Genomic DNA, 230,686 nt, shown 5'->3' on the forward strand with positions numbered 1-230,686 from the left:
CAACGATCCGAGGTAGCGCCAGTGTCGCGGCCGTACCCTCAGTGCCGGTCAACGACCCGGATATCCAGAGCCTGCAAAACGCGTTGGCTGGCGTTTGCGCTCACGATCAGATGCAAGTCCTGATCCCATGGCTGTCAGCCCACCGACATTCCCATCCTGCCGGTCTGTTCGCCACCCGACGCTTCATCGAACTCAAATCCAGCCTTCGATAGGGAGCCTGTGATGAATCAGGAAGAGCAACTGGGCGCTGCCGATCTGGCATTGCTGCAGCTGGGACGCCGCTTGCAGGCCGACGGTTATCGTTTCATCACCCCGACGCCGCTGACCCATCAGCGGGTCAATGATCGCGCCTTCGGCCAAAGCGCCCGAACCCTGCGCGAAGTGTTCGGCTGGTCGCGGACGTTCGAGCCCGGCTTGTTGTCGGGGGACGAACAGCGGCAGTTGCAACAGGCGGGTGTACTTGAAGAAAGCAACGGGCGGCTGAAAAGTCGCGTGCGCTGGTCGAGCCTGGATGACCTGCTGTTCGTGCACTCGGGATTCCCCACCGAAGCCGCTGATGCGGTGTTCTTCGGCCCCGACACCTATCGATTTGCCCAGTTGATACATGCCCATCTGCAACAGAACTTCGCCCCGATCAGACGCGCCGTGGACATCGGCTGTGGTGCGGGCGTCGGCGCGATTGTGATCGCCCGCGCGCGTCGCGAAGCCGAGGTGCTGGCCGTCGACATCAACCCGGCGGCGCTGCGTCTGACGGCGGTCAACGCCGCGCTCGCCGAAGTGGCCAACGTCAGTATCGAAGCCAGCGATGTGCTGCAGGATGTCGACGGCAACTTCGACCTGATCGTCGCCAATCCGCCTTACATGGCCGACCCCGCCGAGCGTGCCTACCGCCACGGCGGCGGAGCGCTTGGCGAACAGTTGTCGCTGCGCATCGTCGAGCAGGCCCTGTATCGGCTGGCCCCCGGCGGCTCGCTGGTGCTGTACACCGGCGTGGCGATGATCGATGGCTGCGACCCGTTTCTGGACGCACTGACCCCGCGTCTCGAGTCGCCGCTGTTCGCCTGGACCTACCGCGAACTCGACCCCGATGTATTCGGTGAAGAGTTGTTGACCCAAGGCTATCAGCGCGTGGAGCGGATTGCCGTGGTCGCCTTGATCGTCACGCGCATCGGCCCCGGCATCGGGGGCATCATTACCTCGCCTGCAGGTGCGCCATGAACAGGAATCTGGACGATTACAACCGCATGCGCGACTTCTCGGCGACCTCGGAACCGGCCGCCAAGCGCTCGAGCAAAAAAAAAGCGCAGGAGCATGCGCTGCAATTCTGCATCCAGAAGCATGACGCCTCGCGCCTGCATTACGACTTCCGCCTGGAACTCGACGGCGCCCTGAAAAGCTGGGCGGTGCCCAAGGGGCCGTCACTGGACCCCAAGGTCAAGCGCCTGGCAGTCCACGTTGAAGACCATCCGCTGGACTACGCCACGTTCGAGGGCAGCATCCCCGAAGGCCATTACGGCGCCGGTGACGTGATCGTCTGGGACCGTGGCGTATGGATACCCCAGGAGGATCCGGCCAAGGCCTACGCCAAGGGCAAACTCAAGTTCGAGCTGCAGGGCGAGAAGCTCGGCGGTCTGTGGAACCTGGTGCGCACGCACATGCCGGGCAAGCAGGAGCAATGGTTTCTGATCAAGCACCAGGACGGCGCGGCCAAACCCGAAAGTGAGTACGACGTGGTCGCCGCCGAACCCGACAGCGTGCTCAGTGACCGGACCATCCTCCCCAAACAGTCGAAGACCGCCGACAAACCCAAACCCGTGAAGAAACCGGCCGCAGCGGCGCGCAAGGAAAAAGCGACGCCGTTGACCGGCGCCCGCAAAGCCAGGCTGCCGGAACAGCTCAAGCCGGAACTGGCCACCCTGGTCGAGAAGGCCCCGGGCGGTGACTGGAGTTATGAGATCAAGTTCGACGGCTATCGGATCATGGCGCGCATCGACCACGGCAAGGTCCAGCTGTTTACGCGCAATGGTCACGACTGGACCCACAAGCTGCCGAAACAGGCCGAGGCGCTGGCTGCACTGGGCCTCGAATCAGCCTGGCTCGACGGCGAAATGGTGGTGGCCAACGACCAGGGCGTGCCGGACTTCCAGGCCTTGCAGAATGCTTTCGATTCGGGCCGCAGCGGCGCCATTCTTTACTATCTGTTCGACATGCCTTACCTCAACGGCGTGGACCTGCGCGAAGTGCCTGTCGAGGAGCGCCGGGCTGCGCTGGCAACGGTACTCAAACCCAATGAACACCCGCTGCTGCGGTTCTCCGACGCGTTCGGCGAAGAGCCGGAAGCCTTGCTCAACAGCGCCTGTCAAATGCGCATGGAAGGGCTGATCGGCAAGCGGCTGGGGTCGCCCTACGTGTCCCGGCGCAGCAGCGACTGGATCAAGCTCAAGTGCAAGCATCGCCAGGAATTCGTGGTGGTCGGCTTCACCGATCCAAAAGGTTCGCGCAATGCATTCGGTGCCTTGCTGTTGGGGCTGCATGACCGTGACAGTGGCGAACTGCGTTACGCAGGCAAGGTCGGCACCGGGTTCAACGAGACCACGCTCAACCATATCCACGACCAACTCAAACCCTTGCAGGTGAAAAAACCGTCCGTGGTCAATCCACCGACCGGCTTCGACGCCAAGGGCGTGCATTGGCTTAAACCGACGCTGCTGGCGGAGGTGGCCTTTGCCGAAATGACCAAGGAAGGTTCGGTGCGCCATGCGGTGTTCCATGGCCTGCGCGACGACAAACCTGCCGAAGACATTACCGAGGAGCGTCCGAAAGCCGTGAAGACTTCAACCTCGAAAACTGCTGCTACGAAAACTGCTCCTAAAAAAACTGCTGCTGCAAAAACCGCTGTTACGAAAACTGTTGCTGGAAAAACTACTGCTGCAAAAACTGCCCCTGAAAAACCTGCTTCTGAAAAACCTGCTTCTGAAAAAAAAGGCACCGCTGAAAAGCCGGCCACCAAAAAGAAAACCCCAGAACCTGCACCTTCACAAATCGGCCTGGGCAAGGGCAAGGTGCGCATCACCCACCCGGACCGGGTGATCGACGCCAGCAGCGGCACCACCAAAGTGCAACTGGCCGAGTACTACGCCAGCGTCGCCGAATGGATATTGCCCGAGCTCAAGGACCGGCCCGTGGCATTGGTGCGCGCCCCGGACGGTATCGCCGGCGAGCTGTTTTTCCAGAAGAACGCCGAGCGCCTGGCCATCCCGGGGATCACCACCCTGGACAAGGCACTCACCGGCCAACCGGTGATGATCATCAACAACGCCGAGGCCCTGATCGGTGCCGTGCAGATGAGCACGGTGGAACTGCACACCTGGAACGCCACGTCGGACAACCTCGACAAACCCGACCGCTTCGTCCTCGACCTCGACCCGGACCCGGCGCTGCCCTGGAAAAGCATGGTCGAGGCGACTCAACTGACCCTTTCGGTGCTCGATGAGCTGGGGCTCAAGGCATTCCTCAAGACCAGCGGCGGCAAGGGCATTCACCTGGTGGTACCGCTGACCCGCAAGCTCGGCTGGGATGAGGTCAAGGACTTCAGTCATGCCATCGTCAGCCACATGGCCAACTTGCTGCCGGATCGTTTTTCCGCAGTCTCCGGCCCGAAGAATCGGATCGGGCGGATCTTCATCGATTACCTGCGCAACGGACTCGGCGCCACCACCATCTGCGCCTATGCCGTGCGGACCCGCGAAGGATTGCCGGTGTCGGTGCCGGTCTTTCGCGAGGAGGTGGGTGAACTCAAGGGTGGTAATCAGTGGAATGTGCGTAACGTGCATGAGCGGCTGGCCGAAGTGGGAGACGAGCCTTGGGCGGATCTGAAGAAAACCCGGCAGACCATCACCGCCGACATGCGGCGGCGGGTGGGGATGAAAAAATAGCGACTCGTACTTCAGGTCGTTTTGTGGGTGCCTACAAGACCTGAGCCAGACATAGCCCACTGTGGGAGCGGGCTTGCCCGCGATAGCGATCGGTCTGTCACTGCGATGTTGCCGGTGCCACCGCCATCGCGGGCAAGCCCGCTCCCACAGGTGCTGGTGGTGTTTTCGAGATTTGCGCCCGGCACCGCTCCCACAGGCTGGGGGTGTTTCGAGATTTGCGCCTGGCACCATTCCCACAGGTGTTCGAGGAGGTTTGCGAGGGGGCGGCGAGCAGAGCCCGCCGCCCTGATGACTATTGCTTGCCGACAACGGCTGCCAGCAAGGGCGCCGCCTGCTCATCGGTCAACGCGGCATGGACTTCCATGTTCATCAGGTCATTCCATTGCAGCACCCACTTCTGAATCTGTACGACATCGTCGGTTTCCGCGATGCCAAACCCGCTGGAGCCACCGACGGCGTGCCATCGCCCCAGCATCTTCACGCCTTCGGGTGGAGCGCCCTTGGTCTCGAGAAAGCGCTGGATCACGCTGTTGCGGTTTTGCGGGCTGATCGTCCAACTGACCATGAATAACATTCGCCACCTCCCGTTACAGATTGGCACCTGTTGATCTTCGCGCACCTGGCTGGCGCCGGGACCACGGTCACGCCTGTATTGCCAGCTTCATCCTGGCTGGCCTGAAACGGTTTCTCCCATGAGAAGGCATAGCAGCGGACCCGCCTGCGCGTATGACCGCTGATCCTGTTTCGATGCATCTGGAATGAATGGCATGGGAGGAGGGCTCAAACGATCAGGCGTCACGCAACAGGTCGTTGGCATTGAGCAGCTCGTAGGCAACCTCGGGGCGTTTTTCCAGCCCGCGGCGAATGGCCGCCGGAATCGACTGCCGGGTCTTGCGACACAGGCCCGGCAGTTCGCCGATGGAAATGGCGATGCCGCGCATGGTCCGTACTTCGTTGAACCCGGGGGCGATCTCCACCCGGATCCCGAGTTGCTCGTACATCCGCTGCTGCAACCGCTCGAGGTCGCTCAGGCTCTGCAGGTTTTCCAGGCGCTCGACCAGGCGCTTTTCCTCCGCGCGGGTCAGGAACAGGATGCGCACGTCCGCGCCCGGGGTGTCCAGCAGCGGGTCACGCCCGCAGTCGCAGGCGCCGGGCGGGCAGGGTTGGCGGATTGGAGGCGTGGTCGTCATGGGGTTCAATCATAGAGCGCTCGGGTCGGGTTTGCCCATAGAGCCCTGAATTTGTTGGATGGCATGACTGGACGCAGGTATTTTTTCTATTGCGCGATGGGAGGGGCCAGCCCTCCCATTGCCGATCAGTCGCGATAAACCGGGAAGTCACTGCACATCGCGGCAGCCAGGCTGGCGACCTGGGCCTCGACATCGGCGTCACCCAGGTGATCGAGGATGTCGCAGATCCAGCCCGCCAGCTCGATGCTCTGGTCTTCCTTGAACCCACGACTGGTGATGGCGGGGGTGCCAATGCGCAGGCCGGAAGTCACGAACGGCGACTGCGGGTCGTTCGGCACCGCGTTCTTGTTCACGGTGATGCCGGCGCGACCGAGGGCGGCGTCGGCGTCTTTGCCGGTCAGGCCCTGGCGGATCAGGCTGACCAGGAACAGGTGGTTATCGGTGCCGCCGGACACCACATCGTAGCCACGGTCGATAAACACCTTGGCCATGGCCTGGGCGTTGCGGATCACCTGCGCCTGATAGGTCTTGAAGGCGGGCTCCAGCGCTTCCTTGAAGCACACGGCCTTGGCGGCGATCACGTGCATCAGCGGTCCGCCCTGGCCACCGGGGAACACCGCGGCGTTGAGTTTTTTCTCCAGCTCCGGGTTGGACCTGGCCAGGATCAAGCCACCACGAGGGCCGCGCAGGGTCTTGTGGGTCGTGGTGGTGACCACGTCGGCGTACGGCAGCGGGTTCGGATACAGACCGGTCGCGACCAGCCCGGCGACGTGGGCCATGTCGACGAAGAGATAGGCACCGACCTTGTCGGCGATCTGACGGAAGCGCGGGAAGTCCAGGGTCTTCGAATAGGCGGAGAACCCGGCGATGAGCATTTTCGGCTGGTGCTCGACCGCCAGGCGCTCGACTTCGTCGTAATCGATCAGCCCGGTGTTGGTGTCGATACCGTACTGCACCGCGTTATAGAGCTTGCCGGAAAAACTGACCTTGGCGCCGTGGGTCAAGTGGCCGCCATGGGCCAGGCTCATGCCCAGCACGGTGTCGCCGGCCTGCAGCAGCGCCAGATACACCGCGGCATTGGCCTGGCTGCCGGAGTGCGGCTGCACGTTGGCATAGTCGGCGCCAAACAGCTGCCTGGCCCGATCAATGGCCAACTGCTCGACCACGTCGACGTGCTCGCAGCCACCGTAATAACGCTTGCCGGGATAGCCTTCGGCGTACTTGTTGGTCAGGCCGCTGCCTTGCGCCTCCATCACCCGTTGGCTGGTGTAGTTTTCCGAGGCGATCAATTCGATGTGGTGCTCTTGCCGTGCGTCCTCGGCGTTGATCGCCGCCAGCAGTTCATCGTCGTAGCCTTTGATCTGGTCGTGCTTGCTGAACATGGTGGAGTCCTGTTCTCAGGGTGATATAGACCCCCGTGTAGGAGCTGCCGCAGGCTGCGATCTTTTGATCTTCTTCCGGGTTTACCCCGGAATATCAAGAGCAAGATCAAAAGATCGCAGCCTGCGGCAGCTCCTACCAGGGGGCGGCGGTGTTCTTGCCATCCAGCGCCGGATCGGTGTTGGTCGGCAGTGAGCGTGGTTTGAGGTTGACCAGCAAGTGCGGTGCCAACAACAGCAATTCTTTATGAATCAATGAGATGAGATATTTTTGTGAGAAATGATGGAGCTTTCTGTATTGAAATCAATACAGGTAGGGTGGGAGTTAGAGGCGCGGAGGGTGCCGGATTGGAGGGATGTAGGGTTGCGGCAGAAGTGGATCGTATTCGATACGCTGTATCGGTTTGCACACACCACGACTCAAGGTGCTGCGGATGGTCAGCTGCAACGCATCCGAAGCAGCTTTTTGCCAAGCATCAAGCTTGCGGCTGAAGGTCGCTCAGCAGCGCCTTGATTGCCGTCCTGTGGACCAACTCACACCACGGGCCATCGTCGATAATCGCGCCGTCCTGCATCACGATGACTCGATCAAAGCGATACAGGTGGCGGACGTCGTGGGTGACACAAATCAGTCCGCGCTCGGAGAAAGTGTCGAACAGCAAGTCCCACACCGGAATCGCCAGCTTCGGTTCTATCGAGGCACTGGGTTCGTCGAACAGATTGAATTGGCCTGGCCTGTTGATCAGGCGCAGCAGTGACAGCCGTTTGGCTTCGCCACCGGAAATATTGGAGGCGTTTGCGTTCAGATCACGCTGGGAAACAATGGCTTCAAGGTTCAGTTGTTGTATCGCCTGGGCAATATGTGGCGAGGGAAGGGTGCCAAACAGAACCGAGCGGTCAAAGGTGCCTTCCAGAAACTGCGGTGATTGAGGGCAATACCTCAGGTATTTCAGGTGTAAATGGGCGTTCAAACTGGAAACCGGCACGCCGTTCAGGCTCAATTGGCTCCTCACCGAAGCATTCAATCCGGCCAGTGTTTCCAGCAAGGTGGTTTTTCCCGCACCACTGGGACCGGTGATGGCGACCGATTGGCCTTGTTGAAAAGTGATGGCATTCGCGATAGATAGCCGGACCGCTCTGTTATCGGTCACAACGCAGGGGGCGAGTACCATAGTCGAGGCGTGCCGGGACGTGATTTCGGCTTGACGGTTGTCCTGGTCAAAGTTTGGCAATGATAACAATTGCTGCAGTCGACGCTGGTCAGCGAGAAATTGGTCAAGTACTCGATAACCTTCGGTAAGCGCGGTGATGTTGAGTAAAAAACTTCCCGCAATGGAAAATATGGCTACCAGTTGCCCGACGCTGATGTTTGGCTCGCCCGACAATTGATCGAAAACACCCCAGCCCAGCAATCCTGCCGTGGAGAGGCTGACAAATAAAATCTTTGCCGCGCTCAGGAAACCGCCGGAGCTTGTCACGGTTACCGCAGCGTTGGCGTATTGCTCGAAGGCGCGGCTCAACGGTTGTGTTGCCGTGTGTTCGGCTCTTTCCAGTTTTATCGATTTCCCCGCGGTCAGGGTATTGAACACAATCGCGCTTAACTCATCTTCTTGCTCGTTGACCGCATCAATATACTTTCTGCGCCACCTGATGATTTTATGGGTGACAAACAGGTAGAGGATGCCAAGACCGGTCAATGCGAGGAAAATCCCGGTACCACCCATATAAAGAAAAACGCCGCCCACGATCAAAAACTCCAGACACATGGGGATTCCGACGGTGACGAAGAATGTCAATAATTGTTCATGGGCCGTGATGCCGCGCTCCACGGATTTGATAAAGTGCCCGATGCGCCACGAATCGAAATGACCAAATTCTTTGCGCATCAACTCTGCCATCCAGTCTATGGATGCGTTCATCACTATCTGCTGCACTAATCGGGATAAAAGAAAAATTTGCAGTGGATTAATGATCGCTTGAATGCATCCAGCCAGGGCAAACGCAGCCGTCATCGTAAGTAGGGTGTTGAGGGTTGTATAACTATCACTGTTCAGCGCGTCGACGATTTTGCCTAGTAGCAGGGGCGGAGCTAGCGCTATAAGCTTGAGTACTATGATGGTGGTTATTGTTGAAGTCAGCAGTACTGCGTGTTTTTTACAGGTCGTTCTGATGAGTGTCTGCATGGGGCACCTGTCGGCTGTGTTTTCTCGCAGGTGAATTAATAGCAATGAGTTTTCAGGTGTTCAATTGTTAGTGTGGGTAGAGCTTCCCATTATTGTGTAGGAAGTTTCTTTTTTGCAGGTAGGGCAAATCCATTAGGTAATGGATGTTGTTGCATGTCGATTTACACGCCCGCAGGAGTCACCAGCAAACACATTAAAGCTTCCCCGGAATCCCATACTTACGCAGCCGAATAGCAATCGCACTGTGCGAAGTTTGCAACCGCGCAGCCAATAAACGGCTCGACGGATAGCTGCGGTAAAGCTGTTCCAGCAGGTTTTTTTCAAAATCACCGACGGCCGCTTCCAGGCTGCCGACTTCGCCGGCGTTCTGCCGCTCCATGGCCGTGCGGGCGATGTCCAGGTCGTCGATGTCCACCAGCGGGTTCTCGCAAATGGCCGCGGCGCGGAAGATCACGTTCTGCAGTTGCCGTACGTTGCCCGGCCAGCGATTGCCGAGCAGCGCCGGATAAGTGCCCGGCGCCAGGCGGCAGACCGGGCGCTGGATCTGTGCGCAGGCCTGTTGCATGAAGTGATTGGCCATCAGCAGGATGTCGTGGCCACGGTCGCGTAACGGTGGCACTTGCAGGTTGAGCACATTCAGGCGGTAGAACAGGTCTTCGCGAAAGCTGCCTTCGCTGACCATTTTTTCCAGGTCGCGGTGCGTTGCGCTGAGGATCCGCACGTTGACCTTGACCTCGCGATCGCCACCCACCCGACGGAAGCAGCCATCGCTCAGGAAGCGCAGCAACTTGGCTTGCAGGTAGGGCGACATTTCGCCGACTTCGTCGAGGAACACCGTGCCCTGGTCGGCCAGTTCCAGCAGGCCGAGTTTGCCTCCCCGTTGCGCGCCGGTGAAGGCGCCGGCGGCGTAGCCGAACAGCTCGCTTTCGGCGAGGCTCTCCGGCAGGGCCGCGCAGTTCAGGGCCAGGAAGGGGGCATCACGTCGGGTGCTGATGGCGTGGCAAGCACGGGCCACCAGCTCTTTGCCGGTGCCGGTTTCGCCCTGGATCAGCAGCGGAGCGTCGAGGGCGGCCACCCGCTGGGCGCGGGCCTTGAGGGTACGAATCGCCGGGGATTCGCCCAGCAGCGCATCGAACCCTTCGGCATGGTCATGGTGCAGCGCCGAGAGGCGTTCGCCGATGCGGTTCGGTTGATACAGGGTCAGCAGGGCGCCGGCATCAGTGATCGGCATCGCGTCGAGCAGCAAGGTCTGACCAGCGAGGCTGACCTCGTGCATGGGCAGGCGGTAGCCGTGTTCGATCAGCGTGCGTTGCAAGTCGGGATCATCGAACAGCGCCGTCAGCGGCTCACCGGCCGGTTCACGGCCGCACAAGGCGATCAGCGCCGGATTGGCCAGCAGCACATGGCCGCGCTCATCCACCGCCAGCACCGGGTCGATGCTGGCCGCAAGCAAGGCATCCAGTTGCAGGCGGCGACGCTGTCCCGGGAGGATGTCGACCAGGGTCACCGCTTGCACACCCCGCACGCCGAGCAAGGCCTCGCGCAGTTCCTCCAGCACATCGGCACCGAGTGTCGGGGCATCGATGTACACGTTTGGCGGCACCATCTCGACGGCATCCAGATTGAAACTGCGCCCGCCGAGCAGGGCCAGTACTTCCTGGGTAATGCCGACGCGGTCGATGAAGGTGACGTGGATGCGCATGATTGGCCTGCAAGGTGGCGAACGGGATGACGGCGCCGATCAGTATGCCGGGCACTGTTCAATGGTGGCGAGCAGTGTCTGTCAGTGACTGGCTGCCTTGCGCGAACAGGCGTCCAGGTCCTCGAGGAAAGCCTGCAGGATCGGCGGCGGGGCAGTGCTGCGTCGAGTAATCACATCGAACGGCGACATCAGTTGCAGGCTGGTGGGCGCCAGCTGATGCATCTCGCCGTTCTTGACCCACTGCGAGGCGAAGTGCACCGGCAAAAAGCCCAGGTAGGCCCCGGAAATCAGCAGGATGGCCAGCGCTTCGATGTTGTCCACGGTGGCCGCGGCCTTGCTCACGCCCAAGTGCTCCAGGTCGTATTGCTGCATGTAGCCCCTGACCACAATCCGGCTTGCGGCAATCTCTTCGAGCAGTTCGTCACCCTCGGCCTTGCTGCCATACAGTGGATGCCGCCGCCCGCAATACAGCCCCAGGGCTTCCTGATACAGCGGTGAATGCAACAGCCCGGGAACGTGGATCGGGAAGTGCCCGATGGCCAGGTGCAGGCGACCGTCTAGTACACGTTCTTCCAGTTCCGCCGGGGTGCCGACGTACACGTTGAGGTGCACGTCATGCCCTCGGGACACGAAGCGCTGGGTGGTGCGCGGCAGCGGTGAGTCCGGGTCGGTAATGGTGGTGTCGATGATGCCCAGGTTGAGCTTGCCACTGATGTGCTGCTTGAGCACGTCGGCGTCCATGCAGAAATTCTCTACCGCCGAGAGCAGGCGCTGGGTGGCTTCATGGATCGCCACGCCTTGCTCGGTCAGGCGAAAGCCGCTGCGCCCGCGCTGGCAGAGTTTGACCCCGAGCCGGGTTTCCAGATGAGTCATCTGTTCGCTGATGGTCGACTGGCCGGCATTCAGTGCCGCCTGCGCGGCAGAAAACCCGCCGCACCTGACAATCGTGGCAAACACCCTGAGCAGTTTCAGGTCGACATCGTGCAGCTGGATCACCTTGGACCTCCCGCGTGTGGATGCATCGGTAATGCCGATATGAGTATCTGATGTTTAGCATTTTTTCCACGAAAACCTGCGCCCATAGTCACTTCAACGGCGGTCGCCTTCCACGACCGCACAGCCAATAACAAGAATTGGAGATGCCAGACATGTCGAACAACGGTTATGAATCCGGTCGCCTGAACCTGCCATTCGTGGGGCACTGCACCTTTGGCAAATCCCCGGTGTGCACCGATTGGGATGCCCTCGATGCCGACGTGGCAGTCCTTGGCGTCCCCAACGACATGGGCACCCAGTGGCGCTCCGGTGCCCGTTTCGGGCCACGGGGAATTCGCGAGGCATCGACGCTGTTCTCCTTCGGCCATGCCGGTGCCTACGACCACGAAGATGACGTCATGTACCTGACCGCCGCCGATGTGCGCATGGTCGATGTCGGTGACGCCGATATCGTGCACACCGACATGGTCACCAGCAACGCCAACACCGAATACGCGGTACGCAAGATCCTCGATGCCGGCGTCATGCCAGTGGTGCTCGGTGGCGATCATTCGGTGCACGCGCCGGTGATCAAGGCCTTCGAGGGCCGCGGTCCGATTCACATCATCCATTTCGATGCCCACCTGGACTTCGTCGACGAACGCCACGGCGTGCGCTACGGCCATGGCAACCCGCTGCGCCGTGCTTCGGAAATGAACCACATCGTCGGCATGACGCAGATGGGCATCCGCAACGTGTCTTCCTCCAATCGCGATGACTACGAAGCGGCCCATGCGGCGGGCTCGAAGATTCTCTCGGTACGCGATGTGCGGCGCCTGGGCGTCGACGGTGTGCTGGCGTTGATCCCGCAGAACATCAACTACTACATCACCATCGACATCGACGGTTTCGACCCTTCCATCGCACCCGGCACAGGCACCCCCAGCCATGGCGGTTTCCTCTATTACGAAGTGCTGGAAATCATCCAGGCCCTGGCCAAACGCAGCCAGGGCAACATCGTCGGCATGGACCTGGTCGAGGTGGCGCCCGTCTATGACCCGACTGGCATGACCTCGATCCTGGCGGCGCAACTGCTGCTAAACAGCATCGGTTTCATCTTCCACGAGCGGGCTCAGGCGCGGCACGTCATGAGCGCAACCACCACGGCCTCGGCGTGACCTGACCGCCGCACAGAGAGACTGAAAATGGACACGATCGTCAAAAATTACCTGCAGAAATTCGGCGTCTCCGAAGCCACCCAGACCTTCCTCGGCAAGGCGCAGAAGATGTTCATCGGCGGCGCCTTTGTCGACGCCAGCGACGGGCAGACGTCCGAGGTCATCGAACCTTCGACCGCAGGCCTGATCACCCGGATTCCCATGGGCACCACTGAGGACCTGGATCGCGCCGTACAAGCCGCCCGCGCGCAATTCGACGGTGGCGCCTGGCGTCAGGCCAAACCGGCAGAGCGCGAACGCATGATGCAACGCCTGGCCGACCTGATTGAAAGCAACGCCGCCGAACTGGCTGAAATCGAATCGATCGACATGGGCAAATCAGCGGCCTTCGCCCGGGATGTCGATATCCAGGGCACGGTCGATACCCTGCGCTATTTCGCCGGCTGGGCGACCAAGCTGCACGGCCGCACTGTCGAGCCATCGCTGCCGGGCAACTACCTGGCGTATACGCGCAAGGAAGCGGTGGGGGTGGTGGGCGCCATCGTGCCGTGGAATTTCCCGCTGCAGACCATGGCCTGGAAGCTGGGCGCCGCATTGGCAACCGGTTGCACCGTGGTGGTCAAACCCGCCGAACTGACATCGCTGTCGGCCCTGCGTTTTGCCGAACTGGTCCAGGAAGCCGGGATCCCGGACGGCGTGATCAACATCGTCACCGGTCGCGGCAGCGTGGTCGGTGCGGCCATGGCCACCCACCCGGGCATCGACAAGCTGACCTTCACAGGTTCGACCCCGGTCGGTCGCACCGTCGGCCGTGCGGCGCTGGACGAAATGAAGCGACTAACCCTGGAACTCGGAGGAAAATCACCGGTAATCGTCCTGGCCGACGCCGACGTGAAAGCCGCCGCCCAGGCCATCGCCAATGGCGTGTTCTTCAACTCGGGCCAGGTGTGCGATGCCGGTACCCGGGCCTATGTTCATCGCAGCGTCTACGACGAGTTCCTGCGCGAACTGATCGCCTACACCCGGACCTTGAAGATGGCGCCGGGTCTGGATCCGGATTGCTTCATCAGCCCGCTGGTCTCGGCGTTGCAGCAGCAGCGAGTGACCGACTACATCGACACCGGCAAGCAGGAAGGTGCGCAACTGGTCTACGGCGGCCAGCCTGTGGAAGGTCCCGGTTTCTTCGTCGAGCCGACCATTTTTGCCCATTGCCGCAACGACATGCGCATCGTCCAGGAAGAGATCTTTGGCCCGGTGCTGGTGACTGCACCGTTCGACGATGAGGAAGAGGCGCTGGCCCTGGCCAACGACTCGCCTTACGGCCTGGCGGCCGCACTGTATTCCAATGACCTTGGAAAGGTGCACAGCCTGATCCCGCGGTTGAAAGCGGGGTCGGTCTACGTCAACGCCCACGGCACCCTCGATCCGTCGATGCCGTTCGGTGGCTACAAGCAGTCCGGATTCGGCAAGGACCTGGGCGCGGAGCAGCTCGATTATCTGCTCGAGACCAAGGCGGTCTGGATCACGCTGCCCTGAGTCATGGCTGTTGAAGGAACGCAATTCCTGTAGGAGCAAGCTTGCTCGCGATAGCGTAGGGACAGGCGCAGATGCAGTGACGGATAAGACCTCATCGCGAGCAAGCTTGCTCCTACAGGGGGGCGTCGTTCACCCGAAAGAATGCAGTTATCCCGTCATGATCTTCAAACAATAAGAGCCCATCATGAACATTGACGCCAAAGCCACCCCCAGCCTGTCCATCCTCGACGACAAACCCATCGTCGAAGGGCATTCGATCGATTTTATCCCGGAGAGCGAGCGTACCGACAAACTGTCGAGCCAGGGCCCGTTCTGGTTTCTCGGCAATTTCACCTTCTTCACCATGACCATCGGCTTCGTTGGCCCGAGCGTCGGCCTGACCGCGTTGTGGACCACCCTCGCCGGGACGCTGGGCATCATGTTCGGCACGTTGTTCATGGCCTTTCACGGATCGCAAGGCCCGCACCTGGGGCTGCCGCAGATGATCCAGTCCCGTGCGCAGTTCGGCTATCGCGGGGTGATTCTGGTGCTGCTGGCGACGCTGTTCGTGTTCGCCGGTTTCAACATCGTCAATCTGGTGTTGATGATGCAGGGCCTGCACACGCTGTTCGGCTTCAACCCCATTGTGGTGGCGGTGGCCGTGACGGTGCCGGCTGCCGTCCTGGCGATCCTCGGCCACGACTGGATGCATCGCAGTTTCAAATGGGCGTTGTTCCTGTCGCTGCCGCTGTACGGCCTGGTGACCCTGGCGGTGTTGATGGGCTGGGTGCCCGACGCCGCGGTGCCGGTACTGGCCGCCGGTGAAGTGGCCCCGGCACCCTTGGGTTTTAACTGGACCGGTTTCATCGCCCAGTTCGCCGCGGCGGCGAGTTACAACATCGCCTATGCGCCCTATGTGTCCGACTATTCACGCTACCTGCCGAAGAACACGTCCAGCGGTAAATTGATCGCGGTGGTGTTTCTCGGCGCCTCGTTGTCCGGTGCCTGGATGATTGCCGTGGGTGGCTGGCTGGCCGATCACCTGCACTCCACCGACGTGCTGGTCGCCCTTGGCCAGGTGGGTAACACCGTGTCGCCGTTCATGGGTACGGTTGTGGTGGTGGTCACGATCCTGGCGTTCCTGCCGGTGATCGCGATGAACATCTACAGCGCCAAGCTGACCACCCTGACCTGCGTCGATTCCATCAAGCACATCGAGCCAACCCGCAAGGCACGGATCCTGGCCATCGGTTTCGTGATCCTGCTGCAACTGGGCGTGGCCCTGAGCATTCAGAGTTCAGGCAAAGGCCTGTCGGTGCTGGGCATCTACCTGGTGGTGATGCTGTACTTCCTGGTGCCCTGGACCTCGGTCAACCTCACCGACTATTTCTTCGTGCGCAAGGGCCGCTACGCCATCCCGCACTTCTTCATGCCCCACGGCAACCTCTATGGCAGCTGGGGCCTGCGCGGCATCGCCGCGTACGCGATCGGTTTCATCTCGATGATCCCGTTCTTCTACATCTACGACGGCGTCGAGCAGCGCGAGGTCTATGTCGGCCCGTTGGCGAAGGCGCTCGGCAGCATCGACATCGCCTGGCTGGTCGGGCTGATTGTCTCGGGACTGGTGTACTACTGGTTCAGCCGCTCGATCGACCTCAAGCGCGAAGAAGCCGTCATCCGGCACATCGAAAAAACATCCCCGCAATACACCACCGGCGACCGGCTGACCAAGCCTTCGTTGCCGGTATTCAATGAATCGACGGCCGGGAGATAACCATGGCGACGCAAAGATACGACTACATCATCATCGGTGCAGGCTCGGCCGGTTGTGTGTTGGCCAACCGCCTGAGCGAAGACCCCGCTACTTCCGTGCTGGTACTGGAGTTCGGTGGCAGCGACCGCAGCGTGGTGATCCAGATGCCGAGTGCGTTTTCGATCCCGATGAACACCAAAAAGTACAACTGGCGCTACGAAACCGAGCCGGAACCTTACCTCAACGGCCGGCGTATTCACTGCCCGCGCGGCAAGGTGCTCGGCGGCTCGTCGTCGATCAATGGCCTGGTGTACATCCGCGGCCATGCGTGTGACTTCGACGAATGGGAATCCCTCGGCGCACAGGGGTGGGGCTACCGCAATTGCCTGCCATATTTCAAGCGGGCCGAGCATTACGAGGAGGGCGGTGATGGCTATCGCGGCAGCACCGGTCCGTTGCACACCACCAACGGCAACCACATGAAAAACCCGCTGTATGGCGCCTGGGTCGAAGCCGGTGCCGAAGCGGGCTACATAAAGACCGACGACTGCAACGGCTTCATGCAGGAAGGGTTCGGCGCCATGCACATGACGGTGAAAAATGGCGTGCGCTGCTCCACCGCCAACGCCTATCTGCGCCCGGCCATGGGCCGTCCGAACCTGACCGTGATCACCCACGCGATGACCCGCCAGATCATGCTCGAAGGCAAACGCGCGGTGGGGGTCATCTATGACCACGAGGGCCAGAGCCACCAGGTCTATTGCAACCGGGAAGTGCTGGTATCGTCCGGCCCCATCGGCTCACCGCACCTGCTGCAACGTTCCGGCATCGGTCCCTCCGAGGTCCTGCGCAAAGCCGGGATCGGCGTGCGCCATGACCTGCCGGGGGTAGGGGAGAATCTGCAGGACCACGCCGAGGTTTACATCCAGTTCGGCTGCAAGGAGCCGGTGACGCTCAACAGCAAAATGGACCCCCTGAGCAAGCTGTTGATCGGCCTGCGCTGGCTGTTGTTCAAGGACGGGCTCGGCGCCACCAACCATTTCGAGGCCGGTGGTTTCATCCGCTCCGACAAGGGCCTGCGCTGGCCGGACATTCAGTTTCACTTTCTGCCGGCGGCCATGCGTTACGACGGCAACAAGCCGATCAAGGGCCACGGCTTCATGGTGCTCACCGGGCCGAACAAACCCAAGAGCCGCGGCCATGTGCGGGTGCGTTCGGCGGATCCTTACGAGCACCCGCAAATTCAGTTCAACTACCTGCAACGGGAAGAAGATCGCGAAGGTTTCCGCCGCTGCATTCGCCTGACCCGGGAGATTATCGGCCAGCCGGCGATGGACCGCTTCCGCGACGGTGAGATCGCACCCGGGCCGCTGGTCAATACCGATGAAGAGATCGACGCCTTCGTCCGCGAGAACCTGGAGAGCACCTACCACCCTTGCGGCTCGTGCCGGATGGGCGAGGACGACATGGCGGTGGTGGATTCCGAGCTGCGGGTGCGGGGGATCGCGGGTCTGCGGGTGATTGACTCGTCAGTGTTCCCGACCGAGCCGAACGGCAACCTCAATGCACCGACCATCATGCTCGCCGAGCGTGCCTCGGATCTGGTTCGCGGGCGCAGCATGCTGCCGGCATCCGATGCACCGGTGGGCTTGGTGGAGGATTGGGAAAACAGTCAGCGATCGACATTGCCGGGACGCAATGTGAGGGTTTGATTCAGGCCTTCGGGACGCGATAGCCATGGTTGAAGGAGATCCCCTGTAGGAGCTGGCTTGCCAGCGAAGGCGGTGGGTCAGCTAAATTGATGTTGCCTGACACTCCGCTTTCGCTGGCAAGCCAGCTCCTACAGGGGGTTGTGTAAGCTGAAGATTGTGCTTACTTCACTTCAACACCAACAACCGATAAACCCCGCCCTCACTTTCGATCCCATGGGTGTCATGGGTGAAACCGGGGAAGGATTTGTCGAAGCTCTCCAGCGCCCTGAGATAGGCCAGCAATGGCCCGTCCGCCGGCCCTGCGTTCTCACCTGGCATCAACAATGGAATGCCCGGTGGATAGGGCACGATCCCGGTCGCGACGATCCGCCCGGCGGCTTCTTCCAGGGTCACCTGTTCGACTTCGTTCTTGACCAGTTTTTCGTAGGCCTCCACCGGACTGAATTCGGCCTGGGGCAGCATGCCGAATGCCTGGGCCATGGTCGCCGTGGTCTTGTGTCGCTTCATGGCGGCAAAGATGTCCGCGGCGAGGTCCTTGAGGCCCATGCCGGCGTAGCGTTGCTGATTGGCGGTCAGCAGGTCCGGCAGGCATAGCTCGAGTTCGAGGTTGTCGTCATAGTCGCGCTTGAAGTCGAGCAGCGCGTTGACCAGGGTGCCCCATTTGCCTTTGGTGATGCCGATGGAGAACAGGAAGAGAATGGTGAAGTCGGTGGTCTTCTCGACGACGATGCCCTGGCGTCCGAGGTAGGCGGTGAGGACACAGGCGGGGATGCCGAAGTCCAGCAGGTTGCCATCGTCGCCCATGCCGGGGCTCAGCACCGAGACCTTGATCGGGTCGAGCATGCAATAGCCGTCCTCGATGTTGCCGAAACCGTGCCACACCTCGTTCGGGTGCAGTACCCAGCAGTTCGGCTCGGTCTTGAGCAGCACCGGATCGACTTCATGGAAAGGTACCGCTGCGCCGCCCACCTGCACTGACGGCGGCTGCCAGCAGGTGAAAAACCACTCGTCCTTGCCCTGCATCTCGTTGTTCATGCGTGAGATGACCTGGCGGAAAGCGATGGCTTCTTCGATGGATTCGGTGGTCAGGATCTGCCCGCTGGGCGCTTCCATCATCGCCGAGCTGACGTCGCAGGAGGCCATGATCGCGTAGTTGGGCGAGGTCGAGGCGTGCATCATGAACGACTCGTTGAAGCGCCCGTGCGGAATCGGGTTGCGGCCGTTGCGCACGTGAATCATCGAAGCCTGGGACAGCGCGGCCAGCAGCTTGTGCGTCGATTGCGTGGCGAACACGGTCGGGCGCGACTCATCGTGATCGTCCGGGCTGCCGTGCATGGCGAAGCGGTCGCGATACAGCGGGTTGAACCGCGCATAACCGTACCAGGCTTCATCGAAATGCAGCCGGTCGACACTCTGGCCCAGCAACTCCTCGACCCGGGTGACGTTGTAGGTCAGGCCGTCGTAGGTCGAATTGGTAATGATGGCGTGGATCGGCGTCGGATCGATACCGTCCTTGACCAGCGGGTTGTCGGCGATGGCGGCTTGCACCCCTTCGGCGCTCAGGGTCTGCGGCAGGATCGGGCCGATGATGCCGTAGCGATTGCGGGTCGGCACCAGGTAGGTCGGAATGGCCCCGGACAAGGTCATCGCGTGCTCGGCGGACTTGTGGCAATTGCGGTCGCACAGCGCGATCTGGTTGCGCGTGACGCTGGCCATCAGAATGACCCGATTGGAGGTCGACGAGCCATTGGTCACGTAATACGTGCGGTGGGCGCCAAAGACCTTGGCGGCGTAACGCTCGCCCTGGCCGATGGGGCCGCTGTGATCGAGCAGCGAACCGAGTTCGCCGACCGAAATCGACAGGTCGGAACGCAGCAGGTTTTCGCCGAAGAACTCGTAGAACGCGCGGCCCGCCGTGCTCTTGAGAAACGCCGTGCCACCGGCATGCCCTGGGGTGTGCCACGAGTATTCATAAGTCCGGGAAAACTTCAGCAGCGCGCCGAACATCGGTGGCAACACCGCCTGCCGATAGCGTTCGATGGCGGCCAGGATGCGCCCGCTGAGGAAGCGGCTGGTGTCCTCGGGCAGCCAGATGAAGTCGTCGGCGTGCTGCATGACCACCAGCGGAATGTTCGACGCGGTGCTGCGGTCGCTGATCAAAAACACCGGTACCCGGGTGTTGCGTTCGCGCAGGCTGGTCAGCAGTTTGATGCATTCCTCATGGCCTTCGCTGTCATCCATTTCCCAGCTGAGCAGCACGCATTGAATCGCCGGATCCGAATGCAGGATCGAGGTGGCGTCGCTCAGGCTTTCCGAGACCAGCACGCTGATCGTGCGTTCTTCCACATCGCTGATCAACTGATTCAGGGCGCGACCGAATACGGTTCTTTTGTCCGGCGGACTGCTCACCAGCAGCGTGAGCATTCCGAGCGAATGTCTATATTCCGTCATGATTGAGTCTCCAGAGTGGCCGTTTTCAGATTGTTCACCGGCACCGGCTCGCCACTGATGTGCTGAGCACTGACAGTCTGCGTCGGTACGCTGTTATTGAGTGCTTCGAGGCGAATCAGGCGGTTGTTGACGAAGCCGAACAGCGTGTAGCCGAAGAGGGTCGCCACGCCGCCAAGCATCAGCGCCTGCTCGCCCGAGCTGTAGAGCGCCAGGTAGCTGTAAGCGGCGGCCACCCAGGCAATGATGTTGGTGGCCAGCGCCTTGCCTGCGGGTACGTTGGACACCTTCTGCATGGTCATCAACGCGGCCATGGACAGGATGTATGGCACCAGGTTGGTGACCACTGCGAGGTTGACCAGGGTGTCGAACTGCTTGCTCAGGTCCGGGCTGATGGTGAGAAAGCCCAGCGCCGTTTGGCCCGCCAGCAGAATCAACATGCCGACAATCGGCGTGCCAGCCTTGTTGGCCTTGGCGAAGATCGGCAGGAAGTAACCGGTGTCCGCCGAGCTTTTGAACACCTGGGCGATGGTGAACTGCCAGCCCAGCAACGAACCGACGCAGGCCAGCACCATCGCCGCCATCACGATGTCGCCCACCAATGGGGTGAACATCTTGGCAAACACCAGGCCGAACGGCGCGGTGGAGGAGGCCAGTTCCGGGTTGTCGACGATACCGGCGATGACGTTGGTGGAAACGATGTAGATCACGGCCGCGCCGAGGGTGCCACCGAGGACGGCGATCGGCACGTTCTTCTCCGGATTTTCCACCGCGTCGGTGTTGGCGCACGCCGACTCCAGGCCCAGGAATGCCCACAACGTGATCGCCACCGAGGCGCCCGCAGCTTCCAGCCAGCCCATGTTGTGCGGGTTCCAGCCGGCGGCGTAGACACTGCTGTCGAACCAGAACCAGCCAATGGTGGATACCAGCACCACCGGTGCAATCACCCCCCACACCGTGATCGCCCCGATCCGGCCGGTAATCCGCGCGCCGCCGAAGTTGGCAAAGGTGGTGATCCATAACAACGCGATGGTCGCCAGGCCCACTTGCAGCGAACCCAGCTGCACGTCGAACAGCACCTGGATATAGCCGACCGCGGTAATACTGATTGCCACGTTGGCAATCAATAACGAGAGGCCATAGGTGTAGTTGGTCAGGTAGTTACCGGCCTTGCCGAACGTGTATTCGGCATAACCGCCCATGCCCCCGGTCTTGCGACTGAGCATGCCGCAGCGTGCAAAGGCATAGGCCAGCGCCAGGGAACCGGTGGCCGTGATCAGCCAGGACAGAATGGAAATACCGCCGACTTCGGCGAGTTTGGTCGGCAACAACACAATGCCTGAGCCCAACATGTTGACGGCCGTCAACATCGTCAGTTGCCCCACCGTCATTTTCTTTGCGCCTGACATTCCGTTGCCTCTATGGATTGCGTTTGGAAGCGTTAGCTATAGCCAAGGTTTGAGATCTCGCAAGAAACGTCCGTAAGACACTGAGAAAACAAGCTATAGCGCACTCAAGGCATTTTGCTGGCCCCGAAGCCTCGATCTTTTGACCAAAATCAATTTATTTTCAGTTAGTTAGGATCGAATGCAAATGCGGAATGTGTTGATCGTGCTCATGTCGTGCGGCCTGGCCAGCGGTGTGGCTTCCGTCCAGGCCAGGGAGCTGGTGGAGAATGACCGCTATATGTGCAGCTGGGGCGCGGGAACGGCGGCCAAAGCCCAGGAACTCAAACTGTCGGGCGTCTCGCTGTATGCCGCGCGCCAGAAGTTGCAGGCCTACAAATTCAGCAAGCCATGGATGCGCATGATGGCCATGGGCATTACCGAGCAGACCTACGACAGTCAGTCGCGGCTCAAGCCGGCGGCAATCAGGCAGGGTTTTTACGATGACTGCGTCCGCTACAGGGTGGCGCGTAAATAGCAGATGGCGAAGGCGCCCGTGAGGTCAGGCATCGATGGCGGGAAATGGCACACCCACTCATTGTGGCGAGGGAGCTTGCTCCCGCTGGGCTGCGAAGCGGCCCGAAAAATGTGCATGCAATTGTTGATTTTGTGAGCGCTACGCGCTCAAGCGGGAGCAAGCTCCCTCGCCACAGGGGTCTCACTGACTGCTTTAAGGAACAGCATCACCGCTGTCACCAACACTTCAGCAGGCAGCAGAGCGAAGTGTTCAACGTCTCCTATACTGGAACGCCTGAGAGTTTCCCTACCCACACCACGAGGAAAACGAACATGGCAATCCGCATAGGCGACGAAGCACCGGACTTTACCGTCGAAAGCACCGAAGGCACGCTCAATTTCCACGAATGGATTGGCGACAAGTGGGCCATCCTGTTCTCGCATCCGAAGGACTTCACCCCGGTCTGCACCACGGAACTGGGCTACATGGCCGGCCTCAAGCCCGAGTTCGACAAGCGCAACACCAAAATCGTCGGACTCAGCGTCGACCCCGTCAGTAACCATCAGAGCTGGGCAAAGGACATCGAAGAAACCCAGGGCCATGCGGTCAACTACCCGATGATCGGCGACGAGAACCTGGTGGTGGCCAAGCTCTACGACATGATTCATCCCAACGCCAGTGGCGGCGCACGGACCGCCGTGGACAACGCCACGGTGCGTTCGGTGTTCATCATCGGCCCGGACAAGAAGGTCAAGGCGATGCTGATCTACCCGATGAGTGCCGGGCGCAACTTCGATGAAGTGCTGCGACTGCTCGATTCCCTGCAGCTGAACGCCAAACACACCGTCGCCACTCCCGTGAACTGGCGTCCGGGGGAGGACGTGATCATTCCTACGTCGGTGTCCGACGAGGATGCGCGCAAGAAGTATCCGGAAGGCTTCAAGACCGTGAAACCTTATTTGCGCACGGTGGCGCAACCGCAGTAACCGGCCCTGATGCCGGGCACCCGCTCATGCCGCGGGTGCCGGCTTGGCCAATTCAATCCCGGCGGCACCCAGGCGCTTGAGGATCTCGAACAGCAGGTCGCTTTTGGTGGTGCTGACAATTCTCGGGCTGCCGACATAACCGGTGATGGTCAGCGTGATGCCTTCGGGGGTCAGTTTGCTGAACCGGACCACCGGCGCCGGTTTGTCAAGAATGGTCTCGTGTTCGCAATACGTGTCGTACAGCAGGTTTTTCACCTGTTCGGGGTCGATGTCCAGGGGGAAGGTGAGTTCGAGTGTCGCCACCCCCTGGGCACTGCCGCCCAGGGTCACGTTGCGCAGGTTTTGCGAGATCAGCTGCGAATTCGGGACGATGACGATCGAGCGGTCGCTGAGCTGGATTTCGGTGGCCCTCACGTTGATTCGACGGATGTCACCTTCGACCCCGCTGATACTGATCAGGTCGCCTACCTTCACCGGCCGCTCGGTCAGCAGGATCAGGCCGGAGACGAAGTTCTTGACGATCTCCTGCAAACCAAAGCCGATCCCCACCGACAAGGCGCTGACGATCCAGGCCAGATTGGTCCACTGCACGCCCAATGATGACAGCGCGAGCAGGATGACCAGGGCGTAGCCGATATTGGCGAACAGCGTGCTGAGCGAGGCCCGCATGCCCGGGTCCATGTCGGTTTTGGGCAGGAACTCGTTATCCAGCCAGCGGCGGAGTGAGCGAATCAGGTAAATGCCGATCAACAGCGCCAGCACGGCGTTGAGCAGATGGCCCGGGATTATATTCAGTTTGCGCAGGCCGCCGCCTCCGAGTATTGCGAAGATGTTGGTGAGCAGTTGTCCGAGGGTCGTTCCGATGCCTCCGACCAGCAGTGTGACAAGCGCTAACAACAACAGCCCGGCCCGACCGGCCCCCGACAAGATGATTGAAACCTGTTCCAGGCGCCGATCTTCGATGCCCAGCATCTGTTTCAGCGCCTTGCCGCTTGGGCTCTTGGGTGAAAACAGGTATTCGCAGGCGTCCTTGAACAGCTGCATCAGGAGGTAGAAGCCGCAGAGGATCAGAAATCCCCAGACCAGTTCGAAGGTAATGAACCTGGCCAGAGAAATGTAACCACTCAACAGCGATATCAGGGCAATCAACACCGCCAGGCCGGTGAGGGCATAGAGCAGGCCGGCGAAGGTTGTGCCCGCTTCGGGGGCTTCGCCGCTAGCTGCGACTGATCTTCGGACTTTGCCCGTGTGCCACAATAAAACCGCGACTATCGAGGTGACCGTCAGCGCGATGACGCCTCGACCACCGATCACGATCTCACTGCTCATGCCGGCTGCGTTGGCGACCTGGACAATCGTCATCTGCACCAACAGGACAGCAGCCAACAGTCGAGAAAAGGATTTGAGCGACAGCGCCACGGGATCGGCAATCGCGGGCAGCCGCCAGGAGGGGTGTCGCGTGGACAACAAGGCGCGGCTCAGCGCGGTAACGAGCACGCAGGCATAAACGATCTTTTCGAATTCCTGGGAAAAGGTCATCAGCATCGGCGTCAGTGGACTTTCGCGCGTGCAGGCAAAAAACAGCAATTGCAGGGAAATGCCGACGGTCAATACCGTGGCCAGCACCGAGGCCAGTGCGAGTGAGCTTCGACGCAGGCGTCCTTCGGGCATGCGGTGGATGCACAACCACGCCAGCCCTCGTTCGGCGAGCCTGCGGCCCAGGGTCCATAGGACCAGGGCCAGCAACAGCAATGCCACGGTGAAGAGGCGCTGACCGGGTTGCCAGGCGGTCTCGATCACGTCTCGCGCCTGATCGATGAACGAGCCCAAGCGCTGCCGATCGTCCGGCGACGGGTTCAATAGCGGTGACCAGAAACCCGGATTAAGGATGCTGCGGGTGCTCAGGGTCAGTTCGCTTTCCAGCAGGTTGCGCCGAATGCCGGCTATCTGGGTGATGAGGTCAGTGGCACTCTCCTTGAGTGCCGCCAGGGTTTTCAAGGTGGCGTCGACTTTGTTTTTTTGCTCGGTGAGCGCCGCCCTTTGCGCAGCGATATCGGATTGCTCCGTTGCTACATCGTCGAGCGGAACTGGCCCCAACACGCCGAGTTGCGCGCGCAGTTGAGTCTGCAGGGGAAGCAATGAGGCCGACAGGCGATCGACATCGAGGATGAACGCCTGAACCAGATCCTGCGGGCCTTCCAGCTGGTTGTAGTTGTCTACCAGCGAAATTTGCTGTTTGAGAATGTCCAGTCGAAGTTGCAACGCCTGGAGGTCGCTCTGGGAAACGGCAAGGATTGCAGCACCCGGTCTGGGCACTGAAGCGTCTGGCGGGTCCGCTGCCGACAGCATTCCGGGACTCGACCCGAAAAGCGTGAAAGCGACGAAGATCATGGCTTTCAATGCAGGACGCATAGGCGTATTCGACTCTGTTGATAGTCACTCAGCCTATGAGGTTAGGTCATCACACCGATTTTCGAAGGGTTTTGTCGATCGCGCTCAGCCTGCCCCCGCTGAACGGGGGGCAAGCGCAGGCGGGGCGGGCGGTCTGGTCAGACGCGTTCGAACAACACGGCGATGCCCTGGCCGCCGCCAATGCACATGGTCGCCAGGGCATACCGGCCCTGAACACGGTGCAGTTCGTGAATGGCCTTGGTGGCGATAATCGCGCCAGTGGCGCCCACCGGATGCCCCAGGGAGATCCCCGAGCCGTTGGGGTTGACCTTCTCTGGATCGAAGCCCAATTCTTGCGCCACGGCACACGCCTGGGCGGCGAAGGCCTCGTTCGATTCGATGACATCCAGGTCGGCAACGGTCAAGCCTGCGCGTTTGAGCACCAGACGCGTAGCGGGAATCGGGCCCAGTCCCATCAGTTCCGGTTCGACACCGGCATGGGCATACCCGACCAGTCGCGCCATCGGCTTGAGGCCTTGCGCACGGACCATTTCACCGGTGGCCATGATCAGCGCGCCCGCGCCGTCATTGAGGCCAGAGGCGTTGCCGGCAGTAACGCTACCGTCTTTTTTGAAGGCCGGTTTCATCTTGCCCAATTGCTCGGCGTTGACCTCGGCGCGCACGTGTTCGTCAGTGGCAAAGGTCACCGTACCTTTGCGGCTCGCCACTTCGATCGGCACGATCTGCGGGGCAAACCGCCCTTCGGCAATCGCCCGGGCCGCACGCTGCTGACTCAGCAGTGCCAGTTCATCCTGGGCCTGACGGGTGATGCCATAACGCTCAGCGATGTTTTCCGCGGTGATGCCCATGTGGAAACCGGCAAAGGGGTCTTGCAGCACGCCGAGCATGTAATCGATGGCCTGCATGTCGCCCATGCGTGCGCCCCAGCGGGCCTGCGGCAGCAGATAAGCGCCGCGGCTCATGGACTCGACGCCACCGGCCAGCGCGGCCCCGGCATCCCCCAGCATCAGACTTTGCGCAGCACTGACAATCGCCTGTAAACCGGAGCCGCAGAGACGGTTGACGTTGAAGGCCGGCGTTTCCTTGGGCAGGCCGGCATTCATTGCCACGGCTCGGGAAATGTAGGCATCACGGGCTTCGGTCGGGATCACATGCCCCATGACGGCGTGACCGATGTGCTCCGGCGCCAGGCCCGAACGCTCAATGGCGGCGCGGCAAACGTCGGTGGCCAGCTGGATGGGGGACACATCCTTGAGGGAGCCGCCAAAGCTGCCGATAGCCGAGCGCACGGCGCTGATAACAAAAATATCGGATGGGTTCATGGTGGTTCTCCTGGATCAGCACCGGATTTTATTTAGTTTGGATGCTTTTATAGGAGGGCGAGTCTAGATTCGGCTAAGTGTTGCGCCTATGCCGAAACTGCTCAAAGGCGCTGGTGTTTTTTGCCATTTTACTTGAGGTGCTCGCGGTCCCTGTAGGAGCTGGCTTGCCAGCGAAAGCGGTCTGTCAGCCAACACCTCTGCTGAATGTGCCGCCATCTTCGCCAGCAAGCCGGCTCCTACACGGGATCTGCGTCGTTCACCGAATTAGCGTTACCATCTGGCGTCTTTGTCAATGATCACTAATGCACCACACACCCTGGGCCTGGTAATCCAGCACATGCTCGCGCCCCTGGTGTTTGTAATCTCCATGGCTTCAACCCTCTACGATGGAATCGAGTGGAGGCCATTCACACTGCTTAAGGAGGTGCATCATGTCCCAGCCAATCAGGTCCGGCCTGGCCAGCTTGACGAACTCGGTTCTTCAATCGCTGGGCGCCGGTGATAACGCGGCAAGCATCGTCTTGCCACGCTGCAAGCAGGTGGTGTTGTGTCTGGTTGACGGGCTGGGCGCTCAACTTCTGGACCGTTATGCCCACAGGGCGCCGTACCTGAACTCACTGATCAACAGAGGGCAGGGGCAAGTGCTGCGTTCGGGCTTTCCGTCGACGACGGCTGCCAGCCTGGCTTCGCTGGCAACCGCAGAAGACAGCGGTAGTCATGGCATAGTCGGTGCGGCTTTCAATGTCGAGGGGTGGCAGTTCAACCCTCTGTCCTGGCAGCTCTTCGACCCGCGCACCGGTCGACTTGACGCAGCCGCCGCCTGTGCCGAACAGATCGTGGTCAGCCAGTCGGCCTGGGTGAAGGCGGCCGCCGGTGGCTTGTTGATCAATGCGTTTCTGCCTGCCGCCATTGCCGGTTCGGCCTATACCCGGACCGTGTTCAACGGGGCCAACGTCATTGCGTTCACTGATCCCGACGATCTGATTGCAAACGTTCGGTCGGCGTCAGCGTGCAATGATCGACAGCTCTCGTACGTTTATTTCGGTGAGCTCGACCTGTGCGGACATTTGCATGGACCAGGATCCGAGAAGTGGCAGGACACGCTCGAAGACATCGATCAACGAATCCGCAGTCTGCGAGTTCAAATTGAGCAGGATGCGGTGCTGATAGTGACCGCTGACCATGGTATGACCACGATCGAAGATGCCAGGACCTTTGATTTTGACTTGATGCCGGACTTGCAACGGGGAGTAGCCAGTCTCTGTGGTGATATTCGGGCACGGCATGTCTATCTCCAAGACCCCACCGATGCCGATGTAGTGAGGCGCTGGCGCGAAATTCTCGCAGGTCACTTCGAAGTGCTCACGCGAGAACAGGCGTTGGTCCTTGGCCTGTTCGGGAAGAACGTGACGGATGCCGCGTGCAGGCGCATTGGCGATCTTCTGCTGGTCGCCGGGGACAATGCCGGCTTGGTTCGCTCTGTGCGGGAACCCTTCCAGACCTCGTGGACAGGTCATCATGGAGCACTGTCGGATGAAGAGCAGCTTGTACCTTTGATTGTCGCAACCGGGGGATGAAGCGCCGAAAAAGCGTTTCCATGGACCGGGATCAATGTCTGATGACCTGAATGCCATACGTCGGAATCGAGGAACGGCTATTCATGAAAAAACTTCCAACGACAGTCACAGCCCGGGAGTTCGACCATGAATGACGATAGCAAGCAGGAAGCCCTGGATGCCTGGTATCAGCTGCTGAAAGAGCCCGAAATCCGCATGGATCCTGAAGAGCAGTATGACGAGTTGCTCAAGGCCGCCGATGAGATGGAACGCAAAGGGCTTATCAACAGCGTTGAATGGCGCGGACTGGTTCGCCAGGCCGGCAGCGCTTTTGCCAATGCGATAGAAGGGTTGGGGCGTGGCACCTAGGGATCAGGCTTTGTGCGACGATTGTTGGTGTCCGGGCTTGCGCCTTCGCCGGCTTGCCGGCGAGGTCATTCGGCCTGCTGGGCGAACCATTGCATGATCAGCGAGCACGCCGGGTGCGAGGCTGCTGAAGGTTGCAGGTTCAGCGCGTAGATTCCGCGGGTTTTCAAGGGAGGGCCGAACGGTATGTCCAGCACGCCCCGTTCGATGGATTCGGCCGCCAGGGTCAAGTCGGTCATGGCCACCCCCAATCCTCGCGCTGCGGCATCGAGCGCCAGCTCGTCGAGGTTGAAGGGGATGTGTCGGTAATCCTCCAGCGACTTGCCGTCATTGGCTGCCAGCCACTGGCCCCAGTCATGCTTGTCCGCCGAACGATGCAGCAGCGCAAAACCCACGAGATCTTCCACCGACTGCAGCGGCCGGGTCGGGCTGGCCAGGCCCGGGGCGCACACCGGCACCAGGGCTTCCTCGAACAGGGTCAGGCAATCCGGATCAGCGGACGGCTCCGGCAGATAGAGGATGTAGGCATCGCTATCGATCGCCGGCTCCACCACTTCAGTCGCCACGGTTTCGATCGACAGCGAAACGTCCGGATGACTTCGATAGAACTCGCTCAACTTCGGCAGTAACCATCGCACCGCCAGCGACACATGCATGCGGATGCGGAAAGGACGTTTCTGCGGTGCAAGCCGGTCCTCAAGTGTTTTCAATTGCGCCAGGACAGTGCGCGCGGTGGCCAGCACCTGTTCGCCCTCCGGCGTCAGTCGGACATGGCGGCTATTCCTCACAAACATCGGTAAGCCGAAATGACTCTCCAGTTGCTGAATTTTGCGGCTCACTGCGCTTTGGGTCAGGCACAGCGTCTGCGCAGCCTGGGTGAAGCTGCCGGTGTCGGCGACTTCGACCAAGGCCTGCAAGGCCTGGAGCGAAGCAACGTGGCGAATTTTATCCATGCGTTTTCTGAATGGCTCAATGATTTTATAACGTTGGTTGTATTGCCGAAGGCCTTATAGATTCTAGCTCTAGCTACCGCCAACTCAAACCACTGATGCGATTGTTGCATGAGGTTGTGCTTTGAACAGAGACGGCTCGCGAAATGACAGTCGAATGAGGTGATGCATGGAAAATAGATGTGGCTGGATCGCGCAAGTTGGAGATTCTCCGGCACGCGCTCGCCTGAGCGGCACGCAAAAGGCTGACTGGCTGATTATTGGTGCCGGCATCACCGGCCTGTGTGCCGCTCATTCGCTGGCAGGCATGCACCCTCAGGCACGCATCGTGGTCGTCGACCGGCAACGGGCGGCGCAGGGGGCTTCGGCGCGCAATTCAGGCTTTGTGGTCGGCCATGAACACCCGACCGATGACGAGTTGATTGGCGGTCGGGGTTTTGCTGATTTTGCCGTGGATACCGAGATTTCCCGGGTCGCCAACGAAGAAGTACGCCAGCGCATTGTTCGGCATGGCATCGAGTGCGATTTCCGTGATTCGGGTTATTACTTCGCCGTCAGCGATCCACGCAAACTGACCCAGGTCGAGGCCAAGCTGCAAACGCTACGTGCCGTCGGCGCCCGCGCGGAGTTTCTGCAAGGTGAAGCACTGAGCAAGAAGCTCGGAACCCGGCATTATCAGGCCGCGATCTGGTGTGGCAATGGCAACGCACTGCTGCAACCGGCGAAGTATGTGAAGGGACTGCTCGATACATTGCCCGACACCGTCACCCTCTACGAAAACACCGACATCAGCGGGCTGGAGCGTCTGGGTAACGGAAGCCTTCGCGCCAACGCTGTCAACGCGAGCATCGAAGCCAAGCAGGTGCTCGTCTGCCTGAATGCGTTCATCCCGCGCGCCGGGATCGCGGACAGCGGCACCTTCGCGATGGAACTCAGTGCCAGCCTCACGCGGCCGCTCAGTGACCAAGAGTTCAGCGCAATGGGCGCTGTCGAACCCTGGGGCGTGCTCTCTACCCGGCCATTGGGGGCCACGGTGCGCCTGACGCCGGACCGTCGGGTAATGATCCGCAACACGGCGGAATACCGTTCCCGGGACTTGTCCAATAGTGAACTCGAACAGCGTCGAAAACACCATGTGCTCGGCTTGCAGCGACGTTTTCCATGGCTGAACGAGCAGGACATCCAATACACCTGGACCGGACACCTGAGCGCCTCACGCTCCGGCCAGCCTTACTTTGCCAAGGTCGAAGAGGGCGTTTTCGCCGTGGCTGGCTGCAACGGGTCGGGCGTCGCGCGCGGCACCCTGTGGGGACGCCTGCTCGCCGAACTGGCATCGGGTGCCAGCTCGCCGATCCTGACATCGGTCATGCACAGGGCTCAGCCGGGCTGGTTGCCGCCGCGGCCCTTGCTCGATATCGGTGCCATGCTGCGCATGCGCGTGGAGGCGGTCAGGGCCCGAACAGAAATCTAGAAAACCCGGCAACCGGCAAACAATAAAAACTCATCAACAACCAGGTGATTGAACATGCGCATCAACGATATTCCGCTGATGGTCGTGCTGACGACGTTGTCGGCAGCCTGCTACGCCGACGAAGTCGTCAACATCTCGAACTGGAACGGCTACATCGCCGACGACACCCTGACCAGCTTTACCAAAGAGACGGGGATCAAAGCCACCTACGACATTCACGACAGCAACGAAGTGCTGGAGTCGAAGTTGATGACCGGCAACACCGGCTACGACGTGGTGAGCCCTTCGAACCATTTTCTGTCCCGGTTGATCAAGGCCGGGGCCATTCAAAAGCTCGATAAAAACCAGTTGCCCAACTGGAAAAACCTTGACCCGGCACTGATGAAAAAACTCGAGGTCAATGATCCGGGCAACCAGTATGGCTATCCCTACATGTGGGGTACCGCGGGTATCGGCTACAACGTCGAGAAGATCAAGGCGATCTTCGGCAACACCGATGTCACCCGCTCCTGGAACCTGTTTTTTGATGAAAACAACATCAAGAAGTTGAGCCAGTGCGGCGTGGCGATTATCGATAACCCCACGCAGGTCCTGCCGATCACCCTCAATTACCTGGGCCTGCCGCCCCATAGTCACGAACCTGCGGACTATAAGAAAGCCGAGCAGGCACTGCTGAAAATCAGACCCTATGTGCAGTATTTCCACGCCTCCAAGTACATCAGCGACCTGGCGAACGGCAACGTCTGCGCGGTGATCGGTTTCAATGGGGACGTGGTGCAGGCGGCGGCCAGCGCCAAGGAAGCCAATAACGGTATCGACATCGCCTATTCGATCCCTGACGAAGGATCGACCCTGTGGTTCGACATGGTGGTGATGCCCAAGAGCGCACCGCACGAAAAGAATGGCTACACCTACATGAATTACCTGCTGACGCCGCAGGTCATAGCCAACATCAGCAACAGCGTCCATTACGCCAACCCCAACCTGGCGGCGGATCAATATGTGGTTCCAGCCGTGAAACAGGACCTGGCGATCTACCCGCCGAGCAGTGTGCTGGACAAGTTGTTTACCGTGGAGGAACTGCCTGCGGCCATCGCCCGGTTGAGTACCCGGTTGTGGACCAAGCTGAAAACCAATACCTGACCGAGCGACCCGGTAAAAAAAGCCCGCCAGAAAAACCAGTGCACGGCGTCGCAGGCAAGTTGGCTCAGGTGTACGCCAACAGTCGTCCGCAGAGAATCACGGTGACCCATAGCGCAATCGAAAACAGCGCCTGGATCCTGGCGATGCCAGGCGCTGCAACGGCGGTGTTCCATCGGTTGACAGAGCGGTATACACCGACGTGGAACAGGGCGGCATTGGCGCCCGCCGTAGCGATCAGGCACAACTTCAGGATAAACACGCCGTTGGAGGCAAAATCATGGGGATGAGCTGAAAACATCATCAGGCCGGCAGGCACGATCAACAGCAGGGCCGCAATCGACCAGGTCAGGAGGTGGCGCGCCAGGGCCGTCACCGCAATATCTTTTGACAGCCCGAGCACCCGTAGATCGAACATCAGGACAGAGCCGACCAGCACCGTGAAACCGATGATGTGAACCACCTCGACCATCGGATACAACCACAGGTCGCCGCGCATGGCCGCCCCGACCGGCGAGTCGTTCAACCAGTCCAGCCAGCTGTCCGGCCCCGTTCCACCGCTGCTGTCGGCGGTCTGCATCATCGCAGCTCGGTGGTCTTGTCGCCGACTGTGATGCGTTCGGCGCGCAATTCGTCAGGCTTGTTGCGATTCTGATAGCCGACCACAGTGGCCTCGTTTCCCACACTCAGCATGTCTCGGGTAAGGCCGCGATTCTCCATGCGCGAGGGCGGTGCGAGGACGACGTTCCAGGTCTTGTCCGCTGTCTTGAGGCGCACGAAACCGTGGGGATGGGAGTAGCCGGATTCTTCTATCGTGCCATTGAGCTCCAGGGGGTTGCTGGAGTCGTATTCACTCCAGCCGTGATGGGCGAACGCAGCCGTTGCTGCCAGTAAGAGTGATAATCCAATGCTGCCGAGCATGCCTTTCATGACAAGTCTCCTGTTGCAGGTCATTGATCAACCGGACTCCCGACGCACTTGGGCCGGGTTCGGCGCAGATGGTTTTCAGAATAGCTCGACATTGTTCCCAGCGGTACGCCGGTGATCCATGTAGGAGCTGGCTTGCCAGCGAAGGCGGCCTCAGCCCTGCAGACGCCTTCGCCGGCAAGCCGGCTCCTACAACAGCCAGCCCGCGCACCCGCAGCCGACAACCACCAGCCAGGGCGGGAGTTTCCAGAACATCAGGGCCACCAGGGCAACCAGCGCCAGACCGAAGTCCCGGGCCTGGAAAATGGCGCTGGTCCAGACTGGCTGATACAGCGCGGCCAGCAGCAGGCCGACCACCGCCGCGTTCACCCCGGCCAGTGCGGCCTGTGTGCGCACATTGCGACGCAACCTTTCCCAGAAAGGCAACGCGCCCAGGACCAATAGAAAGGACGGCGCGAAGATCGCCAGCAGGCAAGTCATGCCGCCGATCCAGCCCGAAGGGGCGAGACTCATCGATGCACCCAGGAACGCGGCGAAGGTGAACAAGGGGCCGGGGACGGCTTGTGCGGCGCCATATCCGGCGAGGAAGGCATCATTGCCGACCCAGCCGCTGGGTACCACCTCGGCTTGCAGCAGCGGCAGGACGACGTGGCCACCCCCGAATACCAGTGATCCGGCCCGGTAAAAGGCATCCACCATCGCCATGGTTTGATTGGGCAGCACCTGGGCCAGGAGGGGTAGGCCCACCAGCAATGCCAGGAACAGCGCCAGCCAGATCGCCCCGGTCCGGCGTCTGATCGTGATCGGGAGTGGATCGTGACCGGCACTCTGTCCCGGCTTGAACAGCAGGAGGCCAGCCACGGCCGCGGCGGCAATCACGCTGACCTGGCCCCAGGCGGACGGTACGAGCAGGGCGACGCACGCCGCAATCGCCATGAGGGTGACTCGCGGCACGTCCGTGCACAGGTTTCGCGCCATGCCCCATACCGCTTGCGCGACCACTGCCACGGCCACCACCTTGAGGCCATGCAGTGCGCCGGGGGAAATGGCCGTGCCATATCGGGAAATGCCCAGTGCAAACAGGATCAGGGCAATCGCCGAAGGCAGCGTAAAGCCGACCCAGGCCGCCAGCGCGCCGCCGTATCCGGCCCGGGACATACCCAGCGCGATGCCGACCTGACTGCTCGCCGGCCCCGGCAGGAACTGGCACAGGGCTACCAGATCCGCGTAACTGCCTTCGCTCAGCCAGCGCCGTCGTGTGACGAACTCCTCGCGAAAGTAGCCCAGGTGCGCAATCGGGCCGCCGAAAGAGGTCAGCCCGAGGCGCAGGAAGATCAGAAACACCGACCACGCACTGCTGCGGTCATAAGCACGAGCGTTGATCATGTATTCGCCTTCCTGGTGAACGGGTCCGGTTCAATCATCGAACGACGATAGCGAGGTCAGATGACTGTAAAAGGCGCTCCCTTTCGAAGCGACTCACAGTTGTATGTCGTCGTCCCGAGCATGGCCTACGCTTATTCGCAGGCCAAGGTGCGTTGAACAGGGATTGCGCCCTGATCGACGTTCAGCCGGCAACTATAAAAACAATGCAATCGGGAGACAACTCATGTCCGCTTTGTTCCATCGATTCAATCGCTACCTTGCCGCAGGGATTACCGCTGCCGCGCTCGCGACACCGGCCTTTGCGCTGGACACCGTCAAGTTCATGGCCCCGGGCTCCGTGGGTGGCGGTTATGACCAGACCGCACGGGTGCTGGGCAAAGCCTTGGTCGAGGCCAAAGCGGCGAAATCCACCACCTTCGAAAACAAGGGCGGCGCCGGGGGGACCCTGGGGCTGGCGCAATTCGCCAACAGCACCAAAGGCGACCCGAATGCACTGCTGGTCGTCGGTGCGATCATGGTCACTGCCATTGAACAGAACAAGCCGCAAATCAGCTTGAAGGACGTGACTCCGATCGCCCGGCTGTTCACCGAGTACAACGTGCTCGCCGTACGCAAGGAATCCGAATTCAAGACCCTGGAGGACTTGCTCAAAGCCTTTAAAGACAAGCCGACCAGTATCGCCTGGGGCGGTGGTTCCAAGGGATCGATCGATCACATCGGGATTGCCGAACTGGCGGGAAAAATGGGGGTGCCGGTCAACAAGGTCAATTACGTCGCCTTCGCCGGTGGCGGTGAAGTCGTTGCCCAGGCCTTGGGTGGCCAGATCAAGGTGATCACCGGTGGTTATGCCGAACTTGGCCAGTACATCAGGAACGGCCAGTTCCGTGTGCTGGCCATCGGCGCGCCCGAGCGTGTGGCCGGCATCGATGCGCCGACGCTCAAGGAGAGTGGTTACGACATGACGATCGGCAACTGGCGGGGCGTTTACGGCGCCGCAGGCCTCACGCCGGAGCAACGTAAAGAAGTGACCGACGCGGTCGTGGCCGCTACTAAAAGCAACGTCTGGAAAGAAAATATCGACACCAACAAGTGGTCACCCAACGTCCTGACCGGCGATGAGTTTGGCAAATTCGTCGACGACGAGCACGTGCGGCTGCGTGCGATGCTGGTCGAGGTCGGGCTGGTTGCGAAATGACTCAGCCTCGCACGATTGTGCCCACGCAACTGGCGATTGGCATCGGCGTGATTGCCATCAGCGCAGTGCTGGCGTTCGGCGCGTATCGGTTTCCGCCGGAGATGGGGTTCGTCATCCTCGGCGCGCACGTCTATCCCTACGCCGTGGCGGTATTCCTCGGCGCCGTGGGCCTGTTTCTGAGCTATCAGGCAATCACGGGTGGCTTTCGCGAACTGGCCGACGACACCGACGGGACGGCTGGCGTCGTACCCGGCGGAAAAGCCGGTGCGGCCTGGGTGACGGCGGGCCTTCTGGGGGTGGCCTTGCTCATCAACTTCATCGGGTTCGTGTTGGCGGCCGCGTTGTTGTTTGCCTGCTCGGCACGAGGGTTCGGCAGCCGCCGTCCGGTGCGTGATCTCGCCATCGGCATGGCCCTGACCCTGCCGATTTACTGGCTGTTCAACGCCGGGCTGGGGGTTTCCCTTCCGCCCCTGGTCAACGCCTGGATCTGAACCGGGCCGAAGGAGATCGATACGGTGGACATTCTCGCAAGCCTGGCGATGGGGTTTTCCTCGGCACTGACGCCGATCAATCTGATGTGGGGGTTTATCGGCTGTCTGTTGGGCACGGCGATTGGTGTCTTGCCGGGGATCGGACCGGCGCTGACGGTGGCCCTGCTGTTGCCGATCACCGCCAAGGTCGATCCCACCGGGGCCCTGATCATGTTCGCTGGTATCTATTACGGCGCTCAGTTCGGCGGTTCGACCACGTCCATCCTGCTCAATACTCCGGGTGAATCGTCGTCCATGGTCACGGCCCTGGAAGGCAATCTCATGGCCCGCAACGGTCGGGCGGGACCGGCTTTGGCAACGGCGGCGATCGGCTCATTCGTGGCTGGCACCATCGCGACCATACTGCTGACCCTGTTTGCTCCCCTTGTGGCCAAACTCGCGCTCAAGTTCGGTCCTGCGGAGTATTTCGCGATTCTGGTGCTGTCCTTCACCACCGTGTCTGCGGTACTCGGGGCTTCGATGCTGCGAGGCTTCGCCTCATTGGGGATCGGCCTGACCGTGGGCTTGATCGGCCTGGACTCGACTTCGGGTATAGCCCGATACACCTTGGGGGTCCCCGAGCTGGTGGATGGCATCGAGGTGGTGCTTGTGGCGGTCGGGTTGTTTGCGGTGGGGGAGGCCTTGTACAGCCTGCTCTATCAAAAAGAGGAAGCAGCCGGCCGGCACCGCTTGACCTCGTTGTGGATGACCCGCTCCGACTGGAAGCGCTCGGTGCCCGCCTGGCTGCGGGGAACGCTGATCGGTTTTCCCTTCGGCTCGATCCCGGCCGGTGGCGCTGAAATTCCGACCTTCCTGTCCTATTCGACCGAACGCAAACTCAGCAAATACCCCAAAGAATTCGCCGCCAGCAAGGGCGAGGGCGCCATCGAAGGCGTCGCCGGCCCCGAAGCCGCCAACAACGCGAGCGCGACCGGTTCTCTGGTGCCGCTGCTGACACTCGGCATTCCCACCTCGGCTACCGCGGCGATTCTGTTGGCCGCGTTCCAGAACTACAACCTGCAACCGGGACCGATGCTCTTCGAGACCTCGGGGGACTTGGTCTGGACCCTGGTGGCCTCGCTGTACATCGGCAACGTCATACTCCTGGTGTTGAACCTGCCACTGGTCGGCCTCTGGGTGAAGCTGCTGCAGATCCCCCGGCCGTACCTGAACGCGGGCATTCTGGTGTTCGCCACCATCGGCGTGTACGGCATGCGCCACTCTTCCTTCGATCTGTTGCTGATGCTGGCGATCGGTTGGGGCGGGGTCCTGATGCGGCGCTTCGACTTCCCCGTCGCCCCCGTGATCGTCGGCATGCTGCTGGGGCCGATGGCTGAAAAGCAACTGCGTAACGCCTTGTCCATCAGCGAGGGGGACTGGACGGTGTTTCTGACCCAACCGATATCGGCGGCGTTCCTGGCGCTGACGTTACTGGTGCTGCTGGTGCCTCATCTGCTGCATGCGCGGGGTATCAAGTTGCATGAGGATGATTGAGACACTGGGGGCTCAGTCAGGCCTTGACCCAGCGTTGACGGCTCCAGCTGCTCAAGGTGTCGACGGCGAACACCAGGATCAGCATGGCCAGAATCACCGTGCTGGCTTGAGCTTCCTGGAACAGGCTGAGGCTGACATAGAGCATTTGCCCCAAGCCCCCTGCGCCGACGAAGCCGAGCACGCTGGCCATGCGGATATTGTTTTCCCAGCGGTACAGGATGTAGGCCAGCAGCTGTGGCAACAGGTTGGGCAGGGTGCCGTAACAGAACGCCCAAACGGCATTGCCACCCTGCAGGCGGATGGCGTCGGCGGGTTCGGGCGGGGTATTTTCCAGCGCTTCGGCGAACAGTCGGCCGAGCACGCCAGTGGTGTGCAGGGCTAATGCCAGGGTGCCGGCATTGGGCCCGAGGCCGGCGGCAAGCACCATCAGCGCGGCCCACACCAGTTCCGGCACCGCGCGCAAGGCGTTGAGCACCAGGCGCGACGCGCTCTGCAAGGGCCAGCCGAAGCGCCCGGCGGCGGGCAATGCCAACAGCAGACCGACTACCGCCGCGAGCAGGGTGCCCAGGGCGGACATGGCAATGGTTTCCAGGGCGCCGTGGCCGATGGCTTGCAGATGGCCCGCGCTCAGGTCCGGGCTGAGAAAACGCTGGGCATAAGCGCCCATCCGGTTCAGGTTGCCGCTGCCGCCGAGCTCGCCGAGGTCGATGCCCAGGTAGATGAATGAAGCAACGACCGCTGCACCGATGCACAGCAGCAGGACCAGGTTCAACAGGCGATTCATGCCAGCCTCCAGCGCAGCAGGCGGCTGAGTTGATCGGCGAGCAACACCAGCACGAGGAACGTCAGCAACAGACTGGCCACCTCACCGCCAGCGAACATGCGCAACGACAGGTCCATTTGCTGGCCCAGGCCGCCGGCCCCGACGAAGCCCATCACCACCGAAGCGCGGATGGCGCATTCCCAGCGGTACACCGTGTACGACAGCAGCTCCGCGGCGACATTGGGCAGGATCCCGTAGCAAAAGGCCGCAAGCCGACCGCTGCCGGACTGCAGCAGCGCGTGGGCCGGGCGCTGGTCGACCGACTCGAAAATCTCCGCGTAGACCTTGCCCAACATGCCGCTGTAGGTAATGGCAATGGCCAGCACCCCGGCGGTCGGACCGAGGCCGACGGCGCGCACGAACAGCAGGGCCCAGACGATTTCCGGCACGCTGCGCAGGAAGATCAGCAAGCCGCGAACCGGCCAGCGCAGCAGTCGGCCCCAAAAGCCCGGGTGACCGGCACGGGAGGCAGCAGACAGCGACAGGGCGCGACTGGCCAGCAGGCTGGCGGGGATTGCCAACAGCAACGCCAAAGCCATGCCGGCCGTGGCGATGGCCAGGGTCTGCAGGGTGGCTTGCAACAACAGCTCGATGAACGCCTCGTCATCGGCGGGTGGCCAGAAGGCTGACACGAACTTGCCGATCTCGCTCTGGCTGTCACTGGCTACCAGTACGCTCAGGTCCAACTCGCTGAAGAGGATGCCCGGCCACAGCAGGACCAGGGCCAGCAGCGTGAACAGCAAGCGGGGGCGGGTGGCGGGATCTCGGGTATCGCGCGTCAGCATCGGGGAATCTGCACAACCAAGGGTGCCGGAACAACCGGCGACGACTGCAGCTGCTCATTGGCGTAGAGCTTGTCGAGCAGCTCGCGGTCGACGGCGCCGGCGGGCAGGTCGAACAGGATCTGTCCATCACGCAAGCCGATGATCCGCGAAAAGTGCGCCAGGGCCAATTCCACCGCATGCAGGCTGGCGACCAGGGTGACGTTGTGTTCCCGGGCATGGCGGCACAGCACCGACAGCGTGTGCTCGGCCAACACCGGGTCCATGGCCGATACCGGTTCATCGGCCAGCAACACCTCGGGCGCTTGATACAGCACCCGGGCAATGCCCACGCGCTGCAGCTGGCCACCGGACAGTTGCTGGCATTGCGCAAACAACTTGTCGCCAAGGTCCAGCCTGGCCAATGCCGCGCGTGCGCCCGGAATATCCAGCGGATGCAGCAGGTTCAGCAGGCTCTTGCCCAGGCCCCACTGGCCCAGCTTGCCGGCCAGGACCGCGGTGACCACGCGCTGGCGCGGTGGCAGCGGTGGTGCTTGATGGATCAGACCGATGCGCGCGCGCAAACGCTGGCGCTGACGGGCAGACAGCTGCCAGGCGCGCTCGCCGAGTACCTGCAACTCGCCGCTGCCAGGGCGCAGGGCGGTGGCCAGCAGGTTGAGCAGGCTCGACTTGCCCGCCCCGGACGGGCCGATGATGGCGACCTGTTCCCGTGCTGCGATGTGCAGGTCCACGCCCTGCAGCGCCTGGACGCCGTTGGCGTGGGTAAGGCTGACCTGGGTCAGATGCAACGTCATTTGAGCAGATCGGCGGCGCGTGCGGCTTCTTCGATGCCCTTGTAGTTGTCAGGGCTGGTTTCGATGAATCGGCTGGCGGCCTGCAGATCGAGGATTTCCTTGTCTTTGGGCTTCGCCGGATCGAGCGCCAGGAAGGCAGCCTTGATCTTCGCCGCCAGCGCCGGGTCGAGGGTCCCGCGCACCGTCCAGTTGTAGTCGAAGTAGGCCGGGGTGGTGGCAAACACTTTGACCTTGGTGGTGTCGACCTTGCCGGCGGCGACCAGTTTTTCCCAGACGCTGGCGTTCAGGACCCCGGCGTCCACCTTGCCGGCCTGGACCCAGGCGACGGTGGCATCATGGGCACCGGAGTAGCCCACGCGACTGAAATAGGTTTCCGGCTTGATGCCGTCCTTGAGCATGAAATAGCGCGGCATGAGGCTGCCTGAAGTGGAAGACACCGAGCCGAAGGCAAAGGTCTTGCCTTTGAGATCGGCCAGCGACTTGACGGCCGGGTCGGCTGTGATGAATTTGCTGGTGAACTGAGCATCCTGTTCGCGCTGTACCAGCGGTATGGCATTGCCGGTTTTCAGGCGGGCCTGCACGAACGTGAAGCCGCCCAGCCAAGCCATGTCGATCCGGTCGGTAGCGAGCGCCTCGACCACGGCCGGATAGTCGCTCACGGGCACAAACTCGACCTTCATGCCCAATTGCTGTTCCAGATAAGCGCCCAGCGGCTTGAACTTGCGCAACAGTTCGGTGGGCGCTTCATCGGGAATGGCGCTGACTTTCAGGGTGTCGGCGGCTTGCGCCAGCAGGGTGCAAAACGACAGGGTCAAGCCAACGGCCAATGCCAGGGGGCGTTTTAACATGAAAATTCTCCGGTACATTAACGCAAGAATGTCGATGCGCCGGGCACCAACTGATGGCTGCAGGGCGCATTGTGAGGGTAGACGAAACGGTGCGGTATTGACCGCTTTTGGCCCAATGGCAATCTGTCGCCAAGGGTGCAATCGAACGAGGACGGACCGGGCCTGCCCAGTCCGTCCGGCGGGGTCAGCTTTGGCAGAACCGGATCCGGTTACCGAAAGGGTCGTAGACTTCCAGCACTTGGCCCCAGCCCTGCTGCACAATTTCCGGGCGTCCGTAGCCGTAGCGCTTGGCCAGTAATTCATCCCGCAGCCGTTCGATATTGTGCATGGGCACAAACACCGTGGCCCCGGGGCTCGCATCGCCATGATGTTCGGACAGATGCAGTTGCAGCCCGTCTCGGCTGATCCCCAGGTACAGTGGCAGATCGGCTTCGAAGCGGTGCTCGAATTCGACGCTGAAACCCAGGAAATCCAGATAGAACTCCCGCGCCTTGGTTTCGTCGAACATTCGCAATATCGGGATGGGTTTTTCGAAAGTAATCGTTGGCTGCGGGTTTTCCTGGGGCAGCAGCGCTGACGCGGTGTTCCAGTCCTTGTAACCCAGTTGTTGCGCAACCAGTTCAAGCGCGGTGGAGTGAGGCACTGCTTGATCGCGCGTCTGAAGCGAGGCACGTAGCCGCTTGGCCATCTGCTTGGCTTGCTCGATTGAAAACATCGTTGCTCCTGTAGTCGAGGCTTTTTGGAGCTCGCGTTGCCAAATCCCGACCGTCAAGAGATACGACATGATTTGGAAAAACAGATGCTTTCACCTTTCCCTGCGGGAGCGAGCGGCGGGCAGCAGCGGCCCGGGCTGATGATACATAGGCGCTGCCAAGTGCGGAAGGTTTTCCTGGCTGATCGTCTCGTTCATGGGTGTTAAGTCCGTTGTGGCCGGATAGCGAAGGGTTTAGTCAGGCCGTCGCTCAGCCCTTTTAGACCTCGGGCTGTTCAGTCATCTCCTAAGCATCATTAACCTCAAGCCCAGGTCGATGTTCTGGAACACTAAATTAGCAGCTGGCCAGAGTTGTCCAGCCACGGTCATGACATTAAACGACAAGCGTTCGTGGCTTACTGGAATAAAAGTTTAATGTCCTGTCGTTTGCCCAATCTACTTGGGTTCGTTTTTGAGTTCTCGCCTGAATTTAACGTAACCAACAACTGCGGATAATGCCCCGGAGATGGTGGAGATCGTTGGGATTCCGAGTGATTTCGAATTTGTTTCCGAGATTACGCCTAATGTGTTTAGCAGCCATATAATGGAGAATGTCGCAGGTATAAATACTGCCGTTAGTGATAGCGAGAGTACCGCAAGAATTTGCAAAGCGAGAAGATCCCGGGCAGGTGATTTCAAAAGATATAATTCCGTTACTACAATCGAGCCGCCCAATACGAGAAAAATATTTAAAAGCGCCTGCGCAGAGCGATTCACTATAAAATCGGCGTGAGCGTAATTGAATACTGAGACCGGCAGTAAAATAGCGAGCAGAGATATGTAAATGATACAGCGTGAGGAGTAGCTAGAGCGCGGAGACCAAAGTAATGCTGTTACAGAAATCCCAGCAGCAATTATCAGTCCGCTAATGAAGAATAAATAAAAATTTGATCTTTCATCGGGTATCGACCAATTAGGTACGGTGTTGGGCGAAGTGATCATATCTCCTAAACTTGCAATGAAAAAATGCCCTACAAACGCAATTGGGAATCCCACCAATACGAAAATAAGACCGGCGATTGCAGCGAGTAACTTTCGGTTTCGTGGGGTCATATGCAAAAAACGCCTCGTGGGGTAGGGGATTTACTGTCATGTCACTTATACCGTGATAGCGGGTCCTCTCAATCAAGGTGAAAAATCGTTATTTTTCGAGGATTAAAGACATGTCTCGCGACAACAGGTTCTGTAATCGATCGTAGTTGCTCTGATGCTCATCGACTCGCTTACCGGTAAGCTGGCTCTCCCAAGCAGTTGACCAACCGTCGATACCCTTCCTTTTTTCGACAACAGTCGTTGCGATTTGGGCATCCCCTCCGACTCCGCCTGCATACTCAATGAACGCTGAATCCATATATTTCAAATAAGCTGAAAAGGCATCATTCGACCAAATTGCGCGGTGAGAATGCATTTCGCGGTCGACATGGCGCTTGTAGGCAATGATAGTTTCAGGGTTGTCTTCCTTCCAGGAACCAACGTCTTCAACGAAACAGTAAATCCTGTTCAGATCGTCACTAATCTCGTCGTACAGCTCAAGGCGTCGATTTGCTAATCGCTGACTTTGTTGCCAAGAACGAGCCTGGTCAGCAAGAAGTTTTTGCGTGGTGCTTGCCTGATCCGCCAGTTGCGATTGGAAAAAAAATCCAAGTAGTGCGACAACAACTGGTGTCACAAAAAGCTTGGCTATCTCAAGGCTATTCCACGGCGATTTAGATTCATCGGTCATCATATCCTCCAACGGTGCGAAGGAGTTCTAAGGGAAAAGTTTTCTGCGTTCGATTTGGAATATAGGTAAGGGCAATAAACTTTTCTTCAGAAAGCTACTCGCCGGATTCTCTTACGAGCGTAGGCGGTAATTTCCGTTTCGTCGATGATCCGTGTCGCGATTGACCAGCCAGGATGTGAAGCTCCCCTAAGGTTTACAGGACGCCGTCAGGTAGCAGGTTGCTTTTAGAAAGTCGGCCGTACAACCCTGAAATTAGAATCAGATTCCGGATTGGTGAACCGCCCAGTGTTTCATTTCTTCGTCAATGAAATGATTCACCAAGTCGCTGTACATCTTCTCGATTGCATCCGGGCTCAGGCCTTCCGCTTCAGCCCATATGCGACGTGTCGCCAGCATCGCCATGAATCGCTCCGGGGCACGCACCGAGGTCGCCGAAGTCTTGAACTTCGAGGCAGCCAGTACGTAGTGGAAGCGTTTGCCCAACAGTTTGATAACAGCCTGATCGAGGACATCGATTTCCCGCCGGATGTCTTCCATGCCTGCGCACTCGGCAGGTTGCAATTGGTTGATGACTTCCATGTAGGTGAACTCCTTTTGTTGGAATATCGTGGTCCTGCGGATGCGTTCTCGGCGTTGCTGAAAGCTGCAAGCAATATTCGTTGGAATCGCTGGTAATGTCGACAGGATGCTGCGAGCCGGGAACAAAGTGGCTGTCATGTCCTTTTGGCGGCATCTACTGGCTTATTGGCGTTAGTCGGTCATCGGCAGGCAGGTTAAAGTCGTTACAACGTTCCTGGCGCCCCGGATGATGCTAATGACCCGCCCTCGCTTCTTGCCCGACAACTTCACCCTGACCCTGATCGGCGTGGTGATTCTCGCCAGTGTGCTGCCCGCCAGCGGTCAGATCGGGGTCGCCTTCGGCTGGCTGACCAACTTTGCCATCGGCCTGCTGTTTTTCCTGCATGGCGCCAAGCTGTCGCGCGAATCGATCATTGCCGGTGCGGGGCATTGGCGCTTGCATCTGCTGGTGTTCGGCCTGACCTTTGTCCTGTTCCCGCTGCTCGGTCTGGCGCTCAAACCCCTGTTGTCGCCGCTGATCGGCAACGATCTGTACATGGGCATGCTCTACCTCTGTGCACTGCCCGCCACGGTACAGTCGGCGATTGCATTTACCTCGCTGGCCCGTGGCAACATTCCGGCGGCGATTTGCAGTGCGGCGGCGTCCAGCCTGTTCGGGATTTTTCTCACGCCATTGCTGGTGACCTTGCTGTTGGATGTGCACGGCGAGGGCGGTTCGACCCTCGATGCGATTCTGAAAATCAGCGTGCAGCTGTTGCTGCCGTTCATTGCCGGACAGATTGCCCGGCGCTGGATCGGCACCTGGGTGGCGCGCAACAAGCACTGGCTGAAGTTCGTTGATCAGGGCTCGATCCTGCTGGTGGTCTACGGTGCTTTCAGTGCGGCAGTGGTCGAAGGCATCTGGCATCAGATTCCGCTCTGGGCCCTGGCCGGGCTGGTGGTGGTGTGCTGCATTCTGTTGGCGCTGGTGCTGCTGATCGCCACCGTGTCGGGCAAAGCCCTGGGCTTCAATCGGGAAGACCGCATCACCATCCTGTTCTGTGGTTCGAAGAAAAGCCTGGCGACCGGTGTGCCGATGGCCCAGGTGCTGTTCGCCGGCAGCACCCTGGGTGTGTTGATCCTGCCGCTGATGCTGTTCCACCAGATTCAGCTGATGGTGTGTGCGGTGTTGGCGCAACGCTATGCCAATCGCTCGGAAACGGTCGCCGAACTGATGGGCCAGGTCGATCCCTGATCGCCAGGACTTGAGCCACCCACACCATCACCCGCGTTTGGGCAGCTTCCAGTTCGGCCGGATGAAATGGCAGGTGTAGCCGTTGGGATAGTGTTCAAGATAGTCCTGGTGCTCCGGCTCCGCTTCCCAGAACGGGCCGGCGGGCACGATCTCGGTGACCACCTTGTCGGGCCAGAGACCGGAGGCATCGGCGTCGGCCACCGTGTCTTCGGCCATGCGCTTCTGCTCTTCGTCGAGATAGAACAGGGCGGAGCGGTAGCTTGTACCGATATCGTTGCCCTGGCGGTTCCGGGTCGTCGGGTCGTGGATCTGGAAGAAAAACTCGAGGATCTGGCGATAGGTGATCTGGTCCGGATCGAACTCGATCTCGATCGCTTCGGCGTGGGTACCATGGTTGCGATAGGTGGCGTTGTCCACATCGCCGCCGGTGTAGCCCACCCGCGTGGACAATACGCCGGGTTGGCGCCTGATCAGATCCTGCATGCCCCAGAAACAACCGCCGGCCAGAACGGCCTTTTCAGTTCGCGTGCTCATTTTACTGTCCTTGCGCTCAGTGAATTTGCCCGGTGAACGTACCGGCGAAAATGCTCTCGCCGGGCTGCCGAGTATCGGCCCCGGCCCGTGCGAACGTCAATTTCATCCGAGGGCGGCTGGCCATAGTATTTTTGCTTCCAGCCGCCGTTTTTGATGAAGGAAATCGGTCTAAAAATCGAGTTCAACGCTTGGAGCTTCTTTGCTACTCTGAAGTTGTAGGTGAAGACGCAGACTGATGCGCAAAGCGGATAGCGAGGAAACGTGGGGCGCGTTCCGAAGGGTACACGGTTAGAAAGATCTCCGCGCTGAGATCCAGCCCTTATGCCGTGTGAAGCAGAAGAGCGCAAAACTCTTCTGTCAGAGTCCTGATAAACCTTGTAAGCCAGAGACCAGCGCTGGCCACCTACTCAACTTTCACTAACTAAGCCCGCCTTGCGCGGGCTTTTTCGTGGGTGCGCCAGGCATGGCGCGTTGTGCGCAAGCGCAACCAGCTTGGCTGTGGTGGCCACGCTGGTGACTTGGAGGTGAAAGTCCTCTACACACCCGGCAAGGGGAAGTGTTAGCCGAAGGCAAGGGTGTCGCGGGTGACTGCGAATCTGAAGGAAGCCCGAGGCAAAATGCTGGCCTGACGAACAGGAAGCGGATAGAGGCGGCGCAGCGGGGTGAGACGGCCCAAACCGTTAAAGCCCAATACTTGCACGGAACGCTGTGACGTAGATCCGACAGGCATAAGCAGGAAGGTCGCGCGAATTACCCTGGGAGATCTGTACGTTTGCCACTGTGCTACCGAGCGCCGCGAGGCGACGGGATGAGCGTGCAGAAGTCAGCCGAAGCCGTAGTAAGTGGCGGTCAACCGCGCCACCAAGGGCCGAACAGGTTATGCCGCCAGTAGGCGTCAGAGTCTCGTTGAATACCGAAATGCAGAAATTTCTCCAAGAGAAGACTGTTACTCCGAGTCCCGGACAGAATCCGAGGATGACGGCTGACAGCGTAAAGGTATCGACGGCATCTGTGACGTGGACGAACGCGGAGCCGGACACGCTGATGGCGCGGGTGCTTGCACCCGCCAACCTCAGGCGTGCGTATCAGCGCGTGGTCAGCAACAAAGGCGCACCGGGTGCCGATGGCATGACGGTCGACCAGTTGGCGGGCTACGTGAAACAGTATTGGCCGACCCTCAAGGCGAGGTTGCTGGCTGGCGAGTACCACCCACAAGGTGTACGCGCCGTCAAAATCCCCAAGCCCAAAGGTGGCACCCGACAACTGGGCATTCCCAACGTCGCGGACCGCTTGATCCAACAGGCACTGCTGCAACAGCTCACGCCGATCTTCGACCCGCTGTTTTCGGACTACAGCTACGGCTTTCGTCCGGGCAGAAGCGCTCATCAAGCCATCGAAACAGCCCGTGCCCATGTGGCGGCGGGTCACCGCTGGTGCGTGGAGCTCGATCTGGAGAAGTTCTTTGATCGGGTCAACCACGATGTCCTGATGGCCTACGTGGCGCGTCAAATCGAAGACAAACGTGTGCTCAAACTGATCCGTCGCTACCTCGAGGCCGGGATGATGTCGGGCGGGGTTACCAGCCGACGGCAGGAAGGGACGCCGCAAGGCGGCCCGCTCTCGCCGTTGCTGTCGAACATCCTGCTCAACGAACTCGACCGCGAGCTGGAACGACGGGGTCACCGTTTTGTACGTTATGCCGACGATGCGAACATCTATGTACGCAGCCCGCGTGCTGGCGAACGAGTGATGAGGAGTGTTGAGCGCTTCCTGAATCAGCGCCTGAAACTGACGCTGAACCGGGACAAGAGCCGAGTAGCCGGGTCTTGGAAATGTGATTACTTGGGTTACGGGATGAGCTGGCACCAGCAACCGAGGCTGAGAGTGGCGACGATGAGTCTAGGTCGTTTGCGCGACCGACTCAGAGGCCTGCTCCGTAAAGCGCGGGGCCACAAGATGGCGAATATCATCGAGCGGATAAACCCCGTGCTGCGCGGTTGGGCTGGCTACTTCAAGCTCAGCCAAGGCAAGCGTGCCTTGGAAACACTTGATGGCTGGGTACGCCATAAGCTTCGCTGTGTCATCTGGCGTCAATGGAAGCGGCACTCTACGAGGGCGCGCAACTTGATACGGTTGGGACTCGGTGAGGCACGGGCGTGGAAATCGACAGTCAATGGCCGAGGCCCATGGTGGAACTCGGGAGCGCCTCATATGAATCAGGCGCTACCGAAGAAGCTGTGGGATCGACTTGGGCTGGTCTCGATACTGGATACGATTAACCGGTTTAGCCGTGTAACCTGAACCGCCGTATACGGAACCGTACGTACGGTGGTGTGAGAGGACGGCGGATGTGAATCCGCCTCCTACTCGATTCGTGGATGCACCGGATGGGCGTATTTCAACGGACTTCATGTATCGTCAGCTCTCAAGGATATTAATGCCCATAAGGAGACGGCTTGATGTTGACCACCGAACACCTGATTGAAATCGCAATGACCAATCCGGCCAACGCCGAGATAGCCCGACGCTTGCCGTCACTGGGCCTAAACCAATGCATGCTGACCGCAGGCTGTCTGTTTCAGGCGGTCTGGAATCAGCAAGCCGGGCATCCCGCGGCCTGGGGTGTCAAGGATTACGACGTTTTTTACTTTGATGAAGACGTGTCCTGGGAGGCGGAGAACGAAGTCATCAACCTCGCACGCCAGCTCTTTCACGACCTCGAAGTGGACATCGAAATCAAGAATCAGGCACGGGTTCACCTTTGGTACCGCCAGCGGTTCGGCAAGGCGTATCCCAGGCTTCAGTCCACAAAGGACGGTATTGACCGGTATCTGATTGCGGGAACTTGCATCGGGTTGGATGTGCTGACGGGTGAGGTGTATGCGCCTTACGGTTTGAGCGATGTCGAAGAAGGGCTGTTGCGGGTCAATCCGGTCAATCCTGAACCGGATTTGTTCGAACACAAGGCCAAGAGTTATCAGGCGCGCTGGCCCTGGTTGAAGATCGTTGGCGAAGACGGTTCTTTTTAAAAAAACGAACTTGCAGGGCAAGCTTTTCTCGAAGTTAAGGAGCCCGGAGATGTTCCGGACCTGGGGAGAAGAAAGCCTGAAATGAACAAATCGATCAGTGCCAGCGATCTCGGTATTCATCTGAAAGATGCAGACGAAAGCGCCTTGTTCAAATGGTTTGTCGCCAGCTTCCTGATGGGCAAGCGCATCCAGGTTGAAATCGCGGCGCAGGCCTACCGCGTTATCGTTGAAAAACACGGTCGCGACACCGCGCGCAAGCTTGGCGGCTGTACCCACAGGCAACTGGTTTCAATGTTGGGAGAAGCCCATTACGTGCGCTACGACGAGACCACCGCGACGCGTCTGTTGGACCTGTGTAAAAAACTCGGCGAAGAATACGCCGGCAAGATCGGCCACATTCAGGCCGCCAGCGAGGATCGCCAGGCCTTTGAAAAACGCTTGCGCGAGTTCGACGGGGTAGGGCCCAAGACCGTGGAGATTTTCATGCGCGATGCCGCGGCGGTGCTCTATTGAACCAGGCCAATCACGTCCCGTCGGTATACATCGGCTGTGCCGGCTGGAACTTGCCCCGAGAACACTGGCCGACGTTTCCTGAGCACGGCACCCACCTGCAGCGGTATGCCTCGCAACTCACGGCCGTTGAAATCAACAGCTCCTTCTATCGCCCGCATCGGTCGCAGACCTATTGGCGCTGGGCGCAATCGGTACCGGCGCCGTTTCGGTTTTCGGTCAAAGTGCCCAAACTCATCACCCATGTTCAGCGCTTGCAAGGCTGCGAGCTGTTGCTGGACGAATTTCTATCCCAATGCACGGCGCTGGGTGATGCCCTGGGCTGCCTGCTGGTGCAGTTGCCGCCGTCGCTGGCTTACGACAAAAGCGTTGCCGCGGCGTTTTTCCAGGCACTGCGGCAACGTTACGCCGGGGCGGTGGTGCTTGAGCCGCGGCATGAGAGCTGGCTGGACGCAGACGCTTTATTGATCGAGCAGCGAATAGGGCGGGTCGCTGCCGACCCATCGCCCATTACCGGCGGCGATACCCCGGGCGGGTGGTTGGGGATTCAATACTGGCGCTGGCACGGCTCGCCGCGCATTTATCACAGTGACTACGACTTGAGCCGATTGGAGGCATTGGCGCGGCAGGTGCAGAACCCGGTGCAGGCGGGCACAACCCGCTGGTGCATCTTCGATAACACCGCCAGCGGGTTTGCATTGAGCAACGCGCTAACGCTGCAGGCACTTCTGGGCTGTGAGGCTAAGCCGTAGCAAGCCGGGCGTTAGAGAGGCTTGTCGCTGGCAAGCCAGGCTCCCACAGGTTTTTTGTCAGCCCTGAACATCATGCCGTCGACCTCTGCAGTGGTCGGGGGCGTTCGCCAGCCTGTTGCTGGTTTTCCGGTGTGGGAAACGCGCAAAAACAGTCGAGGACGACCGCATGTCGTAAAAGGTACGTGCGTATTGAAATAGCCTTCAACTAGCGCCCGGCACAGTCGATAACCCGTTCAGAGAGGCCCTCCGCGCAGGGCTTTACCCAACTGTCAGGGAACCCACAACGTGTCGATAAAAATTCGCTTGCTGTTGTTGATTGGCACCGGCCTGCTCACCGCCTTGATCATGAGTCTGGTCAGTTACCTGGGAAACACGCAGATGGCGCAGGCGGTGAATGACAATGAGGTCAGCATGACCGCGCTGCGCAATCACCTCGAAGCCGACATGATGCACGACGCATTACGCGCCGACGTGCTCGCCGCGATGCTGGTCGGGCTGGGCAAAAGCACCAGCAGCACGGCCGAGGTGCGCAGTTCCATAGAGGAACATGCGGCGCACTTTCGTGAAGTGCTCGGTGAAAACCTCAAGCTGCCGGTCAATGCCACGCTCAAGGCCGGCCTGGAGAAGGTCAAGCCGAGCCTGGATACCTACATCAACGCCGCCGAACGCATCGTCGGGCTGGCGCTGGCCAACCCGGAGGCCGCGCAAAAGGAACTGGGTAGCTTCAATGCAACCTTCAGCCAGCTGGAAGACCAGTTGGCCGCTCTGAGCGAGTTGATCGAAACCGACACCCGACAGACCAGCGCCGGTACCGGGCAAGCCATCAGCAACGCCAGGTTCGCCATTGGCGGCATGCTCATCGCCAGCCTGTTATTGCTGCTTCTCCAGGGCCGCTGGGTGATTCTGAGCATCATGGGGCCGTTGCAGACCGCCAGCCGCATTGCCGACAACATCGCCCATGGCAACTTGAGCGAACCTATTGTCGAGCCCACCCGCAAGGACGAAGCCAGTGCGCTGATTCGAAGCCTGGCGACCATGCAGCGCGACCTGCGCGGCATGATCGAGGCGGTTCGCAGCAACGCCCATGGCGTGAGCGGCATGAGCCAGCAATTGAGCAACGGCTGTCACGAGGTCGCCGGCAGCAGCCAGCAGCAAAGCGCCGCGGCCAGCACCATGGCGGCGGCAGCCAGCGAGATGACCGCCAGCATCGAGGAAATCACCCGGCATGCCGAGCGGGCGCTGAACATGGCCAACCAGGCGGAGACCCTGGCCAAGGATGGCGGGCGGGTGATCCATCAGGTGGTCAACGACATGGACGGCATCGCGCGTTCGGCGCAGCAATCGGCCCAGGTGATCCGCACGCTGGACAAGGAGTCCGAGGGGATTTTCAGCATCATCCAGGTGATCAAGGGCATTGCCGATCAAACCAACTTGCTGGCGCTGAACGCCGCCATCGAGGCCGCTCGCGCCGGGGAACAGGGCCGTGGCTTTGCCGTGGTGGCCGACGAAGTACGCAGCCTCGCCGGACGCACCAGCGCCTCCACCCAGGAAATTGCCGCCATGGTCGCGCGCATCCAGCTCAGCACCCGTGAGGCGGTGACCAGCATGGAAGCGGGTGTGGCCCAGGTCGACAAAGGCATGGCGGTGACCGCCGACGTCGAACGCGCCATTCGCGAGATCCTCGACGCCACGCTGAACACCACGCAACTGGTCAACGACATCACCCGCACCATCGGCGAACAGAGCCTGGCGAGCAATGAAATCGCGCATCAGGTGGAAATGATCGCCGGCATGTCCGAGGGCAACAGCCAAGTCATCGGCCGCACCGCTTCGACCACCGATGAACTGTCCACCCTGGCGGGCAAGCTGTCGCAGTCGGTGGATCGATTCAGGCTATGAGGTAGCGCGCTGGAAATCGCCGGCGCCGGCATTGATCGCGTGGGGTCAGATCACACCGCACGCGACACGGTCGCCGCCACCGCCCAAGGGTTTTGGCATGTCCGAATGGTTATCGGCGCCGGCGTGGATCATCAGTGCGTGACCTTTGATTTGCGAGAGCGTCTTCAGGCGCGGCGCCAGTACCGGATAATTGGCGATGCCGTCGGCTGTCACGTAGACCGCCGGCAGATCGCCCAGGTGCCCGTCGGCATACGGGCCCAGGTGCTTGCCGGTTTTCAGCGGATCCAGATGTCCCCCGGCTGCCAGCGCAGCGCCTTTGACCCCATCCTTCATCCCCGCTTCGCAGCTGCCGTTTTCGTGCACGTGAAAACCATGCGTGCCCGCCGGCAGGGACTTGAGATTCGGCGTGAACAACAGGCCATAGGGCGTCTCGTTGACCGTTATCGTGCCGATGGCCTGAGGCACACCCTCGGCGCTCACCAGATTCATGGGCACTTCCTGGGAAGCTGCGTGTGCCGTGCCGGTTGCCAGGGTAGCGATCAATCCAAACCACATGGAGCGTTTCATAGGCGATTCCTGAAGGGTTGTGTGAGGGTTTTTGCGAGGCGAACTCATAACCTGAGGGCATTAACTGCCGATGAAGTGCATCGTGACGATGCATGGAGTTCGCCAGCGTAAAAGTGAGAGTCGGGGGGGCGTTCAGAAGTTTTAGGGGATTACGGGCGCATTTGTTACGAGAAGCTTTAAAGAGGGGCCAGGGTAGGGGGCAGGGCTGCGCCGTTCAGTGATTTTTTTGCGTTGGTCATGAGGGCCTCTTCGCGAGCAAGCTCGCTCCCACATGGGGTCTTGGGTGGACACAGAATTTGTAAGCGCCCGAGACCAAATGTGGGAGCGAGCTTGCTCGCGAAGGCGTCAGTTCAGACAACGTTGCCCTCCTAGAGATACTTATCCGTCACAGCGCCCTCCGAAGCGCTGGACACGGTCTTCGCATACTTGGCCAGCACCCCGCGCTTGTACTTCGATTCCGGCCGCACCCAGCGGGTCTTGCGCTCGGCCAGCTCGGCGTCGGACACGTCGACGCTGATCTGCCGGGTTTCAGCGTCGATCGTGATCCTGTCGCCGTCTTCGATCAGCGCAATCGGCCCGCCCTCGAAGGCTTCCGGCGTGATGTGCCCCACCACGAAACCGTGGGAACCACCGGAGAAGCGCCCGTCGGTAATCAGCGCCACATCCTTGCCCAAGCCCTTGCCCATCACCGCCGACGTCGGCGACAGCATTTCACGCATGCCGGGCCCGCCCCTGGGCCCTTCGTAGCGGATCACGATCACGTCGCCGGCCTTGACTTCGCCGTTGAGAATGCCGGCCAGTGCGCCTTCCTCACCGTGATACACCCGAGCCGTGCCTTCAAAGCGCAAACCCTCCTTGCCGGTGATCTTGGCCACCGCGCCAGTGGGCGAGAGGTTGCCGCGCAGCACCACCAGGTGCGAGTCCTTCTTCACCGGCTGGTCGAAGGGCAGGATCACGTCCTGGCCTTCAGGATAATCGGGCACGTTTTCCAGGTTTTCGGCCAGGGTCTTGCCGGTCACCGTCAGCACATCACCATGCAGCATGCCGGCGGCCAACATGCGCTTCATCAACGGCTGGATGCCACCGATGGCCACCAGTTCGCTCATCATGTATTTACCGCTGGGGCGCAGGTCGGCCACCACCGGCGACACCTTGCCCAGCTCGACGAAATCATCCAGAGTCAGCTCGACATCCACCGCATGGGCCATGGCCAACAGGTGCAGCACTGCATTGGTCGAGCCGGCGAGGGCGATCACCACCCGAATCGCGTTTTCAAAGGCCTTGCGGGTCATGATGTCCCGCGGCTTGAGGTCCAGCTTGAGCAGCTCCATCACCTGCTGGCCGGCGCGGAAACTGTCCGAGGCCTTGTCGCTGCCCACCGCGTCCTGGGAGCTGGAACCGGGCAGGCTCATGCCCAGCGCCTCGATCGCCGAGGCCATGGTGTTGGCCGTGTACATGCCGCCGCAGGAACCGGGCCCGGGGATTGCCACTTCCTCGATCTGCTTGACCTGGATCTCGTTGATATCACCCCGGGCATTCTGGCCCACCGCTTCGAACACGGAAATGATGTCGGTGTGGCCGGCACCGGGGCGGATGGTGCCGCCATAGACGAAGATGGAAGGGCGATTCAGCCGCGCCATGCCGATCAGGCAGCCCGGCATGTTCTTGTCACAGCCACCCACGGTCACCAGCCCGTCAAAGCCCTCGCAACCGGCGACGACTTCAATGGAATCGGCAATCACCTCCCGCGACACCAGCGAATACTTCATGCCTTCGGTGCCGTTGGCGATGCCATCGGAAATGGTGATGGTGTTGAAGATCACGCCCTTGGCACCGGCGGCATTCGCACCTTTTTCCGCTTCGATCGCCAGCTTGTCGATGTGCATGTTGCACGGCGTGACCATCGCCCAGGTCGAAGCGATGCCGATCTGCGGCTTCTTGAAGTCCTCGTCGGTGAAACCCACGGCGCGCAGCATGGAGCGGCCGGGCGCGCGTTCTATGCCGTCCACCACTTGAGAGGAATATTTGCGCAAATCGACTTTATCGCTCATGACTGTTCCTCACCGGCTCGCAGAAAAATCAGGATCAGTATAGTGGCGCCCGGCGCCCGTGCCCGGGCATCAAGTGGGGAACAGACGCGCGGGTTCGCCATGTCGTGATATTCTTTGTAATAACTTGCTTTGACTTATTCAGTTTGCGTGTCCACGAGACCCGCCAACAGAATCACTGTCGCTCAAGTAGCTGAAGCCAATAAAGATAAAAACCAGTTCAGTAGGGACATATAAACTGAGGTCGATGGAACACGTCGGCCTTGTGTGCCCACCCTCCAATCGTCATGCGCAAGAACCCACGACATCTGCCTGTATGCCGTGAAACAAGGGCCTTGCGAGTGAAGATGGAAGGGCGGATGGCGTTTTATCATAGGTGCTACAGATGTTTAAAAAAATGAACACAGCCCTGCTGGGGCTGGCTTTGTCGATGGGGATCACTTCCGTTCAGGCGGAAGAGGCAAAGAAAGTCGATGTACTGCTCATCGGCGGCGGGATCATGAGCGCGACCCTGGGTGTGTGGCTCAATGAGCTGGAACCCGGCACCTCGATGGAAATGATCGAGCGCCTTGACGGCGTCGCCCTGGAAAGCTCCAACGGCTGGAACAACGCCGGTACCGGTCACTCCGCCCTGGCCGAGCTGAACTACACCCCGGAAGACGACAAAGGCAACGTGCAGATCCCGAAAGCCGTTGAAATCAACGAAGCCTTTCAGATCTCCCGTCAGTTCTGGGCCTGGCAGGTTCAGCAAGGCGTGCTGAAAAACCCGCGTTCGTTCATCAACTCCACGCCGCACATGAGCTTTGTGTGGGGCGATGACAACATCAAGTTCCTGAAAAAGCGCTACGAAGCCCTGCAAGCGAGCCCGCTGTTCGCCGGCATGCAGTACTCCGAAGACCCGGCGGTGATCAAGAAATGGGTGCCGCTGATGATGGAAGGGCGTGACCCGAACCAGAAAATCGCCGCCACCTGGTCCCCGATCGGCACCGACGTCAACTTCGGCGAAATCACCCGCCAGTTCGTCGCGCACCTGCAGACCACCCCGAAATTCGACTTGAAACTGTCCAGCGAAGTGCAGGACATCACCCGGAACGAAGACGGCAGCTGGCGCGTCAGCTACAAAAACCTCAAAGACGGCAAAAAATCCGAAACCGACGCCAAGTTCGTGTTCATCGGCGCCGGCGGCGGTGCCCTGCACCTGCTGCAGAAGTCCGGCATTCCTGAAGCCAAGGAATACGCTGGCTTCCCGGTCGGCGGCTCGTTCCTCGTCACCGAAAACCCGACCCTCGCCGAGCAACACCTGGCCAAGGCCTACGGCAAAGCCTCCGTTGGCGCACCGCCGATGTCGGTGCCGCACCTGGACACCCGTGTCCTGGACGGCAAGCGCGTCATCCTGTTTGGCCCATTCGCCACCTTCAGCACCAAGTTCCTCAAGGAAGGCTCGTACCTGGACCTGCTGAGCACCACCACCACCCACAACGTGTGGCCAATGACCAAGGTCGGCATCAAGGAGTACCCGTTGGTCGAGTACCTGGCCGGCCAGCTGATGCTGTCGGACGAAGACCGCCTCGACGCCCTGAAAGAATACTTCCCGAACGCCAAGGCCGAAGACTGGCGCCTGTGGCAAGCCGGCCAGCGCGTGCAGATCATCAAGCGTGACGAAGCCGCCGGTGGTGTGCTGAAGCTGGGCACCGAGATCGTGGCTTCGCAGGACGGCAGCATTGCCGGTCTGCTGGGTGCATCGCCAGGCGCATCGACTGCCGCGCCGATCATGCTGACCGTGCTGCAGAAGGTGTTCAAGGACAAGGTGGCTTCCCCGGCCTGGCAGGAGAAGCTGCACCAGATCGTGCCGAGTTATGGCACTCAGTTGAATGGTAGTCCTGAGAAGGTGGCTGAGGAGTGGGCTTACACCGCCAAGGTGTTGGAACTGACTCCGCCGCCGGTGATCGGTCAGGCTGCTGTTCCTGCTGCACCTGCCGCCGCTGAAAAGCCGAAGGCTGTGAAAGAGAATGCTGCCAGTGATATGGCTTTGTAAGTAGAAAAGCTGTTTGAAAGCCCGCTGAACCGGTGACGGTCAGCGGGCTTTTTTGTGGGCATTGGTTTTTTGGATATTTGAAACGCCTGAATAGTAGCAGTCGGCCCCATACATAAATTTTCCCATCCGGATGCGATGTAATACCAATCAATACTGAACTAAAGTGTCAGGCTGTGCAAGTAAGAAACGTCTTACAGAAACCGTAAGGTTTAGGGTCTGAAATTTCCTTTGTTCACAAATGGTGCTTGAAGTTTTTCCAGGTTTTATTGTTTGAAGAAAACGGCTTGATATAAGGTGGCTTATTAGAAGTTGCCGCGCTGTTTGATGCCAGGTTCATGTACTGGGAGCACTCGGCCTGGTTTCCGTTGCCGAGTTCTTTTGTCGAGGGCTTGCCGCGCATTGGTGAGTACTACCTGGATGGCATTAATATCGCGTAAGATGCAAATAGAGAGTTGGCAGTGGACGAATACTTTGCGCTTTTTGTTGAAGAATTTGCGACTCAAATTGAACGTCGAGAAGTTCCAGAGTCAACTATTGCTCGATATCGGCATAGACTCCCAGACCAACTACTTGAATACTGGATTGAGTATGGTTGGTGCGGATATGCGGATGGTATTTTCTGGACCGTCAATCCTCAGGATTATGAGCCGTTGCTGAGCTACTGGTTAGCCGACACTGAATTTTACGACCGAGACTGTTATCACGTAATCGCCCGCAGCGCTTTTGGTGTGCTTTACATATGGGGAGAAAAAAGCGGGTATTGCCTGACTATCTCATGCCCGATGGCACGCTATTCCTTACGCGACTCCAGATTCACCGGTTCGCAACTCGATTTTGGCGTGAAGGTTTTCTTCTCAGCCATGAATGCTGGATCCAACGATTTTGGAGAGTTGTTCGTACCAGCAACCAGAAAACTCGGGCGACTCAAGCCTGATGAGATGTATGGACTCGTCCCTGCTTTGGCCCTTGGTGGATCGGTAGAACTGGATAATCTGCAGAAAGTTAACACGGTCGAGCATCTTGAATTTTTATCTCAGTTGTCCCCGCTTCGGGATTGGGGTTTTCCTGATATTTAATTGTGATAATGACTTGATCGCCTTCTCACTTAGCCATCTCAAGGACGTTTATGGCCGGCTCTAGTACTGGCATTGACCTAAAAGGACTTAGAAAGAGGCGAATTTATTAAGGCGCTCAACTACGTCTAAAATAAATCTGACGCGTGTTTTATTGCGTTTTTATTTTTCAAACGTTTTCCTAAGCTGTCCGCGGCTCCACAAAAATTAATGCAATATTCAAAAGATGTAAGTAGGAGTTGGCTTTGGACGAGGATTATGCTTTTTTTATCAAACAGTTCGGCGCTCCAACCACACGCCAGGAAGTTCCGGAATCGAGCGTGGCTCGATATGAAAACAAACTTTCCGGTCAATTGATCGAGTATTGGAAAGAGTTTGGGTGGTGCGGATACGGGGACGGGTTATTTTGGACCGTCAACCCTCAGGAATACGAAACCGTACTGGCGCAGTGGTTAGTTGATACAGAGCTTTATCACCAAGATAACTACTATGTTATTGCACGTAGTGCGTTTGGTGATCTTTATGTGTGGGGAGAAAAAAGCGGGTATTGCGTGACGATCACCGCTTATATGGCACGTTACTCCACCCGTGTCTCCATTTTTACAGGCGAGCAGCTTGATTTTGGGGTACGTGTGTTTTTTTCGTCCATGGACCCCGATTATAACGACTTGGAGTTTTTGTTTAAACCGGCTGTGCAGAAGCTAGGCAAACTTGAAGCTGACGAAATGTATGGGCTAGTGCCTGCTTTGGCTCTCGGTGGATCGATAGATTTAGAGCATATTGAAAAGGTCAAAACGATAGAGCACCTGGAGTTTTTGTCTCAACTCTCACCACTTACCGACTGGGCGTTTCCGAAAATTTGAAACATCATAGCTGCCGTAAGGTGGTGGCCCGAATGTCTCGGAGATTTCCTACAATCCGATAGGCTTGCCTCTCGGAAGTCCCCTCGCTAATCTCCCTCCGTCGCTGCCAAGGCAGCGATCGGGTGTGGTAGCCCGTATTTCTTATAGGAGCCCCACCCATTGGAGTTCCAGATGCTCAACGACAACGCCAAGCCGTCCCATACAACCGAGTCGCCAAAAATCGATCCAGAGTCTCCATCTCGCAAGCCAGCCATGGCCGAGCGTCGTCCCAATGCCATCTTCACCATTGTCCCCACCGTAAATAGCGAGACCCTCCTAGTTCACGCCTGTGAAACCCTTGCCTCGGCTAGTGTCATGGCCAGTGAGTTGGCGTATATCCTCGAAGGACCGAAATGTAATCTGGCGTTGGCGATTCAGCAGATGATTTCTTTGGCGGAGTTGTCGGTGAATCGGGTGTTGGATCAGGTTGATCCGCAGGAATAGGTGAGGGGGCATTTAACGTGTTGGGCCCTCTGCGCGATATCGGTGTTTGGGCTCTGGGATAGGGGTGTGTAGATCCAAAGCTAGAGCAATGGCAAGATCAAAAGATCGCAGCCTTCGGCAGCTCCTACAGGGGGAATTGAGTACGGTCGAGGTGGATGGGTTGGCTGTCAGGGCGCTTTCGCTGGCAAGCCAGCTCCTACAGTTGGATTGCGTGCGGATCAGAGAGCCAGGTCGGCTGGTAGGCCGCCTCGCTTTTGCTTTTGCTTTTGCTTTTGCTTTGGCGGTGCACGCCCCATCGAGAGGCCGAGTGGAGGTTCTGCGCAGTGGGCAACCCGGCATGGATGCCGGGTTAGCCGCGCACGGCCATGGATGGCCGATCGCGGCGGGCCCACGGAGCAGGACCGGAGCGAGGGCATGCCGAGCCTTAGCGAGGCACCGAACGACAGGGGCAAGAGCCCTTGGTTACTTGGGGCTTTTCCAAGTGACTCGCTGTAAGAGCGAAACCGGCAGTAGCCGTTGCCGAAGAAATGGATATGTACACGGTCAAATAGCCGGGCCAGCCATGAGGACGCCATCGCGGGCAAGCCACGCTCCCACAGGTTCTATGCGCGACAGTGATGTTGATGGTGTGCGTGGGAATCTGATCCGTATTTTCCTGCGCCATCTGCTGCTGTAATGCACAGCGTCCGCGGCTCACAATGACAGCACGGTCCGCAGTTCCATCAGCTACTGCACCGCAAACTCATAACGTAGGAGGCCCCATGGGCAAAATGGCATTTTTCCTCGGTGGATTTCTGGTGTTGACCATTCTGATCGGCGCCCTTGCCACGATCTCTCCCGTTTAGTCCCCCCCGCAGTGCCCGCTGCCGATCACACCTCTTCCCGCCAGCGCCGCGCCTGTATGAGCAACGCCGGCGCAAAGTGCAGCATGACCATCCGCACCAGATGATGAGTCAGGATGAACACCACGTTCAGCCCGCCACTGAAGGCGACGATGGTGATGGTCTCGATGGCGCCAGGCATGTACGCCAGCCACAACGTCATCGGATCGCTGCCCAGCACCCGCCCGGCCACGCCGGCAAAGGCCGCTGCGATCAGCAGCATGAGGGTGACGGACACCAGTGCGGCGCGGCCGTGGCGCAGGAGTTCCGACAGGGGAATGTCCTTGAACTTCGAGCCGATCAGCACACCCAGCAGGACGACGGCGCTGTCGACACTCCATTGCGGCATGTGGAAGGCCTGCAGATAACCCATCTTGATGTAGACGCCGGTGACGACAATCGCGGTGAGCATGAAGGGGGCGGGGACGCCGACGCGCAGCAGCCATCGGCCGAGCACTATGCACAAGGCGATCAGCGACAGCAGGGTCAGTGCCGTACCCGTTACCAGCGGACTGCTCTGGGCAAGCACCGCGCTGGTCTGCGCGGGAATGCAAAAACTGACCAGCACGGTGATCGATAGCAGTCGGACCAGGTGTACGACGATCACTTTGCCGGACGCACGTTCGGACTCCAGCAAGTCAAACACCGCGGCGAGGGCGCCGGGGTAGACGGCCAACAGGCTGTCCTTGCGATTCCATCCCGAGACCCTGAGCAGCCAGAATCCGGCCACGGCGCTCTGGACTGCCAGGGCCAGCAGCATGAACCCCAGGCTGGGCAGCATCGCCGCCGCCGTTTGGCTGTCCCATGACTTGAACATCAGGCCGGTTGCGATCCCCAGGACGATTTGCACGTAGCCAAGGCTGAGGGGCAGCGTGGGCGAAAAGCGCAGGTTGCTGGCGAACAATGCGGTGGCGAGTATCGAGCCCAGCAACAGGCCATGGGGGATGCCGGCGTACTGCAGCGCGATACCGACGCTGATGGCGATCAGCAAGCAGAATAGGGTTTTCATGGGGCTGACGAATCTTCCTTAATTCTTGTAATAACCCAACGCTTGCATCGAGTCTTCTTTTCAGGGCCAACACGTTGTCCCATTTAACGGCTTGAAGCGTCAAGTGCGCCGGGTTCAATGCGCAGAAAGACCTCGCCAGCCAAAAAGCACAACGCCTCCACAGAGGGAGGCGTTGCGGGTTTTCAGCAGTACGGTTGAGTTATTTGAGATCGAAGCGATCCAGGTTCATCACCTTGGTCCAGGCCGCAACGAAGTCTTTGACGAACTTCTCCTTCGAATCGCTGCTGGCATAGAATTCGGCCAATGCTCGCAGCTGCGAATTCGAGCCGAAGACCAGATCGACGCGGGTCCCGGTCCACTTCACTTCACCGGTTTTACGATCCCTTCCTTCAAACGCTTCGTTGTCCTGCGAGGTTGGTTTCCATTCCACGCCCATGTCCAGCAGGTTCTTGAAGAAGTCGTTGGTCAAGGCTTCCGGCTGCTGGGTGAACACGCCGTGTCTGGTTTGTCCGGCGTTGATGTTCAACACGCGCAGGCCGCCGAAGAGCGCGGTCATTTCTGGCGCGCTGAGTGTCAGCTGTTGTGCCTTGTCGATCAGCAATGCCTCGGCGGGTGCGCGGTAGCGGCTCTTGAGGTAGTTGCGGAAACCATCGGCAATGGGCTCGAGGAAACCGAAGGATTCCACATCCGTCTGCTCTTGCGAGGCGTCCATCCGTCCTGGTGTGAACGGCACCGTGACGTTGTGGCCGGCATTTTTCGCCGCCTGTTCGATACCGGCGCTGCCGCCCAGGACAATCAGGTCCGCCAGCGAGATCTTCTTGCCGCCGCTGTTGAACTCGCTCTGGATGCTCTCGAGTTTCGCCAGCACGTTCGCCAGTTGCTCAGGCTGGTTGGCCTGCCAGAATTTCTGCGGGGCCAGACGCAGGCGGCCGCCATTGGCGCCGCCGCGTTTGTCGGAGCCGCGGAAGGTGGAAGCCGCTGCCCAGGCGGTTGATACCAGCTGCGAGACCGTCAGGCCCGACGCCAGGAGTTTGCTCTTGAGTGCGGCAACGTCGCTGTCGTCGACCAAGGGATGGTCGACCGCTGGAATCGGGTCTTGCCACAGCAGTTCTTCGTTGGGCAGTTCCGGGCCGAGGTAGCGCGACAGTGGACCCATGTCACGGTGGATCAGTTTGAACCAGGCGCGGGCGAACGCATCGGACAATTGCTCCGGATTCTCCAGGAAGCGCCGCGAGATCGGTTCATAGATGGGGTCGAATCGCAGCGACAGGTCGGTGGTCAGCATGGTCGGATTACGCCGTTTGGACGGGTCGTGGGCATCGGGAATGATGCCGGCGCCGGCGCCGTCTTTCGCGACCCACTGGTTCGCCCCGGCCGGGCTTTTGCTCAGTTCCCACTCGAAACCGAACAGGTTCTCCAGGTAGTTGTTGCTCCACCGGGTGGGCGTGGTGGTCCAGGTCACTTCCAGGCCGCTGGTGATGGTGTCCGGGCCTTTGCCGGTGCCGAAGCTGTTCTTCCAGCCAAAGCCCTGGGCTTCCAGGCCGGCAGCTTCCGGTTCGGCGCCGACATTGTCGGCAGGCCCGGCACCGTGGGTTTTGCCGAAGGCGTGGCCGCCAGCGATCAGCGCCACGGTTTCTTCATCATTCATGGCCATGCGGGCGAAGGTTTCGCGGATGTCCTTCGCCGCGGCGAGCGGATCCGGGTTGCCCTCTGGGCCTTCCGGGTTGACGTAGATCAGACCCATCTGCACCGCAGCGAGCGGGTTTTCCAGGTTGCGCCCCTGCTCGGTACGGCTCTCCTCGTTTTCCCCCGGCTCGGCAACCAGCGGGCCTTCGCCGGGCTCTTGCATGGGCTCGTTTTCCTTGCCGTAGCGGGTATCGCCGCCCAGCCATTTGTTTTCCGAACCCCAGTAGACGTCTTCGTCCGGTTCCCAGACGTCCTTGCGACCGCCGGAAAAACCGAAGGTCTTGAAGCCCATGGACTCCAGCGCGACGTTGCCGGTCAAGACGATCAGGTCAGCCCAGGAAATCTTGTTGCCATATTTTTGCTTGATCGGCCACAGCAGCCGGCGCGCCTTGTCGAGGCTGACGTTGTCCGGCCAGCTGTTGAGCGGTGCGAAGCGCTGTTGACCGGAACCCGCACCGCCGCGGCCGTCACCGGTGCGATAGGTACCGGCGGCGTGCCAGGACATGCGAATGAAGAGGGGCCCGTAGTGACCGAAATCCGCCGGCCACCATTCTTGTGAATCGGTCATCAGTGCGTGCAGGTCTTGCTTGAGCGCCGCAAAGTCCAGGCTTTTGAAGGCTTCGGCGTAGTTGAAGCCCTCGTCCAGGGGGTCAGTGAGGGACGAGTGCTGGTGCAGGATCTTCAGATTCAGTTGGTTCGGCCACCAGTCGCGGTTCGTCGTGCCACCGCCAGCGGCGTGGTTGAACGGGCATTTCGATTCGTTTGCCATGTGTGAGCTACCTTTAGGTCGTGTTCATCCGGCTATCCGTCCCGGTATGGGCGCGCAATAGCGACGAGCAAAATCAATGACTTAGGCGGCAGGGCCAGCAGTTCGATCAACTGATTGTCTTGACCACTCGGGAATTCTGAACAGCGGCAATCGAGTTGCCTGCGCGGTGGCCCACGGGTGCCCTAGTCAAGCTTCGGACTCATTCGGTGTTTCCTGATCAGCGCTAAACCGGCCAGCTTATAATGCCAGCGCTGGATTAAGGTTAGACCCGAGTGCCGGAGTCAGCTAATAGGTGGAGTATTCGGGGGTGATAGGCAGAATCTTTCAGCTTGGCCTGCCGCCCTTACTGCCAATTAACGTATTCGCGAATTCCTGCTGATCGTTCTCTCGCTTGCGCGTGGGAAGTGCGCTTGAGATGCACCGGTTTACGCTTTTCCTACCCTGTTCTCAGTGTTACTCAGAAACGCCCTACGCACCCATCAGAAACGTCCTATTTCCATCGTGGCCGCCATCGTAAAAGCTCTCGAGCGCTTGTACGAGGGTGGACATAACGCCTCCCTGTTCGTCCCACACAGACCAGGAAGGCCTGACCATGCCCAACCCCATACGCACCTTCTTCGACCACAGCCGCCACAAACTGCACGTCCTCAACGCCGGCTTGACCCTCGACGTCCTGGCCTTCCACGGCGAAGAACAACTGAGCCAGCCATTCCACTACGTCGTCGAATTCACCTGCACCGAACAGGACATCGCCGCCGACCAACTGCTCAACCGCGAGGCCCAGTTCAGCCTGCACCCCGTGCCGCGCAAGCTCACCTTCCTGACCAAGGACCTCAAGGTCAAACCGCTGCGCACCTTCAACGGCGTGATCACCGCCTTCAAACGCCTGTCCGGCTCCGTCGACGAAGCCCGCTACGAAATCACCCTGCAACCGCGCCTGGCATTGCTTGCCCGCGGCCAGCAGTTCCGCCTCTACCAACACCAGTCCGTACCGGAAATCGTCGAACAGATCCTGCGCAACCGCCACGACTTCCGCGGCGAGGACTTTTTCTTCAAGCTCACGCGCACCTACCCCAAACGCCTGCAAGTCATGCAATACGGCGAAAGCGACCTGGCCTTCATCGCCCGCCTGCTGGCCGAAGTTGGCATCTGGTACCGCTTCACCAGCGACGATCGCCTGAACATCGATGTCGTCGAATTCCATGACGACCAGCTGCATTACCAGTCCGGCATCGAGCTGCCGTACCACTCACCCGCCGGCCTGAGCAGCAGCGAGCAGGACGGCGTCTGGGCCTTGCAAACCCACCACCAGGTGGTGGAACGCCAGGTCAACATCCGCACCTACCAGCACCGTGACGCCCGCGCCCACCTGGACGGCGAGATCGACCACACCCGCGGCGCGACCACCACCTACGGCGAGGCCTACCACTACGCCGAACCCTACACCGCCCTCGGCGACCGCTATCAGTTCTACGAAGACCTGCCGCCGGAAACCGGCTACTTCTACGCCCGCCTGCAGCACGAACGCTACCTCAACGATCAGACCCGCCTCAGCGGCACCAGCAGCAGCGCGACCCTGGCCCCCGGCCAGAAGCTGATGATCTCCGGCGGCGCGCCCCAGGCCTTCGCCCTCGGCACCGTGATCACCCACCTGAGCACCCGCGCCGCCCGCGATGCCAGCTTCGAAGCCCGGTTCCAGGCCATCCCCTATTCGGAAAGCGTGTGCTTCCGCCCGCCACTGCAGCCCAAGCCGCAGATCGCCGGCACCGTCCCGGCCCGGGTCAGCAACCCGCAAAAACACGACCCCTACGCCGAAATCGACGTCGAAGGGCGCTACCGCGTGCAGTTCCTGTTCGACCGCGATACCTGGAAACCCGGCCAGGAAAGCATGTGGCTGCGCCTGGCCCGGCCCTACGCCGGCGACACCCACGGCCTGCATTTGCCGCTAATCGCCGGCACCGAAGTGGCGGTGGCCTTCGAACAGGGCGACCCGGATCGGCCGTACATCGCCCATGCCTTGCACGACAGCCAGCACCCGGACCACGTGACCCTGCGTGCGCGCAATTACAAACGCAACGTGCTGCGTACGCCGGCCAACAACAAGCTGCGGATGGAGGACACAAGGGGGGAGGAGCACGTCAAGCTCAGTACCGAGCACAGTGGCAAAAGCCAGCTGAACCTGGGGCATTTGGTCGATGCCGAGCAGAAAAAACGTGGTGAAGGGTTTGAATTGCGCACCGATGGCTGGGGTGCAATTCGGGCGGGGAAGGGGCTGTTTATCAGTGTCGATGAGCAGGCCAAGGCGCAGGGGCCGGTCCTCGAAATGAGCGCGGCAATCGGCCGCCTGCAACAGGCGGGCGAGCAGCTGCAGCAACTCTCTGTCGATGCCCAGGCCGCCAATGCAGATCCCGCCGACGTGACTACGCAACTGAACCTGCTCCGGCAAGACCTGGAGCAACTCAAGTCGTCAGTACTGTTGCTCAGCGCGCCCCAGGGCATCGCCCTCACCAGCGGCAAGCATCTCCAGTTGGCCGCGCAAAACAACCTGATGCTCAACGCCGGTGGCGAAGCCGACCTCAGTGTGGTCAAGCGCCTGTTCATCGGCGTGGGGCAGGGGCTCAGCCTGTTTGTGCGCAAGCTGGGCATCAAGCTGATTGCCAACCATGGGCCGGTGAGCGTGCAAGCGCAAAACGACACGCTCGAACTGATGGCGCGCCACGGCCTGGCGATCACCAGCACCGAAGACGAAATCCACATCACCGCCAAGAAGAAAATCACCCTCAACGCCGGCGGCAGCTATATCACCCTCGACCCCTCCAGCATCGAATCGGGCACGGCAGGTGATTTCAACATCAAGTCGGCGCATTTCGACTACAGCGGTGCAGCCCAGCAATCGCTGGAAATACCGCCGCTGGCTCAATTGACCGAGCACAAAGCCGAGTCCGTGGAGCTCTCGGATTTCTCAGCCTGATCCCTACAAGACACAAGGAGTGAAGCACACCATGCGCGATTTTCTCGTTTGGCTTTTTGGCACCGAGTCGTCGTTCGGCCAGCGCTCACGATCTGTTGCGCCCGTTGCTCCCATCCGACCCGCTTCCGCCTTATCGACGGTTGTGGCGGACGCTTCGCTGGAGCCAGGCGTCAATGCATCGCCCCCACCGATGAACTGGTGCCATCCCTTCAAGGAGAAACGCAACCCGCTGTTGCAACTGACCCACATGGCCGAAGCGAAAGCAGGCTATTTCCCCCTGGGCCGCAGCGGTCTCTTTCACGGCGGGGTACATTTCGACAGCGGCACCGCCACCGCCCTGGATCAATCCAGCGTGCACTGCCTGGCCGACGGCGAAGTGGTGGCGTACCGCATCGACACGCAGGCGCCGACCACGGCTTATTCCATCAATAAACAAACCGTAGAAAAGCCGTTCTCACGCAATTTCGTGCTGGTCCGCCACCATCTTCAGCCACCGAAGATCAAAGGCAGCCCGGACACGCCGCCCAGCCTGACCTTCTACAGCCTGTACATGCACCTGCAGGACTGGTCGGTGTACCACGAGGACGCCATCCTCACTCGTCCGGCGTTCTGGCCCGAGAGTCCGATCCGCCGTGTCAAACAAACGGTGAAAGACGTCCGCCCCGGAAATCTTGAGCTGCGTGGCCTGAACGTGCGCACCCAGGACCGGAACGGCAAGGTGATTGACCTCTTGCCGCGGGGCGCCGAGGTAACTGTCAGTGGCGAGGGGCACATGCGCAAGCTGGAGAACCGCCTCGGCCCCGCCAATCTGATCAGCGCCGATGGATCGCTGCGCGGCTATGTGTCCATGTCCGAGGTGATGCTCATCGCCGGGGACGACTATTACGTCAGGGCGCTCGGGGGCTCGCTCAATGTCTACGCCGAACCGAGCTTTCCCAGCGAGGTACTCATGGAACTGCCGAATGGCACGCGCTTCACGCTCAGTGGTGACGACTATTACCGAAAACTGGAACGCATCGACCAGTACGTGGATTTCGCCTCGTTGCAAGGCGAGCAGAAACCGCTGGCGCTGGACCGGGTGGTGGTACTCGACACGCCCGTACCCATCAAAGCAGGGGAACTGATCGGCCATCTCGGCCTGTATCAAGACAGCGGTGCGGAGCAGCCGGAAGAGAAGTTGCATCTGGAGGTGTTCAGTGGCGATGGCGTCGAGGTGTTCATCAAGGCCAGCCGCGCCTGGGCTCAGCGCCTGCCGGAAAAAGACAAAACCTGGCTGAAGCTCGCCAAGGGCACCGCGGTGGTGCCTCATCAAAATAATGTCACTGCCGCGCAACTGAAAGTATTGAGTGCCGCCAGCCCACTCAGCGCTGCCGACCTGTTAATCCCCCAAAGCGTGCTGGATGCTTTGCCGGCCGACAGAAAAATCCAGGTGACCGCAAGCGAAAGCCGCAAAGCCAGCAACTGGTATCGCCTGGACGGGCTGCTCCACGACGCGGACAACCACCTGCTCAATGGCTGGGTGCGCGAAGAAGTCGGTGTCACCCCCTGGGTCAGCCCCTGGTCGTGGGAAGGTTACGACATCATCGACGAATACGACGTCCCTCAGGAGTTCATGGCCTCATTCCTGCGCGCGGTTAAACGCCTGAGCGAAGCGCAACTCGAGCGTTTCGGTCCCATGGCGGATGAAGGCGACAAGGGGCCGTTGAAGACCCGGCTGTACGACATCATCGACACCAACCGCGATGGCAGGATGACGGCTGAAGAGGTGCGAACGGCAATCAGCCTGCCCGCTCACGCGCAGTCGATTTCGCAGTTGATCGTACATTGTGAAAGCGAGTGGTACCACAAGGCAGGCAAATGGGACCGGCTGGATGAGGTACTTGGGCATAGCGGTTCGACGCCACATTTGAATTGGTTGGCGGAGAAGCAGCGGATCAGGCAGATGTGTTGGTGGGGGGAGGTGGCGGCGGGAGTCGGGCTTCCGGCGCATGGGGAGGTCTATCACTTTCATCCGGTGGGATTGGTAAGCAGTTTCTTCGCCGTTGATGATCAGAACGATTTGCGCTGGCTAACAGTACCTTATGGTCAACTAACCTTTGATGCTGAAGGCAATGATATAGAGGATGAGTCGCACCCATCGTACAGATACTTCAGTAGAGTTGCCCACTGGCCGGGTGGCGTATCTGGAATAACAATTGGCCGTGGTTACGATCTAGGTCAGCGGCCTAATCCAAGAAAAGACCTGTATGCAGTAGGCATTGAAGAGCCGCTAGTAACTTGGTTGATCGGGGCGAAAGGTCTTCATGGAACAGCAGCTAAGAATTATATCGACAACGCTCCGATGGCTATCCGAAAGCATAGGATTTCTAGAAGGCAGCAGTACGAACTGTTCTTGCCTGTTTATGATTACATGAAAAAAGATGTGGTTCGTATATCGAATACAGCAGCAGCCAAAGATGCTTATGGTGTACTCGTCTGGGGAGCGGTGAATGGCAAGATTCAAGACATTGTAATTGACTTGATTTATAGAGGTGATTACACCACGCATGCGAGAACTTTCATTCAAAAGCCCTTTGTCGAAAGTGATATTGGGCTAGTAAGAAATATAATGTCCAATAAAGATCGTTGGTTGAACGTCCCAGACGATAGGTTTAAGCGAAGAGCGGAGTATATAAAGCAATGAAAACTTTTTTTTTGTTTGTACTGGCTATTTTCGCCGTTGGCTTGGGTGAGGCCTCGGAATTTAACTACAAGGGAGTAATTATGGCAGGGACAGGCGACGTAGGAGATCTTTTGGTTCGGTATCTTATTTCATCGGATGAGTCATGTATTGTTATCCAGAATTTGCTTCCCGGCGGTAGAGGGACGGTATCAGCAGAGAAAAAAATCTGCTCATTAGCTGGAAAAGACTTTGATGACGGATACACAGCTGTGGATGTAAAAGAGGGCGCCTTCAAAGATGGAAAACTTCTATTTAAAATTGGAGTGACCCCCTTACAGCCCATCGGTGAGACAGTTATGTCCTGCGAATCAATATTTTATAATGGCCTGGCAGATCACCTTTCCTGCCAGGAAAAGGAAGAAATCAACGAAGTGACCTGCAAATGCAACACGGAAAATTAGTATTTATAGTTTTTCAATATCGTAGTCACCGCAAGCAGGCACTGATTACTTCATACGCTGAAAAATTTGAAGATATTCTTAAACAAACTTCTGTGCTGTCTTCGGGGTTGTGACATGTCAAAAAAAACGTTCTTTATCATGGTGTTGTTTTTGATTTCGCCCTTTTCAAAATCAGCTGCAGTAGAAATAGTAAATGGGGCGAAAGCTGGAAGTGTGGTGTTGCGTGATGGAAGTAGCGAAGTAGTGTATGAAAATATTACGGGTAATGAATACAATGTTGCTCGTCGTTTGGTTGATATAAACGGCATTCCTGCGTTGCTCGTTCTTTCCAGAGGTAGTTTTTATTTTACCCTGCTGTCAAAGGGGAGGGAGATATTAATTGATTGTGCTTACGCTGATAGTCGAAATAATTATAATGGCGCCAGGATGTCGGCTGGGACGTGTGGGCTTAACATTCCGCTGAGTGAGGACTATGTTGAAGTTGCACAGAACAATTCAAACAGGTGGTCGTCTTCGGTTTTTTCTTTCGATACAAGCCCCGTGTTCAAGCAGAAACTGGCGACTAACTTCTTGTTGGGAACGATTGGGGATGTTGAAGTTTATGATAGATATGCTTCGGAGGAGGCGCTTGAGAATGCATTGCCTCAGAAATATATCAAAGGTCCCTCGGGTTGCTTTGATTTTAAAGAGGCTGATGTTTTTTTAGTGTTTTTGAATGGCGACAGTCCTCAGCTTAAATATCTCGATATTCTCCGATCTGAAGAGCCCATTAGATTTGCCAGAAAGACGGAAGATGATTTAAAAAAACTAGCCACTGATAAATGTTTGTAGTGAAAGTTTTCGATTCGACTGCATATCATTTGTTGGTGTGCAGTGGGCTCTAGAAAGACGATCAGCAGTGGCTTCGGTTCTGGAATATTAAAAAGAGCCAGTATGGTTAGGCGCCGGGCTCCTAGTTGAGAGGTAAAGTATGCAAGGCATAATCAGTGCTGGCAGCGGACGTGCATTAATTTCCCCACTGTCTGAAACGAGAGCGCGTTAGTCATGCCCATCAGACTGGATAAAGTTCCACCTCTAGCGCCACGTCCTGAACGGCCTCGTATCTGGTTGTGGCTCGGCTTGCTGCTGTCGAGTTTGTTGTTGGGACTCGGAGGGACCTTGCTGTTCGGCGACGAAACGTTGCACCAGAAACCTGATGAATTCTGGGGCCTGGCCTTAGGCGTACCGATCCTGAGTTGGTGCGTGCTGGGTTTTGGGCGAATGCTGTTTCATATGGGCGAACACGATGCTGCCGATGGTTGGGATGAAGCGCGGGAAGAAGTCCTGATCCGCAAAATTCGACAGGGTCGACGCTCGCAGCAAGTGTTGAGTGTGAGCTGGTATACCGCGCTTCGAGCGCCAGGGGAGCCGCCGGCCGCACAACTGGATGCCTTGCTGAGCGCAACCATAGCCCTGAAATCTCAGCCGTCGAGGTTGGACCTGACTACTGTTAGTCATAGTCGCCTGTCAGCGGGTAGGGATGCAGACCTCAAACGGACACTACTGCGAATACTTGCACAGGTGCTCTCCGACTTGGCGCCAACCCTGGCGCGATTGCCTGATAACGCGCCGCTCACCCTGTTACTGGAAGTCGATAGCGGTTTGTCTGACGACCAGTGGCGCCGAGTGTGGCAAAAGGCATGGGGAGAGTCCGGCATCCGCCAATCGACAGTACCCGTCGAGGGCAATGGGCTGGCCGCGCTGGACCAATGGCTCGACCAGCGCATCGGCGACCAGGCCCTGCTGCTGGTGCTGGCCGTGCAGCTTGCACCGGAACAGCCCGAGGGCACGGCAGAAGTCGCCGTCGGCGTGTTGTTCGGCAATCGCCTGACGCAAACCACCTTGGCGCCGATCGCCTACCTGCACCGTCCTGAACAGGAGCGCCAGCCTACCGACGCCGATCTGCTCTATGTCACGCGTCAAGCCCTCGATTGGGTGCCGCTTGAAGCGAAGTCAATCGAGAAGACCTGGCGGGTGGGTATCGACCCACAACGTCATTCGGCCATCGCGACCGTGTTGGCTAAAGAACCCCTGTTGGGCAAGCAGGCGCTTTGCAACCTCGATGCGTTGTTGGGGCATCCCGGGAAAGCATCACCTTGGCTGGCTATCGCGGCCGCGACGCAGACGATTGAGCGCGGTGCTGGAGCGCAATTCATCTTCAGTGGTGGTGGCCCTGCCACGGCCGGACTCTGGGGCACGGTCTTGATGCCTGTGTCGGCACCTTCTAAATAGGAATTCGCATGCAGTTTCGAACTGCGCGACAAAGCGGTGCGCGACGTGGTGCAAACCACGTTCGTGCTCAACGGCGAGAAACACGAATACTTCAATCAGAAGGAAAGCTGGCAGCGCTTCAGTTGGCCTGGCTTCAGCAGCCACCCGGGCACCAGTTTGATCTGGACCAGCGTGCAGGCCAGTGAACGGCTGTTCGGTGACTACGAAGGCACCTGGGGGTTGATCCGCCTGCTGGAAAAAGCCCGGGTCACCCCGCTGAACGACAGCGACATCCTGCACCGGCTGCAACTCAAGGCCCCGGACGGCCTGGAGCTGACCCGGAACCTGCGCACGGAACTGGGCGCGGGGCCGTTCGCGTTGCTGAAGTTGCGAGGGTTCACCTTGCCATAAGCGGTTAGGCCGGTTCTTTCGCTTCGACCTTGCCGACCGTCTTGCGATACGTCAGCAACACAATACCGGTGACAACGATCACCCCACCCATCACCTGACCGGCACTGAGCATCTGGTCCAGCACGATCCAGCCCATCAACAAGGTCGCCAGCGGTTCGATGTTCATCACCGGTGCATTGCGCGGCATGTTCAGGCGGGGCACCGAGATGAACAGCACGATAAACCCGGTGCCATAGAGCACCACCAGCGTGGCGAGGGCCAGCCAGCCGGTGGTGGTTGCCGGCAGGTTCAGGCCGCCGGGGAGGGCGCCGCTCAGGCCGGCGAGATTGACGCTGCTGAAGACGATGAAGATGGTCAGCAGGCTGCGCACCGAACCGCGCACCTGGGGCAGTTTGTGATCGGTGATCCACAGCGCGCAGGCGAACACGCTGGCGGCGCAGAAGGCGAGGGCGACGCCGAGCAGCCACTGCGGGCCGGCGCTGCTGTTGGCCGAGAGGCGTCCCGGCACGTCCAGTACAAATACCAGGCCCAGCAGAATCAGGCCCATCAACGCGGCGGTGCGCGCGGTCGGTCGTGGCCCGCCCAGCGCCCAGGTGAGCAGTGCCAGCAGGATGGGGAAGACGTTGGCCACCAGCAGCGCCAGCGCCACCGGCACCCGTGCCACGGCAGAGTAGAGGCACAGGCTTTGCGCAGTGATCAGCAAGCCCAACAGCAGCTGCCAGCGCCAGGCGCCCGCGGGCAGGCGCAGACTTTGGCGCTGCCAGAGCACCAGCGCGGCCAGCACCAGCACGGTGGCGCCCGAACGCATCAGGATCGCCAGCAATACGCCAGCGCCGTCATCGAACGCCACCCGCGCGGCCACATGGTTGCCGGCGAAGGCGCACCCCATGCACAGCAGGATGAGCACGGCGAGGTGGCGGGGGAAGGGGGGCGGGACGGTTTGTGCGGTGGCGAGGCGGGTCATGGCGGGGTCTCGAAGGGTGTTTGCCATCGTCGGGGATGGACGGGTGTTTTTATTATGTTGTCGTACAACTTGGTGAGTTTGTACCGTTTTGGATTGGAGGGGCAAGGGTGCCTAGCTTGTTGGATTGCTCAGGGCTTGGGGGGTGTGGGGGATGATTGCTTGCGAGGAGGGAATGGCGAATTGTAAAAGAGGTCGTATGACTTCGGCTTTTGTGGTGACCGTCCGGGCCTCTTCGCTGGCAAGCCAGCTCCTACAGTTGATCGCTGTCGTGCACGGATTCTGTGTTCGCCGCAGATCCCCTGTAGGAGCTGGCTTGCCAGCGAAGGCGGAGTGTCAGGCGACATCAATACAGCTGATTCACCGCTTATGCCTCTGCGTTGACTGCGTGACAATCAAAAAACCGCATAGCGCGGACCGGCGAATGCTTTACTCCGTGAATCAGACTCAAACCCGGGTATCGCTCGTCGGGAGTGACAGCTATGGCGCACTGCACATGGATTCATTGATCACTGCGGCGGCGCGCGCGCTGGCGGCGGGTGATCCGCTCGGGGCGCTGGACCGGGTGGCGTTGCGCGACGACGCGCCGGCGCTCGCCCTTCGGGGCATCGCGATGGCGCAGCTCGGCGATCTGGTGCGGGCCAGGGCGCTGGTGAAAAGTGCGGCGCGGGCCTTTGGGCCGAAAGAGGCGGTGGCCCGGGCGCGGTGTGTGGTCGCCGAGGCCGAGATCGCGCTGGCCTCGCGGGACCTGGGTTGGCCGGTGAAGGCCCTCGATGCGGCGCGGGTGACGCTCGAGGCTCACGGCGATCGGGTCAACGCAGCCCATGCGCGCTATCTGCAGATCCGGCGCTTGTTGTTGATCGGCCGGCTCGATGAGGCAGAAGTCTTGCTTGCCGCGCTTGATCCGGCACCGCTACCCCCGGTGTTGCGCGCCGCCCATGAACTGGTGGTGGCGGGGATTGCCATTCGCCGCCTGCAGTCGCAGTCGGCGCACAATGCCCTGGCACGGGCCAGGCATGCGGCCGAAGTGGCCGCTATTCCGGCGCTGACCGCCGAGGTCGAAAACGCCGCGCTCATGCTCGACACGCCCGCCGCGCGCCTGATCGTCCAGGGTGAAGAGCGGCCCCTGTTGCTGGATGAGGTTGAGTCGCTGCTCGGCTCAACGTCACTGGTGGTGGATGCATGTCGTTACAGCGTACGCGGCGCCGGCATGTCGGTGTCCCTCGCCACCCGTCCCGTGCTGTTCACCCTGGCCAGAATGATGGCCGAGACCTGGCCCGGTGATGTGTCGCGCGAAGCGCTGATCGCCGGTGCCTTTCGCTTGAAACTGACGGACGAATCCCATCGCGCCCGGTTGCGCGTCGAAATCGGCCGGCTGCGGGCGGCCCTCAAACCCTTGGCCGGTGTGATGGCGACCCCGCGCGGATTTGCCCTGGTGCCTTTGGTATCCACCGACGTGGTGGTGCTGGCGCCACCGGTCGATGAGAAGTTTGCCGCGGTGTTCGCCTTCCTCGCCGACGGCGAGTCATGGTCGAGTTCCGCCCTGGCGCTGGTCCTTGGCGCCAGTCAGCGCACCGTGCAGCGCACCCTCGAGGCGCTGGCGGCGGCGGGCAAGGTGCAGGCATTCGGGCGTGGGCGGGCGCGGCGCTGGATGACCCCGCCGATCCCGGGTTTCGCGACGACCTTGTTACTCCCGGCGCCACTGCCGAGTGACTAGGATGAACGCCATCGACAGTGGCAAGGTGAGGGCGGTTCGGCGTCCCAGATGAGACGCCGAACCTGCTCAATCAATGCACGCGTAGACCACCAGTTCCACCAGCATCTCCTCCCTGGCCAACCCGGCGACCACCACGGCCGCTCGGTTGGGGTAGGGCGCCTGGAAGTACTCGGTGTAGAGCCCGTTCACTGTGGCCAGGTAGCTGCGGTCGGTGACGTAGATCAGCACCTGGGTCACGGCATCCAGCGAGCTGCCGGCGGCCTCCAGGGTATGGCGCAAGTTGTCCAGGGTCTGCCGGGCCTGCGCTTCGATGCCACCGGTGACCACCTGGCCCTGGCGGTCGATGGGGATCTGCGCGGTGTACAGCGTGCCGTTGCCGACCACCGCCCATTCCATGGGGGCGCGCGAGGCGAAGAGATCGGTGTTGATGGCGTATTTCATCGATGGTTTCCTGACAGCAGGCTTAATGATGTTCAGCGGGCGTCGCTGCTTTCGCCGGCACCGCGGCGTCGGGATTCTTCGGTGCTTTCCACCAGCACCTGTTCGCCCAGTTTTTTCAACATGACCCAGACCTCGTCGTCGACCTCCAGGCCGCCGGCGAGCTGGCCGGTGAGGAGCGGCGGGTCGCCGGGATCCGTGTCCTCGGCGCTGAGCCGTGGCAGCAGGGTGAAGTGCCGCGAGATCAACACATTGATGCTTTGCTCGTCGCTGCGGGCAGAGGGTGGCAACGCGTACACCCGCAAGGACGGCGTACTTTGCCCGGCGGCCAGGGTGGCGACCAGTTCCTGGCGAGCGTCGCGCCAGTAGACGCAAAAGTTCAGCCCTTGATCGGCGCAGCGCGCCAGGTAGCCAAGCAGCAGGAGGCGGTTGTGGCAGTGGCGGATCCGGACCTGCGCACTGCCGCCGCGCAGGGCCTTGCTCACGCCCAGTTCGACGGCCTGGGCGGCGCAGCGCAAGACGCTTTGGCCGTGGGCATCGAGGGTCAGTTGTGCGGCATCTTCGTAACAGGTATCGAACGGTCGATCGACTTCATCGTGGAGAAAGGCCAGGGCTTTTTTCAGCGCGCCGATACCGTCGAGCCCCTGCAATTGCAGCCAGGCGATCATCTCGGCGGCGTCGTCGCAATCACCCGGGGCAAAGCCGATGCCTTCGAAGGCCTTGCGGCAGATCACCTGGATTTCATTGAGCGAGACACGCATATCAGAGTTCTCCGGCAGCGGTTGCCAGTGGGGGCATGACGGCGAAATTCCAGTCATCGCTGAAGGGTTGGCCAATTTCGCTGACCAGGGGCGCGCCCTGGAACAGGGTGATGCGTACCCAGCGACTGGACTTGGGGTCGAACTTGCCGGCACCGAAGAATGCCAGCTTGCAGCGCAGCAGGTGGATCGGCAGCATGCTGCGGTCCATCAGGTTGGCGCGGATTTCCCCATAGGCGCAGCGGTCCATGCCCTGCAAGCGGCAGACGGTGCCTTTGAACTGCGGCTGGGCCAGCAGGAAATGCGCGGTCAGTTGCTGCGGATGCTGTTCCCGGTAGACCGAGAGGGCGCGGTGGCAGCGTTGAATGTTGTGCGCAATGCCCAGCTGCATTTCCTTTTCGGCACCCGGTTCCATGGCGCGCTCGCCCAGACGCGGTTCCTCCTTTTCCGCCGAGCGATACCAGAAGAAATGGTTGGCCTCGGCCGCGCTCAGGTCATAGTCGAGTGCCCAGCGGTAGCGGCTCTCTATCAGTTCGCACAACTCATCCAGCGGCATCTCGGCATTGAGTCGAAAGCCTTCCTTGACCGACATGAGCTCGGCCAGCGGATCGACCTGTTCGGGGTACAGCTCCAGCAGCAGGCTCACCAGAAATTCCTGGCAACCGTTGCCGCCGTGCCTCTCGGCCCAGGCCTGCACCCGCGGCCACAGGTCGCCACTGGCGGGCTGCCCGTCGAACCACTTGGCCAGTTGCCCAAGATCGGCCAGGGTCTGCCGGTCGATAGCGCTTTGGCGTGGGTCATCGGTGGTGGTTTGCGCCAGGTGCTGGCGAGCGCGCTGCATCAGCGCCTGGAAGTGCTGCACCCGGGACAGATCGGCAGGTTGCGCCATGACCCGTGCCAGAGCGGTTTCCCTGGCCCACAGCCATTGATTGACCAACTGCGGGTGATTGATCAGGAACGGCGCCATCCCCAATCCCGTGGAATTGCCGACCCCGAGGTAACGTTGCAGGGCAATGTCCAGGCCGACGGCCCGTTGCGGGTTGCGCGCCCGGGCCATGTGTTCGATTTGCTCGATGCTGAAATGCCGCAGCAAATACACGGTAAACATCTGCGCGCTGAAGGGTTGCGTGAAGTCGGCATTGCCTTGCAGGCAACTGAAGTCGGCGATGCCGAACTTGCCGTTGCCATACACGGCGGTGGTGCGATACAGGTAGCCCACCTCGGCGAGTTGCCGCGGGTCTGGCTGACAGCCTTCGGCCAGCGCCCCGAGGAAACGCTCGAAGTTGCGCAGGCTGCGGTTGGCCCGCGACAGCACCAGCACCCGGGCATCGAAGCGTCCGGCTTCCTGCAACGGCACGTTGCGCCGCAGATCGGCCAGCTGCTGCCCATCGACATCACCGGCGAGCAGGACGAAGCTGACGTCCCACTGATCGGCGATCACCCGGTCGCTGCGTTTTTCCGGTGGCAGGTAATTCGAGAAAATCACGCAGTGATAGTGCGCACTGGCGGTGTCGATGCGGTAGATGGCGGTGCCAAAGCCTTCGGCATCCAGGTCGAAGCAGGTGCGCTGGATGCGCCACTGCTCATTCATCATGCGCCGCATGCTGCTGCGCACAAAACTCAGCCGGCTTTGAAAGTGACTGCCCAGCCGATCCAGGTCCATGACCTGGGCCGCGGGGCGCAGGGTCGGTTGTTCGGCAGCATCTGGACGGGAGGGTGACATCATTGCGATTCCTGAACTATTCATCATCAGACAGCCTGTTCGCGAGCCATGTGCCGGGCGATTCGCAGCGCATCCCAGAGCGACGGCAAAATCAACAGCGACACCGGGACCGCGGTGATCACGATAAAGGATTGCAGCGCCGTGACCCCGCCGGAACCGATGGTGATCAGCACGACCGCGGCCAGCCCCATGCCGATGGCCCAGAAGGCTCTCAACCATTTTTTCGGCTTGTCATTGCTCGACATGGCCATCGCTACGGTGAACGCCATGGCATCGCCGTTGGTGGCGACCGAGATGAAGCTCAGGAACAGGAACAGCGCGGAGACCAGGCCACCCAACGGCAGGTTTTGCGTCACCCCCAGCAACAGGGCTTCGGGTTGTGCGCCATTGGCCGTGACGATGCCGGGGGTTTGCAGTTCCAGGCCGATGCCGGTGCCGCCGACCACGGTGAACCAGAACATGGTCACGATGGGGGCGATGATCGACAGGGTCATGATCACTTCGCGGATGGTCCGGCCACGGGAGATCTTCGCGACGTAGAGTGCGACCATCGGTGCATAGCCGATGAACCAGCCCCAGTAGAACACCGTCCACCAGTCGAGCCATTTCGGATCGGCGCGAAACAGCGTCATCGGGATGAACTGTTCCAGGTGCAGGGCGAACGCCGACGGGAAGCCGCCCAGGATAAACATCGTCGGCCCGAACGCGACCATGAAGATCGCCAGGCCGATCATCAGCCAGACATTGATTTCGCTGACGAAGCGGATGCCCTTGAGCCCGACCAGGCAGGACGTGGTGTACATCACCGTGACCAGGACGATGGTGATCGACTGGACCATCAGGTCATTGGGAATGCCCCAGACCGAATGCAACGCACTGCTGATTTGCAGGCCGAGGAAGCCGATCGGGCCGATGGTGCCGGCGACCACGGCGATGATGGAAGTGGCGTCCGCCAGGGTGCCGATCGGGCCTTTGAGCGCGCGCTCGCCGAGCAATGGGTACAGGAGCGTACGCGGTGCCAGTGGCAGGCCCTTGTCGTAATGCAAATGCATCAACACGATGGACAACAGGCTGCCCAGCACGGCCCAGGCGAGAAAACCCCAGTGCACGAAGGACTGCGCGAGTGCGGCATGGGCCGCCGCTTCGGTGTGCGGTTGCACCCCGGCGAACAGCGGTGGCGGGCTGGCGAAGTGCATCATCGGTTCGGCCGCGGCCCAGAAGGCGCCACCGCCGGCGAGCAGGGCGCACATGATCACCGCAATCCAGTTGAAGGTGCTGGTGTCGGGGCGTTGGTCGACGCCGCCGAGTCGGACCCGCCCGCATTTGCTGAAGCAGATGAACAGGCTCACGGCGAAGGTCAACAGCATCAGGATCTGCCAGTACAGCCCGAAGAATTTGGTCGACCAGGCGAACAGCGTGTTCACCAGCGTCGACACGCCATCGATGTCGATCAGCGCCGCGATCAGGAATGCACCGAGGAAGCCGCCACTGATGAGAAACAGCGGCCAGTCGATGTCTTTTTTCGGCGGCGCAAGGTTCAGCGGCGGGCTGTCGACTTGCAAGGTGCTGGTGGTTTTCATGATGCCTCCAAAATACGCGCTTGAGGCTGTCCATCGCCGGGTGGGGAGATGAACGGGACGCTGTTGTTGTTTTTCATGCTGTCCTCACGGTTGATATCAGGCGTCAGTGTTGTGCGGTGGTGGCGTTTTCCAGCAGGCGTAGCCAGTTGAGTCCCATGATGTTGCGCACCTCGTCGTCGGCGAAGCCGCGGGCTTGCAGGCCCCGGGCAATGACCGGGAAGTCGCGGCTGTCGCGGAACCATTGCAGGGGTGACGGCCAGCTGGCGTTGTCCTTCGAGCCTTCGCCGTAATCCTTGTCCTTGCTCCAGCGCCCGTTGCGCATCCACTCGAGTACCCCCAGGGGTTGCTGCTGGCACAGGTCGGTACCGATGCCGATGTGTTCGACACCCATCAAGTCCGCCGTATTGGCGACCATGTCGCAGAACGCCTCGAGCGTGCAGCCCGACGCGCCCTTGAGGTGGAAGGGGTAAGTGCTGAAACCGAGCAGGCCGCCGGACTCGGCGATGCCGCGCAGTACCGCGTTGGATTTGTTGCGTTTGGCGGCGTGGAAGCTCGACGGGTTGGCATGGGACACGATCACCGGCCGGCTCGACAGCTCGATGGCTTGCAGGGTGCTGCGCTCGGCGCTGTGGGACATGTCGATCAGCATCCCGACGCGGTTCATTTCGCGGATCACCTGGCGGCCGAAGCGGCTGATGCCGTTGTCTTCGGTTTCGTAACAGCCGCTGGCCAGCAGGCTTTGGTTGTTATAGGTCAGCTGCATGATCAGCACGCCCAGCTGGCGGAAGATTTCCACCAGGCTGATGTCGTCTTCGATGGGCGAGCAATTCTGGAAGCCGAAGAAGATCCCGACGCGGCCTTCCTGATGGGCCAGACGAATATCCGCCGCCTCGCGCACCGGACGAATCAGTTCGGGCCAAGTCTCGAAACGCCGGTTCCATTCGCCGATTCGCGACAGGGTTTCCCGGGCGTTTTCGTGGTACGCAATGGTGGCGTGTACCGCACTCAGGCCGCCGGACTGCATCTGGCGAAAGATCTCTTCGTCCCAGTTGGAGTATTGCAGGCCATCGATCATCAATAAGTCGTGCATGGCGATCTCCGATTCAGGGACGCACGTAAGTGGTCTTGACCACGGTGTAGAAATCGCGGGCGTATTGCCCTTGCTCGCGCGGCCCGAAGCTCGAGTTTTTGCGCCCGCCAAACGGCACGTGGTAATCGGTGCCGGCGGTGGGCAGGTTGACCATCACGCAGCCGGTGCGGGCGCGGCGTTTGAAATCGCTGGCATGACGCAGCGACTGGGTGATGATCCCGGCGGTGAGGCCGTACTCGGTGTCGTTCAATACGGCCAGGGCCTGTTCGTAGTCGTTGACCCGGATCACGCAGGCAATCGGACCGAAGACTTCTTCGCGGTTGATGCGCATGCCGTTATGGCTTTTGATGAACAGTGCCGGGCGCATGTAGTGCCCGGCCGGCTCCAGTGCCAGCAGCTCGCCGCCTTCGACCAGGGTGGCGCCTTCGTCCGCGGCCAGTTGCAGGTATTGCAGGTTCTGTTCCAGTTGGCGGGCTTCGGCCACCGGACCGATCTGCACCCCGTGTTCGAGGGCGTGGCCGACCTTCAGCTGACGCATGCGTGCAATCAATGCGTCAACAAATCGATCGTGGATGCCGTCACAGACGATCAGCCGCGAAGAGGCGGTGCATTTTTGCCCGGTACCGAAGAAGGCACCGTTCAGTGCGCATTCGACGGCGATCTCCAGATCAGCGTCATCGAGCACCACCAGCGCATTCTTGCTGCCCATTTCCAGCTGGCAGCGCACCAGGTTGCCGGCGGTGGCAACCGCGACCCGGCGTCCGGTGGCCAGTGAGCCGGTGAAGGTCAGCGCGTCGATATGCGGCGACTGGATCAGGCTTTCGCCGACGACACCGCCAGTGCCCATGACCAGGTTGAAGGTGCCAGGCGGCAGGGCCTGGCGACTGATGATTTCGCTCAGGGCCCAGGCACTGGCCGGCACCAGGTTGGCCGGCTTGAACACCACGGCGTTGCCGAAGGCCAGGGCCGGGGCAATCTTCCAGGCAGCGGTCGCCATCGGGAAATTCCACGGGGTGATGATGCCGACCACACCGACCGGTTCGCGCTGCACTTCAATCTCGATACCCGGGCGCACCGACGCGGCCGTCTCGCCCATCTGGCGCAGCACTTCGGCGGCGTAGTAATGGAAGAACTGGGCAGAGCGATTGACTTCGCCGATACCCTCGGCAAGCGGTTTGCCTTCTTCGCGAGAGAGCAGTTGGCCCAGCTCGTCCTTGCGCGCCATCAACTCGTTGCCGATGGCCATCAACACCTGTTGGCGCTGTTCCAGGCCAGTGGCGGCCCACAGTGGCTGAGCCTCACGGGCTGCAGCGATGGCGTCCAGGGTTTGTCCGGCGCTGGCCTGGTGATAGTGGCCGACGATGTCTTTGACATCCGATGGGCTGTGGTTGGCGATAACGGCCTGGCCGTCACACCAGTGTCCAGCGATGTAGTTCTTGCAGGGTTGCAGTGCCATGGGAACCTCCGATTGCGTGGTTCCCATCATGAGAGTATTAATCTGCAAATAAAAATTAATAATAAAAATGAATTGATAAGGAAAACTTACCGTGTTGCCCGAGCTGAAGATCACCCAATTACGCTATTTCGTGCTGGTCGCGCAGCTGAAAAGCTTTCATGGCGCGGCTAAAAAGGCCTATCGCACGCAACCGGCACTGTCGTTGGCGGTGCGTGAGCTGGAACAGAAACTGGGCCAGGCGCTGTTCGAAAAAGGCGGTAAAACCGAGCTGACCCCTTTTGGCGAGCACTGTTTGCCGCTGTTCCAGGACCTCCTGGCGCACCACGACCGGATCGCCCGGGAAGTCAGTTTGCTGGCGCAGCATGAAATCGGTCAGGTCAGCATCGCCACGGTGCCGTCGGTGGCCAGTCGGTTGCTGCCGCACTTGCTGGCGCGATTTGTCAGTGAGCATCCGAAGCTGCAGATCAGCATTCAGGACGGTAACGCCGACAGCGTGCGGCAGCTGTTGCTCCAGGGGCAGGTGGACTTCGCGATCAGCAGCGTCTGGCTGCCCGATGAGAGCATTGAGTTCCTGCCGATCCTGAGTGACCAGGTCGGTGTGGTCTGTCGCCATGATCACCCGCTGGTCGCGATGGGCGACGGGGCCTTGCACTGGTCCAGCCTGCTGGCGTATCCGCTGGTGCGCAATGGCACCTCGCGTTTGCTTGAAGGTACCGCGGCGGCGGGGCTGCTGGAGAGCAGTCTGTTGTTCGTCTCCAACATGATTTCGCTGATCGCAATGCTCGAACAAGGCATTGGCATCACGACACTGCCGTCCCTGGCGTTTCCCCAGGGCAATGAACAGCTGGTGTTTCTGCCGCTTTCAGAGCCGAAAGTGGAACGGCAGATCGGTATCTTGTGCCGCAAAGGCCACAGCCTGTCACCCGCGGCGGCCGAGTTGATGAGCTTTCTGAAGGCGAATATGCACATGACAGCCACATAAATACACAACGGTGTAGGAGCTGCCGAAGGTTCGGGCCGCGTTCGGACGATCCTTTGATCTTGGTTGTTGGCGATGTCGAGAAGATCAAGATCAAAAGATCGCAGCCTGCGGCAGCTCCTACCGGGACGGGTTTTGGCCTGCAGGATTGATGGCGTACCCCATTACCCCTGGCAGGAGCCGGATGAAGAGGTGATCAAGGGCGGCAAGCTGCCGATCGTCGGCGGTTGCGTGAAGATCACCCGTGCACCGGGCTTGGGGCTGGAACTGGAACTGGATCACGATCAATTGGGCAAACTGCATGACCAGTACCTGACCTGCGGCATTCGCCAGCGCGATGACGTGAAGCAGATGCAGCGTTACAAGCCGGAGTGGAAGGCGGTCAAACCGCGGTTTTGAGTTCAGCCAACAGGCGCTCGATCTGCGCCAGCTCCCAGGTGCTGAGCAAACTGACGGGGTCGGTGCGTTGCCAACTGTCGAACACGCCCTCGCGGCCGTCCGGACTCTGGCAGCGCTGGCAGTGACGCAGGTGGTTGCCGTCGACGTCGAGGGTCAGGCGCCAGCCCTCGATATCGACCTGCACCAGGCCAGGCCCGGACTGTTCGCCGAGGCGCTGCAAAGGGCGAATGCCCAGGGAGGCATCGCGCAATGACTGGTAAACCTCGCGGGCGGTAAGAGGTGTCACGGGTGTCTCCGTCGGGTGGGGGTGGTGTAGGAGCAAGCTTGCTCGCGATGGTCGTAAACGATAACGCGTTTTTATCTGAATGAACGCGTTTCTGTTGAGGCCATCACGTGAAGATCAAAAGATCGTCCGAACGCGACCCGAACCTTCGGCAGCTCCTAGGCCGACCGTGTTCAACCCTGAGTTCAGCAGGTCTTCGCGAATCCTTGTAGGAGCTGGCTTGTCGGATCGCCGCACCGCAGCGAAGGCGGCCTAAAGCCTTGCAGCGCCCATGAAAACGCCTTCGCCAGCAAGCCGGCTCCTACAGGTTTGGTGATTTCCCAATCTGGCTATTTGCAGGTGATTGTGTCGATACCGAAGGCGGCGATCTTGGCGATCGCCCGGGCAGCCCTTGAATGGCGGGTTATTGCACGTATAAAAAAACCCGGCAGACGAGGCCGGGTTTTTCGTTGAGTGTCGCGGTAAAACCATTCATTTACGCCGCACGGCTTTCGATCAAACGATCAGAACCACCTTCGGCAACGCGATTTTCGATCAAGCGATCCGAACCATCAGCCGCCACGCGGTTTTCAATCAAACGATCAGAACCATCAGCCGCCACGCGGTTTTCGATCAACCGATCCGAACCATCGGCAGCCACGCGGTTTTCGATCAAGCGATCCGAACCATCGGCAGCCACGCGGTTTTCGATCAAGCGATCCGAACCATCAGCCGCCACGCGGTTTTCGATCAAGCGATCCGAACCACCCTCAGCCATACGGCTTTCAATCAGACGATCCGAGCCGCCTTCAGCGACAACCGGGTGAGCAGAGGTAGCGGCAAAAGCGTTAGCTGCAAAAACCGAGAAAGCGATGCTGAGGAAGATTTGGCGTTTCATGGTGGTGTGCTCCGGGGTGTAGTTGTTTGGTATGGAGCTGATGTTACGCCCCGGAGTTTTTAAGAGAACTTCATTGGGTTGATGGTGACTATCGACGCCGGCAATGGATGGTTTTGCCCGCCGTACCGTTTTTGTTTGCCTGGTCAGCCGATATCGGAGAAGCTCCTTCGGGCCCATCCGGGGCGGGCAGGTTGCATGATCGAATGGTTCAGGGATGGGGCGAATGACACTCAGGGTGATGGTGGTCGGTGGCTACGGAAACTTTGGCAGCATCGTTTGCAGGCATTTGATCGCGATGCCGGGCATAGCGTTGGTGATCTCGGGGCGTGACTCATACAAGCTATTGAGCAAGGTCGATGAGCTGCAAGCCCGGTCAGGCCGAGTCTGTGAAAGTTGGTGTGGTGATGCCATGGGCCCTGCGTTCACCGCCACACTGCGAGCGATGGGCATTGAGTGGGTGATCCACACCGGCGGCCCGTTTCAGAGGCAACCCTATGCCGTGGCACGAAGCTGCATCGACGCCGGGGTGAATTACTGCGACCTGGCGGACTGTCGCACCTTCGTGAATGGCATTGATGCACTCGATGCACACGCAAAGCAGGCAGGCGTTGTCATTCTCAGCGGCTGCAGTTCGGTGCCGACGCTGTCATCCGCCATCATCGATCAGTATCGCCACCGTTTTCAGCGCATCGACTCGATCGAGCATGGCATTTCTTCTTCAGCCAAGATGCCGGGTCTGTCCACTGTCGAAGGCGTTCTGGCCTACGCCGGCAAGCCCATCAAGCAACTCAAGAACGGCCAGGTGCATGAAGTGTCGGGTTGGCAGGACCTTACCCTGCGTAAAATGCCGCAGCTGGGGACACGGGTACTGGCCAATGTAGACGTGCCGGACATGGATATTTTCCCGGGTCGCTACGGTGTCAGGACCTTGAGTTTCAAGGCTGGTTCGGGCCTCAAACTCGGAGGTGTGGCCAACTATCTACTTGCCGGGGCGCTGAGAGTCGGTCTGGTTCGTGACCCTGCGCTCTGGGCGGCACGCTTGCATCGCTGGGGTACCCGGTTCGAGCGTTTTGGCGACGGTAAAAGTGCGATGTACATCGACGTCAAAGGGCAGGGAGGCGATGGAAAACCGCTGTCCATGACCGCGCAACTGACGGCCAGTAATGACAAGGGGCCGGAAATTCCGAGCTGTGCGGCCGTGGCCCTGGTGGCGAAAATCGTCCAGGGCTACTGTCCTGAAACCGGTGCCCGAGCCTGCGTGGGCGAAATCAGTGTCGACGAGTACATGGCCGCCATCAACGATCCGGCAAATCTGCACCTGTCCGTACACTTCTCTGACGAGCAGTCTTGAACATGCTCTACCTGTGCCTGAAATACCTCCACGTCATCGCCGCGATCTTCCTGTTCGGATTCGGCATGGGCTCCTACCTGTACTTGATCGCGGCCAGCCGCACGGCCAACCCTCAAGTGATCGCCCACGTGGCCAGAATGGTCGTGCGGTTCGACACCTGGATTACCACGCCGGCCGGCTTGATTCAGATCGCGACCGGCTACCTGCTGATGCAACTGTCCGGACTGCCATTGACTACGGAATGGATTCTGACCTCGCTGATCATCTTCCTGTGCGTCGGTTCGCTTTGGCTTCCGGTGTTAGTGTTACAGAAGCGACTTCATGTCATGGCGTTGAGTGCGGTCGACACAGGGCAGGATCTGAATGATGAGTATCGGTCGGTTTACAACAGATGGTTCTGGATGGGTGTAATCGGTTTTACGGGGATGTTCGTGATTGTGATGATGATGGTGACAAAAATGACGCTGGGGCAAATGGTCGGGATGTTGGGGATTCAGCCATGGGTTTAAGCAAACGCGAGCAAGCGCATATCGAACGGCTCCTGGTCGCCACGCTGACCGAGGCCTGCGAGACGGCCAAGGCGGAATTGGTCGGGTTCACCTGGTTGACCCACGCGATCGATTACAGCGAATTTCCTTCCAGCCTGAGGGTGGTCTGGGTCTTCGAGACTCAGGCGCAAAAGGATCAGGCATTGGCGAGCGGGCAGGGTGGGCGCATGGTTGAACTGACTGCTCAGGCGTTAGCTGAAGCCCAGGTTCCGGTTAGTCCGGTCTCGGCCCATGTGCAGTTCGATTCCGAAGAGGAATGTCAGCGTGCCAATGGTGGGAACTGGCTGCAGCGTCTGGCGCGCAAGCACTCGCCGCGCAGGTGATCGAGTTGGCTGGATTTTCCGCAAAATCGGTTTCAGCCAATGGTCGTCAGCTCAAGCCCGAGGATGTTGCCACCAGGTTCGATGTCCCACACTAAAACGACGGCAGATTCAACATCGCAGTGCCTGACAGGCCGCTATCGTCGGAACGCCGCCCGGAGCAAGCTCGCTCCCACATTGGCCCGGTGCCCGGCACAAATCTCGCAGACACCCGCAATTCCCTATGGGATGGTGCCAGGCACAAGTCCTGCAGACACCATCTGGCAACCCGATAGATGCACTCACAGCAACTATAGTGAGAGATCCATTCACGAAGGAGGTAAACCCGAGCCTGATCAGATGAGCAGGCGAGCTTTGCGATTCACCTGAGTGCGCGTAATCGACGTCTTTAAACACCACCGACTCAGGCGACTTTGAGCGGATGTGCGTTAAAGGCGATTTTTTACACTTTTCCATCAGGAGATCATCATGTCCCAGCTCGAAAAAGTACTGTACACCGCCAAAGTCCACACCACGGGTGGACGGGACGGCGCCTCACGCAGCGATGATGGCCGTCTCGACGTCAAGCATTCGTCCCCTGGCGGCCCGGGCGACGGCACCAATCCGGAGCAGTTGTTCGCCGCCGGTTGGTCCGCCTGCTTCATTGGTGCGATGCAGGTGGCGGCGCGCGAAATGCAGGTCAAGCTTCCGCCTGACCTGAGCATCGATGCTGAAGTTGACCTGGGTACCAATGCGGGCGGTTACCTGCTTCAGGCTCGCCTCAACATCAAACTGCCCGGCCTGGACCAGGAAACGGCCCGCAAGCTGGTGGATAAAGGCCACCAGTTGTGTCCGTACTCCAAGGCCACGCGGGGCAATATCGAGGTCGAGATCAACCTGGCCTGAACCTGAGCTTTCATCACAAGGGTGAGGCCGACCCTCTGCCCTTGTGATGGTTTGATGGCAGACAAACTAAACGCCACACTCGTTTGTATCTGTACGTATCCACCCCGTCGACAGCTACCTTCGCATACAAATCCATGGGTTGCGCGACACTTGCGCGATACACGGTGGCCTCCCAATAGAGCCACCGCATCCGCGGCAAACCTGGCGCGGCCTTGCCGTGCATTCCCTGGAGAAATGCGATGTCCCGTATCAACGTCCGTAGCAACTTGTGCGCTACCGCTGGCCTGTTCGCCGTGGCCGCCAGCGTGGCGCTCGCCGCCTTCGCCGGCGTCTCTCAAGCTCAAGAATCAAAGGCTCCCACCGAAGCCAGCCAAGGCGCGCAGCCGGCCAAAAGCTGGCAAACCGGGATCCACCGCACGGATCTGTTGCAGCGCGACCTGGATGTTTCCGGGCGTGAGGTGATCCAGGTTCGGGTTGATATCGATCCGGGTGTGTCATCGCCCAAGCATACTCATCCCGGGGTCGAAGTCGCCTACGTCCTGGAGGGCACGTTTGAGTATCAACTCCAGGGGCAGCCGCCGGTCACCCTCAAGGCGGGTGACTCCCTGTACATCCCTGCGGGCACTGCGCATGTCGCGAAGAACGTCGGTACGGGCAAGGCGTCGGAGTTGGCGACCTATATCGTGAAGAAAGGCGTGCCGGTTGTAGAGTTGTCGAAGTAAGCGACGGCGATTGGCAACCTATGCCAGTCGATTAAACGCAGGTCCTGTGGGAGTGAGACCGGCTTGCCGGCGAAAGCGATTTAATATTCAACATCTGTTTTGATTGACACTCCGCTTTCGCGAGCAAGCTCGCTCCCACAGGTTCTGCGTTTCAATTGACGCCTTGCGACGCTGTAATCCATTTGGTGACCGTCGGCGCCTGCCACTGCTCCAGCGCATCGATCAGGGCAGGCGGATCGGTGTCGAAGATCAGCATCTGGCTGTGTTCGCTTTTCATGAAACCCTCTTTCACGGCATGCTCGAGAAGGCTGCGAACCGGATCGAAAAAAGCGCTGATATTCAGGCAGGCGACGGCTTTGCGGTGTTCACCCAATTGCGTCAGGGTGGCGACTTCAAACAGTTCTTCAAAGGTCCCCAATCCGCCAGGCAATGCGATGAAAGCATCGGCCCATTCACTCATGCGCGTCTTGCGGCTGCGCATGTCTTGCGTCACTTCATGCCGGGTCAGTCCGGGGTGAAGGTGGCCGAGTCCGAACAACAGATCGGTAATGATGCCGACCACTTCACCGCCTTCGGCGAGCACGGTATCGGCCATCACCCCCATCAAGCCCTTGTCGGTGCCGCCATAGACCAGGCGTATGCCGCGCTTGGCGATTTCCCGGCCGAGGGCCTTGGCCCCTTCGGCATACGCCGGGTTGAAGCCGTGGTTGGAGCCGGAGAAAACGGCAATGCTGCGAAGCGGGGAAGGCGTGGACATCGGATGATTCCCGGTGGATGGCAAGCACCGATGATGCGATCCGTCGGGCGGGCGAGAAAGGTCCAAGAACCGGCTGTCGGAGTGGGCCATGATCCACTGCATTACATCAACTCGAGAATGCGCCTTCCCAGTTGTTCGGCGCTGTCTTCGCAGTCGATGTTGGCGAACCCGAGCAGCAGCGCGGAATTGGCCTGGCCCTGGATGCTCCAGTCGCTCAGGGCTTCTGCATAAATTGCGGCATGCTGCAGACGCTCGACCAGCAAGCGATCGGACTGTGGTTCCTTGAATCGCAGGATCAGGTGCATGCCACCCGGTTGCGCATCGATGCGGATCTTGTCACCCAGGGCTTTCCTGAGCCCCCGCGCAGTCATCTCCCGGCGTTCGCCATAGAGTTTTCGCATACGCTGGATATGCCGGGCAAAATGACCTTCCGTCACAAACGTGGCGACGATGGCCTGGGTGAGTTCCGGGCAGCCGCCGAGGAATATCTGGCTGACCTGTTCGAAGCGTTCGACCTGCGCCGGCGGCACAACCAGGTAGGCGAGACGGATGCCAGGAAACAGCACCTTGCTGAAGGTGCCGCAATAGAGCACCCGACCCTCGCGGTCCAGGCTCTTGAGCGCGGGCAGCGGGCGGCTGATGTAGCGGTACTCACCGTCGTAATCGTCCTCGACGATCCAGGCTTGCTCGCGGCTCGCCCACTCCAGTAGCTGCAGGCGTCGCGGCAGCGACAGTGACACGCACAACGGGCTCTGATGGGCCGGGGTGACCACTGCCGCACGCGCCCGTGCCGAATTGCTCACCGCGTCTTCGACACGCATGCCGTCCTGATCGACCGCAACCGGGGCCACTTCCATCTGCAGATGCTCCAGCAACTGGCGGGTCGGCAGGTAGCCGGGGTCTTCAACGAGCACGCGATCGCCGGGTTTAAGCAGCGCATAAGCGATCAGCGACAGGGTGTTGCGGTATCCCGAGGTGATGAACACCTGAGCGGGCGAGCAGGTAATGCCCCGTGCCACCTGCAGGTAGGTGGCAATCGCGCTGCGCAGTGATTCCAGCCCATAGACCGACGGGTTGGCCATGTCCGGGATTCGGGTGGCACGCACGCAGCGTGCGCCGATTTGCGCCCATATTTTTCGTGGGAAAGCGTCCAGCGCGGGCAGGGCCATTTGAAACGGCAGGACCGGCGCCTTGTGCCTGATGGAGGCGCTTCCCACCGAACCGGATGTTCGCTCTGTAGGGGACGAAGACGCCCTGACGTTGATGCCCGGCGCCACCACCGTGCCGGCCTGGCCGCGGGACTGGATGTAGCCCTCGGCGGTCAGCAGTGAATAGGCGGTGTCGATGGTCCCTCGCGCCAGGCCAAGTTCCTTGGCCAGCGCCCGGGCCGCGGGAATCCGCTCGCCTGGTGTGAGCAAGCCATCCGTAATCGCACCGCGGAACCGCCAGTAGATTTGCCGGTAAATAGGCTCCGGGGAGGCGGGGTCGAGGGGGGAAAGGTTGTTGATTTGATGGGTCATGGCTGCGGACAGTGTGCTCATTGTTTTTTTACCGGGACATCCGGCATCACGGCAGACGACGATGGCCTGCATTGCAAGCGGGTTGCCCAGACCTGTCGGGACGCGGTCAGCTTATTTGTTTCTCTCGTAAAGGAGCGCAAGATAAGCGACTGGACGTTCAAATAGGTGTCGCAGTCGGCTTGCATGCAGCCATCTCGGGCACCACCGGTAAGGACATTTCACCGAATAACAAGATGAGCGCGTTCTCTGTCGAATGCAGGGGCCGGAGGAGGCGTTTTGAACCCGTTCCAGCTCAGACCCGGTGCCTCAACCATCAACATGTTGCTTCAGGCGTGCCTGCAACGCCGCGACGCCGTGCCACCGACGTTAACGGAAAAAGCCGTTATACCGGGCATTCCCAATGCTCGCTACTGGCTGGACCAGGATCTGAGCCCGTTCATCCAGGATGCCATTGCGGCCAACAAGAGAGAGCATGAGGCGCTCGTTGCAAGCGGCAGGGCAGACACCATCCTGCCGCTGGCCAGTATGCTGGCAATTTCCGGTGGTGGCGACGCGGGCACCTTTGCGGCGGGGCTCATTGCAGGGTGGACCACGCATGGGAGTCGTCCTGTGTTCAAGATCGTCACCGGCATCAGCGCCGGCGCCCTGGTCGCCCCGTTCGCTTTCCTGGGGCCGCAGTACGATGCGGTCATTCAGCGCATCTCCAACGCAGTCGGCCCGAAAGACATTTTCCGTTCGCGCAATGTCCTGGCGCGTCTTGCCAGCGACGGAATAGCCGACAGCAAGCCACTGTCGCGGCTGATTGCCAAATACATCACGCCCGAGGTCCTTGCGCAGATCGCGGCGGAATATGCCAAAGGTCGAATTTTGATGATCGGCACGACTGACCTGGATTCAGCGCGGCCAGTCACCTGGAACATGGGCACGATTGCCTCCAGCCAGGCGCCGGGAGCGCTCGAGCTCTTTCGCAACATCATGGTCGCATCGATGAGTATTCCCGGCGCAGTTTCACCGGTGATGATCGATGTGGAAGTCGATGGCAAACTGTTCCAGGAAATGCACGTGGATGGCGGTGTCATCACGCAGATGTTCCTGTACCCGCCAGGCACCGTGATGGCGATGAACAAAGTCCCGGGGGCACCTGTGCGCAACGAACGTCATTTCTATGTCATTCGCAACGGAAAGCTGGCCCCGCAGTGGTCCGGGACGAAGCGCCGTACATTGAGCATTGGTGGTCGAGCCATCAGTGCCTTGATTCAAACCCAGGGGGTCAGCGACCTGGATCGGATCTACCGGATGGCGAAGCAGGATGGGGCGGACTTCAATCTTGCGTATATCGGCGCCGATTTTTGCTTTTCCCGAAATCATAAGTTCGATGGCGAGTACATGAAGCGTTTATTCGAATACGCCTTTCAACTCGGCGCGAAGGGCTATCCGTGGCATAAGTTGCCGCCGGGCCCGGTCCTCTGACTGTCCTATGAGTCATTGCAGCGCCGCCGGGTTTATTCAGCGCGTATGGATGAACAGTGTTCTCTCTGCAACGGCCAGCGCTGCAGTGAGGAGCAATGCGCCTGGTTATTTTTCCCCCAGAAAGTTCAGCATGATCGCGTTGAAGTCAGCGGGTGCCTGCATGAACGCAAAATGACTGGCATTGGGCAGAATGGCCAGGCCGGCGCCGGGTATGGTCGCGGCCAGGTACTCGGTGTGATCGCGTTTGATCGCCTCATCGTGGTCGCCATCGGCAATCAGCACCGGCGATTTTATGGTCTTCAGGTCGGCATCGCTCCAGGCCGGTTGTGTGCCCCACATATGACTGATTTGCTCGACAAACTCGTCATATTTGTCCGGGGTCGGCGACAGCTTCTTGTATTCCTGCCCGGCACGGTCGATGTAGGCGGCAAAGGTCGGGTTTTTTTCAACGCCGGCAATGACGCCATCGGTGGTCGAGTTGGCGGCGAAGGCGAATATTTTCCCCACGCGATCAGGGTGGCGTATCGCCAGATCCAGCCCCAGGATCGCGCCGTCACTCCAGCCCACCACGTCAGCCTTGGGGATTTTCAGATGGTCCAGCAGCGCAACGACGTCATCGGCCATCAAGTCATAGCCAAAGGCCTGGGTATCCCGGCCACTGCGACCATGGCCACGGCTGTCGAGCAGGATCACGCGGTGATGAGGCGCGAGGACCTTGACCTGGTTTCCCCAATAGTCGGAGTTGGCCAGGCCGCCGTGTAACAGGATGACGGGCGACCCCTGGCCGACAACGCTGTAGAACAACTTGGCGCCTTTTACGTTCAAGTAGTCGGATTTAGCGGTTGTCGTGACCTGGGGCGTGGCTGGAAGTGTTTCCCAGCGTTCGGCGGCGTAGGCCATCGAAAAGGCGGTGCACAGCAAGGCGACAGCCAACAGTCGGTTCATGGTGTTCTCCATCGGTCATCGATTCGAAGAAAAATACGCGTGTAGCACCTGGTCTGTCTTGCGCCTGGCTTCCACGACGGCATCCGGCCCCAAGGCAGTGCCTTCCACCGAGAAGAACGTTAGTGCATGCAGCCCGATCATGCCCAGTACGGCGGTCAGATAGGGCGTCAGGAAATCCGGCTGACGCGGGTTCACCCCGGAAAATCTGCCACCCGACGCCACCGCGACAAACACCGGACGGTCGCGCAGCAGGCTGGTTTTACCCTGCGCGCCGACATTGAAAGTGCGGCGAACGCGAGCGACGTGATCGATCCAGACTTTCAGTGCGGCGGGTACGGTGAAGTTATGTATGGGGGTGCCGATGACCACCACATCGGCACTTTCCAGTTCCTGGATCAGCGCTTCCGAGCGGGCGAGAGAACCTGCTTGTGAAACGTCTGCGGACGACTGTTGGGAAATCGCGTAATCCTCATCGACCTGGGAAATGGCATCACCCGCCACCACCCGGTTGATGACGGTTGCCGTCGGGGTGCTATCGAGTAAGTAACCAATGATGTTTTGTGCAAGGCGGTAGCTCTCGGAAGCTTGCCCGCGAGGACTGCAAGTGACGTGGAGGATTTTCATGATTCACCCGTTGCTGAACGTGCTGATGTGAGGGGAATCACTTTATGCAGCTTATGACCTATCACAAAGGTCCATGAATGGAGTTCCTTTGTAGTCCATGATCCCAAGGCTCGGAATGATCATGGCCCAGATAGGAACACCGATCATGGACCTTACCAAATAGGCCAAGAGGCAGCACGATGGCGTCCCTTATCCAGCAAACACAAGGACTCATCATGAGTAACCGTATCGACTACTCCAAAGCTTCTCCCGAGGGTTACAAGGCGTTTGGCGGCGTGTACGTCTATCTGCAAAACAGTGGTCTGTCCCACGAACTGATCGACCTGGTCTATCTGCGGGTTTCGCAAATAAACGGCTGCGCATTTTGCATCGACATGCATTCGCGCGATTTGCTGAAACTCGGCGTGAGCGTGGACAAGCTGGTGCTGGTGCCGGTGTGGCATGACGCGGGCGAAGTCTTCAGCCAGCGCGAACGTGTGGCACTGAGTTGGGCGGAGACCGTAACCCGTGTCGCTGAAACCGGCGTTCCCGATGCTGATTATGAGACTGCGGCTGCCGAGTTCGGCGATAAGGAATTGGCTGATCTGACGTATGCGATCGGTCTGATGAACGCCTTTAACCGCCTCGGCGTGACCTTCCGTTCGAAACCCGCGGCTGCCAACCAGGCTTGAGATAACCCTTCGGTCGGTAGAACGACCACCCGGTTTCGCCAGGCGTCAACGCCTGGCGATTCAACTTACGGAACACACCAACGGGGGCTGTCACCATGGCATGGGCACTACTGGGCATCGCCGGCATTCTCGAAATCGCGTTCGCCTTCTACATGAAAGGTTCTGACGGTTTCACCCGATTGATACCGGGACTGCTGGCGGCCGCCACGGGCTTGTCGAGCGTCTTTCTGCTTTCACTGTCACTGCGGACTCTACCGGTCGGTACCGCCTATGCGGTCTGGACCGGTATCGGCGCCGCGGGCACGGCGATTCTGGGGATGGCGCTGCTGGGGGATGCCGCCACGGCGCTGAGGATATTGTGCATTGCGCTGATCCTGGCTGGCGTTATCGGTCTCAGGCTGGTTTCGGCAAACTGAAGTGGGCCGTCAGGGCTGCAATTGCTCCACCAATTGGGGTGTCACGTAGTGCGGGCCGTCGAACAGGTACAGCGGGTAGCCGTCATACGCGGCTAGCTGCGTCTTGAGTTCGGCCGCGGTCGCGGAGCGGAATCCGCCGCCGAAGTTGGGGCGGAAGGCTTCGACGATGATCCGCACACGCTCCTTGCCCAGACGTTCGCCCAAGGCGTCAGCGTAGGTTCGGGCCACGGGTGCCGTGCGCGCATAGACGCCGACGCCATCCTGAAAGAACACGCCGATGTCATCCGGCAGCCATTGCTTGAGCCAGTCGGCAGTGGCCGCGGGGCCGATGTTGGCGCCGTCGTAGACGCTGATCCACAACGGTCGTGGCAGCTTGGCCAGCAGCGCTGGCAGTTCATTGGCGCGGGTCCAGCTGGGATCGACTTCGGCCGGGAAATACCAACCGGTGACGTGCAGTGGCGTTGGCAGTTTGGCGATGCGTTCCGAGACCGCCGCCAGTTGCTCGATGTTGTCCCTTGAACGGTTCTCGCTGAAGTAACCGGCCAACCCGAGGATGACATCCTGAGCCCAGGGTGCCTTGGCGATACGCGCCCAATCGGGCAGGACCGGGACGCTGGGTAGGCCGCTGCCGGGGATAAAAGCCTGATCGTCGACGACGGTCCATTGCACCAACAGTTCTCGAGCGCCCAGTTTTTCCCAGTTTCCGCTGATACCCACGGTCTTGTTGTCCGGCTGCCAGACGATGCCGACTACCCCCGGGTCCAGGGCCTTGGAGTTCGTCATATAGAGCATGCCGATACCTGCGCCGAGGATGATGGCAAGCAACAGGACTGCAACGGTCGCGCGTCTGGCGGTGTAACCGAAGATGTTCACGGAAGTGCCTTGTTGATGCGCTGATGCCATTGCCTCATCGGGGTGACGCCTTTTGCATTCCAGTTGGCTGCCGCATCAGGGCCGAGGTGGAACTGGCCTTCGTTGAATTGCCAGACGATCACCTGCGGCTTGTGTTGGACAAAATCCGCCGACTCCAGGTATTGCAGCAGCGTAGCCCACGGGCCGACGTCGCCGGGATTCCAGGTCAGCGCGACGGGACGGTCCAGGGCATTGGACAGCTTCTGGGTAAAACCCAGGTACGGCTGGACAAAGCTGTTGCCGACCACCTGGACCGCTGCCGGCGCGTCATCGATCAGCAGGTCTTGCTCTGCCTGATGGCGGACGGTGTAGATGTCGCGACCGATGGCCTTGCGCTTGACCGCTGGCAGGAAATTGCTGGCCAGGTCGCCGAACGCGCGTCGGTCGAACCACTGGCCCAGCGCCGCGCCGCCGCCGGGTTCACCGGGCAGGCGGTAACGCCCGGCGATCAGTTGCGCCGTAGCGTCGGCGGTGTTCTCGGCGCTCCAGGCTGTCCAGTGATAGTCGGCGCGGTAAAACGCGGTCTGTTGACCTTGCTCGGTCCGTTGCAGGATCGGCTTGATGTTCAGCGTGGTCAGGCCCGCTTGGGTCAGGTCGCTCTGCAATTGGTCGTAACGCTGCACGACGGCCGGGCTCAAAGGCTGATCGGCGGGCAGGCGCTGGGCATAAAACGGCGCTTTCATCGGCACCACCAGCACGACCAGCCCGATGTGTTCGTGCGCAAGTTGCTGCTGGAGTTGTTTCACCAGCGCGATGTTGCGGGCCGTGCCGGGGTTATCGACCTTGCTCAGGCTTTCCCAGGCCGGGAACAACCAGCCGCCGTTGCCGGTGATCACTGCCGAGGCCGCTTGCACGCCATTGCCCAACAAGCCCAGCAGCAGACCTGCGACCATGCCGGGAATCGACAAGCGATGGATAAAACGCTGGGGTTTGAATGAAAAGATCATGGCGCAGTCTGGTCGACAAGGCCAATCAGGCGTGGCGCCTGTCGGGAGCCAATCAGGAACAGGCTATAGCGATCGCCGGCCTTGAAGGGCGCCAGTTTCATCGGCAGGCTGGCGTTCGGATTGCAGCTGGCAACCAACGTCGCCTGCACCGGGTTGATCGTGCGCTGGGCTTGTCCGTTGAACGGCACCTGGTTGAATACCGGAGCGCCATTGGCCAGCTGGATGTCGGCCCGTTCACAGCCGCGGCCCAGGTTATAAAAGTTGAGTTCGGCGCGCAGGTCTTTACCGCGCAGCGGCGGATCGATGACCATGCGTGGGGCCAGTGCCGGGTTGCTGTCGAGAATCAGCGTGACCCAGGCGCCTTTCGGTGCGGTCAGGCCTTTGATCTCGCGACCATTGACGGTCAAGTAAATCGGCTGTTGCGAGTCCACGACCTGGAAAGGGCTGGCCACTTCGGCCTGGGCGGAAAGGGCCAGGGTCGCGCCTTGGCCTACCCGGACCTGCGTGGAAGTTTCGCCGGGATTGACCACCCGCACCCAAGCGGAGCCTTCGGGCAGTGTTGGCGCATAAAGACGGGCAATTTCAGGGGCGGCTTGCGCCCCTGTCGGGACCAGGCCAAGACCCAGCCATAAAAAAACTCGAACGTTCATGTCAGTCCTCAATAGGAATAGGTCAGGCGCGCGAACACGCCTTTGGCGCGGTCATCGCCCAGCACTTTCACGCGGTATTGCAGGGAAAAATCCACGTAGGAGCGGGGGGCGTTGTACGCATCTTCGCGGAACCAGTAGCGCACGTTGTTACCGACACCGAGGCCTCCTGCCTTGCCGGATGATGAGTCCGAGCTGCCGTCGGCAGCAGTCTCGCTGTGCATTTTGGAGTCGTAGTCGAACGCGGCCACGACATGCGGGAAACTGACCCAACGCGAGCCCGTGCCGCCGATGGCGTAGCTGCGACCCACCTGCCATTCGCTGTTGAAGTAATCGCGCGAGTCATTGATGTAATGCCCTGCCTCGGCGAACAACTGCGAGGTCCACCAGCTGGAAGTATCGACCCGCAAATCGGTGCCGACGCTCGAACCATAGCCCAGGCGCACCAGCCAGTCGCCATCGACGTCCGACGATCCCAGGGGGAAAGTGCGCTCGACGGCGGCCATCACGTTCAGCGCCGTGAACGGTTTGACCCGGATACCCACGGCGCCTTGCAGCGCGTCGAAACCAGAGTCCGATTCGCTGTTCTTGCTCCACAGCGTGTCGGTGACGCGTCCGTAGAGTTCGACAAATCGTGCGTTGCGATAACCCAGGGGACGCCAGGACAATTCGGTGCTGTTTTGCAGGCTGTCATTGCTGTTACTGCCGCTGGTCGGGGCTGCACTCAGGCCACTGCTGGAACTGTTGCCCCGATAACTGGTGGTGCTGGTCAGGCCCCAGGTGCGCGACACATCGGCCACTGCGCGACGGGTGTCGAACAGCTGCTGCGCGGGCATGTCCAGGTCACCGGAGGCTTGCGCGTCGATGACGCGCTTGAAGTAGCTGACGGCTTGCTCGTCGTCGTTGACCCGCATGGCGGTGTAGGCCGCGTCCTGGGTCGCCGTCGGCGTGAGTCGGGTGTCGGCATCGGCGTTGCGGAACGACGCTTGGGCTGCGTCATCATCGCCGGCCTGGACCGACAAATAGGCCAGCTGCAGCTCGCTCATCGATTCCAGCTCACCGGTGTCCCGCGCTTGTTGCAGGCGTTCGCGCGCGGTTCGGCGCTGGCCGATGGCGGCATACAGGCTGGCTTCTTCGTAAGCGGGCAAACTGCCCAGGGCCAAGGCCCGGGTGAAGTCCTGGCGCGCCTCGGCATCGTCACCCGCTTGCTGATGCAGGCGGCCGCGTTGGGCCAGCAGCCGGGCGTCATCGCCACTGACCTTGAGGCCGTCGCTGGCCGCTGCAATGGCTTCGGGCACCTGTCTGCGGTCACTCAGGGCGCTGACCAACAGGCGCCGGTATGCCGGATTCTGCGGCGCGCGGCCGATGGCTTCATTGGCCAGGGCAACCGCGGTCGCCGGGTCCTTGCGGGCGAGGGCAGCGTAGGCCTGGGCGGCCATGTCGGTGCCCCCGTCGCGCTGGTTGCCAGGCCAGATATCACAGACCAGGCCGAAGGCCGTTTCCTGACAGTTCAGGGTCGGTGCCGGAAAATGGGCAACAGCGTTCAAGCCGTTGTTCTTCTGCCGCAGTGCCATTCGGGCGGCTGTACGTCGGCGGGCCACTTCGCCGCTGTCATCTTCGGCCAGTGGCTGCAGATGATCGAGCGCCTGTTGTGGCTCGCCATGGGCCAATGCAGCGTCAGCGGCGAAGAACCGGATGTCACGGATTTCCGCATCCAGCAGGCCATCGATGGCCAGGGCACGCTTGAGGTCGGCCTCGGCTGCCCGGGTGTTGCCCTGACGATCAAGGGCATAGCTGCGCAGAATCCACGGCGCGATTTCTCCATCGTCTTGTGCCAAGGCGCCGGACGCGGCCTGTTCTGCCCCCGGATAATCCCTGGCAGCAAGCAGGGCACTGATCAGCAGTTGCTGATTGGCGCCGATTTCCGGGGCCCAGGCCACGGCTTTTCTGGCCTGGTCCACGGCCACTGACGCCTGGCCTCGCTCCAGGGCGCGATAGCCCTGAACCGCCAGCGGTGCCGCCAATTGACGACGAATCGCTTCGCGCCGCATCAACAACGTATCGTCGTCCGGGAACACGGCCAGGGCCTGATTGGTGGCTTGATCCGCTGCCGGCAGGTTGTGTTGGCGCTGCAAGGATTCGATCAGCAACAACCGGTAATCCATGCGCTTGGGCGCCTGAGCGATGGCTTGGCGTGCCGCCTGGGCAGCGAGGCCGAAGTCATCGCGATCATAGGCCTTGAACGCCCGGGCCGCGGCACCGAAGCCTGGGGCCTGCCGCGACTGCGGGTAGCGTCGGGGATGATCACGCAGCTCCTTGTCGCGTTGAGCCAGCACAATCAGCGTGTTCAAGCGGGTAATGTCGGCCCGCTGGCGCAACGCTTCGCGGGCCTTGGTGATGGCCTGGTCGTAGTCTTTGCGCTCGTAGGCGTTGTACGCCTGGTTGGCCGTTTCATAGGCGGGGCCGGTCAACGGCAACGGCAGCGTCTCGGCATGAGCATACCCAGGCATCAAGCTCAGCCCCGTGGCCATGAGGGTCAGGAAGGGGCGGTTCATGCCGGAAGCTCCTCGGGATAGTGGCTGTGCTGACGCGCGACGGCCTTTTCGATGGTGGCGCGAGGCAGCACGCCGCTGTCGACCAGGTAATCGCCGATGCGGCCGTGATGTTGCGGGCGGTACTGCAGCATGGTGCGGCTGAACACCTCGCGATCCAGCAGTCCCATCTCGATCAGCAGGTCGCCCAACAGGGGCGCGCGAGCATCCGGAACCGACTGGCCTTCGCGCATCTTCAGCTGACGTAATCGCGCGACGATTTCGCTTTCCCGGGCAATCAACTGCACGGGCACACTGCCCAGCTCATCACTGACCTGTTGCAGGCCTTCGGCCGGCAGCGGGCTGGCTACGGCAACTTGCGCATGGCCCTGGGCATTCAAGCCCAGCGGCACCACGCGCCAGCGCAGGGCAAATTCATCGTCCAGCATCAGCGGTGAATTGCGTGCCTTGGCAGCCACGTCGAACACCCGTGGCAAGTCGTTCTGGAAGGCGATGGCTTCGGCCAGGGTTTCATCGTCCAGCCAACCGTTGCTGAGCAAAATCCGCCCCAAAGGCATGTGTCGGGTTTTCTGTTCGGCCAGGGCGGTTTGCAGATCGGCGTCGTTGATTGCCTGCCAGGACAGCAGCACGCTGCCCAGCTTGCGCGGTGCGGTGGCGACCAGATCGGTGGACGGGAAGTCGTGCATGGTCTTGTCCCAGACCAGCTTGCGGTTGAGCAGCTTGCCGACCAGGAACATGCGCCAGGCACGGGACGCTGCCATGAAGTTGATGAAATTGCCCACGACCATCCGCGGGATGGACAGCAAGCCATGCTGCCAGCCGTACAGCACGGTGGTGAAATAGCAGCGGTGCGCGATCCGCCAGGCCAGGGCGATGCCGTTGGCCAACAGCAGGTAGGCGATAAACCCGTTGGCTTCGAAAGGCGTCGGGAAACTCACGTCCCACAGGCCGCTCTGGCGCAGGATGATCAGGCCCAGCAGCTGCGCCAGAATGACGTAGGCGATGATGCTGACAAACGCCGTCACCAAGCCCTTGCGGTCACGAAACAACAGATAGCGGTTGGCCAGCGAGCCACTCCAGCCCATCTGCTCCCAACCTTGCAAACCGATGCCCAGCGTCCAGCGAGCTTTCTGGCGGAAAGCGGTGCGGAAGGTGTCGGGGAAAAATTCGCGCACGCACAACGGCATCTTCAGGGTCGATTCGTATGGCTTGCGGAACCATGATTTACGCAGCACCCGGAACTGCACCGGGAACCGCACGAAGATCGCGTTCATGCCAACCTTGGCCAGGCGCGCGGCGACGTCGTAGTCCTCGGTCAGGCTGTCGGTGTTGAACGGCTGGTTCTGGGTTTTTCCGGCCAGCACGCGCAGGGCACGATGGGAAAAACAGGTGCCGACGCCGGCCGATGGCACCGTGTCGGTCAGGCTTTCGCGCACCACCAGATCCTTGCCGTGCCATTCGGCGAACTCGTCCATGTAGGTGCCGGCCACCCACTCGTACCAGTTGCGCTCAAGCGACACCACGGGCAGCTGGATCATGTCCTTGCGGGGTAGCAAATAGTTGAACAGACGCAGTTCCATCGGGTGCAGCACGTCTTCGCTGTCGTGCATGACCACGCCGGCGAAGGTCATGCCGTGGATTTGCTCATGCAGGAAAATCGCCTGCACCAGCCAATTCAGGCAGTCGGCCTTGCAGGTCGGCCCGGCATGCGGCACTTCCACGCGGTGCAGCTGCTTGTAGCGCCGCCGCATGCGTTCCACTTCATCGATGGTGCGCTGGTCGTTGATGTAGGTGCCGACGAAGACCACATAGTTCTGGTAATCCAGGGTCGACACCATGTTCTCGATCATCGGTGCGATCACGTCATATTCCAGCCAGGCCGGGACCATGATCGCCAGGGGCTGTTCATCCCGGGCCAGCAACTGCTCGGCCGTCAGCGGCCGGAATTTGCGCTCCGCGGTGAATTTGCGGAACAGGCGGCGAGACCAGTACCACAGGTCAATGAACAGATCGTCCAGGCTGGAGATCAGGATCAGCACCGCGACCACGATGGTCGAGATCTCCAGGAAGCTGTAGTAGTGGGCCAGCCAATAGGGCCAATAAAGCGACGTCATCGAAGGTTTCCGTTACTGGCGATTGCGACGGGCATTACGGCCGGCCAGCAACAGGATGAGAACCAAGAGGATGCCGCCGGGAATCAGCCACAACCACGACGGTTTACGCCAGGCGTCCAGCCCTTTGGGCTCTTCGTTGTCGATCAGCTGGCTGCCACTCGGATCCTGGGTATTGAAGGTGGTCAGCGCACCCTTGTCTGCGAGGATGGCCACGTCGCCGCGGGTCAGCAGAATCTGCCGGGCGAAGCGCGGTGTGTCGGTGCCCAGGGTGCGATAGACCAGGCCGTGCTGGCCGCCGGCATCCACCACTTGCAACAAAGCCAGGTGGTTGAGGGGATGCACATCCAGCAGCACCTGATCCTTGTGGTTGATGCGCAGGCGACCCTGCTCATCGACCTGCACCGATTCCTGGCTGTCGTTGATCGGCAGCTCGAAGGCGAGGAAGGCCTTGTCCGGCGTGACCGAAGCCTTGGGGTCCGCACTGACTTTCAATTGCGCCCGCAGCGGCGAAACGCCGGCGGCATCAGCCACTGAAATCACTTGTGGCAAGCTGCTCGCCGGATGCTCGAGGTAGGCCTGTGGCACGAGGATCTGGGTGTCCATGGCAAAGCGCGCGGCCATGCCGGAGAAGTCGTTATCCAGCGCGGTTTTTTCCAGCACGATGTGGCTGGTGGGCAGCACCGAGACCGGGAAGGCTTGTGGCGTTTCCAGGCAGCGGTCGCTGACCGGCTGGCGCTGGAACGACACACGCAACACGTTCTTCGAGCCCAGGGTGTAGCGCGGGATATGCGCTTCGATGCGCTGCTTTTCACCATTGGCCACCAGCTGTTGCGCGCCAATCAGATAATCGTTGAGAAACAGCGAGGCCACCGGCGCGGTGTCCGAGGCCCCAGGCGCGGCAGACACGTCGATCACCGCCTTGACCGGCAGGCGACCGTCGTAGGCCACACTGCCCAAGGGGAACGAGGTGCTCCAGTCGGACTTGGCCAATACGTCGATGGCGCCGGGATTGCCGCCCAGGCGCGACAAGGCCACGCGACCGTCGGCGCTCAACGGCAGCTGTGCTTCGCTGACCGTCAATTGGCGGCTGCGGGCCAAGGTGTTCCAGGCTGAACTGAACAGGGCCAGCGCCTTGCCGGTGGCCTGGGGCGCGATCATCAGCACCGGTCGTGTGCCGAGCAATGCCAGGCGCACATTGTCCGTACCGGTGGCGGCCAGGCCTGCATTGATATGCCGCTCACGCCATTGCGTGAAGGCGTTGGCTGCCGTGGCGTCGAGGCCCTGGATCTGGCGCTGCAGCGCGTCCAGTGACTCATTGACGGCCTTGAGCAGCAACGGGTCGTTGATGGCCAGGTCCGCCTGGACGTTCGGCGTTTGCCCCAACATCAACAGCGCGCCGATTTGCGCCGGGTCCGCCAGCACGTGCGGGCCTTTGCCGTTGAGGCTGGCGAACGCTGGAATCGCCAGCAGTTCGGCGGGGATGCGCAGGCCGCTCAGGTCAACGCTGTCTTGTACGGCAGGGAAGGGCAGGATGCGGCTGTGCTTGCCAATCCGCTCCAGTGCCACACCGAGGCGCCAGGCCGCGTCGTAGCTGTCGGCGGACAAGGTGCCCGAGGCGACCATGATCCCCGGCTTGCCGGGCAAGGCGGTCCAGGCGGCGCCGACGTCCTGTAACTGGCTGGCGTCGTAGCTGTAATTGAGGCGGGTGGCGGGCTCGATACGCAGCACGTTGCCGATGGCGCGTTCGTCTTCGCACAGCACCCTGGACACGATCGACGACCAGGCAATGCCCAGGCGCAGCGAGCCGCTGTCCCGCGCTTGCTTGTCCACGCCCAACGTAGCGCTGGCGTCGCCCTGGGCTTCGCTGAGCCCTTCGGCGCGAACCGGATAGCCGTCCAGCGACAGCAGTAACGTATTGCGGCCACCTTCGCCATTGAGGTAACTGGCGTCGAAATGCAGTGTGGCGTCCGTCAGCGGCACACCGGCGGGCACCGGCAGGTACAGCTCGCGTCGGGCGTCGGTGGAGCCAAGGATGATCGGTGCGTCGATCCCCAGGTCGCTCAAGCGGATTTCACGCTCCTGTCGGGTATCGGCGTTGAGCCGCTGGATGGCCTGGGTGAGCGGGCTGTCCGCAGCCAGGGCAAAGGCAGGCATGAGCGCAAGCAGGCTCACACCACAGGCAAGGGCGCTGAGCGCACCCGTATGGAGGGCAACGGAAGACTTCATCAGGCAGATCTCGAGCAGATAAGAGGGGAGCGAACGGGTTACAGAGAGGTGAACACCGAGTGATGGGCTTGCGCTAACAAGGGCACGCGTTGCAGGTACCTCGGTGGTCGACCCGCGACAAACTCATCGACGGGTCGCCCCATCAGGGCGTCGACTATGCGTGCGCTGGCCTTGCCATCGCCGTAAGGGTTGGCCGCCCGGGCAGCCCGACGCCATAGCAGATCGTCATCGAACAGCGCGTTGACACCGCGAATGATCGTGTCCGGTGCAGTCCCGACCAGCCGCACGGTACCCGCGGCCACGGCTTCCGGGCGTTCAGTGACATCACGCATCACCAGCACCGGTTTGCCCAGGGACGGCGCTTCTTCCTGCACGCCACCGGAGTCGGTGAGAATCACGTGGGCTCGCTGCATCAGGCGCACGAACGCCAGGTAGTCGAGGGGTTCGATCAAGTGCACGTTGGGCAAATCACCCAGGTGTTCGGTCACCGGGCCCAGCACATTGGGGTTCAGATGCACCGGATAGACGATCTGGATATCCGCACGCCGCGCCAGGTGGCGCAGGGCCTTGCAGATATCCAGGAAGCCGTCGCCGAAATTTTCCCGGCGATGGCCGGTCACCAGCAACACCTTGCACCCGGGCTGCAGGAACGCGAACTGCCGGTCCAGGCTATCGCGCAGTCCCGGGTTCTGATCGATGCGTCGGGCCGTCATTTGCAAGGCGTCGATCACAGTGTTGCCGGTCACCAGGGTATGCCCTTGCAGGCGTTCGCCCAGCAGGTTGTCGCGGGACTCGCCGGTTGGCGCAAACAACAGATCCGCCCCCAGGTCGATGCAGCGTCGGTTCATTTCTTCCGGCCACGGGCTGTAGATATCACCGGTACGCAAGCCAGCTTCCACGTGGCCCACGGGGATGCGTCGATGAAAGGACGCCATCGCCGCGACCATGGCCGATGTCGTATCGCCATGCACCAGCACCCGATCCGGCCGGGTCATTTCCAGCACCGGGTCGATCGCTGCGTATAACGCCGCGGTCAGCGAATTCAGGGTCTGCTTCGGGGTCATGACTTCAAGGGTGTAATCGGCCTTCAAGTCGAACAGATCCAGCACCTGTTTAAGCATGCTTTGGTGTTGGCCAGTGATGCAGATCTGCGAATGAATGCCGGGCTCCGCAGCGAGAGCCTTGACCAGGGGCGCCATCTTGATGGCTTCCGGACGAGTGCCGAAAATCGAGAGGATCCTGATCGGTGAATGATGGCGAACGATGATGCCTTCCTTGCGCAGTTCTAGTGCGCCGCAATACCAGTCGAACCAGACATGATTTCGTCCTGGATCAACTTGCGATAGTTGAGATTGGTAAGGATCGGAGTTGTACGGGAGAGACTTACTGATCACTAAAAGTTAGAGGGTAAGTTACGTGACTGTCCGAAAGCGGCGCGATTATTAACATCAATGGCGATAAGGGCAAAGGTTATATGAAGTTTTTTTATTAAATTAATAACTGAAACTTTTCGCGGTATTGTGAGTCGCGAATTGTTTGCTTTGTTTTCCAGAAATCACTTTATGTTTGTACTGTTACCGATTGTTTTTTAATTAAATTTTATTTGATCTCCGTTCATCGGAACAGTTGAATTTGTTACGGTTAATCTTGTCGTTCAAGCGCTGTCAGATAGGATTAATAGGTCAGTAGAATGGCGCCTGTATATTGTCATGTTATATGGGAAGAGTTTTAGAGCAGTTTGAGCGGGAGTAAAAAGTTCCATCTAAAGATGGGGGCGTTCACAATCCGCTGCCCAGCAGTTTGAGATAGTCGGGACTGTCGGAAATCGAATTGTGTCCGACACCCGGTATGACCCGTAACGATGCCACGCCATCCGAGAAGTGCCTGTAGAGCCGCTCGGTGCTGGAACGCGGTATCACTTCGTCGTGCTCGGCCGCGATCAATAACGTCGGCACCTTGATGCGAGCGGCGTATTTCCAGGAGTCGAAGGTGTCCTTGAGCAGCCACTTCACCGGGAACATCGGGTACAGCCGGGCCCCGAGTTCTTCGAGGCTGTTGTAAGGCGTAATCAGCACCAGGCGCGCCGCCGGCCGTTGGCTGGCGAGGCGTACGGCGACCCCCGAGCCCAGGCTGCGACCGACCACGGCGATATGGGGATGCGTGGCGTAGACCTGGTCGAACAAGGCCACGGCATCGCGCTGGATCGCCTCTTCGGAGGGCGAGCCGGAACTGCCGCCGTAGCCCCGGTAGTGCAGCAGGTAGAGCGCATGCTCCGGGAAGGCCCGGGCGAATCCGGGCAGGCTGCGGGACACGTCTTCGGCATTGCCGCCGAAATAGATCAACGCCTTGGCGCCGCCCTGCGGGCGCACCGAAACCAGCACCTGCGCGTCGTCGACCGCCAGGGTGAGCAGCGCGGCCGAGGTGTCGAGGGCCCGTGGTTGCGGGTAGTAGATGAGCGCACGCTGGAACACGAACAGTGCCACACAGAGCACCAGGTACAGCGCTGCGACGATGACGACGAGTGACACCAGGATGCGCGACATTCGGCTAACGTTAGTGGGCGGCATTGACTGCTCTGGGCCTGAAGGGTGCTATCGCCTGATAGCGCTCAGAGTGTAGTCGATCGACAGTGGACGCACCGGGAGGGCTCCCATGCCCATCGTTCTGAAGTGGCTCGACGTACGGCCAGCCGAAAGAACGGCGCTGATGTTGGGTTTTGCCTTTCATTTCTGCGTGCTCGCCAGCTACTACCTGGTACGCCCGTTGCGCGATGCCCTGGGGCTGGAGGGCGGCGCCGACAAACTGCAGTGGCTGTTCACCGCCACGTTCGTGGTGATGCTGTTGATGGTGCCGCTGTTCGGTGCGCTGGTGTCGCGGCTGCCGGCCATTCGCTTCGTGCCGCTGATCTATCGCCTGATCGCCTTGTCGATGCTGGTGTTTGGCGGGTTGATCGCCAATCACGTCGCGCCGGTCGGCGTCGGGCGGGTGTTTTTCGTCTGGATCAGCATTTACAACCTGTTCATTGTCAGCATCTTCTGGAGCGTGCTGGTGGACCGCTTTTCCAGTGAACAGGGAAGGCGCCTGTTCGGCTTCATTGCGGCGGGCGGCACCCTGGGCACCTTCATCGGGCCGTTGCTGGCCGCGACCATGGCGACCAGCCTGGGCCCGGTGGCGTTGACCCTCGCGGCGGCGCTGCTGCTGGAAGCCGCGGTGCGTTGCTATCGGGCGTTGTTGTCCCGCACGCAAGCGCAGTCCGGCAGTCGTTCAGCGGATGATCGGCGCCTGGGCGGCAGCATGCTCGCCGGCATCACGCTGATTGTGCGCTCGCGCTATCTGCTGGGGCTGGTGCTGTTCATGCTGTTGCACACCAGCGCCGCGACCCTGCTGTATTTTGAACAGGGCCGGATCGTCGCCGGCCACTATGCTGATGTGGCCAGCAGGACGCAATTTTTCGCCGTGGTCGATTTGATTGTGTCGGCATTGACCCTGATCTTTCAGGTGGTGCTGACAGCGCCGTTGATCCGCCTGATTGGCGTCGGCGGGGCGCTGGCAGCCTTGCCGGTGGCAACGATCGTGGCGTTCACCGCCATGGCCCTGGCCCCCGTGCCGACCACCGTCGCCCTGGCACAGGGGTTGCGCCGCGCAGTCGAGTTCGCCATCGTCCGACCGGCCCGCGAAGTGCTGTGGACCGTGGTCAGCCGGGAGGAAAAGTACAAGGCCAAGAATGTCATCGAAACCCTGGTCTATCGCGGTGGCGATGCCGCCAGTGGCTGGCTGTCCGCCGGTTTGACGGCGCTGGGCGCCGGGTTCGGTCTGGTGGCGCTGGTGATCGTGCCGTTTGCCGGGCTGTGGGGCTGGTTATGCCTGTGGTTGGCCAGGCGACAACAGCAAAGGGCTGACAGCAAAAATGGGGAAGGACCATTTCATGAGCCACACTGATGGATATACCCGTCGACAATTACTCACGCTGGCCGCCGGCGCTTCGGTGGTCCTCACCTTCGATCCGGCCTTCGCAGCGTCCCCGCCGTCGAAGGAAACAGGAGGCAAGAACATGCTGACCCGAGCCATCCCTTCCAGCACCGAGCCGTTGCCCGTCGTCGGGCTGGGCACTTATCGCGGCTTCGATGTCGCGCCTTCGGACCCTGCCTACAAGGATCTGCCCGCGGTGCTCAGTGCGTTGTTCCAGAAGGGCGGCACTGTAGTCGACAGCTCGCCGATGTATGGCCGCGCCGAACAGACCACCGGTGAATTGCTGTCGATCCACCAGCCGCGCTCGCCGGCCTTCCTGGTCACCAAAGTCTGGACCCGCGGCCGCGAAGAGGGCATCGCGCAGATGGAACAGTCTTTCAAATTGTTACAGACCGACCGCATCGATCTGATGCAGATTCACAACCTGCTGGACTGGAAAACCCACCTGCCGACCTTGCGCAAATGGAAGGAAGAAGGGCGCATTCGCTACATCGGCATCACCCATTACACGGCGTCGGCGTATGACGAGGTGGAAGCGGTGCTCAAGGCCGAGCCGCTGGATTTCTTGCAGATCAACTACGCCCTGGATGATCGCGGCGTGGAAAAACGCCTGCTGCCGTTGTGTCGCGAGCGCGGCGTGGCGGTGATCTGCAATCGACCCTTCGGTGGTGGTGGCTTGATCGCACGCTTGAAGGGCAAGCCGCTACCGGGATGGGCCGCCCAGGTAGAGGTCAGCAGCTGGCCGCAACTGGCGCTCAAGTTCCTGCTGGCGCATCCGGCGGTGACCTGTGTCATTCCCGGGACGGGTAACCCGCGCTACATGGCAGAAAATGCCCGTGCCGGGTTCGGCCCGATGCTGACGGGGGCGCAGCGCGAGCAGTTGATCGATCTGGTGGGGTAGGCGGGTCAAGACCCGGCCTTGGTCCATTTGATGAGATTGTTGCGCAGCGTCACGACCGCCTTCTGCATGTCCATGAACTCCTCCGGCGTCAGCCCGGTGGCCTCGGCGAGGCCCGATTCCGGGCGACCGTCGCGCAGCTGTCGACCTGCCTTGGTCAGGCTGATCCGCACCTGGCGCTCGTCCTCGGGGTCGCGCTGGCGCTGCAGATAGCCCATCGCTTCGAGCTTCTTCAGGATCGGCGTCAGGGTGTTCGATTCCAGAAACAGCTTTTCGCCCAGGCTGCCCACGGTCTGGTCGTCTTGCTCCCATAACGCGACGATGGTGATGTATTGCGTGTAGGTCAGCCCCAGCTGCTCGAGAATCGGCTTGTAGGCCTTGCCGAACGCCAGATTGGTGGAATAGACCGCAAAACACAGGAAGTCGGAGAGCTTCGGGTCGGCGCAAGCCGACTTGTCGGTGGTTTTCATGTGCATCCTCTGTGGCCGAAGACCGGTGGCTCGAAAAATGTGAAATATACCTCGTATGCGATTCTATCGGAACGATACCAAACTTGGGGGTTGCGACCGGTTCGCCGGTGAAGGCGAACCGGTCACAGGATGGATCACGCCGTCAGGGCGTTAATGACCACATCGATATTGCCTCGCGTTGCCTTCGAGTACGGACAGATCTGGTCGGCGGCGTGCGCCAACTCTGTCGCGACTTCCTGCGTCAGGCCCGGCACGCGCAGGGTCAAACGCGCCTGGAGGAAGTAGGCCGCACCGGTCTGGCCCAGATCGACCTCGATGATGACGGCCAGGTTGGCCGGGAGCGTCACCTTCATGTTTTTCGCCGCCAGCTCCACGGCGGCGGTGTAGCAGGCCGACCATGCGCCGGCGAACAGCTGCTCGGCGGTCGGGTGCGGCACGATGGCGGTGAACTCGTGAGCCAGTTTCGCGTTACCCGGTGACGAGAGCTGGATGTCGAGGCCATGGGCCGAGTTGCCAGCGTCGCTGAACGTCGTGTGGGTTTTGCCTGTCGCCAGTACTTTTTCGATCTTGTTCATGGATGAGTCCTCATCGTTTGCAGAGTTTTATGATTCGCATACGCTTTAAGCGCATACGATGTATATGGCGTATCGAAGCTGCCGATCGATATCAACGCCGCGCGGTGCGTCATGCCGTGAGGACGTTCAGGGCCACGTCAATATTACCGCGCGTCGCCTTGGAGTACGGGCAAATCTGGTCGGCGGTATGCGCCAGCGTCGTCGCGACATCGTGCGCCAACCCCGGCACGCGCAGGGTCAACCGAGCTTGGAGGAAGTAGGCCGCACCGGTCTGGCCCAGATCCACTTCGATGTCGACGGACAGGTCAGAGGGCAGCACGACGTTCATCTCACCGGCAACCAGCCCGACGGCGGCGGTGTAGCAGGCCGACCAGGCGCCGGCGAACAGTTGCTCGGCGGTCGGGTGCGGCTGGGTGGCTGCAAATACGTGAGCCGGTTTCGCGTTGCCGGGGGTCGACAGCGTGATGTCGAGGCTGCCGTCATGGCCGCGCGAGGTGATGCCAGCTTCGCTGACGGTGGTGTGGGTTTTGCCGGTGGCCAGGACTTTTTCGATCTTGCTCATGGGGGTGAATCCTCAGGGTTTGGAAAGCTGTGGCTTATGTATCGTGTACGTTTGTATCGTATGCGATTGAAATAATAGTCGCGCAGATACCAATCACTGTCAATAGACCTGAAGCGGGCTTCCCGACGAGTGGTTGGATAGAGCCGCGTCGACATTTTCGACGGTATGCCGAATTCGTCATCGCCCGGACCGAAAGCGATCAAGCCGCAGGCTCTGGAATGGGCCAGTCTGGGCGGTCTGTCCAAGGAGTTGATCATGATCCGACTGTCCCTGGCCGAAGCTCGCGAGCTGGCCGAATCGATCTTGCTGCACAACGGTTTCAACCTCGGCCACGCCCGTGCGGTGAGCGACACGGTAATGGCCGGTGAGTGCGATGGCTGCGCCTCCCACGGCCTGTACCGGCTATTGGGTTGCGTGAATTCGCTCAGGGCCGGCAAGGTGCTGGCGGACGCCGAGCCGCGGGTGGTCGACCAGGCCCCGTCAATCGTGCGGGTCGATGCGGCGGGTGGTTTCTCGCAGTTGGCGTTCCAGGCGGGCCTGCCGTTGCTGCAGGAGAAAACCCGGGCCAACGGGATCGCGGCTCTGGCGATCAATCACTGTGTGCATTTTTCCGCGCTGTGGGTCGAGATCGAGCAACTGACCGCCGCCGGCCTGGTGGCGTTGGCCTGTAATCCCAGCCATGCCTGGGTCGCGCCGGTGGGCGGTAGCCAGCCGGTGTTCGGCACCAATCCCATCGCGTTCGGCTGGCCGCGTTCGGGCAAGGATCCCTTCGTGTTCGACTTCGCCACCAGTGCGATTGCCCGTGGCGACATCGAGTTGCACCGGCGTGCCGGCAAAGCGATACCCGAAGGTTGGGGCGTGGATGCTGACGGGCAGCCGAGTACCGATGCCAATGTGGTGCTCGATGCTGGCGCGATGCTGACGTTCGGCGGGCACAAGGGCTCGGCGCTGGCAGCGATGGTGGAGCTGATCGCCGGGCCGTTGATCGGCGATTTGACCAGTGCCGAATCGCTGGCCTATGACGCCGGCAGCAAATCGTCGCCTTACCACGGCGAGCTGATCATCGCCCTCGATCCGCGGCGCTTCCTCGGCGAGGCCACCGAACAGCACTTGGCCCGGGCCGAGGTCATGTTCGAGAGCATCCAGGGGCAGGGCGCCCGCTTGCCGTCGCAACGACGCTACGAGGCGCGAGCGCGCAGTCAGCTGGAGGGCGTGCAGATTCCCGAAGCCTTGTACAACGACTTGAAGGCACTGCTGGGCTGATTGAAACGGCTCGGCAGTCCCGTGGGAGCGAGCCTGCTCGCGATGAGGCCATCAGATCCAACATCATCGTTGACTGACACGACGCCATCGTCGGAACGCCGCCCGGAGCAAGCTCGCGCTTACAGGAAGTTGCTGCAGTTTTCTTTAAATCGGTTCGCGCTGGCTATTGCCATCGAGCAGCCGTGCAATACCCAGCGGATTGGTATCTTTCAGCGCATCGGGCAGCAGTGCATCCGGGCAATTCTGGTAGCACACCGGCCGCAGGAAACGCTCGATAGCCAGGCTGCCGACCGACGTGCCTCGCGCATCGGAGGTAGCCGGGTAGGGGCCGCCATGCACCATCGCATCGCAGACTTCGACCCCGGTCGGGTAGCCGTTGAACAGCACCCGGCCGACCATCTGTTCCAGCAGTGGAAGCAGTTCGCCATGGGTTTGCAAGTCGTCGGCTTCGGCAATCAGCGTAGCCGTGAGTTGCCCGTGCAGACTCTGCAGCGCCCGTTGCAGTTCGGCCTTGTCGGCCACTTCCACCAGCACCGTGGTCGGGCCGAAGACTTCTTCCTGCAGCAACGGATCGCCATCGAGCAGCAGGTTGATGTCGGCCTTGAACAGCTGGGGCTGAGCCTGATTGCCCTGTTGGTCGCGTCCGGCCAGGTGAGTGATTCGTGGATGTGCGAGCAAGGCCTGTAGGCCTTTGCCATAGCTGTCGAGCGTGCCACTGTTGAGCATGGTCTGCCCCGGTTGTTCGGCCATCACTGCGCCGAGACGCTCGATGAATGCGCTCAATTCGGGGGAGCGGATACCGATCACCAGTCCGGGGTTGGTGCAGAACTGACCACAACCCAGGACCACCGACGCGGCCAGTTCGCTGGCGATTTGCTCGCCGCGCAACCGCAATGCTTCAGGCAACAGCACCACCGGATTGATGCTGCTCATCTCGGCAAATACCGGAATCGGCTGTGGCCGTGCCGCGGCCATGTCACAGAGCGCGCGCCCCCCCTTGAGCGAGCCGGTAAAACCCACGGCCTGGATCGCCGGGTGCTTGACCAGCGCTTCGCCGACACCCGCGCCGTAGATCATGTTGAACACCCCCTGGGGCATGCCGGTTTGCCCGGCGGCGCGAATGATCGCATCGGCGACCCGTTCGGCAGTCGCCATATGTCCGCTGTGAGCCTTGAACACCACCGGACAACCGGCGGCCAGCGCGGCAGCGGTATCACCACCGGCGGTGGAGAACGCCAGCGGGAAATTGCTCGCGCCGAACACCGCGACCGGGCCGACGCCGATCCGGTACTGGCGCAGATCAACCCTCGGCAACGGTTGGCGCTCGGGCAAGGCCCGGTCGATGCGCGCGCCATAAAAGTCGCCACGGCGCAGAACCTGGGCGAACAGGCGCATCTGCCCGCTGGTGCGTCCGCGCTCGCCCTGGATGCGCCCGGTCGGCAGCGCCGTCTCACGGGTTACCAGAGCGATGAACTCCTCGTCCAGAGCGTCCAGTTGCGCGGCGATGGCCTCGAGAAACTCCGCACGGCGGCTCGCCGGCAAATTGCGAAAGGCCGGGTAAGCGGCCGCAGCGGCCTGGGCGGCGGCGTCCACTTCTTCAAGGGTGGCTTGCATGAACGAGTACGGCAGCGTTTCACCGGTGCTGGCGTCATGGCTTTGCACGGTGATATTGCCAGCGGCGCTACGGGTACCGCCGATGTAGTTGTGGCCGAGGATCTGGGGCATGAAAAACTCCTGTCAAAAAAGGTGGGACCAAGTCCCCTGTAGGAGCGAGCTTGCTCGCGAAGAACTCGAGAGCGACGCGTTTATTCAGGAAACCCGCGTCATCGTTAACGTTCTTCGCGAGCAAGCTCGCTCCTACAACAACGATCGGTTCAAGCCAGCGAATCGCCCCGGCGGGTGGCGGCCGGTTCGGCGTTGTCCAGGGCGGCAATGCGCGCCGCGGATTCGCTGTCCACCAGGTGCAGCGACTTGCCACGGGTTTCCCGGGTCAGGCCGACGGCGACGATGGAGATCAGCGCGGCACCCACCAGGTACCAGGCGATCGGTGTCGAGCTGTGGTACTTGTTGAGCAGGGTGATGGCGATCAAGGGTGCCAGGGAACCGGCGAAGATCGGCGCCACCTGATAGCACAGGGACAGTGCCGTGTAGCGCACATGGGTCGGGAACATTTCGGCCATCAGCGCCGAGTAGGGCGCATAGGTCATCGACTCGATGGCCAGGCCCAGGGTGATGGCGCCGATGATCAGCCAGTTATTGCCGGTGTCCATCATCGGGAAACCGATAAAGCCCCAGAACGCCGTGAGTATCGCCCCGGTCAGGTACACCGGTTTGCGCCCGACCAGGTCGGACAGGTAACCCATCAGCGGGATCATGAAGAAGTGCAGCAGGTGCGCGCCGAACATCAGAAACAGAATCTCGGAGGTGTCCTTGTGCACCACCAGTTTCAGATAAGTGATCGAGAACGTCACGACGGTGTAGTAGAGGATGTTCTCGGCAAACCGTGCGCCGATGCCGACCAGCACCGCGCGCCAGTGATGCCGCAGCACTTCGACCACCCCCAGTTGCTGTTGCTTGTTCTGTGCCTGGCGCGCCTGGGCTTCCTTGAAGATCGGGGCGTCATCGACGCTGGTGCGAATCCAGTAGCCGATCAGCACCACCACCGCCGAGAACCAGAACGCGACGCGCCAGCCCCAGGCCAGGAATTGCTCTTCTGACAGGTTTGAAGACAACAGCAGCAGGGCGACGGTGGCCACCAGGTTGCCGGCCGGAACGCCGGCTTGCGGCCAACTGGCCCAGAATCCCCGACGATTGTCTGGACAGTGTTCTGACACCAGCAAAATCGCGCCGCCCCATTCACCGCCGAAAGCGAAGCCCTGGATCAATCGCAGCAGCACCAGCAACACCGGCGCGGCGTAGCCGATCTGGTCGAAGCCCGGCAGGCAACCCATCAGGAACGTGGTGATGCCGACTACCACCAGGCTCAGTTGCAACAGGCGCTTGCGGCCGAATTTGTCACCGTAGTGACCGAACACCAGGCCACCCAGCGGCCGGGCGAGAAAGCCGACCGCATACAGGGCGAAGGCGGCGATGATGCCGTCGATCGGGCTGTCGGTCTGGCGAAAGAACAGTTGGCCGAAGACCAGGGCCGAGGCGGTGCCGTAGAGGAAGAATTCATACCATTCGGCGACGGTGCCGGCCATGGCGGCGGCCACGACACGCTTGAGTCCCGAAGGTGTAGTTGCGCGGGAAGTGCTGTGAGGATTGGACATGCTGGCGTTTCCTGTAGAGGCGCAAAGACAGGCAGCCGGGCCGGGGCCGCAAGGGCCGGCCCGGCAATCACTCAGAGACCGACGTCCGGCAGTTCAGGACGATTGGCCAGGGCCTTGGCCATGATCTGCTCGACGAACACCCGATCGGCTTCCGGCAGGGCCAGGCGTGGCGGACGGGTCAGGGCGCTGCCGCGACCGGCAATCGCTTCACAGAGCTTGATGCACTGCACCAGGTCGGCACGGGCATCGAGGTGCAGGATCGGCATCAGCCATTCGTAGATCGGCATGGCTTCGGCGAAGCGACCGGCCTTGGCCAGGCGGAAGATGGTCTCGCCTTCTTTGGGGAACACGTTGGACATGCCCGAGACCCAGCCTTCGGCACCTACCGCGATGCTTTCCAGCACCACGTCATCGAGGCCGGCGAACAGCACGAAACGGTCGCCGACTTCGTTGCGCACGTCGATGAAGCGCCGGGTGTCGCCGGAGGAATCCTTGAAGCACACCACGTTGTCGCAGTCGGCCAGGGAAATCAGGATGTCCGGGGTGACGTCGTTTTTGTAGATCGGCGGGTTGTTATAGACCATCAGTGGCACGTCGGCATTCTTGGCCACGTAGCGGTAGTGCTCGGCCGTCTCGAAGGGCTTGGAGCCGTAGACCAGCGCTGGCATCAGCATCACGCCGTCGACGCCGACCCGGCGCACCGCGTTGGCGACTTTGGCCGCTTGCAGGCTGGTGAATTCGGCCACACCGCAGATCACCGGCACGCGACCGCGGGAGGCGTCGACCGCAACTTCGGTCACGGCGATTTTTTCTTCGGCGCTCAGCGAGGTGTTTTCCCCCACCGAACCGCACACCACCAGGCCCGATACGCCGTCACGGATCACGTTGGAAATCACCTGGTGGGTTTTTTCCAGGTTGATGGAGAAGTCGTCGTTGAATTGAGTGGTCACCGCGGGGAAGACGCCACTCCAGTTAATGCGCTTGCTCATTGTTGCCTCCGGTTCAATTATTGTATTTCGTATACGATATTTAAAATGACGAAGCTCGGCTAGTGCTTTTTGCAAATAAACAGGGGGTTCTGTAGCCGTTTGTCCGGGAAATATCAGGCTCCGGGCCAGGTGTCCGACAGGCGATAGCCCTGTGGCCAGGGATCGCCTGGATCGAGCAACAATTGATGGGTGCCAGTGATCCACGCCCGGCCGGAAATGCACGGATAGATCGCCGGGCGTCCGGCCACTTCGGTCAGCGAATCGATGCGGCAGTGGAACTCGGAACCGATGATCGAGCGACCGATAAAACGCTCGCCCACCTGCATTAAACCTTTGGCCTGTAACACCGCCATACGCGCCGAGCAGCCGGTGCCGGTGGGCGAGCGGTCGATCTTGCCGGGTTGAATGACCACCGCATTGGCGCCGGTGGCGATGCCATTTTCAATGACGATCGGCGCGGCGATCTGGCAAAAGGAAATATGCGACCAATCGGGGTTCAACGGATGGACGAAGCCCAGTTGTTCATTGGCCGCACGGGTGATTTTCAGCCCCACCTCAACCAGGTCGGCCGCCTCGTCGGGACGAATGGCAAAGCCCAGGCCCTTGGCATCGGCGATCACAAAACTGTCACCACCGTACGCGGTGTCGACCTGCAACGAGCCAACGCCTTCGACTTCGATCCAGGCGTCAAGGCGGTCAGCGAAGGAGGGCACGTTCTTGATTTCTACCCGTTCAACCTTGCCGTCACGGCAATCGGCCACAGCCTCGATCAGGCCGCCGGGGGCTTCGAGCACCAACCGGGTTTGCGGTTCGGTCATCGGCAGGATGCCACTGTCGAGCAGCACCGTGGCGACGCACAGCGAGTTGGAGCCGGACATTGGCGGGGTGTCCGCCGGTTCCATGATGATCCAGGCCATCTGTGCCCGGGGATCCTTGGCCGGCACCAGCAGGTTGACATGGCGGAAGACGCCGCCGCGGGGTTCGTTGAGCACGAAGTTGCGCAGGGTCTGATCCTTGGCGATCCAGCGCGACTGTTCCCACACGGTGGCGCCGGGGGGAGGGGCGACGCCGCCGACGATCACGTCGCCGACTTCGCCTTCGGCGTGGCAGCTGACTACGTGGATGACTTTCGATGAGCGCATGGTTTGTTCCTTGTTTTGTCTGTCTGGGCCTCGATCACTGTAGGAGCTGGCTTGCCAGCGATGGTCGTCAACGATGACGCGTGCAGTCTGGATAAACGCGTCGTCCTTGCAATCTTCGCTGGCAAGCCAGCTCCTACAGGGTTGATTTGGCCATTGGTTATTTCACCGATTTGAGAAACGCCGCGGTTTCCGCGTGCACCGGGTTACCTATCACCTGGTCCGGCGAGCCGATCTCATGCACCAGCCCATTGCGAAAGAACGCCACGCGGTCGGACACATCCCGGGCAAAGCGGATTTCGTGGGTCACCAGGACCATGGTCATGCCGTCTTCGGCGAGCATGCGCATGGTGTCCAGCACCTCGCCCACCAACTGCGGGTCGAGGGCCGAGGTGGCTTCGTCGAACAGCATGTAGTCCGGCGACATGGCCAGGGCGCGGGCGATGGCCATGCGCTGTTGCTGGCCGCCGGACAGCTTGCCGGGGAACGCCTTGAGCTTGTCGCCGAGACCAACGTGGGTCAGTTGCCGGACCGCCAGCTCTTCGGCCTCTGCCTTGGTTTTACCCAGCACTTTACGCGGCGCCAGCATCACGTTTTCCAGCACGGTCAGGTGCGGGAAGGCGTTCCATTGCTGGAACACGATGCCGATCTTCTGCCGCAGGCGATTGAGGTCGGTGGCGCTGTGGTGGACCTCGACGCCATCGACGCGGATGTTGCCTTTCTGGATCGGCTCCAGACCGTTGATGCACATCAGCAGGGTCGATTTACCCGAACCGGAGCCACCAATGATCGACACCACCTCGCCCTTGTTTACCGTGAGGCTGACGCCCTTGACCACGTCGAGGTCGCCGAAGGATTTATGTACGTTGTCGATCTCAATCATTTTCTTGCCACCTTCTTTCCAGACGAGCACCGAGGCGCGCGACCACCAGGCTCATGACGTAGTAGATGAGGCCCGCAATGCACAGCACCAGCAGCGGTTCCTGGATGCGGGTAACGATGGTTTGCGAGGCACGCAACAATTCGACGATGCCGATCCACATCACCAGCGCGGTGTCTTTCATTACGCTGAGCACCAGGTTCAGCCAGCCGGGGAAGGCCACGCGCGAGGCCATCGGCAGCACTATCCAGCGCAGGTCCTGCAGGAAGCTCAAACCCAGCGAGCGACTGGCCCGGCGCAAGGTAAATGGCACCGAGAGCACGCCGCTGCGCACGATCTCGGTGAAGTACGCGGCGGCGTAGACCCCGAGCACGATGCAGCCGACGCTGAAGGCGCTGATGTTCAAACCGACGATGCTCTTGAGCGAGTTGAACAACACGAACTGGATCAACAGCGGCACGCTGCGGAACACGTCCAGCACCCAGGCCAGTGGCAGACTGGCGCGCGGCAACAGCGCCCGCAGCAAGCCGAACAGCAGCCCGGCAAAGGAGCCGAGGATGATCGACCAGAACGTCAGTTGCAGCGTGACCCAGGCACCGTTAAGCAGGAACAGCAGGTCATTCGCGGAAAAACTGGTGGTAAACATGGTCGCGTCCTCAGTAACGGAACAGCCGCCAGGCCATCAGCCGGGCTACTGCGACGATCGCCTTGGCAATCAGGTAATACAGCGCCGCTGCGATGGCGAAATATTCGAAGGTGCGGAACGTCTTGACGTTGTAATCCTGGGTCACGCCAGTGAGGTCATTGTTCAGCCCGACGATCACCCCCAGCGACGTCATCAACACCGCCCAGACCATCTGGTTGCTCAGTGGGTAGAACACGATCCGCAGCAACTGCGGGACGATGATCATCCGATAGGCCTGGAAGGCACTCATGCCCAGCGAACGCGCGGCGCGCACTTGCGTGCCGGGCACCGCCTTGAGGCCGCCGCGAAAGTTTTCCGCCAGGTAGCCGGCATTGTTGAAGGTGATCCCGGCCAGCAGGGCGAACCAGGAGCTGACATGCAGGCCGAGCGAGCCGAGGCCGAAATACAGGACGTAGATCTGGAACAGCGACGGCGTGTTACGGGCGATCGACACCCAGCCATTGCCGATGCCGCGCAGCAGTGGGTTTTTGGTTTCGCGCATCACGGTCAGGGCCAGGGCGATCAGCACCCCGAAGATCATCGACAGCGCCGCAGTCTCGAAGGTGACCCAGGCGCCGGCCAACATGTCTGGCAGGGCGCGCAATGTCGCGCGCCATTGGAAGGTGTAATCAAACATGCGCGGGGCTCTCCAGTGAGGCAGCAGGTTGCAGCCAGGCCGGCAGAAGACCGCTGGCGGTGGCGTTACAGGCCGCGTCGACGCACTCGGCGAGGTTGGCGAAGTGCACCTTGCGACCGACCAGCCCGGGTGCGTAATGGGCGTACTTGCCGGAGTTGGTCATCAAGGTGGTTGCCGCTGGCGGGATCACCGGTTCGCCGAGCATGCACCAGCAGGTGTCGGTGACCAGCGTCGCGCCGAAGGCTTCGATCACGGCGATATGCCCGGCCTCGCGGGCCTGCTCCAGCACGGCACGGCCGCAGGTGATGGCGAGGACCACGTCAGGGTGCTTGTGCCGACCCCGGCACAGTCGCGCCAGGTGGGCAAACTCGCTGAGGGAGAAATGCGGGTTGCCCAGGGAAACCACATCCACATGACTGTCGCGGGCACTGTTGAGCTCACGCCAGCTGAGTAGCAGGTCTTTCAGGTCGATGGTTTTCACCGGCAGGGGGACGTCCGGCTCCAACACCTGCGCCGGGTCGAGTGCCTCCGGCGTCACCCCGGCGATATGAAACAACGGCGCGGCGCAGGTGGTGGCGAAGGCCGCCCCGAAGGCTTTCAAATCGTCCAGGCTCGGCTTGCGTTGCTCCAGTCCCAGTACCAAAGGAATCCGGCTGCCGGCCAGTGTGCCGACGTGGTAACCGAGCAGTGGGTAAAAGGCATCGTCCAATTCGCCCAGCGCGGGCAATTCGATCTGCAGTCCCGCTTTACGTTGCGCGTCCAGATGGCAGCCGATCAGCGGCGCGCGACCGGTCAGGGCGATGCAGATATCCAGGTAGTCCGGGTATTTCAGGGTGCGCGCACCGAGCACGCTGTTGGCGTAGACCACCGCGTTGGATTCGGCCCAGACGATCTGCTCGCCAGCCTTCGGCGCGCTGTCGAGCAGGTAGGGCGCGCAGGTAAAGCTGAGCTGCGCGCCCATCGCCATATACGCATCGCCCAAGGCACTGGCCGGTACGCCGAGTGCCGGATCGATGCCCAACTCACGCCAGCGGCGCCGGTCGACGGAAATTGAATTGAGGGTGGTCGGCACCCGCACTGTTGCTCCCCACTGCACCAGCTGTTCGGCAAAGCGCAGGCTCGCAGGTCCGGTGTAGATGCAGCCATCGATGTGCGCCTGGGTGACATCCACCAGGCGGCGAGCACCTTGCAATTGCGCCATGCGCAGGACGATCTGCATGGCCACTTGCGCGGCCTTCCCATGCTCGCCCTCGAGCAGCGCCCGATCCTGTACGGTGAGTTCGATCGAGGCGCTCGTTTCGGCGGTTTGCGATGGGTCGTCGAATGCCTGCCAAGCATCGCCCGGCAGCTGTTCGAACAGTGTCACCGAGTGCCCTTCGACCCGAGCGAAGGCCTGGCCGCGCAAAGCGGCGAAAGCCTCCCGGCCGATGCACAGCACCGGCAGGGAAAGCTCGAAAATGGTCTGTGCCACGAGCACGCCCAGGGTCAGGATCTCATCGGGTTCGGCCAGCACCAGCGCGGCTGGCGCATGACCGTTGCTGATCAGTTCCATCAACACACTGCTGCCGGTGCACGAGCCGCGGCCACTGGGAATGGCCAGCACCCGACCGGCCAGGTATTCGCCGCTGAGCGGGTGGTGCCGGTCGATGATTTCTCCGCTATACGGATCGACCCCGCCCCAGAAGCTCAAGCCGACATCGGCGAACAACAGGGCGCCCTGGGCGGCGCCCGCGACCAGGCTGCGAGCGGTCAGAGAAGTGGACCTGGGCATGCCGGACATCTCAGTAGTAGACCTTGGGCACGGTCAGGTCGGTGGGTGAAATCTCGGTGCCGACCCATTTGGTGAACAGCTCTTTGTATCGACCGCTGCGTACCTGCTGGTTGACGAACAGATTGAGGTAATTGAGCAGGCCGTACTCATTGCGCTTGGCGCCCAGGGAGACGTAGTCGATGGTGTACGGCGCGTTACCGGCAATTTTCAGGTTCTTGTATTTGCCTGACTTGAGGGTGGCGGCGGCCACGGTATTGGTGACCACGGTCGCATCGATGTGGCCCTGGGCGACCGCCAGCAGGGTGTCGTTCTGCGACTGATAGGCGCGGAAGGTGCCGCTGCCCCAGCTCTTCACGTCTTTTTCCAGGGCGATGGCCTCATAGGTGCCGCTGGTATTGCCCAGCGCCTTGCCTTTGATGTCGGCGAAGCTGTTGATGCCGGTGTTGTCACGGGTCAGCACCACCATCTGGAACGCAAAGTAAGGCACGGTCAGGCCGACGGTCTTGGCCCGTTCCAGGGTGTCGGAAGTGGAGGCGACGATCACGTCGGCGCGTCCGGAGACCAGCGCCGGAATGCGGTCCGGGAACGGCGTTTCCACCACCTCGGCGTCGACCCCGAGGATTTTCGCCAGGTCGTTGCAGTAGTCGACGTCAAAGCCGGCGGGGTTGTTGCCTTCATCGCGAAAACCCATGGGCGGGAAATCCAGGGTCACGGCGCAGCGCAGCTTGCCTGAGCCAATGATGTCGTCGAGCTTGTCAGCCTGGGCGGTGGCAATGAAGGAGGTACTGAGAACAGCGCTGAGGGCTACGGCAAATGCGGGGTTTTTCATAGAGGCCTCGTTAGGTGGAGTGTTGTCAGATATCGTATTGAGGATTTCGTATACGATATTAACAATAGCAATGCACGTGCCTGTTTTCCTCCCAGAACAGAATTATTTTCCAGCCCTTGAGTCAGAGGGCTTTCGCGGCGGGAAGGAGCCAGCAGCGCGTCGGCGCGCAGCAGGGAGGTGTTACAGAAGGGAGCACAGGCGCCCTCTGGCGCCCATTAAAGGAACACTTTAACGACGGCTGTCGCGATACTGGCTGGGCGCCAGGCGGGTCAAGGCGCGGAACTGCCGGCTGAAGGCACTGTGGTCGGTGTAACCGCAACGCAGGGCGATCTCGGTGATCGGCAGGTCGGTGTGCAGCAACAGCCGTGAGGATTCTTCCAGTCGTGCCTTGTGAATCATTTGCCGTGGGGTGAGCTGGAACACCCGTTTACAGTGGCGTTCCAGTTGCGCAACGGAATAACCGGCAATTGCCGTCAGCTCGGCAAGGCTGATGGGACGGGCGAAATGGTTGCGGATATGCGCGTCCACCGCGGCGAGTTTCTGGAAGGCCGGATGGTTGGACTGTGGCAGTTGCAGGTCGCGGGAGATGCCGGCCAGGCCGACGATATGACCCTGCTGGTCGCGCAACGCAAGTTTGTGAGTCAGGCACCAGACCGGCTGGTTTCCGAAATACAGGTGCAGTTCGAGTTGGTCGACAAGTTCGCGCCCGGTGGCAAGTACCCGTCGATCCTGCTCGGTGTACAAGGGGCCGAAACGTTCCGGAAAGACCGTCTCGGCCGTACGCCCGAGCAGCTCGTCAGTGTGTTTGAAACCACAGCGCCGGGCCAGGGTCTGGTTGACGAAGGCGTAGCGCGCCTCGCTGTCCTTGATGAAAAACACCACGTCCGACAGGGTGTCGAGCAGCGCCGCGATCGGTTGCAGGCTGCTCAGCAGGGTTGGCAGGTCGCAGGGTTTGAAGGTCGTGAGCGAGGCATACATGGCGCTGGGCGTCTGGTGGCAATGCCCGGGATCATAAAGACTCGGCAGCGGACCTGAAAGCCCCGGGCCGGGATTCAGGCCGGCGGGGTGTCGTCCAGGCACAACAAGGTCTCGATCCGCGCCGGGCTGAATGGCGGTCGTGGCGCCGAGGGTTGCCAGCCGAACAAGTGCTGCGTGGCGCCGCCGCACACCCGGCCCTGGCAGGCGCCCATGCCGCAGCGGCTGGCCAGTTTGGCCTCGCGCCAGTCAGTGTGCCCGGCAAGCAGCCCGTAAGGCACGTCTTCGCAGCGGCACACCAGGGTGTCGGGTTGCGCCAGCGACTTGAGTTGCGGGTCGAGGGCGAATGCCTTGTTCAGGGCGTCGGCGAAACCCTGCCAGTGCGTACGCCGAGGCCACAATGCTCGGGCCGAATCAACATCACCAACCGCGGCGTGACCGGCGATTGCACCTTCGACCAACGCCAGTTCACTGCCGCCGAAACCGGTGCATTCACCCGCCGCGTAGTGATTGGCGCGGCTGCTGGCCTGCCACGCATCGACGGCCAGCGCCAGGCCGTCGAGCTCGCAGCCCAAGGCCTGGCCAAGCCGGGTGTTGGGGATCAAACCGAAGCCGCACGCCAGGCGATCGCATTCCAATTCGACGATTTTCCCTTGCTGTTGCAGGCGCACGCCTTCCAGTCGCGCATTGCCCAGAGCGGCCAGTACATGGGTCCCGCTCCGATAATGACGGTCGAACAAGGTCAACGACTGCAGCAGTTTGTGCGGCCAGCGTGGCAGTTGCGCAGCGAAACCGGCGACGGCGACCGTGGAGGCTTGCTCGGCAATGCGCAGCACCTGGGCGCCGTCATGTTTAGCGGTGGCGGCGCTGGCCAGCAGCAACGGCCCGCTGCCGGCGATTACCACACGTTCATCCCGTACGGGCAAACCACCCTTGATCAGCGCCTGTAGACCGCCGGCACCCGTCACCCCGGGCAAGGTCCAGCCGGGGAAGGGCAGCAGCAACTCCCGGGCGCCTGTACACAGAACCAGTTTGTCGTAGCCGATCAGCCAGCCACGATCGGGGTCTTCGACCAGCAAGTGTTTCGGGCCGGCACAGGCAATTACCCGCGTGCCGGCGTGGCGGCGGATGTTGCTGCACGCCTGCAGTCGCTCGCGCATCTGACGCGCCTGCTTCGGCAGGTTGGCCTGAGGCCCGTCGCGCCAGATTTGCCCACCCGGCAACGGGTTGTCGTCGAGCAGGACGATGCGGGCACCGCTGGACGCCGCAGCGAGTGCCGCGGCCATGCCGGCGGGCCCGGCACCGATGATCAGCAGATCGGCGTATTCGCTCATGCCCGAGTCTCCACGCGCATGCCGTCACGGCACAGTGTCTGGCAGGCGAGCCTGCGCCGACCGTCGATGGTCACCCGGCATTCCTGGCAAATGCCCATGCCGCACAGCGGTGCGCGGCGCTGGCCACTGACCGAGGTGCGACTGCAACCATCCCCGCCCAGCGCCAGTGCTGCCGCGACACTGGTCCCTTGAGCCACCTTCAACGCCTGGCCGTCCAGCATCAATTCAGGCATACACCGACTCCTCGAGAAAACGCTGGGGCAGATAAGGTTGCGCCGCCAGTGGCGGCGTTTCGTTGAACAGGTGTGCGACCAACAGGTCGGCTGTACCCGGGGCGGTCGTGACACCCAGCCCCTCGTGCCCGACCGCCAGCCACAAGCCTTTGCGATGCGGATGCGGGCCCACCAGCGGCAGGCCGTCGGGACTCGCGGCGCGAAAGCCGGTCCAGGCGCGGATGCCGTTGAGCGCGGCCAGACCCGGCATGTACTCGGTGGCGCGCCTGAGCATTTTCGCCAGCATCCAGCCTTCGACCTGCGGGTCGGTGGTGCCGAACTGCCGTGACGCGCCGATGAACAGTTGCCCGGTCGGCCGCGGCTGGATATTGCAGGCGGTCGAGGGGCCAGTGGCGTTGTGGGCGCTGGTGACATAACCCAACTCCACCAGGGTATGGGTGACTGTTCCGGGGTAGCGATCGGTGATCAGCAAGTGGCCTTTTTTCGGCTCGATCGGCAGCTCGGGGCAGAGCTCGTTGGCCTGGATGCCGTTGGCCAGCACCACGGCATCGGCACTCAGCCAGTGGCCGTCGTCGAGGCGTACGCGGTTTCCGTCGACTTCGCTGACCCGTGCCCGGTGTTGGCTGATGTTGGGGGAATCGAGCATCCAGCGTGCAGTCGCCGGGGCATAGAGGATGCCGTCGCCCTTGATCAGCAGGCCGCCTTCCAGGCCTTCGCGCAGTTGCGGTTCGCGCTGGCGCAAGGCACGGTCGCCGATCAACTCGCAGGCCACGCCCTGTTCCTGCAGGTGGCGGTATTTGCTTTGGGCGACCGCCATTTCTTCAGCATTGGCCGCCAGCCACAGTGTGCCGTTGCTGCGGTAGGCGCAGTCGTCCGGCAAGGCCGGCGCCTGGTCGCGCCAGCGTTGCAGGGAGTATTGGCTGAGCGCCAATTCTGCCGGGTTGTCGTCGAGCACCAGCAGGTGGCCCATGCCCGCCGCCGTAGCGCCGGGCAGGCCGGCGTCCAGCACACGCACGCGCACGCCACGCCGGGCCAGCGCCTGGGCACAGGCGGCGCCGATGATGCCGGCACCGATCACGATCACATCGGCTACGCGGCCCTCGTTCACGGGCGAATGCCCCAGGCGAACGGGTCGTCCTGTTCAATGATCAGGCTGGCTTCGGCGCTGATAAAGGCACGGCCGCGAATGGTCGGCACGATGCGCTCGCCCTGGATTTCGTAGGAACCCTCGAATTCGCTGCCGATGACACTGGCCTGGCGCCAGATCTGCCCCGGCTGCAATTTATCGTCGGCCGCCAGGCACGCCAGTTTGGCACTGGTGCCGGTACCGCAGGGCGAGCGGTCGTAGGCCTTGCCTGGGCACAGCACGAAGTTGCGGCTGTCGGCCTGCTCGTCCTCGGCGAACAGTTCGACGTGGTCGATCAAGCCGCCGTCTTCGCCGCGAATGCCCTGAACGTCCAGTGCCTGCTGCACGGCGAAGGTATAGGCGGTCAGCGTATCGAGGTTGTCGCCAGCAATACGCAGGCCATGCTCGGCGATCAGGAAGAACCAGTTCCCACCCCAGGCCACATCGCCAGTCACCTGGCCGATACCCGGTACCTGCAGCGACAGCGCTTGGCGATAACGGTAGGCGGGCACATTGCGCACGCTGACCGAGCCGTCTTCGTGCAGCGTTGCCTGCACCGTGCCCACTGGCGTCTCGATGCTGTGCACGCCGGGGCCGATCTTGCCCAGGTGCGCCAGCGAGGCCACCAGGCCGATGGTGCCGTGGCCGCACATGCCGAGGTAACCGCTGTTGTTGAAGAAAATCACCCCGGCACAGGCGCTCGGGTCTACCGGCTCGCAGAGCAGCGCGCCGACCAGGACGTCACTGCCCCGTGGTTCGAGCACGCAGGCGGCACGCCAGTGGTCATGCTGTTCGGCCAGGCGCTGTCGACGTTCGGCCATGCTGCCGTTGCCCAGGTCGGGAAAACCGGCGGTCACCAGGCGGGTGGGTTCGCCGCCGGTGTGGGAGTCGATCACGGTGATGCGTTTCATGGGAGGGCCACGTCCGTTCAGATGAGTGAACGAAAGAGTGGCCTGTGCGGCGGGGTGCCGGCTTGATGGATTTAGCCTGTGCCGATGACGAAATCAGCACAGTGGTCAGTGGCTGTGGGGCAAGTGCTCGAACAGGGTCTTGCAGACCCCGGCAATGTGCTCGTCGAGCAGCTTCACTGCCCGATCCACGTCACCGGCGCGACAGGCCGCGAGGATTTCCCGGTGTTCGTGATCGGCGCGCTCCTTGCCGGCCGACAGGCTCATCTGCATGCGCAGGTAGCGTTCCAGCTTGTCGTTGACCGAGCGGATCAGGCCGACCAGAAACGGCCGTTGCGCCGGTTCGTACAGGCAGGCATGCAGTTCCCAGTTGAGCTCGGCCCAGCGTCCGACGTCATCTTCGCCGATGAATTCCTGGCAGATGCGTTCGGCGCGGGCGAAGGTGTCTTCGGTCATGTTGGGAATGGCCAGGCGCAGTACCTTGTCTTCGAGCAGCATGCGCACTTCGAACATCTGCGCCAGTTCCGCATCGGACACCCGCGTGACCATCGCCCCGCGATTGCGCTGGAACATCACCAGGCCTTCGGCTTCCAGGCGCTTGAGGGCCTCGCGTACCGGAATCTTGCTGACGTTGAACTGGCGGGCGATGTCGTCCTGGCGAATCGGTTCGTCTTCGGCGAAATGTCCGGCGACGATGGCATCGCGCAGATGACGGGTGATGATTTCCGAGGTCGAAGGCGAGTTGCCAAGGTCGGGTGCGTTGAGTTTGGTCAGGGCCACGGTGGTGATCGTTCGCAATGAGGTGCATATATGGTATACGAATTTGCCCTGTGATTCCGCCTATCAACGTTCGGGCAGGTTCCAGCTTGCGCGAACATGCTCGTATTCCGTCTCGGGCAACTGGATCAGCAGCGGCGACTGGCGCGGATCCAGCCAACCGAACAAACGGGAAATATCCGCTTGATCCATGGCGGTACAGCCAAGCGTCGGCAATGCAGGGCCGCGCCAGATATGGAAGAAAATGCACGAGCCCGAGGCAGGAACCGCCGGCGTGTTGTGCTCGATGAAAATGCCTTTGCGATACATGTCATCGTCACGCCGCATGCGTTCGGAACTGTTCCAGTCCCTGGCGATAGTCGATCCGTCGACCAGCTCGTTGTAGTGTCCGGAGTTGCTGTCATCGACGCATTCGGTGGTTGAGGTCAACGCCAGGTAAGGCAGTTTGGTGTTGGCCGTACCGTCGTAGCCGAACGCCGTTCCCAGCTTGAATATCCCCGCAGGCGCTTTTCCATCGCCTTCATGCTTGACCGGTCCGTCGCGCTGATCATGGCTGTCCGCAAGGCCCTTGCCCCAGGCCAATCCGTTCTTGCCGAGCACAATCGGAAACGGCTCCCCGTATTTTCGAAACGTCTGCCCTTGCCGTTCATAGCGCTGGGCCGTGCCCTGAACATCAGTCCAGTTTTTGCTGGTGACCACTATCAGTTGGTGGCTCGTGTCTAGAACGTTGCTGGCCTGCAGCGGCGTGATGGGGAAGTCCATGACGTCCTTGCGCGGACCCGCGCCACTGTAGGTGAAGTGCCACCATTCTTTGTCGTACCCGGAAAACCCTTCCTTTTCCATGGCCCGGCTGAGTAGCTGGCGATTTTTCCGCGCGTCGGCGTTGATCAACGGCGTGTCGGTATGCGCGCGCTCATCGAAGCAGTCGTAACCGGTGCCCATGTCGAGTGCGCCGTCGCGCCAACGTTGGCCGTAGGGCGCCGTGCAATCGACTTGCGCGGCCGAGGGCGTCCAGATGTCGGCGGGCAGTGCCTGGGGACCGGTCAGGGTCAGGTCCACGGTCGAGCCTCTGGAGTGATTGGACACACGGGCCACATAACCCAGGCGCCAGAAGTCCTGCTTGTCCACGCGTGGATAGAATTCTGACTTGCGTGGGTCACCCGGCACCGTCGCGAAGCGCCCCATATCGGCAACTGCTCGGCCGGGTCGATAGCAGTCGAATACCTTCAACCCATAGCCCTGGGCACTCAGTGCCTTTTGTACCCGGGCGAGGGCCTGGGCCGCGTCCTGCGTCAACAGGCACTGCGCCGCGGCGTAACCGTCGAGCGGGTGCCCGGTGAAGTTGTGGGCGCTGGCATAGCGGATGTCCTGCTCGATGCCCGGATCGATCGAACGCAGATACACCATGCCCTCGGGCCGTGATTGCGCAGCGGCCATGGTGGCAGCGAAAACGCCCAGGCACAGGATCCAGCGCAGCCATGCGCCTGCGCGCAGGGTTCCCGGACGATGCAGAAACGGCATCGAGAACGACGCGGATATGACTCGGCACACAAGGCGCATGTGATGCCTCCGATGATGCGGGCTGCTGCTGTAGGAGCAAGCTTGCTCCGGGCGGCGTTCCGACGATGGACGTGAACGATAACGCGTTTTTCCAGAATAAACGTGTCGCCCTCAAGACCTTCGCGAGCAAGCTCGCTCCTACAAAGCGCCGTCCACGCTGCGAGGCAACAGCAGGTTACTTTCACGCAGGGCCTCGGGCAGTAAAGCATCAGGAAACCCCTGATAGCACACCGGGCGCAGGAAACGCTCGATGGACGTCATGCCCACCGAAGTGAAGCGACTGTCCGACGAAGCCGGAAACGGTCCGCCATGAACGGTGGCAAAGGTGACCTCCTGCGGATGCGCAAAGGCGTTGACGATGATGCGTCCGGTGCGCCGTTCCAGCACCGGCAGCAAGCGCCGGGCCAGTGGCAGGTCACTGTCCTCAAGGTGCATGGCGGCGCTGAGCTGGCCACGCAGCGAGCGCGCGACAGCCAGCATTTCATCCGCGTCCCTGACCTTCACCAGCAGTGCGCACGGACCGAATACTTCCTCGGCCAGCGCTGGGTCGCGCAGGAAAATGGCGCCGTCGACCTCAAGCAATGCCGATCGGCCGTCAAGCAGCGCATTCACTCCGTAGCCTTCGGCGATGCGACTGGCCCCGGCGTTTTCCAAGGCGGCGAGCCCGCTGACATAGGCCGCATGGATACCCGGCGTCAGCATGGGACGTGCCGCTGCTTCGCTCACGCGCTTGACCATGGCCGTGCGCAACGCTTCAAAGCCAGCCCCTTCGATCGCGATCAGCAGGGCGGGCTTGAGGCAGGCTTGCCCGACATTGACCAGCATGCGCTCGACGAAACCATCACCGATCCGGTCGCCACGTTCGGCCAGCGCATCCGGGAGAATGAAGGTGGGGTTGACGCTGGTCATTTCGGTGAACACCGGAATCGGCTCGGGGCGTTGCTGCGCCCGACGATACAGCGCCATGCCGCCTTGCTCGGAGCCGGTGAAGGTCACCGCCTTGATCAGGGGGTGATCGACCAGGGCTTCACCGATCGCGTTGCCGCCGCCACGCACCATCGAGAACACGCCTTCGGGCAGCCCGTTGTCTTGCACGGCCTTGCGGATGGCTCGCGCCTGGATTTGCGAGGCGCCAGGGTGAGCGTTATGCGCCTTGACGATGACGGTCGCGCCCGCCGCCAGGGCAGACGCGGTATCGCCCCCGGCGACCGAGTAGGAAATGGGAAAGTTGCTCGCACCGAACACGGCCACCGGGCCGATCGCGATCTTCTGCAGGCGATGGTCCATGCGCGGGCGTGGCTGGCGCTCAGGTTGCGGCGGATCGATGGCCAACTGCAGGAAGCGGCCTTGGCGCACGACTTCGGCGAACTGGCGGAACTGGGTCGCGGCTTTTGCCGCCTCGGCCTCAAGCTGCGCGGCGGGCAGACCCGTTTCCAGTGCGGCCCGCGCCGCAAGCTCCTGGCGAACGGCGTCGAGATTGTCGGCGATGCTGTCGAGGAAGGTCGCACGTTGGGCGAGTGAGGTATGGCTGTAACTATCAAAGGCCTCGTCGGCGAGTCTTGCAGCCTGGTCAACCTCGGCCACGCCACCCAAGGCAAATTCCGGCTCGATCAATTGCTGGGTGGCGGGATTGAGCGCCTTCATCGTCCCCTCGGTGGCCGGGACATCGTTGGCGCCGATAATCAGGGCTTCTGTCAATTTCATTGGATCACTCCTGCTGTGCCAGGGCGGCGATGAGTTCGTCGGTGGCCACGATGGAATGGGCGAATGTCGGGCCGTTGAGTTCATGGGCGGCGTGCATCATTTCCGGCTTGAACGCAGCGGTGGCATCGCGCACCAGGGTGACGTGGTAGCCGAGCTCGGACGCATAACGGGCCGTTGCCTCGATGCAGGTATTGGCCAGCAGGCCGACGATGATCACGTGGGTGATGCCTTTTTGCTTGAGGCGAAAATCCAGGTCGGTGTTGGCGAAACCACTGGAACCCCAATGCTCCTTGACCACGATGTCGCCGTCCCTGGGCGCGAAATCGGGGTGCCATTCGCCACCCCATTCGCCGCGTGCGAAGTGGTGCATGTGCATGACCTTGCACTGGGTCGGGCTCGGATGATCCCAGCCTTCGTAGTCGCCTTGTTCCCAGCGGCGGTGCGGTACGATGACCACCGGAATATCCAAGGCACGGACCGCGCGATCGAGGGCGCGCAGGTTGTCGAGCAGGCCGATTTGCGTGGCGATCGGCTCGATCAACGGATAGACCTTGCCGCCTTCCGACAGGAAATCGTTGTAGGGATCGACCAGCAGATAGGCGGTTCTGTCGAGGGGGTAGAGGGGTTTCGACATGGCAATGTTCTCCAGGGTTTTTTCGGTGGCCTGTGCCGTGGAGTTGCCATGGCACGTTGTAGATATGATAATCATAGTGACATTGAAAGAGGCAAGTCCATATGTCGGCAAACCCAGGCATTGCACCCACCTTGTGCCCGATTTCCAGGGCCGAGGACATCGTGGGCGACCGCTGGACCGTGCTGGTCCTGCGCGAGTTGTTCATGGGCAGTCATCGCTTCGACGAGATCCAGGCGCAGACCGCAGGCACCCCGCAAATGGTCGCCACGCGCCTGAAAAACATGGAGGCTGACGGCCTCGTCACGCGGCGCCCCTACAACGAGCGGCCACTGCGCTACGAATACCACCTCACCGCAAAAGGCGAGGCCTTCTACTCGGTAGTGCTTGCGCTACGCGCCTGGGGCGAAACCTGGTGCAAATCGCCGCAGGAGGGACTGGCGGTGCGCTACACCCATCAAACCTGCGGCCAGCCTGCCGGCCTCGGACCGCTGTGCGAACACTGCGGCGAGCCATTGCGCCGTGGCGAGCTGATCAGCGAGCACAGCGAAGCTTATGCCGCCGAACGAAAATCACGGCGTGAAGCCTTCAAGGGTAATCGTGGATCGGACTCGGTTTAAATGTCCTGCTGTCAGAGGGGCCGATCCAGATATCTGTTGAAGAGATAGCATTGATCATTTTAATTCGCTTCTGAAGATTGCTGCTTCGCGAGTACTGTCTGCCCATCTGAAAGAACAGAAGGGCAGGTATGAACAGCGTGAAATCAACCATCGCCAGTGAACCCACGCTGCGGCCAGCCTCCGCGGGGTGGAGCACCCTGGCCGGTTTTTCCGCCAGCCTGGTGGGCATCGGCCTGGCGCGATTTGCCTATACGCCGCTGCTCCCGGCCCTTATCGGCGCGCAATGGTTTGACCCTTCCAAGGCCGCTTACCTGGGGGCCGCCAACCTGGCGGGCTACCTGGCCGGAGCGATTTTCGGCCGTTCGATGGCGGCCAAAACCTCCACTGTCTTTACCCTCAGGGCGATGATGTTGCTGGCGAGCCTGGCGTTTTTTGCCTGTGCCTGGCCGGTGTCCTTCGTGTGGTTCTTCGCCTGGCGCTTCCTTTCGGGAGCCTCCGGTGGTGCGCTGATGGTGCTGGCCGCGCCCACCGTGCTGGCGCATGTGCCTGCGTCCCGGCGCGGACTGGCAGGTGGGGTGATTTTCATGGGCGTCGGCGTTGGCATCGCAGCCTCTGGCACCCTGGTTCCGCTCTTGCTCGAACAGGGCCTGCGGCAAACCTGGCTCGGCCTTGGGCTGATTTCCCTGGTGTTGACCGCCATCGCCTGGCGCGGATGGCCAAGGGCACACGCGCCTGCGGCCCCCCCCACGCAGCACCGTCGTCCGGCGGCCAACGGCACACTCAAGGCGCTGTATGTCGAGTACGCACTCAATGCTGCCGGTTGGGTCCCGCACATGATTTTCCTCGTGGATTTCGTGGCCCGGGGCATGGGCCAAGGCCTTCAGGTGGGGGCTCAGTACTGGGTGCTGTTTGGCATTGGCGCCACGGTCGGACCTCTGCTGGCGGGCGTATTGGCCGACCGGATCGGCTTCGGCCGCGCCTTGCGGGTGTCTTTCATCATCGAGGCCATCAGCGTCGCCGTACCCGCCCTCGGGCTCGGAAACGCTTGGTTGATGATATCCAGCGTCGTCGTAGGCGCTTTTGTCACCGGTACCGTGCCGCTGGTGTTAGGGCGGGTTCACGAACTACTGGCCAGGCATCCCGCCCAACAGAGTTCGGCCTGGCAGACAGCCACGGTCGGTTTTGCCCTGTTTCAAGCGGTGGCCGCCTATGGCTTGTCGTTTCTGTTCTCGTACAGCGGGGGCAATTACAGCGTGCTGTTCATTATCGGCACTTCGGCGATGTTGCTGGCTTTTGTCATCGATGTCGTCGCGGTCAGGAATGCCAATGACCAATAACGGAGCTTCTCTTGAGGTGAGTTATGCCGAGCGCAATCTTGCCTATTGGCGCCGCAACCTGGCGGTGTGTGTCTTCGGCTCGTTCACCACCCTGGTCAGCCTGAGCATGTTGTTGCCGTTCTTGCCTCTTTATGTCCAACAACTTGGCGTCACGAACCAGGCCGACGTGGTGCAATGGTCGGCGGTGGCATTCGGCGCCACTTTTTTTGGTACGGCGATAACTGCGCCGATGTGGGGGCGACTGGCCGATCGTTACGGTCGAAAGCCGATGCTGATCAGGGCGGCGATCGGCATGGCCTTTGTCATGTCGATGATCGGCCTGGCCCGCAACGTCACCGATCTGGTGGTACTGCGCCTGATCGCCGGGCTCATCGGCGGCTACGCCTCGGCCTCGATCGTCATGATCGGGTCTCAGGTGCCACGGGAAAAAGCCGGTTGGGCGCTGGGTGTGTTGTCCACGGGAGCCTTGTCCGGCAACCTGATCGGGCCGCTGGTGGGCGGATTTCTGCCGGAGCTGGTAGGGATCCGTGGCACATTTTTCGTCGGTGGAGGGATGATCGCTCTGGCAGCGCTGACGACCATCCTGTTCATTCGTGAGGACTTCGATCGTGTCTCGGACGGCCAACAACGGGGTAAAAAAACCCGACCCGAGGGTGTCCGTTCCAACTGGCCGATCATTGGCGCGCTGCTCATGACCGCGATGATGGTGCTTCTGGCCAACATGTCGATCGAGCCCATCATCACCGTCTACATCGGCCACCTTGGCGTTGCCGTCGATGACCAGGCGCGGATGGCGGGCGTGGTGATGGCCTGTTCAGCGCTGGGCAGTATCTTGACTGCCGCCAAACTGGGTGCGCTGGCAGACCGCATCGGCAGTTGGAACGTCATCGTCGGTTGCCTGGTGTTGACGGGCATCGCCATGGTGCCCCAGGCGTTTGTCACGCAATGGTGGCAGTTGGCAGTTTTACGCGGTGTCATGGGCATGACCATCGCCGGGCTGCTGCCGTCGATTGCGAAGCTGATACGGCATTCGGTTGAAGAGCACAGCACCGGAAAAGTGCTGGGCTATCTGCAATCGGCGCAGTTCTCCGGGCAGGTGATCGGGCCGCTGCTCGGTGGCCAGATCGGTGCTCATGTAGGTTTGAACGCGGTGTTCCTGGTCACCGGCGCGCTGTTGGTGCTGTGTGCCGGGGTGAACGCGTGGGTGCGACGTCGCTTCATCGCGCCAACCCGATGCACTGCCTGCAGCACCTGATCGAGCTATGACGCCAGGGTCATTGGCGCAGGGGCGGCGGCACCGTCCAGGCGAACACTCTGCAGAAACGTGCTTAACGCGCTGGAAAAATAGCCATCGAGGCGTCTGACAAACACCGTCTCCACGGCGGCGAGTTCTGGCGCAATCTCATGCGCGGCAACCAACCCCTCGCGCACGGCGTTCGCCACCACGCCTCGGGGCAACAGCGTGACCCCGACCCCGGCGGAAACGCAGGCGATGATGGCGTCGATCGAGCCAAACTCCAGCGGCTCCGGGGCCTGGATACCCAGGGTGGCCAGCAGGGAATCCAGGCGCTGTCGATAAGAGCAGCCGATGCGAAAAACCACGGTCTTCAGCGTGTCGATGCCAGCGATAGCCTCCAGGCTGTGAATCGCCGGGGAGGTGACCAGTACCAGCTCTTCGCGGAATGCCAGCTCGCTGTGCAATTGCGGATGGTTGACCGGGCCTGCGACGAATGCACCTTCGAGCTTGGAGTCGATCACTGCTTGAATCAGGCTGCAGGTGGTGCCCGTGCGAACCACCGGCCGGACCTCAGGGTAGGCCTTGGCAAATTTTGCAATCAGCTGCGGCAGACGCAGCGCCAGCGTGGTCTCCAGCGTGCCGATCTCGAGCACACCGTTTGGCTGCCCATCATCGCGCGCGGCGCAGGACGCATCCAGCAACAGCTTCGAAAGCCGTGCGGCGAAGGGCAGCAGGCGGCGTCCCGCGGGCGTGACCTGGACGCCCCTGGCGCTGCGCTGAAACAGCGCCACGCCGAGCTCGACTTCCAGTGAGCGAATCCTCGCGGACACGTTGGACTGCACGGTATTCAGCTCGTTGGCAGCCTTGTTCATGCTGCCATGCCGGGCAACCGCATCCACCACTTTGAGATCCGTCACATCCATCGCATTCACCTATCTCAAAAACTAATAACCGATTGTGAAAAAGCTACGTTTCAGAGATTAGATTTCGTGGGGGGCAAAGGCAAGCAAAGCGTGGCGATCGGGGCCTCTGAGGTTCATCAAAACAGATCATAGGCATCATTAATCATCGTTTTACATGATCTAGTGCCAGGCATAGGTTGATCAGGCAAACAAACCGCAACCAGTGGCGGATCGAGTCTTCGACTCCGAGGTTGTGGAACAACAATAATTTCCCACTGCACCTCGGAGTCAACGTGAATCACGCATCTGAATCAGCCAGAATTCGCAACCATCCCCGGTACAAGGAATTGGTCTCACGGCAGCGAAGATTCGTCGCTTGTCTGACGGCCGCGACCCTTGTGCCTTACTTCACGTTTATCCTCGTCGCCGCGTTTGCCCCCCAGCTGCTGGCGACGAAGCTTTCCACCACGAGCATGATCAATATCGGTTGGCCGCTGGGTGTCGCTTTCATCATCGGCGCCTGGTTGTTTACCGGTGTGTACATCCTGCGGGCCAACGGTGAGTTCGATGAACTGACCGCAGAAATCCGCGCGGGGGCAATCGTATGAAACCTGTCCTTGGATACCTCATTGTTCCTGCACTCCTGGGCGCAGTCGCCACTGGCGCCTCGGCCGCCGACGTGTTGCAGCACGTCGAAAAACAGCCCCTGAACATTACCGCGATCGCCATGTTTCTGGTGTTCGTGGTGACGACACTGGGCATCACCTGGTGGGCCGCGTCCAAGACCAAATCCATGGAGGACTTCTACACCGCCGGCGGCGGGATTACCGGCTTCCAGAACGGCCTGGCGCTGGCCGGCGACTACATGTCAGCCGCGGCGTTGCTGGGTGTCACCAGCATGATTTTCTTCAACGGCTTCGATGGGGTGCTGTACTCGATCAGCTTCTTTGTCGCCTGGCCCCTGCTGTTGTTCCTGTTTGCCGAGCGCATCAGGAACCTGGGGCGCATCACCATTTCGGACATCGCCTCGTTTCGACTCGATCAAAACCGCATTCGAACCCTGACCGCCTTCGGCTCACTGACCGTGGTGTGCTTTTACCTGGTGGTGCAGATGGTCGGCGCGGGGCAGTTGATACAGTTGCTGTTCGGTCTGCCTTACAACTATGCGGTGATCGCGGTCGGTCTGTTGATGGCGGTCTACGTCACCTTTGGCGGCATGGTCGCCACCACCTGGGTGCAGATCATCAAGGCCGGGCTGTTGCTGGTGGGCGGTACCTTGCTGGCGTTCCTGGCGATGAGCAAGTTCGGATTTTCCTTTGAACTGTTGTTCGAGAAAGCGGTGGCCGCGCACCATGACGGCGAGCGGATACTGCTGCCCAGCAAGCTGGTGGCCGATCCGCTGTCGCTGATCTCGTTGGCACTGGGCCTGGTGTTTGGCACCGCGGGATTGCCGCACATCCTGATGCGCTTCTTTACCGTGGCGGACGCCAGGCAGGCGCGTAAATCGGTGTTCGTCGCCACCGGTTTTATCGGCTTTTTCTACCTGATCGTTGGTGTGCTGGGCCTGGCTGCAATTGTGATCGTCGGGCAAGACCCGGCCTTCTATGAGTCGGGTATTTTGGGCGGCAAGCTTATCGGCGGCGGCAACATGCCGGTGATGCACCTGGCCAAGGCCGTGGGTGGAGACTTCCTGCTCGGCTTCATCTCCGCCGTCGCGTTTGCCACGATCCTGGCCGTGGTGTCCGGACTGACCATGGCCGGTACCTCGGCGATTTCCCATGACCTCTATGTCATGGTCTTCCGGAAAAACCGGGCCGATGCCAAGGACGAGCGGCGGGTGTCGCGGATCGCTTCGGTGGGCATCGGCATCGTCGCGGTGGTGCTGGGTATCTTGTTCAAGGACCAGAACATCGCTTTCCTGGTGGCGCTGACGTTCGGCGTGGCGGCCTCGGTCAACTTCCCGATACTGGTGCTTTCGATGTACTGGAAAGGGCTGACCACCCGAGGGGCGCTGATCGGTGGCATTGCCGGCCTGATAAGCGCCGTCAGCCTGGTCATTCTCTCGCCTGCGGTGTGGGTCAAGGTGCTGGGCAACGCCGACGCGATCTTCCCTTATGACTACCCGGCAATCATCTCGATGAACGTGGCCTTCCTGTTCACGTGGCTGGGCTCGATCACCGATCGCAGCGGCGCGGCCGCGCTTGAGCGCGCGCGTTTCGATGATCAGCTGATCCGTGCCCAGACCGGGCTTGGGGCATCCGGGGCCGTCAGCCATTAAGGCGCGGCTCCCCTGGATACCCCCGTCCTTTCCATGTCCTGAAAAAGGAGTCAGCCATGCAATTACGAGACAATGGCCTGAGATTCTCACCCATCACTGTCGCGCTGCACTGGGTCGTGGCGTTTTCGCTGCTCTCGATCATCTGCCTGCAGGGTTTTATCGCCCAGGCCTCCAGCGACGCTCTGCGGATGGAACTCGCCAGGGTGCAAAACCTGATGGGCCTGATTCTGTTCCTGGTATCGATCTATCGGTTCTGGGCCAGGGTCACGGCTTACCATCCCTTGCCTGTGGGCACCCCCAATCCGATTGAAGTGATCATCAGCCGCTCCGTTGCGGTGGCGCTCGCCCTGGCGATGGTATTGCTGCCGATCGCGGTCTGGGCTTCAAGGTCTGCCGCCGCAGAGGTGACGGCTCTGCCCTGGGGCTTTGCGATACCCGCGCTGTTGCCTGCCAATCAGGCGCTGAAACAGGTCGTCGATGTGCTGTTTGATATCGGCGCCTCATTGTTCCTGGCCGGCCTGGCCCTGCATATCTTCGGCGCGATCAAGAATCACTTTCTCCTGAAGAACAACACGCTCAAGCGGATGCTTGGAAAACATGTGGAGTTGTGAGCAATGAACGAAGCCAAATTTGATTTTGCCGGAAATGCCATTACTCGACTGTGTGGCGTCAAGTACCCGATTTTTCTCGGCGGCATGGCGGCCATTTCCGGCCCGCCGCTGGTGGCGGCAGTCGCCAACGCCGGGGGGATGGGGGTCATGGGTGGCCTGCGTCTGCCGCCGTTGGCCTTGCGCCGATGGCTGCAGGAAACCCGCGCCCTGACCGACCAGCCTTTCGGGGTGAACCTGGTGCCTCAGTTCGGCGGCCCGGATGTGTTCGAAGCGCAATTTCAGGTGGTGCTCCAGGAAAAACCGCGGCTGCTGTCGCTGTTTTATGCCGAAGCGTATTCCGCCGACATGATTCCCCGGGCGAAAGACGCCGGGCTGGTAGTCATGGTGCAAGTGGGCTCGGTAGCGCTGGCGAAAAAGGCCATCGCCCAAGGTGCTGACATTATCGTGGCGCAAGGCAGTGAGAGTGGCGGTCACCTGAACCGCGGCACGATCGGGATCATGCCGTTGCTACCTGCAATCATTGCCGTCGCGCAAGGGCGGCCGGTGTTGGCAGCCGGCGGCATCACCACCCGCGACGATGTCCGCGCCCTGATGTCCCTCGGTGCGTCCGGGGTGGTGGTGGGCACCGCTTTCATTGCCACCGATGAGTCGAATGCGCACCCGCTGTACAAGCAGAAAATCGTCGAGGCGACTACCGATGACTCGGAGTACCGCACAGGGTATTCGTTCGGCTGGACCTATGGCACGCCGCACCGGGTAATTCCCAATCGGGACAAGTGGAACCTGCTGCGCTTCATCGGCGGCGGCGCCCGGGCGATCGACAAGCCGCGCATGGCCAGGAAACTGTCGCTGTACGCGGGTCAGGGCGTGGGGAAAATCCACAGTGTCGTTCCTGCTGCGCAGCGCATGGCCGAGCTTGCCCTGGGGCTGCCGATTTCAACCAGCCGGTTTGAATTGGAGGAGGGCGGTGCCGTCAACCATGCCGCTCAAGGCAGGATCGCTCTGTAGGAGCGAGCTTGCTCGCGAAGAACGAGAGAGCGCCGAGTTTAGTCAGTAAACACGCGTTTTCGTTAACGACCATCGCGAGCAAGCTTGCTCCTACACCGGCCGGGCAATCTGCTCTTGCGCCATCCCGACGAACGCACTCATGGCCGAGGTGATCATCGAATCGTTCCTGCGGATAAACACCGTTGAAACCTTGGCGAATTCCGGCGGCAAGGTGTGGCAGCGGATGCCGTGGCGCACACTGCAGTTCTCGGCGATGGCCTTGGGCAGCAGGGTCACGCCCATACCCGCGGCGACGCAGGACAGGATACCGTCGAGGGTGCCCAGTTCCATGATCTGGTTAGGCACCAGCCCGACCTGGTAGAACCAGTTTTCCAGGGTCGAGCGATAGAAGCAGCCGGTGCGGAACACGAGCACGGTTTGCTGGGGCATTTTATCGATGAGCGCGGCCAGCGAATCGAAATGACTGCTGCTGACCAACACCAGTTCTTCTTGAAAAACCTCTTCCTGCGCCAGCGCCGAATTCTGGTGGAATCCGCCAACGAAGGCACCGTCGAGTCGATGCGCTTCGATCGCCTTGATCAGCTCGACCGTGGTACCGGTGAGGAGCGACAGCTGCACGTCGGGGAATTTCTCGCGGTACTTGGTCAGGACCTGGGGCAAGCGAATGGCGGCCGTGGTTTCCATCGATCCCAACCGCAGCAGGCCTGTCGGGCTACCGGTGTCCATCAAGGCGCTGCGGCTCTCTTCGGTGAGTTGCAGGATACGCCGCGCGTAACCGAGGAAGGTTTCGCCCGCCGAGGTCAGCACGACCCCGGACTTTTTACGGATGAACAGCTCGCGGTTGAGTTCGGCTTCCAGCTCCTTCACCCGCATGGTGACATTGGACTGCACTGTATTCACGTTGACCGCGGCGGCGGTGAAGCTGCCCAGCTCGGCCACCGCGCAGAAAATCTTCAGTTGGCGCATTTCCATGATCGTTGCCACCTATCATAAAAAGTGATGGATTGCATCACGAGCCATCATTTTACTGGCTTTGCCGGCGATTAGTAAAGTGAACAAAACAGGACTGACAAGCACGGTTGTGAACGATGACACTGACTTCAAACATTGATCATGTCTTTGCCGGCGGCCTGGGCGTGTTGAAACCCGAGGGGCAACGTACGGGCATCTTCAAACGGAGAATCTCAGGCCCTGCTCGCGTGGAATATCAGGGTATTGTCGGTGACCAGCACGGGGATCCCAGGGTTCATGGAGGGCCGGAAAAGGCAGTGCATCAGTATGCGGCGCAGAACTACGAACGATTGGCGCAGGCGTTTGCGCACAGTGCCCCGGAGCTGATTCCTGGCAGCCTGGGGGAGAATGTTTCAGCACGCTTGCTCTCTGAACGAAACGTGCATATCGGCGACGTGTTCCAGATGGGCAGTGCCGTGTTGCAGGTCTCTCAGCCGCGCAGTCCGTGCTGGAAAATCAATCATCGCTTTGATGCCGAGCGGATGTCGATGCACGTCGCCAAAGAGCGAATCACCGGTTGGTATTACCGGGTCATCCAGCCGGGATTCGTCGAGGCGGGGGACAGGATCGAACTGCTGGAACGGCACACCGAGCGCTTCTCCATTGATGAGTTCTGGCAGGTGCAGCTGTCGCACCGGCCGTTGATCGACGATCTGCTGGCGCTGGCGGCAACCCATGGCTTGGCCGAGGACTGGCAGCAACGTCTGACGAAACGGGCGCAGTGGCTGCAAAGGACGCTGGGGACCGAGATAACTGCACAGCCCTGAGCGAGCTGAACCAGGACGATTGGCGGCCTTACAGGCGGCTTGGTCGGACATGGGATTTTGTGTGCACCCCGATTACCTGTAGGAGCTGGCTTGCCAGCGAAGAGGGCGTGTCAGTCGACATAGATGCCAGATGCCAGTCCGCCTTCGCTGGCAAGCCAGCTCATACACTGGATCTTTGCCGGACTCGGGATTTGCGTACGCCCCGAACACCTGCCCCTGTAGGAGCTGTCGAGCGAAGCGAGGCTGCGATCTTTTGATCTCGGTGACCAGCAACCGCTAAATAATCCAGCATCAAACACCCATCTGTGGCGAGGGAGCTTGCTCCCGCTGGACTGCGCAGCAGTTCCATTGTTGGGGTCGCTTCGCAACCCAGCGGGAGCAAGCTCCCTCGCCACAGACCACTGCGTCTACGCAGGCGGATCAATCTGATCCAGCATCCGGTTCGCCGTGATCTGCGCCACCATGAAGCTGTTGGAAATGCCCAACCTAGTTGCGGCCTCATCCGTCGTGGCTGTCGCAAAAGTTATTTCATAATTTGTGATCCATAAGATCATTAATCATCATTTTACATGATCCAGAGGCTGGCCTACTTTGCCCCTGACAGGCACACCGACCCACCGCCTGGCACTTTCCTGACAACAACAAGAGATGGCTCTTATCCACCACCAGGGGACACCCGCCATGAGCAACCAGCCCGCAGAGATCGCCCACTACATTCACGGCCGCGCAACGCCAGGTACTTCAAGCCGCACGCAGAACGTCACCAACCCCGCCACCGGTTCGGTCATTGGCCAGGTGGCGCTGGCCAACGCTTCTGATGTCGACACGGCAGTGAAGTCGGCAGCGGCCGCTTTCCCGGCCTGGTCGGCGCTGCCGCCGCTGCGCCGCGCCCGCATCATGTTCAAGTTCCTGGCGCTGCTCAACGAGCACCGCGACACCCTGGCGCGGATGATCACCGCCGAGCACGGCAAAGTCTTCACCGATGCCCAGGGCGAAGTGACGCGCGGCATCGAGGTCGTCGAGTTCGCCTGCGGCATTCCCCAGTTGCTCAAGGGTGACTACACCGAGCAGGTCTCCACCAACATCGACAACTGGACCATGCGCCAGCCACTGGGCGTTGTGGCCGGCATCACGCCGTTCAACTTCCCGGTGATGGTGCCGATGTGGATGTTCCCGGTGGCCATCGCCTGCGGCAACACCTTCGTGCTCAAGCCCAGCCCGATCGATCCTTCGCCCGCGCTGCTGATCGCCGAACTGTTCAAGGAAGCCGGGCTGCCGGACGGTGTGTTCAACGTGGTGCAGGGCGACAAGGAGGCGGTGGATGCGCTGCTGGATCACCCCGACGTCCAGGCCGTGAGCTTTGTCGGGTCGACGCCGATCGCCAACCACATCTACGAGACGGGCGCCCGCCACGGCAAGCGCGTGCAGGCACTGGGCGGGGCGAAGAATCACATGGTGGTGATGCCCGACGCCGACATCGACCAGGTGGTCGACGCACTGATCGGCGCGGCTTTCGGCTCCGCCGGCGAACGTTGCATGGCGATCTCGGTGGCGGTGTTTGTCGGTGATGTCGCCGATAAGGTGATACCGAAACTGGTGGAGCGCACACGGACGCTCAAGGTGCTCGAGGGCATGAACCTGGCGGCCGAGATGGGCCCGATCGTGTCGCATGCAGCGCTGCAACGTATCACCGGTTACATCGAACAAGGCGTCAGCGAAGGTGCTGAGTTGCTGGTCGACGGGCGTGGTTTTGACGGCCAGCAAGCCGGTGCCGATTGTGCGCAGGGTTTCTGGCTCGGCGGCACGGTGTTCGACCATGTCAGCGCCGGGATGAAGATCTATAAAGAAGAGATTTTTGGCCCGGTACTGGCGTGCATGCGGGTGAAGGACTTTGCCGAGGCTGTCGATCTGGTCAACTCCCACGAGTTCGGCAATGGCACCGCTTGTTATACCCGCGACGGCCACATTGCGCGGGAATTCGCCAGCCGGATTCAGGTCGGCATGGTCGGCATCAACGTGCCGATCCCGGTGCCCATGGCGTGGCACGGTTTCGGCGGCTGGAAGCGCTCGCTGTTTGGCGACACGCACGCCTATGGCGAGGAGGGTGTGCGCTTCTATACCAAGCAGAAGTCGATCATGCAGCGCTGGCCGAACAGCATCGCCAAAGGCGCCGAATTTGCGATGCCGACTTCCAAGTAGGCATTGCTATTGATGGTTTCGGGTTGGATGTCGGGAGGCACGGGCTGCACGCCATCCTTTTTCCCTGGGGGCGAATTCCTCGCTCCCGATTTTTTCCGCAAAGGTGAATCGTGATGCCGCTGCTCAAGTTCGACATCATCCAGGGGCGCAATGACGAACAACTCAAGGCGCTGCTGGATGTCGCCCATCAGGCCATGGTTCTGGCTTTCGAAGTGCCTGCCAGTGATCGCTACCAATGCGTCACGCAACATCGTCCAGGGGAATTGGTGCTGCAAGACACGGGTCTGGGTTACACGCGTTTGGCCAATGTGGTCTTGCTGACGGTGATTTCCCGACCGCGTTCGCAGCAACAGAAAACCACGTTCTACCGGTTGCTCGCCGAGAAGCTGCAAGCCGACTGCGGCCTGTCGCCCGACGACCTGATCGTTTCGCTGGTGGAGAACGCCGATGCGGACTGGTCCTTCGGCCGTGGCAGGGCGCAATTCCTCACCGGGGAACTCTAGGCTCTGGCGGTCCGCTTCCACTCATCCGCACATTTCTTACAGGTGATGCCATGTCCAATCCTCTGCTGTCTCTGTTGAACATCGAACATGCGATCATTCAATCGCCCATGGTCGGCGTTTCCACCCCAAGACTCGCGGCTGCGGTGTCCAATGCCGGTGCGCTGGGGTCCATCGGCATCGGCGCAAGCAACGTCGAACAGGCGCGGGCCATGCTGCGAGAGACGGCGGCGCTGACGGACAAGCCCTTCAACGTCAATCTGTTCTGCCACCAGCCTGCGGTGCATGACGCTGTCCGGGCCTCGCAATGGCTGAACGACCTGACTCCTTTTTTTGCCGAGTTCGGCGCCGTTGCGCCTGCCTCGCTGCGTGAGATCTATACCTCATTCGTCGAAGACCCGGACATGCTGCAGATGCTGCTGGAAGAAAAGCCTGCGGTGGTCAGCTTCCATTTTGGCTTGCCCGCGCAATCGGCGATCGATGCCCTCAAGGCCGCTGGCATCATCTTGTTGTGTTCGGTGACCAACCTGGCCGAAGCGCGGTTGGCGGAACACGCCGGGGTGCATGCCCTGGTGGCTCAAGGTTACGAAGCCGGTGGGCATCGCGGGGTATTCGAGCCAGGGCAGGACACTGAAATGGGAACCTTCGCGCTGGTACGTGTGCTGAGCGCTGAATGCAGCCTCCCGGTGATTGCGGCGGGCGGAATCATGGACGGCGCAGGCATCAAGGCGGTGATGCAACTGGGCGCCAGTGCCGCGCAGTTGGGTACGGCGTTCATCCTCTGCCCGGAATCTTCCGCCAACGGCGCCTATCGTGAGGCCCTCAAAGGTCCGCGGGCGCATCAGACCCGGGTCACCAGCGTCATTTCCGGCCGTCCCGCCCGGGGCATGGTCAATCGCAACTTCACGTGCCTGGAGGTGACTGGCACGCTGCCGGATTATCCGTTCACTTATGACGCCAACAAGGCGCTCAACGTGGCGGCCAGCGCCCGCGGCAACACTGATTTTGCCGTGCAGTGGGCCGGGCAGGGGGCGCCACTGGCCCGTGAAATGCCGGCGGCGGCATTGGTGAAACTGCTGGCCGCGCAAATGACATTCTGACTCGATACAGCGAGTGTTCCAGATCCGGACGGCACGTACCGGCGGTCGGGCTGCAGGAATCTTCTGTGATGGCCGTACTCGACCGTCCGATAGGCAATTGCTTTTTCAATGGCGGTGATTTCCGCCCGGGGCACTCACAATGATATCGGTCGAAGAATTCAGGACCCAATCCCACGCACTACTGATCGAACTGGACGCCGCTACGATGGGCATGATGGTGCTGGTGTCATCCCGCTGTGTTTCAGGGCCGGCGTGGGACGATGCGACCAAGAGACATCACGATGCCTATGAGCTCTGGAATAACTTTCTCAATGTGCCTGATCCAGCCCTGAACCGGGCTACTCACTGACATCCATCACCCTCTGACTAAGGACGATTTCGGGGCGACCTTGCGCTTCAGCGCAACGATCGGAACGCCGTGCGCAGTTCCTCGGTAAACAGCTGCGGCTGTTCCCAGGCTGCGAAGTGGCCACCCTTGTCGGCTTTGTGAAAGTAAATCAGGTTGCCATAAGCGCGTTTGGCCCAGCTCTCAGGCGGATAGTAGACGTCATCCGGAAACACCGTGACGGCCACCGGTAGCGTGATCTCGGTGGTCTTCTGTGCGCTCGAAGAAAGTGGGCTGCGTCCCATGTTCTCCCAGTAGAGCCGCGCTGACGAAGCGGCGCTGTTCGTCAGCCAGTACAACGTCATGTCATCCAGCACTTGATCCCTGGTCGGCGACTGCCGAGGGTCGGCGCCGTACGTCCATTTGGAAAATCCCGGATGCACCAGCAACAGCGCGGCGAGGAAGGCCGGCGAGTCCGTCGCGCCATAGCCCATCATCTGCGGCCGAGCCGCCATCATCGTGCTGTAAGCCAGGTTGCCCTGTTTGACGAGGGTGGCGACGGCGTCGTAAGTCGCGCGTTCCTCCTCGGAGAATCCCGCCGGCGCCGGCCCGCCGACAGCGAGTGCCGCGCCCGCTTCCGGTGGAATCGTCGCCGGCAGATTGAGATGAATGCCGCGCAACCCCGCCGGTGCCTGGCGCGCCATCGCGCTGGTGATCGGGCCCCCCCAGTCGCCACCCTGGGCTACGTAGTGGGTGTATCCCAGGCGCTGCATCAGTTGCGCCCAGATCCGCGCGATGTGGTCCGGGTCCCAACCGGTGCCACCCGGCTTGCCGGAGAAGCCGTAGCCAGGAATGGACGGAATCACCAGATCGAATGCATCGGCAGCATTGCCCCCATGCGCGGCCGGATCGGCCAGAGGGCCGACGACCTCGATGAACTCAAACACCGAGCCTGGCCAACCGTGGGTCATGATCATTGGCAGCGCGTTCGGACTGGGCGAGCGCACCCAGATGAAATGGATATCGACCCCGTCGAGGGTGGTCATGTACTGCGGCAACGCATTGAGCTGCGCCTCGGCCTGGCGCCAGTCGTAGTCCGTGCCCCAGTAGCGAACCAGCGCCTGCAACTGCGCCAGCTGCGCGCCCTGTGAGCGATCGGCAACCGTCTCCTTGTCCGGCCAGCGGGTCGCCAGGAGGCGGGTGCGCAGGTCGGCGAGGTCCTTGTCCGCAATGGCGACGTGGAAAGGGCGGATGGCGTTGGCGTCGTCGGTGGGCGCTGTACTGGCGGGGGGTGAAATGGCAAGCGAAAGGGCCGCCAGAACGACCGCGAATAGGTGCTTCATCTTCACTTCCTCGGTTGAGGGGCGGATGAGTGATGCCGTGCTCATTTCTAATGTAGACCAAGCGCACCAAAACTCGGAAGCATCCTACGCCCATATCGGAAACGGCCTATTTCGGCCGCGGACGCCATCGTGAAAGCTTGCGGGCGCTTGAGCGAGCTCGACCCGAGCGCCCAGTGCATACGGATTGCTCTGGCTGATCCCTTTTTCGCAAAACAAGGAGCGACATTCAACATGGCCAACTTGCTTGCCCGACTTTTTGGATTTCACGACACCCGCAGTGACTCGCAGGTGGATCGACCGGTACCGCCGATCTTGCCGACGCCTGACACCCGGCCAGTTTCATTGTCTCCAGCACCCAGTAGCGACACTCTGCCACCGCTGAAAAACTGGAGCCATCCGTTCAAGGACAAACGCAATCCGCTGTCGCAGCTGACCCATCTGGCCAAGGCGAAAGCAGGCTATTTCCCGCTGGGCCGAAGTGGTCTGTGGCACGGCGGCGTACATTTCGACAGTTGCACTGCAGACCCCCTGGTTCAATCCGGCGTGCACTGCCTGGCCGATGGCGAAGTAGTGGCATACCGCATCGACACGCAGGCGCCGACCACGGCATATTTCGTCGATAAAAAAACGGCTTATCTCGCCAATAAACACACTGTAGAAAAACCGTTTTCGCGTAACTTCGTCCTGGTCCGCCATCGGCTTCAGCCACCAAAGATCGAAGGCTGCCAGGACACGCCGCGCAGCCTGATCTTCTACAGCCTGTACATGCACCTGCGGGATTGGTCGGTGTACCGGAAGGACGCCGCCATCGTTCGTCCGGCGTTTTGGCCCGAGAGCCCGATCCTTCGCGTCAAACAGACAGTGAACGACGTCCGCCCCGGAAACCTTGAAGAGCGTGGCCTGAACGTGCGCATCAAGGCCTGGCCGGGCCAGGTGATCGACTTCCTGCCGCGGGGCGCCGAGGTGACCGTCAGTGGCGAGGGCAGCTATCGCAAGCTGGAGAACAGCCTCGGCCCCGCCAAACTGATCAACGCCGATGGCTCGATAGCCGGCTACCTCGCCGCCAGCCTTCTGCAACCTGTTGCCGGCAACGAGTACCGCATCACGTCGTCGGAGGAGTGGGTCAATGTTCGCGCTGATCCAAGCGTTACCAACCCGGAACTTTTAAAGCTGCCGGTGGGAACGGTAGTCAGGGTCAGCGGTGAAGGCGAGTTTCGTAAGCTGGAACGCGTGAATCAGTATGTGCATTTCGACTCGCTGGAAGGTGCGCAGGAACCGCTGGCGTTGGATCGCGTGGTGGTGCTCGACTCACCTGTTCCCATCAAGGCCGGCACGTTGATCGGTCACCTCGGCCAGTACCAGGACGGCGGCGCGGATCAGCCAGAAGAGAAGCTGCACCTGGAAGTGTTCAGTGGCGATGACATTGATTTATTCATCGAGGCCAGTCGCGCCTGGGCCCAGAGCCTGCCGGAAAAAGACAGGACCTGGCTCAAGCTCGCCCAAGGCACCGCGGTGGTGCCTCATCAAGAAAATGCCACTGCCGCACAACTGAAAATATGGAGTGCCGCCAGCCCACGTAGTGCTGCCGACCTGTTGGTCCCCAAGAGTTTGCTGGATGCTTTGCCGGCGGACAGAAAAATCCAGGTGAGCGCGAGCGAGAGCCATAAAGCCAGCATTTGGTATCGCCTGGATGGGCTGCTGCACGATGCTGACAACAACCTGCTCAAAGGCTGGGTGCGCGAAGAAGTCGGCGTCACGCCTTGGCTCAGTCCCTGGTCGTGGGAGGGCTATGACCTTATTTTCGACTACAGCACGCCCAAACACTTGATGGCCTCGTTTCTCAGTGCCGTCGACGGTTTCACCGAAGAGCAACGCGAGCGCTTTCGTCCCTTGGCTGACAAAGACGACCAAGGGCCGATGAAAAGCCGGCTGTACGAGATCATCGACCCTAACCGCTACGGCAAGATGACCGCCGAAGAACTGCAAGCGGCCCTTCACCTGCCGGCCCACGCGCAAGCGATCTCGCAGTTGATCATCCGCAAGGAAAGCGAATGGTTTCACCAGGAGCGGAAGTGGGACGCGTTGGATGAATTGCTCGGCCATAGCGGCTCGACTCCGCACTTGAACTGGTTGGCGGAGAAGCAGCGAATCCAGCAGATGAGTTGGTGGGGGGAGGTGGCGGAGAAAGTGGGGTTGCCGTCGTGGGGGAAGGTCTTTCACTTTCATCCTATCGGGTTGGTCGCTAGCTTCACCTTTATGGGAGAGTTGAAAGTTATTGCTGGTAAGATTACTTTCGATGCAGAAGGTAATGATATTCCAAGTTCGCTGCACTACAGCAGAGTTATACATTGGCCAGAAACCGACCTGTCTGGTGTGACTTTGGGTCGGGGTTATGATATGGGGAGTCGAACGCAAAACGAAATATATATCCATATAACCCAGGCCGGCATCGATGATGAGAAGGCTGGAAGGATCTCACAAGCTCACGGGTTGAAAGGGGCGGCGGCAAGAGAGTTTGTAATAAATAACAAGGCGCTAATCGGAGAGATAACCAGGTGTCAGCAGATTTTTTTGTTTAATGCTATCTATCCTGCTTATGTGAATAGAGCTGTTATTAATTACAATAAATGGACTGAGAATGAAGCAGGAAGAGTGGCGTGGGGTGATCTTGATCCGGTTATCCGGGACGTACTGGTTGACTTTGTGTATCAAGGATTCACGGCTGGACCTAATCCGATGAAGTCAGGGATGCACAATAGTAGATTGGATATGATTTCCTATATTGAAAATAGCTCTGCAATTAGCCAATACGAACCGGGGCGGCACCGAGCTAGTTATTTAAGAGCCAATTAGTTGGGGTGTTTTATGGTTGCGAGAATTTTATGGGTGTTGTTGTTTTTTTATTGTGGTGTTAGCTATGGTGAGTCAGCTCAAACGGATGAATGCGATTCTGGCAAGGCGAATAGCCAGGTAATATACGAGTGCTCAAAGCGAAAAAGTAAAGAGGCTGATATGATTTTAAATAATGCATATAGAGCGCTGAATGAACAAGTGTCGTTGGACTACAAGGCGGAACCTCAACTAGGAGATGAGCTTAAGGAACATATAAAAAAGTCACAGAGAGCTTGGATCAATCTACGGGACGAAAATTGTGCCATTGAGAGCTTTGTGATATCTCCTGGAACTCAAGCGTTTGAAACAACGAGTAATTATTGTTTTGCGAGAGAAAGCCTGGAAAGAGCCCGCTACCTGAATAATTTAAGTTTTTGACATCAGGTGCTCAGGTCGCAACAAATTCTGGCAAAGGGGATAACTTTGTCCTTATATGCAGGGGTACGGATGCCTGAGGCCGGCCCCCTCGGAGAAAGGGGGCCAGTGCAACACATCACTCACGCACGTTCTGGTACAGCATCAACCGCGAAGTCTCATGCATACCCCGAGTCAACTCCACCAAACGCTTGAACTCGTCAGGATTTTTCTCTGCCACGTTGTCCAGCGGCGTCTTTGAAGCCAGGTCGTGGAGCGTCGGCGAGCTGCCGTCGTGTTCCATCTGCACCATATAGTGCTGGGTGACGCCGGCAATTAACGGGAAGGTGCCTTCGCGCAATACCAGCGGCACGACTCGTTCACCCTCGGGGGCGGGCTGCTGGATGTCACGGCCCATGCCGCTGTTGCGGAACTCGAGGCCGGCCATGCCTGCGACGGTGGGCAGCAAGTCCACCAGGCCGACGGCTTCCTTGACGTTACGCGTGCCGAGCAGGCCCGGCGCGTGGATGATCATCGGTACCGCGTTGCTTTCCAGGCCCAGTTGCTCGTAGGCCGGGGCCAGGAACGGGATCTGGGCGATGCGGGTGTTGTGGTCGCCAAACAGCACGAAAATGGTGTTGTCGTACCAGCCGCCGGCCTTGGCGATTTCCATCAGGCGACCGATGTTGAAGTCCAGCAGGCGTACGGCGTTGTACTGATCGACACTGCGCGATCCTGCGGCCTGTACTTCCTCCAGGGTAGGGTGCTTGACCTCGAAGCCGTCATTGGTCTTGGGAATGGTGAAGGGGCGGTGGTTGCCGGCCGTCTGCACGTAGGCGAAGAACGGTTTGTCCTTGGGCAGCGCTTGCAGGATCTGGTCGGTTTCCTTGAACAGGTCCAGATCGGAGATTCCCCAGACATCCACCACCGGGGACTTCCAGTCGCGCTCTTCGAACAGGCGAACGCCGTCGATGCTCTGCCGGATCAAGGCATTCATGTTGGCCCAGCCGGAGTTACCGCCGATGGTGTAGAGCTTCTCGTAGCCGGTGAAGGCGTTGATCAGGGTGTGCTGTTTGGTGATCAGCGGATTACGGGTCGCGGTTTCCTGTCGAGTGACGTCAGGCACCCCGCTGATACTGGCCCAGACGGTTTTCGCGGTCCCAGTCACCGGCACATAGAAGTGCTCGAAGAACCAGCTCTGGGTGGCCAGGCGATCAAGATTGGGCGTCGGATTGATCGGATTGCCGTAGGCGCCGACGGCGCTGGTACCCAGCGACTCAAGCATGACGAACATCACGTTCGGTGGTCGATTGCCCGGTACTTTGTAAGGTTGTGGCGCCTGGTGACGGACGAAATCAAGGCGTTGCGGATCAGGTTGTGCGACCCCCAGGTACTTGGCCATGACGGGGTAGTGTTCGCGCACCTGTGCTTCGTCGTAGCGCGACTGGCCGACCTTGACCGTGTCGTAAAGGAAAATCACCGGGTTCAGGCCCAGTGCGGCGACCTGGTTGTTACCCGAGAAGAACGCATCGCTCCAGCGCAACGGCACCGGGTTTTCCAGGTTCATGTTCTCGACACGGCCCAGAATGCCCAGCAACACCACCACCACTATCACTGCGCTGCCCCAGGTAACGGAGAGCGGGTGAATGACTTTGCGCGGGCGGTCCAGGGTCACGCGTTCCAGGCGCACCAGGGCCAGGGTCACCAGGGCGACGGTCGCCAGCCAACCCAGTGAAATCCAGATCACCGGGTAGGTCTGCCAGACCATGTCCCGGGAGATTTGCGCATCCTCGATAAAACGCAGCACGGTGGCGTTGATTCTGACGCCCAGGTACGCGTAATGACCGAAATCGATGATGTAGATCAGCAGCATGACGCTGAGGATCGCGGCCAGGTACACCCGGGTGATGCGGCGCAGCAGGCGGCTGGTGGTGAGGTTCCAGCGCGGGATCCAGGCCAGCAGCGCCACTGGCAACATCACCAGGATGGCCAGGCGCAGGTCGAAACGAAAGCCGATGCCCAGGGTTTCCGGCACGGCCGGTTCAGCGCTCAACGCGTTGGCGTCAAAACCGGAAAAGCCGAAGAAGAACACCACCCGCAGCAGTACAAACAGCACAAACGCAATGGCTATTGCACCCAGCCAGTAATGTAAACGTCTCGATTGCAGCCAACCCATCCATGTTCCCCTAAAAAATGTCGTGAATCTAATTTCGAACTGAGCCGCGCAGCGTGTTCAGCCAGCGAAAGGTCCAGCGCATGGCCAACACCAGCAGAGCCAGGCAGCAATACAGGCCCAGCAGTGGATCGACCAGGTAATCCCAATAATTGTGCGAGGGCTTGATGCCGGCGATGAACGCCAGGGTCGCGCCGGCCAACATCACCACCGCCAGGTAGTTGCGCAGGTAAAACAGGCTCAACGTCAGCAGTGCGACGAACACCAGCATCGGGCGCGGGCTGAAGCCGAACCGATAGGGGTCCAGGTCACTCAAGCCCAGGGTGGCCGGGTACAGCGCCAGGGCCATCACGGCAAAGAGGACCAATACCCCGGTTTGACCGTGCTGCGCGGGCGGCAGGAAGTCCATTCGACGCAAGCAACCCCAGATCATGAACACCAGGGTCGTGACCGCAAGGTCATCGATGTGGCTGCGCAAATAGGCGGCCAGGGTCAAGCCGTCCATCGGGATGAAGCTGACGGCCAGCAGGGCGAACAACAGTGCGACACGCCAGGCCTTGCTCAAGCCAAAAGACGGCAGCAGCAGGAAGAGGATCATTGCGAAGCTGATATGGGCTTGCCAGAGGTTGATCATTGGACACGCTCCGACAGCCAGGCATCGTTGAAAGTCACGTGCTTGATGAATGTGTTGTTCCAGGAATACACCAGGTGATACAGACCATCGGGACTGCGGATGAAGTAGGGGTATTCATATTCGAATTCGCAGCCCTGGCTTTTGCAGACGCGGGTGTCGAGGTTGCTCAGGAACTGGGCTTCCAGCGGTTGGCGGAGTGCGCCACTGGAACCGCGAAATTCCTGGCCGATGATTTCCTTGTAGGCCTCGGGTGAAAACGGCGCACCCATTGGGTCAGGCGATTTGTCCAGGTCCCGAAGCGAGCGCCAATCGTCCATCTCTGCGTCGGTACCGTACAGGCTCAGCTTGAAGCGCCCCTCCTGCAGGTCATTGAGCGCTACCAGCAACCCGTGTTCGGGGGTCGCGACTGCCGCCAACGAGGAATTCGGATTCGATGGATCGAGCGGGTAGGGTTCGCTCCAGGTTTGCCCGGCATCTTCAGTGCGGGTCGCCAGCACCCGGTGGTGGACGTTGCCGGCGTAGCGCAGCAAGGCCACACCGCGCTGCCCGTCCAGTGGAACCACCGTGGGTTGCAGGGAGTTATTGCCGTGGCTGATGCGGTATTTATCGATCACATCGCCGTCCGCACTCAAATACAGGTACTCGGCAAACTTGCCGAGAAACTCGTGATAGACCGGCAGGCCGATCGAGCCGTCGGCATGAAACACCGGTGCCGAGCGGACCAGGGTGCTGATGTTCAGGAAGGGTGAAGTGATCAACTGGCGCGGTTCGGACCATTGGCGACCAAAGTCGTCCGAGACCATCACATTGACCGCACTGCCGGCCCAGCCGCCCATGGACACGGACACGTAGAACAGCCAGAGGCGATTGTCCGGCGCGAGTGCGACCACCGGATTGCCCAGCTTTCGAATATATTTGCGGGTGCCCTGTTGGGTCGAGTCACGCGTCGCGAGCACCTGTTCCGCACCCCACTCGCCGGTGTTGGCGTCGAAGCGGGCAGAGCGCACCTGCACGTCGGAGGCGCCTTCGCGAGTGCCGGCGAACCAGACCGCCATCAGGCTGCCGTCAGGCAAGGCGGTGACCGCCGAGGAATGCACGAAGTCCACCAGCCCGGACGAGGCGAACCGGCTGGTGTAGATGGGCTTGGCCACTTGATCGGCCACCGCCATGACCGGTTTCATCAGGGCAAAGGACGAATGTACAGGGGCCGGGTGGCTGAACCATGCGCCCGCAAACAGGCAGGCAAGGGCAAGGTAGGCACCGAAGGCGGGAAGACTGGGAAGATTGATGCGCATAATTAAGGGAGAAGAGCATCTCATGGCCCGAGCGAGCGCCGTAACCTATCACTAGTAGTCGACAGCTCGGTGTTTAACGAGTCGTTGAATTGTAAGAAAATGTTTGTAGGATCTTTTTCGACCGAAACCGGTAAGTGCGGCACCTTGTAGCGCCAGTGTTTTCGGCGTTTAACCGGTGTTTGACCGTCAGTCTGAAACACCGTTTACGCAGGCAAACATTCCCGGGTTTCGTCCGTTTCTTGCCGCTGCTGCCTCATTTGGCCGTTCCCGGGTCTCGTTCATTGTTCTTCGCCAGCGCCTGGCGTTTTTCCCTGCTCAGGAACAGGCTCAACAGCACCGAGGCCAGGATGATGCCGGCGACCAGCGCCAGCGACCATTGGATCGGCACATGAAACCACGGCATGACCAACATCTTGCCGCCAATGAATACCAACACGATGGCCAGCCCGTATTTGAGCAGATGGAAACGCTCCGCCATATCGGCGAGCAGGAAATACAGGGCGCGCAAGCCCATGATCGCAAAGATGTTGGAGGTGAACACGATGAAGGGGTCGGTGGTGACGGCGAGGATCGCCGGGATGCTGTCGACCGCAAATATCAGGTCGCTGGCCTCGATCAGGACCATCACCAGAAACATTGGCGTCGCCCAGCGCACGCCGTCAAGCCGCACGAAGAACCGCTCGCCATGAAAGCCGTCGGTCACGCGCAAATGACGTCGCAGCCAGCGCAGTAACGGGTTCCTCGCCAGATCGGGCTGCCGGTCGGCGAAGATCAGCATCTTGATCCCGGTGATCATCAGGAACGCGCCGAAGACATAGAGCAGCCAGGCGAATTGCGACACCAGCCAGACCCCGGCGAAAATCATCAGGGTGCGCATCACGATGGCGCCCAGCACGCCATACAGCAGGACTCGGCGCTGCAGTTCCGGCGGCACCGCGAAGTACCCGAAGATCATGACGAAGACGAACATGTTGTCGATCGACAGCGATTGCTCGATCAGGTAGCCCGTGAGGAATTCAAGGGTTTTGCGCTGGGCGACCTGCGCGCCGAAGGTGTCGTTCAGGTACCACCAGAGCAGGGCGGCGAAAGCCAGCGCCAGGCCGCTCCAGGCGATGACCCAGGACAGCGCCTCGCGGACGGACACGCGATGGGCCTTGCGTCCGCCGAACACGAAAAGGTCCAGCGCCAGCATGCAGATGATGAAGGCGATGAAGCCGGCCCACATCCAGGGTTCGCCGATGTTGATGGGGGACATGCGATTGTTCCCGAACTGATCGAGGCAGGTGCAGGTCATGCTATCGATCAGGTTGCATCAGGAAAAATCGTTTATTTTTGACTGACCCTTCGTTTTTTTCGAAGTGTTGTTGGCCGCCGCGACTGGCCCGTCGTGGCACGTCATGCCCCCTGCATAGGGTCTATTCCCATCCCGGGCCCCTGGACAAGCAGACAGTCGTACTCAAATCCGCGCCAGCGCCTGGGCCAGGTCCGCCCGCAGGTCTTCGACATCCTCGACCCCCACCGACAGACGCACCAGCGCATCGCCGATGCCAAGCTGCGCACGGGTCTCGGCAGGAATGGTGGCGTGGGTCATGATCGCCGGATGTTCGATCAGGCTTTCCACCCCGCCCAGGCTCTCGGCCAGAGCGAAGATTTGCACGCCCTCGAGGAAGCGTCTGGCACCGGCCAGGTCGCTGTTCAGGTCGAGGGAAATCATCCCGCCGAAACCGCGCATCTGCTGCCGCGCCAGTTCGTGCTGCGGGTGCGAAGGCAGCCCCGGATAATAGACGCGCGCCACCTGGGGCTGCCGTTCCAGCCATTGCGCCAGTTCCAGTGCGTTGCTGCAGTGGCGCTCCATGCGCAGTGCCAGGGTTTTCACCCCGCGCAGGGTCAGAAACGCATCGAACGGCCCGGCGATAGCACCCACCGCGTTCTGCAGGAAACCCAGGCGCTCGGCCAGCTCGGCGTTCTGACCGACCACGGCGATGCCTCCGATCACGTCGGAGTGGCCGTTCAGGTATTTGGTGGTCGAGTGCAGCACGATGTCGAAGCCCAGTTCCAGCGGGCGCTGTATCCACGGGCTGGCGAAGGTGTTGTCGGCCACACAGATGATGTCGCGGTCACGGCAGATGCGCGCGATGGCCGCCAGGTCAGTGAGGCTCAGCAGGGGATTGCTCGGGGTCTCGACCATGACCATGCGCGTGTCATCCTGCAGCGACGCTTCGAAGGCCGTCAGGTCTGAGAGGTCGACGAAGCTGAAACGATGCCCGGCGCTGCGCCGACGCACCTTGTCGAACAGGCGGAAAGTGCCGCCGTACAGGTCATTGCCGGAAACGATGTGCGCGCCGGTGTCGAGCAGTTCCAGCACCGTAGAAATCGTCGCCAGCCCGGAGGCGAAGGCGAAGGCCTGGGTGCCGCCTTCAAGGTCCGCGACGCAGCGCTCCAGGGCAAAGCGCGTCGGATTGTGCGAGCGCCCGTAGTCGAAGCCCTTGTGCACGCCGGGGCTCTGTTGCAAGTAGGTGGAGTTGGCGTAGATCGGCGGCATCAGCGCCCCGGTGGTCGGGTCCGGCACCTGCCCGGCGTGGATCACGCGGGTGGCGAAGGCGCGGGTTGCAGCGTGTTCATCGTGTTGACTCATGTCAGGGCTCTCCGTAAGTGATTGAGCAGGTCGACCCGGGTAATCAGGCCATGGAAGCCCGACGCGTCGGCGATGATCGCCACCAGCCCGCGGTCAAGCTCAGCCTGCAGTTCGGCCAGACTGGCGCCGGGCGGCAGGGTTTGCACCTTGTCCGTCATCGCGCTGGCCACGCTCATGCGAAAGTGCGATGGATCTTCCTGCAGGCCCAGCAGAATATCGGACTCGTCGATCACGCCGACCAGCCGCTGGCCGTTCACCAGCACCGGCAGTTGCGACACATCCGCCAGGCGCATGCGCTGGAAAGCGGTGAGCAGGGTGTCGTCCGGGCCGACGCTGATCACCCGGCCATCCTCGAAGCGCCGCGCGATCAGGTCGCGCAGATCGTCGTAGTGTTTGTACTGCAGCAGGCCCTGATCGTTCATCCACTGGTCGTTGTAGACCTTCGACAGGTAGCGCGTGCCGGTGTCGCAAACGAAGCTGACCACGCGCTTGGGCTCGGTTTGCTCGCGGCAGTAACGCAGCGCCGCGGCCAGCAGGGTGCCGGTCGAAGAGCCGCCGAGAATGCCTTCGGCGCGCAGCAACTGGCGGGCGTGATCGAAGCTTTCTTCGTCGCTGATCGAATAGGCCTTGCGCACACTGGACAGGTCGGCAATCGAGGGAATGAAGTCTTCACCGATGCCTTCCACCGCCCATGAGCCGGGCGTGCCAAGGGTGCCGCTGCGGCTGTACTCGGCCATGACCGAGCCGACCGGGTCGGCCAGCACCATCTCCAGGTTCGGCTGCACGCGGCTGAAGAATCGGGTCAATCCGGTCAGTGTGCCGGCGGAGCCGACGCCGACGACGATGGCATCCACATCATGTTGAGTCTGCGCCCAGATCTCCGGCGCGGTGCTGCACTCGTGGGCCAGCGGGTTGGCCGGGTTGTTGAACTGATCGGCGAAGAAGGCATCGGGGATATCCTGCGCCAGCCGTGCGGCAACGTCCTGGTAGTACTCGGGATGGCCCTTGCCGACATCGGAGCGAGTGATGTGCACCTCGGCCCCCATGGCCTTGAGGTGCAGGACCTTCTCGGTGGACATCTTGTCCGGCACCACCAGCACCACCCGGTAGCCCTTGGCGCGGCCGACCAGGGCCAGACCCAGGCCGGTGTTACCGGCGGTGGCTTCGACTATGGTTCCGCCCGGTTGCAGACGGCCATCGCGTTCGGCGGCATCGATCATCGCCAGCCCGATGCGATCCTTGATCGAACCGCCGGGGTTCTGTGATTCAAGCTTGAGAAACAGGGTGCACGGGCCGGTATCGAAGCGGCTGATACGCACCAGCGGCGTATTGCCAATCAGTTCGAGCACGGCGGGGCGGGAGTCGTTCGGCATGTTGTCACCTCGCTGCAAAAATCTGCACTGGATGGGACAGCAACCCGCGGCGAGTTCTCGCGCGCCGGTCGCAAGCAAATGCGTCGTTTGGAACATAGGCCGGGATTGCCCCACTCGCAACCGCCCACGACCAATTGGTAGCGTCGTTATCGAATTCACGGTTCCTGCCGTTAGTCAGCCATAGCCAAGTAACCGGCAAGCGCCGACTACCCTGAGGCAAAGGCCAGCTTCCAGGAGGCACCATGAACAAGGGCGATCGATATCCGCGAAGGCGACAGTCTGAACGAAGTCGCGTTCAAGGCGCTCATTTGCGCCGCCGTGGCGCTCAATGATTCGAAGCGATCAGCGGGTCTAATTGACAACTGAACTCACTGGCGCACCATGCTTCAATTTTGGCTTTTGTATCATTGGCCAAGTGTCCTGTCCAAATATGGCGAGACGGTCCTTTCAAGCGGTATAACACTTGAAAGCACAGATGGCGTCTAAAACGCTTGAGCTTATCAGCGTTGCTCGCGTCAGTTTCATAGCAGCTCCAGAGTAAGCTGATCAGCGCTTCAATCTCCTCATTGACAACGAAACCGGCAATTACTATTTCAGAAATCAGGTAGGCTGCATCGTGTGAGCCACATCCCACTTGGCCTTGTTCGAAATCTATTACCGCAATGCGTCCATCCCCGCAAATGATAATGTTTCGAGTGTTCAAGTCTCCGTGTAAAAGGGTCGCTTGCAATGTCAGATGTTCGTTTAGAAAATCGTTGGCTGCCTCAAAGTTTTTCTTGAGTAGAAACTCAAATGTTTTTTGGTACTGAAGCGTCGCTTTGTAACGTTTGAAAGCATCACTGCTGGCACTTATAGAGAGAATATTCGGATTCTCCAGAGCGTGTAAGGACCTTAGCCATGCCAAAACGTATGAGACCTGTTCAACCGCGTAATGAAATGTCCCTTTACTCACCACGTACTCATATAAATTAGCCCCTTTGGCTCCCTCCATTGCAATTGCTTTATTGTCAGGGTCCATAGCCAACAATCGAGGAACATACACTTTTTCGCTGTCTACTTTTTGAGCATGCTCATGGAGGTCAACAGCAACGTTGTACCGTTGTAGAGCAGTGGTTGGCAGCGGAGGGAATCCTTGGGTTTTAGCCTCATCTGCAAACGATTTTATATAAAAATGCTCCTCTGCTCTGATCACGCGATACACGTCGTTGAATAAACCTCCCTCAACCACAGATGCAATATCATTACGGGTCAGCTCAAGAGCATCGTATAGTTTTTGGTGGCGAGGGATCATTTCTATAACCTTGGCTTTTTTTTATCCTCTGATGATACGCTTTTTACCTGGGAGAACATGCGTTATGAGTGGGTCCAAACTGCTTGCTGCCGAAAGTCTGGAGGGGGCGGAGTCGGAGTGCTAGTCGGGGTTGCTGTAGTTCATGATTTGCAGCAATCGCAAGAGCCGAACCGACCTGTAGGAGCCGGCTTGCTGGCGAAGGCGTCCGTGAGTACGCCTTCGCCAGCAAGCCGGCTCCTACAAAAAAGCGATTTTCGGGGTTAAAACGTGGGGGTGTATTTCACGCTGAACATGACATTGCGCGGCTCACCAAAGTTGTTGTTGCCATTGAGCTGGTCGTACCCCGCGGTGTAGTAGTGCTTGTCGAACAGGTTGTTGGCGTTCAGCGCCAGGCCGATCTCCGGGGTGAGTTGATAGCCCAGGCGAGCATTCCAAACGGTGTAGCCCGGCACCTCAAAGGTGCGTTCGTAACCCAGGGTGTGGCTTTGGGTGGTGAAGCCCAGGCCAGTGCTGACACGGCTCCAGTCGCCGCTGAACTGATAGTCGCTCCAGACCCGCAGCATGTGTTTCGGCGTCCACTGGCTGAAGACCCTGCCTTCGTTTTCCGGATCTTCGAGGTATTTGGTGGTGTTGTAGGTGTAGCCGGCGAACAGTTGCAGGCCGCTGAGCACTTCGCCGCTGATTTCGGCCTCGATCCCCTGGCTGCGAACCTTCCCGGAGGCCGTCGAGCAGTACCAGCCGTCGCAGGCGAAACCCGAGGCGACGTCGTTGACCGCACGGTTTTCCTGGTCGTAGCGGAACACCGCCAGGGACGTATTGACCCGGCCCTCCAGCAGCTCGCCCTTGAGACCGATTTCGTAGTTGCTGCCGATCACCGGCTTGAGCACCGAGCCGCTCGTGGTGCGTGCGGTCTGTGGTTCGAACACGTCGGTGTAGCTGGCGTAGACCGCCCATTCGCGGTTCAGGTCGTAGACGATGCCGGCGTAGGGCGTGACTTCCCCGGTTTCGTTGGTGGTGCTTGGCAAGTCGTCGATAGCGACGTCGCTGAACGCAACCTGGGTCGCCGACTTGTAGCTGTAGTCATACCAACTGACCCGGGCGCCGAGCACCAGGGTCAGCGGCTCGATCGGCTTGACCCGCCAGCTGCCGTACAGGCCTTTTTGCCGGATGTCGTATTTGCTCGGGGTCGCACGGCCACCGGGGGTATTGAGCAAACCGTCGTAGCTGATTTCAGGCCGGTCATGATCAATGCCGAAGATTGTGTCGCTGCTGTTGTTGAAGGTCCGCGCAAAACGGTCGTCCGAGGTGTACTTGGAGTAGTTGCCGCCCAGCATGACCTCCTGCTGCATCGACAAGGCTTCAAAGCGCCCGACGAGGTTCATGTCCAGGCCGACCTTGGTGGCGTCGAAGTCCGACACGAAGTCGGCGTATTGCACGCCGCTGCCATCGGCGTTGAGGCCGTCGCCGGAGGTTTGCAGCCGTTGATTTTTCGCCTGGTTGTCTTCGGTCATGCGCACCGCGCCGACCTTGAATGCCCAGTCGTCGTTGAAACGGTGCTCCAGATCGGTGTAGATCGTGGTGACATCGATGTCCGAATGGTTCCAGCGCGCACCGGTGTAGGTCGAACGCGACACGTCGACCGGGCTGCCGTCGGCGTAGCGGGGCAGGCCGCGGATCATCGGTCGCGACTCGCCGTCGGAGTGGCTGACGGCCAGGCCCAGGGTGGTGTCTTCGCGCAGATCGAAGTCCAGCGCGCCGTACAGCGAGTGGGTCTTGCTCCATTCGTAGTCGGTGAAGGATTGGCTCTGGTCTTCGTCGGCGACGAAGCGGCCACGCACGGTGCCGGTCTGGTTCAGCGGTCCGCCGGCGTCCAGTTGCAGGCCATAATGATCCCAGGATCCGGCCTTGCCGGTGAGGGTCACGGTCGGTGCGTACTGGCCGCGTTTGCGCACCAGATTGATCGCGCCGCCAGGGCTGCCGGTGCCCTGCAGCAACCCCGAGGCGCCGCGCAGCACTTCCATGCGATCGAAGAAAATCAGGTCCTGGGTGGCCCAGTTGCCCAGCGCGTAGGTGTTGCGTGGGATCGGCACGCCGTCGTACTGCCAGTCATCGATCTGGAAGCCGCGCGAGGTCAGGATCATGCCTTTGCCCACGCCCTGGACGCCGACCAGCCCGGTGGTCTGGTTGGCTGCGTCCTTGAGGTCTGTAAGGCCCTGGTCGTCCATTTGCTTGCGGGTCATCACCGTGACCGACTGCGGAATTTCCTTGAGCGTGTGGGTGCCCTTGCCGATGGTCACCGCCCGTGCGGCGTAGGAGCCTGATCCTTCGGTGGTGGCATCGACACTGCGTTCGACGATGCTGGTGACACCCAGTTGCAGCGTAGCGTTGCTGTCCGTGGCCGGTTCGACGCTGAAGTTGCCTTGCTCGGTGACGCGCAACTGCAGGCCGCTGCCCGTCAGTGCCTTTTGCATCGCCTCAGCGGCGGGCATCCGGCCGATCACCGCCGGCGCCTGTTTACCCTGAACCAGTGAAGGCTCCAGTGAAACGATATGTCCGCTTTGGCTGGCGATCGCATTCAGCGTACTGGCGAGGGGGCCGGCCGGCAGGTTGAAGGACAGGTCTTGGGCCTGTGCCAGGGCAGGGCTGGCCAGGGTTGCCAGGGCAACGGCGATGCAAAGGGGGTGGGGCCACGGGTTGAACACAGCATTCTCCTGAGGGTGTGGAAGTGTCAGGAGATAGGTGGGACGAGAAATGAAAACCGGACACGAATGAGAGTGATTTTCAAAAGAAATTTATCTGCACGACTATTTCGCCCGAATCAGCGTCAACCAGGGGCTGTAGCGATCGACCCGTATCGGCAGGGTTTCAGCCAGCGCGGTGAAGGTTCGGTCGGGGTCGTCGAGCGGGAATACACCCTGGACGCGCAGGTGGCGAACCTCGGGCGCGACGCGTACAAATCCGCGGCTGTACGGGCGCAGTGCCTCGACAACCTGCTCCAGCGGTTCGTCCAGCACATTCAGCCGTCCGCTGAGCCAGTCGGCGCGATGGCGCTGGTCGCCGACAACGGGGGTAATGTGTCGGGCTTTCATCAGGGCTGACTGACCTTCTTGCAGATCCAGCGTGGTGCCGTCGATCAACCGGGCCTGGACCGAATGCTGCAGCACGACCACACGACTGGCGTCCTGCTCCTGAGCCACCAGGAAACGCGTGCCCAGTGCGCGTATTTCACCCTCGGCGGTGCGCACCCGCAGTGGACGCCGGGGATCGGCCGCCACCTGAATCATCAGTTCACCGTGACGCAGAATCACCAGCCGTTGCTGCTCGTCGAATTGCAAGTCCACCGCGCTGTCGGCGTTCAGGCTCAGGCGGCTGCCGTCGGCCAGCGTGAAATCCTGACGCTGGCCGCGCCCGGTGTGCAGGTCCGCCAGCAGCGAGTCACCCAACGGGCTGCGCGCGCCCAGCCACAAGCCGCCGCCGAGCAGGCCCAGGCCGGCGATCACACGCAATGCGTCGCGTCGCGAGCCATGGGGCTGCAACAGCAGTTGGCGCGCTTCGCCGGCCTGCCCGGGCACGCGTCGATCCAGGGCGCGCACCGTGTTGAAGGAGCCACCGAGTCGCTCCTGCAATTTCGCCCAGGCCTGGGCATGCGCAGGGTCCATCGCCAACCAGGCGTTGAACCGCGCCTGCAACGCCGCGGCCGGCTTGCCGGCGCGCAGGCGCACCATCCAGTCAATGGCTTGTTCGCTGACGGGGTCCAGGTGGGGTCTGCTCATGGCGCCATTTCGCTCAGGTAGCACTGGCGCAGTGCCTGTTTCATGTAACGGCTCACCGTGCGTTCCGATAACCCGAGCTTTTGCGCAATAGCCACATAGCTCAGCCCGTCCAGTTGGCTGTAGAGAAAGGTCGCCTTGACCACCAGCGGCAAGCCGTCGATCGCCCGGTCGATGGCGACAAGCGCTTCAATCAGCTGCAACTGTTCTTCGGGGGAGGGCGCCAGCGCTTCGGGTACGGTGGACAGGCGCTCCAGGTAGGCCAACTCCAGCTTGCGCCGCCGATGCCGATCGAAGATCAGCCGGCGGGCGATGGTCGACAGGTAGGCGCGAGGTTGTTCGATGCTGTCGGGGTCGACGCGGGCTGTCAGCATCTGGCAAAACGTATCGGCGGCCGTGTCCTCGGCGTCCGCGTGGTTGCGCAGGCGTCGCTGGATATGCTGCAGCAGCCAGCGATGATGGTCGCTGAAAAAGAAGCCCAGCTTGCTGGTCGGAGGAGATTGCACCGGTGGCTTTCCAGATGTGAGTGTGAATCGTTCTCAATCTTACCTGTGAGAGGATCATCACTGCAATCGCCGGGTTTGCCAACGCCCCGGCGGGTGGTTCGTCTGAAAAGAACAAAAAGCTGCGGCCGCGATCGCGGCGTATGAGACAACTTCAAATATTGAGCTAATGTCTAGTTGTTCCCCTCGCCAGTCGCGGCCCAATCAGCTCGTCCCTGACGTAGCTGGCGAGGTGGACGCCTACTGAATACCTCGCTAGTTACCATCCGCCACCTTGCGTTCTATCTCGGCAATTTTTTTCCTGAGCTCCTCGGCGTCCTGCTCCTTGGTTCGAGTGGAAGAGGGCGTAATGCTTTCATCCACCCCTTTGGTGTCGCTGTCTCTGTCCTCAATATCTCGTTCTACCACATTGACCGGCTTGCCGGACGAATCAGTGGGCGGGGCGTTCGACGTTGCTTGGGGTTCGACGTCGTTGTCGCGGTCATCGTTGTTCATCGCGCTTACCTCGGTTGGCCTACACATTGGATACAGCACCCAGGGCCGAGTTCGAGATTTTTTGCCGCCGTCTTTACACCTCTTGTCGGCCCTCATGAACCTATGTCGCAGGCGATAGCTCCATTCAAAAAATAACGCTCACAAATAGCTATGGAATCTCACGGCCATGAACTCATTCAGAAACCTGCTGACGCAGGCCGAGGAACGCCGACTGTGTGCATTGGATGCCTGGCATCGGGCGCTGGAAAACATCGCGCTACGCATGGAATCTCCGGATGCCTACCATGAAGAGCTGCTACGACAGTCGGATGAGTTGGATCGCCAGGGAATCGTCACTTGGGAAGAGTGGCGCGACCTGCGAATCGAGGCGGATCAGGCGTATTTGCGCGCGGTCGCGGGCGAGGACTATCACTGAGGGGCGCAGGGATGAACCGACACCTGAAGTTTGGAATCGAAGAGGAATACTTCATCACCGACCTGGATTCCCGGTGCATGTCCGGCAAGCCCCCCGATGCTGCGATCGAAGCGTGCAAGGCGGTGCTGGGCGAGTGTTTTGCCCATGAGATGTTCCAGGGGCAGATCGAAGTCGCATCCCCGATCTTCACCAGCCTTGCGCAAGCCGCGGACTACCTGGGTACTGCTCGCCAAGGGTTGCGGCTCGCGCTCGAACCCTATGGTCTGGGATTGCTCACGGCCGGCAGTCACCCTTTGGCTGACTGGCGTACGCAACAGGCCACGGAGCAAACGCACTTTCTCAAACTGTTCGATGACTACCAGCACGTCGCCTGGCGTAGCCTGCTATCCGGTCTGCACGTGCATGTTGAGGTGCCGGGCCATCTGGATCGCATTCGCGTGATGAACGAGGTCTTGCCGTGGATGCCGTTGTTGTTAGCGCTGAGCAGCTCCTCGCCCTTCTGGAACGGTGCCGACAGCGGCTTCATGAGCTATCGCCAGACAGCCTGTGATGAATGGCCGAGGATGGGTGTTCCGGAGTACTTCGAAGATCAAGGTGCCTATGACGCCTACGTCGACTTCCTGATCCGCACCGGCGCCATCCGCCAGGCCAGCGAATGCTGGTGGGGCGTACGGCCCGCGACGCGGTTTCCGACCCTGGAGCTGCGGATGACGGATGCCTGCCCGCGACTGGAGGATGCCTTATGCATCGCCTCTCTGTTTCGATTACTGGTCGCCTGTGCCATCGAACAACCCCGCCCCGGATCGACCTGGTCACAGCAATCGCGACGGATCCTCCAGGAAAATCGCTGGCGGGCGAAACGAACCGGCACCCATGCGTCCTTCATTGTCGAAGGTCATGACCGGCCTTTCTCTGCCGAGCAGTGGTTGTGCATGGCAGCGCAGATCTTTGGCGATGCAGCGCAGGCAATGGGCGTGGAAGAGGTCTTTTTCCAGGCGCGCCGGATTCTGCGGGACGGTACCAGTGCCGAGCGACAGCGCGACCTCTACCGGCAAATCCTGCGCAGCACCGGGAATGTGCAGGCCGCGTTGTCGGGTGTGGTGGATCAGTTGCTGATGGAGACGGCGGAGCAACCGTGCATCAAACGAGCAGTGTGTGCGTCATGACCCGAACTCACCGCTAAACCAGATACCGTCGAAACCACTCCAGCGTCCGGTCCCAGGCCAGCCTCGCCGCCGCGTCATCGTACCGGGGCGTGGAGTCGTTATGGAAACCGTGGTTGGCGCCCGGATAAATGTAGGCTTCATAGGTCTTGCCCGCCGCTTTCAACGCTTTCTCATAGGCCGGCCAGCCTTCGTTGATACGGGTATCCAGTTCGCCATAGTGCAGCATCAAGGGCGCCTTGATCCGGGGGACGTCCCTGGCCTCTGCCTGGCGGCCATAAAAGGACACGCCTGCCGCCAGTTCCGGATAGGCCACGGCCGCGGCATTGACCACGCCACCGCCGTAACAGAACCCGGTGATGCCGACTTTGCCAGTGGTTGCGTCGTGCTTCATCAGCCACTCGATGGCGGCGAAAAAGTCATTCATGAGCTTTTCAGGGTCGACAGTCGCTTGCAGCTCCCGGCCTTTGTCATCGTTGCCCGGGTAGCCGCCGACCGAGGTCAGGCCATCGGGGGCGAGGGCGATGAAACCGGCCTTGGCCACGCGCCGCGCGACATCCTCGATGTACGGGTTGAGTCCGCGGTTTTCATGTACGACGACCACCGCCGGCAGCTTGCCGCTGGCCTTCGCCGGGCGCACCAGATAACCACGGACCTGCCCGTTGCCCTTGGGCGAGGGGTAGGTGACGTACTCGGCGATGATGTCCGGGTCGGTAAACTCGACCTGCTCGGCGAGTGCATAGTTCGGGCTCAGCGCAGCGAGCAGGGCACTGGCCGTCAAACCGCCCAGGGTGAACAACGCCGCACGATCGAGAAACTCGCGCCGGTTGATCTTGCCGTGGGCGTAATAGTCGTACAGCTCGAGCAGTTCCGGGGCAAAGTCTTTCGCAGTGAGACGGGTCATCCGTGCGCTTCCTTTTGGGCGGGTCGAGAGTCTTCCGGCTCGACGATGTGAGCGATAGATATCGAGCGTAGTCGCTCAAGAACAAGTGCTGAAGTGCAGATTAAATGATTGCCGTTATCAAATTGAGCTTACGGTCCGGATTGATTGAAAAAAATACCCGTAAACAATACATAAACATGATTAGTGGATCGTATATGGGTATATTCATTGATGCGAAACGAGTTTTGTGTAGTATTGGATTATTACCTATATATGAATCATGAGATTGATCTAGGGTTCGTATACGGGTATTTTTGGTTGCCTGAAGGCGTCTTCGTTGCTAAATTCTTTTCATTATCTGAAGAGCGTCCATCATGGCCAATCGCATCTATTCACCCCACACCGTCAAGGCACTCGAGATTCTGGGGAAATTGATCCAGCTCAAGCGCAAAGAGCGTGGGTTGACCCTGCAGCAGCTGGCTGAGCGGGCCGGTGTCTCCCGCAGCCTCATACAGCGTCTCGAGAAATGTGAGCCAGGCTGTGAGATTGGCGTGGCGTTCGAGGTGGCTCATCTCCTGGGTATCGAGTTGTTTGAGTCGCCGGTGGACCAGAGCACCTTGATCGGTATTCTCACCGATAAAATCGCCTTGCTCCCGGCTTCTGTGCGCGATTCCAAAAAGGAGGTGAGCAATGCCTTCTGAAGATCAAGTCTGTTACGTATGGATGTGGTTGCCGGGCAGCACAGAGCCTGTCGTCGCCGGCAGGTTCGTGAGACGACGCGATGGCCGGTTTGCTTTTCTTTACGGTCAAAGCTACCTGAAGAATCCCCAGGCCATCCCACTGAACAACCTCGAGCTGCCGCTGGGTACAGAAATGATCGAGCCGCCAGCAGGCTTGAAAATTGCCAGCGGGATACGTGACGCGTCTCCCGATGCCTGGGGGCGACGCGTCATCATCAATCGCCTTTACGGGAAAGCCGATCTCGCGGCTTACGATCAAGACCTGGATGAACAGACGTATATGTTCGAGTCCGGCTCTGACCGTATTGGCGCCCTGGATTTTTAGTTGTCACCGACCGAATATGTGTCACGCAGCAACGACAATGCCACGCTTGAAGCACTGCTTAATGCTGCCGAGCTGGTAGAGAAGGGAATTCCCCTGACTGCCGAGCTGGATCAAGCTCTGCGCCATGGGTCATCTATCGGTGGTGCTCGCCCCAAAGCGCTCATCAAGGCAGACGAGGCGAAGTATGTAGCCAAGTTCTCTGCATCTAACGATACGGTCAGCGTCGTCAAGTCGGAGTTCATCATGATGCGCCTGGCACACTTGCTGGGACTAGATGCCGCACCGGTAAAGATCCAGCAGGTTTTGGGCAAGGATGTACTGCTGATCGAGCGCTTCGACCGTGTCCAGCAACCGGGGGGCTGGGCTAGGCGCATTATGGTGTCGGCACTGACGCTGTTAGGGCTGGATGAGATGATGGCTCGCTACACGAGCTATGAAGACCTCACGCACCTCATCAGGAAATATTTCCACGACCCCAAGCGAGATTTGCATGAGCTGTTCTCCCGGCTCGTGTTCAACATTCTCTGCGGGAACACAGATGACCATGCACGTAACCATGCGGCATTTTTTGACGGTAAAGCCTATAGCCTGACGCCAGCCTATGACATCTGCCCGCAGAATCGCTCAGGGAACGTGGCGAGCCAGGGCATGCTCATCATGGGGGGCGCCAACCAGAGCCAGATCGCCCTGTGCCTGGACGCCGCGCATCTGTTCCTGCTGGACCGTGGCCGAGCCAGGCAGATTGTTCTGGGGCAGATCGAAGGTTTCCGTGTTCACTGGGAGGCTGTGTGTCAGGCGTCTGGTATCAACCAGATTGACCGCAACGTACTGGCCACTCGGCAGGTATTGAATGCGTTTGCCTTCGAGAATTTGCAGGAGGATGACCAGGATATCCGGGCGCTGGCTGAGGATGTGAGGCGCACATTGCCAGTTCTGTAGCGCCCATGAAAACGCCTTCGCCGGCAAGCCGGCTCCTACAGGGTTTGGTGTTTTCCGCAATCTATCCGTGCGCAGGAGAGTGTGTAGGAGCTGGCTTGCCAGCGAAAGCGGCCTCGAGCCTTGCAGCGCCCATGAAAACGCCTTCGCCGGCAAACCGGCCCCCACATGTTCAGCGCTGTTTGAACCTCAGCCGGAATTTGTGCAGCAACGGTTCGGTATAGCCATTGGGTTGCGCGCCGCCTTCGAACACCAGCGCACACGCCGCTTGAAACGCCACCGACTGTTCGAAGTCAGGCGCCATTGGTGTGTACAGGGGATCGCTGGCGTTCTGCTCGTCGACGATCCGCGCCATGCGCTGCAATATCTCGACAGTCTGGTCCCGGGTGATCACGCCGTGCAGCAACCAGTTGGCCATGTGCTGGCTGGAAATGCGCAGGGTCGCGCGGTCTTCCATCAGCCCTACGTTGTGGATGTCGGGGACCTTGGAGCAGCCGATGCCTTGTTCGACCCAACGCACCACGTACCCCAGCAAGCCTTGCGCGTTGTTTTCGACCTCCTGACGAATCTCGTCCGCCGACCATGACGGATCGGTCACTACCGGCACGCTGAGCAAACCCTCCAGCAACGACTGGCTGACGCCATTGAAATCGGTGTGTTCGAGCTTCTCCTGCACGCTGCGCACCTTGACCTGGTGGTAATGCAGCGCATGCAGGGTCGCGGCGGTTGGCGAAGGCACCCAGGCGGTGTTGGCGCCGGCTTGCGGGTGGGCGACTTTCTGTTTCAGCATATCGGCCATCCGGTCCGGCATGGCCCACATGCCTTTGCCGATCTGGGCCCGGCCGCGAAGGTTGCAGTCGAGGCCAACCAGCACATTGTTAAGCTCATAGGATTCAATCCACGGCGTGCTTTTCATGTCGCCCTTGCGCAGCATCGCGCCGGCTTGCATGGCAGTGTGCATCTCGTCACCGGTGCGATCGAGGAAGCCGGTGTTGATGAACGCGACCCGTGAGGACGCGGCGGCAATGCAGGCCTTGAGGTTGACGCTGGTGCGGCGCTCTTCGTCCATGATGCCCATTTTCAGGGTGTGGCGTTCGAGCTGCAGCAGGTCTTCGATGCGGCTGAACAACTGCTCGGCGAAGGCCACTTCGGCAGGGCCGTGCATTTTCGGCTTGACGATGTAGACGCTGCCGATGCGGGAGTTACCGCGGCGTTGCAGGTCATGCAGGGCGATCAGGCTGGTGATGACGCCGTCGAGAATCCCTTCCGGAATTTCCAGCCCGCCATTGTCGAGAATCGCCGGGCTGGTCATCAGGTGCCCGACGTTGCGGATGAACAGCAGTGAACGCCCGTGCAGCTTCAAGGCAGCGCCGTCGGCGGCGGTGTACTCGCGGTCTGGATTCAGCCGGCGGGTGATGGTTTTGCCGTTTTTCTGAAGGTCTTCTTTCAGGTCGCCCTTCATCAGGCCCAGCCAATTGCGGTAGACCTGCACTTTGTCATCGGCGTCGACCGCCGCCACCGAGTCTTCACAATCGATGATCGTCGAGAGCGCCGCCTCCAGCAGCAGGTCCTTGACCCCGGCAGTGTCGGCCTGACCGATGACACTCTGCCGGTCGAGCTGGATCTCCACGTGCAGGTCATTATTTTTCAGCAGGATGGCCACAGGGGCGGCCAGCGAGCCCTGGAAACCGATGTACTGCGCGGCGTCGGCCAGGCGGGTCTGGCTGCCATCGTTCAAGGTGGCCTGCAGGGTCCCGTCTTCGATCTGGTAACGGGTTACCGTCGCATGGGAGCCGCTGCTCAAGGGTAAGGCCTGATCGAGGAACGCCCGGGCGAACGCGATGACTTTCGATCCACGCACGGGATTGTACGCGCGGCCTGGTTCGGCACCGTCGTCATGGGGGATCACGTCGGTGCCATACAGTGCGTCGTACAGCGATCCCCAGCGCGCATTGGCGGCATTGAGGGCATAACGCGCGTTGACGGCCGGGACCACCAGTTGCGGTCCGGCTTGCAAGCTGATTTCCGTATCGACATTGCGGGTGCTGACCTTGACCGCTTGAGGTGACGCTTGCAGGTAACCGATGCCGGCCAGGGAGTCGCGATAGGCCGGCATGTCGCTCACCGGTCCCGGGTGGGCACGGTGCCAGGTATCCAGTTCGGCTTGCAGGCGATCCCGTTCGGCCAGCAGCGCGCGGTTTTGCGGCGCCAGTTCATGCACCAGCGTGGCGAATCCGCCCCAGAATGTCTGCGGGTCCAGACCGGTGCCCGGCAGCACGTCCACCTCAACGAAACGTTGCAGGACGGACGCGACCCTGAGGCCTTGGCAGTTGACGAAATCGGTCACTTCTTGCATCTCCATCACACACTGTTTATCGAGCGCGAACAGCGCCCGGCTCAATTCAGTTCAGGCATTGCGCCCCGGCCTTGGCCACCTGCGCATCCTGCTCGGCCTTGACCCCGGACACCCCGACGGCACCGATGACCTGGCCGTCGACGATGATCGGCACGCCGCCTTCCAGGGAGGTCAGCAGGGGCGCTGACAAGAAGGCGTGGCGTCCACCGTTGACCATCTCTTCATAGCCTTTGGACTCGCGCCGACCCAGGGCCGACGTGCGGGCCTTTTCGGTGGCGATGTAGGCGCCGATGGGAGCGCAACCGTCGTGGCGTTCGAGGGCCAGCGGGTGACCGCCGTCGTCGACGATCACGATGGTCACGGCCCACTGGTTGTTCTGTGCTTCGGTGCGGGCGGCAGCGAGGATCTGGCTGACTTCGGTCTGACTCAGTACGGGTTTGCTTTTCATGGGATTCTCCAGTTTGGGATTAAGGTAACGCGGCTTCGACCAGTTCGATCCAATGCCTGACCGGGGTTCGGCCCGCACCGTCGAGGTGGGATTGACAGCCGATATTGGCGGTGACGATGACTTCGGGATGTCCGCTTTCCAGGGCATTGAGCTTGTTGTCGCGCAATTGCCGGGACAGTTCGGGTTGGGTCACTGAATAAGTGCCCGCGGAGCCACAGCACAAGTGAGCGTCGGGCACGGGTGTGAGGTTGAAGCCCAGGCGGGTCAGGATTGCCTCGACCGCGCCGCCGAGTTTCTGTGCGTGCTGCAAGGTGCAGGGGCAATGAAACGCCAGGCGCTGGTCGCTGTGCACGCCGAGCTTTTCCAGCGGCTCGTCGCGCAGCACTTCGACCAGGTCCTTGGCCAGGGCACTGACCTTTTTCGCCTTCTCGGCATAGGCCGGGTCGGTGCTCAGCAGGTGTCCGTAGTCCTTGATGAAGGCGCCGCACCCGCTGGCGGTTTGCACGATGGCTTCGGCGCCGTTTTCAATGCTCGGCCACCAGGCGTCGATGTTGCGCCGGGCGCGATCGAGGCCGGCGGCCTGGGCGTCGAGGTGATAATCCACGGCGCCGCAGCAGCCTGCTTCGCGGGTCGCTGTGACGCCGATTCCCAGCCGATCCAGGACTCGCGCGGTGGCCGCGTTGGTATTGGGCGACAGGCTCGGCTGCACGCAGCCTTCGAGCATCAGTACCTGCCGGGCGTGGCGAGTGACCGGGCGCGGCTTCGCCGGGTAAACCCGGCGCGGCAACTTGGCCTGCAAGGCAGTGGGCAGCAACGCGCGGAACACTTGGCCACTGCTCACCAGCGCCTTGAACAGTCGCGGATTGGGCACGACGCCGCGCAAGCCTTCGCGCAACAGGCGCTGGTCGATCGAACGCGGCACGGCGGCATCGACCACCGCGCGGCCGATGTCGAGCAAGTTGTGGTAGTCGACACCGGAAGGGCAGGTGGTTTCACAGTTGCGGCAGGACAGGCAGCGATCCAGATGCTGTTGGGTTTTCTGGGTGACTTCGTTGCCTTCCAGCACCTGCTTGATCAGGTAGATACGCCCCCGGGGCCCATCCAGTTCATCGCCGAGCAACTGATAGGTCGGGCAGGTGGCATTGCAGAAACCGCAGTGTACGCAGGTGCGCAGGATGCTTTCGGCTTCTTCGGCACGGGGCAACTGGCGGGCGTGTTCGCTCAAGGTGGTCTGCATGGGTCAGAGCTCCGCGTACAGGCGACCGGGGTTGAAGATGCCCCGGGGATCGAGTTGCTGCTTCAGGCTGCGGTGGTAACGCATCAGTGCCTCCGGCAGCGGCTGGAACGGACTGTCGATCAGGCCGTGGCTGTAGCAAGTCACATGCCCGCCGACCTCTTCGACGACCTTGCGGATGAACGAGGCCTCGGCGTCGGATTTGAGCCAGCGCTGTGCGCCGCCCCAATCGATCAGCTGCCGGCCGGGCAGGGACAGTCGAGGGGTGTTATGCGGTACCGACAGACGCCAGAGTGGCTGGTCCTCATCGAAGAAACTCAAGCGCTGTTCGTTGAGGTCCGCCCAATAAGAAGCATCCAGCACCTCGCCACCCAGGCGGTCATGGGCCGCGGTCACCGAGCCTTCGCCACCCTCGAGCCGCAGGTGCAGGCGCTGACCGTCGTGGCACGCGGCACTGATCGGCAGCGGTTGCTGGCCCCATTCCGCCAGGCGCAACAGGGCGCGATCGCTGTCCATGTCCAGGCTGATGCTTAAGGTTTGCCGTGGTTTGGGCAGGACCTTGAGCGAGACTTCGGTGATCACACCCAGGGCGCCATAGCTGCCGGCCATCAGGCGCGACAGGTCGTAGCCGGCGACGTTCTTCATGACTTCGCCACCGAAACGCAAATGCTTGCCGAGCCCGGTGATGACCCGGGTGCCGAGCACGAAGTCCCGTACCGAGCCTGACCAGGGACGGCGTGGTCCCGACAGCCCGCTGGCGATCATGCCGCCGACAGTGGCGTCGTCACCGAAGGACGGCGGTTCACAGGGCAGCATCTGCTGCGCCGCGTCCAGCACTTGCGCGAGTTCGGCCAATGGCGTGCCGCAGCGGGCAGTAATCACCAGTTCGGTCGGGTCGTAGCTGACGATGCCCCGGTGCGCGCGGGTGTCGAGCACTTCCCCGGCGACGATGCGCCCCAGGAACGCCTTGCTGTTGGAGCCCTGGATGCGCAGCGGCGTGGCGTTTTGCAGCGCCTGGTTGACCTGTTCCAACAGGGCGCCGCTGTCATCGATATCGTGTTCGCTGCGCATCAGAAACGCTCCAGTTCCGGGAAGGGTAACTGACCCATGTGCACGTGCATGGCGCCAAACTCGGCGCAGCGGTGCAGCGTCGGAATGTTCTTGCCGGGGTTGAGCAAGCCACTGGGATCGAAGGCGGCTTTGACGGCATGGAACAGGGTCAGCTCATCGCTGTTGAATTGCGCACACATCTGATTGATCTTTTCCCGGCCCACACCGTGTTCGCCGGTGATGCTGCCGCCGACTTTCACGCACAATTCGAGAATCTTGCCGCCCAGGGCTTCGGCGCGATCGAGTTCGCCGGGTTGGTTGGCATCGAACAGAATCAGCGGGTGCATGTTGCCGTCACCGGCGTGGAACACGTTGGCCACCCGCAGCTCGTACTCGGCGGACAACGCGGCAATGGCTTGCAGCACGCCGGGCAGTTCGCGACGCGGGATGGTGCCGTCCATGCAGTAATAATCCGGGGAGAGCCGGCCCACCGCCGGGAAGGCATTCTTGCGCCCGGCCCAGAAGCGCACCCGTTCGGCCTCGTCTTTGGCCAGGCGCACTTCGGTGGCGCCGGCCTGTTCCAGTACCTGACGCACGCGCTCGCAGTCGTCGTGGACGTCGGCTTCGACGCCATCGAGTTCACACAGCAGAATCGCTTCGGCGTCCACCGGATAGCCCGCGTGGATGAAGTCTTCGGCCGCGCGGATAGCCAAGTTGTCCATCATTTCCAGGCCGCCGGGGATGATGCCGGCGGCAATGATGTCACCCACGGCGCGCCCGGCCTTTTCAACCGAGTCGAACGCCGCCAGCAGCACCTTGGCGGTCTGCGGTTTGGGCAGCAGCTTGACCGTGACTTCGGTAATGACCCCGAGCATGCCTTCGGAACCGGTGAACAGCGCCAGCAGATCGAACCCCGGCGAGTCGAGGGCATTCGACCCCAGGCTCAGGTGCTCGCCATCGACGCTCAGGATGTCGACCTTGAGCAGGTTATGCACGGTCAGCCCGTACTTCAGGCAATGCACGCCACCGGCGTTTTCCGCGACGTTGCCGCCGATGGAACAGGCGATCTGCGAGGAAGGGTCCGGCGCGTAATACAGGCCGAACGGTGCCGCCGCCTGGGATATCGCCAGGTTGCGCACCCCCGGCTGGACCCGTGCGGTGCGGGCGGCGGGGTCAATGTGCAGGATGTTGTTGAAGCGCGCCATCACCAGCAGCACGCCTTTTTCCAGGGGCAATGCACCGCCGGACAAACCGGTGCCGGCACCGCGGGCGACCACCGGGACCTGCAGTTCATGGCAGACACGCAGCACGCCTTGCACCTCGTCGAGGTGACGTGGCAGCACCACCAGCATGGGCGTGGTGCGATAGGCAGAGAGTCCGTCGCATTCGTACGGCTTGAGTTCTTCGCGCTGATGCAGGATTTCCAGATCCGGCAATCGCTTTTGCAGCGCCTGGATCAGTGCGGTTCTGTCGACATCAGGCAAGACACCGTCGACGCGTTCATCGTAGAGGATGTTCATAGGCGGTTCACGGCACTCGGTTGTTTTTATTAGAGCCCTGTTTGCGGATAACGCTCACTTGCATCATTGGCCCGAGGCGGTCTACTGTCTATGCGTTGTTTTACTGGTCGAACCAGTTTTCTATTCGATATTTCCCGCTATGTCTAAAAAACACTCTATAAAACATCAGCTTATAAGCGTGTCTGCCGGGGTGTTATTAAGCTGATGCAGCTGGTCATACCAGTTGGAGGGTTAATGGAAAGCGCAGCAACGAGTCGAAATCCGCAAGTCGCGGACGTGGTCTGTGAGCGCATCGAACGGCTGATCGTCGATGGGGTGCTCAAGACCGGGCAGCTGTTGCCGTCGGAACGGCGCCTGACGGAAAAACTCGGCGTCTCGCGCACGGCACTGCGCGAAGGGCTGAAGCTGTTGCGCGCCCGCGGCATTATCAGGACCGAACAGGGCAAGGGCTCATTCGTCGCCGATCTTTCCGGTCATGGTGGGGTATCACCGCTGATGCACCTGTTCAGCTCGCAGCCACGCACCCTTTATGATCTGTTCGAGGTCCGCAGCCTGCTCGAGGGCGAATCCGCGCGCCTGGCGGCCTTGCGCGGAACCGACGCCGACTTTGTCCTGATCACCCGTGCTTACGAAGCATTGATCGATGCCCACAACCATCCGTTGCAAGCGTGCGACCACGCCCGGCTCGATCATGCGTTTCACCTGGCCATCTGCGAGGCCTCGCACAACCCGGTGCTGGTGCAGACCTTGCGCTCGCTGACCGACTTGCTGCTCAACACCGTCTTTGCCTCGGTCAACAACCTCTACCACCGCGAACCGCAAAAGCGCCAGATCGACCGCCACCACGCGCGACTCTACAACGCCGTGACCGGGCGCATGCCGGAGCAGGCGCGCAAGGCGGCCATCGCGCACATCCAGAGCCTGTGCGACAACCTCAAGGAAATCGAAGGCGAGGAGCAACGGCTGGTCCGGGCCACGCTGCGGCTGGAGGGGTGGACCTGATGCAGCACCTGGATCACTTGTCCTTGCACCTGTTCATCCTGGTCTGCGACGAAGGCACCATCGCCCGGGCCAGTGAGCGGGCCTTCATCGCACCCTCGGCAGTCAGCAAGCGCATTTCCGACATCGAGGCGCGCTTCGGTACGCCGCTGCTCAAGCGCAGCAAGCGCGGGGTCGAACCGACACCGGCGGGGCTGGCTCTGCTGCGGCATGCGCGGTCATTGACCCGGGCGATGGAACGACTCGACAGCGAACTCGGCGAATACGCCGAAGGGGCCCGCGGGCATGTGCGGGTCTTGGCGAACGTCTCGTCGATCATGGAGTTTCTGCCGGAAGAACTCTCCGCTTTCATGTTGGACAACCCGCGAATCCAGGCCGACATCGAAGAGCGTTTCAGCCCCGACGTCGTGCGCGGGGTGGCCGAGGGCAATGCCGACCTGGGCATCTGCCGGCGCTCGATGGCCGTGGGCGACCTGGAATTCCTGCCTTACCGTCAGGACCACCTCGCTGTCGTGGTGAGTGCGAGTCATCCCTTGGCCGAGCGCAGCCGCATTGCCTTCGAAGAGACACTGGACTTTGATCATCTGGGCCTGTCGGCCTTCGCCACCCTCAATACCTTCATGCGCGAAGACGCGTCCAGGCATGGCCGGGAGCTGCGTTTCCGCTCCTATGTCTCGTCATTCGATGCCGCGTTCCGGCTGGTGCAGTTCGGGCTGGGACTGGCGGTGTTCCCGCTGGAAGCGGTGGCGCGCTACGCGCAACTGTTCGACCTGCGCATCATCCCCCTGACCGACGATTGGGCGCTGGGCGAGTTTGTGATCTGCGTGCGCGATCGTGATGCCTTGTCACTGTCGGCGCGTCGATTGCTGGACCATCTGCTGCTGCGTGCACCGCCGCGCCAATCGACGCTTTGATCCATCCATCGCGGTTGGCGATGGATCAGGCCGTGAATCACGTCTTTTCGGCGCCGCGCTGTCTCTCTAGTCTGGGCCTGTGCTTCAGCCTGTGAGAGAACGTCATGACAACAATAACGATCAACGAAGTCGGCATGCGCGATGGTTTGCAGAGCCTTCAAGCCATCATGCCCACCACCGCCAAACGCCAATGGATCGATGCGGCCTATGCCGCCGGCGTGCGCCACATGGAAGTCGCGTCCTTCGTGCCAGCCAGACTGTTGCCGCAAATGGCCGATGCCAGGGAAGTGGTGGCCCATGCCTTGAGTTACCCCGATCTGGTGGTCTCGGTCCTGGCGCCGAACCTGCGCGGCTGCCGCGACGCCCTGGAATCCGGTGCGCACCGCATCATCGCGCCGGTCTCTGTCAGCGCCGCCCATAGCCTGGCCAATGTCCGGCGCACACCGCTGGAAATGGCCGAGGAGCTGGCGCGGATGTGCCAGTTGCGGACCGAGATGGGCTTGCACAGGGTTCAGCTGATTGCCGGAATGTCGGTTGCCTTCGGTTGCACCCGCCAGGGCGATGTGCCGCTGAGCGACCTCTGCGAGTTGACCGGCCACGTGCTCGAAGCCGGTTGCGATCTGGTGTCCCTCGGCGACACCACCGGCTACGCCAATCCCGGCCAGGTGGCGACCACTTTGCAGGCGATTCGCGCCATTGCCGGCGACAAGCTCAGGGCCGCGCATTTCCACGACACCCGCGGCCTGGCGCTCGCCAACAGCCTGGTGGCGGTGCAGCAAGGCATCACCGAAATCGATGCGTCCCTGGCCGGGCTGGGCGGTTGCCCGTTCGCCCCAGGGGCGTCCGGCAACACCGTGACCGAAGACCTGGTGTTCATGCTGCAAAGCATGGGTTACGACACGGGCATCGACCTGGCTGCCCTGATCGCCTCACGGCAGGTGCTGCGCGAAGCATTGCCCGACGAAGCCCTTTACGGCTGCATTGCCCGCGCCGGCCTGCCACTCAATTACACCCCAGCCGCCAGTCGCGCTTGAATCTGCGAAGAGGAAAACAATAATGTCCAGACTTCCATTGGATGGCATTCGTGTCGTCGAAATCTCGCACATGGTGATGGGGCCGACCTGCGGGATGATCCTCGGTGATCTCGGCGCCGAAGTGATCAAGATCGAACCGACCCGCGGCGACGGTACCCGCCGCCTGCTGGGCGCCGGTGCCGGGTTCTTTCGCACCTTCAATCGCAATAAGCAGTGCATCGCCATCGACGTCAACACCGCGCAAGGACGCGATGCCGTACTGGAACTCATCGACACCGCCGACGTGTTCATCGAGAACTTCAAACCCGGGCGCATGCAGGAACTGGGCTTCGGTTACGAGGCGATTCGTCAACGCAACCCGCGCCTGATCTATGCCTCGCACAAAGGCTTTCTCAAGGGGCCGTATGACAATCGCCTGGCCCTCGATGAAGTGGTACAGATGATGGCCGGCCTGGCCTACATGACCGGTCCCGTCGGCAGACCGTTACGCGCCGGCAGCTCGGTGAACGACATCATGGGCGGCATGTTCGGTGCCATCGGCGTGCTTGCCGCGCTCAACGACCGCAACGTCACCGGCGTCGGCCGTGAGGTGCAGAGCGCGCTCTACGAAAATTGCGTATTGCTCGCCGCCCAGCACATGCAGCAGTTCGCCGTGACCGGTCAGGCCGCCGCGCCGATGCCGAACCGCATCAGCGCCTGGGCGATCTATGACGTGTTCGAGTTCGCCGGCGGTGAGCAAATGTTCGTCGCCGCCACCGGCGAAGGGCAGTGGAACGCCTTGTGCCAGTTGCTGGGCCAGACCGCGCTGCTCGACGACCAGACACTCGCCACCAACAATGACCGGGTGTTGCAGCGTCCACGGCTGCTGGCGCATCTGGCCGAAGTCTTCGCCACCCTGGATGCCCAGGCGCTGGCTGTGCAACTCGAAGCCCACAGCATTCCCTTTGCACCGATACGTCGCCCGGAGGAGTTGTTCGAGGACCCGCACCTGCTGCAAAGCGGTGGCCTGGCCAATCTTGAGCTCGAAGACGGATCCTTCACTGCCATGCCGTTGCTGCCGTTGTCCCTGGATGGCGAGCGTCTGCACCCCCGGCGCTCGATTCCACGCATCGGCGAGCATACCCACAAGGTAATGCGCGGACTGGGTTACAGCGACGAGCACATCGCCGAGCTGTGTGCCGCGGGTGTGCTTAAGACCGACGTTCAGGCCTGAGGAGACGTTGCCATGGCTATCTATCAATACGACAGGTTTATCCCTGCCATCCACGTCGAAACCTTCGTTGCCGAAGACGCCACGGTTATCGGCCATGTCACGCTCGAGCAAGGCGTCAGCGTCTGGCCCCAGGCCGTGCTGCGCGGTGACAACGCGCCGATTCGCATCGGCCAGCACAGCAACGTGCAGGAAGGCGCGGTGTTGCACGCCGACCCCGGTTTTGCACTGACGGTGGGTCAGGGCGTCACCATCGGCCACCAGGCCATGTTGCATGGCTGCACCATCGGCGACGGCGCGCTGATCGGGATTCAGGCGGTGGTGCTCAATGGCGCGGTGATCGGCAGGAACTGCCTGGTCGGTGCCGGCGCGATTGTCACCGAAGGCAAGGTGTTCCCGGACAACTCGCTGATTCTGGGGGCGCCGGCCAAGGTCGTGCGGGAACTGACGTCTGAAGCCATCGCCGACATGCACGGCAATGCCCGGGACTATGTGAGCAAAGGCCAGGCTTACAGGGACAAATTGATTCGCATCAGCTAAACCCCGTTGAGCAACGTCCTGAAGGATTTTTGCTTCTCTCCAATAATTACAACATCGGAGAAACACCATGGTTGCCATGACTGGCGCAATGCCGCTTGCGCGCAGCGAAGAAATCAACGAGTTGCTGCTTTATCGGCGCGTGGCCTGGCGCATCATGCCGCTGGCCATCATCTGCTTTCTGTTTTCCTATTTCGACCGGATCAATATCAGCTTCGCCAAAGTCCAGATGCAACAGGAACTGGGCTTGTCCGATGCGGCCTATGGCCTGGCGGCGAGCATGTTTTTCGTCGGTTATGTGCTGTTCGAAGTGCCTAGCAGCCTGGGCCTCAGGCGCTACGGCGCGCCGGCCTGGATCTGCCGGATCATGATTTCCTGGGGGCTGGCTACCGCGGCCCTGATGTTCGCCTATACCCAATACACGCTGTATTTCCTGCGTTTTCTGATTGGGGTGATGGAAGCCGGTTTCGGCCCGGCGATCCTGTTCTACCTGGCGTGCTGGTTCCCGAAAAAGCACCTGGCGAAGATGAACGGGTTGTGGTTCCTGTCGGTGCCGCTGGCCGGTGCGTTGGGCGGGCCGGCGGCCGGCATCCTGTTGGGGACGATGGATGGCGTGCTCGGCCTGGCGGGCTGGCACTGGCTGTTCCTGATGTCCGGGTTGCCCTGTGTGTTGCTGGGCCTGCTGGTGCTGTGGAAGCTGGACCGGGATATCGAGTCGGCCAAGTGGTTGAGCCGGGGCGAGAAAGACCTGCTGGCGGCCAACCTCGAGCACGACCGGGCCAGAGCCAAACCGGTGCATGCCTCGCTGTGGCGCGTATTGCTGACCCGGGAAGTGGCGATCATGGCGCTGATCTACTTCGTGATCAAAATGGCCTCCTACGGCATCAATTTCTGGATGCCGCACCTGATCAAATCGTCCGGGGTGCAAAGCGTATTCTGGGTCGGCATGCTGTCATCGCTGCCCTACATCGTAGCGTGCATCGGCATGATCTGGCTGACCCGCCTCTCGGACCGCACCGGCGAGCGCAAGAAATACCTGGTGATGTGCCTGTTGCTGGCGGCGGTGGGTTACTTGCTGGCCTGCCTGTTCTCCGATTCTTCCTGGGCGATGATGGCGGCGCTGGTGCTGGCCACGGCGGGCACGTTCATCGCGATTCCGATCTTCTGGACCATTCCGCAATCGACCTTCTCCGGGTTGGCGATTGCCAGCGGCACGGCGGCGATCAACTCCATCGGCCAGCTCAGTGGCATGGTCGCGCCAGTGATGGTGGGCAAGATCAACGATGTCTCCGGGACCAGCTACATGGGCATGCTCTCCATCGCGCCGATGATCCTGATCGCGTGCATTGTGGTCGCGTGCTTCGTCAAGAATCCGAAGGCCTGACCGGGGCGTTGAATCGATCCTCGCTCCTGATAACAACAATAAAAAAGGCACAAACATGACTTCATTCACCACCCGGCGGGCATCGCTGATGCTCGCGACGCTTTGCTGCGCCTTTCAATCGGCGGTCCAGGCGGGTTTTGTCGACGATGGAAAAGGCAGTCTGGAGCTGCGTAACTTCTACTTTGATCGTGATTTTCACGGTGACTCGGCCACCCAGTCCCGGCGCGGCGAGTGGGCGCAGGGCTTCATGCTGAAGTTGCAATCGGGGTTTACGCCGGGATCGCTGGGCTTTGGTCTGGATGCCGTGGGCATGCTGGGGATCAAGCTCGACTCCAGCCCGGATCGCTCCGGCAGCGGGTTGTTGCCACGGGGGGCGGACAAGCGTGCGGTCGACGATTATTCAAAAGCGGTCGGCACGTTCAAGGCCAGGCTAGCGCAGACGGAGGTCCGAGTGGGTGGTCTCAGTCCGCAGCTGCCGTTGCTGGCGTCCAACAACAGCCGGCTGTTCCCGCAGTGGTTCAACGGTGCCCAGTTGGTGAGCAAGGACCTGGACAAGTTCACCTTCACCGCGCTGGAAGTGGACTCGACCAAACTACGCGACTCTACCGATTTCGAAGACCTGACGGCGATGGCGCAGCAGGGGGCTTATTCGGCTACCGTGACCGGGGATCGTTTGTACTACGCCGGTGCTGATTACCAACCCCTCGCGAACCTGACGCTGAGCTTGCACACCAGCCAGCTGGAAGACCTGTTTCGGCGCGATTTCGCCGGGTTCAAGTACAAGATCGGGATGGGGCCGGGCGCTGTGTTTACGGAGTGGCGCTATTTTTCCGCCCGTGAAACCGGGCGCGAGTTGTTGGGCAAGGTCGATAACCAGACCTTGAGCACCAACTTCGGGTATTCGATCAAGGGCCATACCTTCAGCGGCGGCTACCAGAAAGTCCGCGGCGACACGGCTTACGCGTACGTCGGCGGTACCGACACTTATCTGTTCAGCGAGCAGCAGGTCAGCACCTTCGCACTGGCCAATGAGCGGGCCTGGATGATGCGCTATGACTACGATTTCGCTGCGCTGGGTGTACCTGGGCTGACCTTCAACCTGCGTTATGTGAAGGGTGACCAAGTGGATCCGACGACTATCAGCAGCGTCAAGGCTGCAGGCTTGCGGGCCTCGGGTGGGGAGGGGGAGGAGTGGGAGCGGACGACGGACCTGAGCTACGTCATCCAGTCCGGGGCCATGAAGAATGTTTCGCTGCGCTGGCGTAACGCGACGATGCGCTCGAACTTTGCCGATGCGGCGGATGAGAACCGGGTGATTGTTGGCTATACCATCAACTTCTAAGTGTCATCGACAGACACATCGCCTTCGCTGGCAAGCCAGCTCCTACGGGGTTTTGTGTTGGGCATAATATTCGTGCACGGCAGCGATACCTGTGGGAGCGGGCTTGCCCGCGATGAGGGCAGCACAGTCAACATCGATGTCGACAGGCACACCGCCTTCGCTGGCAACCCAGCTCCTACAGGGTTTTGCATCGATCACTTCCCGCCGACGACCATACTGCTGAACGGCTCCACATACGCCTGCAACGTCACCAGGCCACCGACCAGGATGGCCAGGATGATCGAATGGAAGAACACGTAACGCAGGATTTCCCCTTCATGGCCGTACCAGCGCGTAGCGGTCGAGGCGACCACGATCGACTGCGCGTCGACCATCTTGCCCATGACCCCGCCGGAACTGTTGGCCGCCGCCATCAGCACCGGGCTGAGCCCCAGTTGCTCGGCGGTCACCCGTTGCAAGCCGCCGAACAGCACGTTGGAGGCCGTGTCCGAACCGGTCAGGGCCACGCCGAGCCAGCCGAGCAGGGTGCCGAACATGGGGTAGAAAATGCCCGTCGCGGCGAAGGCCAGGCCCATGGTGGCGTCCAGCCCCGAATAGCGCGTAAGGAAGCCGAGAGCGAGCATGGCGACGATGGTGATCAACGAGTAACGCACGATCCAGATCGTTCGCAGGTACTGGTGGATCAGTTGCGGGATCGAATACCCCATCAGCAACCCGCCGAGGATCGCCGACAGCAGGATGCCGCTGCCGGTGGAGGTGAACCAGTTGAACTTGTACACCGCTTCTTCGGTTTTAGGCGCAGGCACCACCGGTGGTACCTTCTCGATCTGCTGGTGAATGGTGCCGAAGGTCAGGGTCGGGGCGAAGATCGGATTGGCTTCGCGCATCGGCTTGCCTTGCGGGTCGAGCTTGGCCGAGCTGGTGGCCGGATCGATCGCCGCACGGGTATCGAACAGGTTCTTGAAGCTTTGGGTGCCCCAGGCGAACACGAACACCGTGAGGATGATCCACGGCATCCAGGCACGCCTCACCGCCGAGCGATTGTCGCTGTTGAAGTTGGCGGTCGCCGTGGGTTGGACGTCGTGCTCCTCGGCAATCTTCGAGTTGTCTACCCGGCCTGACAGCGCTGCGGAGGTATGGATGGTGGCCGGTTTCCAGACCTTGATGAAGCCGGTCAGGCAGGCCATGGAAATCAGCGCGGCGATCACGTCCACCAGCATCGGCCCGTGATAGTTGGAGACCAGGAACTGCGGCACCGCAAAACTGACCCCGGCCACCATGATCGCCGGCCAGATTTCCAGCATCTTGCGCCAGCCGGCAAAGGCCCAGATCAGCCAGAACGGCACGATCACCGAGAAAAACGGCAACTGTCGGCCGACCATCATCGACAGTTCCATTTCATCCAGCCCGGTGACCTTGGCCAGGGTGATGATCGGTGTGCCCAGGGCGCCGAACGCCACCGGCGCGGTGTTGGCGATCAACGCCAGGCCGGACGCCGCCAGCGGCGAGAACCCCAGCCCGATCAGGATGGCCCCGGTCACCGCCACCGGTGTGCCGAACCCGGCGGCCCCTTCGAAGAATGCACCGAAGCAGAAGGCAATCAGCAGCAACTGAAGCCGTCGATCGTCGGTGATGCGTGCCAGCGAGTCCTGCAGCACCTTGAACGAGCCGTTCTCGGTCGTCAGTCGGTGCAAGAAGATGATGTTGAGCACGATCCAGCCGATCGGCAGCAAACCGTTGGCGGCGCCGTACAGCGCGGCGGAACCGGCCATGTTCGCCGGCATGCCGAAGGCGAAGATCGCAATGAGCAAGGCCGAGCCCAGCGCCAGCAGTGCCGCCAGATGCGCCTTGATGTGGAAAAACGCCAAGGCTGCCAGCATCACCACCACCGGTACTGCCGCCATGATGGTTGAAAACACCGGGTTACCGAACGGATCGTAGATTTGCTGCCAGACCATGTTCCACCTCTGCTTTTTATTGTTGGGAATGCAGACCCCGAGGGGGCGGTGGCTTGTAGTATAGGTGGCATTACTCCGCTGTCCTGGCCACCCCGCGAACGCGCCGCACTGAGCTAACATGGCCAATAGGTGAATGCGCAACCGCACCTCAACGGGAGGAATGCAGCAATGACTGAACGCCATATACAGCACAAGGAAACGCTTTCCAACGGATGCAAGATCGAGGTTAGAACCGAAATTCTGAAGGACGGATCCCTTGGAATGTTTATCGGTGTTTACCGACCTGACGGGACGGTCATCGATGAAAATCATGACCCAAAACCGCACATGCTGGATATGGAAGCCGCGATGGACTGGGGCATCGATATCGCCAAGGGCATCGGGAACAGCCAAAGAACGCTGTAGCGTGCGCGAGATCCCTCGTGCGCGAGCCCCTTGTAGGAGCTGGCTTGCCAGCGAAGGCGGCCTAGAGACTTGCAGCGCCAGTGAAAACGCCTTCGCCAGCAAGCCGGCTCCTACAGGTTCTCGCGAAAGCGGTGTGTCAGTCACTGTGATGCTGAATGGACCGCCGTCTTCGCGAGCAAGCTTGCTCCTACAGGGCACTGTGCATCAGCGCCCGGCCTGTTTATTCAACGCCGCTTCCGCCGCAGCGATTTGTGCCTGGCGCTTGACGATCATGTCGCCCACCGGCGGCCCCTGGAAGCGTCGCGCTTCGAAACCGAACCAGACGATGGCCGTCAGGACCAGGAACCCGATGGTGATGTACAGCGCCCAATCGTTCGGTGGCTGGATGCCGATGATGAAAATGATCACCATCGAGAGGATCGAGAGGATGGCAAAGAAGGAGTACCAGAAGCGCCCCATGTTCCACGGCCCCATGGTCGGCCACTTCGCGGTGCCGTAGGTGAACAGGCCGAGGATGATCGGAATGACGAAGGAGAAGAACAGGAAGATCACCGTGCACGAGACCACAATGGTATAGACCGGCGTTGCACCGATCGAGATCACCGACGAGCCCCAGACGAACAGCACCGCCAGCGTCGCCCCGGTCCAGATCGCTGCCACCGGGCTGCGATAGGTCGGCGAGACCGTGGCCAAGGCTTGCGAGAAGGGCAGGCCACCGTCGCGGGAGAAGGCGAAAATCATCCGTGAGACCGAGGTCACGGTCGCCAGCCCGCACAGAAACTGCGAGATGAAAATCGCCAGGTACAGCGCCGTCTTGACGGTCGGGTTGACTTGAGTGTCCATCGCCCAGAAGAACACATTCCAGCCCTTCGTCGCCGCTTCGTCCATGCTCGGCAGCATCAGCACGAACGAGCTGAGCATGAGCCAGCCAAACAGCAGCGACCAGACCACCGACATGACCATGCCGACCGGCACCGACATCGCCGCATTGCGGGTTTCCTCGGAGGTATGCGCGGAGGCGTCATAGCCGGTGATGGTGTAGATCGGCAAGAGCAGGCCGAGCATGAAAATCCAGCCATTGGAGACTTGTGGCCAGACGCTGCCGCCGGCCTCGCCGGAATAATTGCCAAAGGTCACCAGCCGGACGAATTCATAACTGGGGGCCGCGATCAGGCACACGATGGTCAATGCGATCGCCGTCGCGAAGATCAGATAGCCCGAGAAGTCGGTGAGCTTGGCGGTCAGGCCAATGCCGAAATGGTTACACAAGGCCTGGATGCCGGTGAGGATCGCCAGGAAGATAACCCGGGTCGTCGTCGTGTCTTCCATGCCCAGGGCCGGACCGAAAGCCCCGAAAAAGAAGTAATAAGTACCGACGTTGATCGCACCGAGCACCGTGACCAGCCCCAGCAGGTTGAACCAGGCCGTCAGCCAGCCGGTGAAGCGGTTGCCGAGGATCGAACCCCAGTGATACAGACCGCCAGCGGTGGGATAGGCCGAGGAAATCTGCGCCATGGCCATGGCAAAGACCCCGGAAATCAGGCAGCCGATCGGCCAGCCGATGCCGATCGACGCGCCGCCCGCACCTGAGGTGCCCTGGGCCAGTGAGTTGATGCCACCCGAGAGGATGCAGATGATCGAAAAGGAAATGGCAAAGTTGGAGAAAACGCCCATTCGTCGCGACAGCTGCTGGGCATAGCCCATGCTGTGCAGCACCTTGACGTCATCGTCTTGCGGCGCGCTGGTGCCGGGCTGGCTTGCTGGGTTCATTTGGTGTGCCCCTTGTCAGGTTCTGGAACAGGCCGAACTTCGCCGCCGTAGGCTGCAGCCTTGGTTTTTTGTAGGAGCCGAGCTTGCTCGCGATAGACTCAAGGGCGACGCGTTTATTTAGTAGGCACGCGTTATCGTTAACGTCCATCGCGAGCAAGCTTGCTCCTACAAACGGCCGTGATACGCCGCGTCGAAAATCTCGGCCGCGCCGGCCCGGGTCAACGGCAGCGGATTGCCGCCGGCAGAGGGGTCGACAACGGCCATTTCCGCGATCAGGTCGGCCTGTCGATCATCCACGCCCAGCTCGAACAGCGTGTGCGGAACGCCAATGTCCTTGCGCAGTTTGAGGACGAAGGCCAGGAAGCTGTCGAAGCCCGGGGAGGGCAGGCGCAGCCAGGCCGCCAGGCGCGTGATGCGTTCTTCGATGGCCGGGCGATTGAACTTCAGGACATAGGGCATCAAGGTGGCGTTGGTCATGCCGTGATGGGTGTCGTACAGCGCGCCCACCGGGTGGGCGAGGGCGTGCATCCCGCCCAGGCCTTTCTGGAAGGCGGTGGCGCCCATCGCCGCTGCCGCGAGCATCTGCCCGCGCGCCTCGAGGTCGGAGGGCATGTGCACGGCCCGCACCAGGGCATTGGCGATCAGGCGCATGCCTTCCACGGCGATGCCTTCGGCCATGGGGTGGAAACCGGGGGCGCAGTACGCCTCCAGGCAGTGCGAAAATGCATCCATGCCGGTGCCAGCGGTGACTTTGGCCGGCATGCCGACGCTCAGGGTCGGGTCGCTGATGACCACTCGCGGCATCATTTTCGGGTGAAAGATGATGCGTTTGGTGTGGGTGCGCTCGTCGATGATCACCGCCGCACGGCCCACTTCCGAGCCGGTACCCGCCGTCGTCGGTACCGCGATCACCGGGGCGATGCGGCTTTCGTCGGCCCGGGTCCAGTAGTCGCCGATGTCTTCGAAATCCCAGACCGGTCGCGTCTGGCCGCTCATGAAGGCGATGAGCTTGCCCATGTCCAGGCCGCTGCCACCGCCGAAGGCGACCACGCCATCGTGCTTGCCGGCGCGCCAGGCATCGAGCCCGCCCGCCAGGTTGGCTTCGACCGGATTGGGCTTGAGGTCGCAAAACAATGCCACGCCAAGACCGGCGGCGCGCAGGGCGTCCAGCGCGGCGGTGGTGATCGGGGCGCGGGCCAGGCCGCTGTCGGTCACCAGCAGCGGTCGCTCGATACCCTGGCTGCGGCAGGCCTCGGCCAGTTCGGCAATGCGGCCGGCACCGAAACGGATGCTGGTGGGGTAGTTCCAGTTCGCAGTCAGGCTCATGGCTCGTCTCTCATGGTTCAAGACTCAAGGTTCAAGACTCATGGTTCAAATCTCGTGGCGCAAATGGAAGGATTTGGCGCGGGTCAAATGTTCATAGCCCAGGCGCGACAGCGTGACCCCGCGCCCGCTGTTCTTGACCCCGGTCCAGGCCAGGGTCGGGTCGAGGTAATCGCAGCGGTTCATGAAAACCGTGCCGGTGTCGATCTGGTTGCCCAAGTGCTCGGCGGTGGCGAGGTCTTGGGTCCAGATGGACGCGCTGAGCCCGAACTCACTGTCGTTCATCAAGGCGATGGCTTCATTGTCGTTGGCCACCGGCATGATGCCGACCACCGGCCCGAAGCTCTCCTCACGCATCACCGACATCTGATGGCTGACATCGACCAGTACCTGCGGTGCGAGGTAGGCGCTGCCCGGCGCATCGGCGGGAAAGGCCCGTGGGTCGATCAGCGCGCGGGCGCCCTGTGTCAGGGCTTCGGCGATCTGCCCACGCACGAAATCAGCGGCGCTCGGCGACACCAGCGGGCCGAGCGTAGTGGCTTCATCCAGCGGATTGCCCAGCACGTACTGGCGAGTCAAGGCGACGAAACCCTCGACAAAGGCCGGATAGACTTTCTCATCGACATAGATGCGTTCGATCGCGCAGCAGCTCTGCCCGGAGTTGAAGAAGCTGCCATCCACCAGGTTTTCCACCGCGTGCTCAAGGTTGGCGTCGGCCCGGACATAGGCCGGGTCTTTGCCGCCGAGCTCCAGGCCCACGCCGAGGAAACCTCCGACGGCAGCGTGTTCCATGGTCTTGCCGGCTTCCACTGAACCTGTGAAGTTCACCTGCTGCACGCGTCCAGAGGCAATGATCGCTCCGGTATAAAGATGACTGAGCAGCAAGTTCTGGAACAGCCCATCGGGCAGATGGGCGCGGCGAAAGGCCTCGGCAAACCGTTCACCGACCAGCAGCGTTTGTGAAGCGTGTTTGAGAATGACGCTGTTGCCGGCCATTAGCGCTGGAATGATCGTGTTCACTGCCGTCAGATAGGGGTAATTCCAGGGGGCGACGACCAATACCGTGCCCAGCGGCTCGCGTTTGATAAAGCGTCGAAAGCCCGCGATGGGCGTGGGCTCAAGCGCTGCCAACGCTTCAGGCGCAATGGCGATCATATGCCGGGCACGCTCTTGGAACCCGCGCAGTTCGCCCGCGCCAAAGCGCACCGGGCGGCCCATCTGCCAGGCCAGTTCCGGCACGATTTCAGCCTGCATGGCCAACATGGCGTCCACTGCGGCGCTGCACAAAGCGGCGCGTTCGCTCAGTGGCCGGCGTTTCCATAACGCCTGGGCCGCTTGCGCAGCCGCCAAAGCCTGGTCGATCTGTGCAGCATCGGCGCAGCTTCGTTCGGCATAGACCCGGCCATCGACCGGCGAGATGAGCTGAATCGTTGAAGTCATGATCTTCTCGATAAAGGCGGCTCAATAGCGCTCGAAACCGCGCTGCAGTTCCCAGTCGGTAATCCGCCGGTCGTACTCCTTCTGCTCCCATTCGGCGGTGTGCACGTAGTGGTCGATCACTTCATCGCCGAATGCCTCACGCAACATGCTCGAGGTGCGAAGCGCGGCACAGGCCGCGCGCAGGGTCTTGGACACTTCCGGCAGGTGCTCGTCGACGTAGGCATCGCCTTCAAAAGGCGGCGCGAGCTCAAGCTTCTCGTCGATCCCGGCCAGTCCAGCGGCAATCAACGCGGCGAACGCCAGGTAAGGGTTGAGGTCGGCGCCGCCGATGCGACATTCGATGCGGATGGCTTTGCTGTCCTCGGCGCACAAGCGAAAGCCCGCGGTACGATTGTCCCGGCTCCAGACCGCCCGCGTCGGGGCAAACGTGCCAGCCTGGAAACGCTTGTAGGAGTTGATGTAGGGTGCGAGGAAACAGGTGATGTCGTTGGCGTACTTGAGCTGCCCGGCCACCCAGGCGCGCATCAGCTTCGACATGCCAAACTCGGCCTTGGCGTCGAAGAACAGCGACTTCTTGCCGTTCTTGTCCCACAGCGAATTGTGGATGTGGCTGCTGGAACCCGCCGCGTCATAGCGCCACTTGGCCATGAAGGTGATCGCCTTGCCCTGCAACTGCGCGATCTCCTTGCAGGCGTGCTTGATGATGACGTGATGGTCGGCCATGGTCAGGGCATCGGCATAACGGATGTTGATCTCTTCCTGGCCTGGCCCCCATTCACCTTTGGAGTTTTCCACGGGAATGCCCGAGGCCTGCAGATGCTTGCGAATCGCCCGCAGCACCGGTTCCTCGCGGGTGGTCTGCAGGATGTTGTAATCCTCGATGTAATGGCCGGCAGTCTTGGGCTGGTGGTAGTTGCGGTTGTGAATGGCCTCGTAGCTCTCGTCGAACAGATAGAACTCCAGTTCCGAGGCGAACATGCCGGTATAACCGCGCTTGCGCAGGCGTTCGATCTGCTTTTTCAGGATGGCCCGCGGACTGTGCGGCAAGTCTTGCCGATGGTGATGATCGAGCACATCGCAAAGCACCAGTGCCGTGCACTCCAGCCACGGCACCCGGCGCAAGGTGGCCATGTCCGGCTTGAGCACAAAGTCGCCATAGCCTTTGCTCCAGCTGGCGGCGGCATAACCCGGCACCGGCTCCATGTCGATGTCATCGGCCAGCAGGTAATTGCAGCAGTGGGTTTCTTCATGGCCGCTGTCGATGAAAAACTCGACCTGGAAGCGCTTGCCGACCAGTCGCCCCTGCATGTCGACCATGCACACCAGCACGGTATCGATTTCGCCGGCAGCCGCGGCACGCTTGAGTTGGTCGAAACTGAGGAGGGGCTCGGTCATCACGTCAATCCTGCGTGAAGGGGTTGGACCTTTCTGAAATAGCTGTTGCAGACGCTCTCCAGAAAAAACCAAAACCTGCAGACGCGAGCATCGTGGGCAATGAGCTGTTCTTAGCTTAGCTTACTGTTGGAATGCGCAAGTTTCGCCAATCGACGCCGGTCAAATCGGGCCGGGCACAGCTAGCGAGGAGACACAGATGGGCAAGAAAAGAGAGCACAACCCGTACCGCCAACTGAAAAAGCAGTACCCGGATTACCTGGCCGCCGTGCAGGCCCTGGGTACGGCGGTGCGGCATGCCGGCCCACTGGACGATGCAGTGGTCCAGCTGATCCAGCTCGGCGCCGCGGCAGCCATTCGCTCCGAGGGCGCGGTGCACAGTCATGCCAGGCGGGCAGTGGAAGCAGGCGCTACGCCAGAGCAGATCCGTCACGCATTGATCGCGCTGACGAGCACGATCGGTTTCCCTACCGTCGTCGCGGCCATCAGCTGGGTGGAGGATGTGCTCGAGCAATGAACGGGTAGCCATTTACCTTGTTTGATCCGCGCGGGTGCCGAGGGCGACGGCCAATGCCGTGACGATCAGCCCCAGCGCAACGGCAAAGGTGATTCGCATGCCGCTGGCAACCGCCTCGGGGTGCGCACTGCCGATCTCGGCCGTCGCCGAGGCCAGCGCAAATACCGCGCCCAAGGCGCTGGCCCCGGTGATGAGCCCCAGATTGCGCGAGAGGTTGAGCAGGCCGGAGATGACGCCCCGCTGATCCGGCGCCACATCGGCCATGACCGCGGTGTTGTTGGCCGTCTGGAACAGCGCATAGCCGAGGGTAACGACCACCATGGGCACGAGGTAGCCGCCGATGCCGAGCGTTGGTGGCAATACCGATAGCGCGAGGCAGCCGGCCGCCATGGCGATCAGCCCGGCGAGGGTCATGCGTTGGGCGCCAAGACGGTCGGCGATGCGACCTGCGGGCACGCCCGTCAGCGCCACCACCAACGGTCCGACCGACAACACCAGTCCGACCCTGACGGCATCCAGTCCGAGTGCCTGCGAGAGATAGAACGGCCCGACTACCAGCGTCGCCATGATCACCGTCGCCACGAGTGTGCTCATGGCGAGGCTGGCGCTTAGCTGCGGATCACGCAACAGCGCCAACCGGATCAAGGGTGAGCCGACTCGGGTCTGGGCGAAGACGAACAGGGCGCCGCCGATGCCCGCCGCCACCAGCAACGCCAGGTTGAGGTGACCGAAGCTGCCGCGTCCGAGCGTCATGGCCAGGGCGTATGCACCAAGCGTCAGCGCCAACAGCAATGTGCCCAGCGAGTCGAAGCGGGCACCCTCGGACCTGGCTTTGTGGCGATTAACCGGCAAGTGGCGATGCGCGAGCCACCCCGTCAGCAGACCCAGCGGCACGGTGATCAGGAAGAGCGCCTGCCAGCCGAAACCGGCGATCAGCATGCCGCCCAAGGACGGCCCCAGCGCGGTGCCAATCGCCGACGTCGTCCCCAGCAACCCCATGGCGCTGCCGGTTTTTTCCTTGGCCACCGTCTCGCCGACGAAGGCCATGGTCAGCGCCATCATGATTGCCGCGCCGAGCCCCTGCAGCGCCCGGGCGGCGATCAACAGCCACAGCGTCGGCGCCAGGGCGCACAGGGCCGAGGCCAGGGTGAACAGGCCGATGCCGCCCAGCAGCAGGCGTCGACGGCCGATGATGTCGCCGAGCCGACCGACGCTGACGATCAGGGTGGTGATCGCCAGCAGATAAGCGAGGACGATCCATTGGACGTGCTGGAACGAGGCGTCGAATACCGCGGCCAGGGTCGGCAGGCCGACGTTGGCGATGCTGGTACCCAGCGAGGACAGCAACATCGAAAGCGCCAGGCTGGCCAATGCCCACCGCACTGAAGCAATGGGTTGCACGGAGTCTGCTACTGCATGGGTTGGCTTCATCTCGCCCTCTTTTGTGAAGTCACTCCCGAAGTGGAGCTGTTAGAAAGGTACGCTCGGGCCTAACATGGCGGAAGGCGCAGCAGTTGCAGTTGATAAGTGCGTCAAACGCCATATCACCACAGCTCAGGGGCGATCCATGTCCACTCCCGATTTCAATCTGCTGGTCACCCTTGATGTGCTGCTCGCCGAAGGCAGTGTCGCGCGCGCCGCCAAGCGCCTGCAGCTGAGCCCGTCGGCGATGAGTCGGGCACTGGCGCGGCTGCGTGAAACCACGGGCGATCCGCTGCTGGTCAGGGCCGGACGGGGCCTGGTGCCGACACCCCGGGCGCTGGAATTGCGCGAGCGGGTCAGTCAGCTGGTGCAGGACGCAGAAGCGGTGCTGCGGCCGGCCGAGCAGCCGGACCTCACGCAACTCAGCCGTACTTTCGTCCTGCGCAGCAGTGAAGGTTTCGTCGAAAATTTCGGCGCGGCGCTCATTGCGCGCATGGCCGGGCAAGCGCCTGGGGTGCGGTTGCGTTTCATGCATAAACCCGACAAGGACAGCACTTCTTTGCGCGACGGCACGGTCGATCTGGAGACGGGCGTAGTGGGCAAGTCGGCCAGCCCCGAGCTGCGGACACAGGGCTTGTTTCGCGACCGTTTGATTGGCGTCGTACGCAGGGGCCATCCACTGGCGCAGGGCGAGATCACGCCCGAGCGGTTTGCGGCGGGCAGCCACATCGGCGTGTCACGGCGGGGGCTCGAATGGGGGCCGATCGATGACGCCTTGGCGCCGCTTGAACTGGAGCGGCAGATCGTGACCATAGTCGCCGGTTTCTCGACCGCAGTGGCCCTGGCCCGGGCCACCGACCTGATCGCCAGTGTTCCTGAACGGCATACCGCCAGCCTGCGCGAAGGAATGCACAGCTTTGCTTTACCCTTTGCCGTACCGACGTTCACCGTGGCAATGCTGTGGCACCCACGGCTGGATGCCGATCCTGCTCACAGGTGGTTGCGCAGTTGTGTTCATGAGGTGTGTGCACAGTAAGAAAAACAACTCGTTATCAAGTTGTAATCCTGTACACAGGCGCATCAGGGTTAACCATCCGGTCTCAAAAAGCGAATGACCGGGACGCATGCTGCGCCAGTTCGGTGTCCAGTAGGTGCTCGACCAGCGCGTCGTTCAAGAAGCGGAACTGATCGTTGAGCCCGACCACTTCGTTGTTGAAGTGGTGGGTGGCGGCCGGCATCAGCAACGCCTCGAAGTCTTGGTCGAACACCAGCGAGAGCTCTTTGCGCGAAACGACGTGCTGGGAGTAGTAGTTGTTGCCAAAGACCGGAAAACTCACGGCCAGGGTGACGGAGTGGATCATGACGTGCGCTCCTCGGACAGGACATACCAGGAAAAAATGCTCAGGGTGACGGCGGTCAGGGCCAGGCAGGTCAGGAGATGGATGATCATGATGTGGCCCTCCGAATCGGGGTTTTGTGATGGGGTTGAGATTGATCCTACGCTGAAGGGTTTTTAGCGGAAGGCATTCGTGGCGATGGTAGATATCGATGTCAATGATGGTCGGGTTTAGCGGTGTACTTGATGGCCTCATCGCGAGCAAGCTCGCTCCCACAGGGTTCTGCGGTGTGACACTGTTTCGTGTACGACACAGCCCCCCTGTGGGAGCGAGCTTGCTCGCGATGAGGCCATAAGCCCCGCCACAACATCCAGACGAATGGCAGATCACTGCCACCTATACTCAAATCAGAAGGCTTGTAACCCCGAATATCCTGTTCGGGGGAAGACTGTAGGACACCGCGATCTTGAACCTGCGTTCGCTGCTCGTCGCCGTGCTGGTGGTGTTGGCGGGGTGCGTCACGCCTGTGCGTGCGCCTGTGCCCGCCCCGCCGGTGGTGATTTCCCAGAGCACCTGGCAGCAGGTGGACCGGGAGATTGTCGAAGCATCGCAATCGGCCACCGAGCAGACCAAAATCTACTCGCGCGGGGCCATGGACTACTGGCGAACCCGGGTTTATCAACTGACCGAAGAAAACTTCATCCCATGGTTCAGCAGTTACTGGACCCAGGAATGGCTATCGATGAAGGTCAGCTGGTACAGCCTCAGCGCCAAGGGCGAGCAGGATGCCTCTGCCAAGCGCCTGGCCGCCTATCTGCTGGAGCAATACCAGCAGCGGGTGCTGGCGCCGGTCGCGGTGGAGATCGATCCCGACCAGATTCTCAGCCTGGCTACGGCGTTCTACGTCGACATTCTTCAGGAAGAGCTGCAGCGCATCTCCCAGCGCCATGGCGTGCCGATGGCCCAGCTCAATGGCCGGATCCAGAAAATCCCGGCCATCGCCCTGGGACCTCCATCGGCACGGGACGCTTCGCTCTATCAGGTGGTGCACACCCAGCCGTTGAACACGTTGCCGGCGTATGCGGCGCTGATCGACAAGATCCACAAGGCGGGCGGTGACAAGGGGGTGGACAACACCGACACCGCCATGGCCCCCGTTGCCAAGCGCGCCAGCAAAAGGATCGAAGCCGAAATGGCCCCGCGTGGGGCGGCCAGTGCCGTGGCCGCGGCGGCGGGGAAACTGGCCGGGGCGTTGATTTCCGTGGGGGTGGCGGGCGTACGGGCGATCATTCAGGCCAACGACCGGCCTGACAGCGAAGCGCTGATTCGCAGCAGCCTGGGTAATACGTTCGACAAGGCCTGGGTGAAGCTGGTGCAAAACCCGACGACCGGCGTGATGGCGGGGACGCTGTACATCGCGGCGCAAATCGAAGGCAACCTGGCGAGCAGCGCCGAAATACCGTCGGTCAGCTCGGGCGGCGGATCGGTCGATTGGACCGCGACCCAGTCGACTAACCAGCAGATGGCCCCATGACCCAAGGAGAGCGACCATGTCCTATGTAGATGGCTTTGTGATTGCCGTACCCACCGCCAACCGCGAGCAATTCAAGCAACACGCCGAGTCCGCCGCCGCCGTGTTCATCGAGAACGGGGCGCTCAGCCTTGCCGAATGCTGGGGCGACGATGTACCTGATGGCAAGGTGACGTCCTTTCCCATGGCGGTGAAGCTCAAGGACGACGAAACCGTGGTGTTTTCCTGGATCGTCTGGCCCGACAAGGCCACGCGGGACAAGGGCATGGAAAAACTCATGGCCGATCCGCGGCTCCAGCCCGACATCAATCCGATGCCGTTCGATGGCCAGCGCATGATCTTCGGTGGTTTCGACATGCTCGTGAAGGCTTGAAAGCCACGACACGACAGGATCACTCCGGCGTCGGGGTGATCCTGCAACTCTTGCGTTGACGAATCTCGCTGTCCGACGGCCGCTCCCTGACGAACTCGAAGCGCGGCTCACCTTCGTTGTAATGGACCAGCCAGCCCCATTCCAGCTCGGACTCATCCTGGCCGGGTGTCGGTGGCACGGCCCACCATGGCTCCTTGCTGATGATTTCTCGCATGGCCCCCTCCAGTTGAATCGTTTGCATGAACTATAACTTGGATGTCAGGAGGTGCCACGTATGAGCGACGAATCCCACGAGCCGTTGAAACGACTGTTTTTTGCCCTGGACTGCGCGCCTGCCCAACGCAAGGCGATTGCCCAATGGCGCGGTGACCTGCAGCTCAGAAGCGGACGCCCGGTACCGGCGGAAAATTTTCACCTGACGCTGTTGTTTTTGGGCGCGGTCGGCGTGGCCCGGATTGCAGAAATCTGTACGGCCGCCGCGAAGGTCCGTAAACCGGGCGTGTCATTGAGGCTGGTGCTGGATCGTCTGGATGTCTGGCGCCGGGCCGGGGTGCTGGTGCTGGCACCTGAGCAGGCACCGCCGGAGTTGTTGCGGCTGGTGTATGCGCTGGAACAGGCGATGTTGCCGTTCGGGTTTGAAGAGGCACCGAAGGAATTCCGCCCGCACCTGACGTTGATGCGCGACTATCGAATGCCGGTGCCAGAATCGGTGACGCCACCCGAATTCTTTTTACGCGCCGAACACTTCACCTTGTTCGAATCCCATAAAGGGCGCTATCGGGCATTGGCGCAATGGCCGTTGGGGCCATCGTAGCACACACAAAAAAAGGCGCCCGAGGGCGCCAAACTTCACCTGAACCGAGGAAGCCAGGCGAGGCCGTTCGTCAGAGAGGAGGGCAGCGGTGGTAAGGCGCTGCAAGAACGGAAAAGGTGAGCATACCGCTGTCCAACTGTGGGAGCGGGCTTGCTCGCGAAAGCGGTCGATCAGTCGCCATTAATGTTGAATTTGATGGCCTCTTCGCGGGCAAGTCGGATCGCCGCACCGCCGCTCCCACAGGGTATAGCGTCGTTCACAAATCTTTGTTCCACCCTGGACCCCTGTGGGAGCGGGCTTGCCCGCGATGGCGATCTCAAATACAGGGGAGATGCCAAGTGGATTACTGACCGAGCTTCACCCGCGTCCACCCCCGGGTCATCACCCGCTGCACGCCAATCGGCATATCCGGGATTGCATACAAGGTCGCCATCACCGCCTGCGATGGATACGACCCCGGATCATCCCGAATCGCCTCATCCACCAAAGGCGTCGCCGCCGCGTTGGCATTGCTGTAGCCGATGTTGTTGGTGATCTCGGCGATGATGTCCGGGCGCATCAGGAAGTTCATGAACAGGTAGGCGTTTTCCACGTTCGCCGCATCCCGCGGGATGGCGACCATGTCGTAGAAACTGCCGGCGCCTTCTTTGGGAATGCTGTAGTCGATTTTCACTTTGTCGCCGGCTTCTTGCGCGCGAGCCTTGGCTTGCAGCACATCGCCGGAGTAACCGACGGCGACGCAGATGTTGCCATTGGCCAGGTCCGAGATGTACTTCGACGAATGGAAGTAAGCCACCGACGGGCGGATCTTCATGAACAGTGCTTCGGCTTCGGCGATCTGCGCCTTGTCCTGGGAGTTCACCGGATAGCCCAGGTAGTGCAGGGCGGCCGGGAGCATCTCGGTCGGCGAATCGAGGAAGCTGATGCCGCACGCCTTCAGTTTTTCGGCGTTTTCCGGTTTGAACAGCAAATCCCAGGAGTTGGTGGGCGCATTGGCACCCAGCACTTCCTTGACCTTGTCCGGGTTGAAACCGATGCCGATCGAACCCCACATGTAGGGGAAGGCATGGCCGTTATCCGGATCGCTGGCAGAAGCGTTTTTCAGCAGGACCGGGTTGAGGTTTTTCCAGTTCGTCAGTTTCGACTTGTCCAGTTCCTGATACACGCCAGCCTTGATCTGCTTGGCCAGGAAACTGTTGGACGGCACCACGATGTCGTAGCCGGACTTGCCGGCCAGCAGCCGTGCTTCGAGGGTTTCGTTACTGTCGAACACATCGTAGGTCACGCGGATGCCGGTCTCGTCTTCGAACTTCTTGACGGTGTCCGGCGCGATGTAATCCGACCAGTTGTAGACGCGCAGTACTTTGTCATTGGCCTGGGCGCCGGTAACCATTGCGCCCAATAAGGACAGTGTCAGCAGAGTCCTGCCAAACATTTTCATCGGTACAACTCCATTTCTATTCTTATTCAAAAATCACAAAGCAAAAATGCAGTGAACACACAACCTATGCAGCAAACACACAAAACTTGTGAAGAAAACACAAAACCTGTGCAGCAAACACAAACCCTGTGGCGAGGGAGCTTGCTCCCGCTGGGCTGCGAAGCGGCCCCAAAATCTGTGAGTGCTGCGCACTCAAGCGGGAGCAAGCTCCCTCGCCACAGTCAACTCAACACCGGCACTACGCAGTAGCTTGCGCCATCTGCTTTTTCGGTTGCTGCCAGGATTCGCTGGCGGTCTGGTCCATCGCTTCTTGAATCGCCCGTTTGCGGGTGGCTTCAGCACGGCGGCTGAAATACCAGACCATGAAGGTCACGATCGATACCGCCAGCAAAATCAGACTGGCCACGGCGTTGATCTCGGGCTTCACCCCCAGACGCACCGCCGAGAACACTTCCATCGGCAAGGTCGTCGAACCCGGGCCCGAGACGAAGCTCGCCAGCACCAGGTCATCCAGCGACAGCGCAAACGACATCATGCCGCCCGCCGCCAGAGACGGCGCGATCATCGGAATGGTGATCAGGAAAAACACCTTGAACGGCTTGGCCCCGAGGTCCATGGCCGCTTCTTCGATGGACAGGTCCAGCTCGCGAAGGCGGGCGGAGACTACCACCGCCACATAAGCGGCACAAAAGGTGGTGTGGGCGATCCAGATGGTGACGATGCCACGCTCCATCGGCCAGCCGATCAATTGCGCCATGGCCACGAACAACAGCAACAGCGACAGGCCAGTGATCACTTCCGGCATCACCAGGGGCGCCGTCACCAGGCCACCGAACAAGGTGCGGCCCTTGAAGCGCGTCACCCGAGTCAGCACAAACGCCGCCAGAGTCCCCAGCGCCACCGCGGCAATGGCGGTGTAGCAGGCGATTTCCAGCGAGCGCACCACCGAGCCCATCAGTTGCGAGTTGTCGAGCAGGCCGGCGTACCACTTGAACGACCAGCCACCCCACACCGTCACCAGTTTCGAGGCGTTGAACGAGTAGATCACCAGGATCAGCATCGGCAGGTAGATAAACGACAGGCCGAAAATCAGCATGAACTTTGAAAATCCGAAGCGTTTCATCCCCGACCCTCCATCTCTTTGGCCTGGCTACGGTTGAACAACAGGATCGGCACAATCAGGATCAACAGCATCACCACCGCCAGGGCAGACGCCACCGGCCAGTCGCGGTTGTTGAAGAACTCCTGCCACAGCACACGACCGATCATCAGGGTCTCGGGACCGCCCAACAGTTCCGGAATCACGAACTCGCCGACCACCGGAATGAACACCAGCATGGCGCCTGCGATGATGCCGTTCCTGGCCAGCGGTACGGTGATTTTCCAGAAGTTGTTGAAGTTGCTCGAACCCAGGTCGGACGCGGCTTCCAGCAGGCTTTGATCGTGCTTGACCAGGTTGGCGTACAGCGGCAGCACCATGAACGGCAGGTAGGCGTAAACCACCCCGATGTACACCGCGGTGTTGGTGTTGAGGATCTCGATCGGGTGGTCGGTCAGCCCGGTCCACATCAGGAACCCATTGAGCAAACCGTTGTTGCTGAGGATGCCCATCCATGCGTAGACCCGGATCAGGATTGCGGTCCAGGTCGGCATCATGATCAGCAACAGCAGAACGTTCTGGGTTTCCTTGTTGGCCTTGGTGATCGCGTAGGCCATCGGGAAGCCGAGCACCAGGCACATCAGCGTGCTGAAAAACGCGACCTTCAACGAGCCGAAGTAAGCCGAGATGTACAACTCATCCTGGGTCAACAGCGAGTAGTTGCCGAGGTTCAGCAGCAGCTCGAATTTCTGTTCGGCGAAGGTGTAGATCTCGGAATAAGGAGGAATGGCCAGCGCCGCTTCCGAGAAGCTGATCTTCATTACCAGAAAGAACGGCAGCATGAAAAAAAGGAACAGCCAGAGGAACGGAATCCCGATGACGAGCTTACGACCACTCGGCATCAGCCGCAGGAACTGCTGATTGAGTGTGTTCATGAGCGCAGTACCACGCCACTGTCGTCTTCCCACCACACGTAGACCTTGTCGTCCCAGGTCGGACGCGCACCACGGCGTTCGGCGTTGGCCATGAACGACTGCACCACCTTGCCCCCGGGCAGCTCGACGTAAAACACCGAGTGGCCGCCGAGGTAGGCGATGTCATGCACCTTGCCGCTGGACCAGTTGTAGCGCGCCTCAGGCTGGGTGGTGCTGACCAGCAGTTTTTCCGGGCGGATGGCGTAGGTGATCGACTTGTCCTGCACCGAAGTGCTGACGCCGTGGCCGACGTAGATCTTCTGTTCCAGGTCCGGGCTGTGAATGATCGCATGACCTTCGAGGTCCTCGACCACGATGCCGTCAAAAGCGTTCACGTTGCCGATGAATTCACAGACCATGCGGCTGACCGGCGCTTCATAGATGTCGACCGGGCTGCCGATCTGCGCGATCCAGCCCAGGTGCATGATTGCGATGCGCTGGGCCATGGTCATGGCCTCTTCCTGGTCGTGGGTCACCATCACGCAAGTCACGCCGACGCGCTCGATGATTTCCACCAGTTCCAGCTGCATCTGCGAGCGCAGCTTTTTATCCAGCGCGCCCATCGGTTCGTCCAGCAGCAACAGCTTCGGCCGCTTGGCCAGGGAGCGGGCGAGCGCCACACGCTGACGCTGACCGCCGGACAACTGATGGGGTTTGCGTTTGGCGTATTGGGTCATGTGCACCAGGCGCAGCATCTCTTCAACGCGGGCGTCGATTTCACTGGCGGGCAAACGGTCCTGCTTCAAGCCGAAGGCAATGTTCTGCGCCACCGTCATGTGCGGGAACAGCGCGTAGGACTGGAACATCATGTTGATCGGCCGTTCGTACGGCGGCATGTCGGTGATGTCCACGCCATCGAGCAGAATCCGCCCTTCGGTCGGGCGCTCGAAGCCGGCGAGCATCCGCAGCAGCGTTGATTTACCCGAGCCGGAACCGCCGAGCAGGGCGAAGATTTCACCTTGATGGATCTCAAGCGAGACATCGTCCACCGCGGTGGTTTCGTCGAATTTCTTGGTGACGCGGTCGATTTTCACCAGCACCTTTTTCGGTGCCTGGTGACCTTCAAGAGCCTTCCTGTAGATGCTGGAGGCGTTTGCCATGTGAAACTCCCAACAGGTTTCAGTCGTCGGGCCAACGCGGCCTGACTTAAGAGTGGATTGCAAGCCCGGGCTGTACGGTGCCAGTGAATTCAAACGCGGCCCCCTGTAGGAGCTGGCTTGCCAGCGAAGAGGCCCTTCCAGGCGACATCATTGTTGACTGTCAGGCCGCCTTCGCTGGCAAGCCAGCTCCACAGGGGTATCGCGCATGAATCACTGGCGCGTACTGATCGGGCTTATTCGGCGCCGCCGTCCTGGCTGCCTGTTCGTACTTGTTGTTATCGCAGTGTGTTGTTTTCGTGAGTCACGGATGCGCAAAGGCACATCCGCCGGCCTCACGGGGGCAGTAAATTGATTGTTCGGGGTTTATGTCAGCGCTTATTCCGCAACGCCGCCCGCTGCCGGCACGCATCGCCAAACGCCTGGAAAATACTCAAATAAGGAGGATTCGCCAGCACCTGCCATTCCGGATGCCACTGCACACCAACGGCGAAGGCCTTGCTGTGCTCAACCGAAATCGCCTCGATCAAACCATCCGGCGCGACCGCTTCCGAGCGCAGGCCGGGAGCCAGTCGGGCAATGCCCTGACTGTGAATCGAATTGACCTGGAACACCTGCGGCAGATCCAGCGCTTCGAACACGCCGCCCGGCTGAACCGTCACCGCATGCGCCGGTGCGTATTGCACCGCCAGCTCCGGACTGTCCGCTTCGCGGTGATCGAGCATGCCCGGCAGTTCATGCACCTTCTGATACAGGCTGCCGCCGAACGCCACGTTCATTTCCTGAAAACCGCGGCAGATGCCGAGCACCGGAACACCGGCTGCGATGGCTGCACGCAATAAAGGAAGGGTGGTGGCATCCCGCGCCGGATCGTGATCCGTGCCGGGGGCGCTGGCCGGGCCTTGATAGTGGAAGGGTTCCACATTCGACGGCGAGCCGGTCAGCAACAGACCGTCGAGCTGCACGAGCAGGTCCTCGAAGTCGGTCAGATCGCCTAAGGAAGGAATAACCACGGGCAGCCCCAGAGCCGCGACGCTGACAGCACGCAAGTACTTGTCGCCGCTGACGTGGTAGGGGTGCAGGCCAATCTGTTTGACGCAGGCTGTAACGCCGATCAATGGCTTGAGTGCCATTTTTATCACCTCGAAGTTTCACACTTGAACGAGCTTTTCCGGAGCTTAGCCTTGTTGATTTTAATTAACAACTCTCATGTAAAAAATTCTAAACGCCGCACGTCCGATCCTGAGGAGTTACGCGGTGCTAAAGGCTGATCTGGCACTCTCGCGCCCATAAAAGGCCCGAAAATAAAGGTTGAAAGGCCAAGTGTTCGCTATTGACTTCACTTTGCCTTTCGGATTGACTGGGCTCGTGACAAGGTAGTGAACATAATAATTAACAGCTAATAGGTGCATCATGTCGGTCCCTCTGCGTGCCGTTCAACTCAACGAAGCAAACGCATTCCTTAAGAAATATCCTGAGGTTTTGTACGTCGACCTTCTGATTGCGGATATGAACGGTGTGGTGCGCGGCAAGCGCATCGAGCGCACCAGTCTTCATAAGGTTTACGAAAAAGGCATCAATCTCCCGGCCTCTCTGTTTGCTCTGGACATCAACGGTTCCACGGTGGAAAGCACCGGCCTGGGTCTGGACATCGGCGACTCGGACCGGATCTGCTTTCCCATCCCCAACACCCTCAGCATCGAGCCCTGGCAGAAGCGCCCGACCGCGCAACTGTTAATGACCATGCACGAACTCGAAGGCCAGCCGTTCTTCGCTGACCCGCGCGAAGTGCTGCGTCAAGTGGTGAGCAAGTTCGATGCAATGGGCCTGACCATCTGCGCCGCGTTCGAACTCGAGTTCTACCTGATCGACCAGGACAACGTGAACGGTCGTCCGCAATCGCCACGCTCGCCGGTATCCGGCAAACGTCCGATCTCGACCCAGGTGTACCTGATCGACGACCTGGACGAGTACGTCGACTGCCTGCAAGACATCCTCGAAGGCGCGAAAGAGCAGGGCATTCCTGCCGACGCCATCGTCAAGGAAAGCGCCCCGGCGCAGTTCGAAGTGAACCTGCATCACGTCAACGATCCGATCAAGGCCTGCGACTACGCGGTGTTGCTCAAGCGTCTGGTGAAGAACATCGCCTACGACCACGAGATGGACACCACCTTCATGGCCAAGCCGTATCCGGGCCAGGCCGGTAATGGTTTGCACGTGCACATTTCGATTCTCGACAAGGAAGGCAACAACATCTTTGCCAGCGAGGATCCCGAGCAGAACGCCGCGCTGCGACACGCGATCGGCGGTGTGCTCGAGACCCTGCCGGCGCAGATGGCGTTCCTGTGCCCGAACGTCAACTCGTACCGGCGTTTCGGTGCGCAGTTCTATGTACCGAACTCGCCGAGCTGGGGCATCGACAACCGTACCGTCGCGGTGCGAGTGCCGACCGGTTCGCCGGACGCGGTGCGCATCGAACATCGTGTCGCCGGCGCCGACGCCAACCCGTACCTGCTGATGGCCTCAGTCCTGGCTGGTATCCACCACGGCCTGACCAACGAAATCGAACCGGGCGCCCCGGTGGAAGGCAACAGCTACGAGCAAAACGAGCAAAGCCTGCCAAACAACCTGCGCGATGCACTGCGCGAGCTGGACGACAGCGAAGTCATGTCGCGCTACATCGACCCGATGTACATCGACGTGTTCGTGGCGTGCAAGGAAAGCGAGCTGGCCGAGTTCGAGAACTCCATCTCCGACCTTGAGTACAACTGGTACCTGCACACCGTCTGACGGTTGTGGCATGACCCTGTAGGAGCTGCCGAAGGCTGCGATCTTTTGACTTTGCTTTTTAAGGTCAAGATCAAAAGATCGCAGCCTTCGGCAGCTCCTACAGGGGATTTGTGTCGTTCCCAAAGGCTGAGAACAACACCGATCAATTGTGGGAGCGAGCCTGCTCGCGAAGGCGGCGGCACATTCAACACTGATGTCGCCTGACACACCGCCATCGCGGGCAAGTCGAATCGTCGCACCGCCACTCCCACAGGGATTGGCGGCGTACACAAATTTTGTGAACAACACCGATCAACTGTGGGAGCGAGCTTGCTCGCGATGGGGCCACAACATTCGACATTGATGTGGGCTGACCTACCGCCATCGCGAGCAAGCTCGCTCCCACAGTGTCCGTGTTTTTCTAATTGAACATTGGTCGGTTTTAGTCCGACGACTACTTATTCCTCTGCGTCGAGTCACAACCATGACAAACACTCGCAGCGACTGGGAACAACGCTTCCAGTCCCTAACCATAGAAAGCCGCGCCTTCATCGACGGCCAATACCGCCCGGCACTCAGCGGTGACACCTTCGAATGCATCAGCCCGGTCGACGGCCGCTTCCTGGCCAACGTCGCCAGCACCGACGAAGCCGACGCCAATGCGGCCGTCGCAGTCGCACGTCGCACCTTCGAATCCGGCATCTGGGCGCGATTGGCACCCGCCGAGCGCAAGCGCATCCTGATCCGCTTCGCCGACCTGATCCTGGCCAACCAGCAAGAACTGGCCCTGCTCGAAACCCTCGACATGGGCAAGCCGATCAGCGACTCGATGAGCATCGACATCCCGGCGACCGCCAACGCGATCCGCTGGAGCGCCGAAGCCATCGACAAGATCTACGACGAAGTCGCCGCCACACCCCACGACCAACTCGGCCTGATCACCCGTGAACCCGCAGGTGTGGTCGCCGCCATCGTGCCGTGGAACTTCCCGCTGATCATGGCCAGCTGGAAGTTCGCCCCGGCCCTCGCAGCCGGCAACTCGTTCATCCTCAAACCTTCGGAAAAGTCGCCACTGACCGCGATCCGCATCGCCCAGCTGGCGCTGGATGCAGGCATCCCCAAGGGTGTGTTCAACGTCCTGCCAGGCTACGGTCACACCGTCGGCAAAGCGCTCGCATTGCACATGGACGTCGACGTACTGGCCTTCACCGGCTCGACCGCGATCGCCAAGCAACTGCTGATCTACGCCGGGCAAAGCAACATGAAACGCGTCTGGCTCGAAGCCGGCGGCAAAAGCCCGAACGTGGTGTTCGCCGACGCGCCGGACCTGCGCGCGGCAGCGCAAGCCGCAGCCGGTGCCATCGCCTTCAACCAGGGTGAAGTCTGCACCGCCGGTTCGCGCTTGCTGGTCGAGCGCTCGATCCGCGAGCAGTTCATTCCACTGCTGGTCGAAGCCCTGCAAGCCTGGAAACCAGGGCATGCACTCGACCCGCAAACCACCGTCGGCGCGGTCGTCGATCAGCGCCAACTGGACAACGTGTTGCGCTACATCCAGGTCGGCAAAGACCAGGGCGCACAACTCATCGCCGGCGGCAGCCGCACCCTCGAAGCCACCGGCGGCCTGTACGTGGAACCGGCGATCTTCGACGGCGTGACCAACGCCATGACCATCGCCCGGGAAGAAATCTTCGGCCCGGTGCTGTCGCTGATCACCTTCGACACTGAAGAAGAAGCCCTGGCCATCGCCAACGACAGCATCTTTGGCCTGGCCGCCGGCGTCTGGACCAGCAACCTGAGCAAGGCCCACACCTTCGCCCGCGGCCTGCGCGCCGGCAGCGTCTGGGTCAACCAGTACGACGGCGGCGACATGACCGCGCCGTTCGGCGGGTTCAAGCAGTCGGGTAACGGACGGGACAAATCGCTGCACGCGTTCGACAAATACACCGAACTCAAAGCGACCTGGATCAAGCTCTAACACCTCTACAACGGCGGCTGCCAAATCGTATCGGCGGCCATCGGAGAAACCTATGAAACAAACAACACATGTAAACAGCTACTACGCCGCCACCCGCAACTTCACCGGCGACTTCCCGGTACTCGAACACGCGGTCGACTGCGACGTCTGCGTAATCGGTGCCGGCTACACCGGCCTGTCCTCGGCCCTGTTCCTCGCCGAAGCCGGCTACAGCGTCACCGTCCTCGAAGCCGCCAAAGTCGGGTTCGGCGCCAGCGGTCGCAACGGCGGCCAACTGGTCAATTCCTACAGCCGCGACGTCGACGTCATCGAAGAACGCTACGGCGACAAGACCGCCGAAGTCCTCGGCAGCATGATCTTCGAAGGCGCCGACATCATCCGTCAGCGCATACAGCACTACGACATCCAGTGCGACTACCGTCCGGGCGGCATCTTCGCCGCGCTGAATAAAAAGCAACTCAAAGGCCTGGCCGAGCAGAAAAGCAGCTGGGAACGCTACGGCAATAAAAACCTGAAAATGCTCGACGCCGCCGAGATCAAGCGCGAAGTCGGTTGCGACAACTACGTCGGCGGCCTGCTCGACCTGCAGGGCGGCCACATCCACCCGCTGAACCTGGCCCTCGGCGAAGCCTCGGCCATCATCGGCCTCGGCGGCAAAATCTACGAACAGTCCGCTGCCGTGGAAATCACCTACGGCGAACCGATCACCGTACGCACCGCCAAAGGCCTGGTCCGCGCCAAATACCTGCTGATCGCCGGCAACGCCTACCTGCCGCAAGACCTCGACAACCGCGTCACGCGCAAAAGCATGCCGTGCGGCTCGCAAATCGTCGTCACCGAACCGTTGTCGGAGAAGGTGGCGCGCAGCCTGATCAAAAACAACTACTGCGTCGAAGACTGCAACTACCTGCTCGACTACTACCGCCTCACGGCCGACAACCGCCTGCTGTACGGCGGCGGCGTGGTCTACGGTGCCCGCGAACCGGACGACATCGAACAGCTGATCAAGCCAAAAATCATCAAGACTTTCCCGCAGCTCAAGGACGTGAAGATCGACTACCGCTGGACCGGCAACTTCCTGCTGACCATGTCGCGCATGCCGCAATTCGGCCGTATCGAGAAAAACGCCTACTACATGCAAGGCTACAGCGGCCACGGCGTCACCTGCTCGCACCTGGCCGGCAAACTCATCAGCGAAATGATCCGCGGCGACGCCGAACGCTTCGATGCTTTCGCATCGTTGCCGCACATGCCCATGCTCGGCGGCCGCACCTTCCAGGCCCCGCTGACCGCCATGGGCGCCGCGTACTACGCGCTGCGTGACCGGTTCGGCATCTAAGCCCGGCACAGAAAAAGTGCTAACACCACCGATCGAAACTGTGGGAGCGAGCTTGCTCGCGATGAGGCCAAATCAGCCAACATTGATGTAGCTGACACACCGCCATCGCGAGCAAGCTCGCTCCCACAGGAGATCACCGGTGCACACAAGCCCAACTAATACCCGAGATCAAATGTGGGAGCGAGCTTGCTCGCGATGACGCCAAATCAGCCGCCATCAATGCCGCGTGACACACTGCCATGACGAGCACAACACTTGTATACAACCAGCACCAACCTGTGGGAGTGAGCCTGCTCGCGAAGGGGCTACAGCAGCCGATATTGATCTCGCCTGACCCACCGCCATCGCCAACAAGCTTGCGCCTACAGCAACACCCCCAAACGTGATTTAATACCCGACTTTCACATATCCGGGACAGGGAAGCGGTACCTTCGCGGCCAAAAGTCGCCCGCCATCCACCCCCATAACCCTTAAGTATTTCTTCGCATAAGGCTGTCATGGACACGGGCTCACGACTCAAACTAGTACGCGAAAGCTACAAACTCTCCCAGCGCGAGCTGGCCCGGCGTAGCGGCGTCACCAATGCCACCATCTCCCTGATCGAACAGAATCGCGTCAGCCCCTCCGTCAGCTCCCTGAAAAAACTGCTCGAAGGCATACCGATGTCTCTGGCGGACTTCTTTACCTTTGATCAGCCGCCGCGTGAGCATCAGTACGTGTTTCGGGCTAATGAACAGCCGGATCTTGGGCGTCATGGTTTGCGGTTGTTGTTGATTGGGGCTTCGGTGCCGAGTCGGCAGATGCGGTTGCTGCGTGAGCAGTACGCACCTGGGGCGAGTTCGGGGGAAGAGCCGATTGTGCATTCGGAAGGGGAGGAGTGTGGGCTTGTCACCCGGGGCACCGTTGAGCTCACCGTTGATGGGCAGATTAGCGTGCTGAACGCCGGGGATGGGTACTACTTTCCGACGACGTTGCCGCATCGGTTTCGGAATATCGGGGCGGATGAGGCTGAGATCATCAGTGCGAATACGCCAGCGAATTTTTGATTAATTAAATAATTCAGTGCCCCTGTATTGGATGCAGGGTCCTGAAGATTTTGAATGTTGTACTTATAATGGATTATGCATTGATGGATATTAGAACAATTCGCTATTACCTCATGGCATGGTTTTTGGTCTTCGCCTGTGCAGCTTTTTATACCGTGATACTTATGTTTGGGTTAATGCAGGTAATAACCCTGGAAGACAAATACTTCAATGCAGTCGGAATTTCAATTTACGTGGTTCTTTGCATTCTCGGCTTATGCTACTACGTTCCAATGCTACGGAAAACGGAGCTCGATGAGACGTTGAACGGCAGGTACACCAGTGTGCGAGCTTCCAGGATCGGCATCTTCATCTTTGCTTCAGTTGGGACCATAGTTTCTATCCCTTCGATAGACAAGGTAAAATTCTTGAGTGGTTTACCTCATTGGGGGGCTATAGGGGTTTTATTTTTTGCTTTCGCATGTGCCATGTTTGTTTTTTCTCATTATGTCTGGAAGCCGGGGTATAGACGGTAATCTAGGCACGTCCAGATGCCGCTTGAACTTCGACACGGCGCACCGTGATCACCTCGCCTACCTTGACTTTACGGCGTGGCTTCGCTTTAGCCACAAAGGTTTTGCTGCCATCGAGTGACATCCATACCAATTCACCAGAATCGACACGAAGCACGCTATCGCTCACTGCCAATGCCCGAGCATAAGCAGTCATGGTAGCTATTTTTGCTAGATTAGGAACCTGACGCTCCAGAGCGTCCATTTCTTTTTCCGAGAGCTTCTTCACTTTTACAGTCATTGGGATTCTTCCTATAAATGGAAATGTTGACTGATTTATGTTTACAAATAAATCAGTCACCCTTTTTGCAAAGCTCTTACGCAGTAGCAGCGTTTTCCTTGCTAGAGTCCTCGCCCGTTCTCATCAGTAGCAAAACGAGCGGTTATTTTTTGGCTAAAGCCGATGCGAAGCCGGCTGTAGCCAAACCTGGCCTCGCCAATCCGGCTGCCAAAATAGCCCGTAGCCGAAGCTGTCATACTTTATTTTTTGCAACTTCACCCAGTGCATGAACCAGCGCCGTGTCTCCGGCCTTCATACTTTCAGAAATGTAAGCAGCCATGATTTCCGGATTGTCGAAAAAATGGGAAGCTTTGTGACGACTTGTGCTAGAAGTGTCGAGGTTGAGGATAGGCATATCCTCGGGATTGAATGTCGTTTCTCTCATGTCATTTACCTGTCAGATTACCGAGGATCTTTTTAGCTCACGCTTTCAGTGAGCATCGTATGGTCGGTCGTCCTGGTGCGCACAGAGTACTTGAGGTCAGACCTAGGTAAGGAGTTATGTGGTAACAAAAACCCGCATGACCGCGGGTTTTTTTGATTGGGAGTCGGTCACCGACCTTTGGAAGTATCAAACTCACGCTGCTCAATCACCCGAAACACATCGCTAACATCCTGGACCAAAATCCGAGCGATGTTGGTGACGGTGTTGATGTCGTTTTCGGCGTAGTCGGGGAGGCTGGTGCAGGCCATGAGGTGCAGGTATTTGAGGACGGCGTTCAGGCGTTCGCTGACGCAGTTATGGAGTTCGCGGAGCGGGGCGTCGCTGTCGATGAGCAGGACGGGGTAGTCGGTGGCGAATTGGGACATTGGGGTGAAGCGGCGAGGCGGGTTGTTCATTGTCATTGGATAAGATTCTTTATGAAGGGAATGAACAGCCACCTTTTTGCTGCGAAACAAAATGGGTGGCGATCTGGGCACGTTTAAAAATGCGGCAGGGATTGGTTCGGCTTCGCCGCCCAGCGGGAGCAAGTTCCCTCGCCACAAAGGGTAAATTCCTACACGATTTTCGGACGTCAAAATCAAAAGATCGCAGTCTTCGGCAGCTCCTGCGCTGATTGAGTGTTGGCTGCCGATTGGGGCGATGAATGCCGCTCATGGCACTGTTGTCGGACGGATGTCTTGGCCTGTCACTAAAGCTGCGTTGGGCATTCGGCCAAGGGTGCGTTCATATTCAACCTGCGCCGTCTGTTCGGAAAAACTCCCCCGCCCATCTCGACACCCACCACGGTAACCACGCTATTCCCAATGGTTGCAGATCGCGTCAGCCATGGACATAAACCGGTATACCCCGATTTTTCGCAGGAGGCGCGGCGGGAAACTTTACCGAGAGGCGGGTACCAGGACGTTGAGGATTTCGTCCTTGATGTGCTTCATGAATCGCCACAGGCTGAACCCGGACAGTCGGCATATCGCACCCAGAATCACCAGGATATTAGAAGGCGACCACCACGTAGAACATCACCACCATATTGGCTAGTGACATCGGCACTGCACTGCCGTTACTGCAGACGGCGTAGGCCCCAGAGCCAAAGGCGCCGAGTGGGACAAGCTTCTTGATCAGGTTGATGAATTCGAGGCTTTGATTGAATCTGGTTATGGCAATAAAGAAGCGCGTTTTTGTCCAGCCTGAATCCGGCTTATCATCAGCCCATCTTCGACGGTATGGCATTCTGCCTTCGCGACCACTACCATCCGCGCGTTGCGACCATTTCGGACGCTCAAACGGATTCACGGTATGGACGCCTCCGCGCAGCTTGAAGCCTTACGCACCAGTAACGATTTCACCTCGCTTATCCGCTATACAAATGTATTTGATCTGTTCAAAGTAATGGGTGTAAGCACTAAGGAACTGGTTCACTCCAATATCCTGGCAGCGTTCATGAATGAGCATGAGGCTCATGGCCTGGGTGCGTTGTTCAGGGATGCTTACGTGGCTTCTCTCTTTCAATGCCCTAACACCGGACCGTCGCTGTCACAGCAAGTGCTGGAAAGCACTAGAGGTGCTAAGGCAAAGGTCTCACGAGAGCTAGCGCACATCGACGTGTTGCTGGATTTCCCGGCCCTGCGCTTCGTCATTGCAATCGAAAACAAAATTTGGGCTGCAGATCAGCGCGAGCAGGTCGCACGCTACCAACAGGCGCTGTGCGAGCTTTACCCTCATTATGAGTCCCGTGCGCTGGTGTACCTGACTCCAACCGGTCGCGAATCCCCGACCCTTGATTCGGACTCCAGTGTGCCGGTCTACTTTCAATCCTATGGGCAATTGGCGGCTCTGCTAGGTCGATATCAGCCCGCGGATAATCCTCCTGCCGCACATTTCATCGATCAGTTCATCTCCCATGTTGAGAAGACCATGTCCGGTAACACGGAGCTGAATCAACTGTGCTGGGGCATATTCGAACAGAACGAGGAGGCCTACGAACACCTCGTTAAACACCACGAATACTGCAAGGCACGCAAGATGGATGAGCTCTTTGCCAGGCTACAGGTGCGATTGGCACGGGACAGCTTGTTCGCCGAGTGGGCTGACCTGATGGAGACAAAGTTCTCTGCGAGAGCGGACAAGCAACAGTACGACTTGGATGTCCGTTTGCGGACTTGGCCGCAGGGGGTGTGGGTTAAAGTCTATAAGCACACATGGCTTGGTGTGTTTCCGTTTTTCCGTGGCGGTGATCGGGACGCTCTTATGCAGCGTCTTCCTTCGTTTACACAGCCTGCCCGCGCCGTCCCGGATTGGACTGATCTTTACTTTGCTTCTACTCGCTTCCTGATCAAGGATGATCGCTGCGTAATCGCCCAAGGTGACAAAGCAGGTGAAAGCCATCTCAATGACGCACTGACTAAAGTTCACGATTGCATTGAGGAGATCAATCGGGCGTTGGAGGCCACTGCTTAAACGGATAGGGATGGTTCCCGCTCAACGTCTCGCGGCACTGATCGCGGTATCGACATACCAATTCGACCCATGACTGTAGTTGAGCATTCATCAGAAACTGTCGGTGCCATGACAAATAGGGCTTTGTTTCAAAACTGGCGCCACCCACCAAAGCCCTGAATCATCAGGGCTCAGCTCTTTGAATTTACGGGTTCCAAGATCCTTACCGCACACCGTCCGACGTTATTGTCTGGCCTGTGGGGAATTGGGATTGTGTTCGGTGTGTTTCGGCCCGGCCAATGCCCATGCCACCACCCCAAACAGCGGTACAAACACGATCACCACGATCCACAAAAGCTTGTTGCTCGATTTGCCCTGGGCTTTACGCACCCGATTGATCGCCCACAACTCGACCAGCAAAAGCACTGCCGCGAGTACGACCCAGATTGTTTCGATTTGCATTAGCCACCTCCTGATAGTCATTCAGTTAGGTGCGCACGGGCGGGCAGGGTTCATTTTATTGGGCATTTTTGACTTCGCGGGAAATGTCCTACAGCTCAAGGCCGGAACAGAATAGGACGGGTCTGATTCTGCTTTCCAAGCATATTTCTACAGGCAATGACTGAGTTAAAACGCCGTACATTCACTCCTGAAAAAAATAGAAAAGTGATTCCATCACCTGGGAGAGGACGCATGGCGTTTGATGCATTTGTCAAAATCGAAGGCATTCCCGGCGAAGCCCTGGATGAAACATACCGCGACTGGATCGAGGTCAGTGGATACAGCTTTGGCACTCATCAAAGCACCTCGGCAACCGCCAGCTCCAGTGGCGGCGCGAGCTCTGGGCGTACGACGCTGAGTAACTTCACGTTCACCAAAGTATTGGATAAATCCAGCTGCAAGCTGATGGAGGCCAGTTGTGCTGGCGAGCATCTGAAGGAGGTCAGTCTGGTACTGAGCCGAGCGGGTGGTGAGAAGCTCAAATACTTCGAGATTATTCTCGAAGAGGTCATTATTTCCGACTACGCGCAAAATGCCTCCGCCGGCATTCCGGTGGAAATCGTGCAACTGAATTATGGTCGGATCAAAACCATCTACACCCAGCAAAAACGCAGTGATGGGGCTGGTGGCGGCAACATTGCGGGCGGCTGGGATCGCATCAGCAACAAAAAATATTCGTGAGGCTGAAATGGCAGAGCCTCTAGCGTTTATCAATTCTCGAACCCAGACTTACGAGTCGCTGAAGACTCAATTGGGTCTGACGGGGGTCTCCAAAAGCAAGTTCGATGCACTCAACAGCCACATCGCCAACACGGTGGTGCTGGCCGGCGAGCTCGTTATCCTCGGCGACGCGTCCACTTCATCCAGTACGAGTCAAGAGGCGTACTTGATGGCCAAAGCGCGCGATATCCATATTGGTCTGTTGACGAACCAGGTCGACGCTGACGACTTTTTCCTGGACAACTTCGATCTGCTGAAGGAAGTGCTCACCTACAGTGCAATTGGCGCCGGGGTCGTCAGTGACGGGTGGAGCAAGCATATGGCAGCGATCGGGAAAACCCTGGAAGAGATCGAGCAGCTGCATAAGGAGTTTCTGCGTACAGGATCAGAAACCGCCAGGAAAAAGTTTTTAGCCGAGCGCGCCATCTTGTTCGGCAAGCTGGAGGGACAGCTTGCAAGGGCAGCCTCTTATGGTTCAGGACTTCGCCATCATGGCTCGATAAAAAGACTGCTAGGTATTTCGACCAAGCGCTATTTGCATACGGGTGAGATTGCCGGGTATGCGGAAAAAGTCGACGGCGTTGCCAAGGCTGCGAAATTGATCAAGAGCGGAACCTATATCGGCACGGCGCTGACGGTCGCTTCGTCCGGGCTGGCGATCAGGAACGCGTGTGCGCAGGGGCGGGAAGATCAGTGTACGAAGGCGAGGTATGTAGAGGGCTCTTCCTTGGTTGGCAGCTTGACGGGGGGCGTTTATGGGGGATTATTAGGAGGTTATACAGCAACACTCGGCTGCGTTGTTGTCCTTGGAATAGCCAGTGGAGGCCCCGGTGCGCTGGTGTGCGGCGTGGTAGGCGGCGCAATAGGGGGGGTGGCGGGTGGAAAGGTGCTGGGTGGCGCTGGCGGAATCTTGGGGGAATTCCTGTATGAAGAAATTGCGCAATGAGCTATGTACCGATCGGTTTGATATTACTCTTTCTCTTTGCGCCTCTGATTCTTACAGAGATATGGTTGATTTACATGATTCACCGTTTCACAGAAAAAGCTGAATCATTTTTGCCCAAAAGTACTTTCGTCGAAGCAAATAGAGCGGCGTATTCGCAAGCGGGGTTTATTGGAAAAGGTATGCGCAACGGTTTTCTTACCTTGGTCCTGATGATTCCAGGCCCGTGTGCGAGGAGAGGGATTGTTGATATCACCGAAGCCAAAAATTTTCCGAAAGACTTGAAGCGGATATTGTTTGTGTCGTGGGGATCGTGTTTTGTTTTTTTTATCTCACTGATGGTGTTTGGCCTCTATCTTCGTTGCACCGACCAGCCAGCTGTATTTTGAGAAAGGTTTAATGACTATTTGTGCCGAAGGGTTAGCTCCTACAAGGGTTGGGTTGATGGCTTGCTAGCGATGGCGTTTTGAGAACGTCTTCGCCGGCAAGCCTGGCTCCTACAGGGGTTGTGTGTGCTTCAGTTATAGGCTGTTAGCCAGTTTTCCGGTTGAGAGGCGGCGTTTGTAGGCGGTGTCGCGGTTGGCTAGCCAGAAGTACCAGCAGAAATCCCGGTTGCGATAGGCGCGAGGAGGGCGGTCGTGGGCGCCAACCGAGAGGTAGACTTTTTTGCCGGCACGCTGCAATTCATCGGCGATCTGCACGCCGGACGAGCCAGCGCCGACCACGAGCACAGCACCTTCGGGCAGTTGCGCCGGATTGCGGTAGTCAGCGGAATGGATCTGCAGGAAGGGCTGATCTTTCGGTGCAATCGGCGGGATGACCGGACGCTGGAAGGGTCCGGTGGCGGCCACTACACGGTTGGCCTCGATCACGCCTTCGGAGGTTTGAATGGTGAAGCCCGGGCGACCGACGTTGCGCTCGACCTTCTTCACTTCCACGCCGGTGCGGATCGGTGCCTTGAACTTCTTCGCGTAGGCTTCGAAATAATCGGCGACCCGCTCTTTCGGGGCAAAGCCGTCGGGGCTGATGTCGTCAAACTCGAGACCGGGAAAACGGTCGTGCCAGGCCGGACCATTGGCCACCAGCGAATCCCAGCGCCCGGTGCGCCAGCGCTCGGCGATACGGCTGCGCTCCAGCACCAGGTGCGGCACTCCGAGTTTGCTCAGGTGTTCACTCATGGCCACGCCAGCCTGACCGGCGCCAACAATCAGCGTATCTGTTTTTATTGTGTCAGTGGTCATCTCTATGCCCTTCGAAGTTGGAGTTAGGTCGCTAACGGCCTGCCATTTCTTGGGCTCAAGACTAGGGATCACCCTGGTATCGGTAAAATATTATTAAGCTGACATTTGAGTATAAATAACTGATGCAGAGGCTTCGGGCCGGCGTATATGCTCGCTGCGATTTCAAAACTTATCGTTGAGTCGAGCTGATAATGGACAGATGGACGCTGCACTGGCTGGAAGCCTCAGGGAGCCTTGGCAAATGTCGCGCCGAGGTGATCGGCGAATTCGAAGCGGCCTGCAAGTCGGTCTCGCGTCTGGTCACCCCTCCACGACTTGATGTGTTGCTCCAGCGCCTGCCTGGCGAAACCATTCCTGAAATGGGCCTGATGGGACGAGCGTATCGAAGCACTATGTTCTCGATGACCCTCGATCCGGATAACCCGAATTGGTTGCCGAGCCTGCGCAGCGGCGCGTTGCATCGGCAGATCGTCCATGAGGTCCATCATTGTTTGCGCATGGCGGGGCCTGGCTACGGCTGGACGCTGGGTGAAGCCTTGGTCAGCGAGGGACTGGCCGGGCAGTTTGTCCGCCATTTGCTCGGCAGCGACCCGGAGCCCTGGGAGGATGCCGTCAGCTGCGCCGATCTTCTACGCGCTCCGGCAGACCTGAAGGCGCTTGAGTCGACGTACTACAACCACAGTGAATGGTTCTTCGGAACCGGCACTCAGCCAAAATGGCTGGGTTATACGCTCGGTTATCAGATGGTCGGACGCTGGCTGGCGTCGGTTGGCGACATCGATGCGGCCACCTGGATCAATATACCCGCCGCCGATATTGTCGCCTCGGCGCTTGAGGAAGGTTATGTGTTGCACAAGCCCTGAGCCCTGACCCGGTAAGTCGCAGAGGGCTCAAGCGCCCCGTCAAAGTGACCTATCATCAAGGCATTCAAGCCCGGGTGGTGGAACTGGCGGACCTGGAAGAGAACAGCGATTTATCGCGGATTGAACAGCCGTCCTGGGACGATCTTGAGCGCATTGAAAAGTATCGACGGGCGATTGGCATACTGCGCTTGTAACGTTACGGAATTACAAGGCGTGCTTGGCCAGAGTCGCCTTGAGCGCCTCGGTGACCAGAGCAATCAGGATGGGTTCGGATTTCGCCTGCATCTCCCCACCGATAGCGGATTGCTGTGCTTTCACTTTGCCCATGTATTTCGATGCACGACCTTCAGCCGCGAGTGATGACAACTCCTTTGCAGAGAATGACTTTCCATAGGCCTGCGCAAGGTTTTCGTCCCAGTCAGCCTGATACTGCGGCAGCAATGCGTTGATTTGCTCAGCCACGGCACTGGTTGCACCGGTGCTTCCCAGCTTTGAAGCGATCATCGCGTAGGTGACCGTTCTCTGCGCCGTCATCAGTGCAAGCGCGGGAAGATTACTGCCCATGTTTGCCTTGGCTACGAGTGTGCGAGCGGCATCAAGAGAGGGGGCTTCAGCAAACACTGGACTTGCCAGCGCGAATAACAGGGTCAATGCGATTGCAGCAGAGGAAATCCTTTTCACAATTTGACTCCGGAGGAGGATTCGACGCGATTATGCATGATACTGAATCAGTAGGTTGCGGGATGAGCATGCGCTAGCCGCAGCGTTGCCCCTTTCGATCCGGCGCCTCAATGGGTGCGCGGGCTCGCTCCCCGATAACCTGCCATTGACCAGACTGGTACTGACGAACATTTTGAGGTCGAAATCTGACACGTCTCGTTGATCCCTGACGCCGACAATCCGCCTTGGTTGCAACAACCTTGAACGCGGTGTGCGGGGATCAATGATGGTTATCAGTGTTTTTGACGAGTCCACGCCTGGATTGCGCACTTCCAGTTCCCCTGCCGGTGAGTCTGATCGACTCCAACCGCCGCCGCCGCCGCTACGCATCGGCTTCTGGCTGATGGAAGCCTTCGATTTTTACACCCTGGCCAATGCGCTGGAACCACTGCGCCTGGCCAACCAGGTGGCCGGGCGGGCGCTTTGCCATTGGCACATGCTCAGCCTGCAAGGAGGGCAACTGCACGCCAGCAACGGCATCGCTACCGCCACGGCGCGACTGGATCAGGCCCAGGCCCTGGATGTGTTGATCCTCTGCGGTGGCGATAGCTTGCCCGCCGATGCGGATCAGCCGGACTTTCGCCAGCCGCTGTGTCACTGGGCCCGGCAGCCGATCAGCCTGGGCGCTTTGGGCCAGGCCGGTTGGCTGCTGGCGCAGATCGGGGCGCTGGACGGCTATCGCTGCAGCTTGCCAGAGCCCGATTCGCTTGCGCCCCAGGCCGCCTTGAATGATTTGACCCCGGTGGCCGCGCCGTTCTGCGTCGATCGCCAACGCCTGACCTGCGTCGGGCCGCAGGACGTTCAAGGGCTGATGCACGAATGGCTCGCCCGCACCCACGGGCGTGGTCTGGTGCTGCGCATGGAAAAACACGCCGCGCGCCAGGCCAGGCCGCTACAGGCCATGCATAACGCGCCGGCACGGCTGCAAGCGGCACTGGCGTTGATGGGCGATCACTTGAGCCGAACCTTGGGTATCGACGAATTGGCGGAGGCTATGGGCATGTCTCGCCGACACCTGGAGCGGTTGTTCAAACGCAGTCTGGGGTGTTCGCCGTCACGGCATTATCTGGATTTGCGCCTGCAGCGGGCGCGTCAGTTGCTGCAGGCCGGCGAGCAATCGATGGTGGAGGTTGTCCACGAGTGCGGGTTTGTCTCGCTGCAACATTTTGCTCGCTGCTATCGCCAGTACTTCGGTGCGCATCCGCGGGAGGATGTGGGAGGGGAATTGCGGGTGATGGCGGGGTGTCAGTCGACCTCTGTTTTGCATGTGCCGGCCCCTTCGCGAGCAAGCTCGCTCCCACACTGACTTGGCGTCGTGCCTCGATCCTGCGATAGACACCGACCCCCTGTAGGAGCGGGCTTGCCCGCGAAGAGGCCAGTCCAGCCGACATCATGTTGAATGCCAGGCTGCCTTCGCTGGCAAGCCACTCCTACAGTGGATTGGTGTCGGGCTCTGGTCCTCTGATCCGCACTTAACCCTGTGGGAGCGGGCTTGCCCGCGAAGAGGCCAGTCCAGCTGACATCGATGTTGAATGCCAGGCTGCCTTCGCTGGCAAGCCAGCTCCTACAGTGGATTGGTGTCGGGCTCTGGTCCTCTGATCCGCACTTAACCCTGTGGGAGCGGGCTTGCCCGCGAAGGGGCCAGCCCAGCTGACATCGATGTTGAATGCCAGGCTGCCTTCGCTGCGGTGCGGCGATCCGACAAGCCAGCTCCTACAGTGATCGTGTGACGCTCTGCCCCAATGCCTCCGTCCGACGGGGGCATTGTTGTTTTTACCGGATGAGTTCTGGGCGCGCTTGCCAAAGAGCGGATCTGACCAACTACAGGTCGGATTCGCACAAAAAACCTCGCTTTGCATCTGTTCGAATGATCTTCAGCGGCCCGCCAGAGTGGCGCCTTCTGTTGCAATCACTGACAAGGATAAATGACATGCAAATGCCGAAAACCATCCAGATCAAGAACGGCGAAAAAGTGACTCCGACCTTCTCGGCTCAGGAATATGCCAATCGCCAGGCCAAATTGCGGGCTTACCTGGCGCAGAATAATATCGACGCGGCGGTCTTCACCTCGTATCACAACATCAACTACTACAGCGATTTCCTGTATTGCTCCTTCGGCCGTCAGTACGCACTGGTGGTGACCCAGGACAGCGCCGTCACCATCAGCGCCAACATCGATGGCGGTCAGCCTTGGCGCCGGACCGTGGGCACTGAAAACATCGTTTACACCGACTGGCAGCGTGACAACTATTTCGTCGCGATCCAGCAAGCCTTGCCCAAGGCCGGGCGGATCGGCATCGAGTTCGATCACCTGAACCTGCTCAATCGCGACAAACTCGCCAGCCGTTACCCGCAGGCCGAACTGGTGGACATCGCGGCGCCCTGCATGCGCATGCGCATGATCAAGTCCGCCGAAGAGCACGCGATCATTCGCCATGGCGCCCGCGTAGCGGACATCGGTGGTGCCGCGATCGTCGAAGCCTTGCGTGACCAGGTGCCGGAATATGAAGTGGCACTGCATGCGACCCAGGCGATGGTGCGCGAAATTGCCCGCACGTTCCCGGACTCCGAGCTGATGGACACCTGGACCTGGTTCCAGTCCGGCATCAACACCGACGGCGCGCATAACCCGGTGACTTCGCGCAAGGTCAACAAGGGCGACATCCTCAGCCTCAATTGCTTCCCGATGATCGCCGGGTACTACACCGCGCTGGAACGTACCCTGTTCCTGGACCACTGTTCCGACGAGCATCTGCGCTTGTGGGAGGTCAACGTCAAGGTGCACGAGGCCGGTCTGAAACTGATCAAGCCGGGCATGCGCTGCTGCGATATCGCGCTGCAACTGAACGAGATTTTCCTGGAGCACGATCTGCTGCAATACCGCACCTTCGGCTACGGCCACTCGTTCGGCACGCTGAGCCATTACTACGGCCGCGAAGCCGGGCTGGAACTGCGCGAAGACATCGACACGGTGCTGGAGCCGGGGATGGTGGTGTCCATCGAGCCGATGATCATGCTGCCCGAAGGCCTGCCGGGCGCCGGTGGTTATCGTGAGCACGACATCCTGATCGTCAACGAGCAGGGCGGGGAAAACATCACCCATTTCCCGTATGGCCCGGAACACAACATCATCAAGAAGTAAGACCGCGCGCCGCACAGTGAGCCTGTGTGGCGAGGGAGCAAGCTCCCTCGCCACAGGTTTCATGCTCACCACAGATTGCTTGTTCGCTTCATGATTTTCTTGCAACTGATGCATACGCGCCCCAGAACGCGCAGCATCTACAGACCCATAACCCTGCCAAGTAAAACAATAGAGGGGTTTTGCCATGATCCACGTCCCGACTGTCCATACCGATAACCGCACCTCTACCACCGGAGGTGCGCAATGAGCACCCAAAGTGCAAGCCTGACGTCCCCCCTGGAACAGCAACGTGAACTGACGTCCGAGCGCAAGGCCTTGCGCCGCGCGGCCAGTGCCAGCTTCATGGGCAACTTCGTCGAGTGGTTCGACTATGCGGCCTATGGCTACCTGGCAACCGTCATCGCCATGACGTTTTTTCCGCAGACCGACAAGGCAACGGCGCTGCTGGCGACCTTCGCGGTCTTCGCGCTGTCGTTTATCGTGCGCCCGTTGGGCGGACTGGTCTGGGGTCACTTTGGTGACAAGTACGGGCGGCGCAGTGCGTTGTCCTGGTCGATTCTGATCATGTCGGTGTCGACCTTCTGCATCGGCATTCTGCCCACCTACAATCATATCGGCCTGTGGGCGCCCGCCTTGTTGTTGCTGATCCGCCTGTTCCAGGGCTTTTCCGCCTCCGGCGAATACGCCGGCGCATCAGCCTTTCTCGCCGAGTACGCCCCCGAGGGCAAGCGCGGTTTGTACACCAGCATCGTTCCGGCGAGTACCGCGGCCGGCTTATTGTTCGGCGCGGTGTTCGTCGCCGGTCTGCATGCCTGGATGAGTGTCGAGGATCTGCACAGCTGGGGCTGGCGCCTGCCGTTTCTGTTGGCGGCGCCGTTCGGCCTGGTGGGGCGGTATATCCGCATGAGTCTGCAGGACACACCCAAGTTCCTGGAGATGGAAAAACGCCTGGAAGCCAAGGAGTGCGCAACCCATGCGCCGGTTCGCGAATTGCTCACCGTGCATCGGCGCAGCGTGATGATCGGGATCGGCGTGACCTGCCTGAACGCGGTGGCCTTCTACCTGCTGCTCAGCTACATGCCCACCTACCTGTCCACCGAAATGGGCATGAGCGAGAGCGATTCGTTCCTGGCCTCGACGGTGTCGCTGGCGACCTATATCGGGTTGATTTTCCTGATGGGCAAGCTGTCGGACCGTTTTGGCCGCAAGACCATGCTGCTGACCGCTTCGGTGCTGTTCCTGGCGCTGACATTCCCGCTGTTCGGCATGCTGGAGAATCAGCCGCTGATGGTGATTCTGATGATCCAGATCGCCTTTGGCGCGATCCTGGCGATGAACGACGGCACCTTGCCGTGCTTCCTCGCCGAGATTTTCCCGACCCGGGTGCGTTTCAGCGGTTTTGCTTTCAGCTTCAATATCGCCAATGCGGTGTTCGGCGGCACCGCGCCGTTTATCGCGACTTGGCTGATTCAGCTGACCGGCAACAAAATGGCGCCTGCCTGGTATCTGCTGGCGGCAGCGGCGGTGGCACTGGTTGCGATGCTGGCGAGTCGGGAAACGGCGCATAAGGCCTTGCAGGACTGAGTCAATCTCCCAACTGTGAACACAGCTTGCCTGCGATGGCGATCTTACGGATGCCATCGCGAGCAAGCTCGCTCCCACAGTGGATGGGTGTCGTGCCGAAGTCTTGTGTACGACAAAGAACCCTGTGGGAGCGGGCTTGCCCGCGAAGGGGATAGTCCAGCCAGCATCAATCTTGAATGTCAGTCCGCCATCGCGGGCAAGCCCGCTCCCACAGTGATTGGGGGCGAGTTATGGTCCTGTGATCGGCACTGAAACCTGTGGGAGCGAGCTTGCTCGCGATGAGGTCAGTCCAGCCGCCATCAATCTTGAGCACCGCCCCACCATCGCAAACAACCGCCCCCTTCACATCAATGCACCGCAGCCACTTGCTTGCGCTCCCCAATAGGCGATACGCCGAAAAACCGGCTGTAGCATTTGGAGAAGTGCGCCGGCGAAACAAAGCCGCACGCCAGGGCGATATCGCGCACTTGCGACTCGCTGCGCAGCAGCAATTGCCGCGCCCGTGACAGGCGCAGTTCCAGGTAGTATTGGCTCGGCGTGCGTTGCAGGTGCTTGTGAAACAGGCGCTCCAGTTGCCGTACCGACACCTCGTTCAACCGCGCGAGCTCTTCGAGGCCCACCGGCTCTTCGAGGTTGGCCTCCATGATCGCCACCATCTGGCTGAGCTTGGGCTGCGAGGTGCCCAGTTTCTGCCGCAACGGCACCCGCTGTTGCTCCCTCGCGCCACGTACCCGATCACACAGCAGCAACTCGGCCGCATGGGCGGCGATGTCCCGGCCGCCCGGTTCGCGGGCAATCAACTGCAGGGTCATGTCCATCGAGGCCACGCCACCGGAGCAGGTGTAGCGATCGCGATCGAGTTCGAACAGCTGGTTGGAAATAATGATCCCCGGGAAACGCTCCTTCAGCGCTTCGATGTCTTCCCAGTGAATGGTGCAGCGATAGCCCTTGAGCAGATCGGCCCGTGCCAGCAAGTGACTGCCGGTGCAAATCCCGCCGAGCGGCACTTGATCGTGCGCCAGCTTGCGCAGCCAATTGAGCAGCGGTCGGCTGCTGTGATTGGAAACGATCGGGTTGGATCCGACCACGAACAGGATGTCGAGCCTGGGTGCATCGGTAATGGCGTAGTCGGGCAGGATCCGCATGCCGTTGCTGGCCGTGACCGGGTCCAGGCTGGCAGCGATGATGACCGTGCGGAACATCGGTTCGCGCGCAGCCATGTTGGCCATGCGCAGGGTCTCCACGGCGGAGGCGAAGCCGATGGTGGTGAAGTTGGGGATGACCAGGAAACCCACGGTTTTCACCGGCCGTTGTTCATTAGCCGAACGTCCTGTAGCGGGTTTCGCCACCTGGAGTTTCGCCATCTCTACCGCTCCTCAACTGTTTGATAGTGACGCGCTCCGGGGCAAGCTGCCGAAAGGTGGCAACGTCATCTCGATTTTATGTGATTAACCCAGCATTCGGGTTACTGGATATTACACCCAGTGCCTGATCAATAGGCATATCGAGACGGGTTATAGCTGTTCAGGAGGGGCGAGGCAGGCGGGGGAAGCGCAAGGCGAAAAAAACGGCCCGCTCCGTGGTGGTAAGCGGGCCGCAAAGAGGTGAAAGTTCAAGCGTCGAGGCGGTTTTTAAACAAGTAATCGCGCGTTAGTTTGTTCACGCCAACTCGGCTTTCTGCACAGGGGTTTTCCTGGCGTTGAAGATTGCACCCATACAGACAATGGAAAGCGTCAGCGCACCGGTAGCAATCACTTCCATGCGGTGCTGCGGCAAGATCAACATCACCACCAGAATGCTCACGATGCTGACGATCACCAGGTAACTGAGCCAAGGGTAAAACCACATCTTGAAGGCGATTGGCTGTCCCGATGCATTCATCTTTTTGCGCAGTATCAACTGCGACACAGCAATGGCCAGATAGACCAGCAATGCTACGGCGCCAGACGTGGCCAGCAGGAAGGAGAACACTTCGTTGGGCGCAAAATAGTTCAGCGCTGTGGTCAGGAAACCCACGGCCGTGCTGGCCAGCACCGCAAAATAAGGCACCCCTGACGCTGAAGTCTTTTGCAGTACCCGAGGGCCATCCCCACGTTTGCTCAAGGAGAAGACCATGCGCGAGGCGGTGTAAATGGCTGAGTTCAGGCAACTGGCCACGGCGATCAACACCACGATATCGACAATCATTTTCGCGTAGGGAATGTTCATCAACTCAAGCGCCCGCTGGTAAGAGCCGACTTGCACCAGCATCGGGTCGTTCCAGGGCACGATGGAGACGATTAGGAACACCGAGACGATGTAGAAAATCCCCATGCGCCAGACCACGGAGTTGGTCGCGCGGGTAATCTGTTTGGACGGGTTCTGCGATTCAGCGGCGGCAATCGTGACGATTTCCGTGCCCATGAAGCTGAACACCGTGGTGAGCATCGCCCCGACAACGGCGGTCATGCCGTTGGGCATGAAGCCACCGAATTCATGGCTTAATTGAACGACACCACTGACAGTCGTATCAGGCAGCCCGCCAACCAGTGCCAGCGCGCCCAGTGCAATAAAGCCCAGTACCGCAATCACCTTGAGCATGGCGAACCAGAATTCGAACTCGCCGTAGCGCGCGACACTGAACAGGTTTGTCAGCGTCAGCAGGCCGGTGACCATTATCGCGAATTCCCAGGTCTGGATGGACGGGAACCAGGCATTCAGAATGGCCGCGGCGGCAATGGCTTCGATAGGAATGACCAGTACCCAGAACCACCAGTACAGCCAACCGATGGTAAAGCCGGCGCTGCGTCCCATTGCGCGCTCGGCATAGGTCGAAAACGATCCGGTGTCCGGCGACGCGACGGCCATTTCGCCGAGCATGCGCATCACCAGCACAACCAGGGTGCCGGACATGATGTACGCCAGGATCGCTGCCGGGCCCGCCGAGGCGATGGCATGACCCGAACCGATGAACAGGCCGGCACCGATGGCGCCGGCAATGGAGAGCATGGTGACGTGACGCTGCTTGAGCCCTGGGGCCAAAGTGGAGGTGCTGGACATGAGACGTACCCTTTTTATTATGCTTTGGAGGGTGCAGCGTTAACTGTGGTTTCTTGTGGGTGCACGCCCTTGTGCTTTCAAGTTGCTAAATCAAAGGCCTCCCTTACAGCGGCGCTGATACCGGATACACAGACGTCCAGGATCAACTCGCCTTTCTCGCGACTGGAGCCTTTGGGGGACGACAATGTGCCGCACGCCGGGGTGCGCTCGGGGATGATGGGAAACACGTCATATGGCGGAAAACGGGCCGGTGGATGGTCAACGGCGCGGCTCAGATCGACCTTGTCCGGGTGAAGCGCGAGCATCAGCGAAGTTTCAAAAACACCACCATGTTCTATATCCCAGCCGAGGAAGCCGTCGGGATATAGCTTTTCGATAACTGCGGGATCGTTAACGAAGTCCCAATAAGACAACACGACAACTTTGAAGTCATCGATGCCGCCATAACGAAGTTCTCGAAGTGCCAGGTCAATGCCCTCGACAATGAACATCGAGTTTTCATAGTGGCCGTTCATCATCACCAGTTTGCGTGCGCCATGACGTGCGAGTTCGCGAATGATGTCCTGCACGGTATGAGTCAGCGTGGCGCCATCGAGACTGGTGGTTCCCGGAAAGTGGTTGCCGCCCCCCGATTTCTGCTGGGATTTGTAACCGTAGGCCAGGGCCGGCAACACCAGGCCGCCGACATTCTGCGCGACCGCCTTGCATATCGCGGTCGGCAGCAGCACATCGACTTCCATGCACATGTGATGGCCATGCTGTTCCAGGGCGCCCACCGGCAGAAAGATCGGGCAGCCGGTGGCGACCTTCTCTGCATACTCTGGCCAGGTGAGTTCGCCAATAACGACGCTGTTATTCATCTACACACTCTCTTAAGTGATGGACCTCGCCTTTCCTCTGACCGACCTGTTGGACGGCAGATATCGAAAGTGGCGCATGGAATGATTCGATCAGATCGGCAGGCCAGCGATTTGTCCAAATCCGACCCGTAATTGACCAAACACCCTCTGATTTGGCTTTTCTGACAGGGCGGGGTTGGGCAAGCGCAGGCGATGGGTCGGATCTGACAAACTTCAGGTCGGACGCGTACAAAAAAGGGTGATGGCGATCTGCTGCAATGCTTCGTGCCAGCCAATGATGCGTGTGGCGGGCAGATCGACCAGCAAGCGGCAAGACCACAAGGACGAGAAGGACAGACGCCACTTTCCATCACCCGGGAGAGACCATAATGAATAATCGCATCGACCTTTCGCGCCGTACCTTCCTCAAGACCACCGGCATCCTGGCAGGCACCGCGGCGCTGTCCGGTTTGCTGCCGTTGAGAAGCTTTGCCGCAGCGGAGAAAGAACTGGTGATCCTGGCCTGGGCCGGACACGCCGAGCCGGACATCGTCGCCGATTTCGAACGCCAGTATGGGGTCAAGGTCAGGGCCAAGTACTACACCGGTGGCGACAACATGTTGGGGCTGATCTCGCAATCGCCCCCCGGCACCTTCGATCTGATCCTGTCCGACGCCGAATATGTACAGCAACTCAATGCCGCCGACTACATCGAGCAACTCGACCCGGCAGACTACCCCTTCGACGACTTCTATCCGGAGTTCCAGCACTTTCCCGGTCACTGGCAGGGGGACAAACTCTATTCGGTGCTGATTCGCTTCGGCTTCCTCGGCATCGCCTACAACACCCAGCTGGTGCCCGAAGCCAAGGTGCGCACCTACGATGTGTTCTGGGACGAAAGCCTCAAGGGCAAGGTCGGGCACTTCGACTGGCACCTGCCGAACCTGGGACAGATCAGTTTGCTCAATGGCAATGCCCGCCCTTACGACATCGATAACGCGCACTGGGAACTCGTCCAGCAGAAGATGATGAGCCTGCGCCCGCAGATCGGTGGTTTCTTCGATTACGGCGGCACCTTTTCTTCGCTGAAGAACGGTCAGGTCCATGCCATGTGCGGCATTGGCGACTGGATCACCGGGGTCTTGCAGCGCGCCGGCGCACCGGTGAAAACCGTGCTGCCGGAGGAGGGCGGGTTGCAATGGACCGAGTCCTACTGCATCGCCAGGAAGGCCCATAGCCCGGAGCTGGCGAAGAAGTTCATCCAGTACATCACCTCACCCCAAGGCCAGGTCAAGTCGGCGAAGATGGCCGCCTACCCGGCGCTGATCCCGAGCCAGAAAGGCTGGGAACTACTGAACCAGACCGATCCCGCCGAAGCCAAGCGCCAGGGCATGCTGCTTGGCCAGCGCAACGTCATGGACGATATCCGCGACGGCCGCATCAAGTACCGCGAACTCCCGGTCCGGCAGAGCCTGGATGAGTGGAACGACTTCTGGTCGCAATACAAAGGTGCCTGACGAGGCGCGTGGAGGTGGTCGCAATGATTTCAGACAAGCTCAAGACTTCACCGCCGGTGCTGACCGACAACGCGCTGAGCCGCCGGCGGAGCCACAAACGCACAGTGCGCCTGCCCTGGTACGGCCTCAGCTTTTCGCTGCCGATCCTGATCTGGCAGTTGATCTTCTTTGTGTTCCCGCTGGCATTCCTGGTGGCGATCAGCTTCTGGCTGGTGCGCAACTTCCGCATGGTGCCGACGTTCGAGTGGCTGAACTGGAGCTACATGCTCAGCCGCGGCTTCTTTTGGGATGCCTACGTCCACACCCTGGCCATGGCGGCGGGGGCCACCGTGCTGGTGAGCCTGGTGGCGTTTCCCTGCGCCTATACGATCGCCTTCAAGTTTCGCGAGTCGACCAAACAGTTGCTGGTGTTGCTGCTGATCACGCCGTTCTTCACCAGCTACCTGGTGCGCACCTATTCATGGCAGGTGTTCCTCAGCGATAACGGCATCTTCAACGCCGCGCTCGCTCTGCTCGGGCTGGAGCCATTGGCGATGCTGAACACAACGTTCGGCACCTATGTCGGCTACTTCACGCTGTGCCTGCCGCTGGTGGTGCTGCTGCAGCTGTTCAGCCTGATGTACATCGATCGCTCGTTGATCGAGGCCGCGCACAACCTCGGTTGCGGGCGACTGCGCACGGTCTTGCTGGTGGTGGTGCCGTCGGCACGGATCGGCATCGTGGTTGCGGCGCTGTTTTGCTTCATCCTGACCTTCGGCGATTTCGTCAGCCCGCTGTACCTGGGCGGAGGCCAGCCGCCGACCCTGAGCACCCTGATCACCGACACCACCAAGTCGGGCCAGCAATGGCCACGGGCGGCGGTGATCGCCACGATGATGATCCTGACGCTGCTGATCACGGCCTTTGCCGCGGTTCGCTTCGCTTACCGGAGGCGCGCATGAACGAGCACCGACTGATCAACTTCCTGCTGCGCGGCTTTGTCGTGCTGGTGTTCATCTTCATCTTTACACCCATTGCCGGCAGCTTCGTGTTCTCGTTCAACATCGACCGCTTTCCGTCGTTGCCCCTGGGTGGCTTCAGCCTGTACTGGTACGAGACGATTTTCGCCGATCCGGCGGTCTGGCAGGCTTTCAGCAACAGCTTGAAAGTGGGGGTGGTGGTGTCGCTGGTATCGACTCTGCTCGGGTTCACCGCGGCGTATACAGACTTCCGCTACCAGTTCTTTGGCAAGTCGATCTACATGGCCCTGGCGCTGCTGCCGCCGACCATTCCGGTGGTGATCATGGGCCTGGCCATGCTGGCCTTCCTGTCGCGTGTCGGGCTGTCCGGCGAGGTTTACGCGGTCATGATCAGCCACATCGTGATGTGTGCGCCGTTCGCCATGGCGGTGATCAGGATGCGCCTGGCACAGATGGATCCGAACATCGAGGCCGCGGCCTGGAACCTGGGGGCCAATCAGTGGAAGGCCATGCGCCATGTGATCCTGCCATTCACCGCGCCGAGCATCTTTGCCGCGCTGTTCGTGACCATGGCCGTGTCCTTCGATGAGTTCGCCGTCGCCTGGTTCGTCTCGGGGCTTAACGAGACGGTCCCCGTGCGCATCCTCAACACCTTGCAAGGGCAGGTGAGCCCGACCATCAACGCGATCGGTACCATTGTTTTCATCACGACCATGACCCTGGTGATCCTCGCGCAGCTGCTGCTGATGCGCCGGCGCAAGCCCGCGACGGCCTGATATCACCTCACTCATCCGAACCCGAAGGATTCAGCCATGACTCAACCGCTGGTGGTATTCGACAACGTGGTCAAGCATTTCGGCAGCTATATGGCCGTCGAACGCATGAACCTGGAAATCTACAAGGGCGAGTTCGTCGCGATCATGGGCTCCAGCGGATGTGGCAAGACCACCACGCTGCGCATGCTCGCGGGGCTCGATAAACCGAGCGAGGGCGAAATTCGTCTCAATGGAGAGCGAATCAATGACCTCTGCTCCTGGGAGCGGGAGACGCCGCTGGTCTGGCAAAACCTGGCCCTGTTTCCGTTTCTCAACGTCGTGGAGAATGTCGAATTCGGCTTGCGCATGAGAGGCATGGCCAAGGCCGAACGGCGCAAAAAGGCCCTGCACTGGCTTGAGCGGCTGGACCTGGAGGAATTCGCCACCCGCGACATCAGCCTGCTTTCCGGCGGCCAGCGCCAACGCGTGGCGCTGGCGCGCTCGTTGGTGACCGAACCGCCAATCCTGCTGCTCGACGAACCCCTGAGCGCGCTCGATGCTCATTTGAGCGTGCGCATGCAAGGCGTGCTGACCGGGCTGCAGAAGGACCTGGGGATCACCTTCGTCTACGTCACCCACAGTCAATCCGAAGCCTTTGCCATGGCGGATCGCGTGGTGATCATGAGTCGCGGCCGGGTTGAACAGATCGGCTCGCCGCAGGAGGTGTTCCTTGAGCCGCATAACCGTTTCGTCGCCGAGTTTGTCGGTGGCAAAAACATCCTGTGCGGCACGGTCGCGGGCTTCGACGATACTGGGTTGGTTCGCCTCGATTCGGCGCACGGTCAATTCCAGGCGCGGCTGCCCCAGGGTAAATCGGTCGTCCCCGGGGAGGACGTCACGGTCTGCGTCAGCGCCGAACATATCGACCTGACCGCGCAACCCGTGCGGCACAACCGCCTGGACTGCACCGTGGTCGGTGAAGAGTTCATTGGCTCGATGGTTAACATCTATCTCGAAACCAAGGATGGGCTTGAGCTGCAGGTGCAGAAACCGCATGCCGAATACAACCGGCTTGGGATGAACTGCGGGCAGGAGATCATCGCCGAGTGGGACGGTGTTCATGCGTTGATTTTGCGCGGCGGCTGAGCAGGAGGTACCCGGCCAGTCATTGCTTGAGCAGGCCCTTGCAGCCATGCGACAGGATTTCCTGATGCATGCTTTTACTGTCATTTTTATTGATGAAATTGATGGCGTAGAGTGTTTGCTCTGCATCAAAAGGGTCTAATAAAAAAGGCGCTACGCTTTTAGCGTCAGCGTTTAAATCGGCGAAAAGATTGTACTGATCTGCTGAAACAAAATGCTGCGTTTTCCCCCAGGGTAGCGTCATTAACTCATCGTAGGAGGGTGATTCATGTATGGGTGTTTCAACAGTATTAAGCTCGTTGGCCATTGAGGTATTGGCATAGAAATGAAATGCCGTATTGGAATAAACAGAGGCTATTTTTTCAAGAAGGTTGAGTTTGTCTTCGCGATTCGTCTCTGGTTTGAAAAGCCTCGGCATTAACATCAACGCCACTGAGGAGCCTGGTTTTATAGTGCTGTGAAGATTGCTCAAGCTGTCGAGAATTTCCTGGTCGGTGAGTATTCTCTGAGCGCCCGAGGACGTCGTGTAGTTCCCACCGAGCCAGATGACGTTGTCCATATCTAAAAATAGGGGGTGAGCGGAAAGGGGGTTAACTGAGCGAGTGCTTCGAATAGCTAGGGAAGTACTCCAGAGATGGTGATCTTCCATCTGGTTGAGCTTTTTGAATAACGCCAGGTCTTTGAATCTTAACAGGGAAATCTGTGATTTTAGAAAGAACATGTTCGGCGCCTGAGTG

202 protein-coding genes and 7 pseudogenes (2 of these 209 cut by a window edge) are annotated in these 230,686 nt (G+C 60.4%); 95 read left to right on the forward strand and 114 right to left on the reverse strand.

What is annotated here, in order from left to right; translation table 11 throughout:
* The 3 genes in view from ACA062_RS13205 to ligD are tightly spaced (at most 10 nt apart) and all read left to right on the forward strand, a layout consistent with a single transcriptional unit that may run on beyond the window.
* Positions 1-212, forward strand: partial view of an iron-containing redox enzyme family protein gene (locus tag ACA062_RS13205; protein ID WP_497456768.1) — the end only. The gene continues 1,174 nt to the left of window position 1, outside the view; 212 of the gene's 1,386 nt are visible here — the last part of the coding sequence; its start codon lies off the left edge, out of view; it ends in the stop codon at positions 210-212.
* Positions 213-222: 10 nt separating this feature from the next.
* Complete coding sequence (locus ACA062_RS13210; protein WP_497456769.1) at positions 223-1,218, forward strand: methyltransferase; 996 nt, start codon at positions 223-225, stop codon at positions 1,216-1,218.
* Positions 1,215-3,935 carry a DNA ligase D gene (gene ligD / locus ACA062_RS13215; RefSeq protein WP_497456770.1) on the forward strand — a complete coding sequence of 907 codons (2,721 nt, stop codon included), beginning with the start codon at positions 1,215-1,217 and terminating at the stop codon, positions 3,933-3,935. The genes ACA062_RS13210 and ligD overlap by 4 nt, the downstream gene beginning before the upstream one ends.
* A gap of 292 nt (positions 3,936-4,227) precedes the next feature.
* Here the strand turns inward: ligD and ACA062_RS13220 are convergent, their stop codons facing one another.
* The 6 genes from ACA062_RS13220 to ACA062_RS13245 form a co-directional block, all read right to left on the reverse strand.
* Positions 4,228-4,509 carry a DUF3303 domain-containing protein gene (locus ACA062_RS13220; RefSeq protein WP_497456771.1) on the reverse strand — a complete coding sequence of 94 codons (282 nt, stop codon included), beginning with the start codon at positions 4,507-4,509 and terminating at the stop codon, positions 4,228-4,230.
* A gap of 214 nt (positions 4,510-4,723) precedes the next feature.
* On the reverse strand, positions 4,724-5,125 hold the full coding sequence (locus ACA062_RS13225) for a hypothetical protein (RefSeq protein WP_497456772.1): 402 nt from the start codon (positions 5,123-5,125) through the stop codon (positions 4,724-4,726).
* Positions 5,126-5,250: 125 nt separating this feature from the next.
* The gene (glyA, locus tag ACA062_RS13230) at positions 5,251-6,507 is read right to left on the reverse strand and encodes a serine hydroxymethyltransferase (protein WP_497456773.1); all 1,257 of its coding nucleotides are present in this window, start codon (positions 6,505-6,507) and stop codon (positions 5,251-5,253) included.
* A 473-nt stretch (positions 6,508-6,980) separates the two neighbouring features.
* Complete coding sequence (locus ACA062_RS13235) at positions 6,981-8,687, reverse strand: ATP-binding cassette domain-containing protein (protein ID WP_497456774.1); 1,707 nt, start codon at positions 8,685-8,687, stop codon at positions 6,981-6,983.
* 193 nt (positions 8,688-8,880) lie between these two features.
* Positions 8,881-10,389, reverse strand: a complete 1,509-nt coding sequence (gene gcsR, locus ACA062_RS13240) for a transcriptional regulator GcsR (protein ID WP_497456775.1) — start codon at positions 10,387-10,389, stop codon at positions 8,881-8,883.
* A gap of 81 nt (positions 10,390-10,470) precedes the next feature.
* Entirely contained in the window at positions 10,471-11,385 is a 915-nt protein-coding gene (locus tag ACA062_RS13245) for a LysR family transcriptional regulator (protein ID WP_497456776.1), read from the reverse strand.
* A 152-nt stretch (positions 11,386-11,537) separates the two neighbouring features.
* Here ACA062_RS13245 and speB point away from each other — a divergent pair, with 152 nt between their 5' ends.
* The 4 genes from speB (at position 11,538) to betA (ending at position 17,522) form a co-directional block, all read left to right on the forward strand.
* Positions 11,538-12,542, forward strand: a complete 1,005-nt coding sequence (speB, locus tag ACA062_RS13250; protein ID WP_497456777.1) for an agmatinase — start codon at positions 11,538-11,540, stop codon at positions 12,540-12,542.
* A 27-nt stretch (positions 12,543-12,569) separates the two neighbouring features.
* Positions 12,570-14,078 carry an aldehyde dehydrogenase family protein gene (locus tag ACA062_RS13255; RefSeq protein ID WP_497456778.1) on the forward strand — a complete coding sequence of 503 codons (1,509 nt, stop codon included), beginning with the start codon at positions 12,570-12,572 and terminating at the stop codon, positions 14,076-14,078.
* Between the two features lie 184 nt (positions 14,079-14,262).
* The gene (locus ACA062_RS13260) at positions 14,263-15,831 is read left to right on the forward strand and encodes a purine-cytosine permease family protein (protein WP_497456779.1); all 1,569 of its coding nucleotides are present in this window, start codon (positions 14,263-14,265) and stop codon (positions 15,829-15,831) included.
* A gap of 2 nt (positions 15,832-15,833) precedes the next feature.
* Entirely contained in the window at positions 15,834-17,522 is a 1,689-nt protein-coding gene (gene betA / locus ACA062_RS13265; protein ID WP_497456780.1) for a choline dehydrogenase, read from the forward strand.
* Between the two features lie 165 nt (positions 17,523-17,687).
* Here betA and ACA062_RS13270 read toward each other — a convergent pair whose 3' ends face one another.
* Both ACA062_RS13270 and potE read right to left on the reverse strand, forming a co-directional pair.
* Positions 17,688-19,973: an Orn/Lys/Arg family decarboxylase gene (locus ACA062_RS13270; protein ID WP_497456781.1), complete on the reverse strand. Its 2,286-nt coding sequence runs from the start codon at positions 19,971-19,973 to the stop codon at positions 17,688-17,690.
* Positions 19,970-21,379 carry a putrescine-ornithine antiporter gene (gene potE / locus ACA062_RS13275; protein ID WP_497456782.1) on the reverse strand — a complete coding sequence of 470 codons (1,410 nt, stop codon included), beginning with the start codon at positions 21,377-21,379 and terminating at the stop codon, positions 19,970-19,972. The genes ACA062_RS13270 and potE overlap by 4 nt, the downstream gene beginning before the upstream one ends.
* 178 nt (positions 21,380-21,557) lie before the next feature.
* Between potE and ACA062_RS13280 the strand changes: the two genes are divergently transcribed.
* Together ACA062_RS13280 and ACA062_RS13285 are read left to right on the forward strand one after the other, a co-directional pair.
* On the forward strand, positions 21,558-21,893 hold the full coding sequence (locus ACA062_RS13280) for a hypothetical protein (RefSeq protein ID WP_497456783.1): 336 nt from the start codon (positions 21,558-21,560) through the stop codon (positions 21,891-21,893).
* 311 nt (positions 21,894-22,204) lie between these two features.
* Positions 22,205-22,858: a peroxiredoxin gene (locus ACA062_RS13285; protein WP_497456784.1), complete on the forward strand. Its 654-nt coding sequence runs from the start codon at positions 22,205-22,207 to the stop codon at positions 22,856-22,858.
* 24 nt (positions 22,859-22,882) lie between these two features.
* On the opposite strand, the gene ACA062_RS13290 is transcribed toward ACA062_RS13285, so the two are convergent.
* Positions 22,883-25,270, reverse strand: a complete 2,388-nt coding sequence (locus tag ACA062_RS13290) for a DUF3772 domain-containing protein (protein ID WP_497456785.1) — start codon at positions 25,268-25,270, stop codon at positions 22,883-22,885.
* A gap of 137 nt (positions 25,271-25,407) precedes the next feature.
* Positions 25,408-26,592 (reverse strand): acetyl-CoA C-acyltransferase family protein, encoded by a 1,185-nt coding sequence (locus ACA062_RS13295; RefSeq protein WP_497456786.1) that lies wholly within the window; start codon positions 26,590-26,592, stop codon positions 25,408-25,410.
* 431 nt (positions 26,593-27,023) lie between these two features.
* Between ACA062_RS13295 and ACA062_RS13300 the strand changes: the two genes are divergently transcribed.
* Together ACA062_RS13300 and ACA062_RS13305 are read left to right on the forward strand one after the other, a co-directional pair.
* Positions 27,024-28,169: an alkaline phosphatase family protein gene (locus ACA062_RS13300; RefSeq protein WP_497456787.1), complete on the forward strand. Its 1,146-nt coding sequence runs from the start codon at positions 27,024-27,026 to the stop codon at positions 28,167-28,169.
* Between the two features lie 126 nt (positions 28,170-28,295).
* On the forward strand, positions 28,296-28,517 hold the full coding sequence (locus ACA062_RS13305) for a hypothetical protein (protein ID WP_497456788.1): 222 nt from the start codon (positions 28,296-28,298) through the stop codon (positions 28,515-28,517).
* Positions 28,518-28,582: 65 nt separating this feature from the next.
* Here the strand turns inward: ACA062_RS13305 and ACA062_RS13310 are convergent, their stop codons facing one another.
* Positions 28,583-29,467: a LysR substrate-binding domain-containing protein gene (locus ACA062_RS13310; protein WP_497456789.1), complete on the reverse strand. Its 885-nt coding sequence runs from the start codon at positions 29,465-29,467 to the stop codon at positions 28,583-28,585.
* Positions 29,468-29,633: 166 nt separating this feature from the next.
* Here ACA062_RS13310 and ACA062_RS13315 point away from each other — a divergent pair, with 166 nt between their 5' ends.
* Together ACA062_RS13315 and ACA062_RS13320 are read left to right on the forward strand one after the other, a co-directional pair.
* Positions 29,634-30,935, forward strand: coding sequence for an NAD(P)/FAD-dependent oxidoreductase (locus tag ACA062_RS13315; RefSeq protein WP_497456790.1), 1,302 nt, complete (start codon positions 29,634-29,636; stop codon positions 30,933-30,935).
* Positions 30,936-30,989: 54 nt separating this feature from the next.
* Positions 30,990-32,078 carry a polyamine ABC transporter substrate-binding protein gene (locus ACA062_RS13320; protein WP_497456791.1) on the forward strand — a complete coding sequence of 363 codons (1,089 nt, stop codon included), beginning with the start codon at positions 30,990-30,992 and terminating at the stop codon, positions 32,076-32,078.
* A gap of 64 nt (positions 32,079-32,142) precedes the next feature.
* On the opposite strand, the gene ACA062_RS13325 is transcribed toward ACA062_RS13320, so the two are convergent.
* From ACA062_RS13325 to chrA, 3 genes are all read right to left on the reverse strand, one after another.
* Positions 32,143-32,655 carry a DUF6644 family protein gene (locus ACA062_RS13325; protein ID WP_497457410.1) on the reverse strand — a complete coding sequence of 171 codons (513 nt, stop codon included), beginning with the start codon at positions 32,653-32,655 and terminating at the stop codon, positions 32,143-32,145.
* Positions 32,655-33,005 (reverse strand): DUF6152 family protein, encoded by a 351-nt coding sequence (locus tag ACA062_RS13330; RefSeq protein ID WP_497456792.1) that lies wholly within the window; start codon positions 33,003-33,005, stop codon positions 32,655-32,657. Before ACA062_RS13330 ends, ACA062_RS13325 begins: the two co-directional genes overlap by 1 nt.
* Before the next feature lie 186 nt (positions 33,006-33,191).
* Complete coding sequence (chrA, locus tag ACA062_RS13335) at positions 33,192-34,388, reverse strand: chromate efflux transporter (RefSeq protein WP_497456793.1); 1,197 nt, start codon at positions 34,386-34,388, stop codon at positions 33,192-33,194.
* A gap of 223 nt (positions 34,389-34,611) precedes the next feature.
* Here chrA and ACA062_RS13340 point away from each other — a divergent pair, with 223 nt between their 5' ends.
* The 3 genes from ACA062_RS13340 to ACA062_RS13350 are packed head-to-tail and all read left to right on the forward strand — an operon-like array spanning position 34,612 to position 37,607.
* The gene (locus ACA062_RS13340) at positions 34,612-35,583 is read left to right on the forward strand and encodes a tripartite tricarboxylate transporter substrate binding protein (protein ID WP_497456794.1); all 972 of its coding nucleotides are present in this window, start codon (positions 34,612-34,614) and stop codon (positions 35,581-35,583) included.
* Positions 35,580-36,074 (forward strand): tripartite tricarboxylate transporter TctB family protein, encoded by a 495-nt coding sequence (locus ACA062_RS13345; protein ID WP_497456795.1) that lies wholly within the window; start codon positions 35,580-35,582, stop codon positions 36,072-36,074. Before ACA062_RS13340 ends, ACA062_RS13345 begins: the two co-directional genes overlap by 4 nt.
* Before the next feature lie 24 nt (positions 36,075-36,098).
* Positions 36,099-37,607 carry a tripartite tricarboxylate transporter permease gene (locus tag ACA062_RS13350; protein WP_497456796.1) on the forward strand — a complete coding sequence of 503 codons (1,509 nt, stop codon included), beginning with the start codon at positions 36,099-36,101 and terminating at the stop codon, positions 37,605-37,607.
* A gap of 16 nt (positions 37,608-37,623) precedes the next feature.
* Here the strand turns inward: ACA062_RS13350 and phnE are convergent, their stop codons facing one another.
* The 8 genes from phnE to ACA062_RS13390 form a co-directional block, all read right to left on the reverse strand.
* Positions 37,624-38,391 carry a phosphonate ABC transporter, permease protein PhnE gene (gene phnE, locus ACA062_RS13355; protein ID WP_497456797.1) on the reverse strand — a complete coding sequence of 256 codons (768 nt, stop codon included), beginning with the start codon at positions 38,389-38,391 and terminating at the stop codon, positions 37,624-37,626.
* Positions 38,388-39,215 carry a PhnE/PtxC family ABC transporter permease gene (locus ACA062_RS13360; protein ID WP_497456798.1) on the reverse strand — a complete coding sequence of 276 codons (828 nt, stop codon included), beginning with the start codon at positions 39,213-39,215 and terminating at the stop codon, positions 38,388-38,390. Before ACA062_RS13360 ends, phnE begins: the two co-directional genes overlap by 4 nt.
* Positions 39,209-40,006, reverse strand: a complete 798-nt coding sequence (locus ACA062_RS13365; protein ID WP_497456799.1) for a phosphonate ABC transporter ATP-binding protein — start codon at positions 40,004-40,006, stop codon at positions 39,209-39,211. Before ACA062_RS13365 ends, ACA062_RS13360 begins: the two co-directional genes overlap by 7 nt.
* Positions 40,003-40,854: a putative selenate ABC transporter substrate-binding protein gene (locus ACA062_RS13370; RefSeq protein ID WP_497456800.1), complete on the reverse strand. Its 852-nt coding sequence runs from the start codon at positions 40,852-40,854 to the stop codon at positions 40,003-40,005. Before ACA062_RS13370 ends, ACA062_RS13365 begins: the two co-directional genes overlap by 4 nt.
* Positions 40,855-41,038: 184 nt before the next feature.
* On the reverse strand, positions 41,039-41,569 hold the full coding sequence (locus ACA062_RS13375; protein WP_497456801.1) for a glyoxalase superfamily protein: 531 nt from the start codon (positions 41,567-41,569) through the stop codon (positions 41,039-41,041).
* A gap of 432 nt (positions 41,570-42,001) precedes the next feature.
* On the reverse strand, positions 42,002-42,658 hold the full coding sequence (locus tag ACA062_RS13380) for a hypothetical protein (protein WP_497456802.1): 657 nt from the start codon (positions 42,656-42,658) through the stop codon (positions 42,002-42,004).
* A gap of 88 nt (positions 42,659-42,746) precedes the next feature.
* Positions 42,747-43,328 carry a hypothetical protein gene (locus ACA062_RS13385; protein ID WP_497456803.1) on the reverse strand — a complete coding sequence of 194 codons (582 nt, stop codon included), beginning with the start codon at positions 43,326-43,328 and terminating at the stop codon, positions 42,747-42,749.
* 258 nt (positions 43,329-43,586) lie between these two features.
* A complete protein-coding gene (locus ACA062_RS13390) occupies positions 43,587-43,907 on the reverse strand; it encodes an isochorismate lyase (protein WP_497456804.1) in 321 nt (106 codons plus the stop codon).
* A gap of 235 nt (positions 43,908-44,142) precedes the next feature.
* On the opposite strand from ACA062_RS13390, the gene ACA062_RS13395 reads away from it, so the two are divergent.
* Positions 44,143-45,141: a bile acid:sodium symporter family protein gene (locus ACA062_RS13395; protein WP_497456805.1), complete on the forward strand. Its 999-nt coding sequence runs from the start codon at positions 44,143-44,145 to the stop codon at positions 45,139-45,141.
* A 27-nt stretch (positions 45,142-45,168) separates the two neighbouring features.
* Here ACA062_RS13395 and msrA read toward each other — a convergent pair whose 3' ends face one another.
* Positions 45,169-45,675: a peptide-methionine (S)-S-oxide reductase MsrA gene (gene msrA / locus ACA062_RS13400; RefSeq protein WP_497456806.1), complete on the reverse strand. Its 507-nt coding sequence runs from the start codon at positions 45,673-45,675 to the stop codon at positions 45,169-45,171.
* Positions 45,676-46,554: 879 nt separating this feature from the next.
* On the opposite strand from msrA, the gene ltrA reads away from it, so the two are divergent.
* The 6 genes and pseudogenes from ltrA (at position 46,555) to ACA062_RS13430 (ending at position 51,865) form a co-directional block, all read left to right on the forward strand.
* Positions 46,555-47,976, forward strand: a complete 1,422-nt coding sequence (gene ltrA / locus ACA062_RS13405) for a group II intron reverse transcriptase/maturase (RefSeq protein WP_497456807.1) — start codon at positions 46,555-46,557, stop codon at positions 47,974-47,976.
* Positions 47,977-48,131: 155 nt separating this feature from the next.
* The gene (locus ACA062_RS13410) at positions 48,132-48,704 is read left to right on the forward strand and encodes a nucleotidyltransferase family protein (RefSeq protein WP_497456808.1); all 573 of its coding nucleotides are present in this window, start codon (positions 48,132-48,134) and stop codon (positions 48,702-48,704) included.
* Positions 48,705-48,785: 81 nt separating this feature from the next.
* Positions 48,786-49,217, forward strand: coding sequence for an HhH-GDP family DNA glycosylase (locus tag ACA062_RS13415; RefSeq protein WP_497456809.1), 432 nt, complete (start codon positions 48,786-48,788; stop codon positions 49,215-49,217).
* Complete coding sequence (locus ACA062_RS13420; RefSeq protein WP_497456810.1) at positions 49,214-49,966, forward strand: DUF72 domain-containing protein; 753 nt, start codon at positions 49,214-49,216, stop codon at positions 49,964-49,966. Before ACA062_RS13415 ends, ACA062_RS13420 begins: the two co-directional genes overlap by 4 nt.
* A 285-nt stretch (positions 49,967-50,251) precedes the next feature.
* Positions 50,252-51,007 (forward strand): annotated as a pseudogene (locus tag ACA062_RS13425) (MCP four helix bundle domain-containing protein); the annotation flags it as partial.
* A gap of 132 nt (positions 51,008-51,139) precedes the next feature.
* Positions 51,140-51,865, forward strand: a complete 726-nt coding sequence (locus ACA062_RS13430) for a methyl-accepting chemotaxis protein (protein WP_497457411.1) — start codon at positions 51,140-51,142, stop codon at positions 51,863-51,865.
* A 45-nt stretch (positions 51,866-51,910) separates the two neighbouring features.
* Here ACA062_RS13430 and sodC read toward each other — a convergent pair whose 3' ends face one another.
* Positions 51,911-52,432 (reverse strand): superoxide dismutase [Cu-Zn] SodC, encoded by a 522-nt coding sequence (gene sodC, locus ACA062_RS13435; protein ID WP_497456811.1) that lies wholly within the window; start codon positions 52,430-52,432, stop codon positions 51,911-51,913.
* Positions 52,433-52,800: 368 nt separating this feature from the next.
* The gene (gene ilvD, locus ACA062_RS13440) at positions 52,801-54,483 is read right to left on the reverse strand and encodes a dihydroxy-acid dehydratase (protein ID WP_138965961.1); all 1,683 of its coding nucleotides are present in this window, start codon (positions 54,481-54,483) and stop codon (positions 52,801-52,803) included.
* Positions 54,484-54,865: 382 nt separating this feature from the next.
* Here ilvD and mqo point away from each other — a divergent pair, with 382 nt between their 5' ends.
* The 4 genes from mqo to ACA062_RS13460 all read left to right on the forward strand — a co-directional run bounded on the left by mqo (position 54,866) and on the right by ACA062_RS13460 (position 58,934).
* Positions 54,866-56,515, forward strand: coding sequence for a malate dehydrogenase (quinone) (mqo, locus tag ACA062_RS13445; RefSeq protein ID WP_497456812.1), 1,650 nt, complete (start codon positions 54,866-54,868; stop codon positions 56,513-56,515).
* Positions 56,516-56,973: 458 nt separating this feature from the next.
* Positions 56,974-57,591: a GAD-like domain-containing protein gene (locus tag ACA062_RS13450; RefSeq protein ID WP_497456813.1), complete on the forward strand. Its 618-nt coding sequence runs from the start codon at positions 56,974-56,976 to the stop codon at positions 57,589-57,591.
* Positions 57,592-57,833: 242 nt separating this feature from the next.
* Complete coding sequence (locus ACA062_RS13455; RefSeq protein ID WP_497456814.1) at positions 57,834-58,451, forward strand: GAD-like domain-containing protein; 618 nt, start codon at positions 57,834-57,836, stop codon at positions 58,449-58,451.
* Between the two features lie 171 nt (positions 58,452-58,622).
* The gene (locus tag ACA062_RS13460; RefSeq protein WP_497456815.1) at positions 58,623-58,934 is read left to right on the forward strand and encodes a DUF6124 family protein; all 312 of its coding nucleotides are present in this window, start codon (positions 58,623-58,625) and stop codon (positions 58,932-58,934) included.
* Between the two features lie 870 nt (positions 58,935-59,804).
* On the opposite strand, the gene ACA062_RS13465 is transcribed toward ACA062_RS13460, so the two are convergent.
* Together ACA062_RS13465 and katG are read right to left on the reverse strand one after the other, a co-directional pair.
* Entirely contained in the window at positions 59,805-60,824 is a 1,020-nt protein-coding gene (locus ACA062_RS13465; protein WP_497456816.1) for an AbrB family transcriptional regulator, read from the reverse strand.
* 199 nt (positions 60,825-61,023) lie between these two features.
* Positions 61,024-63,279, reverse strand: coding sequence for a catalase/peroxidase HPI (katG, locus tag ACA062_RS13470; RefSeq protein WP_497456817.1), 2,256 nt, complete (start codon positions 63,277-63,279; stop codon positions 61,024-61,026).
* A 592-nt stretch (positions 63,280-63,871) separates the two neighbouring features.
* Between katG and ACA062_RS13475 the strand changes: the two genes are divergently transcribed.
* The 6 genes and pseudogenes from ACA062_RS13475 to ACA062_RS13500 form a co-directional block, all read left to right on the forward strand.
* Entirely contained in the window at positions 63,872-66,250 is a 2,379-nt protein-coding gene (locus ACA062_RS13475; protein ID WP_497456818.1) for a type VI secretion system Vgr family protein, read from the forward strand.
* A 31-nt stretch (positions 66,251-66,281) separates the two neighbouring features.
* On the forward strand, positions 66,282-68,933 hold the full coding sequence (locus ACA062_RS13480) for a pesticin C-terminus-like muramidase (protein ID WP_497456819.1): 2,652 nt from the start codon (positions 66,282-66,284) through the stop codon (positions 68,931-68,933).
* Entirely contained in the window at positions 68,930-69,373 is a 444-nt protein-coding gene (locus tag ACA062_RS13485) for a hypothetical protein (RefSeq protein WP_497456820.1), read from the forward strand. Before ACA062_RS13480 ends, ACA062_RS13485 begins: the two co-directional genes overlap by 4 nt.
* Before the next feature lie 114 nt (positions 69,374-69,487).
* Positions 69,488-70,204, forward strand: coding sequence for a hypothetical protein (locus tag ACA062_RS13490; protein WP_497456821.1), 717 nt, complete (start codon positions 69,488-69,490; stop codon positions 70,202-70,204).
* 213 nt (positions 70,205-70,417) lie between these two features.
* Positions 70,418-71,644, forward strand: coding sequence for a KPHS_23130 family T6SS system protein (locus ACA062_RS13495; protein ID WP_497456822.1), 1,227 nt, complete (start codon positions 70,418-70,420; stop codon positions 71,642-71,644).
* A 12-nt stretch (positions 71,645-71,656) separates the two neighbouring features.
* Positions 71,657-72,034 (forward strand): annotated as a pseudogene (locus ACA062_RS13500) (type VI secretion IcmF C-terminal domain-containing protein); the annotation flags it as partial.
* A gap of 4 nt (positions 72,035-72,038) precedes the next feature.
* Here the strand turns inward: ACA062_RS13500 and ACA062_RS13505 are convergent.
* Positions 72,039-72,998, reverse strand: coding sequence for an EamA family transporter (locus ACA062_RS13505; RefSeq protein WP_497456823.1), 960 nt, complete (start codon positions 72,996-72,998; stop codon positions 72,039-72,041).
* A gap of 493 nt (positions 72,999-73,491) precedes the next feature.
* Here ACA062_RS13505 and ACA062_RS13510 point away from each other — a divergent pair, with 493 nt between their 5' ends.
* Complete coding sequence (locus tag ACA062_RS13510; protein WP_497456824.1) at positions 73,492-74,712, forward strand: helix-turn-helix domain-containing protein; 1,221 nt, start codon at positions 73,492-73,494, stop codon at positions 74,710-74,712.
* 66 nt (positions 74,713-74,778) lie between these two features.
* Here the strand turns inward: ACA062_RS13510 and ACA062_RS13515 are convergent, their stop codons facing one another.
* The 6 genes from ACA062_RS13515 to ACA062_RS13540 form a co-directional block, all read right to left on the reverse strand.
* Positions 74,779-75,153, reverse strand: a complete 375-nt coding sequence (locus ACA062_RS13515) for a RidA family protein (protein WP_497456825.1) — start codon at positions 75,151-75,153, stop codon at positions 74,779-74,781.
* A gap of 32 nt (positions 75,154-75,185) precedes the next feature.
* Entirely contained in the window at positions 75,186-75,911 is a 726-nt protein-coding gene (locus tag ACA062_RS13520) for a DUF3726 domain-containing protein (protein WP_497456826.1), read from the reverse strand.
* 1 nt (position 75,912) lies between these two features.
* Positions 75,913-77,631 (reverse strand): hypothetical protein, encoded by a 1,719-nt coding sequence (locus ACA062_RS13525; RefSeq protein ID WP_497457412.1) that lies wholly within the window; start codon positions 77,629-77,631, stop codon positions 75,913-75,915.
* A gap of 26 nt (positions 77,632-77,657) precedes the next feature.
* Entirely contained in the window at positions 77,658-79,211 is a 1,554-nt protein-coding gene (locus ACA062_RS13530) for a BCCT family transporter (protein WP_497456827.1), read from the reverse strand.
* A gap of 103 nt (positions 79,212-79,314) precedes the next feature.
* Positions 79,315-80,301: a dipeptidase gene (locus tag ACA062_RS13535; RefSeq protein ID WP_497456828.1), complete on the reverse strand. Its 987-nt coding sequence runs from the start codon at positions 80,299-80,301 to the stop codon at positions 79,315-79,317.
* A 13-nt stretch (positions 80,302-80,314) separates the two neighbouring features.
* A complete protein-coding gene (locus tag ACA062_RS13540; protein WP_497456829.1) occupies positions 80,315-81,757 on the reverse strand; it encodes an aldehyde dehydrogenase family protein in 1,443 nt (480 codons plus the stop codon).
* A gap of 91 nt (positions 81,758-81,848) precedes the next feature.
* Here ACA062_RS13540 and ACA062_RS13545 point away from each other — a divergent pair, with 91 nt between their 5' ends.
* The gene (locus ACA062_RS13545) at positions 81,849-82,739 is read left to right on the forward strand and encodes a LysR family transcriptional regulator (RefSeq protein ID WP_497456830.1); all 891 of its coding nucleotides are present in this window, start codon (positions 81,849-81,851) and stop codon (positions 82,737-82,739) included.
* 159 nt (positions 82,740-82,898) lie between these two features.
* Positions 82,899-83,135 (forward strand): annotated as a pseudogene (locus ACA062_RS13550) (glucarate dehydratase); the annotation flags it as partial.
* Here ACA062_RS13550 and ACA062_RS13555 read toward each other — a convergent pair.
* Entirely contained in the window at positions 83,119-83,421 is a 303-nt protein-coding gene (locus ACA062_RS13555) for a DUF7693 family protein (protein ID WP_497456831.1), read from the reverse strand. The pseudogene ACA062_RS13550 and the gene ACA062_RS13555 overlap by 17 nt on opposite strands.
* Positions 83,422-83,893: 472 nt before the next feature.
* Complete coding sequence (locus ACA062_RS13560; protein WP_497456832.1) at positions 83,894-84,295, reverse strand: hypothetical protein; 402 nt, start codon at positions 84,293-84,295, stop codon at positions 83,894-83,896.
* A gap of 223 nt (positions 84,296-84,518) precedes the next feature.
* Between ACA062_RS13560 and ACA062_RS13565 the strand changes: the two genes are divergently transcribed.
* The 5 genes from ACA062_RS13565 (at position 84,519) to ACA062_RS13585 (ending at position 88,121) form a co-directional block, all read left to right on the forward strand.
* On the forward strand, positions 84,519-85,646 hold the full coding sequence (locus ACA062_RS13565; RefSeq protein WP_497456833.1) for a saccharopine dehydrogenase family protein: 1,128 nt from the start codon (positions 84,519-84,521) through the stop codon (positions 85,644-85,646).
* Between the two features lie 2 nt (positions 85,647-85,648).
* Entirely contained in the window at positions 85,649-86,155 is a 507-nt protein-coding gene (locus ACA062_RS13570; protein WP_497457413.1) for a DUF2269 family protein, read from the forward strand.
* Positions 86,146-86,517, forward strand: coding sequence for a hypothetical protein (locus ACA062_RS13575; RefSeq protein ID WP_497456834.1), 372 nt, complete (start codon positions 86,146-86,148; stop codon positions 86,515-86,517). The genes ACA062_RS13570 and ACA062_RS13575 overlap by 10 nt, the downstream gene beginning before the upstream one ends.
* Positions 86,518-86,982: 465 nt before the next feature.
* Positions 86,983-87,399, forward strand: a complete 417-nt coding sequence (locus ACA062_RS13580) for an organic hydroperoxide resistance protein (RefSeq protein ID WP_150766847.1) — start codon at positions 86,983-86,985, stop codon at positions 87,397-87,399.
* A 239-nt stretch (positions 87,400-87,638) separates the two neighbouring features.
* The gene (locus ACA062_RS13585) at positions 87,639-88,121 is read left to right on the forward strand and encodes a cupin domain-containing protein (protein ID WP_497456835.1); all 483 of its coding nucleotides are present in this window, start codon (positions 87,639-87,641) and stop codon (positions 88,119-88,121) included.
* A 151-nt stretch (positions 88,122-88,272) separates the two neighbouring features.
* Here ACA062_RS13585 and ACA062_RS13590 read toward each other — a convergent pair whose 3' ends face one another.
* On the reverse strand, positions 88,273-88,878 hold the full coding sequence (locus ACA062_RS13590) for an LOG family protein (RefSeq protein WP_497456836.1): 606 nt from the start codon (positions 88,876-88,878) through the stop codon (positions 88,273-88,275).
* Between the two features lie 101 nt (positions 88,879-88,979).
* Positions 88,980-90,398, reverse strand: a complete 1,419-nt coding sequence (gene pdxR, locus ACA062_RS13595; RefSeq protein ID WP_497457414.1) for a MocR-like pyridoxine biosynthesis transcription factor PdxR — start codon at positions 90,396-90,398, stop codon at positions 88,980-88,982.
* 276 nt (positions 90,399-90,674) lie between these two features.
* Between pdxR and ACA062_RS13600 the strand changes: the two genes are divergently transcribed.
* A complete protein-coding gene (locus tag ACA062_RS13600; protein ID WP_497456837.1) occupies positions 90,675-91,868 on the forward strand; it encodes a patatin-like phospholipase family protein in 1,194 nt (397 codons plus the stop codon).
* 105 nt (positions 91,869-91,973) lie between these two features.
* Here the strand turns inward: ACA062_RS13600 and ACA062_RS13605 are convergent, their stop codons facing one another.
* Both ACA062_RS13605 and ACA062_RS13610 read right to left on the reverse strand, forming a co-directional pair.
* Positions 91,974-92,813: an alpha/beta fold hydrolase gene (locus ACA062_RS13605; RefSeq protein WP_497456838.1), complete on the reverse strand. Its 840-nt coding sequence runs from the start codon at positions 92,811-92,813 to the stop codon at positions 91,974-91,976.
* 15 nt (positions 92,814-92,828) lie between these two features.
* Complete coding sequence (locus ACA062_RS13610) at positions 92,829-93,437, reverse strand: FMN-dependent NADH-azoreductase (RefSeq protein WP_497456839.1); 609 nt, start codon at positions 93,435-93,437, stop codon at positions 92,829-92,831.
* A gap of 215 nt (positions 93,438-93,652) precedes the next feature.
* Between ACA062_RS13610 and ACA062_RS13615 the strand changes: the two genes are divergently transcribed.
* Positions 93,653-94,108 (forward strand): carboxymuconolactone decarboxylase family protein, encoded by a 456-nt coding sequence (locus tag ACA062_RS13615; RefSeq protein WP_497456840.1) that lies wholly within the window; start codon positions 93,653-93,655, stop codon positions 94,106-94,108.
* A gap of 95 nt (positions 94,109-94,203) precedes the next feature.
* Positions 94,204-94,524, forward strand: coding sequence for a DMT family transporter (locus ACA062_RS13620; protein ID WP_497456841.1), 321 nt, complete (start codon positions 94,204-94,206; stop codon positions 94,522-94,524).
* 9 nt (positions 94,525-94,533) lie between these two features.
* Here ACA062_RS13620 and ACA062_RS13625 read toward each other — a convergent pair whose 3' ends face one another.
* The 8 genes from ACA062_RS13625 to ACA062_RS13660 all read right to left on the reverse strand — a co-directional run bounded on the left by ACA062_RS13625 (position 94,534) and on the right by ACA062_RS13660 (position 106,489).
* Positions 94,534-95,316 carry an alpha-amylase family protein gene (locus tag ACA062_RS13625; RefSeq protein ID WP_497457415.1) on the reverse strand — a complete coding sequence of 261 codons (783 nt, stop codon included), beginning with the start codon at positions 95,314-95,316 and terminating at the stop codon, positions 94,534-94,536.
* Positions 95,317-95,393: 77 nt separating this feature from the next.
* Positions 95,394-96,383 (reverse strand): alginate O-acetyltransferase AlgX-related protein, encoded by a 990-nt coding sequence (locus tag ACA062_RS13630; RefSeq protein WP_497456842.1) that lies wholly within the window; start codon positions 96,381-96,383, stop codon positions 95,394-95,396.
* A complete protein-coding gene (locus ACA062_RS13635) occupies positions 96,380-97,033 on the reverse strand; it encodes an alginate O-acetyltransferase AlgF (RefSeq protein ID WP_497456843.1) in 654 nt (217 codons plus the stop codon). Before ACA062_RS13635 ends, ACA062_RS13630 begins: the two co-directional genes overlap by 4 nt.
* 8 nt (positions 97,034-97,041) lie before the next feature.
* Positions 97,042-99,585, reverse strand: a complete 2,544-nt coding sequence (locus ACA062_RS13640; protein ID WP_497456844.1) for an NfrA family protein — start codon at positions 99,583-99,585, stop codon at positions 97,042-97,044.
* On the reverse strand, positions 99,582-101,696 hold the full coding sequence (locus ACA062_RS13645) for a glycosyl transferase family protein (RefSeq protein ID WP_497456845.1): 2,115 nt from the start codon (positions 101,694-101,696) through the stop codon (positions 99,582-99,584). Before ACA062_RS13645 ends, ACA062_RS13640 begins: the two co-directional genes overlap by 4 nt.
* 12 nt (positions 101,697-101,708) lie before the next feature.
* On the reverse strand, positions 101,709-103,922 hold the full coding sequence (locus tag ACA062_RS13650) for a hypothetical protein (RefSeq protein WP_497456846.1): 2,214 nt from the start codon (positions 103,920-103,922) through the stop codon (positions 101,709-101,711).
* Positions 103,923-103,960: 38 nt separating this feature from the next.
* On the reverse strand, positions 103,961-105,166 hold the full coding sequence (gene wecB / locus ACA062_RS13655) for a non-hydrolyzing UDP-N-acetylglucosamine 2-epimerase (protein WP_497457416.1): 1,206 nt from the start codon (positions 105,164-105,166) through the stop codon (positions 103,961-103,963).
* Between the two features lie 534 nt (positions 105,167-105,700).
* The gene (locus ACA062_RS13660; protein WP_497456847.1) at positions 105,701-106,489 is read right to left on the reverse strand and encodes an alpha/beta hydrolase; all 789 of its coding nucleotides are present in this window, start codon (positions 106,487-106,489) and stop codon (positions 105,701-105,703) included.
* A gap of 85 nt (positions 106,490-106,574) precedes the next feature.
* Here ACA062_RS13660 and ACA062_RS13665 point away from each other — a divergent pair, with 85 nt between their 5' ends.
* Positions 106,575-107,861 (forward strand): NTP/NDP exchange transporter, encoded by a 1,287-nt coding sequence (locus tag ACA062_RS13665; protein ID WP_497456848.1) that lies wholly within the window; start codon positions 106,575-106,577, stop codon positions 107,859-107,861.
* On the forward strand, positions 107,848-108,792 hold the full coding sequence (locus tag ACA062_RS13670; protein ID WP_497456849.1) for an aldo/keto reductase: 945 nt from the start codon (positions 107,848-107,850) through the stop codon (positions 108,790-108,792). The genes ACA062_RS13665 and ACA062_RS13670 overlap by 14 nt, the downstream gene beginning before the upstream one ends.
* Positions 108,793-108,797: 5 nt before the next feature.
* Here ACA062_RS13670 and ACA062_RS13675 read toward each other — a convergent pair whose 3' ends face one another.
* The 3 genes from ACA062_RS13675 to ACA062_RS13685 all read right to left on the reverse strand — a co-directional run bounded on the left by ACA062_RS13675 (position 108,798) and on the right by ACA062_RS13685 (position 110,396).
* Positions 108,798-109,259 (reverse strand): MarR family winged helix-turn-helix transcriptional regulator, encoded by a 462-nt coding sequence (locus ACA062_RS13675; protein ID WP_497456850.1) that lies wholly within the window; start codon positions 109,257-109,259, stop codon positions 108,798-108,800.
* 134 nt (positions 109,260-109,393) lie between these two features.
* The gene (locus ACA062_RS13680; RefSeq protein ID WP_497456851.1) at positions 109,394-109,834 is read right to left on the reverse strand and encodes an Ohr family peroxiredoxin; all 441 of its coding nucleotides are present in this window, start codon (positions 109,832-109,834) and stop codon (positions 109,394-109,396) included.
* A gap of 109 nt (positions 109,835-109,943) precedes the next feature.
* On the reverse strand, positions 109,944-110,396 hold the full coding sequence (locus ACA062_RS13685; RefSeq protein ID WP_150766858.1) for an Ohr family peroxiredoxin: 453 nt from the start codon (positions 110,394-110,396) through the stop codon (positions 109,944-109,946).
* A 255-nt stretch (positions 110,397-110,651) separates the two neighbouring features.
* Between ACA062_RS13685 and ACA062_RS13690 the strand changes: the two genes are divergently transcribed.
* A complete protein-coding gene (locus ACA062_RS13690) occupies positions 110,652-111,659 on the forward strand; it encodes an Ldh family oxidoreductase (RefSeq protein ID WP_497456852.1) in 1,008 nt (335 codons plus the stop codon).
* 144 nt (positions 111,660-111,803) lie between these two features.
* Here ACA062_RS13690 and ACA062_RS13695 read toward each other — a convergent pair whose 3' ends face one another.
* The 18 genes from ACA062_RS13695 to ACA062_RS13780 all read right to left on the reverse strand — a co-directional run bounded on the left by ACA062_RS13695 (position 111,804) and on the right by ACA062_RS13780 (position 131,112).
* Positions 111,804-113,384, reverse strand: coding sequence for an aldehyde dehydrogenase (NADP(+)) (locus ACA062_RS13695; protein ID WP_497456853.1), 1,581 nt, complete (start codon positions 113,382-113,384; stop codon positions 111,804-111,806).
* 149 nt (positions 113,385-113,533) lie between these two features.
* Positions 113,534-114,931, reverse strand: a complete 1,398-nt coding sequence (gene abaF, locus ACA062_RS13700) for a fosfomycin efflux MFS transporter AbaF (RefSeq protein ID WP_497456854.1) — start codon at positions 114,929-114,931, stop codon at positions 113,534-113,536.
* A 71-nt stretch (positions 114,932-115,002) separates the two neighbouring features.
* Entirely contained in the window at positions 115,003-115,920 is a 918-nt protein-coding gene (locus ACA062_RS13705) for a dihydrodipicolinate synthase family protein (RefSeq protein WP_497341252.1), read from the reverse strand.
* Between the two features lie 113 nt (positions 115,921-116,033).
* Positions 116,034-117,062, reverse strand: coding sequence for a trans-3-hydroxy-L-proline dehydratase (locus tag ACA062_RS13710; protein ID WP_497456855.1), 1,029 nt, complete (start codon positions 117,060-117,062; stop codon positions 116,034-116,036).
* 157 nt (positions 117,063-117,219) lie between these two features.
* On the reverse strand, positions 117,220-117,942 hold the full coding sequence (locus tag ACA062_RS13715; protein ID WP_497456856.1) for an amino acid ABC transporter ATP-binding protein: 723 nt from the start codon (positions 117,940-117,942) through the stop codon (positions 117,220-117,222).
* Complete coding sequence (locus ACA062_RS13720; protein WP_497456857.1) at positions 117,935-118,585, reverse strand: amino acid ABC transporter permease; 651 nt, start codon at positions 118,583-118,585, stop codon at positions 117,935-117,937. Before ACA062_RS13720 ends, ACA062_RS13715 begins: the two co-directional genes overlap by 8 nt.
* Positions 118,586-118,595: 10 nt before the next feature.
* Entirely contained in the window at positions 118,596-119,261 is a 666-nt protein-coding gene (locus ACA062_RS13725; RefSeq protein WP_497456858.1) for an amino acid ABC transporter permease, read from the reverse strand.
* On the reverse strand, positions 119,254-121,032 hold the full coding sequence (lhpI, locus tag ACA062_RS13730) for a cis-3-hydroxy-L-proline dehydratase (protein WP_497456859.1): 1,779 nt from the start codon (positions 121,030-121,032) through the stop codon (positions 119,254-119,256). Before lhpI ends, ACA062_RS13725 begins: the two co-directional genes overlap by 8 nt.
* Positions 121,033-121,042: 10 nt before the next feature.
* Positions 121,043-121,861, reverse strand: coding sequence for an ABC transporter substrate-binding protein (locus ACA062_RS13735; protein WP_497456860.1), 819 nt, complete (start codon positions 121,859-121,861; stop codon positions 121,043-121,045).
* 228 nt (positions 121,862-122,089) lie between these two features.
* Positions 122,090-122,839 (reverse strand): PAS domain-containing protein, encoded by a 750-nt coding sequence (locus ACA062_RS13740; protein WP_497456861.1) that lies wholly within the window; start codon positions 122,837-122,839, stop codon positions 122,090-122,092.
* Between the two features lie 74 nt (positions 122,840-122,913).
* Positions 122,914-124,170 (reverse strand): FAD-dependent oxidoreductase, encoded by a 1,257-nt coding sequence (locus tag ACA062_RS13745; protein WP_497456862.1) that lies wholly within the window; start codon positions 124,168-124,170, stop codon positions 122,914-122,916.
* Positions 124,167-124,403, reverse strand: coding sequence for a (2Fe-2S)-binding protein (locus ACA062_RS13750; RefSeq protein WP_497456863.1), 237 nt, complete (start codon positions 124,401-124,403; stop codon positions 124,167-124,169). The genes ACA062_RS13745 and ACA062_RS13750 overlap by 4 nt, the downstream gene beginning before the upstream one ends.
* On the reverse strand, positions 124,396-125,511 hold the full coding sequence (locus ACA062_RS13755; RefSeq protein ID WP_497456864.1) for an NAD(P)/FAD-dependent oxidoreductase: 1,116 nt from the start codon (positions 125,509-125,511) through the stop codon (positions 124,396-124,398). The genes ACA062_RS13750 and ACA062_RS13755 overlap by 8 nt, the downstream gene beginning before the upstream one ends.
* Positions 125,508-126,440, reverse strand: a complete 933-nt coding sequence (locus ACA062_RS13760; protein WP_497456865.1) for a 4-hydroxyproline epimerase — start codon at positions 126,438-126,440, stop codon at positions 125,508-125,510. The genes ACA062_RS13755 and ACA062_RS13760 overlap by 4 nt, the downstream gene beginning before the upstream one ends.
* Before the next feature lie 105 nt (positions 126,441-126,545).
* Positions 126,546-127,217 (reverse strand): GntR family transcriptional regulator, encoded by a 672-nt coding sequence (locus ACA062_RS13765; RefSeq protein ID WP_497456866.1) that lies wholly within the window; start codon positions 127,215-127,217, stop codon positions 126,546-126,548.
* 63 nt (positions 127,218-127,280) lie between these two features.
* Complete coding sequence (locus ACA062_RS13770) at positions 127,281-128,735, reverse strand: M15 family metallopeptidase (protein WP_497457417.1); 1,455 nt, start codon at positions 128,733-128,735, stop codon at positions 127,281-127,283.
* A 177-nt stretch (positions 128,736-128,912) separates the two neighbouring features.
* A complete protein-coding gene (locus ACA062_RS13775; protein ID WP_497456867.1) occupies positions 128,913-130,478 on the reverse strand; it encodes an aldehyde dehydrogenase (NADP(+)) in 1,566 nt (521 codons plus the stop codon).
* Between the two features lie 4 nt (positions 130,479-130,482).
* Positions 130,483-131,112: a cysteine hydrolase family protein gene (locus ACA062_RS13780; protein ID WP_497456868.1), complete on the reverse strand. Its 630-nt coding sequence runs from the start codon at positions 131,110-131,112 to the stop codon at positions 130,483-130,485.
* Between the two features lie 101 nt (positions 131,113-131,213).
* On the opposite strand from ACA062_RS13780, the gene ACA062_RS13785 reads away from it, so the two are divergent.
* From ACA062_RS13785 to ACA062_RS13795, 3 genes are all read left to right on the forward strand, one after another.
* Complete coding sequence (locus ACA062_RS13785) at positions 131,214-131,729, forward strand: winged helix-turn-helix transcriptional regulator (protein ID WP_497456869.1); 516 nt, start codon at positions 131,214-131,216, stop codon at positions 131,727-131,729.
* A gap of 128 nt (positions 131,730-131,857) precedes the next feature.
* Entirely contained in the window at positions 131,858-133,066 is a 1,209-nt protein-coding gene (locus tag ACA062_RS13790) for a YbfB/YjiJ family MFS transporter (RefSeq protein WP_497456870.1), read from the forward strand.
* Positions 133,067-133,082: 16 nt separating this feature from the next.
* The gene (locus tag ACA062_RS13795) at positions 133,083-134,321 is read left to right on the forward strand and encodes an MFS transporter (RefSeq protein WP_497457418.1); all 1,239 of its coding nucleotides are present in this window, start codon (positions 133,083-133,085) and stop codon (positions 134,319-134,321) included.
* A gap of 5 nt (positions 134,322-134,326) precedes the next feature.
* Here ACA062_RS13795 and ACA062_RS13800 read toward each other — a convergent pair whose 3' ends face one another.
* Positions 134,327-135,226, reverse strand: a complete 900-nt coding sequence (locus ACA062_RS13800; RefSeq protein WP_497456871.1) for a LysR substrate-binding domain-containing protein — start codon at positions 135,224-135,226, stop codon at positions 134,327-134,329.
* Positions 135,227-135,498: 272 nt separating this feature from the next.
* Here ACA062_RS13800 and ACA062_RS13805 point away from each other — a divergent pair, with 272 nt between their 5' ends.
* From ACA062_RS13805 to ACA062_RS13820, 4 genes are read left to right on the forward strand one after another with little or no spacing between them, the layout of a single operon-like run.
* Positions 135,499-135,813, forward strand: a complete 315-nt coding sequence (locus ACA062_RS13805; RefSeq protein WP_497456872.1) for a DUF485 domain-containing protein — start codon at positions 135,499-135,501, stop codon at positions 135,811-135,813.
* Positions 135,810-137,483: a cation/acetate symporter ActP gene (gene actP, locus ACA062_RS13810; protein ID WP_497456873.1), complete on the forward strand. Its 1,674-nt coding sequence runs from the start codon at positions 135,810-135,812 to the stop codon at positions 137,481-137,483. Before ACA062_RS13805 ends, actP begins: the two co-directional genes overlap by 4 nt.
* 56 nt (positions 137,484-137,539) lie before the next feature.
* Complete coding sequence (locus ACA062_RS13815) at positions 137,540-138,094, forward strand: cytochrome b (protein ID WP_497456874.1); 555 nt, start codon at positions 137,540-137,542, stop codon at positions 138,092-138,094.
* Positions 138,095-138,097: 3 nt separating this feature from the next.
* The gene (locus ACA062_RS13820; protein WP_497456875.1) at positions 138,098-139,102 is read left to right on the forward strand and encodes an NAD(P)H-dependent flavin oxidoreductase; all 1,005 of its coding nucleotides are present in this window, start codon (positions 138,098-138,100) and stop codon (positions 139,100-139,102) included.
* Positions 139,103-139,192: 90 nt separating this feature from the next.
* Here ACA062_RS13820 and ACA062_RS13825 read toward each other — a convergent pair whose 3' ends face one another.
* A complete protein-coding gene (locus ACA062_RS13825) occupies positions 139,193-140,074 on the reverse strand; it encodes a LysR family transcriptional regulator (RefSeq protein WP_497456876.1) in 882 nt (293 codons plus the stop codon).
* Between the two features lie 116 nt (positions 140,075-140,190).
* On the opposite strand from ACA062_RS13825, the gene ACA062_RS13830 reads away from it, so the two are divergent.
* Positions 140,191-140,880 carry an MOSC domain-containing protein gene (locus ACA062_RS13830; protein ID WP_497456877.1) on the forward strand — a complete coding sequence of 230 codons (690 nt, stop codon included), beginning with the start codon at positions 140,191-140,193 and terminating at the stop codon, positions 140,878-140,880.
* A gap of 407 nt (positions 140,881-141,287) precedes the next feature.
* Here the strand turns inward: ACA062_RS13830 and ACA062_RS13835 are convergent.
* A pseudogene (locus tag ACA062_RS13835) lies at positions 141,288-141,365 on the reverse strand (DUF6124 family protein); the annotation flags it as partial.
* A 196-nt stretch (positions 141,366-141,561) separates the two neighbouring features.
* On the opposite strand from ACA062_RS13835, the gene ACA062_RS13840 reads away from it, so the two are divergent.
* From ACA062_RS13840 to ACA062_RS13850, 3 genes are all read left to right on the forward strand, one after another.
* A complete protein-coding gene (locus tag ACA062_RS13840; RefSeq protein ID WP_497456878.1) occupies positions 141,562-143,079 on the forward strand; it encodes a CoA-acylating methylmalonate-semialdehyde dehydrogenase in 1,518 nt (505 codons plus the stop codon).
* Between the two features lie 113 nt (positions 143,080-143,192).
* Positions 143,193-143,582 (forward strand): tautomerase family protein, encoded by a 390-nt coding sequence (locus tag ACA062_RS13845; RefSeq protein WP_497456879.1) that lies wholly within the window; start codon positions 143,193-143,195, stop codon positions 143,580-143,582.
* Between the two features lie 50 nt (positions 143,583-143,632).
* Positions 143,633-144,679 (forward strand): NAD(P)H-dependent flavin oxidoreductase, encoded by a 1,047-nt coding sequence (locus ACA062_RS13850; RefSeq protein WP_497456880.1) that lies wholly within the window; start codon positions 143,633-143,635, stop codon positions 144,677-144,679.
* Positions 144,680-145,075: 396 nt separating this feature from the next.
* Here the strand turns inward: ACA062_RS13850 and ACA062_RS13855 are convergent, their stop codons facing one another.
* Positions 145,076-146,347, reverse strand: a complete 1,272-nt coding sequence (locus ACA062_RS13855; RefSeq protein ID WP_497456881.1) for an epoxide hydrolase family protein — start codon at positions 146,345-146,347, stop codon at positions 145,076-145,078.
* A gap of 231 nt (positions 146,348-146,578) precedes the next feature.
* Between ACA062_RS13855 and ACA062_RS13860 the strand changes: the two genes are divergently transcribed.
* Positions 146,579-149,200: a DUF8812 domain-containing protein gene (locus ACA062_RS13860; protein WP_497456882.1), complete on the forward strand. Its 2,622-nt coding sequence runs from the start codon at positions 146,579-146,581 to the stop codon at positions 149,198-149,200.
* Positions 149,201-149,212: 12 nt separating this feature from the next.
* The gene (locus tag ACA062_RS13865) at positions 149,213-149,617 is read left to right on the forward strand and encodes a lysozyme inhibitor LprI family protein (RefSeq protein ID WP_497456883.1); all 405 of its coding nucleotides are present in this window, start codon (positions 149,213-149,215) and stop codon (positions 149,615-149,617) included.
* Between the two features lie 115 nt (positions 149,618-149,732).
* Here the strand turns inward: ACA062_RS13865 and ACA062_RS13870 are convergent, their stop codons facing one another.
* The 11 genes from ACA062_RS13870 to ACA062_RS13920 form a co-directional block, all read right to left on the reverse strand.
* Positions 149,733-151,769, reverse strand: a complete 2,037-nt coding sequence (locus ACA062_RS13870; RefSeq protein WP_497456884.1) for an LTA synthase family protein — start codon at positions 151,767-151,769, stop codon at positions 149,733-149,735.
* A 28-nt stretch (positions 151,770-151,797) separates the two neighbouring features.
* Positions 151,798-152,400, reverse strand: a complete 603-nt coding sequence (locus ACA062_RS13875) for a hypothetical protein (RefSeq protein ID WP_497456885.1) — start codon at positions 152,398-152,400, stop codon at positions 151,798-151,800.
* Positions 152,397-153,695, reverse strand: coding sequence for a sialidase family protein (locus ACA062_RS13880; RefSeq protein ID WP_497456886.1), 1,299 nt, complete (start codon positions 153,693-153,695; stop codon positions 152,397-152,399). Before ACA062_RS13880 ends, ACA062_RS13875 begins: the two co-directional genes overlap by 4 nt.
* A gap of 253 nt (positions 153,696-153,948) precedes the next feature.
* Entirely contained in the window at positions 153,949-154,950 is a 1,002-nt protein-coding gene (locus tag ACA062_RS13885; RefSeq protein ID WP_497456887.1) for a TerC family protein, read from the reverse strand.
* Between the two features lie 201 nt (positions 154,951-155,151).
* Complete coding sequence (locus ACA062_RS13890) at positions 155,152-156,330, reverse strand: trans-sulfuration enzyme family protein (protein WP_497456888.1); 1,179 nt, start codon at positions 156,328-156,330, stop codon at positions 155,152-155,154.
* Positions 156,327-157,703 carry a pyridoxal-phosphate dependent enzyme gene (locus ACA062_RS13895; RefSeq protein ID WP_497456889.1) on the reverse strand — a complete coding sequence of 459 codons (1,377 nt, stop codon included), beginning with the start codon at positions 157,701-157,703 and terminating at the stop codon, positions 156,327-156,329. The genes ACA062_RS13890 and ACA062_RS13895 overlap by 4 nt, the downstream gene beginning before the upstream one ends.
* Before the next feature lie 325 nt (positions 157,704-158,028).
* Entirely contained in the window at positions 158,029-158,994 is a 966-nt protein-coding gene (locus tag ACA062_RS13900; protein WP_497456890.1) for a phosphotransferase, read from the reverse strand.
* Positions 158,995-159,254: 260 nt separating this feature from the next.
* Complete coding sequence (locus tag ACA062_RS13905) at positions 159,255-161,696, reverse strand: TonB-dependent siderophore receptor (RefSeq protein ID WP_497456891.1); 2,442 nt, start codon at positions 161,694-161,696, stop codon at positions 159,255-159,257.
* A gap of 102 nt (positions 161,697-161,798) precedes the next feature.
* Positions 161,799-162,767, reverse strand: a complete 969-nt coding sequence (locus tag ACA062_RS13910) for a FecR domain-containing protein (RefSeq protein WP_497456892.1) — start codon at positions 162,765-162,767, stop codon at positions 161,799-161,801.
* Entirely contained in the window at positions 162,764-163,270 is a 507-nt protein-coding gene (locus ACA062_RS13915) for a sigma-70 family RNA polymerase sigma factor (RefSeq protein ID WP_128869840.1), read from the reverse strand. The genes ACA062_RS13910 and ACA062_RS13915 overlap by 4 nt, the downstream gene beginning before the upstream one ends.
* A gap of 252 nt (positions 163,271-163,522) precedes the next feature.
* On the reverse strand, positions 163,523-163,762 hold the full coding sequence (locus ACA062_RS13920) for a hypothetical protein (protein ID WP_497456893.1): 240 nt from the start codon (positions 163,760-163,762) through the stop codon (positions 163,523-163,525).
* A gap of 166 nt (positions 163,763-163,928) precedes the next feature.
* On the opposite strand from ACA062_RS13920, the gene ACA062_RS13925 reads away from it, so the two are divergent.
* Both ACA062_RS13925 and ACA062_RS13930 read left to right on the forward strand, forming a co-directional pair.
* Positions 163,929-164,177, forward strand: a complete 249-nt coding sequence (locus tag ACA062_RS13925; RefSeq protein WP_497456894.1) for a hypothetical protein — start codon at positions 163,929-163,931, stop codon at positions 164,175-164,177.
* Between the two features lie 11 nt (positions 164,178-164,188).
* On the forward strand, positions 164,189-165,343 hold the full coding sequence (locus tag ACA062_RS13930; RefSeq protein ID WP_497456895.1) for a carboxylate-amine ligase: 1,155 nt from the start codon (positions 164,189-164,191) through the stop codon (positions 165,341-165,343).
* A 13-nt stretch (positions 165,344-165,356) separates the two neighbouring features.
* On the opposite strand, the gene yghX is transcribed toward ACA062_RS13930, so the two are convergent.
* Positions 165,357-166,244 carry a YghX family hydrolase gene (gene yghX, locus ACA062_RS13935; protein ID WP_497456896.1) on the reverse strand — a complete coding sequence of 296 codons (888 nt, stop codon included), beginning with the start codon at positions 166,242-166,244 and terminating at the stop codon, positions 165,357-165,359.
* Positions 166,245-166,597: 353 nt separating this feature from the next.
* On the opposite strand from yghX, the gene ACA062_RS13940 reads away from it, so the two are divergent.
* The 3 genes from ACA062_RS13940 to ACA062_RS13950 are packed head-to-tail and all read left to right on the forward strand — an operon-like array spanning position 166,598 to position 168,227.
* The gene (locus ACA062_RS13940) at positions 166,598-166,924 is read left to right on the forward strand and encodes a helix-turn-helix domain-containing protein (protein WP_497456897.1); all 327 of its coding nucleotides are present in this window, start codon (positions 166,598-166,600) and stop codon (positions 166,922-166,924) included.
* The gene (locus ACA062_RS13945) at positions 166,914-167,288 is read left to right on the forward strand and encodes a HipA N-terminal domain-containing protein (protein ID WP_497456898.1); all 375 of its coding nucleotides are present in this window, start codon (positions 166,914-166,916) and stop codon (positions 167,286-167,288) included. Before ACA062_RS13940 ends, ACA062_RS13945 begins: the two co-directional genes overlap by 11 nt.
* The gene (locus ACA062_RS13950) at positions 167,289-168,227 is read left to right on the forward strand and encodes a type II toxin-antitoxin system HipA family toxin (protein WP_497456899.1); all 939 of its coding nucleotides are present in this window, start codon (positions 167,289-167,291) and stop codon (positions 168,225-168,227) included.
* Between the two features lie 169 nt (positions 168,228-168,396).
* Here the strand turns inward: ACA062_RS13950 and ACA062_RS13955 are convergent, their stop codons facing one another.
* From ACA062_RS13955 to glcD, 5 genes are read right to left on the reverse strand one after another with little or no spacing between them, the layout of a single operon-like run.
* Positions 168,397-170,571, reverse strand: coding sequence for a malate synthase G (locus tag ACA062_RS13955; protein WP_497456900.1), 2,175 nt, complete (start codon positions 170,569-170,571; stop codon positions 168,397-168,399).
* A gap of 55 nt (positions 170,572-170,626) precedes the next feature.
* The gene (locus ACA062_RS13960) at positions 170,627-171,028 is read right to left on the reverse strand and encodes a heme-binding protein (RefSeq protein WP_497456901.1); all 402 of its coding nucleotides are present in this window, start codon (positions 171,026-171,028) and stop codon (positions 170,627-170,629) included.
* 19 nt (positions 171,029-171,047) lie between these two features.
* The gene (gene glcF, locus ACA062_RS13965) at positions 171,048-172,265 is read right to left on the reverse strand and encodes a glycolate oxidase subunit GlcF (protein WP_497456902.1); all 1,218 of its coding nucleotides are present in this window, start codon (positions 172,263-172,265) and stop codon (positions 171,048-171,050) included.
* 3 nt (positions 172,266-172,268) lie between these two features.
* Positions 172,269-173,333, reverse strand: coding sequence for a glycolate oxidase subunit GlcE (gene glcE / locus ACA062_RS13970; RefSeq protein ID WP_497456903.1), 1,065 nt, complete (start codon positions 173,331-173,333; stop codon positions 172,269-172,271).
* Positions 173,333-174,832 carry a glycolate oxidase subunit GlcD gene (gene glcD / locus ACA062_RS13975; RefSeq protein WP_497456904.1) on the reverse strand — a complete coding sequence of 500 codons (1,500 nt, stop codon included), beginning with the start codon at positions 174,830-174,832 and terminating at the stop codon, positions 173,333-173,335. Before glcD ends, glcE begins: the two co-directional genes overlap by 1 nt.
* Before the next feature lie 234 nt (positions 174,833-175,066).
* On the opposite strand from glcD, the gene glcC reads away from it, so the two are divergent.
* From glcC to ACA062_RS14010, 7 genes are all read left to right on the forward strand, one after another.
* Complete coding sequence (glcC, locus tag ACA062_RS13980; RefSeq protein WP_497456905.1) at positions 175,067-175,834, forward strand: transcriptional regulator GlcC; 768 nt, start codon at positions 175,067-175,069, stop codon at positions 175,832-175,834.
* The gene (locus ACA062_RS13985) at positions 175,834-176,745 is read left to right on the forward strand and encodes a LysR family transcriptional regulator (RefSeq protein WP_497456906.1); all 912 of its coding nucleotides are present in this window, start codon (positions 175,834-175,836) and stop codon (positions 176,743-176,745) included. The genes glcC and ACA062_RS13985 overlap by 1 nt, the downstream gene beginning before the upstream one ends.
* 104 nt (positions 176,746-176,849) lie before the next feature.
* On the forward strand, positions 176,850-177,779 hold the full coding sequence (locus ACA062_RS13990; protein ID WP_497456907.1) for a hydroxymethylglutaryl-CoA lyase: 930 nt from the start codon (positions 176,850-176,852) through the stop codon (positions 177,777-177,779).
* 22 nt (positions 177,780-177,801) lie between these two features.
* Complete coding sequence (locus ACA062_RS13995) at positions 177,802-178,992, forward strand: CaiB/BaiF CoA transferase family protein (RefSeq protein WP_497456908.1); 1,191 nt, start codon at positions 177,802-177,804, stop codon at positions 178,990-178,992.
* A 12-nt stretch (positions 178,993-179,004) separates the two neighbouring features.
* Positions 179,005-179,529, forward strand: a complete 525-nt coding sequence (locus ACA062_RS14000) for a gamma carbonic anhydrase family protein (protein WP_497456909.1) — start codon at positions 179,005-179,007, stop codon at positions 179,527-179,529.
* Between the two features lie 67 nt (positions 179,530-179,596).
* A complete protein-coding gene (locus ACA062_RS14005; RefSeq protein WP_497456910.1) occupies positions 179,597-180,910 on the forward strand; it encodes an MFS transporter in 1,314 nt (437 codons plus the stop codon).
* A 55-nt stretch (positions 180,911-180,965) separates the two neighbouring features.
* Positions 180,966-182,252: an OprD family porin gene (locus tag ACA062_RS14010; RefSeq protein ID WP_497456911.1), complete on the forward strand. Its 1,287-nt coding sequence runs from the start codon at positions 180,966-180,968 to the stop codon at positions 182,250-182,252.
* A gap of 194 nt (positions 182,253-182,446) precedes the next feature.
* Here the strand turns inward: ACA062_RS14010 and ACA062_RS14015 are convergent, their stop codons facing one another.
* Positions 182,447-184,210: an L-lactate permease gene (locus ACA062_RS14015; protein WP_497456912.1), complete on the reverse strand. Its 1,764-nt coding sequence runs from the start codon at positions 184,208-184,210 to the stop codon at positions 182,447-182,449.
* A gap of 168 nt (positions 184,211-184,378) precedes the next feature.
* Here ACA062_RS14015 and ACA062_RS14020 point away from each other — a divergent pair, with 168 nt between their 5' ends.
* On the forward strand, positions 184,379-184,615 hold the full coding sequence (locus tag ACA062_RS14020; RefSeq protein WP_128869851.1) for a hypothetical protein: 237 nt from the start codon (positions 184,379-184,381) through the stop codon (positions 184,613-184,615).
* Between the two features lie 204 nt (positions 184,616-184,819).
* Here ACA062_RS14020 and ACA062_RS14025 read toward each other — a convergent pair whose 3' ends face one another.
* The 4 genes from ACA062_RS14025 to ACA062_RS14040 all read right to left on the reverse strand — a co-directional run bounded on the left by ACA062_RS14025 (position 184,820) and on the right by ACA062_RS14040 (position 190,543).
* Positions 184,820-186,385 (reverse strand): amino acid permease, encoded by a 1,566-nt coding sequence (locus ACA062_RS14025; RefSeq protein ID WP_497456913.1) that lies wholly within the window; start codon positions 186,383-186,385, stop codon positions 184,820-184,822.
* 165 nt (positions 186,386-186,550) lie between these two features.
* Positions 186,551-187,711, reverse strand: coding sequence for an iron-containing alcohol dehydrogenase (locus ACA062_RS14030; protein ID WP_497456914.1), 1,161 nt, complete (start codon positions 187,709-187,711; stop codon positions 186,551-186,553).
* A 45-nt stretch (positions 187,712-187,756) separates the two neighbouring features.
* Positions 187,757-189,148: an aldehyde dehydrogenase family protein gene (locus ACA062_RS14035; protein WP_497456915.1), complete on the reverse strand. Its 1,392-nt coding sequence runs from the start codon at positions 189,146-189,148 to the stop codon at positions 187,757-187,759.
* 21 nt (positions 189,149-189,169) lie between these two features.
* The gene (locus tag ACA062_RS14040) at positions 189,170-190,543 is read right to left on the reverse strand and encodes a glutamine synthetase family protein (RefSeq protein WP_497456916.1); all 1,374 of its coding nucleotides are present in this window, start codon (positions 190,541-190,543) and stop codon (positions 189,170-189,172) included.
* 196 nt (positions 190,544-190,739) lie between these two features.
* Between ACA062_RS14040 and ACA062_RS14045 the strand changes: the two genes are divergently transcribed.
* On the forward strand, positions 190,740-191,057 hold the full coding sequence (locus tag ACA062_RS14045; RefSeq protein ID WP_497456917.1) for a carboxymuconolactone decarboxylase family protein: 318 nt from the start codon (positions 190,740-190,742) through the stop codon (positions 191,055-191,057).
* 12 nt (positions 191,058-191,069) lie between these two features.
* Here the strand turns inward: ACA062_RS14045 and ACA062_RS14050 are convergent, their stop codons facing one another.
* The gene (locus tag ACA062_RS14050; RefSeq protein WP_497456918.1) at positions 191,070-192,488 is read right to left on the reverse strand and encodes an MFS transporter; all 1,419 of its coding nucleotides are present in this window, start codon (positions 192,486-192,488) and stop codon (positions 191,070-191,072) included.
* Between the two features lie 136 nt (positions 192,489-192,624).
* Between ACA062_RS14050 and ACA062_RS14055 the strand changes: the two genes are divergently transcribed.
* The gene (locus ACA062_RS14055) at positions 192,625-193,515 is read left to right on the forward strand and encodes a LysR family transcriptional regulator (RefSeq protein WP_497456919.1); all 891 of its coding nucleotides are present in this window, start codon (positions 192,625-192,627) and stop codon (positions 193,513-193,515) included.
* Positions 193,516-193,579: 64 nt separating this feature from the next.
* Here ACA062_RS14055 and ACA062_RS14060 read toward each other — a convergent pair whose 3' ends face one another.
* Entirely contained in the window at positions 193,580-193,840 is a 261-nt protein-coding gene (locus ACA062_RS14060) for a hypothetical protein (protein WP_497456920.1), read from the reverse strand.
* Positions 193,841-194,282: 442 nt separating this feature from the next.
* Between ACA062_RS14060 and ACA062_RS14065 the strand changes: the two genes are divergently transcribed.
* Complete coding sequence (locus tag ACA062_RS14065; RefSeq protein ID WP_497456921.1) at positions 194,283-195,350, forward strand: hypothetical protein; 1,068 nt, start codon at positions 194,283-194,285, stop codon at positions 195,348-195,350.
* Between the two features lie 16 nt (positions 195,351-195,366).
* A complete protein-coding gene (locus ACA062_RS14070) occupies positions 195,367-195,720 on the forward strand; it encodes a DUF1428 domain-containing protein (protein ID WP_497456922.1) in 354 nt (117 codons plus the stop codon).
* Positions 195,721-195,739: 19 nt separating this feature from the next.
* Here the strand turns inward: ACA062_RS14070 and ACA062_RS14075 are convergent, their stop codons facing one another.
* Entirely contained in the window at positions 195,740-195,934 is a 195-nt protein-coding gene (locus ACA062_RS14075; RefSeq protein ID WP_497456923.1) for a hypothetical protein, read from the reverse strand.
* Between the two features lie 60 nt (positions 195,935-195,994).
* Here ACA062_RS14075 and thpR point away from each other — a divergent pair, with 60 nt between their 5' ends.
* Positions 195,995-196,534, forward strand: a complete 540-nt coding sequence (thpR, locus tag ACA062_RS14080; RefSeq protein WP_497456924.1) for an RNA 2',3'-cyclic phosphodiesterase — start codon at positions 195,995-195,997, stop codon at positions 196,532-196,534.
* 343 nt (positions 196,535-196,877) lie between these two features.
* Here the strand turns inward: thpR and ACA062_RS14085 are convergent, their stop codons facing one another.
* From ACA062_RS14085 to ACA062_RS14105, 5 genes are all read right to left on the reverse strand, one after another.
* Positions 196,878-197,975 (reverse strand): polyamine ABC transporter substrate-binding protein, encoded by a 1,098-nt coding sequence (locus ACA062_RS14085; protein WP_497456925.1) that lies wholly within the window; start codon positions 197,973-197,975, stop codon positions 196,878-196,880.
* 238 nt (positions 197,976-198,213) lie between these two features.
* Positions 198,214-199,098 (reverse strand): ABC transporter permease subunit, encoded by an 885-nt coding sequence (locus tag ACA062_RS14090; protein ID WP_497456926.1) that lies wholly within the window; start codon positions 199,096-199,098, stop codon positions 198,214-198,216.
* Positions 199,095-199,976 (reverse strand): ABC transporter permease subunit, encoded by an 882-nt coding sequence (locus ACA062_RS14095; protein WP_497457419.1) that lies wholly within the window; start codon positions 199,974-199,976, stop codon positions 199,095-199,097. Before ACA062_RS14095 ends, ACA062_RS14090 begins: the two co-directional genes overlap by 4 nt.
* Before the next feature lie 29 nt (positions 199,977-200,005).
* Positions 200,006-201,148, reverse strand: a complete 1,143-nt coding sequence (potA, locus tag ACA062_RS14100; protein WP_497456927.1) for a polyamine ABC transporter ATP-binding protein — start codon at positions 201,146-201,148, stop codon at positions 200,006-200,008.
* Between the two features lie 368 nt (positions 201,149-201,516).
* Positions 201,517-202,278, reverse strand: coding sequence for a gamma-glutamyl-gamma-aminobutyrate hydrolase family protein (locus tag ACA062_RS14105; RefSeq protein WP_497456928.1), 762 nt, complete (start codon positions 202,276-202,278; stop codon positions 201,517-201,519).
* 280 nt (positions 202,279-202,558) lie between these two features.
* Between ACA062_RS14105 and ACA062_RS14110 the strand changes: the two genes are divergently transcribed.
* From ACA062_RS14110 to ACA062_RS14125, 4 genes are all read left to right on the forward strand, one after another.
* Positions 202,559-203,935 (forward strand): glutamine synthetase family protein, encoded by a 1,377-nt coding sequence (locus tag ACA062_RS14110; RefSeq protein ID WP_150797689.1) that lies wholly within the window; start codon positions 202,559-202,561, stop codon positions 203,933-203,935.
* 463 nt (positions 203,936-204,398) lie between these two features.
* A complete protein-coding gene (locus ACA062_RS14115; protein ID WP_497456929.1) occupies positions 204,399-205,889 on the forward strand; it encodes an aldehyde dehydrogenase in 1,491 nt (496 codons plus the stop codon).
* A 52-nt stretch (positions 205,890-205,941) separates the two neighbouring features.
* On the forward strand, positions 205,942-207,228 hold the full coding sequence (locus ACA062_RS14120) for an NAD(P)/FAD-dependent oxidoreductase (protein ID WP_497456930.1): 1,287 nt from the start codon (positions 205,942-205,944) through the stop codon (positions 207,226-207,228).
* Between the two features lie 497 nt (positions 207,229-207,725).
* Complete coding sequence (locus ACA062_RS14125) at positions 207,726-208,274, forward strand: cupin domain-containing protein (RefSeq protein ID WP_007895886.1); 549 nt, start codon at positions 207,726-207,728, stop codon at positions 208,272-208,274.
* A gap of 516 nt (positions 208,275-208,790) precedes the next feature.
* Here ACA062_RS14125 and ACA062_RS14130 read toward each other — a convergent pair.
* From ACA062_RS14130 to ACA062_RS14145, 4 genes and pseudogenes are all read right to left on the reverse strand, one after another.
* Positions 208,791-209,066, reverse strand: coding sequence for a hypothetical protein (locus ACA062_RS14130; protein ID WP_497456931.1), 276 nt, complete (start codon positions 209,064-209,066; stop codon positions 208,791-208,793).
* Positions 209,067-209,298: 232 nt separating this feature from the next.
* A complete protein-coding gene (locus ACA062_RS14135) occupies positions 209,299-209,490 on the reverse strand; it encodes a hypothetical protein (protein ID WP_497456932.1) in 192 nt (63 codons plus the stop codon).
* Positions 209,491-209,657: 167 nt separating this feature from the next.
* A complete protein-coding gene (locus tag ACA062_RS14140) occupies positions 209,658-209,951 on the reverse strand; it encodes a fructose-bisphosphate aldolase (RefSeq protein ID WP_497456933.1) in 294 nt (97 codons plus the stop codon).
* 249 nt (positions 209,952-210,200) lie between these two features.
* Positions 210,201-210,681: pseudogene (locus ACA062_RS14145) on the reverse strand (cation:dicarboxylate symporter family transporter); the annotation flags it as partial.
* Positions 210,682-210,843: 162 nt separating this feature from the next.
* On the opposite strand from ACA062_RS14145, the gene ACA062_RS14150 reads away from it, so the two are divergent.
* Entirely contained in the window at positions 210,844-212,004 is a 1,161-nt protein-coding gene (locus ACA062_RS14150) for a PDDEXK-like family protein (RefSeq protein WP_497456934.1), read from the forward strand.
* 222 nt (positions 212,005-212,226) lie between these two features.
* Here ACA062_RS14150 and ACA062_RS14155 read toward each other — a convergent pair whose 3' ends face one another.
* Positions 212,227-212,445: a PLD nuclease N-terminal domain-containing protein gene (locus ACA062_RS14155; RefSeq protein WP_497456935.1), complete on the reverse strand. Its 219-nt coding sequence runs from the start codon at positions 212,443-212,445 to the stop codon at positions 212,227-212,229.
* Between the two features lie 231 nt (positions 212,446-212,676).
* Between ACA062_RS14155 and ACA062_RS14160 the strand changes: the two genes are divergently transcribed.
* Genes ACA062_RS14160 through ACA062_RS14170 form a run of 3 tightly spaced genes read left to right on the forward strand, consistent with a single transcriptional unit; the run spans position 212,677 to position 214,536 of the window.
* Entirely contained in the window at positions 212,677-213,165 is a 489-nt protein-coding gene (locus ACA062_RS14160) for an Hcp family type VI secretion system effector (protein WP_497456936.1), read from the forward strand.
* A gap of 7 nt (positions 213,166-213,172) precedes the next feature.
* Entirely contained in the window at positions 213,173-214,150 is a 978-nt protein-coding gene (locus tag ACA062_RS14165) for a hypothetical protein (RefSeq protein ID WP_497457420.1), read from the forward strand.
* A complete protein-coding gene (locus ACA062_RS14170; RefSeq protein ID WP_497456937.1) occupies positions 214,147-214,536 on the forward strand; it encodes a hypothetical protein in 390 nt (129 codons plus the stop codon). The genes ACA062_RS14165 and ACA062_RS14170 overlap by 4 nt, the downstream gene beginning before the upstream one ends.
* Positions 214,537-214,740: 204 nt before the next feature.
* Here ACA062_RS14170 and ACA062_RS14175 read toward each other — a convergent pair.
* Positions 214,741-215,388, reverse strand: a pseudogene (locus ACA062_RS14175) (flavin-containing monooxygenase); the annotation flags it as partial.
* A 191-nt stretch (positions 215,389-215,579) separates the two neighbouring features.
* Between ACA062_RS14175 and ACA062_RS14180 the strand changes: the two are divergent.
* Together ACA062_RS14180 and ACA062_RS14185 are read left to right on the forward strand one after the other, a co-directional pair.
* Positions 215,580-216,251 (forward strand): DUF2268 domain-containing putative Zn-dependent protease, encoded by a 672-nt coding sequence (locus ACA062_RS14180; RefSeq protein WP_497456938.1) that lies wholly within the window; start codon positions 215,580-215,582, stop codon positions 216,249-216,251.
* Between the two features lie 71 nt (positions 216,252-216,322).
* A pseudogene (locus tag ACA062_RS14185) lies at positions 216,323-216,445 on the forward strand (GTP pyrophosphokinase); the annotation flags it as partial.
* Between the two features lie 10 nt (positions 216,446-216,455).
* Here ACA062_RS14185 and ACA062_RS14190 read toward each other — a convergent pair.
* Positions 216,456-216,932, reverse strand: coding sequence for a hypothetical protein (locus ACA062_RS14190; RefSeq protein WP_497456939.1), 477 nt, complete (start codon positions 216,930-216,932; stop codon positions 216,456-216,458).
* A gap of 262 nt (positions 216,933-217,194) precedes the next feature.
* Between ACA062_RS14190 and ACA062_RS14195 the strand changes: the two genes are divergently transcribed.
* The 3 genes from ACA062_RS14195 (at position 217,195) to ACA062_RS14205 (ending at position 221,697) form a co-directional block, all read left to right on the forward strand.
* The gene (locus tag ACA062_RS14195) at positions 217,195-218,277 is read left to right on the forward strand and encodes a GlxA family transcriptional regulator (protein ID WP_497456940.1); all 1,083 of its coding nucleotides are present in this window, start codon (positions 217,195-217,197) and stop codon (positions 218,275-218,277) included.
* A 624-nt stretch (positions 218,278-218,901) separates the two neighbouring features.
* Positions 218,902-220,113, forward strand: a complete 1,212-nt coding sequence (gene creA / locus ACA062_RS14200) for a creatinase (RefSeq protein WP_150797708.1) — start codon at positions 218,902-218,904, stop codon at positions 220,111-220,113.
* A gap of 243 nt (positions 220,114-220,356) precedes the next feature.
* Positions 220,357-221,697 carry an MFS transporter gene (locus ACA062_RS14205; protein ID WP_497456941.1) on the forward strand — a complete coding sequence of 447 codons (1,341 nt, stop codon included), beginning with the start codon at positions 220,357-220,359 and terminating at the stop codon, positions 221,695-221,697.
* Positions 221,698-222,044: 347 nt separating this feature from the next.
* Here the strand turns inward: ACA062_RS14205 and cahR are convergent, their stop codons facing one another.
* The 3 genes from cahR to ACA062_RS14220 all read right to left on the reverse strand — a co-directional run bounded on the left by cahR (position 222,045) and on the right by ACA062_RS14220 (position 225,596).
* Positions 222,045-223,061 carry a transcriptional regulator CahA gene (gene cahR / locus ACA062_RS14210; protein WP_497456942.1) on the reverse strand — a complete coding sequence of 339 codons (1,017 nt, stop codon included), beginning with the start codon at positions 223,059-223,061 and terminating at the stop codon, positions 222,045-222,047.
* Positions 223,062-223,356: 295 nt separating this feature from the next.
* Positions 223,357-224,736: a GABA permease gene (gene gabP / locus ACA062_RS14215; protein ID WP_497456943.1), complete on the reverse strand. Its 1,380-nt coding sequence runs from the start codon at positions 224,734-224,736 to the stop codon at positions 223,357-223,359.
* Between the two features lie 77 nt (positions 224,737-224,813).
* Complete coding sequence (locus ACA062_RS14220) at positions 224,814-225,596, reverse strand: creatininase (RefSeq protein ID WP_497456944.1); 783 nt, start codon at positions 225,594-225,596, stop codon at positions 224,814-224,816.
* A 368-nt stretch (positions 225,597-225,964) separates the two neighbouring features.
* Between ACA062_RS14220 and ACA062_RS14225 the strand changes: the two genes are divergently transcribed.
* From ACA062_RS14225 to ACA062_RS14240, 4 genes are read left to right on the forward strand one after another with little or no spacing between them, the layout of a single operon-like run.
* Positions 225,965-227,092 (forward strand): extracellular solute-binding protein, encoded by a 1,128-nt coding sequence (locus ACA062_RS14225; RefSeq protein ID WP_497456945.1) that lies wholly within the window; start codon positions 225,965-225,967, stop codon positions 227,090-227,092.
* A 23-nt stretch (positions 227,093-227,115) separates the two neighbouring features.
* The gene (locus ACA062_RS14230) at positions 227,116-228,033 is read left to right on the forward strand and encodes an ABC transporter permease (protein ID WP_497456946.1); all 918 of its coding nucleotides are present in this window, start codon (positions 227,116-227,118) and stop codon (positions 228,031-228,033) included.
* Positions 228,030-228,827, forward strand: a complete 798-nt coding sequence (locus ACA062_RS14235) for an ABC transporter permease (RefSeq protein ID WP_497456947.1) — start codon at positions 228,030-228,032, stop codon at positions 228,825-228,827. Before ACA062_RS14230 ends, ACA062_RS14235 begins: the two co-directional genes overlap by 4 nt.
* Positions 228,828-228,863: 36 nt before the next feature.
* Positions 228,864-229,952 (forward strand): ABC transporter ATP-binding protein, encoded by a 1,089-nt coding sequence (locus ACA062_RS14240; RefSeq protein ID WP_497456948.1) that lies wholly within the window; start codon positions 228,864-228,866, stop codon positions 229,950-229,952.
* 19 nt (positions 229,953-229,971) lie between these two features.
* Here ACA062_RS14240 and ACA062_RS14245 read toward each other — a convergent pair whose 3' ends face one another.
* Positions 229,972-230,686: the 3' portion of a hypothetical protein gene (locus ACA062_RS14245; RefSeq protein ID WP_497456949.1), read on the reverse strand. Its footprint extends 374 nt past the window's final position; the window shows 715 of its 1,089 coding nt (coding positions 375-1,089); its start codon lies off the right edge, out of view; its stop codon occupies positions 229,972-229,974.

The organism is Pseudomonas sp. LBUM1679 (genome assembly GCF_059695565.1).

Coding starts and splice junctions, on each gene's coding strand:
- ACA062_RS13860 (WP_497456882.1), top strand. CDS start 146,579: ATGGCCAACTTGCTTGCCCGACTTTTTGGATTTCACGACACCCGCAGT.
- ACA062_RS13635 (WP_497456843.1), bottom strand. CDS start 97,033: ATGAACGTTCGAGTTTTTTTATGGCTGGGTCTTGGCCTGGTCCCGACA.
- potE (WP_497456782.1), bottom strand. CDS start 21,379: ATGTCAGGCGCAAAGAAAATGACGGTGGGGCAACTGACGATGTTGACG.
- ACA062_RS14150 (WP_497456934.1), top strand. CDS start 210,844: ATGGACGCCTCCGCGCAGCTTGAAGCCTTACGCACCAGTAACGATTTC.
- ACA062_RS14130 (WP_497456931.1), bottom strand. CDS start 209,066: ATGACTGTAAAAGTGAAGAAGCTCTCGGAAAAAGAAATGGACGCTCTG.
- ligD (WP_497456770.1), top strand. CDS start 1,215: ATGAACAGGAATCTGGACGATTACAACCGCATGCGCGACTTCTCGGCG.
- ACA062_RS13785 (WP_497456869.1), top strand. CDS start 131,214: ATGTCGGCAAACCCAGGCATTGCACCCACCTTGTGCCCGATTTCCAGG.
- ACA062_RS13510 (WP_497456824.1), top strand. CDS start 73,492: ATGGATTCATTGATCACTGCGGCGGCGCGCGCGCTGGCGGCGGGTGAT.
- ACA062_RS13910 (WP_497456892.1), bottom strand. CDS start 162,767: ATGAGCAGACCCCACCTGGACCCCGTCAGCGAACAAGCCATTGACTGG.
- glcC (WP_497456905.1), top strand. CDS start 175,067: ATGGAAAGCGCAGCAACGAGTCGAAATCCGCAAGTCGCGGACGTGGTC.
- ilvD (WP_138965961.1), bottom strand. CDS start 54,483: ATGAGCGATAAAGTCGATTTGCGCAAATATTCCTCTCAAGTGGTGGAC.
- ACA062_RS14045 (WP_497456917.1), top strand. CDS start 190,740: ATGGGCAAGAAAAGAGAGCACAACCCGTACCGCCAACTGAAAAAGCAG.
- gabP (WP_497456943.1), bottom strand. CDS start 224,736: ATGTCCAGCACCTCCACTTTGGCCCCAGGGCTCAAGCAGCGTCACGTC.
- gcsR (WP_497456775.1), bottom strand. CDS start 10,389: ATGCGCATCCACGTCACCTTCATCGACCGCGTCGGCATTACCCAGGAA.
- ACA062_RS14160 (WP_497456936.1), top strand. CDS start 212,677: ATGGCGTTTGATGCATTTGTCAAAATCGAAGGCATTCCCGGCGAAGCC.
- ACA062_RS13280 (WP_497456783.1), top strand. CDS start 21,558: ATGCAAATGCGGAATGTGTTGATCGTGCTCATGTCGTGCGGCCTGGCC.
- ACA062_RS14085 (WP_497456925.1), bottom strand. CDS start 197,975: ATGAAAATGTTTGGCAGGACTCTGCTGACACTGTCCTTATTGGGCGCA.
- actP (WP_497456873.1), top strand. CDS start 135,810: ATGAAACCTGTCCTTGGATACCTCATTGTTCCTGCACTCCTGGGCGCA.
- ACA062_RS13985 (WP_497456906.1), top strand. CDS start 175,834: ATGCAGCACCTGGATCACTTGTCCTTGCACCTGTTCATCCTGGTCTGC.
- mqo (WP_497456812.1), top strand. CDS start 54,866: ATGTTTAAAAAAATGAACACAGCCCTGCTGGGGCTGGCTTTGTCGATG.
- ACA062_RS13515 (WP_497456825.1), bottom strand. CDS start 75,153: ATGAAATACGCCATCAACACCGATCTCTTCGCCTCGCGCGCCCCCATG.
- ACA062_RS13560 (WP_497456832.1), bottom strand. CDS start 84,295: ATGAAACGCCAAATCTTCCTCAGCATCGCTTTCTCGGTTTTTGCAGCT.
- ACA062_RS14195 (WP_497456940.1), top strand. CDS start 217,195: ATGATGGTTATCAGTGTTTTTGACGAGTCCACGCCTGGATTGCGCACT.
- ACA062_RS13270 (WP_497456781.1), bottom strand. CDS start 19,973: ATGACGGAATATAGACATTCGCTCGGAATGCTCACGCTGCTGGTGAGC.
- ACA062_RS14155 (WP_497456935.1), bottom strand. CDS start 212,445: ATGCAAATCGAAACAATCTGGGTCGTACTCGCGGCAGTGCTTTTGCTG.
- ACA062_RS13360 (WP_497456798.1), bottom strand. CDS start 39,215: ATGCTGACGCGCGATACCCGAGATCCCGCCACCCGCCCCCGCTTGCTG.
- ACA062_RS13675 (WP_497456850.1), bottom strand. CDS start 109,259: ATGAAAACCACCGACAAGTCGGCTTGCGCCGACCCGAAGCTCTCCGAC.
- ACA062_RS13220 (WP_497456771.1), bottom strand. CDS start 4,509: ATGTTATTCATGGTCAGTTGGACGATCAGCCCGCAAAACCGCAACAGC.
- glcF (WP_497456902.1), bottom strand. CDS start 172,265: ATGCAGACCACCTTGAGCGAACACGCCCGCCAGTTGCCCCGTGCCGAA.
- ACA062_RS13525 (WP_497457412.1), bottom strand. CDS start 77,631: ATGTCACCCTCCCGTCCAGATGCTGCCGAACAACCGACCCTGCGCCCC.
- speB (WP_497456777.1), top strand. CDS start 11,538: ATGTCGAACAACGGTTATGAATCCGGTCGCCTGAACCTGCCATTCGTG.
- potA (WP_497456927.1), bottom strand. CDS start 201,148: ATGGCAAACGCCTCCAGCATCTACAGGAAGGCTCTTGAAGGTCACCAG.
- ACA062_RS13705 (WP_497341252.1), bottom strand. CDS start 115,920: ATGAGCAAGCGCATTAACTGGAGTGGCGTCTTCCCCGCGGTGACCACT.
- ACA062_RS14240 (WP_497456948.1), top strand. CDS start 228,864: ATGACTCAACCGCTGGTGGTATTCGACAACGTGGTCAAGCATTTCGGC.
- ACA062_RS13315 (WP_497456790.1), top strand. CDS start 29,634: ATGGAAAATAGATGTGGCTGGATCGCGCAAGTTGGAGATTCTCCGGCA.
- ACA062_RS13830 (WP_497456877.1), top strand. CDS start 140,191: ATGACACTGACTTCAAACATTGATCATGTCTTTGCCGGCGGCCTGGGC.
- ACA062_RS13690 (WP_497456852.1), top strand. CDS start 110,652: ATGATCCGACTGTCCCTGGCCGAAGCTCGCGAGCTGGCCGAATCGATC.
- ACA062_RS13710 (WP_497456855.1), bottom strand. CDS start 117,062: ATGCGCTCATCGAAAGTCATCCACGTAGTCAGCTGCCACGCCGAAGGC.
- ACA062_RS13680 (WP_497456851.1), bottom strand. CDS start 109,834: ATGAACAAGATCGAAAAAGTACTGGCGACAGGCAAAACCCACACGACG.
- ACA062_RS13340 (WP_497456794.1), top strand. CDS start 34,612: ATGTCCGCTTTGTTCCATCGATTCAATCGCTACCTTGCCGCAGGGATT.
- ACA062_RS13665 (WP_497456848.1), top strand. CDS start 106,575: ATGCCCATCGTTCTGAAGTGGCTCGACGTACGGCCAGCCGAAAGAACG.
- ACA062_RS14010 (WP_497456911.1), top strand. CDS start 180,966: ATGACTTCATTCACCACCCGGCGGGCATCGCTGATGCTCGCGACGCTT.
- ACA062_RS13800 (WP_497456871.1), bottom strand. CDS start 135,226: ATGGATGTGACGGATCTCAAAGTGGTGGATGCGGTTGCCCGGCATGGC.
- glcE (WP_497456903.1), bottom strand. CDS start 173,333: ATGCGCAGCGAACACGATATCGATGACAGCGGCGCCCTGTTGGAACAG.
- ACA062_RS13945 (WP_497456898.1), top strand. CDS start 166,914: ATGCCTTCTGAAGATCAAGTCTGTTACGTATGGATGTGGTTGCCGGGC.
- ACA062_RS13745 (WP_497456862.1), bottom strand. CDS start 124,170: ATGAGCGAATACGCCGATCTGCTGATCATCGGTGCCGGGCCCGCCGGC.
- ACA062_RS13610 (WP_497456839.1), bottom strand. CDS start 93,437: ATGAAAATCCTCCACGTCACTTGCAGTCCTCGCGGGCAAGCTTCCGAG.
- cahR (WP_497456942.1), bottom strand. CDS start 223,061: ATGGCGAAACTCCAGGTGGCGAAACCCGCTACAGGACGTTCGGCTAAT.
- ACA062_RS13570 (WP_497457413.1), top strand. CDS start 85,649: ATGCTCTACCTGTGCCTGAAATACCTCCACGTCATCGCCGCGATCTTC.
- ACA062_RS13750 (WP_497456863.1), bottom strand. CDS start 124,403: ATGCCTGAATTGATGCTGGACGGCCAGGCGTTGAAGGTGGCTCAAGGG.
- ACA062_RS13480 (WP_497456819.1), top strand. CDS start 66,282: ATGCGCGATTTTCTCGTTTGGCTTTTTGGCACCGAGTCGTCGTTCGGC.
- ACA062_RS14105 (WP_497456928.1), bottom strand. CDS start 202,278: ATGGCACTCAAGCCATTGATCGGCGTTACAGCCTGCGTCAAACAGATT.
- ACA062_RS13365 (WP_497456799.1), bottom strand. CDS start 40,006: ATGACGTTGCATCTGACCCAGGTCAGCCTTACCCACGCCAACGGCGTC.
- ACA062_RS13260 (WP_497456779.1), top strand. CDS start 14,263: ATGAACATTGACGCCAAAGCCACCCCCAGCCTGTCCATCCTCGACGAC.
- ACA062_RS14115 (WP_497456929.1), top strand. CDS start 204,399: ATGACAAACACTCGCAGCGACTGGGAACAACGCTTCCAGTCCCTAACC.
- ACA062_RS14125 (WP_007895886.1), top strand. CDS start 207,726: ATGGACACGGGCTCACGACTCAAACTAGTACGCGAAAGCTACAAACTC.
- ACA062_RS13715 (WP_497456856.1), bottom strand. CDS start 117,942: ATGATTGAGATCGACAACGTACATAAATCCTTCGGCGACCTCGACGTG.
- ACA062_RS13235 (WP_497456774.1), bottom strand. CDS start 8,687: ATGCAGACACTCATCAGAACGACCTGTAAAAAACACGCAGTACTGCTG.
- ACA062_RS13850 (WP_497456880.1), top strand. CDS start 143,633: ATGTCCAATCCTCTGCTGTCTCTGTTGAACATCGAACATGCGATCATT.
- ACA062_RS13720 (WP_497456857.1), bottom strand. CDS start 118,585: ATGTTTACCACCAGTTTTTCCGCGAATGACCTGCTGTTCCTGCTTAAC.
- ACA062_RS14005 (WP_497456910.1), top strand. CDS start 179,597: ATGGTTGCCATGACTGGCGCAATGCCGCTTGCGCGCAGCGAAGAAATC.
- ACA062_RS14180 (WP_497456938.1), top strand. CDS start 215,580: ATGGACAGATGGACGCTGCACTGGCTGGAAGCCTCAGGGAGCCTTGGC.
- ACA062_RS14020 (WP_128869851.1), top strand. CDS start 184,379: ATGACTGAACGCCATATACAGCACAAGGAAACGCTTTCCAACGGATGC.
- ACA062_RS14170 (WP_497456937.1), top strand. CDS start 214,147: ATGAGCTATGTACCGATCGGTTTGATATTACTCTTTCTCTTTGCGCCT.
- ACA062_RS13370 (WP_497456800.1), bottom strand. CDS start 40,854: ATGTTAAAACGCCCCCTGGCATTGGCCGTTGGCTTGACCCTGTCGTTT.
- ACA062_RS14140 (WP_497456933.1), bottom strand. CDS start 209,951: ATGACAATGAACAACCCGCCTCGCCGCTTCACCCCAATGTCCCAATTC.
- ACA062_RS13225 (WP_497456772.1), bottom strand. CDS start 5,125: ATGACGACCACGCCTCCAATCCGCCAACCCTGCCCGCCCGGCGCCTGC.
- lhpI (WP_497456859.1), bottom strand. CDS start 121,032: ATGCCCAGGTCCACTTCTCTGACCGCTCGCAGCCTGGTCGCGGGCGCC.
- ACA062_RS13775 (WP_497456867.1), bottom strand. CDS start 130,478: ATGAAATTGACAGAAGCCCTGATTATCGGCGCCAACGATGTCCCGGCC.
- ACA062_RS14120 (WP_497456930.1), top strand. CDS start 205,942: ATGAAACAAACAACACATGTAAACAGCTACTACGCCGCCACCCGCAAC.
- ACA062_RS13490 (WP_497456821.1), top strand. CDS start 69,488: ATGTCAAAAAAAACGTTCTTTATCATGGTGTTGTTTTTGATTTCGCCC.
- ACA062_RS14110 (WP_150797689.1), top strand. CDS start 202,559: ATGTCGGTCCCTCTGCGTGCCGTTCAACTCAACGAAGCAAACGCATTC.
- ACA062_RS13285 (WP_497456784.1), top strand. CDS start 22,205: ATGGCAATCCGCATAGGCGACGAAGCACCGGACTTTACCGTCGAAAGC.
- ACA062_RS13590 (WP_497456836.1), bottom strand. CDS start 88,878: ATGTCCACGCCTTCCCCGCTTCGCAGCATTGCCGTTTTCTCCGGCTCC.
- ACA062_RS13255 (WP_497456778.1), top strand. CDS start 12,570: ATGGACACGATCGTCAAAAATTACCTGCAGAAATTCGGCGTCTCCGAA.
- ACA062_RS14025 (WP_497456913.1), bottom strand. CDS start 186,385: ATGAACCCAGCAAGCCAGCCCGGCACCAGCGCGCCGCAAGACGATGAC.
- ACA062_RS13575 (WP_497456834.1), top strand. CDS start 86,146: ATGGGTTTAAGCAAACGCGAGCAAGCGCATATCGAACGGCTCCTGGTC.
- ACA062_RS13580 (WP_150766847.1), top strand. CDS start 86,983: ATGTCCCAGCTCGAAAAAGTACTGTACACCGCCAAAGTCCACACCACG.
- ACA062_RS13475 (WP_497456818.1), top strand. CDS start 63,872: ATGCCCAACCCCATACGCACCTTCTTCGACCACAGCCGCCACAAACTG.
- ACA062_RS13625 (WP_497457415.1), bottom strand. CDS start 95,316: ATGCTCTATATGACGAACTCCAAGGCCCTGGACCCGGGGGTAGTCGGC.
- ACA062_RS13505 (WP_497456823.1), bottom strand. CDS start 72,998: ATGACCCGCCTCGCCACCGCACAAACCGTCCCGCCCCCCTTCCCCCGC.
- ACA062_RS13930 (WP_497456895.1), top strand. CDS start 164,189: ATGAACCGACACCTGAAGTTTGGAATCGAAGAGGAATACTTCATCACC.
- ACA062_RS13535 (WP_497456828.1), bottom strand. CDS start 80,301: ATGCACGACTTATTGATGATCGATGGCCTGCAATACTCCAACTGGGAC.
- ACA062_RS13460 (WP_497456815.1), top strand. CDS start 58,623: ATGCTCAACGACAACGCCAAGCCGTCCCATACAACCGAGTCGCCAAAA.
- betA (WP_497456780.1), top strand. CDS start 15,834: ATGGCGACGCAAAGATACGACTACATCATCATCGGTGCAGGCTCGGCC.
- ACA062_RS13925 (WP_497456894.1), top strand. CDS start 163,929: ATGAACTCATTCAGAAACCTGCTGACGCAGGCCGAGGAACGCCGACTG.
- ACA062_RS13380 (WP_497456802.1), bottom strand. CDS start 42,658: ATGACCCCACGAAACCGAAAGTTACTCGCTGCAATCGCCGGTCTTATT.
- ACA062_RS13325 (WP_497457410.1), bottom strand. CDS start 32,655: ATGCAGACCGCCGACAGCAGCGGTGGAACGGGGCCGGACAGCTGGCTG.
- ACA062_RS13770 (WP_497457417.1), bottom strand. CDS start 128,735: ATGCCGTTTCTGCATCGTCCGGGAACCCTGCGCGCAGGCGCATGGCTG.
- ACA062_RS13940 (WP_497456897.1), top strand. CDS start 166,598: ATGGCCAATCGCATCTATTCACCCCACACCGTCAAGGCACTCGAGATT.
- ACA062_RS14205 (WP_497456941.1), top strand. CDS start 220,357: ATGAGCACCCAAAGTGCAAGCCTGACGTCCCCCCTGGAACAGCAACGT.
- ACA062_RS13540 (WP_497456829.1), bottom strand. CDS start 81,757: ATGGCACTGCAACCCTGCAAGAACTACATCGCTGGACACTGGTGTGAC.
- ACA062_RS13395 (WP_497456805.1), top strand. CDS start 44,143: ATGACCCGCCCTCGCTTCTTGCCCGACAACTTCACCCTGACCCTGATC.
- ACA062_RS13465 (WP_497456816.1), bottom strand. CDS start 60,824: ATGAAAACCCTATTCTGCTTGCTGATCGCCATCAGCGTCGGTATCGCG.
- ACA062_RS13390 (WP_497456804.1), bottom strand. CDS start 43,907: ATGGAAGTCATCAACCAATTGCAACCTGCCGAGTGCGCAGGCATGGAA.
- sodC (WP_497456811.1), bottom strand. CDS start 52,432: ATGAAACGCTCCATGTGGTTTGGATTGATCGCTACCCTGGCAACCGGC.
- ACA062_RS14095 (WP_497457419.1), bottom strand. CDS start 199,976: ATGCCGAGTGGTCGTAAGCTCGTCATCGGGATTCCGTTCCTCTGGCTG.
- abaF (WP_497456854.1), bottom strand. CDS start 114,931: ATGTCCAATCCTCACAGCACTTCCCGCGCAACTACACCTTCGGGACTC.
- ACA062_RS13685 (WP_150766858.1), bottom strand. CDS start 110,396: ATGAGCAAGATCGAAAAAGTCCTGGCCACCGGCAAAACCCACACCACC.
- ACA062_RS13385 (WP_497456803.1), bottom strand. CDS start 43,328: ATGACCGATGAATCTAAATCGCCGTGGAATAGCCTTGAGATAGCCAAG.
- ACA062_RS13605 (WP_497456838.1), bottom strand. CDS start 92,813: ATGAACCGACTGTTGGCTGTCGCCTTGCTGTGCACCGCCTTTTCGATG.
- ACA062_RS14060 (WP_497456920.1), bottom strand. CDS start 193,840: ATGATCCACTCCGTCACCCTGGCCGTGAGTTTTCCGGTCTTTGGCAAC.
- ACA062_RS13485 (WP_497456820.1), top strand. CDS start 68,930: ATGAAAACTTTTTTTTTGTTTGTACTGGCTATTTTCGCCGTTGGCTTG.
- ACA062_RS13960 (WP_497456901.1), bottom strand. CDS start 171,028: ATGAAAAGCAAACCCGTACTGAGTCAGACCGAAGTCAGCCAGATCCTC.
- ACA062_RS13320 (WP_497456791.1), top strand. CDS start 30,990: ATGCGCATCAACGATATTCCGCTGATGGTCGTGCTGACGACGTTGTCG.
- ACA062_RS14000 (WP_497456909.1), top strand. CDS start 179,005: ATGGCTATCTATCAATACGACAGGTTTATCCCTGCCATCCACGTCGAA.
- ACA062_RS13565 (WP_497456833.1), top strand. CDS start 84,519: ATGACACTCAGGGTGATGGTGGTCGGTGGCTACGGAAACTTTGGCAGC.
- glyA (WP_497456773.1), bottom strand. CDS start 6,507: ATGTTCAGCAAGCACGACCAGATCAAAGGCTACGACGATGAACTGCTG.
- ACA062_RS13865 (WP_497456883.1), top strand. CDS start 149,213: ATGGTTGCGAGAATTTTATGGGTGTTGTTGTTTTTTTATTGTGGTGTT.
- yghX (WP_497456896.1), bottom strand. CDS start 166,244: ATGACCCGTCTCACTGCGAAAGACTTTGCCCCGGAACTGCTCGAGCTG.
- ACA062_RS13295 (WP_497456786.1), bottom strand. CDS start 26,592: ATGAACCCATCCGATATTTTTGTTATCAGCGCCGTGCGCTCGGCTATC.
- ACA062_RS13520 (WP_497456826.1), bottom strand. CDS start 75,911: ATGCGTGTCTCGCTCAATGAAATCCAGGTGATCTGCCGCAAGGCCTTC.
- ACA062_RS14055 (WP_497456919.1), top strand. CDS start 192,625: ATGTCCACTCCCGATTTCAATCTGCTGGTCACCCTTGATGTGCTGCTC.
- ACA062_RS13760 (WP_497456865.1), bottom strand. CDS start 126,440: ATGAAACGCATCACCGTGATCGACTCCCACACCGGCGGCGAACCCACC.
- ACA062_RS13305 (WP_497456788.1), top strand. CDS start 28,296: ATGAATGACGATAGCAAGCAGGAAGCCCTGGATGCCTGGTATCAGCTG.
- ACA062_RS13670 (WP_497456849.1), top strand. CDS start 107,848: ATGAGCCACACTGATGGATATACCCGTCGACAATTACTCACGCTGGCC.
- ACA062_RS13900 (WP_497456890.1), bottom strand. CDS start 158,994: ATGATCCCTCGCCACCAAAAACTATACGATGCTCTTGAGCTGACCCGT.
- ACA062_RS13330 (WP_497456792.1), bottom strand. CDS start 33,005: ATGAAAGGCATGCTCGGCAGCATTGGATTATCACTCTTACTGGCAGCA.
- ACA062_RS13640 (WP_497456844.1), bottom strand. CDS start 99,585: ATGAACCGCCCCTTCCTGACCCTCATGGCCACGGGGCTGAGCTTGATG.
- phnE (WP_497456797.1), bottom strand. CDS start 38,391: ATGAATCGCCTGTTGAACCTGGTCCTGCTGCTGTGCATCGGTGCAGCG.
- ACA062_RS13620 (WP_497456841.1), top strand. CDS start 94,204: ATGGCATGGGCACTACTGGGCATCGCCGGCATTCTCGAAATCGCGTTC.
- ACA062_RS14235 (WP_497456947.1), top strand. CDS start 228,030: ATGAACGAGCACCGACTGATCAACTTCCTGCTGCGCGGCTTTGTCGTG.
- ACA062_RS13780 (WP_497456868.1), bottom strand. CDS start 131,112: ATGTCGAAACCCCTCTACCCCCTCGACAGAACCGCCTATCTGCTGGTC.
- ACA062_RS14015 (WP_497456912.1), bottom strand. CDS start 184,210: ATGGTCTGGCAGCAAATCTACGATCCGTTCGGTAACCCGGTGTTTTCA.
- ACA062_RS14225 (WP_497456945.1), top strand. CDS start 225,965: ATGAATAATCGCATCGACCTTTCGCGCCGTACCTTCCTCAAGACCACC.
- ACA062_RS13740 (WP_497456861.1), bottom strand. CDS start 122,839: ATGTATGCCTCGCTCACGACCTTCAAACCCTGCGACCTGCCAACCCTG.
- ACA062_RS14040 (WP_497456916.1), bottom strand. CDS start 190,543: ATGACCGAGCCCCTCCTCAGTTTCGACCAACTCAAGCGTGCCGCGGCT.
- ACA062_RS14070 (WP_497456922.1), top strand. CDS start 195,367: ATGTCCTATGTAGATGGCTTTGTGATTGCCGTACCCACCGCCAACCGC.
- ACA062_RS13430 (WP_497457411.1), top strand. CDS start 51,140: ATGGCGGCGGCAGCCAGCGAGATGACCGCCAGCATCGAGGAAATCACC.
- ACA062_RS13290 (WP_497456785.1), bottom strand. CDS start 25,270: ATGCGTCCTGCATTGAAAGCCATGATCTTCGTCGCTTTCACGCTTTTC.
- ACA062_RS13855 (WP_497456881.1), bottom strand. CDS start 146,347: ATGAAGCACCTATTCGCGGTCGTTCTGGCGGCCCTTTCGCTTGCCATT.
- ACA062_RS13845 (WP_497456879.1), top strand. CDS start 143,193: ATGCCGCTGCTCAAGTTCGACATCATCCAGGGGCGCAATGACGAACAA.
- ACA062_RS13650 (WP_497456846.1), bottom strand. CDS start 103,922: ATGAAGTCTTCCGTTGCCCTCCATACGGGTGCGCTCAGCGCCCTTGCC.
- ACA062_RS13920 (WP_497456893.1), bottom strand. CDS start 163,762: ATGAACAACGATGACCGCGACAACGACGTCGAACCCCAAGCAACGTCG.
- ACA062_RS13695 (WP_497456853.1), bottom strand. CDS start 113,384: ATGCCCCAGATCCTCGGCCACAACTACATCGGCGGTACCCGTAGCGCC.
- ACA062_RS13815 (WP_497456874.1), top strand. CDS start 137,540: ATGCAATTACGAGACAATGGCCTGAGATTCTCACCCATCACTGTCGCG.
- ACA062_RS13495 (WP_497456822.1), top strand. CDS start 70,418: ATGCCCATCAGACTGGATAAAGTTCCACCTCTAGCGCCACGTCCTGAA.
- ACA062_RS13645 (WP_497456845.1), bottom strand. CDS start 101,696: ATGACGTCGCTTTATTGGCCCTATTGGCTGGCCCACTACTACAGCTTC.
- ACA062_RS13875 (WP_497456885.1), bottom strand. CDS start 152,400: ATGATCAACCTCTGGCAAGCCCATATCAGCTTCGCAATGATCCTCTTC.
- ACA062_RS13615 (WP_497456840.1), top strand. CDS start 93,653: ATGAGTAACCGTATCGACTACTCCAAAGCTTCTCCCGAGGGTTACAAG.
- ACA062_RS13630 (WP_497456842.1), bottom strand. CDS start 96,383: ATGATCTTTTCATTCAAACCCCAGCGTTTTATCCATCGCTTGTCGATT.
- ACA062_RS13415 (WP_497456809.1), top strand. CDS start 48,786: ATGAACAAATCGATCAGTGCCAGCGATCTCGGTATTCATCTGAAAGAT.
- glcD (WP_497456904.1), bottom strand. CDS start 174,832: ATGAACATCCTCTACGATGAACGCGTCGACGGTGTCTTGCCTGATGTC.
- ACA062_RS13820 (WP_497456875.1), top strand. CDS start 138,098: ATGAACGAAGCCAAATTTGATTTTGCCGGAAATGCCATTACTCGACTG.
- ACA062_RS13530 (WP_497456827.1), bottom strand. CDS start 79,211: ATGAAAACCACCAGCACCTTGCAAGTCGACAGCCCGCCGCTGAACCTT.
- ACA062_RS13725 (WP_497456858.1), bottom strand. CDS start 119,261: ATGTTTGATTACACCTTCCAATGGCGCGCGACATTGCGCGCCCTGCCA.
- ACA062_RS14075 (WP_497456923.1), bottom strand. CDS start 195,934: ATGCGAGAAATCATCAGCAAGGAGCCATGGTGGGCCGTGCCACCGACA.
- ACA062_RS13895 (WP_497456889.1), bottom strand. CDS start 157,703: ATGCCGAACGACTCCCGCCCCGCCGTGCTCGAACTGATTGGCAATACG.
- ACA062_RS14030 (WP_497456914.1), bottom strand. CDS start 187,711: ATGAGCCTGACTGCGAACTGGAACTACCCCACCAGCATCCGTTTCGGT.
- ACA062_RS14230 (WP_497456946.1), top strand. CDS start 227,116: ATGATTTCAGACAAGCTCAAGACTTCACCGCCGGTGCTGACCGACAAC.
- ACA062_RS13375 (WP_497456801.1), bottom strand. CDS start 41,569: ATGTTTTCAATCGAGCAAGCCAAGCAGATGGCCAAGCGGCTACGTGCC.
- ACA062_RS13825 (WP_497456876.1), bottom strand. CDS start 140,074: ATGGAAATGCGCCAACTGAAGATTTTCTGCGCGGTGGCCGAGCTGGGC.
- creA (WP_150797708.1), top strand. CDS start 218,902: ATGCAAATGCCGAAAACCATCCAGATCAAGAACGGCGAAAAAGTGACT.
- pdxR (WP_497457414.1), bottom strand. CDS start 90,398: ATGACCCATCAAATCAACAACCTTTCCCCCCTCGACCCCGCCTCCCCG.
- ACA062_RS13885 (WP_497456887.1), bottom strand. CDS start 154,950: ATGTCCCCCATCAACATCGGCGAACCCTGGATGTGGGCCGGCTTCATC.
- ACA062_RS13840 (WP_497456878.1), top strand. CDS start 141,562: ATGAGCAACCAGCCCGCAGAGATCGCCCACTACATTCACGGCCGCGCA.
- msrA (WP_497456806.1), bottom strand. CDS start 45,675: ATGAGCACGCGAACTGAAAAGGCCGTTCTGGCCGGCGGTTGTTTCTGG.
- ACA062_RS13890 (WP_497456888.1), bottom strand. CDS start 156,330: ATGAGTCAACACGATGAACACGCTGCAACCCGCGCCTTCGCCACCCGC.
- ACA062_RS13585 (WP_497456835.1), top strand. CDS start 87,639: ATGTCCCGTATCAACGTCCGTAGCAACTTGTGCGCTACCGCTGGCCTG.
- ACA062_RS13735 (WP_497456860.1), bottom strand. CDS start 121,861: ATGAAAAACCCCGCATTTGCCGTAGCCCTCAGCGCTGTTCTCAGTACC.
- ltrA (WP_497456807.1), top strand. CDS start 46,555: ATGCCGCCAGTAGGCGTCAGAGTCTCGTTGAATACCGAAATGCAGAAA.
- ACA062_RS13345 (WP_497456795.1), top strand. CDS start 35,580: ATGACTCAGCCTCGCACGATTGTGCCCACGCAACTGGCGATTGGCATC.
- ACA062_RS13995 (WP_497456908.1), top strand. CDS start 177,802: ATGTCCAGACTTCCATTGGATGGCATTCGTGTCGTCGAAATCTCGCAC.
- ACA062_RS13880 (WP_497456886.1), bottom strand. CDS start 153,695: ATGCGCATCAATCTTCCCAGTCTTCCCGCCTTCGGTGCCTACCTTGCC.
- ACA062_RS13870 (WP_497456884.1), bottom strand. CDS start 151,769: ATGGGTTGGCTGCAATCGAGACGTTTACATTACTGGCTGGGTGCAATA.
- ACA062_RS14135 (WP_497456932.1), bottom strand. CDS start 209,490: ATGAGAGAAACGACATTCAATCCCGAGGATATGCCTATCCTCAACCTC.
- ACA062_RS13210 (WP_497456769.1), top strand. CDS start 223: ATGAATCAGGAAGAGCAACTGGGCGCTGCCGATCTGGCATTGCTGCAG.
- ACA062_RS13790 (WP_497456870.1), top strand. CDS start 131,858: ATGAACAGCGTGAAATCAACCATCGCCAGTGAACCCACGCTGCGGCCA.
- ACA062_RS14090 (WP_497456926.1), bottom strand. CDS start 199,098: ATGAAACGCTTCGGATTTTCAAAGTTCATGCTGATTTTCGGCCTGTCG.
- ACA062_RS13660 (WP_497456847.1), bottom strand. CDS start 106,489: ATGCCGCCCACTAACGTTAGCCGAATGTCGCGCATCCTGGTGTCACTC.
- ACA062_RS14220 (WP_497456944.1), bottom strand. CDS start 225,596: ATGAATAACAGCGTCGTTATTGGCGAACTCACCTGGCCAGAGTATGCA.
- ACA062_RS13300 (WP_497456787.1), top strand. CDS start 27,024: ATGTCCCAGCCAATCAGGTCCGGCCTGGCCAGCTTGACGAACTCGGTT.
- ACA062_RS13310 (WP_497456789.1), bottom strand. CDS start 29,467: ATGGATAAAATTCGCCACGTTGCTTCGCTCCAGGCCTTGCAGGCCTTG.
- ACA062_RS14035 (WP_497456915.1), bottom strand. CDS start 189,148: ATGACTTCAACGATTCAGCTCATCTCGCCGGTCGATGGCCGGGTCTAT.
- thpR (WP_497456924.1), top strand. CDS start 195,995: ATGAGCGACGAATCCCACGAGCCGTTGAAACGACTGTTTTTTGCCCTG.
- chrA (WP_497456793.1), bottom strand. CDS start 34,388: ATGATCAACGCTCGTGCTTATGACCGCAGCAGTGCGTGGTCGGTGTTT.
- ACA062_RS14165 (WP_497457420.1), top strand. CDS start 213,173: ATGGCAGAGCCTCTAGCGTTTATCAATTCTCGAACCCAGACTTACGAG.
- ACA062_RS13990 (WP_497456907.1), top strand. CDS start 176,850: ATGACAACAATAACGATCAACGAAGTCGGCATGCGCGATGGTTTGCAG.
- ACA062_RS14050 (WP_497456918.1), bottom strand. CDS start 192,488: ATGAAGCCAACCCATGCAGTAGCAGACTCCGTGCAACCCATTGCTTCA.
- katG (WP_497456817.1), bottom strand. CDS start 63,279: ATGGCAAACGAATCGAAATGCCCGTTCAACCACGCCGCTGGCGGTGGC.